We start from the raw sequence: 230,686 nt of genomic DNA on the forward strand, positions 1-230,686 counted from the left end.
TTGTCCGGGTCGAAATGCCTGACAGCTCTTCTGTGGTTTAAGATTTCCTGTAAACTCATAATTTCTCAATAAACTTTAATCCGTATAAGCCTTTTTGTTAAGAACGCAAAGTGTATGCCAACTTCAAACATTAATTTATTTAGAGAACCTATCTACATACGGGAGCTTTATCGGTACATTATGTCTAATGAATAAGGGGATAAGGGAATAAGGAGGAGGTGAAAGAAAAATCCCAGGCAACGCTTCTGTTGCCTGGGATTCGTTATAAAGGATAGGACTTGTCTTTCTGAGTTTATCCGCAATGGAAGTACTGGCGGACGAGCTGCTCCATCATCATCTCCTTGCCTTCGATTTCCTGACGCAGTGTGCGGTCGTTGAAGGCACGGAGCTGCTTGATGATGCCGTCGATCATGGCCGGAGAGAAGACGTCGTACTCCTCGTAGACCTTGCGCTGACGCTCCAGACAGTCGGCTGACGCAGCACAGCTGTCAGGCAGCTGGGCCAGTGTGGCGTAACGCTCGGCATTCTTCGGGTCGTGGATGTCGCCGTCAGCAAAGGTACGCTCGGCTTCAGCCTCTGCATTCGCCATCTCGAAGCCATGGCGGCAGGCAACACAAAGACCGGCCAGAAGCTGGTAGATGTCTGCCGAAGCATCCGGCGACCGCATCTCTACGGTCTGCTTGCCTGAGTAGTCGCGTGCTGTGAGCGGTTCTGTCTCATTTGCCTTGTGGCACATATCCTCGCCGGAAGTCCAGCCCAGTGGCACACGCACCAGTACCGAACGGTTGCTCATGCCCCAGCAGACATTTGTCGGAGCCTCCTGGTGTGGAACGAGACGGAAGTAAGAGGTCGGATTCTTGTTGCCGAAAGCCGTGATGCTCTCTGCCAGATCCATCATACCGGCGATGGCACGGCGAGCATCAACAGACAGCTTTCCATGGTCGAGCATCATGTTCTTTCCGTCCTTCATGATACGCATGTGGATGTGCATACCCGAACCGGCTTTGCCCACGGTAATCTTCGGTGCGAAAGTAACATCAAGTCCCTCTTCATAGCCCAAGCTGCGGATGATCCACTTGGCAAGGAGCAGCTGTTCTGCACACTCGTTAGCAGCAACAGGTAGGAACTCGATTTCGTTCTGCTCGTAGCAGCGACCGTTCTCAACGAAGTTGCCCACCTCGGAATGTCCGTACTTGATCTTGCCGCCGCACTCGGCAATCAGCTGCATGGCACGCATACGGAAGTCATTGCTTTTAGCAAAGGGAGAACTCTCGTGGTAGCCGTGCTGGTCGTCGGCAGGGAAAACGCCCTCGTCGTCGCGGATAACATAGTATTCCAGTTCGCCCATGGCATGGAATTCCATGCCTGTCACCTTCCTGAAGGCAGCCATGGCCTTGTGAAGCGTATATTCCGGGGAAGATGCCAGCGGATTGCCGTCACGGTCGAAGAACGAACAGAGCATACAGAGCGTAGGAATCTCAGAGAACGGATCAACGAATGCCGTCGAGAAACGCGGCATGACATAAAGGTCGCTGCTGGCTGCGGCGATGAAACTGAAGAGGGAAGACCCGTCGACGCGTTCACCGTTGGTAAGGATGGTCTCCAGATATTCCGGTGTGTGCAGCATGAAGTTCAAGGTCTTCAGCCGTCCGTCACCGGCAGGATACATGAAGTTGACCATCCGGATGTTCAGGTCGCTGACAACCTGTTTGATGTCCTCCTTCGTAAACTTGTGTGCGTCTTTGCCCAAGTGTGCTTCCAGTCTGTTGGCTGAATGCTTGAAAAGGTTATTTTCCATTGTTATAGGTTTTTAGAAATTAGTATTCGATTCTGTGGGCAAAAATACACATTAATTTTATCATTCGCAATTATTTCGCATACTATTTTTCATACTTTTCCTTTCGTCCGCTTCCCTGCTTCTGACTTTTTGTATGATATTTAAGCATTATTGGGACTTAATGTTAGATATTTCTTTGTACTTTTGCATTGCAACCAGATTAAAGAGGAATCCTTATGACAAAAGAAAGTGCTGTGAAACTGCCCGCCGGCCGTACTGTCCGCAGAGCTGTGAAGGATGATCTTCCACTTGTGATGCGGCTCATACAGCAGGGCAGGGCGAAGATGATTGCTGCCGGCAATCCTCACCAGTGGCCGCCCGCATATCCGCCGGTGGAGAAGATCGCAGAGGACATCGCGCGGGGCGGCTCTTACCTGTTGTATGAAGACGGTCTTCCTGTCGCCACGTTCGCTTTCCTTCCCGGTCCCGATCCTACCTATTCTCATATAGAGGGTGGCAGCTGGCTTGACGACCGACCTTATCATGTCATCCATCGTGTGGCTTCGGCAGAAGGAGTCCATGGCGTCATGGCAGACATCGTCAGCTACTGTTCCGCCTTCACCTCCTCCATCCGTGTCGACACTCATGCCGACAACCGGCCTATGCAGGCTGCCCTTTCCCGCCTCGGCTTTGTTTACTGCGGTGTGATCCGTCTGGAAAACGGTGACGGCCGGCGGGCTTATCAACGGATATGCGTACAGATGGAAAAGAGCTGTTGCGTATGATGATGTCCGTCCTCCGGGATAGAATCTCTTGTCGGTAGGGAAACAGAAGGATGACTTTGCTGGAAGAACCACTGGAATGTCAGAGACGTTATGACGCTGCCGGTGAGCTGTTATATGTATGATTGATTTCACTGCTATTATACTGTTTTGCCTGCTCGCCCTTGGTGTATCGTTTCGGGTGGGTAACAGGAAGAAGTATGAGAAAAAGGAAGGCGCAACAGGTTTAGAGGCTTTTTGCAAGAAGAACCGGCATGTCTTTTTCTGGCAGTCCCTGCGTGTATTGGCTTTCGCTTTTATGACATTCTTTTTGTTGATAACGATGCTTATCTTTTATGAAGAGGATGACACGTGTGATGCCTTCTTTTGGTTAATCTGGTTTATGGCCGTTGCATGGTTCATCTCGATACCCATTGCCATTGTTTACATCTGTTCCATAGTCCAGGCAGTCAGGCAACGTAATCATATGAATAATATCTTCCTGGGGCTTCATAGTTTCAATATCTTACAGCTGTTGTGCGTTGCAGTATTTGCTGTTATCCTGCAAAAAGAGTGTACTGCTGAGGCTATGGAGACTGACTTCAAGGCAAATGAGAAAAATATAACACAACTGATTCATACGACACGAAGCTGGCTGGCTGACAGTACTGGATTCTCTGTGGAGTATTCAAAGCATGGAGAACTGACGGACTGGGGTGTTACTTCCGGGAAAGAGATTGATTGCCAAGATGGGTATGGGGAAACAGATGAATTGCAGGAAAAGGAATTGCGGAAGATAGGGTTAAGTCTGGAACGTTTGGATTCTGTTCGCTCAGCCTTGCAGAAGATGGGCCACCGTGGTTTGACTATCAGTAGAGATGAAGTGATAGGCGACTATACTGAAATTATCTATGGCAAGGATGGTGGTATGGACTTTTACTACCAAATATATGATAAACCACTCACCGACTCGCTTTTGCAGGAGCTGAAAAGCTGTCCCGACCTTGTTGTCTACAACCGTAATGTCGTATTCAGATGCATGGAATTCACAGGCGACTATTCTGTTTTCCCTGGAAAAGAATCCTATTTGGCGAAACGTGCAAAGTCAAAGCATAAATAGTTTGTTATAAGGCAGTACAAACACAGGTGTTATGAGTCGTAGATGCTTATAGAAAAAACGCCCTCATCAGCCCGCAGTGATGAAAAATCAGCGGACGGATGAGGGCGTTCTACGTGAGACTGTTTCTGAATAGTGAGGGTGTTTTGTCAAGCAGCAGATTACAGGATGACAACTTGTCTGTTATTTTACAACACATACCTTAAATGGATGAAAAGCATAACCAAGGATATGTCCCGTCATTCTGACAAGGGCATCAGGCATTGTTTTTATAAGATTGTTGCTGATATTAATTTAGAAACGCCCGCATTTCCAAAAGATGTACTTTCTTGGCAAGAAGGCAGTCAAGACTTAGAGCTGTCGCCGTTAATCATTGGTATGTTACTTCTAAAGCCTGATTGTTTTACAGTCGGCTCTTCTCGGCATTGCCTGCACCCGTTCCCTTGTACTTGCTTCGCTTTGCATTGAAGTTATAGGTAACGGTCAGTGAGACGGAGCGGGAATAGGTGTTGCAGTCCTTGTCCATCGTGGTGCCATAACCGTTAAGAGCCCATCGCTCCCGCATGGAGTCAAAGATGTCGTTTGCAGAAAGGGAAAGTATGAGGCGTTCGTTGCAGAATGACTTGCGTAAAGCCAGGTTCAGGCTTGCAAAGCCGTTTACTTTCTGGAAGCCGTCATAAAGTCTTGTGCGCGTCCGGAAGTGCAACCTGCCCATGAAGGTCTTGGAGAAGGCAAACTGGTTGAGCAAAGAGAACGTTACAGCTGGCTTGTTCTTCACCAGCGAGCCATCATCATTCGGTGCATGGAAGTTCTGCTGCAGATATCTTATTTCTGCCGTAGGCTGATACCAGCCGAACTTAGGAGAGGCGACGACAGAGGCATAGTACAGCTCTGAATGGTCATAGTTGTAGGCTGCGGTAAAGGCAATAGCCTTGTTCTGGTATAATCCACGTGTCCAGATTATCGCATCCTTGTAGTATTTATAGCCGGCAGAAATGTTCAGCCAGCTGTATACGCCGGTTACTTCTATGTTGTGTATCTGTTCCGGGCGCAGTTCCGGGTTGCCCCCTTCATAGCCGTAACGGTTGTTGTATTGTACGAAATTGCGCAAGGAACGGTAGCTCGGACGGTTGATTTTATTGCTGTAATTAAGCTGGAGCGACCACTTCCCGTTGTTCCATGCCAGTGAAGCGGAAGGGAAGAAGTTACTGTAACGCCGGCTGGCATCGTCTTGTTTAGTCCCGAAGGAGTAATAGTCTGATACTACATGCTCGTACCTTAGTCCTGCACTAAGCGAGAACTTGCCCAAAGGAAGGCTGTAATCTGCAAAAACAGCCTGGTTCCTTTCCTTGATGTCAGTCTCCGAGGATGCTACAATCTGCTCTTTATTGGTGAAGTTTCCCCAGGAGTTGGTATAGCTGAACTCCGTTCCCCAGTTCAGATTACCACGCCATAGCGGATATTCAAAGACAAGTTTTCCTGCCCAGAGATGACTGCGCTGGTTGCCAGAAGAGTGTACTTCACGGCTGGAAAGCTGGTCGGAGTGCTCTGTCTGGGCATGGTTTTCCTTAAACCTCATGGCAACATAGGATGCATTGAAGTCTATTCCGAGTTTTCCGAGTCTGCCAACATAATACACATCAGCCTGATGACGGGCAGGAGTACGTATCTCAACATTCCCTTTCTGTGTTATCGTTCCTTCTGACATGCCGTTTTTGTAGATATTCTGAACACCATCCATTGTTCCGTCCATGCGGTAATTGGTGTAGAAACGGTAAGAGGCACCGATTGAGTTGCTGTCGTTGAAGAAGTAAGAAGTACCTATGCGCTCGGAAAGGGCATTGTGCCTGCCCTTATAGTTGATGTGCTGGCGAATATCAATATCGTCTTCGTTTGTGTGTATCTGAGAGTGAAGGTCGTTGTTCTCCTGCTGTAGATAGTTCATCCAGTAGAGGCTGTTGAACAGCTCCAGACGCTTTGTCCGATAAGTCAGCTTGGTCGATTCCGAGCCAGTCCACCATCCATTGTATTCCACATTGGCATCATTACGAAAGCTGAAGCCTTCATCCTGCCTGCGAATGGTTTTGATGCGGATGACGGACTGTACCTGTGCATCATATTGTGCACCGGGACTTGTAATTACATCCACGCTCTTGATGTTGTCAGACTTGAGTTCCGTCAGTTCCTTCATGTCACTTATTTTGCGGTTGTTGATATAGATAAGCGGTATTCCCTTGGCAAAGACCTGCACACTGTTGCCGCTTGTCGTCACACGGGGAAGCTGTGCCAGTACGTCCATGGCACTGCCCATCTTTGCCAACAGTGAGTGTTCAATGTCAATTGTCATGCCTCCCCGTGTCATCTTGTATTGTGGTCGGACGGTCTTGACGGTCACTCCTTTCAGCTGTAAGGCATCGGGTGCAAGCTGGATAGTGCCTGCATTCTCGGTTGAGAAGGTTCGGTAAACGGTCTTGTAGCCCACGTAGCTGATGCGTGCAATGACCTTTGCCGGCTCGTAAGGCACTACGAACACACCGCTTTCATTGCTCACTCCACCAGCAACGGCACTGGAGTCGACTACTGACAGCAGCAGTACATTGGCGTAAGGTACGGGTTGCCCGGTTTCATCAACGACCTTTCCCGTCAGATGTCGCTTTGTCTTGTGCGTGCATTCCACCATGATTGTGTTCCCACGGTGTGTCATCCGTATGGGATAGAAGCCTATCAGCTGCTGGATGGCATCGGTAACACGCTGGTTCTTGATGCTGGTTGTAACGCGGAAGTCCTCCAGTTCGTCATAAATGAAGTTGATTGTGTAACGGTTTTGCAGGCTGTTGAGTTCTTTCAACGCCTGTGCCATGGAGACATTGTTGTACTGGCGGGTGATACGCTGGGCATGCAGTTGCAAACTCAGAACGCAAAGCATGGATATAATATACTTTCTCATAGTTCTTTTCAATAGTTGGAGATAACTACAGTCGGCTCTTCTCTGCATTACCTGCACCTGTTCCCTTGTACTTGCTTCGTTTTGCATTGAAGTTATAGGTGAGAGTGATTCCTATGCGGCGTGTGCAGTTATAGCAGTCCTTGGTATTGATAACATTCTGTCCATACTGCGTCCATGCGTCCCGTTTTGTCTTGAAGAGATCTATGGCATATACATTAAGAAGCAGCGCCTTGTGCAGGAAGGAGAGAGTGTATCCCACATCAACGGTACCAGATGCCTTGGTCTTTACGAAGTCTGTACAGACCTCGGAATTATATTTCATGTCCAAAGTTATAAAGCTGTTGGTCGAAAGGACAAGTTTGGTATTCATCTTTATGCTGACAAATGGGTCTTGTAGGTCTTCTGTACTTCCATACTTTCGTGTATTGAAGAATGGCTTAAGGAAGTCAATCTCCAATGTAGGTTGATACCATCCGAACTTAGGTGAAGCTACAAAGGAGGTTGAGAGGCTCTGTGTATGGTGAAAGTTCTGGTTTTGTATAAGTGCTATTTCCTTTCCGTCATAGAGCCTTGACGTGTAGACAATGGCATCCTTATTGTAAGAATAATCTATGTCCAGACTTAGCCAGCTGTGTACTATGCTGAATCCGATACAGTGGTTTATGGTTGGTCGCAGATAGGGGTTGCCGGCTTCATAGGTGAACCGATTGACATATTGAACGTTGCTTCTCAGGTCTCTATAGGAAGGGCGGCTGATGTGTTTAGCATAGTTCATCTGTAGAGACCACTTGTCTTTATTCCAGGAAACAGAAAGGTTGGGGAACCAGTCATGATAAGTGTGGCTTGGTTCATCCTCTTTTATGCCGAAAGAGCGGTAGAGTGCCGATGTGTACTCATAGCGTAATCCTGCCTCAACTGTCCAATTTCCCAATGGCAGTGAATAGTCAATAAAAGGTGCAATGCTTTTTTCTACAACAGTGTTGTCCGATGCGTCGACATATTTCTCCGGGTTATTATAGATGGAATGGGAGTGGGTATTTGTCGTTTCGGTCCCAATTTCTGCTTTTCCTTTACCAATGGGATAGCTGAGAATGAGCTTGGATGCCAACATTCTTATATGTCGTTCATTCTCTGTATTCACTTTGCGGGAGAGCAGATCGTCGCTGTTTTCTGTCCAGTTATCCCTGCGTCCGTCTTTCTTCCATATACCTGTACCATTGAAGACAATGTCTATTTTCCCTACTTTTCCTATATAGTAAAGGTTGGCGGTATGGTCAGGACCGTTGAAGATGTCTATATTAAGATTCTGCTGGATAATTCCTGTCAAAACATTATCTTTCCATACCTTCTGGTAGTTGTTCACACATTCTCCTTTTCCTACTATAGACTTGACCAGCGAATAGGAAGCACCAATAGAATGTTTTGGTGTAATATCATAACTGAAACCGGCTTTGGGGAGGAAGAACGAGGCTCGGAAATCGGTATTGGCAAGCTGTTCTTGGTAAATGGTATGGTCTGGGAGAAGCAGTTTGCTGCTGACAGTATTGCGTTCACCCTCATATCGTGTAGAGCTTGTGACATCTGTAAAAACTTCAAGTCCGCCTTTTCTGTATTTCACATTAACTTCCTCAAAACCGCCCCACTTGCTGTTGTTCTTGGCATTTACTGCTGTCATTACGCTCAGTCCGTCAGCTTTTATCCCTTTTGTATGGATGCGGATAACTGATTGAACAGACGCATTGTACTGTGCGCCTGGGTTTGTTAGAATCTCAATGTTTTTTATTTCAGTGGATTTTAAGGTTGTGAGTTCCTGCTTGTCACGTATTAGTCGGTTGTCAATGTAGATTTCCGGTGAACCTTTGGAAAAAATAGTAACACCTCCATTAGCATCAACATTTACACGAGGCAACTGCGCTAAAACGTCATTTGCGGTACCCATCTTTGCCAACAGTGAGTGTTCAATGTCGATTGTCATGCCTCCCCGTGTCATCTTGTATTGTGGTCGGACGGTCTTGACGGTCACTCCTTTCAGCTGTAAGGCATCGGGTGCAAGCTGGATAGTGCCTGCATTCTCGGTTGAGAAGGTTCGGTAAACGGTCTTGTAGCCCACGTAGCTGATGCGTGCAATGACCTTTGCCGGCTCGTAAGGCACTACGAACACACCGCTTTCATTGCTCACTCCACCAGCAACGGCACTGGAGTCGACTACTGACAGCAGCAGTACATTGGCGTAAGGTACGGGTTGCCCGGTCTCATCAACGACCTTTCCCGTCAGATGTCGCTTTGTCTTGTGCGTGCATTCCACCATGATTGTATTCCCACGGTGTGTCATCCGTATGGGATAGAAGCCTATCAGCTGCTGGATGGCATCGGTAACACGCTGGTTCTTGATGCTGGTTGTAACACGGAAGTCCTCCAGTTCGTCATAAATGAAGTTGATTGTGTAACGGTTTTGCAGGCTGTTGAGTTCTTTCAACGCCTGTGCCATAGAGACATTGTTGTACTGTCGGGTGATGCGCTGGGCTGATGCTCCACACATAATGGTGAGGAGTACGAGCGTTGTTAATAACCTTTTCATAGCTTTATTCTATTGTCAGGGTGTTGTCGGAATAGGTAAGGTTCACACGGTCAAAGGCATTCAGCAGTTCAATGTTCTGCTGGAGAGATGCCTGTTTGTCCCATTTGAAGAAAAGCCGCATTTGGGTTGCGCCCGGGTTCAGTACTTTCACCTCTGCATGATAGTACTGAGCCATAGTCTCGACGATGGTCTTCAGTGAAACATTCTCAAAGACAACCGGCTGCATGGGGATGCTGTCTTTCTGTGGAAGAAGCGTGCGTGTAAGGCTGTCAATGACAGCTTTACGTTGTTCCCGTATCTGTTTTAATGAGTCGGTTACGGTTGTCCGCTGTATCTGTGGCTGTGGATTGATTGGCTGTTTGTTGCCGAAGAAAGGCAGAATGCCCAACTGTACGGTTGCTGCAAAGGCAAGTCCTGATGCAAAGACGACGCCTGCGACAGATGCAGCAATCTTCATTCTGCTGCGCTGCCGTGGTACGGGATGCCGAGTGGAGAAGTGTTCCCACTCATCCTCCACGTCCACTTCTCCGGCCTCGTTGCGCATCATGGCGCGTTTGGTCATGGCCAGTTCCTGTGCGAAAGCACGGATTTCCTCGTCGGCAAGCAGTGCTTCTATCTGCCTGTCGGTGTATTTTTCGGGATGTTCCTGCATGTCAAGGAACTGCATCCGCTTTTCTTCTGATAGCTTGTTGTTCATTGTCCTGCTTGGTTAAGTTGTTTCTTGATACTGTTGATAGCCTCTGAAAGATGATGGTAGACGGTCACCCGGCTCACGCCCAGTTCGTCGGCGATGCGCTGGAAGGGCAGTCCCTGCAGATGTCGCAGCCGGAGAATCTGTCGGCGGACAGGCGGTTCGAGGTTCTCGATCATCTGCATCAGCCGGTCGAGCAGTTCGTTGTCCTGTTCGGAAAGGACGGTTTCCGCATCTGCCAGAAGCAGCTTCGCCGTCCGTTCCCGTATGTCCTTATGCGCAATGATGTTCAGACAACGGTTGCGGACAGCCCTCACGAGGTAGCCTTCTTCCGTCCCGGGCAGCAGGACGATCTGCTCGCTCAGCACGTGGGCGAAAACGTCACTCACCACGTCCCTGCACTCGTCACAGTCGTAGAGAATGCTCCTTGCCACCCGGTACATCGGCTGGTAATAACGCTTGAAGAGCCTTTCTATGTCAGTCTTTTCATGTTTCATACACAATCCTTACAGTTCAGCAACTGAAAATGTAAAGCAGAACTATGATTTTTTGCATCAGACTGCAAAGATAATCACTTTGCGGTAATTAACGTCCTCTGCCGATGCCGTTTCTCCTGCTCATGGGGGCAAATAAGCAGGTAAGGTGCTTTTGTTCCCGAACGGTATGGATTTTGCCTGTTTGTCATGCTGTTGCCCATCCGCTGCAGGATGCTGTCCTGTGTGCCCGCACCTTCCTGTCTGCCGTCTGTAGGACTTGGAGTGCCCCGAGGCTGTGGCCTTTTGGGATGTGCTGAAAATCGTGTGCCGGCCTGCCGGATTCATGAATGCAGTCAGCTTTTGTCCTTTTGTCCGTATGCGAGCATTTTCGGCCTTCTCTTTATTCCCAGATCATCGGTGTTTGTAAACTGTTTTCATGTACCTTAAAGCAACACATGTCCTTTTAGCTTCTAAAAGAGGCCTGATTGACCTGCAACTGGTGCTCTTTTAGCGTGTTACCAACGCCCTTTTGGAGTCCAATCAGGCACCTTTTACAAACGACCTGACAACTAATTGGTTTACTGCTGGTTGCAGACTTGCTTTTTTGCACGTCATTTTATATTTGCAGATGATCTGTTTGAAATTATGTAATGTTTTTTCAAAACCCTGTCTATCTTTTCAACGTATTAAAATGAAAAGGGCTTTGTGTCGGAGGATGATGATAAAATGGACAGCTGACGGTCCTGGCCATGTTTTTTGTAGAATGACTCACTTCGGTTCTTCCGTTGAAGCTATACGAAAAGCATTCACGCATTGAACGGAAGAACCGTTTTCAGTGCTTTCCTTAATATATTTTCTGATTTCTAATTTCAGCTTTCTAAATACTTTTCTTACCTTTGCACGGCATATTTAAACGAAGAAACGAATGAAGAAGATAACTTTTCTCCTTGTTGTTGTGGCGGCGGTGCTGGCCTTCAGTGCATGCAGTCATTCCGAAACCTATGCCGACCAGCTGGAGCGCGAAAATGATGCCATTCATGCTTTTATCGTCAAAAAGGGCATCAATGTCATCAGTGAAGACCAGTTTGCCAAGCAGGGGAATACGACCGACGTGACGAAGAACCAGTACGTGCACTTCTCCAGTACCGGTGTGTACATGCAGATCGTGGAGAAGGGTACGGGCAATCCCATCAGGAAAGGGGAGACGGCAACGGTTCTCTGCCGTTTCACAGAGCGCAACCTCATCCGGGACACGCTGCAGCTGTCCAATCAGTTCCTCGTTTTCGGCCCGAAGGTAGACAAGATGTCGGTTACGAACACGAGCGGTACTTATACGGCCTCCTTCGACCCGTCCTCCAGTGTGATGTACGATGCCTACAAGAGCACTTCAGTGCCCAACGGCTGGCTGGCCCCGATGACCTATATCGGGTTGGGCAGACTGGTTTCGGCTACATCGAAGCTGGCGCACGTGCGGCTCATTGTTCCCTCGCAGCAGGGACAGATCAATGCCTCGCAGGCTGTCTATCCCTGTTTTTACGACCTTACGTTCCAGAGGGGACTCTGATGGAAAGGCGGAAAGTAAAAAAGTAAAACGGTGAAAAGTAAAGGGTAAAACGGTAAAAATGGGATGATACCCTCATAATATATTTGGAGTATGACACTTATCAAATCAATTTCCGGCATCCGTGGCACTATCGGAGGTCGTGCGGGCGATACGCTGAACCCGCTGGATATTGTTAAATTCACTTCGGCATACGCTACGTTCATTGCCCGCAGACATCCGGGGAAGAAACTGAAGATCGTCGTCGGCCGCGACGCACGTATCTCCGGTCCGATGGTCAAGAACGTGGTATGCGGAACGCTGATGGGTATCGGGGTCGATGTGGTGAACATCGGACTGGCCACGACTCCGACAACCGAGCTGGCGGTGCGCATGAGCGGTGCGGACGGTGGCATCATCATCACCGCTTCGCATAATCCCCGCCACTGGAACGCCCTGAAACTTCTGAACGAGGAGGGCGAGTTCCTGACGGCTGCCGACGGTGCAGAGGTGCTCGACATCGCGGCTCGTGAAGACTTTGAATATGCGGATGTAGATGGACTGGGCAGCTATACGGACGATGATTCGTTTGACGGACGGCATATAGAAGAGGTGATGAACCTCGAGCTGCTCGACCTTGAAGCCATCCGCAAGCGCAGGTTCCGTGTCGTCGTAGACTCCATCAACTCGGTCGGCGGCGTCATTCTCCCCAAACTCCTCGACCGGCTGGGCGTCGAGTACAAGTTCCTCAATGGAGAACCTACGGGCGACTTCGCCCACAATCCGGAGCCTGTCGAGAAGAACCTCACGGGCATCATGGATGAGGTCGCAAAGGGCGGTTACGATCTGGGGATCGTTGTCGATCCGGATGTGGACCGTCTGGCATTCATCCAGGAAGACGGCAAGATGTACGGCGAGGAATATACGCTCGTCACGGTGGCTGACTATATTCTCGACCACGTGAAAGGCAGTACCGTAAGCAATCTCTCTTCCACCCGTGCCCTGCGTGACGTGACCGAGAAACACGGCTGCAAGTATTATGCCTCTGCGGTCGGCGAGGTGAACGTGACCACGAAGATGAAAGAAGTGGGAGCGGTCATCGGAGGAGAAGGCAATGGCGGGGTCATCTATCCGGAGAGCCATTACGGACGGGATGCTCTCGTCGGTATCGCCCTCTTCCTCAGTTCTCTGGCACAGAAAGGCCTCAAGGCAAGCGAACTGCGCAGGACTTTCCCTGCATATTTCATCGCCAAGAACCGCATCGACCTCACGCCGGAGACTGATGTCGATGCCATTCTCAAGCGGGTGAAAGAACTCTACGGACAGGAGAAGGACGTGCAGGTGACGGACATTGACGGTGTGAAACTCGACTTCCCCGATGCCTGGGTGCATCTCCGCAAGTCGAATACCGAGCCGATCATCCGTGTCTACAGCGAGGCCGATACGATGGAAGCCGCTGACGCACTGGGCAAGAAGCTCATGCAGGTAGTTTACGATATGCAGTAAATACACCTTATTATATGTAACAGGAAGAAGGATAGGTCATCGGGGATCGTCAGCGCAGGTCGATCTGGCCTATCCTTCTTCCTTTTTCCGTGCCGGTGAAGACGGCCGCCTTGTCCTTGCCTTCATGCCGTCAAGACGGCTTTCCGGCGAATGGTCTGCAAGATGGTCGTGGCCGGATCTGTCAGGATGATGCACCGGGCGTCCGGCCATCTTTGCAGTACTGTCCACCCTTCCCGACTGATCCTAATCGGGTAGGGAATCTTTGCTTTTTTGTTCGGGAAGCGGTTATAATTGAGAAAAAAGAGCTATATTTGTAGTCAAAGACTGTAACAGTCAGTCTAATCAACCTTTTGTGTATGGCAAAGGAAACCTTTTTAGAGCAGCTGGAAAAACTCGGTGATTTCTTGGAGGAGCATGGTGCAGAGCTTGTCAACCGCGGAGTCCTCTCACGCAAGAGAAGCAAGGAACTCGACCAGCATATCATGGATTATTTCACGGCCGACAGTGCCGATGATGTCTTCTGCACCAGTATGTGCAGGTCTGAAATCTTTTACCTGCTGGATAAGATCGAGAAGAAGATCGGTAAACGATCAGAGACCTCTCCCGGCCTGATGAATGACAAGCTGACAGGTCAATTCTACCGTCTGGTTGTGGAGACCCTGAGCATGGATATTATGGACGGACAGGAGGAGGATAGCGGTGAGGATGTCCTGCCTGATTTTGACAGCCTGATCCATCAGATAGCAGAGAGCATGAAAGGCGAGAAGCTGACGGATGATGAAAAGGAGCGGCTTGGGGCGGCCTTTGCCGATCCGGAGACACTGTCCCAATGGATGAGCGATTTCTCCATGGAGCATTATCACTATCATTGTCCTGACTATGCGGGCTTCCTGCAGGACGGGGAGGTTGACACGCCGCTTTCCGGTCTCCTGCCGCATCAGCTGGCGGAGACGGAGAACTTTGATTATGACCGCCTCGTCAGCAGTCTGGAAGACTGGCAGCACGAAAAGACCGCAGCCCAGCTGACGAGACTTGTCTATTCCCACCTCAAAGCATGGCAGGATGACCCTTGTCCGGACACTGACGGACTGCTGCTGACACTGGCACTCATTGAGCATTTTCAGGTTTCGGAATGTCTGCCCGCAGTCTTGGAGATGCTCCGTCAGGACTATGATTTCATGCAGATGTATTTTGGAGATATTTGCCTGGAAGATGTTCCGGCAGTCGTGTTGAGCAATATTGTGGAGGCGGACCAGCTGCCTGTACTGCTCGATTTCATGAAAGAACCGGGGCTGCTGCCCGAGAGTAAGTCGCAGGTGGCTCTTGCCGTCGGCCAGCTTCCCAAACGTGACGGAAGAATGCTGCTGCAGGTACAGCGGTGGCTCGCCGACGTGCTGAACTACTATTATCCGAAAGGGGAAGATTCCGACCTCTTTGACGGCATCGTGCTTGATAAGCTGTTCTATTGCTGTATCCATGCGCGTGCCGTGGCATTGGAGCCGCTGATCGCCAAGTTCTATTCTGCTTACATGATACCCCCTTCCATGGTCGTAGACGGAATGGACGGGGTGAAGGAAGACATACGGGACGGTGAATTGGGAACACTGGAGGACGAGAGCGGGGAGCGCATGATCCTGGATGTCCTGTCGTACGGAGATGACGATTCCGATGCCTGTCGGAATCCGGACGGCGAGGATGAACTGGACGATGAGGACTGGGACGGCGGACCTTTCGATCTTTCCGATTATGACTTTCAGGATTATGAAGGCTGGGCGGAGAACCCTGCGGCTGTCTATATGCCGTCCGTCGACGTGAAGAAGTACACGCTCCGCATCAAACTTGACCACATCAGGCCTGCCATCTGGCGCAAGATAGAGGTGCCGTCAAACATCACACTCGCTTCCCTTGCCTCGGTCATACTGCTGTCGATGGGATGGTGTGAGACTCATCTGCACCAGTTCGTTGCAAAGCGAGGGAAAGCGGTTGATTTGTATGTCACATCTATCCATAATCCGAAAGGTTTTCAGGCTGTAGCGGGCAGATACCATGACGGCGGGAGAGTCACGGTGGGAGAGATCCTGAAGAAGGTGAAAGACAAGGTTACCTTCGAGTACGATTATGGTGACGGATGGGAACATACGGTTACACTTACAGGGATTGCGGATTATGCCGGATCGGAGAAACAGGTGACACTCCTTGACGGCAAGCGTGCCTGTCCGCCTGAAGACTGTGGGGGCGTGTGGGGCTATCAGGAAATCTGCGAGCTCATGAAAGACCCTGCTTCGCAGGATGCGAGGGAACGGTTGGAATGGCTGGGGTACCGTTTCGACCCGGAACGTTTCCAGCTGGAGAAGGCACAGCGTGCTGTCAGGGGGTGCAACCGGTAACGGTCTGCGGGACGTGTCCGGCTGGTCATGAATCTCCGCCTATAACAATTTATAAAGGAAAAGATGCCAAAAAAGAAGAAAGCAGGAAAAGGTCAGCAGCAGTTCCTCTCGCCCGAGAAATATCTCCGGACGAAAGCCAGAATGCTGCAGAAAGGACAGTGCTACCGTTCTTCCAGTCTGTTTGAGGCGGGAGAAGGATATGTCATCGTCACAAGGAAGCATATGGGAGGAAAGATCAGTTTTGCAGCTTATCTTATAGATACTTATTGTGTCGGAGTGAAAGGGTCTTTTTACAGGCTGAGGGTTGAAGAGGATGAGTTTGAGGACTTCCTGGACCGTGCTTCAGAGGGAGATGGCCTCATAGAATGCAGCTATGAAGAAGCGCACAACATTGTCTACGGTGCTGTCGAGTTTGCCGGTGAGGCTGATATAGAACCCGACAAGAGCTTTGCACTCTCGAGGTATATGCTGGAAGAAGACACGGAAGATGTTCCGCTCATCGAGTACCGGTTCGGCAAAGACGGCAGGCATTTCCTCGTTGCCTCCAGCGGGTTTGAAGCCAGCAGGTATCTGCCGAAGCTGAAGAAAACTTACGGAACAGATTTCAAGTATATTACGCCTTGTACAAACTTCGGTGTAGGCGACAGCGACTATAAGAAAAGCCCGACCTACGGTCTTGAGACAAAATATACTTATACGCCCCCGCGATACGCCGAAGCCTGGAATGTGCATAACAGATGGCTTGTCGAGGAACTGAGCAAGCCGGAGAATTCCATGTGGTTGGAAGACAGATTGATTGACCGTATTCTCGCCTTGCCAGAGGAGGAACTCCGTGCTGATTTAGAAGCCATCATCCGTTATGTCATGACGATAACAAGTGAAGGCAAGATACCGGAAGGTTTTGATGACGGGAGGTATAACGGAATACTCGCCTCTGCCATCATCCTGTTAGGTGAGGTGGGCAACAATGAGAGCAGTCTCGACCTGATGCTGGAATGCTGCAGGCAGTCGGAAGGTTTCTATGACTATCATTTCGGTGACTGTGCCAATGAAATCATAGTCCCGACATTGTATAAACTGGTGACACCGGACAAGTTCGCCAAGCTGCTTGAGTTCATGAAAGAGCCCGGGCTTTATTCCATGTTCAAGTGTTGCGTGAGTTGTACGATGGCACTGCTCGCCCGTAGGAGACCCGAGCAGCGACAAGCCTGTCTGGAATGGTTCGGCAGTCTTGTCACCTTTGCAACGGAAACACTTCCCAAGGTGCAGTATATTGATGGCAGTCTGGCAGGATTTATAACCGCGGATGTCGTCAGTCTGCATACGGAAGCATTGCTGCCTGGGTTAAAGGCGATGTATGCTACAGGGTGTGTAGACCAGAAGATCTGTGGAGGGATTGACGAGGTGGAATACCTCATCCTCCATAAAAAGGATAAGGATGAATTTATGTCTTCCCGTTTTGAGATCCATGAACGCTTTGCCGACATGAAAGCCCGATCCGGGAACACATTATGTTTTTGACACAGAGAAGGGAAGCCGGCTGGGTTTCCCTTTTTTCAGGCTGATACTAAAGATTTTCCTCCAAAAGGAAGTCCCTTTCCTCATCCGACTTGCTTGTCATCCGTGCATTTTATCTGGTTTGCAGCACTTCGCTTTTCAGGCGGGCAGCTTCGCTTTCTTCTTGAAAGAGCATGACAGGACGGGTGCGACTGAAAGGGAAAGCAGATTGTGCCGTATAAAAGCAAAGGCACAAAGAGTTGACAATGTTCACATGGACAGAAGTCCGATGACAAAAGTTCAATGTGGATTTTCAGGGTCTGCCTTTCATGATTCTGGTCTTCATAAAAAGAAAGCAAAGCACGTATATTAGCATTTTTTTCGTTATCTTTGCAGCAGCAAAACATTGGGAACAAGCATGGAAACTGCAAAAAAGAATCTGTTGGGAATGACACTCGGCGAATTGAAAGAGGTCGCAAAGTCGCTCGGCATGCCGGCTTTCACCGGCGGACAGATAGCCAAATGGCTCTATACGCAGCACGTCAGGTCCATTGACGAGATGACGAATATTTCAAAGGCGAACCGTGAGAAGCTGGCGGCAGCGTATGCTGTCGGCTGCAAAGACCCGATCGATGCGCAGTATTCCAAGGACGGTACCGTCAAATACCTTTTCCCAACGGAGAGCGGGAAGTTCGTCGAGACGGTGTATATCCCCGAAGACGACCGTGCCACCCTGTGTGTTTCCTCACAGGTGGGATGCAAGATGAACTGCCTCTTCTGCCAGACGGGGAAACAGGGCTTTGAGGGCAGCCTTACGGCAACGGACATCCTCAATCAGGTTTATTCGCTCCCTGAACGCGACAAGCTGACGAACATCGTCTTCATGGGACAGGGTGAACCGATGGATAACCTGGACAATGTATTGCGTGCGACGGAGATACTGACCGCCGGTTTCGGTTATGGATGGTCTCCGAAGCGTATCACGGTGAGCAGCGTGGGAGTTAAAGGAAAGCTGAAACGGTTTCTCGAGGAGAGCGACTGCCATGTAGCCATCAGCATGCACTCACCGCTCCATGAACAGCGTTCAGAACTGATGCCGGCAGAAAGGGGGATGTCTATCGAGAGCATCGTCGGTCTGCTGGCCAATTATGATTTCTCCCACCAGCGGCGCCTGTCGTTTGAATACATTGTCTTCAAGGGCGTTAACGACTCGGAAGCCCATGCAAAGGCCATCGTGCGCCTGCTCAAAGGACTGGACTGCCGCATCAACCTCATCCGGTTTCATCCGATTCCCAATACTCCATTGCAGGGCGTTGACGACCGGAAAATGGAGGTATTTCGGAACTATCTGACACAGCATGGCGTCTTTACGACTATCCGTGCCAGCCGGGGGCAGGACATCTTTGCGGCCTGCGGTCTGCTTTCTACGGCAAAGGAGAAAGAAGAACGGAAGGGAAACGTAAAAGAGTAAAAAGGGTGAAAAGGTGAAAAGGCAAGACTGTAAACTTTGAAGCGTAAGTAGGAAAAGAACATAACCATACAAGATATAGAGATATGAACGAAAATAAAAAAGTCCGTGTAGCCATAACGCACGGAGATACGAACGGCATCGGCTATGAGTTGATATTCAAGACCTTCGCCGAACCGGAGATGCTGGAACTCTGCACCCCCATCGTCTACGGTTCGCCGAAGGTCGCCGCTTATCACCGAAATGCGCTGGGGATAGAGGCCAATTTCACCATTATCAAGGATGCGAAGGAAGCACAGGAGGGACGGCTCAACCTGCTTCCTGTGTTCGACGACGAGATCAAGGTGGAACTGGGCATTGCCTCTGAAGAGTCGGGAGCAGCCGGCCTCCGTGCTGTCGACCGGGCTTTGGACGACTACCGGCAGGGCTTGTTTGATGTGCTGGTGACCGCTCCCATCGACAACAACGAGCAGTTCCACTTCAGCGGGCAGAGCCGGTATATCGAGGATCATCTTGAGACGGACGGGCAGGGCTTGTCCGTCCTCGTCGACGACGGGCTGCGTGTAGCACTCGCCACCCGTAATCTCCCGTTGCGGCAGGTGGCGGAGTCGATCACCAAGGAGCGTATCGTCAGCAATGCCACCACACTCTTCCTGAGCCTGCGCCGCGACTTCCGCCTATCCAATCCGCGCATTGCCGTACTCGGCCTGAATCCCAAGGCTGGCGACAACGGACTGCTGGGCTCTGAGGAACAGGAACTTATTTCGCCGGCAATCGCCGAGCTTGTCGAAAAAGGCATCCAGGCTTTCGGACCTTATCCGGCAGACACGTTCTTCGGCTGCAGCCACGCCGAACAGTTCGACGGCATTCTCGCCATGTATTATGAACAGGGACTGTCCCCCTTCCGTACGCTCTCCGCATGCCGGGGCATCAACTATACGGCAGGACTGCCCCTTGTCCGCACTTCAGCAGAAATACCCGACAGTCTTCCGCTGGCAGGCAAGGGCGTTGCCGACGAGCTTCCCTTCCGCCATGCCGTCTACCTCGCCATTGACATCTTCCGCAACCGTGCCGAATACGATGAGCCCATGGGGAATCCGCTGCCGAGGCTTTACAAGGAGAAGCGGGATGAGAGCGACAAGGTGCGTTTCGCCATCCCGCGCAAACGTGATGACCGCACACCGCACAGTACACACCGCAATCCGAAGGAGGCGCACTGATACCGGATGCCCAGGAAGTGATGGAGTCCGTGGGCTGCAGCGGCATCTTGACTGAAGGCACGGCTTCGGGCAGGCCGGCTCTCCCGGCGTTGTGCAGGCAGAGAGACCATGCCGCCGGGGGCTCCGAGGTCTTTCTTCTGTGCCAGGACGGATGTCCGCCCCCGTGAGCGTCTTGCTTGATTTCTTCGTCAGGAACTGTTTATGGAAAAGAAGTATCAGAACATCTTCTTCGTCTTCGGCCTGGTCGTCCTTGTCATCATGGTGACACAGCTCGACTTCGCCGATGTGTGGCACAATCTGCAGCATGCCGGCTACTGGTTTCTTGCTGTGGTTGTCCTGTGGGCGTTGCTGTACCTCTTCAATACGTCGGCCTGGCTGACGATCATCCGCAGTCAGACCGTCGACCCGGCGGAACGGCGACGCGTTTCGTTCCTTTGGCTTTACAAGGTTACGGTGTCAGGGTTCGCACTCAATTATGCGACGCCGGGCGGACTGATGGGCGGCGAGCCTTACCGTATCATGGAGCTGACGCCGAAAATCGGGGCAGAGCGTGCTACGTCATCCGTCGTTCTCTATGCCATGACCCACATCTTCAGTCATTTCTGGTTCTGGCTTCTCTCCCTGTTCCTGTATCTCTTCACACAGCCTGTCAGTCTCTTCATGGGTGCGATGCTCACGCTGGCCGGCGTGTTCTGCGTGTCTGCCATCTGGTTCTTTCTCACGGGCTACAGGAAAGGGCTGGCGGTACGTGTGATGAATCTTGTACGTCATCTTCCTTTCATAAAGAGGTGGGCGGGGCCGTTTGTCGCGGGTCACAAGGACGAGCTTGACAAGATAGACAGGCAGATCGCCTCGCTCCACAACCAGAATCCCCGCACGTTCCTTACCGTCGTGTTGCTCGAACTCTCCTGCCGGATCTGCAGTGCATTGGAGATTTTCTTCATCCTTCTGGTTCTACTTCCGTCTGTCAATTACCTTGACTGTATTCTCATCCTTGCTTTCACATCCCTTTTTGCCAATATGCTCTTCTTCATGCCCCTGCAGTTGGGTGGCCGTGAGGGAGGCTTCCTCATGTCGGTCACCGGTCTGGGACTTTCCGCCAGTGCCGGCGTCTTCGTAGCCCTTCTTGTCCGCATCCGTGAACTCATCTGGACGGCTGTCGGTCTGCTGCTGATCAAGCTGGAGCGGAACAGGTCCTTTTAAGCCGGGTTCTTGTTCGCCGGCAGCTTCCGGTGCCGTCTTCTGCTGTGCAGGTGCGTACGGGACGGCCGCTGTCCTTTTTCCTCTTGAAGCGCATGGGACGAGGCAGCCGTCAGGAGTCTCCGTTCCTGTGTATGGGACTGGTGTTCCCAACCGGCTGGGAATCCTGTTCCCAAGGTCTGGGAGTCCTGTTCCCAGTGCCTGGGAATCCGGTTCCCGACCCTCCGGCCGTGGCGGCCGGTGCGGTTTCATGTTCCGGGTAGACCGCTTTCGTCTTGTTTTCAAACTTGGCTGGCGGGTCGGGGACTTGTGTTCAAATATTGTTGACCGTATGTAGCTGGACGACCCGGGTTGACCGCTTTCCGACTTACGGTAAAACCTGCCCGGCAGGTTCAAGTAGGGCAGGAGAATCGGGGGAAAGTTGTTAAAGTCTGCCAAAATTGCAGTTATGTCAAATATAATAGGTAATTTTGTCAGTTAAATGAATACAACAGAACTGCAACGAACCAAACAGCGATATAATATTGTCGGCAACAGCGACGGACTGAACCACGCCCTGGATGTCGCCTTGCAGGTGGCGCCCACGGATCTGTCCGTGTTGATCATCGGCGAAAGCGGTGCAGGCAAGGAGATTATCCCCCGTGTCATCCATGACAATTCTCCCCGTCGCCGCGAGAAGTATTTTGCCGTCAACTGCGGCTCCATCCCGGAGGGGACCATCGACAGCGAACTCTTCGGGCACGAGAAAGGCTCCTTCACGGGTGCCATCGGAGAGAGCGAAGGCTACTTCGGCATTGCCAACAAGGGAACAATCTTCCTCGACGAGGTGGGCGAACTGCCCCTGGCGACGCAGGCCCGGCTGCTCCGTGTGCTGGAGACCGGCGAGTATATCCGTGTGGGCGGTCAGGAGATCCGCAAGACGGATGTGCGCATCGTGGCCGCCACCAACGTCAACATGCGCAAGGCCGTCAGTGAGGGGAAGTTCCGTGAGGATCTGTTCTACCGTCTGAATACGATTCCCATCCAGATGCCGCCGCTCCGTGACCGGGGCGAGGACATCATCCTGCTTTTCCGTCTTTTCGCCATGCAGATGGCGGAGAAGTACCGTCTGCCGAAGATTACGCTTACCGGCGAGGCACGCCAGATCATGCTGCAGTACAAGTGGCCGGGCAACGTCCGCCAGCTGAAGAACATCACGGAACAGATGTCCGTCCTCAGTGAGAAGCGGGAGATCGACGCCGAGACATTGCTCCACTTCATCCCGCGCGACCAGGACAGCACGGAGCTGTCCACGGTGCAGCCTGCCGGTACGCATACCTACGAGAGCGAGCGTGAAATCCTCTACAAGATCCTTTATGAGCTGAGAGGGAACGTGAGCGACCTGCGGCGCGACCTCAACAATGTGCGCAAGCAGCTCGAAGAGAGCCGGCAGCTCAATGGGGCGCGCGGATTCCGGTCCGCTCCGCCGACAGTCTCCAATCTCCCCGCCACGGCGGACAAGCCGACCCTCAATCCGCCGGCCGCTATCGGACAGGTAGAGGATGCCGAGGCAGAGGAAATTTCCGAACCGGAGACCTTGAACCTGAACGATATGGGACGGCAGCTGGTGGAGAAGGCTCTGGAACGCAACAACGGCAACCGGAAGAAGGCGGCACAGGAACTCGGCATCAGCGACCGTACGCTCTACCGGCGCATCAGGCAGTACGGATTAGACAAAGATTAAAACGAAGGACTATGAGAGGATTTCCGTATGCCCGCAACATGAAGAGGGCGGGGATGAGGCACGCTGCGGTCCGCCCGCTGGCCCGGGGACTGGCAGCCGTCTGTCTGCTGCTGCTGACCGCCTGCGGCGTATCTTACAAATTCAATGGTGCAAGCATCGACTACAATAAGGTACACACGATACAGATTGCCGATTTCCCTATCCGTTCCACTTATGTATGGGGACCGATGGGGCTGATGTTCAACAACCAGCTGAAGGATGTCTTCGCCAACCACACCCGCCTGCAGCAGGTGAAGCGCAATGGAGACATGAAGATCGAGGGGGAGATCACGCAGTATCAGCAGCGGAACAAGAGCGTGTCGAGTGAAGGGTATTCGGCCCAGACGGAACTCTCCATCACGGTCAATGTGCGTTTTACGAACAACACGAATCACAACGAAGACTTCGAGCGGCAGTTTACGGCGACGGCAAGCTATGAGACGAGCCGGAGCCTGAACTCAGTGCAGGAGGAACTCGTCACGCAGATGGTGAAAGACCTTACGGACCAGATATTCAATGCAACCGTCGCCAACTGGTAGTTCCCGCCCTGCCCATCCTCGCAGACCATCATCAGCCACCACTTCTATGGATATAGCCTATCTCATTCGTCATCCGGAGAATCTGAACAAGGAGACCCTCTACGGTCTCCGGAGCATGCTTGCGCTCTATCCTTATTACCAGCCGGCGCGCATCCTGCTGCTGCGGAATCTCTTTCTGCTGCACGATTCCACCTTTGATGATGAGCTGCGCCGTGCGGCAGTGTACGTCTCTGACCGGAGTACCCTCTTCCGGCTCGTGGAGGAAGCACATTACCAGCTGGCTCCGCAGCGCACGCAGAAAGGAGCGTCCGGAGGGGAGGAGGCTGTGCAGGACAGCGGGAAGGAAGACCGTACCAGTTCGCTCATCGACAACTTCCTCGAACAGATTCCCGAAGAAGAAAAGGAATCGGGAAAAGGCGGTGCTCCCCGCAGGCCGACTCCTGCCGATGCTACGGTAGACTATGTGGCCTATCTGCTGGAGAGCGAAATCGAGCAGCAGAAAGAGGCGGCCCCCCAGCTGAAAGGGCAGGAACTCATAGACGATTTCATCTTCAACGAGGGCGGGAAGATTACCTTACAGGAAGAGACCGAGTACGAACCCGACGAACCTGACGGGATAGAAGAGGTTGAGAATGAGGATACTGGCTATTTTACGGAGACGCTGGCAAGAATATATATCAAACAAGGCCGTTATGAGAAGGCATTGGAAATAATTAAGCGATTAAATTTGGTTTATCCGAAAAAAAATCGTTACTTTGCAGACCAAATGCGTTTTTTGGAGAAACTGATAATAAACAACAATAAAAAATAAGACAAGAAAATGTACACGTTATTCGTAATCCTTATCGTGATTGCTGCTCTTCTGATGATAGGGGTCGTGCTGATCCAGGAGTCCAAGGGCGGCGGTCTCTCATCGAACTTCTCATCCTCTAATGCCATCATGGGCGTCCGCAAGACCACCGACTTCATTGAGAAGACGACATGGGGTCTGGCCATCGCCATGGTCGTCATCAGTGTAGCCAGTGCTTACGTAGCACCTACCGCAGACACCGATGAGAGCGTGATCGAGAAGGCGGCGACGGAAGGCAGCACGACGAACCCCAACAACCTGCCTAACTTCGGTGCAAGCCAGCAGAAGCAGGCTGCCCCGGCTGCAAAGGGGGGTGCCGCACAGGCTCCTGCTGCTCCTGCCGCACCTGCGAAATAACAGATAAATGCAAAAAAGTACGGGAAATATTTGCTTGAAACAAATAAAACCCGTACCTTTGCACTCGCTAAAATGAAACGGCCTTTGCGGTCGTGGAAAACAGTCAACACGGTGGATGTAGTTCAGTTGGTTAGAGCGTCAGATTGTGGTTCTGAATGTCGTGGGTTCGAGTCCCACCCTCCACCCTCCGAGAAACAGGCGGAAATCCTTTATGCAAAGGGTTTCCGTCTTTTTTGCTGTATAGCCCTGGGATGAGGCCGGGGTGTATGAGGCGGTACATCCGTGCCCGGAAAAATGCCACAAGGATTGAGACGTGCCATTACCCACAAGCTGCAAAAGTAACCTGCGCAAGCGTTATATCTGCAACATGTACCGAATTAATGGTGCTGTATACTACCTGCTCGGACTTTCGGCAAAATGTAGATGAGTAAATGAATAAGGTTTCACTTTTTATGGACTTCTAACACTTTTCCTATATGGTAGGCAATCACCCAAAATGCATACTTATCTGCTCGTATCATTTCAGGGATAAATCTATACCCGTCAATCTCAACGAGAGCCGTATCACGTTCTTTTGCATAGCCTACTGCAAGATATAGTTTCGTGTATGGATACGGCTTGAATGGAAAATGACCGTTATTATAGTCATCTATCCAGTACTTTGATACATTCGGGTCTGTATGCTCTAAATCTCTTACATACCCCTCTGTATCGTTGGTATCTTTAACAGGGTTGCCATTATCGTCCATTACCCGTTGCAAGTATTTATTAGCCGTGATACCCATCTTAATTTCTCTGAACTCTTCTTTTTTCGTACCAGCTATTATTTGGTCGAAATACACCTGTTTGATAGGCAGATATAAAGTGTCATTTGGTAATTTCATTGTTCCATCCCGTTATGTCGATTAACTATGTCATTGCCATTTAAAAGCTTACCTACATTATTTTCTGGGAACTGTTTGCGAAATTGGCTGTCTATTTCTCTTTTTTTGAGAGTTTCTAATTGTTCTTCCGCAATCTTTAGTAAAGCTCTGAATCTTTCAGAACGTGAGATGCCTTTTTTAATAAATTCCGCATTAATAGTTTCCAAATTAGAGAGAACCAACAATTGAGCTACAGATGCTGTTTCTCGAATATTAAATCTTTTCCTTGCTAATTGTGGATTCTTTGATTCCCATTCCTTTGCTGTACAGCCAAACACAACAACATTCAGCATATCTGCCTCTTGAGCATATACCAAAATTTCTTTTGCTTTTTTATATCCAAGATGTTTTAGTTGCATTTGAATGGCATCTGTGTGTATTGCATAGTTTGCCTTTGAAAGAAACCTCTTCGCATGCCATTGCAATAAGGCGGGGTTACTCTCTTCTTCCTTTAGTCGTTGGTAATCCTTGATGAGGTATAACTTAAACATAGGACTAATAGCTGCGCCAAATTCAAATGCAATGTCCTTATGTGCATAAGTTCCCCCATATCTTCCTGACTTGGAATAAATTCCTATAGCACCAGTACTTTCTACCCAATTTGCAACACTCATTGTAAAAGTTGGTAGACCAGCTGATTTTCTAAAGTGGTCAAATTCGACCACTTTAAATTTAGGGTTATAAAGGCTCTCCCATGCCCCAAGAAATTCAATCGTCGCTCTATTGCGTATCCAATTCTTTATTATATCAGCTGCCCTGCCATCATCTTCTGACGCTTTCACCATGTCTGTTAGACAGATGAAATCATCACTATTAATACCCTCTACCACAGAAATTTCGGTGGAGAGAACTGTAAGTTTTCTAATTTTCCCCATACCTTATTACACTTTTTCGAACTTGATTATTTTCCCACAATGGGGGCAAATGATAGTATTGGGTATGTCTTTTTCATCCGCAAAGAACTCTCCTACGCTACAATTAATAGCATTTGCAATGCGTTCCAATGTGCCAACTGTTGGGTTACGGCTCATATTCTGGCTAAGTGTGACCCTTGAAATTCCCATTCTCTTCGCTACATCTTCTATTGTGTAGCCATACCTCTTTATTACTTTTTTTATGTCCATATTATATATTTTGATTATAGACTACCCTGCAAAAGTATAAAGAAGAAATGAATAATGCAAATATTTTGGTGTTCTGTTGATTAAAATCAACGTTTTGTCAATTTACGTAATGTCAGGAGCATAAAGAGCCCTTGTTTACTAACGGTTATCAGGATCATACATATTTTACACGGTTTACTAGTTTTGCATGATCGTAACCATCGCATTTACATTGTGATTAAGAAACAAATAGCAACAACATTTAGAAACACTATGAGAGAGGTAATATTAAGATGAGTGTTACGCTAAGTTAAGCAATGTGCAAAATAAACTATTTGGCTATGACAAAGAGTTTGAAGAAAAGGTCGGGTGTGCCTGTGCAGCATTCAACGAAGCTATCATGCGAATTATGGCAGATAGCATTGATACTACAGGCACAGAAAGCCAATATAAGGTGATTGAACAACAACCGAGTGATCGGTTAACTCACAAAAGATAAAAGATATAGAAGAAAAGAAACCAATATCTTTGCAAAGTATAACCGCCTTAGTGGTATTCAAGTGGTAGAGAAGAAATTTTAAAGGGCATCAACTTCGGGTTCTGAATGTCGTGGGTTCGAGTCCCACCCTCCGAGAAACAGGCGGAAATCCTTTATGCAAAGGGTTTCCGTCTTTTTTTGCTGTATAGCCCTGGGATGAGGCCGGGGTGTATGAGGCGGTACATCCGTGGCCGTATTTTCCGACGGTTCTCACTGACGGTCGGCCGGGAAAATTCTGTACCATGACGTTGGAACATGGAGGGGCGGATTCCCTTGGTCAGGACAACCTGTTTTGTAATCGTTAATCTCCCACACGTCCTATTTTAATATAATTTAGACACTATTATTCGCTCCGTCCGCTTTTATGTTGTACTTTTGCCTCTCATTGAAACAGAAATAAACAGTACCGTATAATTCGTAAGATAATGGCAGAATCCATTGACATCAGAGCGTTGAATGAACGTATTGAACGCCAGAGTTCCTTTGTGACAAACCTTACGACAGGAATGAACCGGGTGATCGTCGGACAGAGGCACCTGGTTGACTCGCTGCTCATCTCACTGCTCAGCGACGGGCATATCCTGCTCGAGGGTGTCCCCGGTCTGGCGAAGACACTTGCCATCAAGACGCTCTCGCAGCTGATCGACGCACACTACAGCCGCATTCAGTTTACACCGGACCTGCTGCCGGCAGACGTCGTCGGCACGCAGATCTATTCGCAGAAGGATGAGTCGTTCCACGTGAAGAAAGGCCCCGTGTTCGCCAACTTCGTCCTTGCCGACGAGATCAACCGTGCCCCCGCCAAGGTCCAGAGCGCATTGCTGGAAGCCATGCAGGAGCACCAGGTGACGATCGGCGACACCACTTTCAACCTGCCGGATCCGTTCCTTGTCATGGCGACACAGAACCCGATCGAACAGGAAGGCACGTACATGCTGCCCGAGGCGCAGGTAGACCGTTTCATGCTGAAGGTCGTCATCGGCTATCCTACACTGGAGGAAGAGAAACTCGTCATCCGTGAGAATCTCCAGGAGGCGATGCCTGAAGTCCTGCCGGTCATCGGTGCGGATGAGATCCTTGCGGCGCGCAGGGTGGTGAAAGACGTATATATCGACGACAAGATCATGCAGTATATCGCCGACATCGTCTTCGCCACACGCTACCCTGAACGCTATCAGCTGCCGGAACTGACGCAGATGATTACTTTCGGCGGGAGTCCCCGTGCCAGCATCAACCTTGCCAAGGCAAGCCGTGCCTACGCTTTCATCAAGCATCGCGGCTATGTCGTTCCGGAAGACGTGCGCGCCGTCGCACACGACGTTCTCCGTCACAGAATCGGACTGTCATACGAGGCGGAGGCCGCCGATCTTACGACCGAGAAGATCATCAGTGAGGTTATCAACAAGGTGCAGGTGCCGTAGTCTCCGACCGGAGAAAGAGAACGTCAGGCATGTAAAAAGAGGTTATCATCATTGTATATGGATACGACTGAATTGCTGAAAAAGGTCCGTAAGATCGAAATCAAGGCATTGGGACTGAGCCGGAACATCTTTGCGGGGCAGTATCACTCTGCCTTCAAGGGGCGCGGCATGGCCTTCTCGGAGGTGCGCGAGTATCAGTACGGCGATGATGTGCGGGATATTGACTGGAATGTCACGGGGCGTTTCCACCGGCCTTACGTCAAGGTCTTCGAGGAGGAACGGGAGATGACGGTGATGCTGCTGATAGATGTCAGCGGTTCGCTCGACTTCGGTACCACCGGCCAGCTGAAGCGGGAATGTGCCACGGAGATCGCCGCGACGCTGGCTTTCTCGGCCATCCAGAACAACGACAAGATAGGGATTATCTTCTTCTCCGACCATGTCGAGAAGTATATTGCCCCGAAGAAAGGACGGAAGCACATCCTTTATCTTATCCGTGAGATGCTCACCTTCACGCCTGAAAGCAGGAAAACGGATGTCGGCACCGGTCTGGAATGCCTCAACAAGGTGATGAAGCGGCGCTGCACGGCCTTTGTCATCAGCGACTTCTATACCCGAAAGGATTTCAGCCAGGAACTCCGTATAGCCAGCAAGAAGCATGATGTCGTGGCGATTCAGGTGTACGACCCCCGGGCGAAGGAGATGCCTGACGTGGGACTGATGAAGGTCGTGGATGCCGAGACGGGGCATGAGATGTATATTGACACGCATGACATCCGCCTGCGGAGAAAGCACAATGCGTATTGGGAGGAAAGGGAGCAGCGGCTTCATGAGACCTTGTTCCAGAGCCGTGTGGACAGCATGGCCGTGGCGACGGATGATGATTACGTGAAGATGCTGATGACACTGTTTGAAAAGAGAAGCCGATGAGGAAATATATAGTCATAATCAAGTTGCTCGCCCTGACGGCGGTCTGTCAGGCGCAGACCGGTGTCAAGGCAAGTCTCGATACGGTCCGGATACTGATCGGCGGGCAGGCACACCTCGTCATTGAGGCGGATGTACCCCGGGGGGCGAAAGTGTTTTTTCCGAACTACACCCGCACGAAGCCCGTCGCTCCCGGCATAGAGATTCTGAAAAGCGGCAGCAGCACAGCCGAGCGGTCGGGGCGCCAGCTTGTAAGACGTACCTATACGCTGACGGCATGGGAGGCGAAACGATACACGATTCCGGCACAGGAGATTGTCGTGAACGGGAAGGCGGACAGGACCCGGCCCCTTGTACTGGAAGTCCGCACCATTCCTGTTGATACGGTACGGAACACGCCGATGCCGCCCGATGACATCCAGCAGGTTCCTTTCTCATGGGGCGAATGGCTGCCGGTGATGCTGCTGGGCGCATTGGCACTTGTCCTGCTGGGCGTGGCGTTCTGTCTTTACAGGATTCTCCGTAACAGGAAGATCGGTCGGAAACGGCAGAAGCACCAGCGTATATTGTCCCCCTATGAAAAAGCAAGGCTGGAACTGGAGGAGATACGGGCCAGGAAACGTATGTATGCCGAGCAGAAGGCATACTATACGGATGTGACGCTTGCCCTCAGAACCTATCTGGCGCAGCGTTTCGGAATCAATGCGCTGGAAATGACTTCCGGCGATATACTGGAGAGTCTGGACGGGCAGTGCAGCGAGGCGGATGTCGCCGGGTTGCGGGAGGTGTTCGACACGGCCGACCTCGTGAAGTTTGCCAAATACTCGACGGGGGAGAATGACATGGACTTCTATCTGGACAGTGTCGTCCGGTTCATCGAAAGGACAAAGAAGGAAGAGACCCCAGCGGCCGTTACAGGCGCAGACGGCGGGGAGGAGGCAAGGGACAGCCGTTCCCGCAAGGTGCTCAGACTGGCGATAGGACTGCTTATTGCCGCCTCTGTGGCTTTGCTCCTCTACACCGCTTCTGAAGCCTATGCACTACTGATGTGATATTAAAAAGAGAATGTAGAAATGGAATTTGCCAATAGTGGATACCTCCTTTTACTGCTTTTGCTGATACCGTACCTGTTATGGTATTTCCTCCGTGGTAAAGGGAAAGAACCGACGATGCGGCTGAGCGACACTTTCGCTTATCAGCATGCTCCCAGAAGCTGGAGGGTGAGGATGATCCACCTCCCTATGGCGCTGCGGTGCATGGTCTATGCGCTGACCGTCATTGTCCTGGCACGCCCGCAGACCTATGACGCATGGGATGACAAGGAGACGGAAGGCATCGATATTATGCTGACGATGGATGTGTCGGCAAGCATGTTGACGGATGACGTGTACCCGAACCGCATGGCCGTCGCCAAGGAAGTGGCCTCCGAGTTCATCAGCAGCCGTCCCAACGACAACATCGGGCTGACGATTTTCGCCGGTGAGGCGTTTACCCAATGTCCTATGACACTTGACCATGCGGCTCTTCTGAATCTTCTCCATAACGTCCGTCCAGACCTCGTCACAAGCGGTCTGATGAAAGACGGGACCGCCATCGGCATGGGACTGGCAAATGCTGTCAGCCGTCTGCAGGATTCGAAAGCCAAGAGCAAGATCGTCATTCTGCTGACCGACGGCAGCAACAACGTCGGTTCTATATCGCCGATGACCGCCGCCGCCATAGCAAAGAAGTTCGGCATCAGGGTCTACACGATCGGCTTCGGCAGGGAGACGGGAGAAGAGATCGGAGCCATCGACTACAGGGCGCTGCAGAACATCGCCGTATCGACAAACGGCGAGTTCTACCGGGCGCAGAGCCAGGCGGAGCTGTCGAGAATCTATCAGGATATAGACAAACTCGAGAAGACGAAGATGAACATGAAGTCTTACAGCCGCCTGCACGAGGCTTACATACCTTTTGCCTGGCTGGCGCTGATTGTCTTCTGTCTGGAACTGCTGCTCCGGTGGACCGTATTCAGGCGGCTGCCGTGAGGCTCTCTGCCTGTCTGTCCCGAATCGCATTCGTGTACCTGTCTAACAAGATTGATTGAAGCATGTTTAGATTTGACAATCCCATATATCTGTGGCTGTTGCTGCTGGTCCCGTTGTCAGCAGTCATCTACTTGTATTCTGTGCGTAAATACGGGCGGAGAATAAGGAGATTCGGCAACCCGGCACTTATACGCCAGCTTTCTCCGATGAAAAGCCTGAGGAGGATGTGGATCAAATTCATACTGTCCGAAGGGATCCTGCTGCTGCTCGTACTGATTATCGCCCGTCCGCAGATCGGCAGCAAACTCGCCACCAACAAGCATCGGGAAGGGATAGAGACGATCATCGCACTGGACATCAGCAACTCCATGCTTGCCGAAGACGTGGCACCCTCTCGTCTGGAAAAGAGCAAACTGCTGGTGGAGAACCTGATGAGCAGATTCAGCGAAGACAAGATCGGACTGATTGTCTTTGCAGGTGAGGCTTTCGTGCAGCTTCCGATAACAAGCGACTATGTGTCCGCCAAGATGTTCCTGGACAACATCAACCCTTCGTTGATCGGCACACAGGGGACAGACATCGGAAAGGCGCTCCAGCTTGCCGCCAACAGTTTTACGCCGAACTCGAAAGCGGGCAAGGCAATCATCCTGATTACAGACGGTGAAGACAATGAGGGCGGTGCAGAGGCGATGGCGAAACAGGCACGGAGCAAAGGCATCAAGGTCTTCATCCTGGGAATCGGCTCCAGGCAGGGAGCTGTCATCCCGATGCCTGACGGAAGTGAGCTGAAGACATCGGACGGTGAACCCGTGAAGACGCATCTCAATGAAGAGATGTGCAGGCAGATAGCCGCAGCCGGACAGGGGGTATATGTCCATGTAGACAACAGCAACGTGGCGGACGCCGTCCTCGGAAGAGAACTCGGCAAACTGCAGAAAGGGGAGATCAACAACGTGGTTTACAGCGATTTCGACGAGCAGTTCCAGGCTCTGGCGCTCCTTGCCGTCATTCTGCTCATGGTTGATGTTCTGGTACTTGAAAGAAAGAAAAGTTGAAAAGTAATGGCAAGACGACTTTATTTCATAATCTATCTGCTGATGGTACTTGTCTCGGCCAAGGGACAGACTGCCAGCCAGCTTACAAGGGAAGGCAACAGACTTTTCTCCTCGAAGCGCTATGCGCAGGCGGAAGTACTTTACCGGAAGGCTGTCGACAAAGATCCCGGCAATGCAATTGCCGGCTACAATCTGGGCAGAAGCCTGCAGGCGCAGAAGAAGAATGATGAAGCCCGGAAACAGTATGAGAAGGCGGCACGGCTGGAGAAGGATCCCGTCCGTCAGGCGAGCAGCTATAACAATCTCGGAACTGTCTTTCAGGGAGAGAAAGAGTATGCCAAGGCCATAGAAGCCTACAAGAACGCTTTGCGGCGTAATCCTCATCACAGGAATGCGCGTTACAACCTTGAACTGTGTCAACGCCAGCAGCGACGGCAGCAGAAGCAGAAGCAGTCCTCCGGCGGCGGGAAGAACAAATCCGACAAGAAGAAAGACAAGCAGCAGAACAAGAATCAAAAGCAGCAGAACAAGAATCAGAAGAACAACCGCCAGCAGGATGATCAGAGTATGAGCAAGGACAATGCCGAGCAGTTGCTCAATGCTGCCAGACAGCAGGAAAAGGAAACGCAGGAACGGTTGTCCAAGGCAATGCGGCAGCCTTCTGACAGAAAACTCGAAAAGAACTGGTAATATTGAAGATATGAAACGATATATATTTTTGTTTCTCGTATTGTTGAGTGTCTGCACCATGCAGGCGCAGCGTGTACGGGTGACGGCACCCAAACACGTGGCGGTGGGCGAGGAATTTCAGGTTGAATATACCGTATATACGCAGGACATCCATCGGTTCCAGCTGGGGAAGTTGTCGGGCGGCCTTGAGAAAGTTTACGGCCCGGCGACCTCCTCCCAATCCAACTTCCAGTTCATCGACGGCCATGCGAGCAGCTCGTCTTCTGTCTCGTTCACCTATGTCTTCGTGGCGACAAGGAAAGGAATGCTGAGCATCGGGCCTGCCCGCATCAACGTAAACGGACAGGAGCTGGCCTCAACCCCTGTGAGGGTCAGCGCATCCGGCAGTGCGAATGTATCGAGAGCGGCATCCGGCGGCGGCTATTATGACCCGCAGGACGACCCACGGTCGCCGGCCACCACCATCTCGTCCAAAGACCTGTTCATCAAGGTGAGTGCCAACAAGACCACCGTCTACGAGCAGGAACCGGTATTGCTTACCTATAAGGTCTATACGACGAAGAATCTCCGACAGCTGATGGGCAAGATGCCGGACCTGGCCGGCTTCCTCGTACAGGAAGTGGACCTGCCCCAGCAGAAGACCTTTCATCGGGAGCGTGTCGGAAACCGGGTCTATAACTGTGTCACCTGGAGTGAATACGTCATGTATCCGCAGATGACCGGGACTTTGAAGGTCCCTTCCCTGACTTTCCATGGCATCATCCAGGAGTCCAACGGCTTCAATCCGTTTGAAGCATTCGGCATTGACGGCGGGACGACGAACATCAAGAAGAACATCGTCGCCCCGGGACTGTCTGTCAAAGTGCTTCCGTTGCCAGCCCGGCCTGCCGACTTCTCCGGCGGCGTCGGTCATTTCAACCTCTCCGCCCAGCTCAACAAGAAGGAGGTGAAGGCTGGCGACCCGGTGACCATCCGTGTGGTGGTCAGCGGAACGGGCAACCTGAAGCTGATCAGACAGCCGGTTATCCAGCTCCCCAAGGGCTTTGAAGCGTACGATGTCAAGACAACCGACAAGACGCAGCTGACCACAAAAGGGGCGGAGGGCAACATGATTTACGATCAGGTCGTCGTACCCCGTCAGGAAGGAGTCGTCTCCATTCCTCCCGTAAAACTGTGCTACTACGACCTGGCGCAGAAGAGATACGTCACGCTCCAGACCGCTCCCATGGACCTGAAGGTGGCAAGAGGCGACGGTACTGCCAAGGACATCCTGTCTGTCGACCTGCCCAACGAAGACATATTGCCTCTGAAGACAGGCGATAGCTCGCTCGACAAGGTCGGCAACCTCTTCTTCGGTTCGGCAGTCTATTATGTCCTCCTCATCCTGCTGCTGGGCACGGGCGGCATCCTTTCTTTCTGCTACCGTGACCGTTTCGCCCACCGTGTGGACATGGTGCTGAAGCGCGGGAAGAATGCCAACCGCATCGCTTCCGGCCGTCTGCACGAAGCCGAGCTGCTGATGTTGAAGAACAAGAACCTTGAGTTCTACGACGAAGTGCTGCAGACCCTGTGGGGGTATGCCGCCGATAAACTGAACCTGCCGGTTGAACAGCTGTCACGTGACAACATCAGCGGACAGCTCGACAAGATCAGCGTATCGAAGGAGGTCATCGGCAATTACATTGCAGCCATTGACGAATGTGAGTTCGAACGGTATGCTCCAGGCGATGAGAAAGGAAATATGAAACGGACACTTGGCACGGCCATGAAGGCGATCGCCGACATGGAAGAGGCGATCAAAGGAACGAATCCCCCCGCAAGGAAGAAGCATCTCTGCTTCCTTCTTGTCTGTCTGTCGGTCTGCTCCCTGCAGCTCTCTGCACAGACAAAGGCCGATGTCGACAAGATGTATCAGAAAGGCAATTACCAGCAGGCGGTCAGAGGCTATGAGAAGCTGCTGAAGCAAGGTGAATCGGCCGCCCTGTATTACAATCTCGGCAACAGCTATTACCGGCTTGACAACATCCCCCATGCCGTCCTGTCCTATGAGCGGGCACAGCTCCTCGCCCCCAGCGACGAGGATATCCGCTTCAATCTCCAGCTGGCACAGTCGAAGACGATCGACAACCTGACCCCGGAGTCGGAGATGTTCTTCGTCACGTGGTACAAGGCGCTGGTCAATTTCCTGAGCGTGGACTGCTGGGCTTTCCTGAGCCTTGCCTGTCTGTTCCTGTCGCTCGCCGCCCTTGTCGTTTACCTTTTCGTCGAGTCGGATAGCTTCCGCAAGGCGGCAAAGGCGGCGGTGCCCGTCTTCTTCTTCCTGTTCCTGCTGGATACTTTCTTTGCCGTCCAGCAGGTATATCTGCTGGATTCGGACGACCATGGCATCATCATGTCGTCCTCCGCCGTTGTGAGGAAGACCCCCGACCAGCAATCGGCTGAAGCCTTCATCCTGCATGAGGGCTCCAAGGTCAGGATCATCGACCACAGCATGAGCCAGTGGACGGAGATCCAGCTGAGCGACGGCCGGCAGGGATGGGTCAGAACCCGACATATAGAGGCGATTTAACACACATTTCCACAGGAGACCCGGACGATGGATTTAGACGCTCTGCAAGAACTGGACAAAACGGTGCTGCTCGCTTTCAATGGAAGCGGCAACCTCTTCATGGACTATTTTGTGCTCACGCTGACATCCGCCTACACATGGATAGCCTTCTATGTGTCCCTGCTCTATCTGGTCGTCAAGAACAATGAGAACTGGCTCAAGATCGTACTCGTCATCGGCGCGGTAGCATTGGGGCTGATGATCGTCGACGGCGCCAATCTTGCTTTCGTCAAGCCCTTCGTTGCCCGGCTCCGGCCTCTGGAAGCCCCCGGCCTGCAAGGACTTGTCGTTCCGGCGGAGCACTACCGGGCGGAGGGTTACAGTTTCTTCTCCTCCCATGCGGCCAACGCCTTTGTCGTGGCGGTATTCTTCGCCCTGCTGGTACGCGACCGCTTCTTCACCGCCATCCTGGTTGCATGGAGCACCGTCGTCTCGCTCACGCGGCTTTATCTCGGCGTACACTATCCCTCCGATGTCCTCACCGGCATGTTGTCCGGTTCGGCCGTCGCCGTGTTCGTCTACGGTCTGTACCGCCGCCTCTATATCCGGTGCAGCGACAAGCTGCACTATATATCCACCAAGTACACGCGGACAGGTTACAGTTTCGCCGATGTTGACGCCGTCCTCTGCATCCTCCTGCTGACATTCATCTATGCGGCTTTCCGTGCCGTCTTATCCATATAAACAGAAAATCATGGCTGAAGATACAAAGCATATCTGCATTTCCGATTACAGTTATCCGCTTCCCGACAGTCGTATCGCCAAGTTCCCGCTGGCCGAGCGCGACCACAGCAAACTCCTGCTTTACAGGCATGGAGAGGTGTCGGAAGATACATTCTACCGTCTTCCGGAATATCTGCCGGAAGGGGCGCTGATGGTGTTCAACAACACGAAGGTCATCCAGGCGCGCATGCACTTCCGCAAGGAGACGGGGGCCCTCATCGAGGTGTTCCTCATGGAGCCGGCCCGGCCTACCGACTACGAACTGATGTTCCAGACGAACCATGCGTGTGCATGGCTCTGCATGGTCGGCAACCTCAAGAAATGGAAGGAGGGGTCGCTGAAGCGTGTGTTTGAGATCAAGGGACACAGGCTGACGCTCACGGCGGCCATGGACCGCAGCAGGGAACAGGAACTGGCAGGCGGCACCCATCACTGGATCAGCTTCGAGTGGGACAATACGAACGTGTCGTTTGCCGAAATCCTCGAAGCGGTGGGCGAACTGCCCATCCCGCCCTATCTCAACCGCGCCACCGAGGAGAGTGACAAGGAAACTTACCAGACGGTCTACTCCAAGGTCAAAGGCTCTGTGGCCGCACCGACGGCAGGGCTGCATTTCACGGACAAGGTGCTGAAATCCTTGGACGGACACGGAATCGACCGGGAGGAACTGACGCTCCACGTGGGGGCCGGCACTTTCAAGCCGGTGAAGAGCCGTGAGATCGAAGGACACAGCATGCATACAGAGTTTGTCGTCGTCCGCCGGCAGACCTTGGAAAAGCTCCTGAAGCACGGCTGCTGTGCCATTGCCGTAGGGACGACGAGTGTCCGCACGCTGGAAAGCCTCTATTACATGGGTGTCAAGCTCGTGTCAGATCCTGATGCGGCCGAGAAAGATCTCCATGTCGACCAATGGGAACCTTACGACCTGCCGCATAATGCGGAGGGACTGGTGGAAGTGGACGGCAGGGCGGTGACCGTAGAAGATGCCGTCAGGCAGCTGCTCGCCTATCTGGACAGAGACGGCCTGGACGTGCTGCATTCAAGCACACAGATCATCATAGCCCCGGGATATGACTACAAGATTGTGAAGATCCTTGTGACCAATTTCCATCAGCCGCAATCCACGCTGCTGCTCCTGGTCAGTGCCTTCGTGAAAGGCGACTGGCGCAAGATCTACGATTATGCGCTCAGCCACGAATTCCGCTTCCTGAGCTACGGCGACTCGTCCCTGCTGATTCCGTGACACCGCCGGGACGAAGATTCCCAACCGGTCGGGAACACGCGTACCGGACGTTGGGAACGCGGGTACCGGCCGTTGGGAACAATACTCCCGGCCGTGGGTGACAGGGATGCGGACCGGCCGGGCGCAGCCTTCTGGACAGCCGGCTCCGTACCGGCAGGTATGGCTTGCAGAACCGGTCGTACCGCCCATTTAATTTCAAACAACAGTAAAGACATGAAAATAGGAGACAAAGTCAGATTTCTGAGTGATACCGGCGGTGGCGTCATCGCAGGTTTCAAAGGCCGGCTCGTACTGGTCGAAGACGAAGACGGATTCCAGATACCGACACCTGCCAGTGAGGTTGTCGTGGTGGAAGACACCGCAGCCGATCGTGCCAGATTGCGTATCGACCAGCAGCAGCGCAGGATAGAGAAAGGTGAGGACAGACGCAGCATCAGGCAGCGTCTTGCCGCCGCAGACACGGATGAAGAAGGGACGGAAGAGAACTGGCGTGAGGCAGATGCCGATGCGCAGCCTGACGACGCCCCCTCCATCAACTTTGTGGCTCCGGTGAAAGAACGGGCGGGGGGCGACGGACTGTCGGTCTATCTGGCCTTCATGCCTGCTGATGTAAAGAACCTCTCGACCACCCGCTTCCAGTCGTATCTCGTCAACGATTCCAACTATTACATCCACTTCGCCTACGCCGTGAAGGATGAGGAGCAGTGGAACCTCAAGAGGGCAGGCGAACTGGAACCGAACATGAAACTGCTTGTCGAGGACTTTACGCTTGCCGACCTCAACGGCATGCTGCACGGCTGCATCCAGTTCCATGCTTACAAGAAGGACAGGCCCTTCACGCTCAAGCCGGCCTGCGACATCCAGGTAAACATAGATGCAGTGAAGTTCTACAAACTCAACACCTTCCGTGAGAGCGTGTTCTTCGAGCAGCCGGCGCTGGTCTATACGCTGGTAGAGAAAGACAGACCCGGCGGCCATCCGATGCTCGAACCGCTGACAAGCAGGCCGGAGGACGAGGCGGCGGCGAAGCTGAAGGGCGGCAGTCCTGCTCCGAGCCGTATTGCCAGAGAGGCGTTTGAGAAGAAGAAGGGAGAACTTTCCCTGCGTTACGGCGGAGAAGGCAGGAAGCCGGCGAAGCAGGTGCTCAATGCCGACAAGATAGTCATCGACCTCCATGCCGGCCAGTTGCTGGAAACGACGGCGGGCATGTCGGCGGCCGACATTCTGGACTATCAGCTGGAGGTGTTCCGCCGGACCCTTGAGCAGTACAAGTCGCAGCCGGGCATGAAACTCATCTTCATCCACGGGAAAGGGGAAGGCGTATTGCGCCATGCCATCATCCACGAGCTGAACTACAGATACAAGCGTTATCCTTATCAGGACGCATCCTTCCGCGAATACGGCTATGGAGCCACACAGGTAATAATCAGATAAAACAACGGTCTTATGAAGTACGGTCTTATAAAGGTCGCGGCAGCCATTCCCGCAGTGAAGGTCGCCGACACGAAGTTCAATCTCGCCGAGACGGAGAAGCAGATAGCGATCGCCGAAGGGAAAGGCGTGGAGGTCATTGTCTTCCCCGAGCTGTCGCTGACAGGCTATTCCTGTCAGGATCTCTTCCATCAGCAGCTGTTGCTGGACAATGCCGAGCAGGCGGTCCTGTCCCTCCTCGACTTCACCCGGCAGCTGGACATCACTGCCATCGTCGGTGCGCCGGTCGCCGTCGGGCCGTTGCTCCTGAACTGTGCGCTGGTCATCCAGCAGGGCAGGCTGCTGGGCATCGTTGCCAAGACGTTCCTCCCGAATTACAGCGAGTTCTACGAGAAGCGGTGGTTTGCCTCTTCACAGGACCTGCGCCCACAGCGCATCCACTTTGCCGGTCACCGCATCCTCGTCACTCCTGACATGCAGATTTTCCGTACGGCACAGGGGGCGAAGTTCGCCATCGAGATCTGCGAAGACGTGTGGGCGCCGACACCGCCCAGCAATCATCTCGCACTGGCTGGTGCGGAAATCATCTTCAACCTCTCTGCCAGCGACGAGCTCATTGGCAAGCATGCCTACCTGAAGTCGCTCCTTGCCCAGCAGAGTGCGCGTACCATCAGCGGTTACGTTTACAGCAGCTGCGGTTTCGGCGAGAGCACGCAGGATGTCGTCTACGGTGGCAATGCCCTGATCTTCGAGAACGGGTCGCTGCTGGAGCAGTCTGACCGTTTCCGGCTCGATGCACAGCTGATCATCTCCGAGATCGACGTGGAACGGTTGCGCAGCGAACGCCGCACGAACAGTACCTTCGTCAATGCGCAGCGTCCCGTGGCAGCCGGGCTGGCTGGCATCACAGGGCAGGCGGGAGAGCTGGGGATGCGGGTGGACTGTCTGCCGCCGGCCAATCCCATGCGTGAGTTCACGCTCACACGCCGCTTTACGCCCCATCCGTTCATTCCCGGCACGGAGAACATGAAAGACGTCTGCGAGGAGATCTTCAACATCCAGGTCAGCGGACTGGCCAAAAGACTGGTCCATACGAACTGCCGGACGGTCATCATCGGCATCAGCGGCGGTCTGGACTCCACGCTCGCCCTGCTCGTTGCCGTCAGGACTTTCGACAAGCTGGGACTTGACCGCAAGGGAATCGTGGGAGTCACCATGCCGGGATTCGGTACGACCGACCGTACCTATCGCAACGCCATGACGCTCATGGAGAACCTCGGCATCACGATACGTGAAGTCAATATCGCCGCTTCTGTATTGCAGCATTTCAAGGACATCGGACATGATGCTGCCGTGCATGACGTGACGTATGAGAATGCACAGGCCCGTGAGCGTACGCAGATCCTGATGGATCTGAGCAATCAGCTGGGCGGACTTGTCATCGGTACAGGCGACCTCAGCGAACTGGCTTTGGGCTGGTGTACTTACAACGGCGACCACATGAGCATGTATGCCGTGAACGTGAGTGTGCCGAAAACGCTCACACAGTATCTTGTCCGTTACGTGGCGGAGAACAGTGTGGACGAGACTTCCCGAAGGACGCTGAACGATATTGTCGATACGCCGATCTCGCCGGAACTGACACCGGCCGACGACAAAGGCGACATCGCCCAGAAGACGGAAGACCTCGTCGGCCCCTATGAACTGCACGACTTCTTCCTCTACTATGTCCTCCGCTGCGGTTTCCGTCCGTCGAAGATTTACTGGCTGGCGCAGAATACCTTCCAGGGTGTCTATGCCGACGGGGTGATCCTGCATTGGCTGCGCATCTTCTTCCGCCGTTTCTTCTCCCAGCAGTTCAAGCGGTCCTGTCTGCCCGACGGGCCGAAGGTGGGCAGTGTGAGCCTTTCTCCGCGCGGCGACTGGCGGATGCCGTCGGATGCCATGTCGACCGACTGGCTCAATGAGTTGGAAGGACTGTCATGAGACGGCGGCTCCTTTCCTTCGCCCTCTTGCTGATGATTCCTCTGTGCATGCCCGCACAGGGGAACATTCCTTTGCTCCGGATGCCGGTCATCGACCTGCTGCAATACCAGGTGCAGAAAGGAAAGCGGAGCGTCGCACCTTACCTCTTCAGCCAATACGGTCTCCGGCAGATTCAGACGGAACTGGTTGTCAAAGCTGCTGACACACGCCGGCTCTGGGGCTGGCACGTCGCCCCCGACACGGATTTCGCCCCTGCCAGACAACCGCTTTACCGCCTCTTTGCAAAGAAGGATAACAGCAGTCTCGCCGTGATCGACGACAGGACAGGGGCGTTGCAGATCGTCTTCTGGGACAAGGCTTACTATCGTATCTTCACACAGGAGCTGACGGCGCACGGCTATCAGCTCCAGCATGTCCAGCCGGCGCGGAATGTTCTCCGTTTCCAGCGTGAGGGAGTCTCCCTGACGGTGGATATAACCATCTGGTCAGACCTGTATGTCGTTGAACTGCGCAACCGGTAGGTAGCATGTACGGCACGCCATGCCGGGCGTACAGGGGCAAGAAGACCCGAAGCCGCTTATACACCGTCTTTGTATTTTCTCTGTCAGGCGGCACCTGCATATCGGCTAAGGCTCCGCCTTTCTGTCGTTAGGTCTGTTCGTACGCCTTCGGCAGGTTGCCGTGGCAGTCCCGCATGGGTTGACAGGACCGGTAGAAGCCGTCAGGAGAAGACCTGTGTTAAAGGCCGAGGCGAATGAAAGACAGCAGAGAGAAGCGTTCCGCAGGGGGGCTTTTTCCCCGGGATAGATAAGGTAAGGCGACGGATTCCTAAAAAAATGTGTCAGACAGGCAATCTTCAGGACTTGATTGCCTGTCTGACACATTCTTATTATCAGTACTTATTGTCAGTAAATCACTTCATCCACCAGCTGGTCATGTTCATCTGTCGGGATGGAAGGAAGAGCCTGGAACGGAAAGCAGATACCGAGTTTGTAAGCATTGGTGAGGAGGGGAAGGAAGCGGTCGTAATATCCTTTCCCACGGCCGAGGCGGTGGCGTCCGGCATCGAACGCCATCCCTGGAATCAATGCGAAAGTGATGGAAGGGAAGTCCGTAAAGGCCTCGCCGACAGGTTCGAGAATGCCATAGGAACTTTCCCTGAAAGAAGCGGGAGAGGTGTAATGGCGTATCTCCATCTCTGTATCGCTGATGACTACCGGGAGCAGTACCTTCTTTCCCTCGGCATGAAGGCGGCGGATGAGGGTGTGGGTATAGACCTCATCGGGCAGAGAATTGTAGAGCAGTACGGTTCCGGCCGCCCGCAGACGGGGGTGAGCCAGGACGCGCCGGACGAGGGAGGCCGACTGGCCGACCAGTTCCTCGTTTGTAAACTGCTTCTTGAGAGAGCGGACATAACGGCGGAGTTCCTGCTTGGAGACCTGCTCCAGCCCCTCTCTCGGGGAGAGAGGCGTGCCTGTCCGGAGCCGATCAGGCGGAAGTGGAGCGTCAGACGGCGTGCCGGATGCCGGTGGACTTGATTCAGCTGGATGTTTCATGACTTCAGTATTTCATTGTGCTTTACGTTTCGTCCTGCCGTTCTGTCCCGACATGATCATGAGAATAGAGGGACTGCGGAACACGTTGAGAGCCGACTTGATAGTCGCATCGTCGAGATTGACGTACTCTATCCAGGCCTGTTCGTCAAGCATGTTATAGATGATCCTGCTGTTCAGATACTCTTCTAAAAGCGAGTGTGAACGCATGATCATCAGGTTGCGGCGGCGGAGCCCGTTCCGTTCTGCGTAGTCGGCGAAGTCCGACACGAGGTTCTGCCGCTTCAGATAGTTCGCCAGCGGGCGCATCTCCGAGAACTCATTGAGCTTCTTCCGGTTGCGGTCTGTATAATTGAAGGCATACTGCATCATCAGTCCGCTCATGGCAGCCTCCTTGTAATAGGAGGTGATGTTGGTCGTGTCTTCCGGAACGAAGATGTCCGGCGTGATGCCGCCACCGCCGTAGACGGTACGCCCGTTGTGGGTGTGATAAGCCGGCCCGACATGCTTGATGCTGTCCTGCGAGAAGAACTCTCCATGCTGATAGCGCATGAGAAGGTCGTTCTCATAGTCGGTGTTGTCGCCGGGCTTGAACGGTTTCTGGATGCAGCGGCCGGAGGGGGTATAGTAGCGGGCAATGGTCAGACGGATCATACTGCCGTCAGGGAACTGTATCTGCTGCTGCACCAGTCCCTTTCCGAAAGAACGCCGGCCGACAATCGTGGCACGGTCGTTGTCCTGCATGGCTCCGGCAAAGATCTCTGCTGCCGAGGCGGAGCCCTCATTGATCAGTACGACCATCGGTATATGCTGATAACTCCCCTTGCCGTCACTGCGATAGTCGATGCGCGGGCTTTTCCGTCCCTGCGTATAGACAATGAGCCGGTTCTTGGGCAGGAACTCATTGGCCATCTGCACGGCGGCTTCCAGGATGCCTCCGCCATTGTCGCGAAGGTCGATGACCAGATGGTCAGCCCCCTGGATGTTCAGTGTCTGCAGAGCCGCAAGCATCTCGGCATAGGTACGCTCGCCGAAGCTCTTGATGCGGATATAACCTGTTGAATCGTTGAGCATATAGCAAGCCGAAACACTCTTGACGGAGACATCGCCACGTGTCACGGTAAACACCTTCACTCCCTGTTCACCGTACCGTTTCACACCGATCTTCACCTTGGAATCCTTAGGTCCCTTCAGCCGGTGCATGGCCTCCTCGTTGGTGACATTCTTGCCGACGAAAGCCTTGCCGTTGATGCTGACGAGCTTGTCACCGGCGAGTATTCCGGCCTTGTCAGCCGGCCCGCCCTTGATGACATTCTGTATCCGCAGCGTATCATTGCGGATGATGAACTCGACACCTACTCCGGAGAAAGAACCCTTGAGGTCGTCCGTGGCGAGCTGCACATCCTTTGCGCTGATATAGACGGAGTGCGGATCCAGTTCGGACAGGATGGCCGGGATGGCCTTCTCGACAAGGTCGTCTATGTTCACCGAGTCGACATACTGGTCATCGATGATATGCAGCAGGTTGCTTAGCCGGCTGCTTCCACTGTTGATGATGTTCAATCGGTTGCCCGAGAAGTGATTGGCATAGAAAGTGCCGATCAATATACCGATGACGACACAGAATGCCATCAGGAGCGGCATGAAACGGTTGGTTTTGTTTTGATTCATAAAAGCTCCACCCCTATGCCTCCCAGAGAGGAGGACTTGCGGACAGGGTGCTCGCTGATTTACTTGTTATTGTATATCCGATTATAAGCGCCTTGGATAACGTGCTTGTGGAAGGCGCATGACGGCTGATAGGGTCTGTAGGCCGGCGGTGCAGCCGGATGCGGCGGCTGCCATGGTGTCGCCTTCTACGTTATCTGCCGCCCTCATCTTGTCTTTTCTCTTCAGGGACATCGTCTGGAGGAAGTCCCTCAAGACGAAGGAACTCTACCTCGATGCCGGCACGTTCCAGCAGGTCAATCCCGTCCATCAGCCGGTACTTCTCGGCATAGACGACACGCCGGATGCCCGCCTGGATGATCAGTTTCGAACACTCGATGCACGGTGATGCCGTCACGTAAAGCGTCGAGCCGTCGCTGTTGTTGCCGCTCCGTGCCAGTTTCGTGATGGCATTGGCTTCAGCGTGGAGCACATAAGGCTTCGTTACGCCGGCTTCATCCTCACATACATTCTCGAAGCCGCTCGGGGTTCCGTTGTAACCATCGCTGATGATCATCTTGTCCTTCACGACCAACGCCCCCACCTGCCGGCGTCTGCAGTAGGAGTTCTCTGCCCAGATGCGTGCCATCCGGAGGTAACGGTAATCGACGGCGGTCCTGCTCCTGCCCTTCATGAGGGGGGATGCGGCTGCTTCGTGACTGGTGATAGGTTCGCTGTTCATTGTGATGATGGAGTTTTATCTGTGACGGGGTGGGGGAAGGCTATCGGGAAATGCCGTCTCTCTTCATCAGCGCATCAATTGTCGGCTCCTGTCCGCGGAAACGCTTGTAAAGTGTCATGGGATGTTCCGTTCCGCCGCGTGACAGGATGTTGTCACGGAACCGCCGGGCGGTTGCCTGATTGAAGATTCCCTCTTTCTTGAAGACGCTGAAAGCATCGGCGTCAAGGACTTCAGCCCATTTGTAGCTGTAATAACCCGCAGCATAGCCACCCGCCATAATGTGGGAGAACTGCACCGTCATACAGGTGTCCATGCGCTGCTCGTCGATGATGGCGGATGCCCATGCCTTCTTCTCGAATGGGATAATATCCTCGGTAAACGCATCTTTCTGCGTGTAGTAAGCCATATCCAGCAGGCCGAAGCTGACCTGCCGCAGACACGCCGTCGCCGCACCGAATGTACGGCTAGCCACGATCTTGTCTATCAGTTCGTCGGGCATCGCCTCCCCTGTCTGATAGTGGAAGGCGAACGTGCGGAGAAAGTCCTTCTCTACGGCGAAGTTCTCCATGAACTGTGAAGGAAGTTCCACGAAGTCCCACCAGACATTCGTTCCCGACAGACTCTCGAAACGGGTGTTGGCGAACATCCCATGCAGTGAGTGCCCGAACTCGTGCAGGAAAGTCTCCACCTCACCCAGCCTCAGCAAGGCCGGTTTATCCTCGGTAGGCTTGGAGAGATTCATTACAAGCGAGGTGTGCGGACGTACGTTTGTCCCGTCCCGCTCAATCCACTGTCCCTGGAACTCGGTCATCCAGGCACCGTCCCGTTTTCCCTTGCGCGGATGAAAGTCGACATAGAGTACTGCCAGGTAGCTGCCGTCCTTGTCGAATACTTCATAGGGCTTCACGTCAGGATGATAGACCGGTATGTCCTTGTTCTCTTTGAAAGTAATCCCATACAGGCGTGTAGCCAGCCCGAAGACCCCCTTGATGACGTTGCCCAGTTCGAAGTAAGGGCGGAGCATCTCGGGGTCGAGGTCGAACTTCCGCTTCTTCAGCTGCTGGCCATAGTAAGCCGCATCCCACGGCTCCATCTTGAAGTCGTCGCCCTCCAGTTCACGGGACAGTGCCTTCACTTCCTCCCGTTCTCTGATGGCTGCCGGCTTATACGCCGTAATGAGGTCGTCGAGCAGCTTGTAGACGTTCTCGACCGTTGTCGCCATGCGGTGCTTCATCACGTAGTCGGCGAAGGTGTCGTAGCCCAGAAGCTGCGCCATTTCACGGCGGAGATTGACGAGCCGCCTGCATACCTCGAGGTTGTTCGTTTCCTTGTCCTTTATGCAGAGTGTGTTCCGGGCCATGTAGAGCTTCTTGCGCAGTTCGCGCTGCGTACTGTACATCATGAACGGTCCGTAGCTCGGTGCATCCAGAGTGAATATCCATCCCTCCTGTCCGTGCTCTTTTGCAGCCTCGTGCGCTGCTTCCCGTGCCGTGTCGGGCAGACCGTCAAGCTGTCTTTCATCCAGGATGTGCAGCGTATAGGCCTTGTTCTCCTTCAGCAGGTTCTGTGAGAACTGCAAAGAAAGCATGGAAGCCTCTTCCGTGAGCTTGCGCAGACGGTTCTTCCCCGCCTCATCCAGCAGTGCACCGCTGCGTACGAAGCCGTCGTAGCTGTTCTCCAGCAGGCGGTTCTCTTCCGGTGTCAGTTCACGGTGATGCTCATAAACGTACTTGATGCGTTCGAACAGCTTGGGATTGAGGCTGACATCATTCGCATGCCGGGTGAGTATCGGACTCATCTTCTGCGCCAGGGCATCCATCTCGTCATTGGTCTCGGCACTCAGCATATTGAAGAACACGCTCTCCACCCGGTTCAGCAGATCATAATAATGCTTGCGTCCCTTCACTTCATCCTCCGGTATGATGGTGTTCTCGAAGGTCGGTTCGTCGGGGTTGTGGATGATCTTCTCAATCTGTTCGTCCTCACGGCGGATACCCTCCATCATCGCCTCTTCATAATCGGCAAGGGTGATACGGTCGAAAGGCACGGTGTCGTGCGGTGTATTATAAGGCAGGAAGAAAGGGTTTGTACGCTCTTTCTTCTCCGATATGTTGTCTGTCATTTCTATTTCGCTTTCTCTTGATTTAACGTACAAAGATAAACCAAAAAAAGGAGAAACCCCTTATATAGGACTGGAATTTAACGCATTTTTGTTTCTTTGTCAGGTTCAGACAATCGGCCATTGTCGCTTGCCAAGATGAAAGACTGCAATGGAATGAAAGTCCGCTCCCGTACAGTCAGGACGAAATATGTCCGGGGCTTTTCCTTTGCCATCAGAAAGAAAATGCCTATATTTGCACGGACAACCAACAGACAAGGAACAGATGGTAATAGCAGATTTAAACGCAGCCTGCCGGTATTATGGCCTGCATCCGAAGATGAAGGAACTGATGGAGTATGTTCTCCACCACGATTTCAGCGGACAGGAAGCGGGGCGCATCACGCTTGACGGCAGAGGTTTGTTCATCAATCTGGATGAAGTAGAACTGAAGACAAAAGACAGACAGCGGTTGGAATTTCACAGGAGATACATTGACGTGCAGGTTCCCCTGTTGAAGGAAGAGACGATGGGCTGGACGCCGGTCTCCGGGCTGGGCATCCCCGACATAGCCTACAACCCCGATACCGATTGCGGTTTTTATACACAGGAGGCAAAAGAATATTTCAAGGTCCGGCCGGGACAGTTCGTTCTCTTCTTCCCCGAGGATGCCCATGCGCCCGTTATAGGTGATGGAAGGCAGAGGAAACTGGTCGGCAAAATCAGACTGTAGTTTCGCACCTGCAGGGAAAACGCAGGGGGCATGCAGACAAATAGAAGAGGGTGTGTCAAAATGCAATTACCATTTTGATCATCTTACAGTTTGAAACAATTCATTGAAAATGACCATTTCTGTACTCGATTTTGAGTAAAGAAATGGTCTTTTCTTTGTTGTAGGAAAAACCTGCTTATAGTTTGAAAGTCGTCAAGTTATTCATCTGCATTTTGACACACCCTCTTCTTTTGGTATGCCCGGCATGAGCATTGGTATAACGGGTGGAAGTCCACGGTAAGCCCTGATAGCGGGATTTACATAGCCAACGGAAAGGGTGTTCATCGCGAAGTGGGCCTGGAAGGATCCGCCGGCAGAGACCTGATGAGCAGGAACTTCATACACCCATGGCCGTCTTACCGGATTTCCACAGCGGTCTGTGTATTCCGAGCCTCATCAAACTTTGCCTTCATCGTCGGGTTATTGTAGGTGAGCCTGCGAATGGTGAGGTTTTCAGTGTCTTGGGTGGCAAGACGCAGGTTGTTCTCACTGCTGACCAGCTCTGCACGAACCTTCTGGAGCTTCTTGATTGTAGCGTCAATGTCCGCGATGGCATCCTGGAACTTCCTGGTGTACAGCTCGTAATGCTTGCTGAACTTTTGTTTGAAGTCTTCCATCTTCGTCTCGAAGTTGGTCACATCCACCTCCCTGTTCTGTGCCAGGACAAGCTGCTTCTTATATTCCAAGGCACTCTTCGATGCCTGCACCAACAGCGTGATGAACGTCACGAAGAACTGCGGGCGAATGACATACATCTTCGGATAGACGTGGCTCTTGTTCACGATGCCGCTATTATACAGCTCGTTGTCAGCCTCCAGCAGGCTCACCAGCACGGCATACTCACATCCTTTCTTCCGCCTGTCCTCGTCCAACTTCTTCAAGAAGTCCTCGTTTTTATGCTTAGTGGCAGTGGTTTCCATTTCGTTCTTCATCTCGAACATGATCGAGATGTATTCCGTCCCGTCTTCACTGTCACGGAAGATGAAGTCGCCCTTCGTACCGTCGCTCGCATCATTGTCCTTGTCAAAGTAAGCATTCGGCATCAGCGGACGCAGATAACGCTCGAACTCAATACTACAATGCTGCTCCAAGGTCTCACCCACCATCTTCGTCGACATCTTCGTCTTCAAGTCCTTGTAGTAGTCTATCTGTTCTTGCTTCATACGCAACTCATTCTCATGTTGCTTCTGCAGGTCTGCCTCATGCAGCTGTGCCTTGCTCTTCTCCTGCTCTATCTCACTTTGCAGTTTCACGATCTTGTTTTCTCTTTCCTGCACATCTCTCTGTGCTTTGTTGCGCTCCTCCATCAGTGCCAACTGCAGTTTGTCTCCATTCTGGCTGATCTCTGACTTCAACTCACTGATTGTCTTATCCTTCTCAGACAATGCAGCCATCAGTTCGCTTGCCTTCAGCGACTCTATCCCCTCCAGCTTAGCCTTCAGATTGGCAATCTCTGCACTCATCTCAGCCTTCTGCCGGGACAGTTCGCTGTCCTTCTCACCTTTCAGTCGTTCTATCTCAGCTGCCTTCTGGATCAGCTCCTGCTCTTTCTGCGACAGCTTATTCCGGAAGGTCTGTTCCGTCTTAGTGGTAACCAACGCCAACTCAGCTTTGTTGCGCTCCTCCGTCTCAGTCATTCTCCGCTTCACCTCAGCCTCGATTTCCTTCGTCTTTACTTGGTTCAAAATGGAAGCATAGTCTGCCTCATCCACCTTGAAAACATTTCCACACTTAGGGCATTTTAGTTCTTTCATAATTCTATCCTTTCAAGTTGTTGTTTATGTTGCGAGTGCAAAGGTAATACACGGGAGTGCAGCCTTTCCGCAGAGAAAAAGATTTCTGTTTAAATCCGTCATTTGTTATCTTCTATATATAATGGGTCGTCAATTAATTTGTAGGAATTTGCCGGTAACCACTTGTTTAGTACCATTCATATATGTTATTACACTCTTAGGTTTAAGGCATCGGGCGTTTACACTCCCGATGCAGATATTTGATAAAAGTGAGATAATCTTGTCAAGCCTTGTCAGCAGCAGATGTTCGGAAATTCCTGACCATGGCGTTGCTCACCTTGGAAGGGTGGAGGTCGGCTTTCTCAACAAACTGCATGACAACCGCAAAGAGCTTGTTGCCACGCTCAAGCCGGGCGTATATCTTCGACAGGTCGACGATGCCGCTGTCGCCGTCTTCGTGTACAAAGTTGGCAAGGATGTCCTTCACGTTCGGCGTAAAGCCTTCGATATAAGTCTTGAAGGCATCGCCGATCTGGTCGGGAGAGTTGAGCAGCTTCCTCAATGACAGTCCCGACCTGTTGAAGAAGGTGAGGCCGTTCTGCCGCATCAAGGACTCGAGTTTGTATTTCCGCATCTCTTCAGGCGTGTCGTCGAGTGCCTCGAGAATGGCATCGTACTTATCTTCGAGCACGCAGTCCAATCGGCGAAGCAGCGTGAAGGGCAGGATGACATCCTCCACTTCGGAGTCGTCATAGTAGTTGCGGATGACTTCTTTGATGTCCCAAATCACGTTGGCTAACTCTTGTTCCGTCATAGGTCTGTTGTCTTTTATTTCTTATTCTGTTGCAAAGTTAATGATTATCCGTGCGGTTTTCGTGCCTTGAATCATATTTCTGCAGATTCTCTTTTATTTTGCTTCTTCTCTCGTTGCGGAAGCATTCGGGGAAGAGAACCTCAACGTCAGGAAGCCCCCGACTTATTCCCTTGCCATCGCTGTTTGTAAACATTTTTGTGCAGCTCGAAGCTGACACATGCTCTTCCGGCTTCTAAAAGATGCCTGATTGACCAGCAACAGGTGCTCTATTAGCGTGTAACTAACGCCCTTTTGAAGTCCAATCAAGCACCTTTTGCAAATGACTTGACAACCAATTGATTGACTGCTTGTTACAGACCTTCCTTTTTGTATGTGTCTTTTATATTCGTAGGTGATTGGTTTGAAATTATGTAATGACTTTTCAAAATCTTATCTGTGTTCTCACGTATTAAAATGAAAAGGGTTTTGTCTCGGAGGAGGATAACGGGATAGACGGTTGACGGTCTTGGTTAAGTTTTTGTTTCATGAATCACTCCGCTTCTCCCGTTAAAGCTATACGGAAAGCATCCACGTATGGAACGGAAGAATGCAAAAGACCGTCAGTACTCCCACCGGAGCAGACGGTCTTTTGCGTTCAATTCTTAACAGTATAGGCACAAAGAGCCGGCAGGATTCCCGTCGTCGACAGACCGACGTGGAATTTCCAGAACATGCCTATGGATGTACTTCCGGCTTCACGGACGTTGTTTCACACTGTGATGACGGATGTCCTTCCGGCTGTCCTTCCGTTTTCCGATGGACACATGCCGGATGCGGGGGGCGTCAGAAATGCAGTCTGAAGTCAACCCCCAGCTGGAAGGGGTTGCCCTGCTGGGCAAAGGTGTAACGCTTGCCGGTCGCCGCGCTCTGTACGGCGAAGGTGTCATACTTCGTGTCGGTCAGATTGCGTACCCACAGGTTGATGTGCAGAGGGCCGAAGTCGGCATCGGCGTGGGCGCCGAGTACCGCATAGAAGTTCTGGCTGACGGTGTTCTGCTCATCCCAGTAGATTTTGCCCAGTGCGGAGAGATTCATGCCCACTGTGACGCTGCGCAGATGGAACCGGCTGGACGGGTCGAGCAAGGCCGCCGGGTCAACGTCGATCCGATAGTCGGCACTCGCCCCCAACGTATGCTGTGGCACGAAAGGCACCCGCTTGTCTTTGTAGTCAATGGTCCCGCCTCCTGCGACAGAATCCGTATATTCGTCAAAGCGTGCGCTCGTGAGCCCGTAGCTGACCGCATAGGCGAGCCTGTTGTCCAGTGCTCCTCCCCGGAGTGTGGCTTCCAGACCGCAGGAATGGCTGCGCCCGGCATTCGTCATCACACGTCCGAATCCGTAGTTGCCGGCCATGACGGAGAGCTGCTGGTTGCGGATCTGCATGTAATAGGCGGAAAGATCGAGGTGAAGCTGATTGTCGAGAAGGTTGAGATGGGCACCCGCCTCGTAGTTCCAGCTTGTCTCCGGCTTGTATTCGATGGTCTTTGCAATGCGCTCATAATACGCCTCGTCATGTGCGATGTCAAGATCGGCGCGGGCGGCCTTCGCAGCCTTGGCGGTCTCTGTCTGGAGCACATCCGAGAACATCTCGAAGTTGTATCCGCCGGCCCGGTAGCCCTTCGACCACGTCGCATAGACGTTGCTCCCGTCCGGGAGGCGGTAGGTCAGCCCGACCTTCGGCAGAAGCTGGTTGAAGTGGTCGTGCTCGTGACGGTTCAGCCGGGAGGTGATGACCGGGCTGATGTTCACTCCGAATACATGCTCCTGTAAGGCTACACGGGCTGAGGTCTCATAGTCAATGGCCACATGGGAGTAGTCGTACCGGAGACCGAGCGTCGCCGTAAGATGCGGTGTGAGGTCGATGTTGCTCTCGTGGTAAACGCCAAGATTGAATGTCGGCGTGCGGAAGAGTCCCGGGACAGGGTCCATGGCCATGTCTATGTTGACGCCTCCTGTCCGGGCGATATTGGCGGCCGCCAGCGCGCGGGCAGCGGCCTCGGCGGCCTCTTTGGACATTCCTCCGGCAATCATTCCCTGCGCAATGCCTCGTGCCATGGAATTGAGTATGCCGTTGTAGGCATAATCGGTAATCGTCTTGGAGAGAAAGGCGTTCATGTCCTTGTCGAAGTAGACGGGGGCGGATGTCTTCAGCCACTGGTAAGAACCGAAAGCGCCGAAGGTCCAGTGCCACCTGCTGCCGTTGCGGCTCTTGACGGACAATTCCTCCGAGAGGATGTTTCCGTGCTGACGCTGGATGAGATGCAGGAAGTCCTGCGGCCGGTAGTCGATATCCATGAGCATATAGTCATGGAGATACTGCCACGAGGTCATGGAGTTCACGTCGAAACCGTTTCCGGTGTACTTGATGCCCGCCCCCGTGTTGAGGATGTTGCGGCGGTAGTTGCTCTGCCGGTTCTGGTCGGGCGACTGTGTCCCGGCTTTCAGTCCATAGAGCGGGGAGGTGATGGGGGCGGCGGCGATTTCGTCTTCGGTGACAAGCTGGCCATACGGAAAACCGTTCTGCCGTGTATATTGGTAATCAGCCATGAAGTCAAAGGCCAGACGGCCGGTCGGATGCCACAGCAGCCGTCCCTTTCCGCCGAACTCGTTGATAAGGTCGGCACGGCCTCCGTCAAACTGATTGCGGAAAAAGCCGTTCTGTCCGCCATAGAATCCTGCCAGCGAGAAAGCCGTCCTGTCGTTCAGCCGCTCATAATGGCTCGCCTCGACCTTGCGCAGGAATCTGGTTCCCAGAGAGAACTTCACGTCCGTACCCTGATACTGGAAGGGACTGCGGCTGTAAAGGCGCATCAGGCCGCCCTCGGTGTTCATGCCGTAAAGTGTCCCCTGCGGCCCGTGGAGGACATCCACGCGGTCGACGTCATAGACGTGGAAGTTGAAGGCGCTCCTGCACAGGACGGGCATGCCGTCCACATAGATTCCCACAGCCGGAGAGTAGACGCGCGAACCGATCCCGCGCATATAGATGGAAGAGGTATAGCGGCTTCCATACTCGGGCATGGCGAACGACGGCACGAAGGCAGACAGCTGCCGCACGTCCTGCACGTTGAGGCTCTGCAGCTGCGCACCGTTGAAGGAGGTGCTGCTCAGGGGCTGCTGCCGGAGACGGAAAGCCTCCTTGGGCTGGTCGATGATGACGACTTCGTCGATGTCATACACTCTGGAGGTATCTCCTTTTTCAATGGTATTATCAGCATGTACTCCCGCTGGCAAGGCTGAGGCCATCAAGAGCGCAATACCTAATCTGGACTTGAACATATTATTCTATAATGTTTTACAATACGTTGACGCTGCAAAGGTAAGAAGAAAAAGCATCATGTACAATCCTTATTTGTTAGGAATATGACCGGGCACGTCACCCTCGCTCCGGGAGCGGAAGGGGGCGGACGGCTATCCGTTCACCACGTCTGGTCTTCACGTTTGCCCCTGCTGACGAACCGGGAGCGGAAGGGGACGGCTATTCGTTCACGGCCCCGCAGTGCGGGCATCTGCCTTTCCGATGCAGCCGTCTGCCACAGTTCCCGCAGCAGTAGGTCTCGCTGCTATGGCGTAAATAGACGCGGAACGCATAGTAGATATAGGCAAGCAGCAGCAGATAGCCTATATAATATAAGGTGAGAACCGAAAAGACAATGTAGTTGACGGCACACACCGCAGCCAGACCGGAGAGGTAGAGGATAGCCTCGGCCGGTTGCAGCAGCCGCCGCACATCGTCTATTGTCGCAAGGGCTATGATCAGCATGGCCCATACGAGTACCAGAAAGATGTTGAGCAGCAGGGGCTGGGAGAAGGGATTGAGCGACGGATGGAAATAGAACTCGCGCCACGTCTCCGGTGCGAAGAGCTGTATGCTGGCATAGAAAGCCGCCGAGAGTGCCACGATGACGGCCAGCAGGGTGGGGTACAGGGAATTGACATCGTTGAAGTGTACGATATGTGCGTTCTGCTTCAGGATCTTGCGGGTGAGATAGCCTATGGCTATGATGGAGATGACGATCAGGAAGATGAGCAGGTGGATATTCGAGAAGGTGGAGATGAACTGGGAGATGGGATCGTCCGGGTCGACCTGCTTCAGGAGGTGTCCTTCGTGTATCCATCCAAAGGCATAGTCTTCTGTGGCGATCTCCAACCAGACGGAATCCTGCTTGTCATCCGGCAGGATACGCACGTCGGCCACCACGATTCCCTTTCCTTTCTTTACGGCAAAGGAGTCGGTCTCCATCCGGTTCACGGCTTCTTCGGGCTGCTGGCGAAGCAGCATCAGCGAGTCGGATGTGACGATGAAATTGAATCCCTGTGAATAGTGGTGCTTCACGCGGAAGGACAGCGAATCGACCCTGCTTGCCGTCCCCTGCCAGTTGTCTTTCGTACTGTCACTCTGCTTTGCCAGCGAGTCGTCGCCTGCCTGCAGGTGGCGGGAGATCTGGGCTTCCTGTATGCTGTCGGGCAGGCGGAAAGAGGAAGGGGTCTTCTTGTGATAGCAGCCTGTCGTCAACAGGAGGACTCCCGAGAGAAGTAACGGGAGCAGCGAATAACGTCTACGCATATTGTTGGTTTTTGGGCCTCCTGCAGGAGAAGGCCGGACGGTGAAGTTGTCGGTCTATATTTCCCATCTGTTCCGGAGGGAGCGGAGAGGCGTTTCCTCTATGCCGGGTGAAGGTTCATCTGACAGTCCTTGCAGTCGAACTCCAGCCGGAAGCGACGTCTGTCGGGCAGGACAAGGAAGAGCGGCTCCCGCCACGTCGGCTGCTTTCCGCCCCGTCTGGTGCAGTAGCCGAGCGAATAGCGGATGCAATGCCGGCACTGCATGAGGAGCGGAGAATCGCCGGAGTGATCTGTCTCAAAGGCCGGATGTGCCTCCGGCAGCCCCTGCTGTGCATAAAAGCTGCGTGCGGCGGCGTTGGAGATGTTGTACAGGTAGGGGAATTTCCGGTACTGGGAGGGATTGGCCACTGCGAACAGGGATGCGTTGTCTGAACCGTCACGGGCGGAGTTCCGGCGGACGGCCATGCGCTTCATCGACCGGATATGCGCGTCGAGCCGGCCTGCCAGCATACGCCGCAGTTCGGCCAGCACGCTGCTCGGCAGGAAGAACCTGTCTGCTCCGTCCTCTATCTCCACCTCTGTACAGGTATAGACCGTATTGCCCAGTCTGGCAAGCTGGCTGACGATGTTGTCATGCTGTGGCTTCCGGGCAGACTGGAGGGAAAAGGAAGTCGATGCCTCGGCTGCCTCCTCCCCGTGCCTTATCTCGGCCTTCACCCATATGATCCCATGGCTCTCCAAGGCCTCTGTCGAGGGGACAGGGGCAGAGGTTCTGACCCCGAACCGTATTTTTATCGGAATCTTGCGCTCGGCAGTCTTTCCGCCCAGTATTCTGTCAAAAGCCTGATCCTGGTTGCGATACAGTGCCATGCCGGTTTTCAGTCCTCTTGGCATCTTGAACGGATAAAGCCGGTTGCCCACGGCCCGGTTGATGCGGAAGCCCTCCAGACGGGGGGAGGAATGACCGGGGCCGTCCATCCGTCTGCCTGCCGGTCCGTCTGTGCGTCCACCTGTCAGGAAGCACAGTCCGTCCCCATTGGCAAAGGCCGCCGTACCGGCTACATTGAAGCTGTCGCGGCGGATTTCCTTTACCATGCCGACAAATTCTCCCAATGCCTTGGGTGTGTCGGGTGAGAAGATATCCGCCTGCCGTCCTGTCAGGAAGTAGTCGGTATAGCCGCGGTTGAATGTCTTTCTCAGGTCCGGAGTGAACGCATAGCGTACATGTCCCAGGGAGGCACGGCGGAATTCGCCGGGATGTCTGCGGATGATCTCGTCAATTCGCTGACTGTAGGCCGAAACGACATTCTTCACGTAGTTGATGTCCTTCAGACGGCCTTCTATCTTGAAGGCGCACGCACCGGAACGCATGAGCCTCTCCAGGTTGTCGATCTGACACATATCCTTCAGCGACAGCAGATGACGCTGGTGTTCTATGGTTCTGCCGTTCGAGTCCACCAGATCGAAGGCCAGCCGGCAGAACTGGGCACAGGCCCCGCGGTTGGCGGACCGGTCGAAGCAATACTGCGAAGCATAGCAGATGCCGCTATAACTGACACACAGGGCGCCATGTACGAATGCTTCCAGCTCAAGTGACGGCAGCCGTCTGTGAATCTTGTTTATCTCGTCGGCAGAGAGTTCGCGGGCGAGTACGACACGGTCGAAGCCCTGCCTGACCAGCCATCCGGCCTTCTCTGCCGTGCGGGTGTCGCACTGTGTGCTGGCGTGGAGGGCTACCGTGTCCGGAACGATCTTCTTCACTTCGGTCATCAGGCCCATGTCCTGCAGAAGAAAGGCATCTGCGCCGGCATCGACGAGTTCGCGGACGAGGGAAAGCGTGTCTGCCAGTTCGTCGTCGTAGATGATCGTGTTGAGGGTGACGTGGACGGTCGCACCGTACTGATGGGCATACGTGCACAGTGTGCGGATGTCCTCTACGCTGTTGCCTGCCGACTGTCGCGCACCGAAGCGGGAAGCCCCGATATACACGGCGTCTGCCCCATGGTCGATGGCGGCGATGCCGCACGCTAAGTTCTTGGCGGGGGCAAGCAGTTCAATTGAAGTGGGGTGGTTGGATGATGGGAGCATTTGCGATGGGAGTTGAGTGATGGGAGATGAGGGTGGAGGCAAGGGAGGGGCTGTGCCGGATGTCGGCGGAGGGAGACCGTCGGGTGAGACGGAAGGGACGGCAAGGCTGCATTCCCTCAATGTCCATCCCGCAGCACCCAGTTGATCCAGTTGGAGAACAGCAGGTTGGCATGTGCGCGCCAGCTGACAAGCGGCCCGTTCTCCGGATTGTCATCACGATAATAATGCCGGGGCGCCTCCACGTCGTTCCGTCTGCCGAGATCACGGTGGTATTCCTTGTCGAGAGTGTCGGGTGCATACTCCAGGTGTCCTGTGATAAAGAAGTCACGCTTGCTGCATGACATCACGATGGACACGCCGCTCTCCGCCGACTCGGCAATTACCTCGAGGTCGTCTATCGGGTCAATGTCCTCCCGCCGTATCTCCGTATGCCGGCTCTGCGGCATTCGGAAGACATCATCAAACCCGCGGAAGATCGGCAGTCCGGGCTGCAGCGCCACGGTCGGGAAGATACCGAACATCTTCTTGGGCAGCGGATGCTTCCTGACACCGTAGAAGTGATAGAGCCCGGCCTGGGCCGCCCAGCAGATATACAGTGTCGAGGCGACGTGTCGCCGTGCCCAGTCGAAGACCGCCGTAAGCTCGTCCCAGTAGTCCACCTCCTCGAAAGGCATTCCCTCCACAGGTGCACCGGTGACGATCATCCCGTCGAAACGCTCCTTGCGCAGTTCCTCGAAGTCACGGTAAAACTTCTCCATGTGTTCTGCCGGAGTATGTCTGGGGACATGGCTCCGGAGCTTCATGAAACTGATCTCCAGCGGCAGCGGACTGTTGGACAGCAGGCGCACGAGGTCGGTCTCTGTCGTCTCCTTCAGCGGCATGAGGTTGAGCACGGCTATGCGGAGCCGTCGCTCGCTGTTCGTCTGTCCTTGTGTTCCATCCCCGAGAAAGATGTTCTCGTGTTTCAGGAGGTCGATGGCGGGAAGTCCGGCCGGTAATCTTAATGGCATATCCTGTTCCTTGACTTTGTCGTAGGCGGGTGATGTATGGGAACATCATCTGCCTCTGTTCGCTGATAACGAGATACAAAAGTAGCAATTAATAATAGACTGGACAAATCCTGCCCCTATAAAAATGTAAAGCCCACAGAACGTTTCAGAGGAACAGCGGACGGCCAGGCAGGTGTGCCGGACAGGAAAAAGATGCAGATCGCCGGGAGAAAAACATTGCAGCATGCGATTTTATTTGTAGATTTGCAGTGTCAAGACAGTCTGCCGCATCCTCTCCATGCGGGCTGTGTCCGTCAACAATATGAATGCAATATGCCGATTACGCTCCTTCCCGGTCTGCTTCTGCAGATATTGATCATTGGTTATACGCCCGGTCCTGCCAACATCTATTCTCTTGCCATGTCGCTGCAGTATGGCAGGAAGCCGTCGCTGGTGATGTGGACCGGACTGCTGGCCGGCTTTTCCATTGCCGTGTGCCTGATGGCCGTCCTGGCGCATTGGATAGGCCTCGCCTTTGCGGAATATATACCGTATCTGAAATATCCCGGGGCGGCATACATCCTGTATCTGGCGTATAAGGTGGGGAAGAGCAGGGGACAGGCGAAGGAGAAAGACAGCGATTGCAGTTTCACAAGCGGGATGATCGTCCAGATGACGAATGTCAAGATGCTGTTGTTCGACCTGACCGCGTTCGGTACGTTTGTGCTGCCTTACAGCAGCAGGCTGACCGATCTGCTTGCTGTCGGGGCCTGGCTGCTGATAGCAGGGCCGGGAGCCAATCTGCTGTGGATATTGGCAGGCAGTTACCTCCGCAGATTCTTTACGGACTACCAGCGGCAGACGGCTCTGGCCTGTGCCGTCGCACTGGCCCTGTGTGCCGTCTATATCGCCATGGCATGACCGCATGGAGCAGGAGATGGGCGATCTGCCTCCCGAAAGTTCTCCGGTTTTTTCAAAAAGCTCCTAAGCTTTCCGTGAAAAGCTCTTAAGCTTTCTCCAAAAAGCTCTTAACCTTTCTGCGAAAAGCTCCTGAGCTTTTTCTGTTGACCTGCCTGTCAGGGGAGGCTTCTCCTCAAAGCCGACAGGGAAAAGGATGTGTCTCTTTTGTCTGTGGTGCGAAGTGCCCGGACTTGTCCGTCGCTCCCTTTCATACCGGTGGATAAGGTCAGGTAAGGTTGCCGGGGGGCAGCAGGAAGCGTAACCCCGGACAGGACATTGCCCCATAGGACCTCTTAACTGGATGGAATAGATATGTCTTTCTGTACGGTATGCCAAATGGTCAGTTCAAGGCGGAACCGCCGTATGCAGGACGGCGGGCATACAGAGACCGGTAAACACGGAAACAGGAGACAGGCACCGAACACCGGTGCCTGTCTCCTGCCCGAATGAACGGGAATGTGGTGCCTGGCAGGTCAGCACACCCGCTCATGTCATCCCGTTGTCGTTTTTCCTTTCCGGCTTATTCCATGACATACTTGGTCGACTCTCCGTACTTGTTGTCTTCCGGCTTGCTGTCGAGGAGAGTGAATACGAAGATGGCGATGCCCAGTGCCCCATTGACCAGGTAAAGCAGCAAGGCAAAGATGCCTGTACTGCCCGCCATGCCGGCAGAGAGCACCCTTATCATCTTGGTCATATCCTGCGACTGTGCCGCCGTCATATAAGCATGGATGTCGATGACAGAGAGGAAGAGTACGCCTGCAGCCAGTCCGATGAGCGTCTGGCAGCCCCACCACCAGCCGCTGCGGCCGGTATCGTGCAGACGGCGGAACAGCATGGATATTCCGCCTATGGAAAGGAAGAAGGTTGCGATCCATCTGACAATCGGGATGAGGGAAAGGACGATGGAAGCGAGAAGGACGGTCAGAACACCCCACCAGTACTCTGAGCGGCGGATGCGTCCCTTGAACTGGAAACACTTCCTGAAAAAGTTCTGTGCGGCTTCAGAGAAGCCCACCTGTGGTAATTCTTTCATTTGTAACATAAAGTAGTTGTATTAGAAAATTGAAAAATAAGGGATCATCCTTCCTGCTCTTTCAGCAGGTCGGGACGGAGCCGCCGGGTACGCTCCATGGCCTGGTCGAACTCCCACTGTCTGATTTTCGCCTCGTTCCCGCTGAGCAGGATTCCGGGCACCTCCCACCCCTTGTAGCTGCGGGGACGGGTATAGATGGGGGCGGAGAGCATATCGTCCATGAAGCAGTCGGACAGTGCGCTCTGGTCGTCGCTGATGACACCCGGGACCAGCCGGACAACGGCGTCGGCAATGATGGCTGCCGGCAGTTCACCGCCTGTCAGGACGAAGTCGCCGACGGAAATCTCCCGTGTGATGAGGTGGTCGCGTACGCGCTGGTCAATGCCTTTGTAATGCCCCGCAAGAATGATGAGGTTTCCTCCCATGGAGAGGTCGTTGGCAATGCGCTGGCTGAACGGCTCGCCGTCGGGTGACGTGAAGATGACCTCGTCATAGTCGCGCTCCTTCTTCAAGGCGGTGATGCAGTTGTCAATAGGCTCGATCTGCATGACCATGCCCGCCTGTCCGCCGAACGGATAGTCGTCTACACGCCGCCATTTGTCTTTCGTATAGTCACGGAGATTGTGCAGCCGGATCTCTGCCAGTCCCTTTTTCTCTGCCCTGGCAAGGATGCTCTCGTGGACAAATCCCTCCAGCATCTCCGGCAATACGGTGATGATGTCTATTCTCATACAGCTACAAAGTTAACGATTCTTTTGTTATTACATGGACGGTTTAAGTTTTTTTTGTAACTTTGCCGTCGTTTTTAATAGTAAAATAATAAACAACATGAAAAGATTCTTTTCCCTCGCTATCCTTCTGGTAGCAGCTTTTAGCGGTGCGCAGGCACAGAATGTTCAGCTCCATTACGACCTTGGTCACAATCTCTACAACGACCTCTCATCGCGTACGACGGTGACGACGACGGTTGAGATGTTCAAGCCAGACACATGGGGTTCCACCTTCATGTTCACCGACATTGACTACAAGAACGACGGTACGATCGGCGCTTACTGGGAGATTGCCCGTGAGTTCAACCTCACGAAGAACAAGCAGTGGGCTGCCCACGTGGAATACAACGGCGGCGTAGGTTCCGGCGAAACTCCCGGGGGCTACTACGGTAACCGCTACCAGCACTCCGTGCTTCTGGGCGGCGCATGGAACTGGGCTTCAAAAGACTTCTCAAAGACGTTCAGCGTGCAGCTGATGTATAAGTATTATTTCAAGAACGGCCACACGGGCGCGCATCCTTACAACAGCTTCCAGCTGACGGAGGTGTGGGGAACAACCTTTGCGCATGGCCTCTGTACCTTCAGCGGGTTCTGTGATGTCTGGTACGATCCGGACGTGAACGGCAAGCTGATCATGGTATCTGAACCGCAGTTCTGGTTCAACCTCAACACGCTGAAAGGCATGAAGAACGTGAACCTCTCTCTGGGTTCTGAGGTGGAAATCAGCAACAACTTCGTCTGGAACGACCGCGGCGAGCACAACCGCTTCTATGCCATCCCGACGGTGGCGGCCAAGTGGACGTTCTGAAAACGTCACAAGAGGTGAATGACAAATTGCAGGATTCAGCTGGAAGACTTTTTTCCTGTAGGCAAGATAAAAGGAGACGACATGGAAGTCGTCTCCTTTTTGATTCTTCTGTCGAATACCATGCAGACAGAAGAACTTGGCTTCCTCCGATTGACAGCGAAATCCGGGTCAGTCCTAAAACCCAGTTGCAAGTCTATCCTCTTAAGCACACAATTTCATAAGTATTTATTACCTTTGCATCATGAAGAGTCACCAATTATTACGTTGCATCTTTCCAGATGTACTTGCCGACTACTTTGATGTTGTCGATATTCACGAGAGTGTTTCGCAGTTTGACTTTTGGCTTGACGAGCGTAACTTCATGGAAAAGTCAGACCATAAGTTAGGCACTGTAAGCAGTTATGGTTTTACCAGCGAGCGTGTAATTCAGGACTTTCCTCTTCGTGGCAAAGCCGTCTATCTCCATGTTCGCCGTCGCAAGTGGCGTGACAGTTCCAACGGAGAGATATTTACTTATTCATATGATGACTTGACGGCCGAGGGCAGTAAACTATCCCCCGAGTTCGTTTCTTTTTTAAAAGAATAGAATTGAGTCCACTGCAGAGAGCATCGCAAGCATCGGTGCGCACTATGGCGTAAATGGCAAGCAGTTATCCACACAGTACAAGGAACATTTCAGTGATTATCGTAGCTGGGACCAGTTGGGGCATGCTCAAGACTGGCTATTGTTTGAAGATAACATAGGTGAGAACCTAAGTATTGATGAGACCTGTCTAAGCAGTGGCGAGGTTTATACTTTTCTGACCAACAAGGCGGGAAAGGGCAGAAAAGGGACTTTGGTAGCTGTGGTTAAAGGGACCAAGGCAGAGGACGTCATCCAGGTTCTCAAGACGATAAACCTTTCTAAACGAAAGACAGTCAAGGAGATAACACTCGATTTATCATCTTCTATGATGCGCATAGCCCGCTCTGTTTTTCCAAAAGCACTTATTACCAATGACAGATTTCATGTGCAGAAACTATATTATGATGCTCTGGATGACATGCGTATCGCTTACCGATGGATGGCAAGAGATAAAGAGAATGAGGAGATAAAAGAAGCTAAAAGTAAGGGTAAGGAATATATACCATTTAGATACAGCAATGGTGACACGCGCAAGCAGTTGCTCGCCAGAGCAAAGTTCATATTGACCAAGCACAAGACCAAGTGGACTGAAACACAGAAAGGTAGGGCACAAATCATCTTTGAACATTATCCGACACTGAAAAAGGCATATGATTTGGCTATGAAACTTACCGACATTTATAACATCAAGAGCATCAAGGATGCTGCAAGGCTGAAGCTGGCAAAATGGTTTAATGAGGTTGAAGAGCTGGGAGTGGACAATTTCTACACAGTGATTGACACGTTTGAAAATCATTATCAAACCATACTCAATTTCTTTGTAAACAGAGCTACGAATGCAAATGCCGAGTCATTCAATGCTAAAGTTAAGGCATTCAGGGCACAGTTCAGAGGAGTCACAGATATTCCTTTCTTTTTATATAGACTTATGAAATTATGTGCTTAAGAGGATAGACTTGCAACTGGGTTTTAGGACTGACCCCGAAATCCTGGCATAGTCAGTCTGGATTCCGAAAGAGCCTTACTTGCAATGCAAACAAGGCCTACTTGGGCTTCAATCAGGCCTTGTTTGCGGTGCAAGTAGGCACCTTTTCAAACGCCGGATATAACAGGTTGAGAATCAAATCGGTATGATGCTCTGTCTCTGCATGTGAATTCGGGATGAGGAGGAGGTACCCGAAGACTGATTCTATCAGTCTTGGAATAATGTTTCTTCTGTCCTCTGTGCGGGTAATCCGGAGGCAGAACCCTGTGCAAAACGGGCGATGAATTCTTTTTCGGAGATGATGGGGATGGAGAGAGCCTTGGCTTTCTGGTTTTTGCCCGACGTGCTTTCTACATCATTATTGATGAGAAAGTCAGTAGACTTGGAAACCGAACCGGTGACTTTACCGCCCTGGCTTTCGATATAGGCTTTCAGCTCATTGCGGTTCTTGTAATGATGGACATCGCCCGTAATGACGAATGTCAGTTCCTGGCAGCTGCTGCCTGTCGGCGCGGATGAGGCTTGCCTGACGTTGAGTTCGGCCAGCAAGTGTTGCAGCACAGGCTGATTGCCTGCGTCTTTCATCCACCGGACAAAGCTTGCACTCTTTTCCGGTCCGATACCGGGAATGGTTGAAAACACATCATCGTCGGTACTTTCCGTAGCAGTCCTGATGAGTTCTTTCAGCGGATAGGCTGAAAGCAGACGGTTGCATACATCCTGTCCGACCAGCGGAATGTTGAGTGCGAAGAGCAGCCGGCGGGCTTCCACGCTCCTTGCCTTTTCGACGGCCGCCAGTAGTTTGCTGACACTCCTTTCTCCGAAACCGTCCAAGGTACGCAGCTGCAGAGCATGTTCGTTGAGATGGAAGAAGTCGGCATACTCGCGGATCCAGCCCAGGTTGATGAACTTCTGGACAGTCTGTTCGGACAGTCCGTCGATGTTCACCCCCTCCTTGGAAACGAAACGGCCGAACTTCCTGAGCTGTTTGGCAGGGCAGTGGTCGTTCGTGCAGTGCAGTGTCCGTGTCCCGCTGGCCTCACTCTCCACGACTTCCGTTGCCGACCGGCACACCGGACAGGTCTCCGGGACATGGAAGATACCCATCCGTTCAACGACACTGACAACCTTCGGTATGATTTTGTTTGCCTTGATGACGGCGATTTTCGTGCCCTTGCCGCCGATTCCCAGGCGTTCGCATTCAGAGACGTTGCAGAGCGAGGCACGCTTGACGGTCGTCCCCTCCAGTTCGACAGGCTGGAAAACGGCGACCGGAGAAATCGTAGATGCGGCACATGACCATTCTATGTGGTCCAGTTCCGTTTCCGCCCGCTCGTCCTGCCATTTGAAGGCGTAGCCGGCACGTGTGGCATGATGCCCTGTGACCGATCCGGTTGCGGCATAGGCCGTTTCGTCATAAGTGATGACGAGACCGTCGACGGGGTAGGGGAAGCGTTGGGGGTCAGCTGCCGGATGCCGGGTGTTGAGGGCTTGTCCGGTGACACGGGAAGACCAGCTGTCGATAACGGCTTGTATGTTCCCGGCCGTCGGCCGTGAGATGAGTTCTCTGTCTACCGGATGGAATCCCTGCCGTTCAAGCCATGCCATCCGTTCGCCCCATGAGCCGATTTCCCCCTCGGTATAGACAAGGGTGAAAGGAATCCAGTGCAGGTGGCGTTGCCTGACCTCGTTGATATCCTTCAGCGTGAGCGATCCTGATGCGAGGTTGCGGGGATTGGCATACGCTTCCTCCGACTCCATATTGAACTTCTCGAAGTCGGGGTAGCTGATGACGGCTTCTCCGCGGATGACGAGATGGCCTCTGTAGGGGATGGTCTGCAAGATGCCCTCGATGGCTCTGGAAAGATGGGTGATGTTGGTGCCGATGTGCCCGTCGCCCCGGGTGACGACTTTTGTCAGCCGTCCGTTGTCATAAGTGGCGACAAGCGTCAGGCCGTCCAGCTTCCAGGAGAGCCAGACGGGCTTTCCTTCTGCCCATCTGGCAAGGTCTTCGACCTTTTTGGTCTTTGCCAGAGACAGGGCCGGAAACTCATGTTTCTCTTTCTTTCCGGCTACATTGTCGGCCGAGACATTCTGTGTCGGGGAGTCGGGGAGGACGATGCCGGTCTGTTCTTCCAGCTTCTTGAGCCGGTCGAAGGCAGCGTCCCACTCGTAGTCGGTCATGAGCTCTTCACGGCCGTTGTAGTAAGCATCGGAGGCAGCGTTGAGCTGCTTGACAAGGCGTTGTATTTCTTTGTTCATTGTTTTTGGGGTTATGGGGGATGATAGGCGGGATGGGCGGTGATGTGGGATTCCCGCTTCCTTCCTGCCTTCTCTGCAAATATACGACAATTTGCCGAATGCGGTTGTCTTTTACTCAATTAATTTGCATTCTTTACGTCCCAACTCATTTCTTTTGCTTAACTTTGTGCCTTGGATTCAATCGAAACAATATCAATCAATGTCTACACTAACAATTGCCATTATCGTCGTCTTCATTCTGGGCTATGCGCTCATAGCGATGGAGAGTCTGACGAAGGTCAACAAGGCTGCAATCGCCCTGTTGATGTTTGTATTCTGCTGGACTCTTTACATGTTTGATCCAGCCCCGTTCGTACAGCTCATGCATCCTGATTTCAAGGGTGCGGGAGAGCAGGTCGTATCCTTCGTGAACGCTTTGATCACCGAACATCTCGGCGACACGGCCACAACGCTCTTCTTCCTGATGGGGGCGATGACTATTGTGGAGATCGTCGATCAGAACGGCGGCTTCAACTGGGTGAAGAATGTCATGCACTCCAAGTCGAAGCGGAGCCTGCTGTGGAAGATAGCCTTCATGACTTTCTTTCTTTCAGCCATTCTTGACAACCTGACGACAAGTATCGTGATGATCATGATCCTGCGCAAGCTCGTCCACGAAAGGAAAGACCGTATTGTCTATGCCTCGCTGGTGATCATTTCCGCTAACTCGGGCGGTGCCTTTTCGCCTATCGGAGACGTCACGACGATCATGCTGTGGAATGCGGGCATGATCACGGCCGGCGGTGTCATCAGTGAGATTTTCATCCCGTCTCTGGTGTCGATGCTGGTACCGGCACTTCTGCTGCAGACGGCACTGAAGGGGAATATTGGATACGACGACCTGGCGAACGACCTGACAGGCGACAGGGAAATGCTGGAGTTCACCGGTATGCAGCGCAAGGCTATCTTTGCTGTCGGCGTGGGCGGTCTCTGTCTTGTACCGCTGTTCCATTACCTCACCGACCTCCCTCCTTTCGCTGGCATTCTCCTTGTGTTGGGCATTTTGTGGACCGTGACCGAACTGTTTTACCGTAGTATTCACAGGAGAAGAGGTGACAATGTTCATTTCTCAAAGCGTGTCAGCAGTCTGCTGAGCCGCATTGATATGTCGACGATCCTCTTCTTCCTGGGTATTCTGATGGCCGTGGCCTGCCTGGAGGAAGTGGGTGTGCTGAAGGAACTCGGCGGCGGGCTGAACGCTACGTTCAGCGGCAACCATTACGCCGTGACCGGAATCATCGGCGTACTGTCATCCATTGTCGACAATGTACCGCTCGTCGCCGGAAGCATGGGTATGTATCCTGTTGCTGCTACAGGTGACATGGCGGTTGACGGAATCTTCTGGCAGCTGCTGGCTTACTGCGCCGGCGTCGGCGGATCGATGCTTATCGTCGGTTCTGCGGCAGGTGTGGTCGTCATGGGACTGGAGAAGATCACCTTCGGCTGGTACATGAAGCATATCTCATGGATTGCTTTCACGGGTTATATCATAGGCATCATTTCCTACTGGATCATCCGCTCCTACATCTTCACTACGCCGCTCTGAGGGAGCGGCGTACTGTCGGCAGGATTTGAGAGGAGGGCACAAGCCGGAATCTCGGACGGCGCGTGCCCCGTGCCGGGTGCGGCCGGTCTTGGCGAATACGAGGGTGCCGCATAAGAGCAAGGCACGAAGAGTGGGCAGGAACCCAATCCACGGAAGATCGGCGTGGAATTTTCAGGACAGGCTGATAAACCCTTGCGGTCTGTACAATAGAAAACATATAGAAAGATGAAAAAGATAGATTGTTTTGTCCCTGATGGACGTTTTGATACCATCATGTCCAATTCCGCCCAGCTGTGGCAGACCGGTGTCGTACGCCAGATACACCTTTTGGTTGAGAAGCATCTGGTGATGGAAATCGCACCGCTTCATACAGACGTACTGCGGATAGACAGGCTGTTCTCGGCGGCCACCATGCGGATGATCGCAGTCTTTTCGACCGGTGAATACACGCTGTTCTTCCTGAAGGGTTCTCCGGTGGCACTGGGTTACCATGCTGTCGAACGGATGTTGCAGGTGGCGGAGGAGACGGGTGCGGCAATGGTGTATGCCGATCATTATACGGTGGAAGACGGGAAGACCGTACCGCATCCGGTGGCGGACTATCAGCTGGGAAGCATCCGTGACGACTTCGATTTCGGGTCTGTCATCCTTCTGAAGACCGAATACCTGAAAGAATATGCGTCGAGAGAATCAACGGAAGACCATCAGTATGCCGGATGGTATGAACTCCGTCTCTTCCTGAGCCGGAAAGGGAAGCTCTTTCATCTGAATGAATACCTCTACACCGAAGTGGAAGACGACCTGCGTGCCAGCGGTGTGAGGCAGTTCGACTACGTGAACCCTCGTAACCGTGCAGTGCAGATAGAGATGGAACGTGTTGCGACCGAACATCTTTCAGCCATCGGAGCTTTGATAGACACGGCGCATTACGAGCAGCCCGACTTCTACGAAGAGCAGTTCCCGGTCAGGGCATCGGTCATCATACCTGTCTTTAACCGTGAAAAGACGGTGCATGAGGCCGTTGTGTCAGCTCTCTCACAGAAAACCGACTTCTCTTTCAATGTAATCGTCGTCGACAATCATTCGACGGACGGGACAACGGAAATACTGGAATCATTTAAAAGGGATGAACGGCTGATCCATCTCACCCCCGAACGTACCGACCTCGGGATAGGCGGATGCTGGGACTACGCTCTCCATGACGCACGCTGTGGACGCTTCGCCGTGCAGCTGGACAGTGACGACCTCTATTCTTCAGAGCAAACTTTACAGGTCATTGTCGATGCCTTTCATGAACAGAAGGCGGCGATGATCGTGGGCTCTTACCGTATGTGCGACTTCGACCTCAACACGCTTCCTCCGGGGCTGATCAGTCACAGTGAGTGGACAGCGGACAATGGTTGCAACAATGCTCTGCGTATCAACGGACTCGGTGCGCCGCGCGCCTTTTTCACTCCCTTGGCCCGCCAGCTCCGGTTCCCCAACACCAGTTACGGGGAAGACTATGCCATGGGACTGGCCTTCAGCCGCCGTTTCCGTGTCGGGAGAATCTATGATGAACTTTATCTCTGCCGCCGTTGGGGAGGAAACAGCGATGCGGCGTTGAGTGTTGATAAGGTGAATGCCAACAACCGCTATAAGGATCAGCTGCGGACGATTGAGATTCTGGCACGTCAGAAGCAGAACCGACACCGGGAAAAAGGGCTGACGGACTTCTTTCATGACCAGTTGAGCCGGTGGAAAGACGTGTCCCGGCGTTATGAGGAACTGAAGCAGGTGCAGATCCGGGAGGCCGGATCGATACGGATACAGTACAACCCGGCCCGTATGGTGAGTACGGGAGCGAAGATCGACAGGGACACACTGGCGGCGCGCCCTTGCTTCCTCTGTGCGAAGAACCGCCCGGAGGAACAGACCGTACTGCCTTTCGGGGATGATTTTGACATTCTCGTCAACCCCTTCCCGATACTCCCGGCCCACTTCACCATCGCTGCCCGCAGGCACCAGCAGCAGGCGATTGCCGGTAATTACGTACAGATACACCGTCTGCTGAGGGCTTATCCGCAGCTGATGGTATTCTATAACGGGCCGAAGTGCGGAGCCAGTGCCCCCGACCACCTGCATTTCCAGGCCGGGACAAGCGGTGTCCTGCCGCTGCAGCGTGCCTGGGAGCGGCTTCACAGGACTTCCGTTCCGCTTTTGAAGCTGAACAACAGGGAAGGGATTTACGAAATCAAGGAGTATCCCTGTCCTGCCCTTGCCATCGTGAGCCATACCGAGGCGCATGATGCTGAGCTGTTCCACTATGTGTATGACGCATTGCCTTTAAAAGGTGCGGAGACCGAACCGATGATGAACATCGTGGCCTGGCGGAAGGACAATGCGTTTATCGCAGTCGTATTCCCGCGGGAGAAGCACCGGCCCGGATGCTATTCTGCCACGGGGGAGGCGCAGTGCCTGGTCAGCCCGGGCAGCCTGGACATGGCAGGCCTGCTGATCCTGCCCCGGCAGCGTGACTTTGAACGGATGACGGAAGCGCATGCCGAGGCCGTCCTTCGAGAGGTGGCGCTGTCGGAGGAAGCGATGGCGGAAGTCGTAGGAAGGATCCGCAACACGGCCGTTGACGCCTCCTTCGGTTTTTGGAGAAGAGAGCCAGTGGTGTCGGTCGGTGTGGTAAGCGGCGAGGAAATACGCTTCCATCTGAACGGGACTTATACCTTAGGGAATATGAAGCTGCACGGCGAACATACCGTGAAGCTGTATGCCGGGAAAATCCAGTGGAGAGCCGGAGTTTATCAGGAACTTTGCTTCACTCCTGAAAACGACGACTGCTCCTTTACCTTGGAAGACGTGACAATCGGAGTGGACTTCCATTGGGAGCGTAAAGAGGCACAGACCTTCCTCGGCAGCCTGCGGATCGTCATGGACGGAGACAGAATCTGGGCTGTCAATGAGCTGCCTGTGGAGCATTATCTGGCAAGTGTCATTTCCAGCGAGATGCGTGCCACGTCGTCACTGGAGTTCCTGAAGGCGCATGCCGTTATATCCAGAAGCTGGCTGCTGGTACAGATGAGGAGGCGGAGAGCCGCCGGGATGGGGCTTGTGGATACCTCCGCACCCTGTGGTGAGGCGGCGGAAGAAGGCATCGTATGGTATGACCGTGATTCTCACAAGCTGTTTGATGTCTGTGCGGATGACCATTGCCAGCGTTATCAGGGCATCACGAAGGCGACAAGTCCGAATGTGGAAGAGGCCGTCAAGGTCACGCGCGGGCAGCTGCTGACGGACGGCGGCGAGGTCAGTGATGCCCGTTTCAGCAAGTGCTGCGGTGGTGTCACGGAGGAGTATCAGTATTGCTGGGACAATATCCGCAAGCCTTACCTGCGTTCGGTAGCCGACAACACGCCTTTAGGGGCAGCCCCTGCGGTTGATCTGACGGACGAGAAGACCGCCAGGGAGTGGATATGCTCTTCTCCGGCGGCATTCTGTCATACGGACGATGCGGCCGTCTTGCGGCAGGTTCTGAACAGCTATGACCAGGAGACACAGGACTTTTATCGCTGGACCGTGGATTATACGCAGGAAGAACTTGCCTGCCTTGTCCGGCGCAAGAGCGGTCTTGACTTCGGAGAGATCGTCGACCTCCAGCCTTTGGAGCGGGGGAAGAGCGGCCGCATCAGCCGTCTGAAGATCGTTGGAACGAAACTTACCCGCATCATCGGAAAAGAACTGGAGATAAGACGTGTGTTGAGTGAAAGCCATCTGTACAGCTCGGCATTCGTCGTGGACAGGTGTGATGTGGCGGACGGCATCCCCCGGAAGTTCCATCTTGCCGGTGCAGGATGGGGACATGGTGTCGGGCTTTGCCAGATCGGTGCTGCCGTGATGGGAGAGAAAGGGTATAAGTATGACGAGATACTGCGCCACTATTATCAGACGGCGACCCTTGAGACACGATATAAGTAGAGGATCCCGTCCCGGCATATTATATATATAAAGGTGTAATCAGATGCTCGAGGAGCAGAATATCATCAACGGAATACCCATAGAGAGCCGGTGGCGCAGCCATCGGGTCTGGCTTCCTACGCTCTATCTGACACGCGGACTTCCTTATGTGATCCTGTTCATGACCTCAATGGTCTATTTCAACAGGGCAGGACTGTCGAACGGATCCATCACGCTGACTACTTCCTGGTTCCTGCTTCCGTTCATCCTCCGACCCCTGCTGGGCAGGCTGGTTGTAGGATACGGGAACAAGCGTTTCTGGATTGTTCTGACGGAACTCGTCCTGGCATTGAGTCTCGCCGGACTGGCGGTGACCGGTCCGTCGGTCCATTGGTTTGAATGGTCGGTGCTCTTCCTGCTGACCATGGCGACTGCCGGCGCACTGCATGATGTGGCGGTCGAGAGACTCTATAAACGGGAGGCGGCCTTGCGCCATCAGGAGGTGTTCTTTGATGCCCGGGCCGCTTTCTATCTGCTCGCCATCCTCGTAGGGATGGCCGTCCCCGTTACGGTGGCGGGCAATCTGGAGGTCATCAACAGGACCATACACCCTTCCTGGCAGGCCGTCTTCTGGATGCTGTCGGCCCTGCTGTCGGTGCTGATGGTGTTCCATGCCGTTGTCCTCCCGAAGGATATCCTCCGTGCCGACCTCCCGATATGGAGCGGCGTGACGCGCCAGTGGTGGCATGATGTCAAGGCGGCCTTTGTCCGTCGCCCGCATTATGTGGCCAATCTCTGCTTCCTTTTCTGCTTCCTGATACCCGAAGGAATGTTTTTCAGGATCGTACCGCTCTTTCTGATAGACCCCGGAAGCAATGGCGGACTGGCGCTCTCCCCTCAGGAACTGGGTCTGGTGCTGGGGACGGTCGGCACTTTTTCGCTGATTGCGGGCTGTGCCGTCGGAACGAGACTGGTACGAAGAGACGGCCTGCGGAGATGGCTCTGGCTGTTTGTCATTGCCTTGACCCTGCCTAAGTTCCTTTTCGTCTACCTCAGTTATTACTTTGTTTCCACGCTTTCGATCATCAATTTCTGCATGCTGGCCGAGCAGTTCGGGACAGGAATCGGGCTGACGGCTTATTTTGTCTGGCTCGCCTATTGTACGAGGGGAGCACATTCCACGTTTACTTATTCCCTGGGAACGGCCATTACGGCCTTTTCCGTGGTCATGTCAGGATGGTTTACAGGTTTTCTCCAGGAATATGTAGGTTATCGCCGTTTCTTCCTTCTGGTGGCCTGTCTGGGCGTGGTCAGCTTTGTGGCGGCCGGTTTCGTCCCTGTTACGGATGAGGCGGGGAAGAAGGGGGAGGCTTCTTGATGGTCCGTGCGAGGGTGCATCAAGGTTTCCTTTAAGCGGCCCGGCAGGATGGGGCCGTACTGTCCGCAGGTTTCATTTCCAGGCGTTAAGCTTTTCAAAAAAGCTGTGGATTTGTTTGTATCTTACAAAAAATGTCGTACTTTCGCATACTGAAAGTTATAAAAAAACAGTAATTCGGATGAAGATCAAGTATTTGTTAATGGCAGCTGTCGTCGCTTTGATGACAGCCTGCGGAACGGCCTCAAAAGTTCCTTTGACAGGCCGGACACACCGCATCAGTGTGTCTGACGCCCAGCTTCTCAGTCTCAGCAACCAGGAATACACCAAGTTCATGGCTTCTGCCAAGCGTTCGACGGATGCAAAGAATACGGCGATGGTCCAGCGGGTAGGGCGTAATCTTGCCAATGCGGTAGAGACCTATCTTCGCAACAACGGCTATGCCAGTGAGATAAACAACTTCAAATGGGAGTTCAACCTTGTCCAGGACAAGCAGGCCAATGCGTTCTGCATGCCCGGCGGAAAGATAGTTGTCTATGAGGGACTGCTCCCTTATACGCAGAACGAGGCAAGTCTGGCTATCGTCCTGGGACATGAAATCGCACATGCTGTCGCCAAGCACAGTGCGGAGCAGCTGACAAAGCAGATGAACCAGCAGATGGGGACGAACATCCTGGGGACGGTGCTGAACTCAACGGTCGGCAGCGGAGTAGGCGACATCGCCTCGCAGGTGGCTGGCGGATACTTCTCTTTCCGCAATCTGAAATACAGCCGTGACAATGAAAGCGAAGCCGACTATATGGGGCTGATATTCGCCGCCATGGCCGGGTACGACCCTGCCAATGCGGTTACATTCTGGCAGCGTATGGCTTCGGGGAGCAGCAGCAACCGTGCCGAGGTGCTGAGCGACCACCCTTCCGATGCCCGCCGTATTGAGAATATCAAGCGGTGGCTGCCGGAAGCCGAGAAGTATTATCATGGCAGTACTGCCGGCCGTGTATCTGCTGCCGGAACGATACAGACGACAAAGACCATTTATATCGGCGGCTCTTCAAGTCCAAAGCGTTCCGGAAGACGTCGTTGAAACGGCAGCGGCCTTTTCTTCGGAACTGTTTTCAAGGCCGCCCGGAAGCCGTCCCTGCTGGTTCTTCGCCTTTCAGACGGACGCCTCCGTCTCGTTCCAGGGAGAGCACGGCGGGGGCATGGCGACTGAAGGGGGCGGTTGAAGAGACTGCATGAAAACAGGAAATTTACAGGAAGCCGCCGGTCTCAGCGCAACCGGCATGCTGCCGTTGCCTTTTAAAGAATAGGCCTTGCGGTTATCCGTCTTCTCGTCTCCGGGAAGACGGATAACCGTTTTTATTTTATACATGGATTCATGTCCTGCTGTTTGCGACTGCACGGACAATCCTTTTTTTGTAAAATGTTTTTCCATGTTTTTGTCTTTTTCTTCATCCTTTATGGCGTTTATCCGTCCGGTAACAGCCACAGGTCATACCGCAGGTCGGGTCGGGTTGCAGAGGTCCTTCGGCAAGGTCGGGGTGGTCTTGTAAGTAATTTGAAATCAGATGGATATATCATTGTGTGGGAACAGGTGTCTGATTGCCTTGCAAGTAGGCGTTGATTGGATTTCATGTAAGCACCCCTTGTACTGCAATCGGGCGTTACTTGCATCGCAGGTGACGGCAGATTGGAATCCGGGGGTTGGCGCACTTCTTTTCTGTGGTCGCCTGCGGTAAGTGAAGAGGGCGTTGCATGGATAGGGATTGTAAAATTCTTTCCATTCCTTCTGATGTGTGTCGCCGTCTGTTTTCTGAAGAGGCTGTGCGCGTGTGTGCGCAGTCTCCGGCGCAGACATATTGGCTTCCGGCTTTTATCGGGAGGGCGGAATCTCCTGTTTCCATGGTGCCCGCAATGTTTTCTGACGGAGGGGCATCGGGCTGTGTCCATTGTTTTTTATCATGCCCCTGTGCTTTTTCTCAATGAAGATTTGACAGAACCAGCTTTTATTATTATCTTTACAGACGAAATCAAATCTTTAAAACTATGATAGATTATCTGATACAAAACCTATGGCTGGCATGGCTGCTGGTAGGTATCGTATGTCTGATACTGGAACTGATGAACGGCGATTTCTTTATCATGTGCTTTGCGATCGGCGGATTCTGTTCTTCGATCTCCACGGTCTTTACGGACAGCATTGTCGTTCACGTCATCGTGTTTGCAGCCTTTGCAGTGCTGAGCATCTTCTCCGTACGTCCGATAGCCCTGAAATACCTTCACCAAGGTGCGGACAGCAGGCCGAGTAATGCTGATGCGCTGATCGGGCGTGAAGGGGAGGTGACCGATACCATCGAGGCCGGCGGATACGGCAGAGTGAAGATCGATGGCGACTCCTGGAAAGCAAAGTCTGTCGACGGTATGGAAATCAGGCGTGGACTGGTCGTCCGTGTCCTCCGTCTCGAATCGATTATAGCGACGGTTGAGCGCTGTTGACAGAGTTTACATGACAACAAACTGGAAACAAATTTAATGACCATCTGCTCTTCCCCCTTCTGACAGGGGAAGGGAAGACAAAAAACGAATGTTTATGGATATACTAACTTATGTGCTGATAGCAGTCATTGTCCTGGCGATCGTCTTTGCCAGGATGTCGATCGTCATCATCTCTCAGAGTGAGACGAGAATCATTGAACGGCTGGGTAAATATCATGCGACACTCCAGCCCGGTATCAACATCATCATCCCTTTCATTGATCATGCAAAGGATATTGTGGCCTTGCGTGCCGGCCGTTATACCTATACCAATTCCATTGACCTGCGTGAGCAGGTGTACGATTTCGACCGCCAGAATGTGATCACCAAGGATAATATCCAGATGCAGATCAATGCGCTGCTCTACTTCCAGATCATCGACCCGTTCAAGGCCGTCTACGAAATCAACAACCTCCCGAATGCCATTGAGAAGCTGACACAGACCACCTTGCGTAACATCATCGGCGAGATGGAACTCGACCAGACGCTGACCTCGCGCGATACGATCAACACCAAACTGCGTTCTGTGCTGGATGATGCCACGAACAAATGGGGCATCAAGGTGAACCGCGTCGAACTCCAGGACATCACGCCGCCTGCAAGTGTCTCACAGGCAATGGAGAAGCAGATGCAGGCGGAACGGAACAAGCGTGCCACCATCCTGACCAGTGAAGGACAGAAGCAGTCGGCTATTCTGCAGTCGGAAGGCGAGAAGCAGGCTGCCATCAACCGTGCCGAGGCCGACAAACAGCAGCAGATCCTCATAGCGGAAGGTCAGGCGCAGGCACGAATCCGCAAAGCGGAGGCAGAGGCGATTGCCATTCAGAGAATCACGGATGCGGTAGGAAAGAGCACGAACCCCGCCAGCTACCTGATTGCACAGAAATATATTCAGATGCTTTCTGAGCTCGCCAGGAGCAACAACCAGAAGACAGTCTACCTGCCGTTTGAGGCGACCGGCCTTCTGGGATCCATTGGTGGGATCAAGGATATGTTTAAAGGATCATAATGAAAAGAATCAATCTTTGTATCTTTTGCGGTGCCCGCCCTAACTTTATCAAGGTGGCACCCATCATCAGAGTACTCAACAGGCTGTCCGGAGGGAACAGCCCCAGGGAGGTCGGCTATTCGCTTGTCTATGCGGGGAGCGCAGACGACCCGACACTGGAAGACGGACTTTTTGACAGCCTTGCCATCCGGTGTCCAGATGTTTTCTTAGGTGTCGAATGTGAAAACCTGAACGAACTGACGGGACAGGTTATGTCCAAGTTCGAGCAGTATCTGCAGACGACACCGACGGATGTGGTGATTGTCGTGGATGATCTGGCTTCGACGATGGCCGCCGCCATCGTGACGAAGAAGCAGGCCATCACGCTGGCACATATCGCTGCGGGAACACGGTCGTTCGACATCACTATGCCGAAGGAAATCAACCGGCTTGTCATAGACGGCCTTTCCGACATCCTTTTCACAGCCGGATTCAGCAACAACAGCATTGCCAACAAGGAGGGGGCGGAGCTTTCCAAGGTCTACATGGTGGGGAATATTCTCATTGACAATATCCGCTATAACCGCGAGCGCATTGAGAAGATGCGGCTGACGGATATTGACGCCTTGGCCGGACTGCCGTTGAGCGAGGGGGACTATCTCGTCTTCACATTGAACCGCAAGGTGCTGCTGTCCGACCGGGACAACCTCGAGAAGATGCTCCGCGTGCTGAGTGAGACGGCAGGGGACGTGCCGGTAATCGCTCCTTTGCGCGACTCGGCTGTACAGGTCATCATGGCACTTGCCTTGAAAAAGAACATTAACCTGCACAGTCTTCACATTGTCAAACCGCTCGGGTATCTTGAATTTGCTTATCTTACGGCACATGCACGGGGAATCATCACCGATTCGGGGAATGTCGCCGAGGAAGCGACTTTCAACAATGTCCCCTGTATAACGTTGAACAGTTATACGGAACATATCGAGACGGTAAAGGTGGGAAGCAACGTGCTCGTCGGTGAAGATGCCGACCTTCTGCGTTCTGCGCTCGGCGACATGGTGTCCGGTTCTTGGAAGAAGTGCGGGATTCCTGACCGCTGGGACGGACGCTCGGCAGAACGGATCGTGCAGATTCTGTTGGAGCTCTGATTCCGGTACAGCACCATCAGCATTCACGGAGAAGGATGTACGGAACTGTCAGATCCCATGCCGCCGGTCTCTTCAGCATGCTTTCCCTTTGAGGAAAGCAGCGGGCGGTGCGGATGGAGAGGGAACAGAAAAACAGGCAATAGCCGGACGATTCAGTTCGTCCGGCTATTGCCTGTTCTGATTGGGAAAGTCCAAGGCATCCTCCTTTGCTGCATAACCCTGCCGTTGTCCAGTCATCGCTCATAGGGAAAGCCGACCTGCCTGTGGCTGTGCGCCGTCAGGCGAGCGGCTTCTGCAGGTGGTGCATCCGGTGACTTCCCCATTCGCTGTCGTTCAGATAGACGAATCCCTCCCTGCGATAGAGACTTTCAGCCTTGGGATTCCCTGTATCTACAAGCAGCCCCGTCGGGAGGTTCATCGCCTTTCCTTTCTCCGCAGTCGCATGGAGCAGTCGGCTTGCAATGCCTCTTCCCCGGAAGGACCGGTCTACACAGAGCGAGTCGACGTATAGTTCTCCGGCGGCCGTTTCGTCTGCCATATCCGAATAGTCCCGGTTGAAAGCCGACAGGCATCCCTCGATAAAAGGCAGTCGCAGCCGGTGGAGCAATGCGCCGTCGTAACTGACGCAGGCAGCTATGACCTCGCCGTTGTCTGCCACCGCGACCAGCGTGTTGCGGTATGAGTACTGCGAAGCCTCATGCCTCACGAGACGTGTCATCAGTCGGTGAAACTCCTGCAGAGTATGGCCGGGACCGGCAAACCATTGGCAACAGGCATGATTCATGGCCTCCATTATCAGCCGTGCTATCGTCTCTGCCTGTTCTTTTCTTGCCTGCTCGATCTTGATCATGGTGAGGCTTACAGCATGTCTTTCATAGCCTTCTGAGCCGCCTCACGGGTCTCTTTGGGCATTTTGTCGGTAGCGTCCTTGATGGCTTTCCTGGCAGCCTTCATCTGCTCCGGAGTAGCGGACTTGGCCGCTTCTTTGATCTTGTCTTTGGCTTTGTCCAGTCCGTCTGCTATTGCTTTCCGGTCAGATTCCGATGCTGCACCGATAGACTGGGTGATGGCCTGGATCTCCGGAGCATCGCCGGAAGCCTTCAGGGTGGACATGAGTTCGTCCCCGTTGTCAAGCATCCACTGCTGGAGAGAGGATATATATTTCTGTGCTTCTTTCGGATTCTTCCTGCTCATTTCGCCCATCTTGGACTGGGCAGATGCAAGCAGTGTGGCGACTCCTTTCCCGTCCTTGCCCTTGAGTTTCTCGTTGAGCTGTTCGATCAGCTTGTCGGCATCAGCCGATACATCTGTTTTCTTGAGGCCTGTCGCGGCAGAGTCGGTCATCGTGGAATCCGTCATTGCAGAGTCTGTTGAAGCTCCGGATGTGGTTGTCTTTCCATCTTTGCAACCTGCAAAGGTCATTGCTGCTACGGCCAGTGCCATGATAAATGCTTTTCTCATAATCGTACGTTTTGTTGAGTTTTGTTCTTTGCCGCCAAAGATAGGTATAATTCCGCTTGCTTTCATGTTCTGTTAGAAAAGTTTAACGGTTGGAACAGGAAAAACGGTGCTTTCACCTCCCTCTCGGTCTGTCTCCCATGCGGCAGGCGCAAAGTTCCGGACAGGCCGGGTCTGAACAGTTCCGTTATGGATTCCGGTCTTTCAGGTGCGTGTCGGCAGCTTTCTTCTCGAAGAAGCATTGCAGACTCTGCGGCCGAGCTGAAAAAGGAAAGCGGAAGATGCCGCATAAGTGGAGAACCGGCATAAAGCAGACGATGTTCACCGTACCGGTATGGGGACATGGATTCCAGAGTGTGTTCTTACATACGGGCGAGTCTCTTCCACATCATCCTTGTCACCTCGAAAAGTTCAGGAAGGTGAAAGGTCTGTTGATGAGAAAGAGACTCTGGGACCTCAATGATATGAGAGACGGAAAATTCTTGTTGGGCTGTCCGTGGGATGCCTCGGTTGTCCGGCAGGATCGGAGCACTCCGTCTGTCCGGCAGGCTGCCGCCTTTACGGCAGGAGAAGCCTTTGCTTCTCTCATCGGCAATGTCTGACGCATTGCCGATGCAGTTCGGACCGGATCAGCCGCGTATCATTGTGATTATCATTTTGAAACGCTCTGCTGCATTCACGGAATGGCGTGCTCCATTCGGGATGACAAAACTCTCTCCCGTGTTGATTACGTACTTGACATCCTCGACCGTCAGCTCCATGCTTCCGTCAATGACTTGGATGAGTGCATCGAACGGTGCGGTATGTTCCGACAGACCTTGTCCCGCATCAAAGCTGAAAAGGGTGACGCTGCCGGCATTGCTGTGTACAAGTTCTTTGCTTACCACGCCGTCTTCAGCATATTCGATGACTTTCCCGGCGTTGAAAACGATTCCTTTCTCTAATTTAGCCATGATCTTAATCTCCTGTATTTAGTTTGTAATGTTGATCTTCCTGTCGGTTGCAGTACAAACATGATGCCATGTCGAAAGGTGGAAACAATTGTTACTGTTCCGTGTGCATGCCATCCTGAGGCCGGGCGGTTTCCGTCGGATATTTGGCGAGAGAAGCCTGTCTCTGCGTTCCCTTATAGACGGTTCCGATGGAGGGCGCCGCTGAAATTCTCATTTCTCCTATTGCTCCTTTGCCTGAATGTTGCGTTTCAGGCCATCGAACTTCGCACGTTTGACGGCCGAACCCTTGAACAGACGGCGATAGTCCTCGACGGTGAGACGGTGCCATTTCTCCTTACTCATGCTGAGGAGCTCCGGCTTCGGCTGGAGTTCCGGCTCGGTGCTGGGGGTTGCAAACCGGTTCCAGGGGCAGGCCGTCTGACAGCGGTCGCAGCCATAGATGGTGTCTCCCATGGCCGCTTTGGCTTCTTCTGACAGTTCGCCTCGGTTCTCAATCAGCTGGTAGGAAAGGCATCGGCTGGCATGGAAGTCCTCGCCCGGAACGATGGCACGTGTCGGACAGGCATCTACACAACGGTGGCATTTCCCGCATCGGTCGGGCATGGACTCATCATATACATCTACCTCGAAGGGTAAGAAGATCTCGCCTAAAAAGAACATCGATCCTGCATGAGGGACGATCAGCTGGTGGTTACGGCCCACCCAGCCCAATCCGGCCTTCTGTGCCCAGTAGCGTTCGAGGACGGGAGCCGTATCGCAGAAACAGCCCCATCCGGGTTCTCTCTGGGGTGCGGGAGACGATGAGGCGGTACAGGGTCTGCTGGTTTGAGACGGGGCTTCTGCTGACGAGGCCGGCATGGCTTGCCGCCTTATGGGCAGGCTCCCTTGTTGTGACGGAGGGAAGGTTGCATGCGCTTCTTTTCGAGGGAGGAACGGGAAAAGGGGGTGTAGTTCTTTGATTTTCCCGGCTAATTGCCTCATTCTTTCTTTCATCAGGTCGTGATAGTCTTTGCCAAGTGCGTATGCTGCAAACTGGTATTCCCCTTTCGGAAGAAGCTGTGAGGGAGCGTAGTTGAGGGCGAGCGAGACGATACTGCGCACTCCCGGAACCAGAAGCCGCGGGTCGAGCCGCTTCTCGAGATAGTTCGCCATGTAGGACATGGAGGCCTCCTCACCGTTCTCCAGCCACCTGCGATACCGCCGGGCAATTGATTCTTCGACAGCATCGGCCTTGGCGATTCCGCAGGCAGAAAAGCCGAGGGAACGGGCCAGGGACTTGATGGAGACAGCACGGAGTACCGGGATGTGGTCTGCTTTGCCGGGGAGTGAAGCGGGATACGTTTTTGCTGTCATGGGGAGTGAAGGAGCGCTGCAGGGACTCTCCGGGGGAAAGAGGCTATAATCGATGACGGCCGGAGACCGGGGAATGAGAAATGATGATAGGGGGGAAGGGGAATGAAAAAAGGGAAGGAGGGGATAAAGGATACTGTCTGTTCCGGTCGATAAAGCAGATTGTCAGAAATGGGTTTCTGCCGGATCGTCTGGGAACAATTTGAACTCGTAGCCTTGGTCTTTAAGCCATTGCAGCGATTCAGGCAAGGCTGTCCGGAGCTTGTCGATGCTCTTGAGAGAGTCGTGGAAGGTGATGATGGAACCGTTGCGGGCATAACGCTTCACGTTGTTTACCACATCATCAGCCGTCAGCCATTTGGAGTAATCTCGGGTGACGAGGTCCCACATCACTACACGGTAGTTCTGTTTCACCCACCAGTAGACGGTATGGCGCAGCCAGCCGTGTGGCGGGCGGAAGTAAGGGCTTTGGAGCAGCGCATCGGCTTTGGTGACATCGACGGCGTAGGTCAGCGCCCAGTGTCTGAAAGAACCCAGGTGATGATAGGTGTGATTGCCCGCTTTGTGACCTCGGCGGAGCACCTCTTCGTACAGTTCCGGATATTTCCTCACATTGTCGGCAACCATGAAGAACATGGCCTTGGCTCCGAATCTGTCGAGAACGTCGAGGATAAACGGGGTGGCTTCGGGTATCGGCCCGTCGTCGAATGTGAGGTAGACAGAATGATCCTGTCTGTTCATGCGCCACAGGGCGTGTGGATAGAAGAGGCGAAGCCAGCGGGCGGGTCGTTCGATAATCATGATGATGGTCGGGGGGACGAATGATGAATGTTGGAGGATGATGGACTGCTGAATGTCGGCCGTCGAGCGGTACCGGACAGTGCTGAATATCAGCGATAAGCCAGAGTACGGCTGCCTGTTGAGGACGGCCAGACTCCGGCTTTTCTGTCTTTTATCCTGATAAGGAATCTCAGGATTCCTGCTGCAGCGAGCCGCCCAGGCTCTGGAACCGCTTGAAGAGATTCGTCAGCTGGGCTGCATGGCTGTTCGCCCATGTGCGGTCGAAGCGGTCGTTCTCGTTGACAAGATTCATCATGATCTGGAAGTGCATCTTGCAAGATCCCTGTGACATGTCAAAATAGCGGGGCGACAGGCTCATGTAGTAGTTGGCATACTGCAAAGAGATCTTCCACAAAGCATCATAGAGCTGGCGTGCCTTTGCCTTCTGGCCCAGCAATGAATAGGCACGTGCCATATCACTGGAACCACTCATGTAGCTGACAGGTACATTGTAATAAGGGATCTCCTTCTCTGCCTTCTGCAGCACCTTCAGTGCCTTGCCTCTCTCTCCCTTGGCGATGAGGTGGAGGGCAAGGTCGGCCATTTCCCGGCGGTGTGTGTAGCACATTCGTGCCACGGTGTCGTCGATGTAGAGCCCCGGCTTGCTGAGGCCGCCCCATCTGAAGCGGTGCATCATCACGTCGTAGGTCTTCTCCGTGTCGAAGTTCCGCAGATTGATGCCGTTTTCATCCTGTACGCTCTGGGTATTGAAAGGCGTGATGCGGTTTGCAAGTCCCTCCTGGATGAAGTTGTCGCCGAGGTTCATGAAGTTCTCTGAACCGACGGTGATGGCTACATAGAGCGGACGTGTCCAGTTGCAGTTGGCGATCATCTCAAGCATCATCAGGTCACCTTTGTAGAGAGCCTGCCTGCCCGCCAGCGAGATGACCATACGGTCGGGGATGGAGTCTCCCGGCCGCATCATGCCGCTGCGGCGTACCGCTTCCTTGTCGATAGTCATGTAGAGCGTATCCGTTGGGATGACATGGTTCCGCGGATCTTTGGAACGTACCCAATACCTGAGGACGTTCTTCAGCTCGAACGGATCGTCACCGAACTGTGCTTTTGCCGCTGCCGGATCCTGTTTGTAGAAGTCGAGGATCTGCTGTTTGAACTCCGGCGCTATCTGTACATACTCGTTGGTTCCGCTTACATAATCCAGTCGTGGCCATGAGATAGGCACGCTCGGAGAGTTGTAAGCCGGACGGCGCATCTGGTCGATGTACCAGTCGGTCTGCAGATAGGAGAGGTTGCAGACACGTGTGTCGGTGCGTACTCCTTCTACTTCCTGGTTGTACCAGAGCGGGAAGGTATCGTTGTCGCCGTTGGTGAAGATAATCGGATTCCCTTTCTTCTGCAACGAGTTAAGATAGTTCTGTCCAAAGTCACGGCAGGTGTATCGGCCTGACCGGTCATGATCGTCCCATGTCTGCGATGCCATCTGGATGGGCACGAGCAGGCAGGCAAGGGAGATGACGGACGCCGAGAGTACCGGTGCGATCTTCAGTTTGCGCGCCCAGTCGTAGAGTGCCAGCACGCCCAGTCCGCACCAGATGGCGTATGCATAGAACGAACCGGCATAAGCGTAGTCACGCTCACGAGGCTGGCTCGGGGTCTGGTTCAGGTAGATGACGATGGCAAGTCCTGTCATGAAGAACAGGAAGAAAACGACCCAGAACTGCTGTATGCCCCGCTTGCCGCGCCATGCCTGCCAGAAGAGTCCGATCAGACCGAGCAGCAATGGCAGACAGTAGAACACGTTGTGCCCCTTGTTGGCTTTCAGCTCGTCCGGCATCTTGCTCTGGTCGCCGTAGAGTGCGTTGTCGATGAAGGAGATACCGGTGATCCAGTTGCCGTGTTCGGGCTCGCCGTTGCCCTGAAGGTCATTCTGCCGTCCGGCAAAGTTCCACATGAAGTAACGCCAGTACATGAAATTGCACTGATAGGAGAGGAAGAACCTGATGTTCTCCAGCTGTGTAGGCATCTTCACGCCGTCTACGTCGTGGCCGGTGATGCCGCCCATCCACTGTTCGTACTGTGCAGCGTGCCCCTGGTCGTACATACGCGGGAAGAACATATTCTGTTCAAACACCTGTGTCGACTTGTGGCGGACGAGGAAATAGGAGTCTTTTTCATCCTTCGATGCTTTCTCCTTGCGCTCATAGACGGGTGCTCCCTCGTCGAACTTGTAGTGCATGCCGTCTTCGGCCACGGCCGGCTGGCTCGAATAAGCCTGTCCGTACAGCAGCGGCCGGTCGCCATACTGGTCGCGGCTCAGATAGCTGCCCAGTGTGAAGATGTCCTCCGGAGAGTTCTGGTCCATTGGCGGATTGGCTGTCGACCGGATCACGATCAGCGTATATGATGAATAGCCGATGATCAGCATCAGCATGCAGAGCAGTGCCGTGTTCTTCACCCGCGAAGAGACAAGTGCGACCCGCTGCCTCTTGCCGTTGTTGCTGACAGGACGCTGCCATTGCAGGAGGATGTAGACAACAACGAGGAGGAGGATGCCGGTGATGAAGGCCGTCCAGCCATAGCCGTAGAACGGAATGCCGATCAGTGCCAGTGCCGAAAGGAAGGCAAGATTCTGACGCCGGCTGCTGTTGTCTCGGTAGGTCTCATAGATGCCCCAGACGAAGGCGGCGATGAGCAGGACAATATATACGATGGTGCCCGTGTTGAACGGCATGCCCAGCGTATTCGTAAAGAACAGCTCAAACCATCCGCCTACCGTGATGATGCCGGGGACTACGCCGTAAAGCACGGCTGCCACGAGCACTACCGAGAGACCGAGTGCGAAGAGCGAGCCTTTCAGGTCGGCATCCGGCACCTTCTTGTAATAGTAGACCAATACGATGGCGGGGATGCAGAGGAGATTGAGCAGGTGTACGCCGATGGACAGGCCTGTCATGTAGGTGATCAGCACCAGCCAGCGGTCGGAATGCGGCTTGTCTGCGTTGTCTTCCCACTTCAGAATCAGCCAGAACACGACGGCCGTGAAGGCAGACGAGTAGGCATATACCTCTCCCTCGACAGCGGAGAACCAGAACGTGTCGCTGAACGTGTAAATCAGTGCGCCGACGAGCCCTGCTCCCTCAATGGCAATAAGCTTGGCAAGTGACGGGGCTTCCCCGTCACGGACGATCAGACGGCGTGAGAGATGGGTGATTGTCCAGAAAAGGAACATGATGCACGTTGCCGAAAGCAACGCACTCATGGTGTTGACCATGCGTGCCACCTGCGTCGGATCGCTTGCGAAATGTGAGAAGAGATTCGCCGTGAGCATGAAGAACGGTGCCCCGGGAGGATGCCCGATTTCCAGTTTATAGCCTGTTGTAATAAATTCGGGACAGTCCCAGAAGCTGGCTGTCGGCTCGATAGTGGAGCAATAGACGAAAGCTGCAACCAAGAATGCAACCCATCCGACGATGTTGTCCACCAGTCTGAATTGTTTCATTTATGCGATTAGAGTTTACTTGCTGCCCGATCCGTATCCGACACAGGCAGGAATATTTTATTTCGAAATAACCTGTGCAAAGGTAATAATATTAATTAAGATCGCACAATGACAAGGATGAAAATATATTAAAACAGGCTGTCGCCGTTGAATACGCCGACAGCGGATGGCTGCCGTCCGGTTGAATCTGGCTGTCTTCGTCTTCTATGCGTAAACTCCGCCCAACAGGCAGTTTGCCAATTTCCCGTGAGTCGCAAGTCCCCCTTCCCGTTCTGTGACTTACACCGGTTTTCGGCGGTACGACGCTTCTTTCCCTACCGATCGCTCGCTGTCCGGCGATAAAGCGCAAAGGTGCAGGGATGCAACACGTCTGGTGTTGACCGACAGCACGGCTGGTGTCGGGCATCAGCATATCGGCAGGAGGTCGGGTTCGCTCCTGTCACCATGATACATACCGTTAAGAGGAATTGACCGGCTTATAGGGAAAATGACGGACGGGACGGCAATCAATACTGAATATGTTTACTGGACAACCCTGACGGGAAACGCGGAACACCCGGTATCTCCTCTCTCTTCCCGTGCTCCCTTTCTTCACGCATCGGAGGTCGTTTTGCTTCCATGATTCTGTGTAAGGCAATTCCCCCTGACGTCCTCCGGCCTTCCCGGGCGTGCCCTGACCGTAACTTTCCAGAATCAGGAAAGGCCGGGAACAGCCGGGTGCATTTCCACAGGTTATGCGTCCTTGCCATGTGGAAAGACCGTCCGGAAGAAACGGAAAAAGGGACTGTCTGCCATGAGACAATCCCTTATCAGGTTTCGTGTCCTGCCGCAGGGCAGGAGCTGTATTTACTTCAACTTGGCATAGCCGTACTTTGCACAGGCGCCGAGTTCTTCCTCAATGCGGATGAGCTGGTTGTACTTGGCCATACGGTCTGTACGAGACATAGAACCCGTCTTGATCTGGCCGGAGTTGGTGGCAACAGCAATGTCGGCGATGGTTGTATCCTCTGTTTCGCCTGAACGGTGAGAGGTAACGGTCGTATAGCCGTGGCGGTGTGCCATCTCGATAGCCTCCAGTGTCTCTGTGAGGGAACCGATCTGGTTGACCTTGATCAGGATGGAGTTGGCTGCACCCATCTTGATACCCTTTTCGAGGAACTTGACGTTGGTTACGAACAGGTCGTCACCGACGAGCTGGCAACGGTCGCCGATGGCAGCTGTCAGCTTGACCCAGTTCTCCCAGTCGTTCTCATCGAGACCGTCCTCGATGGAGTCGATAGGATATTTGGTGATAAGGTGCTCGAGGTAAGCAATCTGCTCGTCAGCGGTGAGCTTCTTGCCGTTAGGATCCTTCGGCATGCCGTTCTTGAGCTGGCGATAGTCGTAGAACCACTTGCCACCCTCGCATACGGCGAACTCGGATGCTGCGCAGTCCATTGCGATCTTCACGTCCTTGCCCGGCTCGTAGCCTGCATCCTTGATGGCCTGGATGATTGAGTCGAGTGCATCCTCGATGCCGTCGAACTTAGGAGCGAAGCCGCCCTCATCGCCTACGGCGGTTGAGAGACCGCGCTTCTTCAGCAGCTTGGCAAGAGCGTGGAACACCTCAGCACCCATGCGGATGCCTTCTTTCTCAGTCGGCGCACCTACCGGACGGATCATGAACTCCTGGAATGCGATAGGAGCATCAGAGTGTGCACCGCCGTTGATGATGTTCATCATCGGAACAGGAAGTACGTAAGTGTTGGCACCGCCGATGTAGCGGTACAAAGGAATATTCAGCGCCTTGGCGGCAGTGTGTGCTACGGCCAGAGAAACACCGAGGATAGCGTTAGCACCGAGCTTGCTCTTTGTCGGAGTGCCGTCGAGTTCGAGCATCTTGTAGTCGATTGCACGCTGGTTCAGCACACAGTCGCCCTTCAATGCCGGAGCGATGAGGTTGTTGACATTCTCGACAGCCTTGAGGACACCCTTGCCCAAGAAACGCTTCTTGTCGCCATCACGAAGCTCCAGTGCCTCGTTCTCACCGGTAGACGCACCGGACGGAACACTTGCACGACCCATTACACCGTTTTCGAGTGTTACCTCTACTTCAACTGTAGGATTGCCACGTGAGTCAAGAATCTCGCGAGCATGTACTTTTTCAATCTTCATAACTTATGTGTTTGTTAAAAATCAGTTATATTTCTTCTTTCCTTTCGCCTTGCAAAGTTAATAAAAAAAAACTTGTAACCGCATTCTGTCAGGACGTTATATTTCTGTTTTTGACAAAATTAACGTTTATCCGATGAGGATGACCGTGACGCCTCTTGCGGCCTGTGCGCCCATGACGAGAGCCTGTTCTATATCGGCGGTCTTGCTCGGTCCGGAAATAAAGCAGCCATAGCCGTAATCCGTCATCTGGATGCGGCTGTAGGCTTCGTGCATGTTGTTGACGATCCGGCGGCGGCGGACAAGGATGACGAGCTGTTCTGATACGAAGCAGACGACCCTCTCCTTCATGGTCTGCGGAACCCATACGCAGCCGTTCTCGGCCACGGCGACCTGTCCTTCGACGATGCCCACATCCGTGCCGTTGAGCTCCTGTGCCTCCGCAACTGTATCGGGGTTGCGGTCGGCCTGTATACCCTTGACGTTTGATGCGAATACCTGGGCATCGGGGTAGGCCTGCCGGATGATTGCGTTCAGGTCGTCGGTCTCTTTGGCCTCAATGACCTTGCAGCCAACGTTTTTGCTTGTTTCGATGAACTGTCTGGCGACATCGGGATAGGTGATGCCTTTGACGGCTGTCTCAGGCATATCAAACTGCTGGATGGTATGTCGGCGCAATCTGCGGAGTAAGTCTTCTTTTTTCATTGATGCGTGATGAATGTTAATTGATGGTGAAGTGGGGTGGGAAGGATGGAAAATGAAAGTCTGACGGCAGGAAGCAGGGTGGGGGAGCGGAAGGGTGTCTTCTTGCCGGCAGTGTCTTATTTCCCGTTCTTCAGTTCCTCCATGGCCTGTTTGAAGAGCGCATGGAAAGGTTTTCTTGCAAAACGGGGCATGGTGTGGCCGATGCTCCATGGATTGAGACTGGTGTCCGCCCATGCCTCCGGAATGTAATTGGCCACGGAGGAGTTCCGCAGGAGCGCATCGTAGACGGGGTAGTTCTCGTAGACGGCTTTCATGCCTTCCGCCATGACTTTCTTCTCCCTGTTCTCTGTCCCGTAAGTCTCCAGGCTCTGCCGCCACCGGTATATCTGGCTGCCCGGAGTCACCTTGGCGGGGCAGACACAGTCGCAGCTCAGGCACAGCGAACAGGCCGACACGTTGCCGCTGTGCTTCTTGGGATCCTTCAGCATGCCGAGATTGACACCGATGGGTCCCGGAATGAAGTAGCTGTAGGAGTAGCCCCCCGAACGGCGGTAGACAGGACAGGTGTTCATGCAGGCACCGCACCGGATGCACTTCAGGGTCTCCCAGTGTGCCGTATTGGCTGTTATGTTGCTTCGTCCGTTGTCAACAAGGATGACGTGCATCTCTGCTCCCGGCCTCGCTCTGCGGAAATGAGACGTGAAGGAAGTGGCGGGCTGCCCTGTCCCGCTGCGGCTCAGGAGCCTGTGAAAGACGGCGAGAGAGGCGTAGTCCGGGATGACCTTCTCCAGTCCCATGGCTACGATATGCAGCTTAGGGACGGAAGTGGACATGTCCGCATTCCCCTCATTGGTGCAGACGACGCAGTCGCCGGTGGCCGCCACGCCGAAGTTGCAGCCCGTCATGCCGGCATCGGCATCCATGAAGTCTTTGCGGAGATCCTGACGCGCGCAGTAAGTAAGGTACGTCGGGTCGTGGTTGCCGATTTCCTTTGAGATTCCTTTCTCCTCAAACATCTCCCCGACCTCGTCGCGTGTCAGGTGGATAGCCGGCATCACGATGTGGGCGGGTTTCAGATGCATCAGCTGGAGGATGCGTTCGCCCAGGTCGGACTCGACGACGTCAATCCCTCTTTCCATCAGATAAGGATTTAACCCGCACTCCTCCGTCAGCATGGACTTCGACTTGACCAGTTTCCTGACCTTGTGTGTTTCAAGAATGCCGTAAGCGATCTCGTTGAACTCCTGTGCATCCTTGGCAAAGTGTACGATGACCCCGTTCTTCTCCAAGTTTGTCGTGAACTGCTCCAGATAGTCTGCCAGATGGGTGACGGTGTGCGCCTTGATCCGGCTGGCCTGTTCGCGCAGGTCCTCCCATTCGGGAAGCTGGGCTGCCGCTGCATCACGCTTCTGCCGGACTGACCAGAAGGTCTGGTCGTGTCTGGATATTTTCTCTTCGGGATTCTTCAGGAACTCCTTGGCTCTTTTTGAATGATAGGTTGACATACTTGTATTTACGCTTCTTCTTTATTATAGTATGTGTGTCACAGCCCGGCTGCCAGTATCTCGGCTACGTGCATGAACTTTACCGGGTACTTCTGCCGGGCAGCCACGCCCTGCATGTGCATCAGGCAGGAACAGTCCGAACCTGTGATGATCTCTGCTCCGGTCGCCATGTGCGCCTTCACCTTGTCATTGCCCATCCGGCTGCTGACATAAGGCTCCTCTACCGCAAACATCCCGCCGAAGCCGCAGCACTCGTCTTTCCGGTCGGGCTCTTTGACCGTTATGCCGTCCTTGAGTTGCAGCAGATCCACGATCTTGTTGAACGGTTTTATCTGCAGTTCCGACGGTGAACTCAGCCCGAGCTCCCGTACGCCGTGGCATGAGTTGTGAACGGAGACGACATGGGGGAAACTACCCGGAAGCTCCCTTACCTTCAGGATGTCGTGCAGGAACTCCACCAGTTCCATGGTCTTTTCAGGGGTCTGGCACGCATGGTCGAGTATCTGCGGGTAGTTGACCCGTACAAAGGCTGCACAGGAGACGCTGGGAGTGACGACATAGTCGAAGTCGCGGAACTTGTCCTCGAAGCGTTCGGCCAGATGCTCTGACATACGTTCAAACCCTCCGTTTGCCATAGGCTGTCCGCAGCAGGTCTGTCTCTCGGGGTAGACTACATTCAGTTTCAGTTTCCGCAGAAGCCTGTAGGTGGCTACGCCGACCTGCGGATACAGGGCATCGACATAGCAGGGAATGAAGAGTCCGACTCTCATAGATTGTATGTATTCTCTTGTTCGTTTGTGTGCTACAAAAGTAGAGAAAAAAAGTCATATAGAAAAAGAATTGAGTGGAAAACGGCAAAGCGGCGGAGGAAAATTCCACTGTGTGATATTTTTTCTTACCTTTGCACGTGTGGAAGGCCGTACCGTCCGGGAAGAAGACTACGCCCGGGAGGCGGATTCCCGGAGGAGGGCTGGCCTTTCTGTCCCAGGCCTCTCCGGCTTCCATGTTTACTTTTCAGAGAAAGATATGATCGTTTGCATAGCAGAGAAACCCAGCGTAGCCAAAGACATTGCACGGATCCTTGGTGCCGACAGACCTTGTAGCGGCTACATGGAGGGGAACAATTACCAGGTCACATGGACCTTCGGACACCTTTGTGAACTGAAGGAACCCGATGATTATTTCCCGAACTGGAAGCACTGGAGCCTGGCGGCTCTGCCCATGATTCCGCCCCGGTTCGGCATCAAGCTCATCGAGGACGAGGGCGTGAAGAGGCAGTTTGCCGTCATCGAGAAGCTGTATCATTCGGCAGAGCTGATCATCAACTGCGGGGATGCCGGACAGGAGGGAGAACTGATCCAGCGGTGGGTCATGCAGAAAGCGGGCGTGAAATGCCCCGTGAAACGCCTGTGGATTTCTTCCATGACAGACGAAGCCATCCGGGAGGGATTCGCCAACCTGAAAGAGCAGGGACAGTACCAGTCGCTCTATCTCGCAGGATTGTCCCGTGCCGTCGGCGACTGGCTGCTCGGGATGAACGCCACGCGTCTGTACACATTGAAGTATGGAAACAACAGCTACGGACGGGGACAGGTGTTGTCCATAGGACGTGTCCAGACACCTACCCTTGCTCTTATCGTGCAGCGGCAGAAGGAGATAGACCATTTCAAGCCGGAACCTTATTGGGTGCTGGCGACCGTCTACCGTGACACGCAGTTTACGGCCACAAGGGGCAGGTTCAGCTCCAGGGAAGAAGGGGAGCGGGCGTTCTCCACCATTGAGGGAAAACCGTTTACCATCACCAGTGTGACGAAGAAAAAAGGTGCGGAACAGCCCAGGCAGCTCTACGACCTCACCTCGCTGCAGGTGGACTGCAACCGGAAGTTCGGCTTCTCCGCCGAGATGACGCTCAATACCATCCAGACACTGTACGAGAGAAAACTGACGACTTACCCCCGTGTGGATACACAGTTCCTTTCCGACGACATCTATCCGAAGTGCCCGCAGATCATGAACGGCCTTTATCAGACGGCCTTTGCCGGCCAGCGTCTCTATGCCGGTCTCGTGAAGACATTGGGCGGGAAGCCGCTGCCGGAGAGCAGGCGTGTGTTCGACTCCTCGAAAGTGACGGATCACCATGCCATTATCCCCACTGGGGTCCCGCCGCAGGGGCTGACCGATGCGGAGCGCAAAGTCTACGACCTCATTGCCCGCCGTTTCATCGCAGCGTTCTATCCTGACTGCAAGTTCGCTACAACGACCGTATTGGGAAAGGTGGACGAGGTAGAGTTCAAGGTGTCGGGAAAGGAGATACTGGATCCGGGATGGAGAGTCTGCACAGACAGCGGTCCTTCCCAGTGCGCCGCCTCTGAAGAGGGACAGGGAGGAACTGCCCGGAACGAGTCGCTGCTCCCTGCCTTCACCAAGGGAGAATCAGGGCCGCACACCCCCACGCTGACGGAGAAACAGACCGTCCCCCCCAAGCATTATACAGAAGCCTCGCTGCTTCGTGCTATGGAGACGGCAGGCAAACTTGTCGAAGATGAGACTCTCCGGGCTGCAATGAAAGAAAACGGAATCGGCCGGCCGTCCTCACGTGCGGGAATCATCGAAACGCTCTTCAAGCGGCATTATATCCGGCGGAAAAGGAAGAACATTGAGGCGACCGAGACAGGCATCGCCCTGATTGACACCATCCACGAGAAACTCCTTACATCCGCAGAACTGACAGGTATATGGGAGAAGAAACTCCGTGACATTGAGGCGAATAAGTATGATGCGGCACAGTTCGTCAACGAATTGAAGCGGCAGATCAATGACATTGTCAATGATGTCCTGGCCGACAACTCCAACCGGAAGATAGGACAGATAGAAAACAATGCAGGCAAACAATAGGAGAAAGACAACCGTATAAAAGGCAGGGACACCCTGTCACCTGCCGTCAGCAGCAAATGGGATAGGTTTTTAAACCTGTCTGTCAGGTTGGGAAGCAAAGGGAGAGAGCGTCAACCCCAGTCAGTGGACTGCATCATCCCGATCGCTCAACTGCACCGGCTGTTCTGGGCAGAGGGTCGGGAATCGGATTCCCGGCGGCTGGGAGCAGGATTCCCGACGGCTGGGAACAGGATTCCCGACCGGTTGGGAACAGCAGTCCCGGCTGGGAAGTCCCTTGCCGTCTGCAGCCCATTCATTCTGAAGTTTTCCTATCCTGCGGGCCGGTCCTTCCTTTTGGCAGTAAAGGAAATGGGTCAACCTTGTTCTCCAAGGGGGGCTTATACCCTGTTTCAGTTTCTTGCTGCGAACTTGGAGGTTGTTCTGTCTGAATGTTTTTTGTCCTTCCGAAATAGGGAGTGATGAAGTAAGCCTGCTGCATAATAAGGCACACGGAGGGGGGACTATCACGGAGATGCCGGTGGCACACAAGAGCGACAGGGATGTGACGTACGGGGTTTCTTTTATTTTCTGGATAAACGCTATTCATGATTCTCACAGACAAATGCTCTGATAAAACGCTCAAATAACCTCCGCTCCACGCACCGACGGTGTCTCCGTTATAGGGTTCTTGCCTCCGTTCATTCCCTGTCTCTGTGTGATATTCCATCAAAGTCATCAACTCACGAGACAGACCTCATCACTCCAAATTCCTGAAGCCCCTGTTTTTTCATGATCTGATCGCTTGCAGTCCGTCAAAGCTTCAGTCCTCCGGCGCTCTTGGCAGGGCGGATAGTGTCCCGGAAATAAGCCAAGTCTGTTCTGATCATATCGGTTTAAACGAAAAGACCCGTGTTTCCGCAATGGCTATACATTGCGGAAGCACGGGTAGTGACAGGCATGGCCTTTCTCTTTTGCCGGCTTCAGTTCAGGTTGTAGGTGTGAACGCTCATGCCCTGTGCCGAAGGCAGGTAGTTGATTCCCCACCAGCACATTTGCAGGAGACAGAAAGAAATGATCAGTATCCAGAGTGAGGGCCGGACGGTGCGGGGATGGTACTGGCGGTAGTGGACATAGACGAGATACGCCAGCCATGTAATGGCCGCCCACGTCTCTTTGGGATCCCACGACCAGTAATGTCCCCAGGCTTCCTTTGCCCAGACGGCACCCATGAGCATGCCGAGCGTCATGAACGAAAGGCCGACATAGGTGAGGTTGTCCGTTATCTCCATTTCCTTGTCAAGGTCTTCTCCTTTCTTGAAGTAGAGCAGGTACACGGACATGACCGCTGCGGCCCCCAGAAGTGCATACGCCATCATGTAGACGATGACGTGAGGCGCAAACCACGGGCTCTGCAGTGCGGGCATAAGGGTCTTGGAATGGATCTCCGGTCTGAGGAGGTTGATGCCTACGAAGACGGCCGCAAGGAGTGTAGAGAAACTCAAGATCCACTTGTACCGCCAGCGGCTGTAAACGATGATGCCTGACAGGGGAAGGAAGAAGCTGTACCATAGGCGCGTCTCGCCCATTGTACGGAGCGGCGGCCGTTCCAGGGTGATCCACATGATGAGGATGTAGGCAAAGAAGACGGCAAGTCCCAGTCCTGTCGTCGTAAACGCCAGTGTACGGCGGTTGCCCCACGCAGCCCATGCTCCTACAGCCCACAGGGCTACGGCCAGCAATGCAAATACAATAAAGTAACTCCAGATCATGCTTCTACCTCCTTCTTACGACTTGCCGTCAAGAACATACCGACAGCACCAAACAACAACAAGAAAATACCTATATAAACGACTGGCAGCCAGGGATCCGTCACCAGTTCAAAGACGCTGAGATTGCTCCATTTGCCCATCTGCTCATTGTAGCTGAGCTGATAGATCTTCCAGCCCTCAATGTTGAACGGCTTGTTGACTTCGATCTCCGTCTGAATATTCTGCCCGCTCTGGGTATAGATGTCGACAACGGAAGCAAAACGGCGTGGCTCACGGTCGGGCATCGCCAGTTTTCTGCCGTCAGGAAGCTGTAACGCCTGATAGGGGAAGAGATAACTGCCGCTGGTGATCCAGCCGGTTGCCGTGCGTGGTTGTCCTTTCCCTGATGGGGATTTGCCGTCACCCGCACGTGCGCCGGTCGTCACCTTTACGAGTAAAGCACAGGCCGACCCCCGGGCATCTGTCGCCATGTAACCTTTTTTGTTCTGCGCCTGTCCCAGAGAGTCCATACGGATATTCGCCATCATCCCTTCCGGCACTTTGCCGACCATCTGGTTCAATGTGACGGGGATGGCATTGTCAATGCGTTTGAGAATCTCGATCCTGCAGTCGAGCAGCTGCCCGGTCGTCATGTTCTTTTCCACAAGGAGGTTTTCCGGTTTCCCCTGTGGAAGCGGAAGGCCTTTCTTGTCGATGAGCATGAGCTTGGGGGGGTATTCATCAATGGTGAATTTCTCCAGCTGGATGGCTACGGGGAGATGGTGGACACTCCCGAAAGCATCCAGGCCGCGCCATTCCGGCTGCCCCGTCTCGCAATACATCTTTACACGCAGCATGTCGGCGCTGCCGAGTGTGCCGCACGTCAGTACGATGAACAGTCCTGCATGACTTGTCAGTGTGGGCAGACGTCTCCATGAGAAATGGGCGATCTGATTTAAGGTCACCTCCCCTACAATTGCCGTCATCCACAGATACACAAGGATGAATGGCCAGAAGTTCAGCATCTTTGTCAGGCCGACAGGGTCAAAGGGGCTTTTGCCTTCCGCTGCCTGTCTGGTTACTCCCATGAGTAACGTCAGTATGGCGGCTGCGGCAATGGTCGGTATTGCCGCCTGCATGGTGGTCATGAACCGGCACAGATAGGAATGTCTGCGACGCATGGAGACGGCGACAAGTGCCAGTATGAATAGAATGAGTATGATGATGTTGGCGGGCCAGATGAAGATGCCCCATTCCAAGGGTCCCATCGTAGCTTGTAACAGTCCGCCGGTGACTAACAGTCCGATGACTATTGCTGTTCCTTCCTTCAGCGTATAAGGTTTATTCCACATAAGTGTTGTTGAATGTTGAGAGTTGAATGTTGAGGGTTGAAGCGGGGGATCCTGACGATCATAGAGGATTTTCCCATGGATTGCTTTTCCTGAAGACAGGGTGGGGGGTAAGGCATGCTGTATGATGGAATCAGCCTCTGCTGCCTGTCCTGCTGTCTGCTCCTCACCAGTCGGTCGGTTCTGTCGGGTATGGGTTATCCTGCTGATTTCCAGTATTAGAAGCCTTTTCTCCTGTCATGTCCGGCCGAGGGTACAGTCGGTCTTATGACCCATGGTACTTCCTTTGTATGAGCACGGATAGTAATCGTTGTGCTGCTTTTAACCGCTTGATGAGAAACCGCAGCTCTGTCCGTTGAGAGGCATTCTGAACCGGCAGGGTCTGCTTGCAGTCCCTTGCTTCTCCGGCTGCGGCCGTGTCTCCTCCTGCTATATAGGATCCGTATTAATCAGCTGATAGTTGACAGCTGGCAGGAGGACCGCCAGCCGTCAACTATCCGACTGTTGACTTTCAACCGACTACATAGGTTTTGTTATGAATCGCTTGTTCTTCTTTGCAGTCTCAATCCACTTTGGTACGACCGTATCCAGGAACTGCTTCTTCTGCTTGTTGAGCTTCGGCATATCCAGTCCGATGTACGACTGAGCCTTTGCCTTGGTGGAGAGATCAGGAAGCGGAATCTGACCTGTGAATCCGTGGCGGGCTACCACACGGGCGATCTGCAGGCGTGCATCCTTGGCATACTCCATCGCACTGGCGAGGAGACGCATGATCTCCTGCGGGGCATGGAACGCTGCACCGTGGCTGGCAACAGCATAGTCCCAACGCCACTGACCCTTGCGGATGTCGGACAGGGCAGTCTTCATCTCGGCTTCCGTCGCACCCTTTTCCCAGGCGAACTTGGCTTCGATGTGCGCTGCGGCAAGTTCCTTCTCTACGTGTGTACGGAAGTCATAGATCTTCTGCTGACGTTCGTAAACATTCTGGCGGAGTGTCTCGGCATCCTGACGGTGACAGGTCTGGCAGGTGCGGTCGATGTGTGCCAGAGGACTCATCACGTGGTGGTCCGTGTATTTCACGCCGCCCTCGGAGATGTACGGCATGTGGCAGTCAGCACAGGAGACGCCCCGCTGTCCGTGGATTCCCTGCATGTAAAGTTCATAACCCGGGTGCTGGGCCTTGAGGATCTTCGCCTTAGAAAGCGGATTGATGTAATCGTAGAAGCCGATACTGTCGTAGTATTCTTCTGCCGCCTCACATGTCAGACCCTTTTCCTGCGGGAAGTGGAGATAGTTTCCGTTTTCCTTTTCGAAATAGTATTCTGTGTGGCACTGTGCGCAGACCAGGCTACGCATCTCCTGGTGCGTGGCTTTCTTCACGTCTTTGCCGACGCGTGCCCACGCCTCATAGAGTGCAGGACGAGCGGGACGGAGATCCATCGTCCGTGCATCGTGGCAGTCAGAGCAACCGATGGTGTTCATGGCCTCTGGTCCCCAGTCGCTCCACTTGGCAGCATAGAACTTGTCAGTACCTTTTTCACGCATAAGGCGTGGAATATCCGGACCCTTACAGGTCCAGCATGTGCCGGGTTGTATGTCTTCCTGTCCGTCGACACCGGGGCTTCCTGTACGCAGGATCTTGCGCAGGTCTTCTATGGCGTGCCGGTGCCCGCGCGGTGTGTTGTATTCCCTCGAGAAGGCGTATCCTGCCCATAGGACGACCATTTCCGGACGTTGTGCCAGTACATCCACCTCCTGCGAGGAGTTGTATTTACTTACGAAACTCGTGTCTTCCGTCATTGCCCATGTCTCGTATTCGCGGGGGAAGTCCTCTGCGAATTTCTCGTTCTGGGAAACGATGGAATCCGTCATCTGTGTCCGTCGGTTGTTGAAGATGCTTGCTACTTCCGCTCTTCTCTCAAGCATGGAAGAACATAGCAGTCCGAGCACGAACACGATGACCATTGCTCCGCCGAAGAGCAACCAGCCTTGCCATTTCTTTAATGTTTTTGCCATAATTATAGGTTTTTAATATTTTGTTCAATGATTAATGATATGCAGTGATAAGCGATGATAAGTGTTTATGGGTGATATGAGCGGTGATAAGCGGTGATAGCCGATAGAGGATGATGGCTATCTGTGGAGAATCGCCGGCAGGTGGGCTTATTCTCTTCCCAATATCTTCTGCAGCCAATGGGGTACAGGAGAGGGGGGCATGGGTTCTACGAATTCCGCCCCCGGCGTACTTGAAAGGGAGTTCTTTTTCATGTGAGCCACGTCACGGTGGCAGTCCCAGCATGCCTTGCCCTCACCGCGCTTCGCTTCCATGTAGTCGATGCGTCCGGTCTTGACAAATTCCTGGTTGAGCTGTTTGTGGCAGCGGATGCAGTTGTCCATGATAACCTCTGCGGATGCGTCTTCAGCCTCGATGGACTGCGACTCGCTGCGTGTGACGAAATAAGCCACGTGTTTCATCCCGTCCATTCCCTTGAAGGCATAATGGGCGGCCATGTTGTTGTTCGGTACATGACAGTCGTTGCAGGTGGTGTTGCGTGCGTGCGCCGAGTGTGACCACGTTGCATAATAGGGCGACATGATGTGGCAGTTGATACATGCCGCAGGGTCATCACCTACTATATATGTGTGCATACGGAGCAGATAGAGGAACAGTCCCGTCAGTCCTACTATGACACCGCACAGCAGAGACAGTGCGACCTTCTGCCTGTATGAAATGGATGCCAGGAAATTATCCAGCATTCCTTTCAATTTTGAAAATATGGCTTTTAGTTTCATAGGAATTAAACCTTGTTCGTTTGCAAATATACCTAATTTTTTTAAACAAGATGTAAATTTTGAAGAAATAATCATCATTTGTTAGGATTTTAACATATTCCCTTGTCTTTCCCCTCTGTCATTTTCCGTGAAAGTGATTTTACATCAGAGACCGGACAATTGAATGTGGTATAAAGACTTTGCTGTCCCGGTAAATGTTTCCCATACCAGCCGGTCGTCCGTCCCTTATATTTAATAAGGTGTGTAGATAGTGACAGAAACGAGCGAGCCTTTCCGTCTCATGCATTGTGCTGATGCCTGTCACCTGCCGTGCTGATGCCTGTCACCAGCCGTGTTGATGTCCGTCACCCGTCGTGCCGGGCATGGACATCATGCGTGGTGTGGGATCGTATTGCAGTCGGTTGGCGGGATGTATTGTCGTGGAGAAGCGTTGTGCTGCCGTAAGCTGACGTGACTTGTCGGATGGGAAGGGAAGGCTTTTCATGAGGGTGTGTCAAAATGCAAATTAATAACTTGACAACTTTCAAACTATAAGCAGGTTTTCTCTAAAAGCAAAGAAAAGACCATTTCTTTACTCAAAATCGAGTAAAAAAATGGTCATTTTTAATGAATTGTTTCAAACTTTAAGATTGTCAAAATGGTATTTGCATTTTGACACACCCTCAAGGGAACGATTCATGAATCTGTGTGCTTTATGTCTTGCCGGACAGCAATTTGCCCATGTCCATTCTACAAGTTCCGTTGTACAGGGAAGCCCATCCTTCCGCCGGGCGGCTTTCCCCACCAGCAGGCATTCCACGGCGTATTACAGTGACAGGATGAAATCATCCCAGTCCTTGGGAGTTCCCTTTTTGTTGAATGCCTTTTCAAAAAGCCGGCGGCGTGTGGCTGATACCGATTCGCGGCTGTGTGCTGTGAGGCCGGCTATGACGCTCGGCTGAAAGCCGGTCTTTATGAGCAGCGAGACGCGGTATTCGTAATTATTCATCTTGCAGATATCGTGAAGATGTCCGTTAAAGTCCGGATAGGCCTGTTCGACCACAAGAGATAGCTGCCGCCAGTCATCATTGTGAAGAATGAACAGACCGTCCCCTGTATCAAGATGCCGGATGATGTGCTTGTAGATGTCGGAGTTCCTTATCATTGCCGTTTTTCTTTGTTCGGAATCCGCATCTCTGTTCTTTTGGTTCTTTCGAAGACTTTTGTAATGGTCTATCTTGAGGCGCATCAACGCTTTCTGCTGGCGGTTGTAGCGCATGGCAAAGACAAAGACCGCGACGACTGCGGCCATGGAGACCAGGGCGATGACAAGCAGCAGGCGGTAGACCTTCGCATCAGCATTCAGTTTGATGTTTTCCTGTTCTTTCTTGCCGTAGTTGTAAAGCGCATCCATACGGAGGAGGGTCTCTGTACGCCGGTACAGGCTTACGGAGTCCGTGAACCGGATGAAAGCCTCCATATACCGGGAAGCTTTCTTTATTTCCTGATTCCTTATATAGATATTGGTCAGGAAGCGTGCGGCACGCTGCCTGTCGAAAAGGTTGCCGTTCTTCAGGATTTTAAGGCTCGTCAACTCACAGTTCCGGTAGTCGTGTATGCCGTAGTAGTACTGGGCGGTTGTCATGAGGACGGCCGGCGTATTGGCGTTCAAGGTATCTGCTGCAATGGCATGATAGTATTTTCCTGCTTCGCTCCACTTCTTTTGGTCTACCAGGCTTGTCAGCATCAGGCAGTTCAGTTCGGTTCTCTCGTACCTGTATCTGGATGGTGCCGTTTCGACCAGCTTCATTGCAAGACCGCAGTAAAACAGGCAGGAGTCGGGTCTGTTCATGCTGTAGAAGGCATTTCCCAGATTGCGGTAACAGTACAGCATCCCTGTCGTGTCGTTGTTCGATTCATAGAGTGCATACGCCTTGCTGTACATCTGCGCCGCTTCCTTTGCCATATACTGGTAGATGAAAGCGTTGCCAAGCTGCTTGTAAGCCTTCGCCTTGAGTGTTGTGATGGCTGTGTCGGGAGTATCGGCAGCCGGGGCATCGATGATCTTCATGAAACAGTCACGCGCAAGGACGGCCTGGCCGCTGTCCTTTGCGGCACATCCCTGTACATAGAGACTTCTCAGGTAATCAGGACAGGTGCTGTCTTTCCTTGTCTGCCCTTGACCGCATGAAATGAGGCAGCCGACCAGTAACAGACAGAAAAAAAGAGGATGTTTCATCAGATTCTGTTTCGTTCTATCCACACTTTACTCACTTATGCAAAGTTATGAATAATTGGTTTACCATCAAAAAATATTATATTGTTTTTGAATAAATCCTCCTTTTTCCACTGTTTATGCACTTTTGTACATCATTTGTACACTCGATTTCAGTCCCTCACCGTAGGAAATCAGATACCTTTGCAACGTTTCTACACGGTTTCAGCTATCGTAATCTCACATCACAGGAATCGGCGTCATAGGCTGCCTGAGGACGAATGCAGTCTGAGGGTTCTGCTCTGACGTTGTTGGCAATGGAAGAAGAACCGCCACCCTAAGCGGTCTGATTATTATAATTAAACATGAGATGAATATGCGAACACCAAGACTTCTGCTCATTCCATTGGTACTGCTCACAATGGTCGGCATGGCTTTGCACGCCCAAAGTCCACAAGAGACTTTCCAGAAATCGCTTCAAGCGCAGCGTATGAAAACCGGCAGCTGGCATCGTTATAGCCTGTTTCCGCAGAAAATGCCGGCGGCAGCCCGCCCTGCCTGGATCCAACAGCCATCGGCACAATACAGCCATGCGAAATACGGGACAGGCGGCTCTTCTTTCATCGCTTTCATGGATGCCAGCAAGTCGTGGGAAAATGGAGGAGCAAACCAGTTTGGCTTTTACCAGCTGCAGCCTGGCAGCAGTGTTTGTTCTATGCTGTTCAGCACCCCGAAGACAGACATGAACGGCGGCGGTGCCATCTATGATGGGAAATTCCATGGCACTTCCTGGGACCAGTCGTATACCGGCACATACCATGAATACAATCTCATAGACTGGTCGCCGACGGAGAATGACGGCAAGAAGGTGTACAATTACAACTATTGGGGTGCGACTTCCGCATACGACCCGACTGACGGGAAGGTGTACCTCGTGGGATTGGACAACAACACCTTTGAGTACGTTCTCGTAAGCGTCGATTTCAACACGTTCAGCAACGGCAATGTGATCAAGAAAATGGAAGACAATTCCTATCCTGCCATGGCATTCGACGCTGAAGGGCAGCTCTGGGCCGTCTCACCCAAAGGGATTCTTCTGAAAGTCGACAAGAAGACGGGCGATGAGACCGTCATCGGAGACACCGGGGTGAAGCCGGGTACATCATGGGAGAGCGCCGCTTTCGACTACAAGACAGGCAAGCTCTATTGGGCTGCCACCGAATACAATACAAAGGCCTCTCACCTATACGAAGTAGATACAACGACCGGAAAGGCGACAGCCGTCAGCGACTATCTCCATGAAGAGGTCTTCCCTTTCCTGTACATAGAGTCTGCACCGGACGATGCGGCTCCTGCGGACATTACCGACCTTGCTGTCATCTTCCACGAAGCCAGTACCCTCGGGGAGGTGAAGTTCACCCTTCCGTCAAAGACCTATGGCGGCCAGGCGCTGAGCGGTGATATAGACTATTCCATAAGCATTGACGGCATCGTAACGGAAAAGGGCACTGCCGAAGCCGGAACCCCTGTGTCTGAGACGGTGTCGACAAACGAAGGCCAGCATGTGTTCTCTGTCGTTCTAAGGGCAAACGGTAAGTCCGGTTCGACAAGCAAGTTGAAAAAGTGGGTTGGCAACGATCATCCGGCAGCCGTGGGAAGTCCCGATCTGAACATCGACGGCAAGGGAAAGGCCACCCTCTCCTGGACGGCCCCGACAGCAGGAGCCCATGGCGGGCATATCGGCAAGTTGACCTATTCCGTCTTCGCTTCTGACGGTACATTGATTGCCTCCGACATCACCGGGACAGAATACCAGCTGTCCCTCGATGCAAAGAACAGTTACAAGGCATACTATTATTATATCGCCGCTTACAACGGAACTGTAAAAGGTGAGGAAGCCATGACACCCTATGTCTGCTTCGGACAGCCCCTGTCTGCTCCTTATGTGTCTGATTTCTCGTCTATGGAAGGAGCTTATACCTACGACTTTGTCGACAACGACAACAATGGCATAACATGGGGATACGATGCTGATACCAAAAGCCTCATCTACTTCTCCATGCATACCAACTATAAGGACACACCCGACGACTGGATCGTGACACCGCCGTTTACCCTTAAAGCCGACCGTCAGTACACGTTCTCTTACGACGCGCGCTGTTACAGTGAGAGTGACCGTGAGGTATTGCTCACTTCAATAGCTGACGGAAATGTACAGACCGTATCCGACTTCCGTCCCCTTACGGCGACCAGCGACACGATTCACACGATTGTGTTCAAGCCTGTAGGTCACACGGTGACAGTAGGCAAAGATGGAGTGTATCGGCTGGGAATCCGTGCAATGGAGAATACCGGGCTTGCGGTATACGTACGCAACATCAAACTCACCGAAGGGTGCAGACTCGCTGCTCCGGACTCTGTAAGCGACCTCACGATCATACCTGACAAGCAGGGCGAACAGAAGGCGAGCATTTCATTCAAGGCTCCTGTGAAGACCATCGGAGGCAATACCCTGTCGGCTCTGTCCAAGATAGAAGTCTTCGAGAAGGGGAGTACAGTGCCGGCGGCTACTGTCAGCAATCCGCAGCCGGGTAAGACCTACACGGTGAGCGTCGCGGCATCGAATACCGGCAATACGACCTACAACGTCCTTGCAGCAAACAGTGAGGGCTATGGAGCGACAGCCCATATCTCGGCATATATAGGCGAAGACACACCGCTGGCACCTAAGAACATACGGCTTGTTGACAATCTTGACGGCACTTGCAAGCTCGTGTGGGAGGCTCCCGGGACAGTCGGTGTACATGGTGGATATGTCTATCCGGACCATCTGACATACGAAATCTACACCGTTACCGACAACACCCCGAGTCTGTACAAATCGAAAGTCAAGGAGACGGAATGCAGTCTCGGCGCATTCGATGAAGAGGACCGCATACAGCGACTTATCTATTATGCGATGAAGACGGTCGACGGCGACAACAAGAGCGAGTACGGATTGTCGACCGCACTCTTGTCGGGTGCTCCCTACAATCTCCCGGTCAAAGAGTCCTGGACAAACGGCATGCAGAAGTATTTCTGGGCGACCAATGCGGTCGTAGGGAAGCACTATTTCAAATGGTTCAATCAATTGTCTTCCGACAATGACAAGGGCTGTGCCTATTATGGTTCGACGGAGGCGAAGTCCGGTGACTGCGCCGTTCTTTCCTCCGGCAAGATCTCGCTTGTCGGTTCGGCCAACCCGCGCCTTTCGTTCAATTACTATTTTGTCAACAATGGTACGCACAAGATTGCCGTCAGCATAAAGACCGCGCACGGTATTGACGAGACGATAAAGACGATTGATTACGAGAAGGTAAAGGAAGCGGGAGCCGAAGAAGGATGGCAAAACGTGATGCTGGATCTGTCTGAATACAAGGAAGAGAAATACGTTACGGTCAGCTTCAGGGCTACCATCGGCAACCCGAAAGCCCTTGTACTGCTTGACAACTTCCGTGTAAGGGATGTCTATGACTACGATTTAAGTGCGCATATCACGGGATCCTCGAATGTCACGTCAGGGGCAAAGACCCACTATAATGTCATCGTCCGGAATGAAGGCATGAAGCCGATGAGCGATTACAGGGTCAGTCTATATGTCAACGACAACATTGTCGAAAGCAAGACGATGACGGAGGCACTTGCCGCCAATGCAGAGAGAATCGTCGGATTTGACTACGACGTGCCTGCGACAGCGGACAATTCAATGGACGTTAAGGCAAAGGTTGCCCATGACTTCGACATGGACGAGAACAACGACGAATCAGAAGTGCTGACAGAACCCGTCTACGCTCCTTCGTTCCCTGCCGTCAACGATCTGAAGGCTTCTAAGCAGCCGGAGGGTGTGGTGCTCCACTGGAGTTCGACAGCCGGCAAGGAGTATGTTGTAACCGATAATTTTGAACGGTATGCGGCTTGGTCAACAGACAATATCGGTTCATGGACGCTTGTCGATGGGGACAAGAACTCTACCTTCGGCTTTGGCAACCAATTCCCTAAGCAGGGAACTCCTTTCGCCTACATTGTCTTCAATCCTTCTGCTGTCGGTGACAAAGGCAATAACCTTGATCCGCACAGCGGCAGCCAGTACCTTGCCTCCTTCTCTTCAAGCCAGGGGGCGAATGACGACTGGCTCATATCTCCCGGACTGTCAGGAAGGAAACAGACCGTGAAGTTCTGGGCGAAGACCGTTAGCGGCACTTACGGCAGCGAGGAGTATGAGGTGCTTTACTCTGCTTCCGGCAAGGACGTCGCGGACTTCCAGCTCATCAAGTCCAAGACCGAGGCTCCTGCGGAATGGACGGAGACTGCGGTGGAACTTCCTGCAGGTGCCAGATATTTTGCCATACGGTGCGTCTCAAACAACCATACCATGTTTGTTCTTGACGATATAAGCTACGAGGCGCCGGCCATGACACCGGTCGGCTATAAGGTCTATAAGAACGGTGAATGTGTTGCCACACTCGATGCGACGAAGACGACCTATACCGATGGAGACGGAAAGGCGGACGACAGCTATTTTGTCACCGTATTGTATGCTGACGGAGAATCGAAGGCTTCCAACATCGCCGTCCCCGGTACGGATGGTATTGAGACCATCGTCCCCGCCGACCACGGATACAAAGTCCTTTATAGGGTGACCCATCATGTGTATGTCGTGAAGAAAGACGGCAAGACGTTCAAAGCGATGATAAAATCACTTCCTTGATGCTGATTCTGCCCCCATCTGTCATCTTGCCGGCAGCATGCCGCAACGGTACCGGCTGTCACAGGATGACAGACGGATGAGAGGGAAGAACCGGAACGAAGAGACAGACTTCCGAAGAGGAAGGAAAAGAAAGAATTACTTGTAAGATCGTATATGAGAAGAATATTATTGATTGCATTCTGCATCCTGTCCATGACTGCCTCTGCTGCTCCCCGGGGGCGTAAGCAGATGGCGGCCATTGCCGCCGCCGTCATTCAAGCACAGGGGGGGCGGAGCCCGGGAGCATACCGCATGTCCGGGAAATTGCAAGTCCGGGAACTGGAACGCCGTGAGGGGCTTTCCATCTATGGTGACGGCAACAGGTCCGTCATCATTGTGGCTGCCGACGATGTAGCACCGGCTGTGCTGGGCTATTCCGACGCAGCGGCTACTACGGCTGCCAATCCTCACTTCAGATGGTGGTTGGAACAGATGGACCGCACTGTACGCACTGCGGCGGCCAGGAACTCGCCACTGAAGGTGACGCTCCCGGACCCGGCGAAATACAAAGAAAGCATCAAGCCCCTCTTGAAGACGCAATGGGGGCAGATGGCACCTTACAACAACCTCTGTCCTGTGTCAAGCGGTACAGCCCGGTGCCTGACAGGCTGCGTGGCGACAAGTATCGCACAGGTGCTGTATTTCCAGCACGGCCCCAAAACGGGATATGGGAAACGGACGATATACTACCCCCAGTATGACACAAACGGCACTCCGGTCTTCGTGGATTTCAGCAAGGAAGTCTTTGACTGGGACAACATGCTGCCTACCTACGGCTCTTCGAAGGATGCCGCAAAAGGCATGGCGTCGGGTACGGGACAGCAGCAGTATGCCGTCGCACAGCTGATGCGCGACCTTGGCGTGGCGGTAGACATGAATTATGGTGAAGAGGCAAGTGGCACCAACCATGGCTCTGCCGCAACCGGACTGCAGAACTACTTCGGACTGAACAACGTGAAGAAGGTCGACCGTAAGGCCTATACCGAACAGGCATGGATGGATATTATCTACCGGCAGCTCAATGACGGCCAGCCTGTCGTGTATGGAGGTCTCGATGCGACTGCCGGCGGGCACAGCTTCGTACTCGACGGGTATGACAAGGAGGGGAAAGTACACGTGAACTGGGGATGGTATGGAGAGGATAACGGCTATTTCGTGATTGCCGACCTCGACCCCTGCCACAACGGGAAATCCTATCAGTTCAACTCTGCCCAGGACATGATTATCAATATAAAGCCGGAAGCGGCAACGAAGAGGCTGTCTGCCAGAGTCCTGCTTGCAGAAGCCGGCACACTGGGCTCGCAGATCGATATGGACAAGAAGTATGATTACGATACGCTCAAGGTGTCAGGGCCGATAAACGGAACTGATATCGGCCTGATACGCGAGATGGCCGGACGGGGAAGGGACGGACAGCTCACGGACGGCCGCCTGCATGTCCTGGATCTGGAAGACGCCGTGATTGTAAGCGGAGGCGAACCTTATCTCCATGCGGACGGGAAAGACTATAAGGTATCTGACGACGAGCTTCCGGAGAGGATGTTCTACGGATGTTCCTTCCTCTCCATTACCTTGCCTGATGGCATCAAGACATTTGGAGACGGTGTACTGGCGATGTGCAATGGACTGGATTCGGTCAAGATACATACCGGTGACCATCAGGATTTCATCATCGAGAATGGCATTGTATACAACAGGAAAAAGGATGAGGTGATAAGCGTACTGCCCAATGCCATGGGCAACGTGAGTCTTCCCAAGGGGATGTTCCGCCTGCACGATTATGCGCTTGCCGGATGCTACCACATCAAGAGCGTGAAGCTCCCCTCCACCTTACAGCACATTGGGCGTGAAGCCTTCAACAGCTGCATGAACCTGAATATGCTGAAACTTTATTCCAAGACGGTACCTGTACTTGACGGCTCCGGAGTGTTTACAGGAATTGACACCCATACGCTGAAGATATATGTCCCGAGAGGAAGCAAGTCCCGATACACTGCTGCCGGACAATGGAAAGAACTGTCCTCTTCCTCCTACGTCGAGTTCGGGACAACCATAAAGGCACGCAATGCGACACGTGAGATCGGGCAGGACAACCCGGAGTTCTCCTATCAGGTCATCGGCGATTACGTGAAAGGGAAAGCGGAACTGAAGTGTGATGCCACAAAAGACAGTCCTGCGGGGAAGTACGTGATCCGTTGTCTGCCCGGTACGATTACCGAGGAAGGCGTTGAATATGTGGATGGCTGGCTTCTCGTTACACCGTCAGCAGGAATCGATACTGTGCAGACCGGTGTACAGGACGGCGGAGACGGCTATACGCTTAACGGCACGCGGTGTCCGGAAAACTATCACGGCATCGTATTGAGAAAAGGAAAAAAGGAAGCAAGGAAGTAGAACATACCTAAGGGGCGGGAGTATCCCATCTGACGGTTTCAACAAGGACTTGTTGCGGACAGACGGGAGACTTCCGCTCCTTTCTGTATCTCAGGCAGCCACTTTCTACGGCTCTTCCGTTAAATGCGTAGATTGGAAAAATAAACGCTTATGCACTTGCAGGGTATGACTGTCCGAAATCAGATGGGCTTCAAAGGAGGATAAACAGAAAGATAAGAGGCAGAAAAGGCGAATTGACACGATGCCTGTCCATCAGCCCGTCTTTCCGCCTTCTACAGACAACAACTTCCCATACCATCGCTGTTTGTAAACTGTTTTCATGCAACGCAAAGCAACACATGCCCTTCTGGCTTCTAAAAGAGGCCTGACTGACTTGCAACAGATGCCCTTTCAGCGTGTTACCAACGCCCTTTTGAAGTCCAATCAGGCACCTTTTTTGGGCGGCTTGATAACCAATTGGTTTACTGCTGGTTGCAAACCTGCTTTTTGCACGTTTGTTTTATATTTGCAGCTGGGTTATTTGGTATTTATGTAATGGTTTTTCAAAATCTTATCTGTGTTTTCAACGTATTAAATTGAAAAGGTCTTTGTATCGGAGGAGGATGACAGAATGGACGGTTGACGGTCCTGGCTATGTTTTTGTTTAATGAACTTCGGCTCTTCCGTTAAAGCCATGCGAAAAGCATTCACGCATTTGACGGAAGAACCTTTTTTACTGCTGGCGGTCCTGAGGAATCCTCGTGGATGGCCTCTTTTCTTTTCAGCGGGCTGCCTCGCCCCCCCCTTGAAAAGCAAGGGCGATCCCATGCGGCTGGAGAGAAGGCGGTGGCAGGAAAAGCCTCGGACCGTCCGTGCCTTTTCACGGTTCACGGTACATCACGCTGCCGCTTGCCTGATGGGTGGCAAGGACCAGTACCTCGGCGATCTGGACATGGGCTGGGGCCGAAGCGGCATAGAAGGCCACATCGGCAATATCCGTTCCGGTGAGAGGCCTGATGCCCTGATAGACTTTCTCGGCACGTGCATCATCACCGTGGAAACGGACGTTGGAGAAATGCGTCTCCACCAGGCCGGGCTTCACGGTAGTCACACGCACAGCCGTATGGGCAAGGTCGATGCGCAGTCCGTCGCTGAGGGTTTTCACGGCGGCCTTCGTCGCACAATAGACATTTCCACCTGCATAGGCCGCATCGCCTGCCACAGATCCGATATTGATAATGTGTCCACTGTTCCGTTCCACCATCCTTGGGACAATGAGCCGTGTCATTGTCAGAAGACCTTTGACATTGGTGTCGATCATTGTCTCCCAGTCCTCAAAACTTCCTTCGTACTCCGGCTCAAGTCCGAGTGCCAGTCCCGCATTGTTGATCAGCACATCTATCTGCTGCCAGTCGGGCGGCAGACTGTTGACGGCGGCTGTCGCCGCTTTGCGGTTCTGCACGTCGAAAGCAACGGCCAGCACACGTACGCCGTCTGCCTCAAGCTCTTCCTTCAGATCGGCAAGACGCTGTACCCTGCGGCCCGTGATGATAACGTTGTAGCCCCCTTGTGCGAACTTTCGTGCGCAGGCTTCTCCAATGCCACTGGTAGCCCCTGTGATTAATACTGTTTTCTTCATACGATGACAAAAAATCCGTTTATTTGATGTTGTTGCTGTCCGAAGACATAATAGCGTGTTTCCTCCTGCATGTTCCCTTTCAACAGACGACTCCACATTGCTTTTGAAGAAAAAGTAACCCCGCCGATCTGACAGATGCTGCCGGGTGCAGCCCTCTTTCGCCGGGTGGCTTCTCTTCCGACGGCATATCATGAGCGTAAGGCCTTCAGCACACATGACGGCCATTGACGGAACGGCCGGTGACGGGCGTCAACACGACTGATGTCAGGCATCAGTACTTCGGCAGAGAACGAGGTGTTCCGTCGACATAACCGTCCCCAAAGGCGGAAAGGAGGGGAAAAAGGCGGGAAATGGAGGCGGCGACCGCCTCCATCAGGCAGGATTATTGATCTGGCGACTGCAGAATAAGACGCAGATACAGCCTTGTCTCTTCATAGTATCCGCCCTCCTCTCATGTAGCGGGGCAATGTTTTGACATCCCGCATCGTCCTGTCGGGCACGGTCTGTCCCTGCCGGCTCTTTGTGCCCTTCTGCGCAATTGTGCATCATCTTCGCGGTTCTCTTCCAGTCGCATGGTCTGCTGCCCTCTTTCAGGAAAAGAAGGGGGAATCTGCTCACCTGAAGGGGGGAGGAACCGTCAAAGAAGTCTTATGGGAACTGTCTTGAATTAGACTGGTAAAGATCGATGCGCTGTGTTTTTTTTTCTGTCGGTCTGTCCGCCGGCAGCGTGAATGTCGGGATAAGAGAAGGCTTGTCCGTCGGCTGATACAGACGGCAGAACAGGCATCCTCTTCCGCCTGCCGATGAGGCTTTGTCGGAAAGACGAGGATGCCCGTCCCTGCGGTTGGATATTCGGGATGTCCGTATCCTTTTGTCTGACGATTTCTCTGACTGGTTCTCCGTCCGTCTGCATATCGGTGCTCCTCAATTCTCACAGACTGCCGGGCTGCCCCGGAACGGATGTTCCCGGTCAGCCGGACGGGAAGACAGATGATGGAAGTCAGCCGGGACGGGAACCTGACCCCGTTAGAAGGGGAGGTCGTCGGTAGAGTCTTCTTCCGTCTGTGCCGGAGGGAAGGGGGCAGCCTGGGTCGTTGCCGTGGTTGCGGCAGCCTGCTGAACCGGAGCCGCCATAGGTGCTCCGCCGGCCTGCGCGGCCGTGGCATCTACGCGCTGGATGTTCCATGCGCGGACATTGTTGAACCAACGGCCGTTATATTCATGTGCGTCAATGTCAAAGCTGACATTGATTTCCTCGCCGGCCTTGATGGCGAACTGTTCGATTCGGTCTGCACCGAAGATGTTGAAAACCATCTTCTTCGGATACTGATCATGTGTTTCGATGACATACTCTTGTGACTTCCATGGTCCGCGGGCAGAAGTTCCCTCACGTGCAGGGAGGACTGCGATGACTTTTCCTTGTAAATCCATTTATCTACTTGTTTTGGTTATTTTGTGACTATAATCTGTCTGCGAAATTACTAAAATAGTTCTAAAAACCGAAACTTTTATACCTAATTTTTGTTTTTCACATCCCTTTTTCGTATTTTTGTACGTTGAAGTCGATCGGCGGCGGGAGGGATCGTTCCCGCCGGTCTGCCGGAAACAACGTAAATTGGAAATATTAACTAAAATAGATACTAATGAGATTTAACCTTTCAAGCACTGCTTTGAGCAGCCGGTTGTTGACTCTCTCTCGAGTAATTAACAGCAAAAATTCTCTCCCGATTCTGGACTGTTTCCTGTTCGAGATTCACAACAGACAGCTTACGATTACGGCATCAGACAGTGAGAATGTCATGCGTGGCACCTTGAACCTTGAGGATTGTGAAGGCGAGGGCGACTTTGCAGTGAACAATCATACGATTCTCGATGCTGTGAAAGAACTTCCCGAGCAGCCTCTTGCACTGGCTGTGAACATGGAGGAGATGAAGATTTACGTCACCTATCAGAACGGTTCGTACAACTTCCCGATCATGAGTGCGGAGGAATATCCCAGGGTCCAGCCGATGTCGGAATCTGCCACGACTGTCACCATCGGAGCCGCAAAGCTCTCGGACAGCCTGACCCGTTCGCTCTTCGCCACTGCGCAGGATGAGCTTCGCCCGGTGATGAACGGCGTTTATTTCGACCTGAAAGAGGACGGCCTTGCCGTTGTCGCCAGCGACGGCCACAAACTGGTCAGGAACAAGATCTTCACCGTCAAGAGCGAGACACCGGCATCGTTCGTGCTTCCCAAGAAGCCGGCGACCCTGTTGAAAAACGTGCTGTCCAAGGATGGTGGTGATGTGATCATCCGCTTCGACGACCGGTCTGCCGAAGTGTCCTTTGCAGAGGGCAATCTTGCCTGCCGCCTGATCGAGGGGAAGTATCCGAACTACAACAGTGTGATTCCGTTGGACAACCCCAATCTGGTGACCATAGACCGTAAGTCCCTGATAGGCGCGCTGCGCCGCGTGCTGCCTTTTGCAAGCGACTCTTCACAGCTGATCCGCTTTTACGTGTCATCCGGTCTGCTGGAACTGAATGCAGAGGACATTGACTTTGCCACAAGTGCGAAGGAAAGCGTGACCTGCGAATATGGAGGCAATCCGATGAGCATCGGGTTCAAGGGATCCAGCATGCTCGACATTCTGAACAACCTTGAAAGTGACGACGTGGTCATCCAGCTGGCCGACCCTTCACGTGCAGGGGTAATCGTACCGGCCATGCAGCCTGAGAGTGAAGACATCCTCATGCTGATCATGCCGATGCTGCTGAATGACTGACAAGACACAAAAGAAATAGATTCTGTTCTGGGAGAAGGCCGTGCAGCTGACATAGAAGCATTCCGGAAGTCACCCTCTGAAGGATTGTCGTCTTTCAGACGGACGGTTTCCGCTTTCCTCATCGAAAGGGCATGACAGACCGTGCGTAAGAAGGGGAAGGCCGGAGATGCCGCATGAAAGCGCATGGATGCGAAGAGCTGTCAGACCCCGTGGGGACAGCATGCCGACGTGGATTCTTTTATCCCCTGCCAATCGCCGTTCTCCCTTGGACATATAGGGAATACACGAACGTATGAAACTGAATTTGACAAAGCCCCTGGTGATCTTCGATCTGGAGGCGACAGGACTTGACCTTGTAAACGACCGGATCATTCAGATTTCTTTCATAAAGGCTTATCCTGACGGAAAGGAAGAGAGAGAGAACATCTTTATCAATCCCGGCAAGCCGATTCCGTCAGAAGTGACACAGCTGACGGGGATTTCGGATGAGGATGTCGCCGAAGCACCCACTTTCAAGCAGAAAGCAAAGGAGCTGGCCGACAAGTTCTCCGGGTGTGATTTCGCTGGTTTCAATTCAAACCGCTTTGACGTTCCCATGCTGGCGGAGGAGTTCCTGCGTGCAGGGGTCGACTTCGATTTTACGAAGAGCCGCCTGATAGATGCGCAGAATATCTATCACAAGATGGAACGCCGGAATCTCGCCGCCGCCTATAAGTTCTATTGCGGCAGGAAAATGGAGGAGGACTTTGAGGCACACCGGGCCGATCAGGACACGGAAGCCACGTGGCGTGTGCTGCAAGGAGAACTTGATATGTATGCTCCCGGCAGACAGGAGGAGCCCGAACGTGTGCTGAACAACGACATGGATGAGCTTGCCGAGTTCTCACGCATGAACGACTTTGTAGACTTTGCCGGTCGGATGGTATGGAAGGAGACGACCGACAAGGACGGCAACCTGCTGCTTGATGCAACCGGGAAACCACGCCGGCATGAAGTGTTCAACTTCGGAAAATACAGGGGGTGGAACGTGGCTGACGTACTGCATCGGGATCCGGGATATTACAGCTGGATGCTGGCAAGCGACTTCACATACAATACGAAGCAGGTGCTGACCCGTATCCGGCTGAGGGAATTCAATAATAAATAGAGGATCCAATAATAAATAAGGTGATGCTTGAAGGAAAGAAAATCGTCCTGGGCATAACCGGTTCGATTGCAGCTTACAAGAGCTGCCTTGTCATCCGGGAACTGGTCAGGCGGGGTGCCGAAGTGCAGGTGGTCATCACGCCTTCCGGCAAGGAATTTATCACGCCGGTCACTCTGTCAGCACTGACACATAAGCCTGTGGTCAGCGAGTTCTTCTCCCAGAAGGACGGGACATGGAACTCCCACGTCGATCTTGGGCTATGGGCGGATGCCATGCTCATAGCCCCCTGCACGGCCGCCACTCTGGGAAAGATGGCGAACGGGGTGGCTGACAACATGCTTATTACGACCTATCTTTCCATGAAAGCCCCTGTCTTCATCGCCCCCGCGATGGATCTGGATATGTACAGACATCCATCGACACAGAGAAGTCTTGAGATGCTTCGGGGTTATGGCAATCACGTTATCGAGCCGGGGAGCGGCTTCCTTGCCAGCGGACTGGAAGGGAAAGGCCGGATGGAAGAACCGGAGGAAATCGTAAAGACACTGGAGGAATATTTCTCCGCCTCAACGGGAGAAACGGCTGTGACAGGCGATCTGGAGGGCAAGACGATTCTCGTCACTGCCGGCCCCACCTATGAAAAGATCGATCCTGTGCGTTTCATCGGCAACTACTCTTCAGGGAAGATGGGGTTTGCGCTGGCAGAAGAGTGTCACCGGCGCGGTGCGAAAGTCATTCTTGTTGCAGGTCCTGTCAGCCTTACCTGCTCGGCAGGTATCCGGCGTGTTGATGTCGAAAGCTGCCGTGAGATGTATGGTGCTGCGACCGAAGCATTCCCTAAGTGCGATGCGGCCATACTCTGTGCCGCTGTAGCCGACTTTCGTCCGGAGACGATTGCCATGCAGAAAATCAAGCGGGAAGGGGACGGACTGTCGTTAAGATTAAGACCGACACAGGATATTGCTGCCGCCATAGGCAATATGAAGGAAGGCCGCCAACGCATCGTCGCTTTCGCATTGGAGACCCAGGAAGAAGAACTCAACGCCCGCAAGAAACTCGAGAAGAAGCATGCTGACTTCATCGTATTGAATTCGACGAGGATTCCCGGGACGACATTCCGGTCTGACGACAATCAGGTCGTGATCATCAATAAAGAAGGAAAGAAGAGTTATGGCAAGAAACCGAAGACGGAGGTGGCTCGTGATATTATTGACGAGCTTGCTTCTATTCTCTGAAGAAAGCCTGTCTGCACAGGAACTGAATGCAAAGGTGACCGTAAACCACAGCCAGATACAGGGGACGGATGCATCGGTCTTTGATAATCTTCAGCAGACACTGGAACAGTTCATCAACACAAGACAGTGGACCCACTACCACTTCCAGAAAAACGAACGGATCGTCTGCAGCTTCAACATCACCGTAAGCAAATATGACCCGGGCAGTAATATGTTTACCTGTTCGGCGCTGATACAGGCGAACCGTCCTGTCTACAATGCGGCCTATACGTCCATTCTCTATAACAGCCAGGACGGGGACTTCAATTTCACATTCGCCCAATACGACCAGATTGAATTTCATGAACAGAACATAGACAACCAACTGACGGCTCTGATAGCTTATTATGCCTACCTCATCATCGGCATGGACCTTGACTCGTTCTCACCGATGGGAGGGGAGGATATTCTGCAGCAATGCATGAACCTGACGAACAATGCGCAGAACCTCAGCTTTACCGGATGGAAAGCCTTTGATAATCCACGCAACCGCTTCGCCATCATCAATGATTACCTCGACGGTGCCTTGAAACCATTCCGCCAGCTGCAATATGACTATTACAGAACCGGGCTGGACGAAATGGTGAATAATGCCGAGAGAGGCCGGACGAACATCACTACGGCCTTGGGAAACGGACTGAAGAAAGCACATGAGAACCGGCCGATGAGTCTGCTGCCGCAGATATGGACCGACTACAAGAAAGACGAACTGGCTAATATATACAAGGGGAAAGGGACGCAGAAAGAGAAGGAACAGGTCTACGACATCCTCTTCAGCATCAATGCCAGTCAGAACATCACCTGGGAAAAGATCAAGCAATAGTCGCGGCACGATCTTGTCCGCACCTTTCCACACCGACAATTATAATTCGCACATCTATGCTGAAACATCTATATATAAAGAATTTCACCTTGATTGACCAGCTGGACATCGAGTTCCGTCCCGGTTTCTCGGTAATTACCGGTGAAACGGGAGCCGGGAAGAGCATTATCCTGGGGGCTATCGGTCTGCTGCTGGGCAACAGGGCAGACAGCAAACTGATAAAACAGGGAGAGAAGAAGTGTACCATTGAAGCGCATTTCGACCTTTCCAACTATGGGTTCGAAGCTTTCTTTGAAGCCCACGACATCGATTTTGAACCGGAGGACACGATTATCCGGCGCGAACTGACTGCCACCGGAAAATCAAGAGCTTTCATCAATGACACCCCTGTGTCGTTGCAGATGATGCGTACGCTGGGCGAACAGCTCATAGACATTCACTCGCAGCATCAGAACCTGCTCCTGCAAAAAGATGATTTCCAGTTGAACGTCGTGGATATTATCGCACAGGACAGCACGGAACTTGCGGCTTATCAGACAGCTTTCCAATGCTACAAAAATGCGGAGAAACAGCTTTCTGAACTGAAAGAACAGATTGCCCGTGCACAGGAAAACGAGGAGTTCATGCGCTTCCAGTTCGGCGAACTTGACAGTGCCGGACTGACGGAGGGCAGACAGGAGGAGCTGGAACAGGAAAGCGAGACCCTCTCTCATGCCGAGGACATCAAAACGGCGTTCTATGAGGCTGACAGTCTTTTGAACGAGGATGACAATGGCGTTCTTAGCAGGCTGGGGAGAAGTCTTGAGAGTCTCGGTAACATTGAGAACGTTTATCCCAAAGCGCAGGAACTGGTGCAGCGGCTTTCTTCCGTACATATTGAACTGAAAGACATTGCAGAAGAAATAAGCGGCGAGAGCGGACTGATCGACTTTGACCCCTCCCGGCTGGACAGCATCAACCAGCAACTCGACCAGTTGAACGCCCTTGAGCAGAAGTTCCATGTATCCACGGAGAGAGAACTGATCGGCATCCGGGACGAGATGGAAAAACAGCTGAAGAACATCGAACACAGCGACGAAGAACTCGAAACACTTGAACAGGAGGTGAAGAGGCAGCTGGACGAATGTGAGAAACTGGCGGGGAAGCTGACGACCTCAAGACGGAAAGCCATCAAAACGGTAGAAGCCCAGATGAGCAGCCGCCTCGTTCCGCTCGGTATCCCCAATGTCAGATTCAAGGTGGAGCTGACGGCCAAGCCCTTGTCGACGGACGGTGCGGATAAGGTGCAATTCCTCTTCTCTGCCAACACCAGTACAAGGATGGAATCTGTCGCGCAGGTCGCTTCAGGCGGAGAGATAGCCCGTGTCATGTTGTCATTAAAGGCAATGGTCAGCGGGGCCGTAAAACTGCCGACCATCATCTTTGACGAAATTGACACGGGGGTCAGTGGTAAGATCGCCCAGAAAATGGCACTTATCATGCAGGAGATGGGCAATAACAACCGTCAGGTCATTTCAATTACCCATCTGCCGCAGATAGCTGCCTTGGGCAGTTCACATTACAAAGTCGAGAAAGAAGAGACACCGGAGGGTACCCGGAGCCGGATGCGTGAGCTCACCGAAGAACAGCGGGTGGCGGAGATTGCCCAGATGCTTTCCGGTGCAGACATCTCCGATGCAGCCCTGCAGAATGCGCGGGATCTGCTGGGTCTCGGCAGGAAATAACATACTAAGCCTTATGACATTGAACACAATGAGAAAAAGAATGAACTTGAATGTAAAAAGAATCGTCTTCACCCTTGTAAGCTTCCTGGGCATTGCGATACCGGCTCTTGCACAGCCGGGAGCTGTAAAGAAGGCTGCCGATGCCGCTTTCACCCTGACCACCTTCAAGGCTGACGGCAGTATTCTGGCGACCTCCAACGGTGTGTGTATCGGTGTAGATGGTGTCGCCGTGAGTCCATGGAAGCCTTTTATCGGAGCTGAAAAGGCCGTCGTGGTAGATGCAAAAGGGCAGAAGCACGATGTCATGTACCTGCTTGGTGCTGACGAAATCTACGACATGGCAAAGTTCAAAGTGAGCGGGAAGACTTCAGCCGCACCGTTGGCGACAACCGTCAGTGCAGGCGAGGATCTATGGATTGCGCCCATGGCGAAAAGCGGAAGTCCCCTGAAGGCAAGTGCGTCGAGCGTCGAGACCTTCATGGGCAAATACCATTATACGATCCTGAACTCCCCTGCCACCGATAAGTTGAACGGTGCTCCAGTCTGTAATGCCAAAGGGCAGGTCATAGGACTTTTCAGCCTGTCGGGGTCTTTGCAAAGTGCAACAGATGCTGGCTATGCCAGGAGCTTTGTGCTGAAAGGCCTTTCCCAGAATGATGCGACACTCCGGCAGAGTGCCATCCGCATCGGGCTGCCGGATACTGCCGAGGAGGCGGTTGTGGCATTGATGCTGTCCTCCGAGAAGCCCGAAAGCGTGCATGAGGCCGTCGTCAAAGACTTCATGGAGAAGTTCCCGCAGGCGAATGACGGCTATTATGCCTGGGCAAACAGGATGATAGCAAAGGGGGACATCGCCGAAGCCGACAAGACATTACAGACGGCCATCGGGAAAGTCACAGCCAAAGACGAAGCATTTTACAATTATGCACGCCTCATTTATCAGAACGCATTGAACCCCTCGCTTGAGGCGAAAACGAAGTCCGTCGGGTGGACACTTGACAAGGCTCTGGAGGTAATCCGGAAGGCACAGGAGGTTCGGCCGGTTGATGCCTACCGCCATCTGCAGGCACAGATCGTCTTTGCAAAAGGCGACTTTGCGAAGGCTTATGCAGAATTCGAAGCGCTGACGAAGACCAAGTTCAACAATCCGGAGCTGTATCTGGAAATGGCACAGAGCCGCCAGCATCTGGGTGCTTCCGACCAGGAGATCCTCGATCTTCTCAACAAGAGCATAGAACTCTGCGATACGCCTTACGTCTCTACTTCGGCACCTTATTTCTATATGCGTGGCCAGCAGCTGGAGAAAATGGGAGAATACCGGAAGGCCATACAGGATTATTATACCTATGAGTATTTCAATCAGGGACGGCTCGGTGCCGACTTCTATTATATGCGCGAACAGTGTGAAGTGAAGGGGCGTATGTGGCAGCAGGCTTTACAAGATATTCTCATCGCCTCCCGCATCGACCCTGAAGAGGCTCTGTATCCTACCGAGGCCGGGAGTCTTCTGCTGCGGCTGAATAAAATGGATGCCGCAGTGAGTGCAGCCCGGCAGGCCATCCAGCTTGATGCCGCGCATCCTGATGCCTACCTGATTCTGGGTATTGCACAGTGCGAACTGAAGCAGAAGAGCGAGGGCGTCAAGAACATCCTGAAGGCAAAAGAGCTGGGGAATACGCAGGCTGATACCTTCCTGCAGAAATACAAGTGATGCTGTTCCATTTTTGAGGACATTCCTTCACGGGAGTCAAAGCCATGGCTTTTCGGTATGCCATGGCTTTTTCGTTGGCGATCCTTTTGGGGTTTGTTCTAAACCATTCCGCAAGCATCCAATATCTGCCGTCTTTCACACTGACAAATAACCTTGTCTGTCAGCATATAAGGGCTATTTGTTATTTGAAGCCTGAGGGCGGCTCTTCCGTCAGTTCCTCCTCCGTCATATCCAACGATGATTTTGAAAGCATTTCTCTCGCCTGTTATGCGGCTGTATTCCCCGTAACCAATTGCAGGCGTGCGGACCCTCAGCATGCAATGTCCGTTGATGACACGAACGGTGACGAACAGCCGACACGACTGGTGGCGGGCATCAACACAGTTGGTGACTAACGCCAACACGGCGGGTGGCGGGCATCTGTACAACGGCAGGGAGCGGGAAGAGGAAGGCGTACCTGTCACGCTCATACCTGTCGCAGAGGGTGACCGCCAGCTTGTACAGGAAAAGTTTACCGTGACGGCAAGGGATACAGGCGTGCTGCCCCGGCTGTCAGGAACCTGTCCGTGTTCTTTCTGCCGGACAGACACGCGGGGGGCAAGTTGACGGCGGCAGGGAAATGCAGCGTTATTTGCCGTCTTCTCTTTTCTCACGTGCCGACCTGATGCTGTTCTGTATCATCTGGTAGTGGGCGATGGCATGCTTGCGTGCGCTGATGATCTGGTATCGGTAGACGAAGCAGGTCGTGACGAAATAGACAACGGCCTGTATCCAAAGCCCTCGGATTTCGGGAAGGATATCGTCGATGGAACCTCCCATGGATGATATGCGTAGATAGCCTCGTACGCCGAATGTGGATGGGATGAGCCAGCTGAAGCCCTGCCAGATGCCGGGAATGTTGCTCTGCGGCCACGACACACCGGTAAGGAAGAGGAAGGGGACGGACGTGAAGACTACCAGCAGCATCACATTCTCACGATAGCGTACCATGCAGGAGAGCGTCATTCCGAAGAAGATGACCGCCAGAAGATAGGGTAGGAGAAGCCGGAAGAGGTCGGAGGGGCGGGCAAGCATGGTGAAGCTGAAGAAATAAGGGACTGCCATGGTGATGTAAGCCGACATGACGCAATAGACCATGAAATAGCAGGACGATTTCCCCAGTACGATCTTCATGATGCCGTCGTAATGCCTTCCGATGGGGACGAGATCCTGGAAACGGTTGTTCTCGCGTGCCGTCCCTGCCGATAGCCCGATGCCGAGAAGGAGGGTCTGCTGCAGGATAAGGATCAGCACGCCGGGGAGAACTGCATTGCCGTAGCCGCCTGTCGTGTTGAATATAGGCTGCGCGTCGACCGAGAGCGGTTCGGTGTTCAGCTCCTCATCACGTTCCGTGAATGAGAACGAACGTGGTTTCTGGCGTTCTTCTCCCATCTTGAGCGATACGGCGAGTGCCGACTGGTAAATGGCCTTGTAGGTGAGCATCAGACTCATGTCGCAGTAGACACCTACATGCGCCTGGTCTCCGCGGTTCAGCGTACGGTCGAAGTCTTCGGGGAAATAGAGTACGCCATGTACAGCCTGTTTTCCTGCCAGACCCTGTGCCTCCCGCAGGCTGTTGCAATAATAGGCGGCATGGACATCCGGAGAGGCATCGAAGTCGCGTATGAACTCACGGGACGATGCGGAGTGGGAGAGGTCCACTATCGCCACGGGAACCTCTCTTACCACCTCGTTGTTATATATCCATGAGTAGAGCAGGGGATACGCCAGCGGGACGAGAATGAAGAAGATCAAAACTCCCTCGTCCTTGATAGTACTTTTTGTTTCCAGCCACCAGATATAGCATAGTGAAGAGAGGAAGCCCAGGATGCCTGAGCCTGCTTTCTTTATAGGGGTATGGGAGGATTTTTCTTCTGACATGATAAGTGGTGATACTAAGCAGTAATGAACTGTGATGAGATTGCACCTGTCTCTTCCGGAGAAGCTGCTTCTGTTCTTCAGGGGATGTACACGTACTCCACCATGGCACGCTTGATGTTGCGTGTCACGAGAATGGGAAGAGCCGCGAATGCCACCAGGGCGACGACGCTCAACCAGGCGTCAATCAGCGGATAGCCGTTGAAGATGCAGATCTGATAGATCATATAGTAATGCCGCAGCGGGATGATCTGTGCCAGAGCCTCGATCATGCCGTCCATGGCGAAGAGCGGGAAGGTGGCACCGCAGGCGGAAAAGCCCACGACAGCCCAGAGTGAACATACGCTCATCGACATTCTCAGAGAAGGCATCAGCCCGAAGGCGAACACCCCGAATCCCTGGGAGGAGAAGACGGTAAGGGCGGCAAGAAGGAGAATCATGTGCAGGCCTCCCGGGTGGGGAAAGTCCAGATAGCCGTAGACATACCACTCGTAGCCCAGGAAGATGCTCAGGAAGATGAGCGTCTGCGGAAGCAGCTTTCCGGTGAGTGCTATGAAGATGTTGCCGTCTGCCATTGCCATCCACCCGTGCGCCCGCCCGAACTTCAGTTCCGTACCGATGGAGTAGGCGGTGATGAGGAACATGAAAAGTATCAGTATGCCCGGTACCATGATGCTGCTCAGATAGACATTATAGTTCATCCACGGATTGCCTACCATGTGTACGTCGAGGGCTACGGGCTGGATGAAGTTTCTGATTTCCGAAGGGGTCTTTCCCAGCATCTGCAGCTTGGCCGATCCCACGGCGGCCGCGCTGAGGGTGGTTACGGTCTTGAGGTCTTTGAAGAGCATGCTGCCTGCTACGAGGGTGACATTGCTGTAATAGAACGATACTTTGGGCTGCCGTTTTGAAATGAGCCGGGCGGTCGTCCCTTCTGGGATATACAGGAAAGCATAGATCTCATTGCGCTGTATGGCCTCGCGCGCCTCGGCGACGCTGTTGTAATGCCCGGCGACGTGGGTGCTCTGGAAGGCATCCAGTTGGCGGATCATGGCACGTGTCATCGAGGTGTTGTCGTTATCGACGACCCCACACGGCAGCTTCTCCGGCTGTCCTTCGCTCATCAAGGAAGTGAAGAAGAGAATGACGACGAGTGGGAATACGACCATGCAGCAGATGTAGATGGGGTTATGGACCATCAGCCCCACTTCCCGTGCAGAGAGATGGAACAGCCTTCTTATGTATATGTGTAATTTCTTCATTGTGCTGGACGGTGATGGGGGCAGTTTGAGCCATGATGGGCGACGGGGGTGTGCCGGCAATGCGGCCGGATCCGGAGAGTGTCTGCGGGAGACGGTTACAGCTGTGGCGGGTGATGGGGTGGCAGCCTGCAATAAAGGTGCTGACAGACGTTCCGGAATGAGCCTCCGGCGGGATGAGAGGGGCCTCCCTCTATTTCAGTATCAGAGACATCCCGGGCTTCAGTCCGTCAATCTTCCCGGTCGGACGGGCCTTCACCTGGAAAGTCTTGAGGTCGTACTGCCCGTTGGTCTTGGTGGCTTTCCATACGGCGTAGGAGCCTTGGTCCTTCAGCGAAGTCACGCGCATCTCTATGTCTTTGTCAAGAGCCGGAATGAAGACCTTGAGGAGCGTCCCCACCTTCATGTTCTTGAGCTGGTCCTCACGGACGTTGAAAGTACCCCATACGTCATTCACCATGGAGATGCTCATGATCGGACTGCCCAGACCGACAAGCTCGCCTACTTTCGGGTAGATCGTTTCGACTTCGCCGTCGGCGGTCGCCCGCTGTACGGTCTCTTTCAGGACGGAGCGTACCACGTCGATAGCCGAACGGGCTGCCTGCGCCTGCTTCTTCGCAGCCTCCTTGGTCTCCTGGCGCGCACCGTTCCGGGCAAGTTCCCATTGCGCTTTGGCGGCTTCAACGCCGGCCTTGGTGGCTTCGTAGGCAGCCATCGCCTCGTCCCGTTTCTGTGCGGTCATCACCCCCTCTTCATACAGCCGCTGCATGCGGCCGTATGTCTTCTCGGCGATGCCGTTGGCGGCGATGGCCTGCTGATAGAGCTGGTAGGCGCTCTCTACGGTCTCGTGGCGTGTCGGTGCTTCGGCCAGTGCGCTCAGTGCGTCGGTCGCACCGGCGGTCGCCTCTGCCACTTTCTCCTGTGCGCTCGCTTCCGGGATGGCCAGCGTGGCGACGATGTCCCCCTTGTGGACGAAGTCTCCCTCCTTTACCTTGATGTCCGTTATTCGGCCGGGGAGCTTGCACGCCACGCGGTATTCGCTTACTTCGACCTCTCCCTGTATGACTTCCTTTGTACGGTCAATCGTGAAGTAGCCGATGACAGCCACGAGGACGACGACGGAGACAAAGCCCAAGACGGCTAACAGGATATTGTTATGTTGTGATTTTGCTGACATATTTCTTTGTTTTGAATTTTAAGATCTGTATTTCGGATCGGTCATGGGAAGCAAGGCGTGAAGACCGGAACTTGATTCTCAGAGGTTTCCGAGTGCCTTCTGTAATCCGGTCTGTGCCAGTCTGACGTTTATCTCCGCATCGATGATGGCCGTCTTTGCCGTGTGCCAGGCCGTCTGCGCCGTCATGACATCGGTAACGGTCATCACTCCTTCCTTGAAGCCGATGTTCGCGCAGCGGAGATTCTCTTCGGCAGCCTCCATGTTCTTGTGGGCCGTGGCCAGCTGCTTGTTGGTGTCCTTGAGACGGAGACGGTTCTGCTCTATTTCCAGATCGATCTTTCTTCGGGCGTCTTCCAGTTCGAGCCGTGCAATGCTCGTGGCGGTCCTGCTGGCACGTACCTTGTATCTGTTCTCTCCCCACGTCCATATCGGAACCTGTACGGTCACGCCGATGTTCCAGAGATCGGTGAAACGCTTCTGGAATCCGTTGAAGAGATTGGGATTCGACAGGGAATAGCCGCCCGTGAGCAGTATGTGGGGAAGGTAGAGCGATCGGACGAGCTTGGTGTTCTGCCTGCTGAGGTCGATTGTATTCTGAAGCAGACGGAGTTCGGGACGGCTCTCGATGGAGTCCGCATGGGCCGAGGCCGTGCTCTCCCGGGTGTCATACTGGGCAGACGGGGCGGGCGGAATGTCGGCGTCTCCTTCGTCCGAGAGTCTGATATTGCCGTCCAGCTCCAGACCGCACAGCTCGCACAGAGCCATCTTCGCCAATGAGACTCCGCTCTGGATGCGGGCGATCTGCAGGTCGGCCGTATTGACAGCCACGTCCACCTTCAGCCCGTCGGCACGTGTCGCCACTCCGGCACGGATCATCTTCTTCACATCATCGTCCAGTTTCTGTGCCAGATCGTGGTAGCGGATCGCCAGTGCCTCTTTCTTTTTCAGCGAGATAGCCATCCAGTACGCATTGTCCACTCCATAGAGAATCAGCTGCCGTTTGAGTTCGATGTTGTTCTGCACGACCTGTTCGCCGATGGCTGCCATGTCGTTGGCCGCTTTGATGGCTCCTCCCATGTAAATAGGCTGGTTGACGACAATGGCTCCGCCATAGACATTCTTCGTGTTCGACCGGAATGCATCGTTAATGCGCTGCCCGATGTTGTTTCCCGCCTGGATGAGAGGGGTTGTTATGTTCCCGAGAACCTGCCCGAGCTGCTGGGCTGTCTGCGGACTGAGGATCCCCTGCTGCACCAGGGAGGCGAGATTCTGCTCCATCTGGCTGCCTGTCTGCCCCACGGTATTCGTACCGAGATGGCCGAACGCACGCTTCTGTTTGTCGCTGAGAAGCGATATTTCGCGTGAGAAATGCTGGTAGCCGGCCAGCGCATCGACCCGTGGCAGGTACTTCGTCTTTGCTGCCTTGCGTGTGTTCTCGGCGACATCGGCGGACATTCTCGATACTTTCAGCTGCCGGTTGTTCTGCAGGGCCAGTTCCCTGCACCGTTGCAGGGAATATACCTCCTGTGCCTGAACGCCTTGGGAGAGACAGAACAGCATCAATATGTTGAATAGTTTGTTCATTGCCTGAATGACGATAAAGTTTTCCTGCAAAAGTACTCTTTTTTATAGGGAATATCAATTAAAAGCACGTTGATAATCTTTAAAAATCAAAATTACGTCTATTTTTAGGGAAATATAGAACAACTTTAGAAATATTTGTTTACCTTTGCAAACGTAGTCTGTATAAAGTACAAGTAAGAGAACTATTCCATACTGTGAACAAGAAAGGGTTTATTTATCGTGCTTTTGACCTCTATTATGATGGATTCCGGCACATGACTTTGGGCAGGACGCTCTGGGCGGTGATAATCATCAAGCTGATTGTCATCTTCCTTGTGCTGAAGGTGTTCTTCTTCCCGAACTTTCTGAAACAGAAAGCAGAACCGGGAAAAGAGGGAGCATTTGTGGAACAGCAGCTGATGAAGCGATAGGCGGCGGCAGCGGTAAGCCTGCCCGCTCTTCCGAAGAAAGGACATTCAATTCTTAACATTTTAATAAACAACAGACAATGGAAAACCTACTTTTGACCATTGACCCAGGGACCGTTGACTGGTCGCGCGCGCAGTTCGCGCTGACCGCCATCTATCACTGGTTATTCGTCCCATTGACGTTGGGACTGGCAGTCATCATGGGCATCATGGAGACTTGTTATTATCGTACCCGGAAGGATTTCTGGCGGACGGCGGCACGCTTCTGGCAGCGGCTGTTCGGCATCAATTTCGCCATGGGCGTCGCCACGGGCATCATCCTCGAGTTCGAGTTCGGAACGAACTGGAGCAACTATTCCTGGTTTGTCGGTGACATCTTCGGCGCACCGCTTGCCATCGAGGGAATCCTGGCGTTCTTCATGGAGTCTACCTTTGTCGCCGTGATGTTCTTCGGCTGGAACAAGGTCTCCGCCGGTTTCCATCTTGCCTCCACGTGGCTTACGGGTCTGGGAGCGACGATTTCCGCCTGGTGGATTCTCGTCGCGAATGCGTGGATGCAGTACCCCGTCGGCTGTACTTTCAATCCGGAGACGATGCGCAACGAGATGACCTCTTTCTTCGACGTGGCACTGAGTCCGTTTGCGATCGACAAGTTCACGCATACGGTTACGTCGGCCTGGGTCTTGGGAGCGGCGTTCACTGTCGGTGTCGGTTGCTGGTACCTGCTCCGCAGGCGGCATGCCGAACTTGCCACGCAAAGCATAAAGATAGGTTCCATCGTCGGGCTTGCGGCTTCCTTTCTGGCGGCCTTCACGGGCGACAACTCTGCCTATATGGTGGCACAGACCCAGCCCATGAAGCTGGCCGCCATGGAGGCGCTCTACGAAGGCGGGAACAGCCAGGGACTTACCGGAATTGCTCTTGTCAATCCGTTTGGACAGCCTGACTACATGACGGATGCCGAACCTCCCATGCGGATAGCCGTACCCAATATGCTCTCTCTCCTTGCCACGCACGATCCCGACGGTTTCGTTCCGGGTGTGAGAGACATTATCAAGGGCTACCCGAAGGCGGACGGCACGCAGGAACCTTCCCTGAAAGAAAAGCAGGAACGTGGACGTAAGGCGATTCAGGCGCTCAAGGACTTCCGTGCAGGCAAGGACAAAGAGGCCAACCGGAAAGTCCTTGAACGTGACATGAAGTACTTCGGTTACGGTTACATCAAGGATGCCGACCAGCTGGTTCCGTTCATCCCCGTGAACTTCTGGGCTTTCCGCATCATGGTGGGACTGGGCGCACTGTTCATCCTCGTGTTCGCCGTCCTGCTGTTCGTCGTCTACAGGAAGGACATCACACGTCCGCGCTGGCTGCAGATGCTGGGCATTGCCCTGATTCCGTTGGCGTACATTGCCAGTGAGAGCGGCTGGCTCGTTGCTGAATTCGGCCGTCAGCCATGGACGATCCAGGACATGCTTCCGACGTGGGCAGCGGTGAGCGACCTCTCCAGCGGCGGCATCGCCTTCACCTTCTTCCTCTTCCTCTTCCTCTTCACGGCAATGCTGGCAGTCGAGGTAAGTATCATGTGTAAGCAAATTAAGAAAGGACCGGAACTATGACATACGATTTTCTGCAACATTACTGGTGGTTTATCATCTCTTTGTTAGGGGCTTTGTTGGTTTTCCTGCTTTTCGTGCAGGGAGCGAACTCCATGATCTTTCAGTTGGGCAAGACACCCGAGGAGCGTCGGATGCTCGTCAATTCCACCGGACGCAAGTGGGAGTTCACGTTCACGACGCTCGTCACATTCGGCGGTGCTTTCTTCGCTTCTTTCCCGTTGTTCTACAGTACGAGCTTCGGCAGTGCCTACTGGGTGTGGCTGCTGATACTGTTCACATTCATTATCCAGGCCGTCAGTTATGAGTTCCAGAACAAGGCCGGCAACCTCTTCGGGGTACGCACTTTCCAGGTCTGCCTGATCCTCAACGGCATTCTCGGCCCCTTGCTTCTGGGCGGAGCCGTTGCCACCTTCTTTACGGGATCCAATTTCTTCGTCGAGAAGGGGAACATCACCGATGCCCTGCAGCCGGTCATCTCTCACTGGGCAAACGGCTCGCGCGGTCTGGACGTGTTGCTCAATCCGTGGGTTGTCATCTTCGGCATCTCCGTGGTGTTCCTCGCCCGGATCCTCGGCACGCTCTATATCAATAATAATGTAGACGATGAAGTCATCCGAAAGCGTATCCGCAGGCAATTGCTCGTCAATACCATTCTGTTCCTGTTTTTCTTCCTGCCGTTCCTCATCGTCACCTTGCTGGGTGAAGGCTATGCCGTCAATGAGAAGGGCGTAGTCTTCATGGAATCGATGAAGTATCTGAATAATCTTCTGGCGATGTGGCCTCTGGCTGTGATCCTGCTTGCAGGCATCGTACTGCTGCTTTTCGGAATCGTCAGGACCGTCCTCAAGCCCGGTTATGTCCGCGGCATCTGGCCTGCAGGCATCGGCGTGGTATTCGTGGTACTCGTGCTCTTTCTTATTGCAGGTTGGAACAATACCGCTTACTATCCTTCTACGGCCGACCTCCAGAGTTCGTTGACGATCCGGAACAGTTCGTCGAGCGAGTTCACGCTCAAGGCCATGTTTTATGTCAGCTTCCTTGTTCCGTTCGTCCTGGCATACATCGTCTATGCGTGGCGTTCTATCGACAAGAAAGCAATCGACAGAAAGGAAATTGCAGAGGACGACCATGCCTATTGAAAGGTAGCGGAAGCCGCTCTGCCTACAGACCTGTGTATGTCCAATCGGTTGGGAACAGGATTCCCGACCGGTTGGGAATCCGGTTCCCAGGCTTTGGGAATGCTGTTCCCAAGCACCGGGAATCCGATTCCCGGTGTGCCTGTAAAGCCGCCTGCCGTGTCGTCTGATGTTTCGGCCGGCTGTTTTCCGCCTTTTTAAAACCTTGGTTGACGGTCCCAACCGTATGCTTTCTGTCTTCTGGCAGGTGGCTTCTGTCCGGACAGCCGGTTTATCTGGTTCTCCTTGTTTGAGGAAAAGGCTTTACCCCCATGACGCATAAATCCCGGTCTCCTTGTCGGAAACCGGGATTATGTTGTTTGGAATAGTTTTGTTTGTTTGCTTCGCTTAAGCCTCAGGCTTTACGGTCTTGGCAGCGTAGACTTCCTCCGAAAGGACAGAGACCGTACTCTTGTTGTACTTTCCCTTGTGGAAGTAGACAACACCGTCTGCAAGTGCATACAATGTGTCGTCTTTGCCCTGTGCTACATTCTCGCCCGGGAAATGCCTGTTGCCGCGCTGGCGAACGATGATGTTGCCCGCTGCGATCTTCTGGCCACCCCAGATCTTGACACCTAAACGCTTCGAAGCTGATTCGCGACCGTTCTTAGAACTACCTACACCTTTCTTATGTGCCATTCTTAAGTCCTCCTTTTTAAGCGTTAATTGATTTGATTTCTACCTGAGTGAAGTGGGTGCGGTGACCGTTCTTCTTCCTGTAGTCCTTGCGACGCTTCATCTTGAAGACGATGACCTTGTCGCCCTTTACGAGAGGAGCTACAATCTCAGCTACTACCTTTGCGCCCTCAACTGTCGGTGCGCCTACAGTGACTGTTCCGTTGTTGTCGACCAGCAGAACCTTGTCAAACTCAACAGCCTTGCCTTCTTCCGCATCCTTGATGTGGTTGACGAAGAGCTTCTTGCCTTCTTCAGCCTTGAACTGCTGACCGTTAATTTCTACAATTGCGTACATTTTATTATTGTAAACGGGTTTGTACCGCCGGGCGGCTGAGCATCTTTCCAGCACTTGTTCTGAGCCCATAACGGCATAATCGGGTGCAAAGGTACTAAAAATTAATGGCATACGTCATGAACAGGACGGGTATTTCCGTTTTAATTAACAATAATTAGAACCTTACGGCAGAGGCCCTGGCCGGAATCCGCCTGATACCGTACAGCGCCGGTCATGCCCCGGGTGGCAGGCAGGTCATCCGGCATTCTCGTGTCTGGCGGGGATGGATTCCGGACAGGTCTCCATCCATTCATGTTGCCGTGCCGGCAAGTAGAAGCCTGCCAGCCTTTTCGTCCTGCCGTCCTTGCGGCATCCTGCATTTCACCCTTTCCTCTGCCTGACCGCCGTGCTTCTTCCGGGGAGGAGCGGCATCCGCCGGCTGGAAAGACGAAAAGACCTGCCGGATGCTCCTTCCCCGGCCGGCCCGGAACAGTTTTTCCCGGAGATACAGAAAGCCCCGTCTTTCCGCATGGCTGGACACCTGCGGAAAAACGGGGCTTGCGTTCAGTTGTTTTTTCCCATTCAGAACTGTCTGACAATCCCCTCGAAGGAATAGGCTTCCCGGACTTCAAGCTGCCGGTCATCCTCCTGGTAGATGTTGTCGATGTCAAACTCCTGCTCGTTGTGCATCTTAGGTTTACGTCTCATAGCTATGTCCTCCATAGAGCAGTCCCCTGCCGCAGGGACTGCCTTTGACTGTGAGTGATAGGGGGAGCGGCAGCCCCCTGTGTCCTCGTTTACAAAATTACAAATAAGAAATGAGACTTTTGTCAATTTATCTGAAATATTCTGGCCGAAGTGTCGTTTTCCGTTCCGTATGGGTCGAATGTCCCTGCTGCATGACCAGAAGGACTCCTGAATCCATGCGGTTCCGTCTATGCGGCAGCTTCGGGCTTCTCTTTCCGCTGCATGGCGTATCTTTTCTTTCGGAAGGAGCGAAGGCACGGCCTGCCGTGGGAAAGCCTGGAGGCATTCCTTGAACGGCCGCACCGCAGATAAATAATATGCAGAACCCGCCCTGTTTGCTTGCATATTATGAAAGAATATGATAACTTTGTGCCATCAGAAAAAGACGGTACGTGTTATGGGACATGAAAAGATGCGTGACGAGCGGGAAATGAAATGGAAGACGCTCGCTTCGGTGCGGCTTGTTGACCGGCCATGGCTGAAGGCAAGACGCGATACGGTTCAACTGCCCGGCGGCAGGGTCTATGATGAGTATTATGTGCTTTCCTATCCGGCATGGATCAATGTCATTGCGGAGACGGAAGAGGGACAGATCGTCTTGGAGCGTCAGTACAGGCACGGACTCGGCGTTGTCTCGACGGAGATCTGCGCAGGGGTGGTAGAAGCGGGGGAGACACCGTTGCAGGCCGCCCGGCGCGAACTGGAAGAAGAAACTGGTTATACGGGCGGCAGATGGGAAGAAATCATGACGATAGCTCCTAATCCCGGGATGATGGACAACCTCTGTCACTGCTTCCACGCCTGTGGCGTGAAGAAGACGGGCAGCCAGCACCTTGATGAGACGGAAGATATCGAAGTCTTCCTGCGGTCCAAGGAGGAAGTGAAGCGGATGCTGGTGCAGGGCGACTTCATCCAGGCGCTGATGGCAGCTCCTTTGTGGAAATACTTTTCCTCCATTGCGGACACGACACGAAAGGGTGGGATATGATAACAAAAGACAGCATAGAGGAAGCCTACTGCTTCTTCCATCAGAAATATCAGGTGTATGCCTTCTCGCACAGTGAACGGCAGAAGGACGATATAGAGTACGCCGTCAGTTCGTATGTGGATTCGATGAATCCGGAACTTTATGCGAAGCTGGCAGCAGGGAAGAAGGACTTTCTGCTGACGCATCCGAGGTTTGCGGAAGACATGAAGGAGGCTTTGGAAAAGCTCACCTTGGAGTGATACCCACCCTCATGTGCTTGTAGCCCATGGCCTTCAGGAACTGTGTGAACTGCTGGCGGGCATTCGCCTCCGCTGTCTTTATGTTCTCTGGGGTCATGCAGCGTGCGAGCATCATCCGGTAGGCGCGGTTGTAGAGTTGCTCACGGTCAGCGGCCGTCCATTTCCCTTTCTCGAAGAAAGAGCGTGACCTTGCTTCATCGATGAAATCGGTGTCGAGCAGTTCTATGGAGGGGAGCTGGGCCACGACGACGCTGTCGTCTTCTATGCGGATCCAGTGCGGCTTCGCCTTATGGAGGTCGATGCCTAAGCGGACCGTTCCATAGTAGATGCGGACAAGTTCTGAGTCTGAGAAGAAGCCGCGGCTCACAGTGTCGAGCAGCTCTTCGTCATTGATGGACAGGAACTCCCACTGTCCGATATCCTGTATCTGCTGTATCTGTGTCGGCGTAATGTCGATGCGCTGGTCGACTGCGACATCTACCTTGTTGGATGAGTTCAGCCACAGGAAAAGTCCGATTGCGAGACAGACAAGGGCAAGGAGTATAAGCAGTCGGTTTTTGTAGAGGAACAGGATCGCATGGAAAATCCGGTGTCTGCCGTGCCTGTCATCCGTCTGCACAGGTCTGGCGATGGTGTTGTCTGGTGTTTCGTGCTTCATCATCATCATCCTTTTTCGTTTACTTTAATCAGTTGCTTCAGGTCGCTGATCGTGAATCTCTTCCGGAAGGATATGGTTATTTCCGAATCCTTGTATCCCATTGCGGTGAAGATCGGAACGAGCTGGCGGGCGGCACTTGCCTGTGCCTGTTCGATGATGCCCATCTGCGGGACGGCATCGATGATCTGCTTTCTCCCTTGTGCTTCGTAACTTGTCAGTTCTGCATCCGAAAAGTTCCGTCTGGTCAGGGCGACATACTGTCTTACGTCCTTGTGCTCGATTTTCGTTGAGGTCAGAGTGATTTTCGGGTCGGGCAGGGTGATGACGAGCTGTCTCCCGTTTCTGCGTATGTTCTTTCCGCTGAATCCTGATAGATCTATGTATGCCTTGAGCGTCGCATCCATGGGAATCGCGATGCGTCTTTCTCCCAATGGGAGATCTATGCTGAAGTCGCGTTTCATGAATGTACCGGACACTTTCATCTCGTCATCGTGTGTGATGATCTTGTGGACATGATACTCTGTGGTGTAAAGGCGGGAGCATTGCTGCACCTGCGTTACCAGCATGGGGATGGTGTCTACGCCCTTGGGGACCGTCTCTTCTGCTTTCTCCCTGTCCGTGCAGGATGCCGTCAATATCAGAAGGAGCGATAAGAGGGTGATTATCTGCTTCATATCTTGCATAATAAATGGACATTGCAAATTTACATAAATTTTGCGGAAACAACTGCCAGTCCGCCGAAGAAAAATGGGTCTTCAGGAAATTGGCGTGATGAGGTCTGGCTCGGGCGTTGATGGCTTTGATGAAATATTCTACATTATAGTTTAGATGAAATATCCCACATTATAATTTAGATGAAATATCCCACAGAGGCAGGGAGTGAAGGAGGCAAAGACCCTATAACGGAGGCACCGCCGTTGCGTGGAGCAACGGAATTTATCCGAGCGTTTTATCCGAGCATTTGCCTGTGAGAATGAAGAATGGCGTTTCTCCCGAAAATAAAAAGCCCTCCGTACGCCACCTCTCTGTCGCTCTTTTGTGCCGTCGGCACCTCCATGATATTTTTCCCTCTGCTTTCTCCGCTCCTCCGTGTGCCTTATTATGTGGCAGGCTTACTTTATCACTCCCTGTTTCGGAAGAACAAGAAAAATGTTCCCTCCTTATGGAAACCGTCTTCTTGCTACCTGACATCTGTCGGAGACACCTTCGTCCAGTCCCTCCGGTTATCCTGCCGGATGCCTTATGGTTCCTTTCTTTTTGCGGTTTTTGTTTTGTGATTTCATTTTTTTACCCTATCTTTGCGTCTGCTTATCATGGCTTGTACAGAATTAGTAATTACCGGAGATGAAACAGGAAGACGACATCAGAAAAGCGATTGAGGTGATGAGAAAAGGTGGAATTATTCTTTATCCGACAGACACTGTGTGGGGAATAGGTTGCGACGCCACCAATGCAGAGGCTGTCGCAAAGGTATATGCCTTAAAGCGAAGGGATGATTCCAAGGCGCTTATCTGTCTGGTAGACTCGGATGACCGCCTGCAACGGTATGTGCGCAATGTGCCCGATGTAGCCTGGCAGCTCATTGATGCCGTGGAGAGGCCGACGACACTGATTCTCGACGGTGCCGTGAACCTTGCCGGCAACCTGATTGCGGAAGACGGGTCTATCGGGATACGCATTACAAAAGAGCCTTTCTCCCATGAACTTTGCTATCGCTTCCAGAAAGCTGTCGTAAGCACATCTGCGAACATCAGTGGTGAGCCGGCTGCACAGAACTACTGTGACATCTCACAGGAGATTCTCGACGGGGTAGACTATATCTGTGAGTCGAGACGGCAGGAGCACAAGCCCCACGTTCCTTCAAGTATCGTGAAGCTGGGGATTGACGGTCAGGTGAAAATCATAAGGAAATAATCGAACGGTTAGATGGAGGTATCTGATAAACTCGGGATTGTCTCTCAATTTGATACTTGGCGCAAGAAGCACGTATCCGACCGTGAGCTGGTTCTGGTACTTGCGTTCGCCGTAGGTTTCCTTGCCTCACTGGCAGCCTACGTCCTTCATTTTATCATCCATCTGATCGAAGAACTGGTGACCTCCGGCTTCCAGGTGAAGACCATCAACTGGCTGTATCTTATCTATCCGGTCGTGGGGATCTGGCTGACAAGCCTGTTCGTGAAGTACATTGTAAGGGACAATATCTCCCATGGCATCACCCGTGTGCTCTATGCCATCTCAACGAAACAGTCGCGTCTGAAACCGCACAACACATGGTCGTCCATCGTTGCTTCCGCCATAACCATCGGCTTCGGAGGATCGGTAGGGGCGGAGGCTCCGATCGTTCTGACGGGTTCGGCCATCGGCAGCAACCTCGGGCGGATCTTCCATCTGGACAACCGTACGCTCATGCTTCTTGTAGGCTGCGGGGCCACGGCTGCCGTGTCGGGCATCTTCAAGGCGCCGATAGCGGGACTGGTATTTACCCTTGAGGTACTGATGGTAGACCTGACCATGGCCTCGCTCCTACCCATTCTCATCGCCTCCGTTACGGCAACGTGCTTCTCCTATTTCTTTACGGGCGGGGCTGCGATGTACCGTTTTCAGATGGATTATCTTTGGGGACTCGACCGTGTCCCTCCGACAATCCTGCTGGGCATCGCCTGCGGATTCCTCTCCCTCTATTTCATGCGTATGATGTCGTGGTGTGAGAATGGATACGGGAAGCTGTCCTCGCGTCCTTACCTGAAACTCCTCGTCGGAGGGCTGGTGCTCTCCCCGCTGATCTTTCTCTTTCCGTCTCTTTACGGTGAGGGATACAGCAGCCTCGGACTGTTCATCGAAGGAAAGACCGAAGCCGACTGGATGCAGGTGATGAGCGGTTCCATGTTCGCAGGACAGACAAAGCTCCTCGTCCTATATGTCGGACTTGTGATGATGACGAAAGTCTTTGCGACCAGTGCGACGAACGGGGCCGGAGGATGCGGCGGAACCTTCGCCCCGGCTCTGTTCATCGGCGGGTTCGGGGGATTCTTCTTTGCGCGCCTGTGGAACATGCAGCAGCTGGGAGTCTATATACCTGAAAAGAACTTCACGCTTTATGGCATGGCAGCCGTCATGGCGGCCGTCATGCATGCGCCGTTGACAGGCATTTTCCTCATCGCCGAACTGACCGGAGGATACCAGCTTTTCATTCCGCTGATCATCGTGACAATCAGCTCTTACCTCACGATCAACATCTTCGAGCATCACAGCATCTACGCCGTACGCCTGGCGAAACAGGGGAAACTTCTCACACATCATACTGACAGATCCATCCTCACGCTGATGAGCATGGACAAGATCATCGACCGCGATTTCACATCGGTACATCCTGACATGGAGATGGGGCAGCTCGTACATGCACTCAGTGCGAGCCGTAACGATTACATCCCGGTACTGAATGACAGTGGCAACCTTCTCGGCGAGATAGACATCAATCAACTCCGTTATATCATTTTCCGGACGGAACTTTATCATCGTTTCCATGTAAGCCAGCTGATGACACCTCCTGCCGCCACGCTTGGCGTGAACGACCCGATGGAAGACGTGATGAAGACCTTTGACCGTACCGGGGCACAGAACCTGCCGGTCGTGAGCGTAGACGGACAACTGATAGGATATATCTCCAGAACGCATCTGTATAGTATGTACCGCCAGCTGGTGGCTGACTTCAGTGCGGAATAATTCCTGACTACTGTCGATGCCGTCTCCGGTCTGTCCTCCCCATTGGAAGAAGCGGGCACGGTGTTCTCAATGATTTAAATCCTCAAAGACAATGAAAAAAGAAGATATACGGATTGTGTTCATGGGCACTCCAGAGTTTGCCGTGGAGTCTCTGAAGGCATTGGTGGAGAACGGATACAATGTCGTAGCCGTTGTCACACAGCCGGATAAGCCCGTCGGCCGCCATCAGGACACGTTGCAGCCATCTGCCGTAAAGCGGTATGCCGTAGAATGCGGACTGCCTGTCCTCCAGCCCGTGAAGATGAAGGATCCGGTCTTCATGGAGCAGCTGCGGGCTTATAAGGCTGATTTACAGGTGGTGGTCGCTTTTCGGATGCTGCCGGAGGCCGTGTGGGCTATGCCCCGGTTCGGTACGTTTAATGTGCATGCCGCTTTGCTTCCACAATATCGCGGGGCCGCCCCGATCAACTGGGCGGTCATCAACGGAGAGACGGAAACCGGCGTGACGACTTTCTTCCTTGACAAGGATATTGATACCGGGAGGATCATTCTCCAGAAGCCCTTTCCTATACCTGATACGGCTGATGTAGAATATGTCTACGACGGTCTGATGTATTTAGGGGCGGAGGCTGCCATGGAGACCGTCGACCTCATTGCATCCAGACTGCCGGAAAAAGCCTTGGGAGAAGCAGGATTCCGCCATATCCTCGACGGAGTCAGCAGACCGCAGCCATGTGCAGGGATTGATCTTCATCCTGCCCCCAAGATATTCAAGGAGACCTGTGAAATATGCTGGCAGCAGCCTTCCAAGAAGATCTATGACTTCATACGGGGCCTCAGTCCGTATCCCGGTGCATGGAGTGTGCTCCATGCCGTTGAGGGAGAAGAGGGAAAGGCGATTCCCATAAAGATTTTCAAGACTGTCGGGACGGACCGGAAGAGCCTTGCACCCGGCGGCATGCTCATCGTTGAAAGGAACCGTCTTTATGTCAGTACGGCAGACCGTCTCCTCGAACTTCTCGATGTACAGCTGGCGGGAAAGCGACGGATGGATGTAAAGGCTTTCCTTAACGGCTTTAAGGATATTGACGGATACAGGTTCTGACTTTCTTCCCGGCGCAGCCCTTGTCCGAGCCGGGATTCCGAACCGTTTTCTTGCCGTCTGCCTTTCACTTTATACATATCGGTTCTTCCGTCAAATGTGCAGACAGGTGTTGTGTAATTGCATGGGGGATCGGAAAAGCCCTGCTGACTTCAAAGGGACGGTTCTGACTGCCAGCAGGCTGTGGATGCCGAATTCTCTTGTCAGCGAGTCTTGCAGAGGTTTCCGTATAGCTTTGGCATGAAAGGGTGATGGATAGCCGGATCCAGACAGCCCCTTTTCCAATACCTGTATTCATGCCCTCCGATAAGACGTAAATCGCCCATGTGCGGTTTCGTTTAAGAAGATAATTCCGTTTTGGGGTTCTTCCGTTAAATGCGTAGATTGGAAGAATAAAGGCTTATGCACTTGCATGGTATGACTGTCCAGAATCAGATGGTCTTACAAAAAGGAAGGTAAACTGCAAAGTAAAATGCAGGAAAGGAAAATTGATGCGATGCCTGTCCATCGGCCTGTCTTTCCGTCTTCTACAGACAACCCCATCCCTATATCACCGGTGTCTGTAAACTGTTTTCATGCAACCAAAGTCGAAACAGGCTCTTCTGACTTCTGAAAGATGCCTGATCGACTTGCAATCGATGCTCTTTCAGCGTGTTACCAACACCCTTTTGAAGTCCAATCAGGCACCTTTTACGAACGGTTTAATAACCATTTGATTGACTGCTGATTACCAACTTGCTTTCTACACGTGTCTTTTTTATTTGCAGATGATTCGTTTGAAATTATATAATGTTTTTTCAATATCTCATCTTTGTTTCCGACATATTAAATTGGAAAGTTTTTTTATCAGGAGATGATGACAGAATAGGCAGTTGATAATCTTGGCTGTTTTTTTAATGAATAACTTCGGTTCTTCTGTTAAAGCTATGCGAAAAAGCATCCGCGCATTTAACGGAAGAACTCGTTTTTGGGGGAGGGAGTGTATAAACTCGTTCCCAGCTGAAGACGGTCGTCATTTGTAGAGAACAACCGCTGCCAAAGAGTTGATTACTCGATGGCTGCGGTTGTTCTGATGTTTACGAGGGCTTGAAACGGTCAATAGGGAAGGAGGTTTTTCTGACTTCCGAGTGTTGAATTTGGCGAGTATTACAAGTCTCTACCTTCATTCCTATCCATTCAGTTAACGAAAGAGCCTTATACCTTATAATAGACAAGCGTCGTGCCTCTATATAATAATAGGTGGAACATAGTGCCCCCCTCCAGTCTGGCAAAGATAATCCCCACGTTTCATTCTATTCGAAGCATACGGCGGTCTGACAGTTTGAACAGTCTTCGCAGTACTTCCATCAGATTTCATCAAGCCAATCCCGCACACCTCGTTTTTTTCATCTGTTTTGATAACATATTGTTCTTTAACGCTTGCTTTATGTCATTATTGCTCACAATAGGGGGTGTTGTGCACATTTTTCCTCAAAAACATTTGGCGGTTTCATTATTTTTTTATTACTTTGCAGCCGATTAAGAATGTTGATTCTATAATTTATATTATAAATATTAATTAATTCAGAGAGAAATGAAAAAGTTAGTTTTAATGTTGGCTGCAGCCTCTATGGCTGCTTCTGTATCTGCTCAGACAGTTGCAGAGAGCAAGACATTCGACAACATCTACGTAGGTATTAACGGTGGTGTTGCAACAAAGACAACAGGTCACAAGTGGTTGAGCGACCTCGACCCTAATGCAGGTATCCGTGTCGGCCGCTACTTCACTCCGGTGTTCGGTCTGGCTGTTGAGGGTAACGCATACTTCTCAAACAAGCCTTGGGGTTCAACAGGTACTGCCGTTCGCGCTACAAACGTCAGCCTGCTCGGTACTGTAAACCTGAGCAACTGGTTCGGCGGCTACAAGGGTGAGCCACGTGCATTCGAGGTAAGCGCACTCTACGGTCTCGGCTGGGCACACGTGTTCACAAGCGACAAGGCTTTCAAGGAGCTTACTTCCGGTCAGCGTAACCGTATGACTTCCAAGGCTGCTCTTGACTTCGCTTTCAACTTCGGTTCAGAGAAGCAGTGGCAGGTATATGTTGAGCCGTCAATCAACTTCGCTTTCCTGGGTCAGGCTGCAAAGAAGCACCTTGTAGTCGATCCCGCTAATCCTGGGAAGACGTATTATGCTGACTATACTAATGACTACAACTACAAGGCTGGTTCCAATGCAGGTCAGCCAGCTTACAACATCAACAACTCATTTGTACAGCTGAATGCAGGTCTCGTTTACAAGTTCAAGAACTCTAACGGTACTCACAACTTCACAATCGTTACTCCGCGTGACCAGGCTGAAATCGATGCTCTGAACGCTCAGATCAACGAGCTCCGCAACCGCAAGCCAGAGGTTATCACCAAGGAGGTTGTCAAGGAAGTTCCGGCCGTTAAGGAGTTCACCGTTTCCGACCTCGTATTCGTAACATTCGCACAGGGCAAGTATGCTCTTACAAACGACGCTAAGTCTGCTTTGAACAACATCAAGGAAGGCTCTCACGTTCAGGTTGTAGGTACTGCTTCTCCAGAGGGTTCTAAGGAAATCAACGACCGTCTGTCTCAGGCTCGTGCCGATGTAGTTGCTGACTACCTCAAGGCTCGTGGCGTGAATGTTGACGAGGCTACTGGTAAGGGCGTACAGGGTACGACTTCTAACCGTCTTGCTGTTGTTTACGTAAAGTAATCTGAAGCAACTGGTCAAGGAGGTTTATCCTTCCGACAGAATAACTATCGGGGATGCATCTTGTGGGATGCATCCCTTTTCTTTTTGAGAATCAGCGTCGAAAGTCATTGTGTAGTGTGGTGTGCAGCTTTCCTGTGAAAGCTTTTCTTTTCCCTATACGGTATATCGGATATGTTCCCTCCACTGCATGATTCATTATAGAATCTCGTAGAAGAAAACAGAACATATCCACAGGCGCTGTCGGAGAAAAGTGGAATAGAGGTTAATCAGTTGAAAAAAGGAGAAAAGGAAGATGGAAAAGCTATCAAAGATTGGAAAATATGAATTTCTGGCAGAGCCGTTTCACTGCGACTTCTCCGGTCATCTGTTCATGGGGCATCTGGGCAACCATCTGTTGAATGCCGCGGATTTCCATAGCAATGAACGAGGTTACGGCATGAACTATCTCAATACCGTCCGCAAGACGTGGGTGCTGAGTAGGCTGGCCGTAGAGATGGATGATATGCCAGGGGCGTATGACAGGTTTTCCGTTGAAACCTGGGTCGATGACGTGATGCGTTTCTTTACAAGCCGGAACTTCAAGATTACCGGGCAGGACGGTCATGTCTATGGTTATGGAAAAAGCATCTGGGCGATGATTGATGTAGAAACCCGCCAGCCTGCAGATGTTCTTTCTGTGCGTGGCGGTCTGATCAAGGATTATATTGAGAAAGAGTATCCCTGTCCGATCGCGCAGTCATCCCGCGTGAAGATGAGCGGTGAGGCGAGTCCGGTCCGGCAGACTGATACCTGTTACAGTGATGTGGATGTCAACGGGCACGTCAATTCCGTGAAATATATTGAGCACATTCTGGATCTGTGGAATCTGGACTGGTACAGGAAGCATCCGGTCAGACGGTTTGAGATCGCTTATGTGGCCGAGTCTCATCAAGGTGACAGGCTTCATTTCTATTGTGAGCGGAGAGAGACCGATGTCGACTTCAATGTCAGAATCGCCAAGGAAGGCCCGGACTGCGGAGAGACGGAAGTCTGTCGCTGCAGGGTCCTGTTTGCCTGAGGAAGTTTCACTTCGTCACCGTGTATGGCGGAGACTCCACAGTTTCATTATAGGGAGACGCTGTCCGTCATGGTTGGAGAAGATAACTGCCTTCCATGAGTATTTCCTCCTCCAGGACCATCTCTCTCATCACTTCTCCTGCAAGATCCCAGTTGCTGTTCAGCCGGCGGACTTCGGTGACGTGGTGTCTCTTGCCGTCAGCCAGCAGTTCCAGTAGCTGCTGTCTGATCAGCTTGCGTATGGCATTGTCATCCGTTTCAGTATGTGAAAGGCACACATCACACTGTCCGCAGTCTGCCGACTTTTTCTCTCCGAAATAAAGCAGCAGCTGTCTGCTCCGGCAGATGCGTCCGTTCTGTGCGTAGTCTATCACAGAGCGGATCCTTTTTACAAACTGTTCTTTCCGGTCTTCATACACGCTTCTGTCGAGGATGACGTCCGCGCCGTCAATCCGGTCACTTCTGTATCGGACAAGCGGTGTGTTCTTTCTGGGGATGAAGTTGATGATACGTTTTTTACTCAGGTTTACAAGTATCATGTAGGTCTGGTTCCTGTCAAGCCCGGCTTCCTGCGCTATATAGCTTTCATCGACATAGCCATAATCCGAGAACAGTCCGCCGTAGTTGCGGAGAAGGGCCGTGACGACTTCATTCTCTTTGTCGCTGAGCGCATCGAGCCGGTAAAGGTCGTCACGGTTCAGCAGGAAACGGATCCGGGCCTTGGTGTCGGGGTTCTGTTCATAGTCGATATAGCCTGCCCGCTGCAGGATGGTCAGTGCGGCGCTGGCACGGATAGGGAAGTGCTTGAAGGTCGTACAGAACTTGTCTATCGGGAACTCGAAGGTACATCCGGCACCGCTGCCCACTCCAATCTGATAAAAATAAGCCAGATGTTCGTAGACGGTCTGGATATACTCCTTGGGAGGGAATGTGTCTTCTATACGTTTCTGCAGGACCCGGTTGTCGTTTCCGTTATACAGCAGTACGGCGTATGACTTCTTTCCGTCACGTCCTGCCCGGCCTGCCTCCTGGAAGTAAGCCTCCAGTGAGCTTGGGCAGTCGATATGGATCACCACACGTACATCGGGCTTGTCGATGCCCATTCCGAAGGCATTTGTCGCCACAATGACACGGATCCGGTCGTTCTGCCAGTCGTTCTGCCGTTGGTCCTTGATGGCGGGTTCCAGTCCGGCATGATACCATGTAGCGGAGATTCCCTGTCGTGTGAGCATCTGTGCGACGTCCTTTGTCCGTTTCCTGCTGCGGCAATAAACGATGGCCGTCTGGGGGATGGACTGTAGGATGTGTATCATTTCCGCATCCTTGTCCTCCGTCTGCCGGACAACATAAGCAAGGTTCTTCCGCTCAAAGCTCATGCGGAATACATTCTTCTCCTTGAAGCCTAAGCGGTCCTGAATGTCATCGACGACCTCGGGAGTAGCAGTCGCAGTCAGTGCGAGGACCGGTACATGGGGCACCAGCTTGCGGATGTCGGCAATCAGCAGATAAGAAGGCCGGAAATCGTATCCCCACTGACTGATACAGTGAGCTTCATCAACGGTAATGAAGCTGACCTTCATGTGGCGCAGTTTTATCTGGAAGATGTCAGACCCGATGCGTTCCGGTGATATATAAAGCAGTTTTGTCCTTCCGAAGATACAGTTCTCCAGGGTCGCCACGATGGCATCACGGTGCATGCCCGAGTAAATGGCAGCCGCCGGAATACCTTGATGGCGAAGATGGTCCACCTGATCCTTCATCAGGGCGATGAGAGGCGTGATGACAATACATATCCCTTCCCGGGCTAATGCCGGCACCTGGAAAGTGATGGACTTTCCTCCGCCCGTCGGCATGAGCCCCAAGGTATCCTTTCCTGCACCGATGCTCTCTATGATGTCCTTCTGGATGCCGCGGAAGTCGGGATAGCCCCAATATTGATGAAGAATGTCAAGGTAGGACATGGAACTGTGAGGTCTGATTTCTGAGGTCTGGGGATATAAGTGGAACACGCAATACTTCTGCTAAAGTTACAGGAAAGGTCTCTGCCATAGAAGAGAAGGAGAGCGCAGTACACGGTCTGCCCCTTGTTTCCTCCCCGATTGTCAGAAAACCGTATCTCCTTTCGGGACAGTCCGGGAAGCGGCGTAGTCTGTCCCGGTTCTCCCGTCAGCTTTCATCCGTAGGCCTGATGTCCTCTATCTGCAGCTGTACGGCACCACGTTTGAAGACATTGTCCTCAATGGTGTAGGCAATATCAAACGAACGCTTGGACTTGATGTATCGCGCGGATGCGCTCTGCCCGAAGGCAATGCCGTTCATGACATTGTTCGATTTGGAATCGACCAGTTCCAGCTTGATATGTTCCTGTTCACGTCCGACGACCTTGCTTGTTCCGAAGTCGTACACATCCAATGTGCAGAAGACCGGTTTGGTATTGCCTGGGCCGAACGGGGCGAAACGCTTCAGGTCATTGTGCAGTTTCTTGGTAATATCCTTGAAGTCGATGACAGCATCTATGTCCAGTATCGCCTCACGCTGTTCGGGTTCGATATGGGTTTCGACATAGTCCTGGAACCGTCTCCGGAACTCTTTCACATCCGACCACTTCATCGTCAGGCCGGCAGCATAGGTGTGTCCGCCGAAATTCAGCAGCAGGTCGCGGCAGCTCTTGATGGCCGCATACACATCGAATCCTGCTACGCTGCGTGCCGATCCAGTCGCAAGGTTCTCGTCACGGGTCAGCACCACGGTGGGGCGGAAATAAATCTCGGTCAGCCGCGAGGCGACAATCCCGATGACCCCTTTCTTCCAGTGCTCGTCATAGAGGACAATGCTCGACTGATGCTTCTGGCTCTCCAGGCGTGCCACGATCTGATTGGCTTCCTCGGTCATCTGGCGGTCTACGTCTTTCCGCTGTTCGTTGTATTCGTCGATGTGTTTTGCCTGTCTGAACGCCATGCCGTATTCCCTTTCAACAAGCAGGTCGACACTCTTCTTCCCGTTCTCCATGCGGCCGCTGGCATTGATGCGCGGCCCAATCTTGAAGATGATGTCGCTCATGGACAGCTCGCGGCCGTTCAGTCCGCAGATATCGATGATGGCTTTCAGCCCGAGACTCGGATTCTGGTTCAACTGCTTCAGCCCATGGAAGGCAAGGATGCGGTTTTCATCCACGACAGGCACCAGGTCGGCTGCAATGCTTACGGCACAGAAATCGAGCAGGGGGATGAGCCGTGAGAACGGGATATTGTTGTTTTTGGCAAATGCCTGCATGAATTTGAATCCTACACCGCAGCCGCATAGATCCTTGAACGGATAGCTGTCGTCCGGCCGTTTCGGGTTGAGGATGGCCACGGCCGGCGGCATTGACTCGTCTGGGACATGGTGGTCGCAGATGATGAAGTCGATTCCCTGTTCCTTGGCGTAGGCGATCTCCTCGATGGCCTTGATGCCGCAATCGAGGATGATGATGAGCCTGACACCGGTCTCTTTGGCGAAGTCGATACCTTTCCGGCTCACTCCGTACCCCTCGTCGTAGCGGTCGGGGATGTAATAATCGATGTTGGAATAGAACTGGCGCAAGAATTTATATACCAACGCCACAGCCGTACAGCCGTCTACATCGTAGTCGCCGTAGACGAGTATGCGCTCCTTGTGCCCCATGGCATCGTTGAGCCGGTCGACAGCCGCATCCATGTCCTTCATCAGGAACGGGTTGATGAGGTCGGCAAGCTGTGGACGGAAGAAGCGCTTGGCGGCACTCTCCGTTGTGATGCCACGGCGGATCAGCAGTCCGGCGAGAATAGGGTTGATGCCCAGCTTTTCTCCCAGTTCGGCGGCGGTATGATCCTGTTCAGCAGTGGGTGGCGTGTAGTTCCATTTGAAATTCATTTCCAATTGTTTTTATTTCTGAGCGTAAAGGTACAAAAAAAAAGCCAAAGGTGAATGTCGTACGCTCAATATTTAGGTGATTTCTATAATCCCCGTCGGGCGGCTGTTTCTCCACTGGTACGTTGCTGATAGGAATGTCGCCGGCCCTTTGGGTTTTCCTGTCTTATGGGGTGTATTCTGTTTCCCCTTTCTTTTTCAAGGGAAATATAGGTCCTTCCGTCCAATGCGTGGATGCTTTTCGTATAGCTTTAACGGAAGACACGAAGTTAATCACTAAACAAAAACATAGCCAAGACCGTCAGCTGTCTATCCTGTTATCCTCCTCCGATACAAGAGCCTTTTCATTTTAATACATTGAAAATACAGACAAGGTTTTGAAAAACCATTACATAATTTCAAATGAATCATCTGTGAATATACAAACACGTGCGAAAAAGAAAGTCTGTAACCAGCAGTAAATCAATTAGCTGTCAAACCGTTTTTAAAAGGTGCCTGATTGGACTTCAAAAGGGCGTTGGTAAGGCACTAAAAGAGCACCTGTTGCAAGTCAATCAGGCATCTTTTAGAAGCCAGAAGGGCATGTGTTGCCTTGCGTTGCATGAAAACAGTTTACAAATACCGATGATAGGGGAATAAGTTGTTTGTAGAAGACGGGAAGACCTGCTGATGGACAAGCGGCGCATCATTTTTCCTTTTCTGCATTTTATCTTGCAGTTCATCCTCCTTCTCCTTTGTAAGCCCATCCAATTCTGGACGGTCATACCATGCAAGCGCATAAGCCTTTATTTCCAATCTACGCATTTGACGGAAGAACCTTTCTTTTTTCCTTATAAGGGAGGACAACTGCCTGCAGGGTAGACCGTCCCTGCGCATCAGCCTTGAAGAGGACTTGCCCGAAACAGACCATCCCGCCCCAGAGATTTGGAGCGGGATGGCTTGTCGATCAATATAAGAGGGCAGGAAGCTGTCTCCATGACGGATCATCCTGGCTGTGCTTCCTGAATCCGACAGGATTCTCAGAGCCCCATCTTCTTGCGGAGATCCTTTGGAATGGCGTTCTTGTTCACCATATAATCCATTGTATTGGCTGCGATGAAATTCTTGGTCATGTACCAGATGCCCTTGTAGTCGCCGGTCTCCCCCCAGGAGTTCTTCACCATGTAGTACTCTTTTCCGTTCTGGTCCTTGGCGATACCGAAGATCAGCATGCCGTGGTCGTCTGTCAGCTCCCAGTTGTCGAAACGCTCCTGACGCTGTTTCTGTGTAGGAACCACCTCCGGCACATTGACACCGAGGGAGTCGATGATGTCTTTCTTCTTGGCGTTGGAAAGGCCGAGCCAGTGCGCCATGTCACTGCCTTTCAGGCTTTCCACTTTCTTTCCGTCCACCATGTAGGCCAGTCCCTGACGGGTAAAGCCGGGTTCGCTGACATCGCCGCCCCATGCCACGGTATAGCCGTTCATGATTGCATTGTCGATGATGCGCATCATTTCGTCCATCGGCAGGTTGTAAGACAATGGGTTGCGCCAGTTGTCCTGAACCTCTACCGGGAAACTCGTGTAGAATGGGTGGTGGGTGTAGGAGGTAATGCTTACGTAGTCGCTCCAGTTCAGACCGAGACTTGCGGCGAAGCTCTTCGGGGTGTACTGCTTGCCTTCATAGGTGAAGGTCTCCGGACATTTGCCGAGATAAGCGTCAAGAATCCCCTGCAGTCCCACCTTCCACTGGCCTGAGAGTTTGTTGGCCTTGTTGCGGGCAACCGCATTCACGTAAGGTTCCAGCAGAGAGAAGAACTCATTGAAGTTGTTCAGGGAGTCACCATAGAGAGAGCCCGGGAACGGCATGGCACTCTCCGGACAGATGCCGTTGTGCTCGAGGGTGTACAGTACGTCGTATGCGGAACCGCCCTGTGCGAACTGGCAGTCGCCGTGCAGACGGATCACTTGCGTGGCACGGTCCATATAGGTCTTGTTGGCTACGAAACTCTCACAGAGGTCGTAGGTCTTCCCGGTCTTCTTCAGGATTTCCGCCTCGAAATAGCTCAGCGTGGAATAGTCCCAGCACGTACCGGAACGGTGCTGGTCCTTGATGCTGGTGATCGGAATCTGTTTTACAACTGTGAAGACAGGCTTGTTGGAGGCTGCACCTTCCTTCTTGTCTGCGGCATTCGCTCCTATCGCTGCCAAAGCGAGCACGGCTGCAACTAAAGTTTTTTTCATAAGTTTTTAAAGAAATGGGGTTGCCGTAGCGGGGGGCTTCCCTTGCGGCAACCTTGATGAAATATTAATTATTAACGTAATTCTTATTTTCTGTTTGCGGCAATGAAGTCCTCTACATCCTTCGGATGATATGGAATCCGGTCCTTTCCGATGAAGCGGCATCCGTCCTTTGTGATGAGGAGGTCGTCTTCAAGGCGGATTCCTCCGAAGTCCTTGTACTCGTCCAGCCTGTCGAAGTTCAGGAACTCCGCACAATGCTTCTTGGCGCGCCACTCGTCGATAAGGGCAGGGATGAAATAGATGCCCGGCTCGTCGGTGACGACGAACCCTTCCTCGAGGCGGCGTCCCATACGCAGGCAGTTGGTGCCGAATTGCTCAAGGTTGGGGCGTGTCTCCTCGTCGAAGCCCACATTGATCTGGTCGAATGACTCCATGTCGTGGACATCCATTCCCATCATGTGTCCCAGTCCGTGAGGCAGGAACATGGCATGGGCGCCGGCAGCCACGGCCGCCTCCGTGTCACCCTTGGCAAGTCCCAGCTCTTTCATCCGGTCGAAGAGGATGCGGCAGATGGCGAAATGGACATCGGCGTATTTCACACCGGGCTTCGCATACTTCAGCGCCGCATCGTGACATTCTTCTACTACCTTGTAGATCTCCAGCTGCCTCTGGGTGAATTTCCCGTTCACGGGGAACGTACGGGTGTTGTCGGAGCAGTAGTGGTTGATGGTCTCTGCGCCGCAGTCGCATAAAGCGAGCCGTCCGGATTCCAGAACCGCCATGGACGGATTTCCGTGCATGATTTCGCCGTGTTGTGAGAAGATGGTCGGGAACGCCACCATCGAGCCGTATGACTGGGCGATGCCATCCAGCTGGCCGCCTACGAACTTCTCTGTCACGCCCGGTCTGGCCAGTATCATGGCCGTCGTGTGCATCTTGTAGCCGATGACGGCTGCGCGCTCCAGTTCCTCGATTTCTTCCTGTGTCTTCGTGGAACGCATCTTGACCACCGCATGGATCAGGTCCATGCTGGCAGATTCCTTCTGCTGATTGGGATGAATGCCGAAGAGGTCGAAAATCTGGATCTTGATGTCCGCGCGGTAGGGAGGCAGGAAATGGACTTTGCGGCGGTCGCGCAGCGCATTGTTGCAGATGGTCTTCAGTCCTTTCATGTTGACAGTATTCGCCACGCCCACCGCATCGGCCATGTCCTTCACGGAATCGACGCTGCCGTACCAGACGATGTCTTCAATATCAATGTCATCGCCAACAAGCGTTTCGGTGTCATTGTCGATGTCGATGACACCGACCAGTCCGTCACGCTGCTGACCGAAATAGTAGAGGAAGGATGAATCCTGTCGGAAAGGATAATACCCGTTCGCAGGAAAGTTTGCAGGCGATTCGTTGTTGCCGAAGAGAATGATGATACCACTTCCGACAAGCTTCTTCAGCTCTGCCCGGCGCTTTACATAGGTTTCTTTGTTAAACATATTTCAAAAATTAGATGGTTTGGTTGCAAAGATAGCTATTTTTGTTTGAAAGTTATTAACTTTGCAGTTGTTTTTTAACGAGATTTTATGCAGTTCGACAAGAATACGGGATTGGTACTGGAAGGAGGAGGGATGCGGGGTGTCTTCACCTCGGGCGTGCTTGATGCCTTTATGAAGCATGGACTTTATTTCCGCTACATCGTAGCCGTGTCGGCGGGGGCGTGCAATGGACTTTCGTATGCCAGCCGGCAACCGCGCCGGGCACGCATCTCCAATATTGACATGCTTGCCAAATACAACTATATCGGGCTGCGCCATCTTGTCACACAGGGATGTATCTTCGACCCTGAACTGCTGTATCATCGGTTCCCATACGAGCTTGTCCCCTTTGATTACGATGAATATTTCCGCAATTGCAGGCGAGGCTACCGCTTTGAAATGGTTATGACGAACTGTGAGACGGGGTTCACGGAATATCTTACGGAGACATCCGGAAATACGCATCGGCTCAATGAGTTGGCACGTGCGTCTTCAAGTCTTCCTTATGTCTGCAAAATCGTCATGATTGACGGCAAGCCGATGCTGGATGGCGGTATCGTCGATTCCATCCCGGTCATGAGGGCCATAGAGGCCGGTCATGAGACGAATGTGGTTGTCTGCACACGCAACAAAGGATGGAGAGATACCGGACGGGACCACAAACAGCCCAAGTTCGTTTATCGGAACTATCCCCGTCTGCGTGTCGCTTTAAGCCATCGTGTGGAAGCGTACAACCAGCAGCTCGACAAGGTGGACGAACTGGAAGAACAGGGGAAGATACTGGTGATTCGTCCAGAGAGGCCGGTCGTCGTCGGACGGATGGAAAAGGACATCAACAGGCTCGAGGCGCTTTACGAGGAGGGCTTTCTGTTGGGCGAAAGATTTGTACAGGAGCATCTTCTCGGAGGTCTGTCTTCTGATGCCAGTGCACAGCCTCAACTTTAAGGCTTAAGGCCTGTTCTGAATTTCCCGCACAGGTCTGCCGTCGATGGAATCTGGTCGGCTCTTTGCGTCTTTGCTTCTATGCGGTATCTTCAGCCTTCCCTGTCAGAAAGATTCATTCCGGCAGCAAACGGCAAACGTGCGGGGAATCAGCACGGCTGGTGTTTACCGACAGCACGATGTGTGATGGGCATCAGCACATCGGCAGGAGGTGTACAGGAAGCATTCTCCCTGTCACGGTCTTATACAGAATAACAGGTGGGGGGATGGATGATTTATCCTCAATCGGTCATTAAAGATAGATCCACATTACCTGTCGGTACGATGGAACCTGTCGTTTCCCTGCGGTCATTTACTTCTATCTGCAAAAAATCCAGCTTCCTCTTTCAGCCGCATCGTCTGCCAAGCTTTTGCAAGAAGAAAGCTGGGATCTGTCTGTTTAAAAGACTGCCATCTCTTCAGAAGTCCCCGGACTTCACGCGTATGAGTGCATACCGCCCAGAATGTAGTTGACTCCGAAGTAGGTTATGAGGATAGTGAGAAAGGCCAATGTGATGTATAAATGATAAGTGAACGGCTGCTTGAAGACAGGCAGACTATGTGTATGAAGTACAACAGCATAGACCATGAAGGTTATCAACGCCCATGTTTCCTTGGGATCCCACGACCAGTAAGTCCCCCAGCTCATGTTTGCCCAGATGGCACCGATAAAGATACCGATTCCTAATGTGCTGACGGCCGGATAGAGGAAGATACGTGAAAGGACCTGCAAGGCCTCTGCCTGCTGCAGGACAGCTTCACGTTTATCCGGCGTGATTCTACCGGCCGAATGCAGCAGGAGTGCTGTCAGTCCACAGATGAAGGTGATTGACAACAGGGCGTAACTCATCATGATGATACTGACGTGTATGCTCAGCAGGGGAGAGTTCAGTACAGGCATCATCTGTCCGATGGCCGGGTCCATCTGTGATATATGGCTTACAAGCAGGAAGAAACCCGACAGAAGAAACCCGAAGATAATCAGAATCCGTGCCTTTTGATAACCGACAAGTGCAAGCAGCTGCGTAAGCCATGCAACGGTGAGCATCGTCTCATAGCCGTTTGCCATGGGTATATTGCCGGAAATCATCCAGCGCAGGCCGAGTGTATAGCTTAGGACAAGGAACGAAAGAAGCAGAAGAAAGAAGAGCGCAGTATATCCTTTCCGTATCGTATGTTCTCCCTTCTCCGGCTTCTGGCTGCCCATCAGACGATAGATAAGGAACGCAAAAGCAAAGAATCCAATCGTCAGATTGAACATGAAAAGGATGGTCGCCAGAGGCAGGGCATTGTACAACCGTTCTGCTTTATAGGCATACACATCAGGCAGGCTGTTACCGCCGTTGCGCTGCTGATAGGCAGAAAGCTGCTTGATGGCTTCGTCAGCCTGAGCGTTATTTGCCGACAGCGCATCGGCATAGAGCGTTGAAAAGAAGCCCTGCCAGTAGGCTATATCCGCCCGGTCAATGTCAGCAGGGTACTCCTGGTTGGGGGCGTACCATTCCGTCCTGCCCTTCTGTCTGTAAGGGAAGATGGCAAGAGGTGTCCCATTCTGAAGCTCCATGACAAGGTTCACCTTTTCATCCAAGGCTGCTGCAGCCTTGTGATAGGCATCCTTGTTGCCGTTGTAATATTCTTCTATGGGAGCTTTCAGACGATAGCTGCCCATTGAGAACAAATCATTGAGAGAGACGTAATCGCCGAGATGGAACTCATCCTTGAACGCTCCATCCTTCACTTTCAATATCTTCTCATTGTCCCATTCCTTTCTCCAGAAAATGAAACCCATGAGAACCTGTTCGGCGGTCATGCCCTTATAGGCATCTTCTCCACAGAGTTTCTTTGTAAAGTCCATGGCATAGGTCTGCAAGGGGCAGATGCGGTCGTTGTGCAGTATATACAGTCTTCCGAACTTGTCGGCAGTGCTTTGGGGAAACGATGGAGCGGCGGCAGCATGATGTGCAGAAAACAAGGCGAAGACGATTACCGCACACTTCCTGAGTATCGGACTCTTCAACAGTTGGCGGAATGTGCCTTTCGGACGGATGAGCAACCATATCAGAGAAAAAAACAGCAGGGCATAGCCCATATAAGTCACCGGTGTGCCGTATCGGTCGCTCTTTACCGTCACATAGCTGCCCTGTCCGTCTGCGTCGTAACTTGACTGATAGAAGCGGTAGCCTGCATAGTCGAATACCTTGTTCATTGAGACCTGTGCGGGAATCTCTGCCCCGTCGTCTTTGATGGTGAAATGGGTTGTATAGTCGCTTGCAGCCTTTGTACCTGGATGATAACTGATCTCAAAGTCTGTAAGTTCTATTGTGAACGGTAACCGTGCCGTATCTGTTTCGTCATCCGCTATTTGCTCTGTATAAGCGTTGACGGGCTGTCCTTGCCGAAGATGTACAACCCCCTGTGTCGAGAGCAGATGGGTGAGGAGAGCTCCTGCAAGCATGATGAAAAAGGAAAGATGCAGGAGCAGTTTGCTTTTGTCTTTCTTGAGCAGTTTGAGAATATAAGGCAGGCTTGACACGGCAAGCAGCATCCAAAGGAGCGTGAACCACCATGCACCATAGATATACCGTGCAGCAAAACCAGTTCCGTTTGCGTGTTCGACAAGTGTACTCCCTGCCAGTACGATGACAGTCAGCGTGTAAAAAACAAAGATGACTTTCCTGTTCATGTTGTTGTGTTGCAATAATAGAAAAAGAGAGCGTCAGAAGCCCGTGTCGGTTTCTGGCACTCTCTTTGGCGTATAGCTTGTTAAATGGCACGGAGGAATGCGACTACTGCATCACGGTCTGCCTTCGGCAAGTTATAGAACTTGCTGGCTGCCCAGAAGGCATCGCTGCGCCTGTCATACGCATGCCACATAATCGCTTCGATTTCGTTGCGTGCTCGGCAGTCATGCAGACGGTCCTCTGCTCCGGTACGTTCAAGACTCAGGCCGCGTCCCCATAGCGGAGTCGTGCGGCACCAGCCGGTACGGATGTTGTTTGCCATGAACAGGCGGTGCTGGACGAGGTCAGTGTAGGGCCAGATGGTCTGGTGGGCATACCTGGGCAGCATCGTCTCCGGATTCTTACCAATGCTCTTGGCATAATCCCTGATGGCATTGTCAACCCAGTAGTTGTCGTTTCCTGTCTTCCATGACGGACGGTGACAGCTTGCACAGCCTATTTCCATGAAGACTTTCTTGCCGCGTTGTACGACAGGGTTGTCGAGACCACGTGCAGCCGGGACAGCCAGGCCACGGTGCCAGACCATGAAGTCGTAGTAGTCCTTGTTGCTCATCTCGTCCTGTCCTGCAAACGGCCCATTGTCAACGAAATGCTTCTTGTAAGCATCAGCATCACTCTTCGCATTGAGGCCGAGCAGCATATTTACATTCTTACTGATATCCTCGTCCGTCCCGTTGCCATAGTACGGGTGCAGAATAGAGCCTGACTGCTTACCGTTCTGCTTGATGTAGCTGATGACATCCTTGTCCATCGACATGGCCTTTGCCCACATATCCGTGGTATAGAGGTAACGACGGTCAGACCGGGTAACATTTGTAATGTTCCACATGGCATTCGCGCCCGGTCCGTCCTGCAAGGAGGCACGGGTCATGCCGTATGTAAATTTCTTGATGGCCTTGGTGCCGTCAGCCAGCGTGTACCATGCTGTTGCAGCCCAGTCGTCAGCAGCTTTGTTCCACATGGCAGGGTTCAAATCAGCCTTTTTGGCTTCTTTCTGATATTGCGCCTTCATATCCTCCTTGTCAATGGCATCGAGCAGTCCGGTGCCATACAATCCAATGGTCGATTCCAGTCTGACTTCATAATTGTCAGGTTTGGGGAAAGTGTTGAAAGCTTCCTGCTTGATGGTGACTTCCGGATAGATCAGCTGGAACTTCTCACCATCAGGGAACTGTGTCGCAGAGAGGCCTGACGGCATCGTACCGGAAACCGTCTTCCACTCGATATTGATGCCGCTCTCATCCACAGGTGCCTTGAACGGAGTCATGGCGTTAGTCTGCGGCATACCCGTGACGTGCCTTACGTAACTGTTTGCAGCGTATGCCACACCGTCTGCGTCCACACCGGCTGTCGGATGGTAGATAACCAGCAGGTAACCGTTTCCGAACGCCTTGCCGTTATAGATTGTCTGGCGTTTTCCATGGCCGTAGGAAGGATGGCACTGTTCACAGTTGTTGCGTACCCATGCCGGACCGAGTCCCCGGTAGGGGTTGTCTGTCAAGGTAAAGGAACGCTCGAAGAAGTTTTCACCTCTGTTGAAGCTGTCTTCCATACCAGGAACATTCGTGACAGCCGGTGTCGGGTCGGAATAAGCTCTTCCTTCCGTCGTACCCAGTTCACCTCCCGGATACCACTCTTCGGCACTGAACACATCGTTCTTCTTGCCGAAATTAGTCTCTTTCTTTGCAAGTTTGTCTTCATCTGCCGGTGTAGTGGTGTCATCCGAACAGGCTGTGTTGAGTAACGGCATCATCGCCAAGGCGGCCAATACCCATCCATTATTTCTCTTCATAAATCTTATTGTAATGTTTTTGTGATGTCATGTAGGAAAGCGTCCTGCCGCATATAATCAGTGGCAGAACGCAATCGTAGTATCTTCCCAGGAGCAGTTTCCTATTCCTTCACATCGAAGTCGTTGTCGTCCTCGAACTTCTTGTTCCAGACCTTACTGACGTACTTGACGAATGGTTTCGGCATTCTGCCGATCTTCTGGATAGCAGTCTCTATCGCAGCCTCAACCTTCCTTCCGACTGCCGTCTTGTTGCTCTGGAAGAACTTGTGGAAGCTGTATGCAGCATTGCTGTTCTTACCGTTCCTGCCACCATACCATATATTTTCAATGCTCCGGATGTTGTTCTGGAAGTCAGTGATTGAATTGTAACTGTATGGAGACTCTACATAACTGATGTCGCCAGCCTGGAACGGATTGGAAATCTTGGCGGTGCCGACCTCATTCGCAATGCCAAGGCAACTGCCCTCCGTCTCGGAAAGAACTTGCGTGACAGCCACATCTATCGAAGCGAATGTGCTCTTGGCCGCATCACCGGCAGACCTCATGTTCTCACCGTATGAAAGTCCTTTCTCCGTCTGATATTTCAGATTGGCTGCCTTTACAGCTGCAAGACGGGTTGCGTTCGTCGGATTCCACGCAACCTCAAGCTCATAGACATGGTTCAGCAGGTCCTTGATGACAGCTTCAGCATACTTCAGCTCATCTGATCCCTTGATGTCAGTGAAGTTAGGATAAGTATCATTGCCTTGGAACTCTGCCACCTTACGCGGCTTACCGTTTCTGAAAAGAATGAACTCCAGAGCGTGGAAGCCCAGAATGCTCTCATCCTTGATCTCCGCAGTCGGATTGCCGAAATAGGCGTGCAGTGCCGTGCGGTTGAGCGGCCAGGAGTCGATGTGCGGGTCGATGGAGAAGTCGGAAGCGGGTCCCATGAGGAATGCCTCACTCCTCTCCCACTGTTCGCGCGCCTTGAGGAAAGCAGCACAGGCGTCGTCTACATTCTTCTGGCTGATCTCCTTCTCGGAGAGTGTGCCCAGAGCAGCATGCAATGCTTCTACATCATCTCCCAGCTCCTTGTAGGTGGGGGAGATGACATTGTCCACATTGGCATTCAGAATGTTCTGCAGCTCTTTCTTCTGTTCGGCACTGAGCTGTGAAGATACGATTGCCTGGTTGGCCTCGGTCAAAGCGTTCGTCAGATCCGTACAGGCAGCCATGGCCTCATTGCCGAATTGCTTGTTGGTATAGTCTTCCTCGGAAATACCCGGATCGTCATTGCTGGAACATGCTGTAAAGCCTAAACTGAGTGTGCCTGCTACGGCAAACAGCAGGGCTGATTTTCTGATCATTTTCATTTGTAATACTGTTATTGATTAAATATGTGAGTTCGTACTGGGGAAAGGTCAGAGGAAGAAGCCGGCATAAGCGATACCGATGTTTATGCTCGGCTCGTTGTTGTACTGGCTTTTCAGTATGCGACAGCTGTAATCAGCCTTTACCACAATCTGCGGCAGCGGGTAATAGTTGATGCCGAAGCTGACATTCTTCTTTGCTGTATAATCATAGTTCTCGTTGTTCGTCTTGGAAGCATAAGGATTATACTGTTCAAAACGCCCGAAGACATATAATTTCTGATGGTCATCACGCAGCTTCTGAATCTGTGAGAAGACATCATAACCGGCTTCTATACCGTATGAAAAAGCATTCTTGCTGACACTTGGGGTATGGTGATATGGAGAGAGCTTGTTACGGCGGTTAGAGAAGTACTTCAGCTGGGCAGCATCGCCGAGATAACCATAGTCCGCCTGACCACGCACAATCCAGTTGTGTGCATTATAGGAGAAGTCGAACGAGCCGATCAGAACCGTCCCCTTGTACTTCTGGCTTGCCCCTGCAGCGTCATTGGGATAAGTGTTGCCGATGGAGTTGCCGCAGTAACCGCTGAGGCCAAGACGAAGACCTTTGACCGAATAGTTGTCGATACGCAAGGCAAGCGCATACTTGTTGGCCACGTCGAACTCCAGCGGAGACGACGCACCCTTATGAATCCAGTAGTCGTGGGTGAAATGGTCGGCGTTCAGACCAGCGAGAATCTGTGCCTCATAACGCCAGTCTTTCAGCTTTCCCCAGAAGCTGATACCCGTCTGATGCCAGGTGGAGGGCAGGATGGTGTTCTCTCCTTCGGGACGGTAGACCGTGAAGAAATTCAAAGGCTCATGGTGCGTATTGTTCAGGCCGACGGGCACGACGATGTGTCCGGCGCGGATGTTGAACTTTCCTCCCCAGAAAGACTTCTGGAGCCAGAACTGTTCCAGTTCCACTTCACCGCCTTTTTCTGTTTCCTGTTCCCATTCTCCTCCCTCTTCATTCTCTTTCTCGTACGAGACACCGGTTCCGGCGTGTTCAAATTCTATCTCCGTTCCCATTGTCCAGCCCTTGCCGAAGTCGTAGCCAAGGTAGACAACCGCATGAGGAATATCGAACCTTCCGTGCGAAGGGTCATTCCTGTGCTCGTCGGCAAGCGTGTATCTGCTGACATGGTCGCTGTAGAAATTGCGTGAATAGGCCACTTCACCGTAGCCACCGACACTGAGTTTATTGCCTTTGGCATGATTCATTACAGAGTCAGAGGCATTTACCTGTGCCTGTGTACGAGTTGTACCTGCAAGCAGTGCTGCACCTAAAATAATTCCAAGTGTAAAATTATCCATCTCTAACTTAATATATTTTATATAATTTTACCTGCAAAGGTATAACATTATGCGGTATTCGGCAATACCCAGTTTTGTTGATATTATCAGCCTTCCTTTTTGCCTTCCGTCTCTGTTTTCAGTCCTTTTTATCATTATATTTAGGTATCTCCGGAAAGCATTGAAGTATATGTGCAGCTCTGGAAAGCAGGGCATACGCTGACACACAGCGGTCGGGACTGCCCGTCCCAAGGGCTGGGAACGCCGTTCCCAAGTACTTGGGAATTCTGTTCCCAAGCAGTCGGGAACAGTCGTACCAGACAGGGCGGTGTGACGCAATGGTGTGCCGCTTTGAGAACCAAGCAGACCAGCTTGAAACAAGAACATGAATCTATTTAAATAAAATCATTGTAATACAGCTTATTATTATATGACATAAAACAACATCATAAAACTTTCCCTGGCGTTCTCCCAGGGCACTCCCCGTCAGACGACAGCACTTCCTTACCTGCCTGCAAGGCACAGGTACATGAATATATCCCGGCCGGTTCCGATCGGCTGACACGGATGGACAATCGCCATTCAGACAGCTGTCAAACACTTCCCGATACGGATAAGCCCCTCGAACCACCCTGCTCCTACCGACAAATAAGGATGAAAAATCAAATACCTAATAATAATTATTGTGTCATTGATTTTTTTTTTGTTATTTTGCATACTATATCGAAAAGAAGAACAAGATGAAGAATCAGAAGATGTATGAGCCTGAAGACAAGATGATCAATCTTATCAAGGATAATTACGACCTGCTGCAGAGTCTCGGCTGCTTCGGCATTAGTCTTGGCTTCGGAGACAAGACGGTACGCGAAGTCTGCGACGAGCAGAATGTAGATACTTATACATTCCTGTCGGTCGTCAATTTCACCATCAATGGATACAAGGGCTTTGACGACATGGACCGCCTCTCAATCCCGACACTTATGCAGTATCTGCAGGCAAGCCATACCTATTATCTTGATTTTGAGCTGCCCTCTATCCGCAAGGAGCTGACAGCCGCCCTGGACGAGACCGACAATCTGGCCCGCCTTATTATCCGGCTCTTCGACGAGTATGCGCATGACATCCGTAACCACATGAAGTATGAAGAGAAAATGGTGTTCCCCTACGTTGAAGCCATGCTGAAAGGGGAGGCGAGCGACGCTTATGATATTGAGACCTACTCGAAGCACCATAGCCAGACCGACCTCAAGCTTCGGGAACTGAAGAGCATCATCATCAAGTATCTCCCCTCTGATGCCCATCACAATAACCGGCTGACGGCTACCCTATACGATATTTACAACTGTGAAAGTTGGCTGACACTGCACGCCGAGGTGGAAGAGGAAATCTTCATTCCCGTCATCCGCCGGCTGGAACAGAAAACCCAGCAGAAAGACGTCAGTCTGAAGATAACGAACATGATTACGCAGAGCCCTGACTCCAACGAGGTGCTGAGCGACCGGGAGAAGGATGTCATCGTGGCCGTAGCACAAGGAATGACGAACAAGGAGATAGCCGACCATCTCTGTATCTCGACCAACACAGTCATCACCCACCGGCGCAACATCGCACGCAAGCTGCAGATTCACTCCCCGGCCGGGCTGACTATCTATGCCATTGTCAACAACCTCGTCGACATCAGCAGCGTGAAACTGTAAGGACATTCTATTGACTTGTTGTACAGGAATTTGATAGAAGATGATTTCATCTTAACTTCGTCTGGGAAAATGGAAGATATAGAGACAATGAAGAGGGAACGCCCCAAGATGGCGATAGTGGACCCGAACACGCTCGCCGTGCTGGGGCTGAAACAGATATTGCAGAATGTGATGCCGATCATGACGGTCGAGACATTCTCTACATTCCAGGCCTTTGAGGAGGCCGGTCCGGGTTCGTTCTATCACTATTTCGTCGCACAGGTGATTGTCCTGGAGAACAGGCGCTTCTTCTCACAGTGCATCCATAAGACAATCGTTCTGACGATTACGAAAGACCCCAATGCGCAGCTCTCCGGCTTTCACAGTTTCTGCATCAATGTACCGGAAGACGAGCTGGTCAAGGCCATTCTGAAGATAGAACAGTATGGGCACTCAGGCGGACGGAATCTTCCAGAGCTGCCGCAGGTGCTGAAGAACAAGATTCTGAGCAACCGGGAGATCGAAGTACTGTCGCTGATCGTACAGGGGCTGATCAACAAGGAAATTGCAGAGAAGCTGAACATCAGTCTGACGACCGTCATCACGCACCGCAAAAACATCATGTACAAACTCGGCATGAGGAGCGTGTCGGCGTTGACGATTTACGCCGTTATGCACGGTTATATCGATATTAATAAGATATAAAAAAGTCCATGCCGGCAGCCGGTTCTGAATACGGTTCTGCAGTCCGACGGCTTTTGAGTTGTAAGTCCGGTCTCACCGGGTATCAGAGAGAAGGGCCTTTCAAAACTCGTTCCTGAGTTTTGAAAGGCCCTTCCCTTATGCCGTCATCTTGCTTTCCCGGGTGTATTTCCCTTTATTCCCGAATCAGAGGAACGGTGACAGCAGGTGAGCGAACCATCCCCGGAACCGCTGCCAGGGGGTACGCCATTGCTTCCATTTGGCCTCAGTAAGTTTGAAACTGTCTTTTTTCTGGTCTTCGAACAGCTGGTTGAGTTCATGGGTGGTACACGCATCCACGATGACGGCGTTCTCCTCCCGGTCCCACCGCAGGCTCCTTGCATTGAGGTTGGCCGACCCGACCGTACAGAGCTGACCGTCGACCGTGATGATTTTCGTATGATGGAACCCCGGCTTGTAAATCCAGATTGTACAGCCGGCTTTCATCAGCTGGTGAGCATTGTAGAAACCACAATCAGGAGTCAGAGGGATGTCGCTCTTCATGCTTAACAGAATCTCCACTTTCACTCCGCGGCTTACGGCATCGCGCAGGGCTTTCTTCAGGGAGTGGCTCAGGGTGAAGTAGGGATTGATGAGCTTGATGCTGTCTTTTGCATCCTTTATGGCGTTGAGATAGAAACAGCGGATGATGTCTTTCGTGACGTGTGGCTCGCGGTTGATGATGCCCACCATCTTCTTCCCGGCACTCCGGCAGGTGTCAGGCTTCAGCCCCGCCATATAATCCGCATCCGATACCCCCCGGTAGTATTTGGCTCCGTGTACATCCCGTCCTGATACGATCCGCCACATCCGCAGGAATATCTTCTGGAGTGTGTTCACCTCGTCCCCCTCGATTCTGCAGTGCATGTCGTGCCAGGAGCCTACGGCCTTTGTTCCTTTTATATAATAGTCGGCTACGTTCATGCCGCCGGTATAGGCGACCTTTCCATCGATGACGACGATCTTCCGGTGGTCACGGTTGAAGATGTCGTGCAGCCAGGGAAATACCATGGGCTTGAACTCATGGATTTCAATTCCCTGTTTACGGATGGCTTTCAGACGGCGTTTCCGCATTGGCCGGTTGTTGCTGGCATTTCCGAAGCCGTCGAAGACCGCTCTCACTTCAATGCCTTCCTTTGCCTTTGCGGCCAGACGGCGTATCAGTTCCTCGTTGATGGAGTCATTGCGGAAGTTGAAGTATTCCAGGTGAATACTCGACCGTGCCTGATCTATTGCTTTAAACAGGTCGTCGAACTTCTCCTGTCCAGTCGTGAGCAAGGTGACTGAATTGTTGTGAGAGAAGCGTACCCCTTTCCTGCGGAGCTGGCTGACAAGCAGGGAGTCTGCCCTGGTCTCCGTAGAGGAAAGGCCTCCTGCAATGGCGTTTTGCTGATTCTTCTGTGCTGGAAGGGGGGACGGGTGGGATAGGCAACATAACGCCATCACGGCGGTGATGGCGTTTCTCTTCTTATGGTTCAAATTAATCTCTCTCATTTTCCATCATGGCAGACAACGTTTTTCCCGAAACGGGAGGCTGTTGTCCGCCGGGTATAAGTATCACAGACAAGACGGCAGAAGCCTGTCCCTTACAACATACAGCTGTAATGGTCGACGACACCCAGCAGATGTCTCCCGGCGTCGCATACCAGTACGGTGTGTATTTTGTTCTGATGCATAATCCGTTGGATCTCGGTGATTTTGGTTGTCGGCAGGACGGTCTTCGGTTCTCTGGTCATGATGTCGCTTACGGTGTGATCGAAGAACTCCGCCTGCCACCGTTCCATTGCGCGGCGGATGTCGCCGTCGGTGATCAGTCCGATGACCTTGCCGTCCGCAAGTGATACTCCCAGACCTAATTTCCCTTTGCTCACGTGTATGATCGCTTCACCCAGGTGCATTTCCTTCGGAATGACCGGCAGATCATCCGACCGCATGACATCCTGTGCCGTCGTCAGCAGGCGTTTCCCCAGTTCACCGCCCGGATGGAACTGTGCGAAGTCCTGCGGTTTGAAATTCCTGACACGCATCAATGCGACGGCCAGCGCATCGCCCATGACGAGTGCGGCCGTCGTCGAACTTGTCGGCGCCAGATTCAGCGGGCAGGCTTCCTTCTCCACCCATACCTTCAGATGGGCGGTGGAGTATTTTGCCAGCAGCGATTCCGGATGGGCGCTCATGCCGATGATGGGGATGTTCATGTGAAGGACCATCGGGATGAAGCGAAGCAGTTCATCCGTCTGACCCGAATTGGACAGGGCAAGTACTACGTCGTCTTTCGTCATTACCCCTAAGTCGCCATGGTAGACATCCAGCGGATTGACAAAGAAGGCCGGTGTGCCGGTCGACGAAAGGGTCGCTGCTATCTTGGCGCCGATGTTGCCGCTCTTCCCGACACCTGTGACAATCACTTTGCCTGTACAATGATACATCAGGCTTACCGCCTTGTCGAAGTTTTCATCCAGCTGGTTGATCAGGTTGAGCGTCGCTTCCGTTTCTTCTTTGATACATTGAATGGCGTATGCCCTGACCTGCGTCAGTCTTTGTTCTGCTTCCATTATATCAGCTTTCCTATTAATTCATCCAGTTTTTCAAGTTCCAGCATGTTGGCGGCATCGGACAGTCCTCTGTCCGGATCGGGGTGTACTTCAAAGAAGTAGCCGGTCGCGCCGAAGGCCTTGGCCGCCAGTGCCATTGCGGGAACGAACTTGCGGTCGCCGACGGTCTTGCCGTCTCCCGCACTCGGACGTTGCACGCTGTGTGTACAGTCCATGATGACACGAGGGACGATTTCCTTCATGTCGGGAATATTGCGGAAGTCGACGACCAGGTTGTTGTAACCGAAACAGTTTCCGCGTTCCGTAAGCCACACTTCCTTTGCGCCGCTTTCCATACACTTCTGCACAGGATAGCGCATGTCACGTCCGCTGAGGAACTGTGCTTTTTTGATGTTGACGGTCTTCCCTGTCTTTGCCGCAGCCACAAGCAGGTCGGTCTGCCGGCAGAGGAAAGCGGGGATCTGAATGACATCCGCCACATTTCCTGCTGCTTCTGCCTGCCAGCTCTCGTGTATGTCCGTCAGCAGGCGGAGTCCGTACTTCTCTTTGACGGCCTGCAGCATGGCGAGTCCTTTTTCGAGACCGGGGCCGCGGAAAGCGTGCAGGCTTGTCCGGTTCGCCTTGTCGAAGCTCGCCTTGAAAATAATGTCTATCGAATATTTCCTGTTCAGCCGTGCAAGTTCAGCTGCAACAGTGTCAAGCAGTTCCGGGGTTTCGATGACACAGGGACCTGCAATGAAAGTTGGTTGATCCATCATATACTTGAAATCTACAGCTCCTGTTTCTGCGGCGCGCATTGCGATGCTGCCTTCAGGAGCAATGCAAAGTTATATATAATAAGGTGAACCGGCAAGTGATTAACGTTCATTTGCATATCGGATGTAAAACTTCAGGATAAAATTTGGCAGTTTCCCGCAAAAGCCTTTACTTTGCAGCCGGATAGAGAAACTTCCTTGACTGATTTGGCAGTCGGGAGTTCCAATAAGAAGGATTATATTCAGTATTAACAAATTAAAAGTTTTCTATTATGAAAAAGATTTTAATGACACTTGCAGTTGCTTTCGTTGCAGTTGCAGCAAACGCACAGGTTTACGTAGGTGGCAACGTCGGTATCGCTTCTTCTAAAAACGGTGACGCTGATGCTGTTACAACTTACAAGGTTCTCCCGGAGATCGGCTACAACCTCGACCAGAACTGGGCGATCGGCACGACTGTTGGTTTCGGTAAGGGAACTCCTGTTAACATTGAGAAGCTTGAGGACGGTATGCTTCAGAACTATTTCGGGTCAGTCCTAAAACCCAGTTGCAAGCCTATACTCTTAAGCACACAATTTCATAAGCCTATATAAAAAGAAAGGAATATCTGTAACTCCTCTGAACTGTGCCCTGAATGCCTTAACCTTAGCATTGAATGACTCGGCATTTGCATTCGTAGCTCTGTTTACAAAGAAATTGAGTATGGTTTGATAATGATTTTCAAACGTGTCAATCACTGTGTAGAAATTGTCCACTCCCAGCTCTTCAACCTCATTAAACCATTTTGCCAGCTTCAGCCTTGCAGCATCCTTGATGCTCTTGATGTTATAAATGTCGGTAAGTTTCATAGCCAAATCATATGCCTTTTTCAGTGTCGGATAATGTTCAAAGATGATTTCCGCCCTACCTTTCTGTGTTTCAGTCCACTTGGTCTTGTGCTTGGTCAATATGAACTTTGCTCTGGCGAGCAACTGCTTGCGCGTGTCACCATTGCTGTATCTAAATGGTATATATTCCTTACCCTTACTTTTAGCTTCTTTTATCTCCTCATTCTCTTTATCTCTTGCCATCCATCGGTAAGCAATACGCATGTCATCCAGAGCATCATAATATAGTTTCTGCACATGAAATCTGTCATTGGTAATAAGTGCTTTTGGAAAAACAGAGCGGGCTATGCGCATCATAGAAGATGATAAATCGAGTGTTATCTCCTTGACTGTCTTTCGTTTAGAAAGGTTTATCGTCTTGAGAACCTGGATGACGTCCTCTGCCTTGGTCCCTTTAACCACAGCTACCAAAGTCCCTTTTCTGCCCTTTCCCGCCTTGTTGGTCAGAAAAGTATAAACCTCGCCACTGCTTAGACAGGTCTCATCAATACTTAGGTTCTCACCTATGTTATCTTCAAACAATAGCCAGTCTTGAGCATGCCCCAACTGGTCCCAGCTACGATAATCACTGAAATGTTCCTTGTACTGTGTGGATAACTGCTTGCCATTTACGCCATAGTGCGCACCGATGCTTGCGATGCTCTCTGCAGTGGACTCAATTCTATTCTTTTAAAAAAGAAACGAACTCGGGGGATAGTTTACTGCCCTCGGCCGTCAAGTCATCATATGAATAAGTAAATATCTCTCCGTTGGAACTGTCACGCCACTTGCGACGGCGAACATGGAGGTAGACGGCTTTGCCACGAAGAGGAAAGTCCTGAATTACACGCTCGCTGGTAAAACCATAACTGCTTACAGTGCCTAGCTTATGGTCTGACTTTTCCATAAAGTTACGCTCGTCAAGCCAAAAGTCAAACTGGGAAACACTCTCTTGAATATCGACAACATCAAAGTAGTCGGCAAGTACATCTGGAAAGATGCAACGTAATAGTTGGTCACTCTTCATGATGCAAAGGTAATAAATACTTATGGAATTATGTGCTTAAGAGTATAGGCTTGCAACTGGGTTTTAGGACTGACCCACTATTTCACGGTAGAACCATACGTTCGTTACACTTTTGTACGCAGCAAGTACATCAATGCGTTCGTTGACGGCGGCTTCGGTTATGCTCACTTCAACCATGCCCATGGCGCAGCTGCTTCCGTAAACGCATGGTCAGTAGGTGTAAAACCGGGTATCTCTGTAAACCTCAGTCCGAAGGTCAGCTTCATGGCACACGTAGGTTTTGCCGGCTGGAAGTCTGCTAAGGCTGATGTTGATGGAGCTAAGTCAAGCGATGCCTGGGGCGTAGACCTTGACGGCAACAACGTTACATTCGGTGTCTACTACAACTTCTAAAGAACTGTTCTGAACGAATATTTAATTATAGAGAAAGAGGGATGCGTCACTTAGACAGCGCATCCCTCTTTCTCTTTTTCATTCCTCCGGGAGGTTTCGCCTTTCCTGCTGTCGTCTGGTATATTTTGTCCGGACGGGCAACCGGGAGAAGGCCAATGATGTATATTCCCCGGAAAAATTGTAAAATTAACGGAAACACGTTCCTTCCTCTCTGCCGAGTGATGCCGTCCTGGACGTCCGCCGAGGAGAAAAAGCATCGGGCAAATCTGACAGGATTCTGTCGCATTTGCAAACCGCTCACAGACAGGCAGGTAACATATCTGTGCGAAAAGGTGCTTGGTTGCATTGCAAACAGGCCTCAACAGGCTCGCAAGGAAGCACCGCTTGGAACGCAATCAGGCGTTAGTAAGAACCCGGGAAACGGCCTGTCACGATTCCGGTGCATGTTTTCTGTTCTGGGAAAGCTCCTGTAACGGAATATGACAGGATGTTTCCCGTTCAGAATGTAAAGTTATTTTCCAATCCGGACATTCCTTCCTGACGTGTCTTTTGATCAGTCCCCCTGCTGGTGCCTGAGTGTGATCTCACGCTGCGGGAATGGGATTTCAATGCCGTTCTTGTTCAGTGTGTCATAGATACATTCCATGATGACACTGTCGTCGGTCCCCTGTGTAAGTACATTCACCCAGACAAGAACCTTCAATGTGATACAGCTGTCGTCAAAGCTCTTGAGCAGGACATTGACCGGTTTTTTCTTGTAGGTGATACCAAGCGCCGTTATGGCCTCGGACAGCATCGCCTTGACCTCCTTGACATTGCTTCCGTATGCTATGCCTACCTCGAGGACATCCAGCTCATAGCCATGATTCTTCGTCATGTTCTTGTAGTTCTTGGTGAAAAGCTGGGAGTTCTGGAAGGCGATGATCGATCCGTCGAGCGCTTCAATCAGCGTGGAGGTGTAGCTGATGGAACTGACACGGCCGCGGACCCCCTCGCAGATGATGTAGTCGCCGATCTTGATACGTCCTGTCATGAGCGAGATGCCGTAATAGATGTTCTCGAGAATGTCCTTCATGGCGAAACCGATACCCGTCGAAAGACCTCCCGTCACGACCACCAGCCAGGTATTGCTGATCTTGAAAATACTGAGTGTCGTAAGCAGCCATGAGCCCCATACGACCACCTGCAGGACATTGATGTACATTGTCGCACGGGCGGCTGCCGTGGAAGGGTCGCTGCGCTTGAGATACAGTCTGATGGCATCCCGGATAGTCTGGTTCAGGTAGTTGAAGACGAACCACAGGATGATCACCAGAGCGATGGAATAGATGCTGATCTTGAATTTGTCGGAGTTGATGAAGTCTGTACGGAACAGACTCCAGGTCAGGTCGCTGAGGTTGAAGACGTCTGTCGCCCAGTAGACGGCAAGGATGAATGAAACGACCAGGGCGGAAGGCAGGAGGACCGTATCGACGAAGCGGATGAGCCATACCTGATAGACCGTCATTCCCTTTTCCGGGTGTCTCTTTTTATATTGGTTGAGGTAATCGTGGAAAAAGGCGATTGTCAGGATGCAGGCCAGCTGCATGGACCACCAGATGATTCCCTGCACGGCCAGCATCGTGTAGCCGACCCACGAACTCACAAGAGAGAAGATGAACACCAGCAGCGAGAAGTAGGCCAGACTGAGGTCGTAACGCGGCACCAGACCATGGTATTTGTAGATCATCCTTGTCTGCCACAGAGCGTTGACGAACAGGAGGGGAGGGAAAACCAGGGTCACAATGGAGCTCGGCAGCATGATGATACGGAAGGTGATGACCGTAAAGGCAACGAGGATCAGCGGATAGTAGATGCGGTAGGTGTTGTGGGTCTGCGAGCCGTCCACGCGCAGGAGCAGGGAGGCGAAGATGACCGCCAGCATCCACGTATATTCCAAAAGCAGGCTGCAGGCCATGTGTACGAAGTTGGACGGTGACAGCAGCCGGATGATGACCAGGATGATGCTGAACGTGATGACCGAAGCCAGCATGATGATGCAGGTACGCTTGGCAAGGAAAGCGTGGCTCTTCTGTTCGAAACGGCCGGTCTTCATGACCTTCGTGACAAGGAAGCGGATGCTCAGGTAATTGATGAAAATGGCTACCAGTCCATAAACCAGAATCATGCTGAAAAGGGTGATGATCCATTTCACGTCCCACTGCGACCTCACAATGCTCTGTGGCGTGTATTTCTCGGCGAGCGAAGTGTTCATGTGGCCGATCAGGTAGGGAGCTGCTCTGAGGAACTTTATGTAGTTGTCGCCCCCGCTGGTGAAGATGCTTTCCTGGATTTCATCATATCTCTTCTGGGCATACGCATTGAGGGCCTGCAGCTGATGGCGGTTGTATTCGTAGTACTGGATGTATTCCTGATAGGAGTCGTTGCGCTCCTTCAGCATCCGCCGGATACTTACAGCGAGGGTGAGGCAGACATTGCGGTCGATCTTCATCCGCTGGGTAAGCCCGAAGGTGTACATGGTGCTGAGGACGTTGACGAGCGAGTCGTAACGTGCTATCTCCTCGTTGCTCTCCGTGATGAGGTCGTGGAAGGGACGTGTCTTGCTCTGGAAGTCCTTCCACAGTTCCGTAGCCTGATGGCATGCGTAGGTAAGGTCGAAGATGTTGTCGGCTTTCTGCGAATAGAGCATCAGGGATACCTGCGCCGACTTGTCACCGATTTCTTTCAGCTGGTTCATCACCTGCTCGTTCACGAACTTGGACTTGTTCAGCTGCCTGGTCTGTTCGAGATGCTGTGTGATCAGCTCGTGCCGTAGTACCGAGAGGGAATTCTTCAATGAGTCTTCCTGCAGCACGGCATGTGCCGGGAGTGTGAGGAGGAGCAGCAAAAGGGTGATCGAAAATAGCTTTCTGCGCATATCCATTTTATGGTGAAGATGGTTGTTGTCTCTGATTATGAACTGCAAAGATACGCAAACTTTGTCGTTTAGGCCTGTCAGGAGGCTTAAAATGATGTGAAAGGACATGCCGGAAGGCGGTTTTCCACTGTTTCAGAGCGGATAAACGAATAAAAATGTGTAAGTTTGCAGGAAAAAAGAAATCTATGATATTGATCGCAGACAGTGGCGGTTCCAAGACCGACTGGGCGCTGGTGGGGGCGCAGGGAGACAGGGATACCCATGTACTGAAGGTCCGTACACAGGGCTTGAATCCGTTTCACCAATCCGAGGAATTTATCCGGAAGGTCCTGGAGGAGGAACTCAAGCCGGCGATGTGTTGTGCTGCAGGACAGGAGGGATGTACGTCCGGAAAGGCCGGGGTGACGGAGCGGGTCTCGCAGATAGCTTTTTATGGTGCCGGCTGTACGGAGACCTTGTCGCCCCTTGTCAGCGGGGCTCTTGCCGCAGCTTTCCCTTCAGCGGAGATAAAAGTAGAGAGCGATCTCCTCGGGGCTGCCCATGCCGTGTGTGGCCACGAGCCCGGCATTGCCTGCATTCTGGGCACGGGAGCGAACAGCTGTCTGTATGATGGAAAGCGGATTGTGGAAAATGTCCCTCCGCTGGGGTATATCCTGGGGGATGAAGGGAGCGGGGCGGTTCTGGGGAAACTGTTTCTCAACGGCATCTTCAAGGGAGACCTCCCGGCGGAGATGCGTGAGAAGTATCTGGCATGGAGCGGACTCACTTATCGGGAGATCATCGACAAGGTCTATCGGCAGCCTCTGGCCAACCGGTTTCTGGCAGGTATCTCCGTGTTTCTTAGAGAGAATCTGCAATATGCAGCGATAGAAGCTCTGGTGTGCCGTAACTTTGACGACTTCTTCCATAAGAACATCCTGAAATATGCTTCTTCGGCAGTCCGTATGGTCTCCGCCGCAGGAGGCGTTGCATCCGCCTTTGAGCATCAGTTGAGAGACCGGGCGCATTACTTTGGTTATCAGATCGGGAAAGTTGTCGCTGCACCGATTGACGGTCTGATTGACTACTACACTTAGTCCTTTTTCTTCGCATTGATATTTTACCGGACTTCTGACCGTAAAGCGCCTCTTCCACGATGGTCGGCTCTTTTTCCGGCAGCAGGTTGCAGGCGTGCATGTCCTCAACACGGCCGGTGACGGGCACCGACACGGATGGTGACGGGCACCGACACGGATGGTGTCGGGCATCAGCGCAACGGCAGGAGGAAGGGGTTGTTCCCGTCCCTGTTGTGCATAGTGCTCTCGGAGGAAGAATGACTTGTCCTGAGAAGATTCCCCGGACGGCAGTAACCGGTATAATAATAAGGAGAGCGCATTCATCGGGGCGGATGAGCCGGATCCTTGTGCGGGAGATTGTGAAACCGTCTATGGTACAGTCACTTGCTGAGGAACCGGGGAGTACCTGTCGGGCAAAGTCAGGTCGTAGCCTGTTCAGGCCTTTCTCAAAACCTGTCATCCAGGTTCCTTTATTCTGATTTATTTCGTATATTTGCACAGGTATAAGGTTATAAAACGGATATGCACGGACATACAGACAACTATACTTTCCTGACACAAGGCCCTGTACACCGCGTGATCGTCACCATGGCGATACCGACCATCATCTCGATGCTTGTGACGGGACTGTACAATATTGCGGATACGTTCTTTGTCGGCAGGATCGATACGCAGGCGACGGCAGCAGTGGGTATCGTGTTCTCTCTGATGTTCTTTGTGCAGGCGATGGGATTCTTTTTCGGCCACGGGTCCGGAAACTACATATCGCGCGAGCTGGGCGCACGCAGGCATGAGAATGCAGTCAAGATGGCTTCGACGGGATTCTTCAGTTCGTTCTTCTTCGGACTGGCCATCCTTGTCCTGGGCGAGATGTTCCTCACGCCGCTGTCGGTTGAACTGGGAAGTACGGCTACCATCCTTCCTTATACCGAGGACTATATGCGGGTAATCCTTCTCGGTGCGCCCCTCCTCACCTCCTCCCTCACGCTGAACAATCAGATGCGTCTGCAGGGGAATGCCAATCTTGCCATGTACGGGATTGTGACGGGGGCTGTACTGAATGTCCTTCTCGACCCGCTCCTTATTTTCACTTGCGGGATGGGTGTCGGCGGAGCAGCCTGGGCTACGGTCATCGGGCAGGCCGTATCGTTTTTCATCCTCTTCCTGATGACCCGCAGGAAAGAGAACATCGCCATTCATTTCCGTAACTTCTCGCCTTCTTTACAGGCCTATAAAGAGATTTTCTATGGAGGAAGTCCGTCCCTCATGCGGCAGGGACTGGCCTGCGTGGCTACCTTGTCATTGAACGTAGCCGCCGGTGTCTATGGCGACTCTGCCATTGCAGCAATGAGTATTGTCGGGCGTATCGCCATGCTGTCCTTCGCAGCCGTCATCGGGCTGGGGCAGGGATTCCAGCCTGTCTGCGGCTTCTGCTATGGGGCGGGACTGTACGACCGGCTGAAGGAAGCCTACAAGTTTACGGTTATCCTCGGGACGACGTTCCTGGTCGTAGTGGCTGTGGTGGGCTGGGCACTCAGCGGTTCACTGATCGGCATCTTCCGTGATGATGCCGAAGTGATAGCCATCGGTGTGGTGGCGTTGCGCTGGCAGCTTTGCACCTTCCCGCTCAATGCGTTCATCCTTGCGAGCAACATGCTTGCGCAGACCTGCCGTAAACCCTGGCGGGCCAACACGCTGGCGGCTGCCCGGCAGGGACTGTTCTTTATTCCGCTGATCTTCCTCCTCCCGTCTTATTTCGGACTGACAGGGGTGGAGATGTGCCAGGCCGTCAGCGATGTGTTTTCTTTTGCGCTGACGCTGCCTATAGTTGTTTATACCTTCCGTGAGTTTACACGTGAAGCCGCTGAGAGAAAGGAGGCGGAATGAGTAAACTGTACATAAAGAATATGGTCTGTGACCGTTGCAGGATGGCCGTCGGCCAGACATTGGAGCAACTGGGACTTCATCCTTTGAGGATTGACTTGGGGGAGGCCGTGGTGGAGGAAGAACCTTCCCCTGACCAGCTGGCTGCCCTTGGGGACAAACTGGAACGGCTTGGGTTCAGGCTCCTTGATGACCGCAGGCAGCAGACCGTAGACCTGATCAAGTCTGCGCTGATCAGACGGGTTCTCAATCCCGGTGTGCATCCGGCTGCAGCGTTCAGTGATTATCTTGTACAGGAACTGCACCAGGATTATAGCGCACTCTCCAAGCTTTTCTCAGAGATGGAGGGAAAGAGTATAGAACGCTATTATATCGGGTTGCGCATCGAACGGGTGAAGGAGCTTATCTCTTATGGAGAACTGACACTCACACAGATAGCCTTGCGCATGAACTACTCCTCGGTAGCCTACCTGTCCAGCCAGTTCAAATCGGTGACGGGGATGACCCCGTCCCAATACAAAGCGGAAGAGGAACGCCGTCGTACGGCGTTGGACAAGCTCTGAAACCCTGTGTGTCAGGGAGGAAATTGAACTGGGAAGAAGACGGGGACTATTGGTTTTCAGTCTTCTTCGCTCTTTCCGCATCCTTACGGAATTTCATTGAGAGAGGTCAAAAATGTAGGTGAAATCTTTGGGTAATCAGATATTTAATAGTAACTTTGCACTCGTTTAGCAAAATCAGACATTAAAATAGTTGAATGAAGAATGACAGAATGAAATTCAAGTACCGCGTGAACGAGCAGATTCGCGTTCGGGAAGTACGTGTGGTTAGCGATGACGGAGCAGAGGTGATGCCGACACGGAAGGCATTGGATCTGGCTCATAAGCAGGGAGTTGACCTTGTGGAGATTTCTCCTAATGCGCAGCCGCCGGTCTGTCGTATCATCGACTATTCTAAATTCCTCTACCAGCAGAAGAAGCATCAGAAAGAGATGAAGCAGAAGCAGGTGAAGCAGGAGGTGAAAGAGATACGTTTCGGTCCCCAGACCGATGAGCATGATTACAATTTCAAGCTCAAGCATGCACAGGAGTTTCTCAATGCAGGGAACAAGGTGCGTGCATACGTCTTCTTCCGCGGCCGTTCCATCCTCTTCAAGGAACAGGGCGAGGTTCTGCTGCTGCGTTTTGCCAATGACCTAGAAGAGCTTGCCAAGGTAGAACAGCTGCCGAAGCTCGAAGGAAAGAAGATGTTTCTCTATCTTGCTCCGAAGAAAGTCGGCATTGTCAAGAAGAGCCAGCAGAAACGCGACCGTGAGGAGGCAGAGGCCGGCGCAAAGGAGGCGACCAAGGCAGAGGATGCGGAAGTAAAGGCAGAGGGCGGATTGTTCGCCAATGCCAAGAACGGTGCAGATGCACTGAAGAAACTGAATATTGACTAACGCCCGTCAGGCAATCTCCCGGCAAGGAGAAAACGGAACGGGCAACCTGTGCGTAACGTCCTGGTATATACGTTGCCACAGATGATGAATAAATAACAATTAAAATTTTAACAAAAATGCCAAAACAGAAGACAAATTCCGGCGCAAAGAAGAGATTCACGTTCACCGGTACTGGTAAGATCAAGCGTCGTCACGCTTTCCACAGTCATATTCTTACCAAGAAGACAAAGAAGCAGAAGAGAAATCTTGTTCACCAGACACTCGTGGATGGTAGCAACCTGAAGCAGGTACGCGATCTGCTTAACCTCCGTTAATTCATTAGTCAAACAACACATTAAAAGGAAAGAAAAACTATGCCAAGATCAGTCAATCATGTTGCTTCCAAAGCAAAGAGAACAAGAATACTGAAGCAGACCAAGGGTTACTATGGTGCCCGCAAGAATGTCTGGACGGTAGCGAAGAACACCTATGAGAAGGGTTTGACTTATGCTTATCGTGACCGCCGCAATAAGAAGCGTAACTTCCGCGCATTGTGGATTCAGCGCATCAACGCTGCTGCACGGCTCTATGATATGAGTTACAGCCAGCTGATGGGTGCGTTACACAAGGCCGGCATCGAGATCAACCGTAAGGTGCTTGCTGATCTCGCTGTCAACAATCAGGAAGCTTTCAAGGCTATTGTTGACAAGGTGAAGTAAATTGATGTCCCCCTCCTTCTTGGGGTGGGGATTTATCATAGACAAAGAGAGCTGTCACGCTGATAGGTGACAGCTCTCTTTTTGGCTGTTAGTGTGTAAGGATTAAAGTTTGCTGCTGAAAGACGTTGTCCACCCTTTATCGTCGATGTTTTTTCTGGAGAGTTAGTGTGAAGCATTAAGTCGTCGCAGCATGACTGTGCGCACTCTAATCGCCGGTATTGCTTTTTGCGGTCAGTGTATAAAGGCTGAATCGCTGCTGGAAGGCAGTATCCATCTTAATCATCGATACTGGTGCAGACAGTCTAATCCGGCCAAGAACAGTCAGAACGGTGTTGTACGGAGATGCCGATGCTGTTTGGGAACAGGCAGGACGGTATTGTACGGAGATGCCCGATGCTGTTTGGACGGCATATAAAAAATGGGGGAGGGCAGTGTCATTCCGATGTGAATGATTCTCCCCTCCCGCCATTTTCATTGACTTTTATTTCTGGGTGATATGCCTGATGAGTTCTTCCGAGGTCATTGATTGCTGCTTACCGGTAGCCATATTCTTCAGTGTAATCTTACCGGCTTCCATCTCGGATTCTCCCGTGAGTGCGACGAAGTTGATGTTCTTGGCATTCGCATAACTCATCTGTTTCTTCATCTTTGCCTTGTCCGGGTACATCTCGGTCCGGATCCCTGCACGCCGGGCAGCGGCGACAACCGGCATGCAGTAGGCGGTCTCCTTCTCTCCGAAATTGATGAAAAGGAGTTGTGTGCCTTGTACGCTCTCCTTCGGATAGAGGTCGAGAGTGTTCAGTACATCGTAGATGCGGTCAGCTCCGAAGCTGATCCCGACGCCTGACAGTCCTGGCATACCGAAGATGCCCGTAAGGTTGTCGTATCGTCCACCACCCGTTATGGAGCCAATTTGTACGTCAAGTGCCTTTACTTCAAAGATGGCTCCTGTGTAATAGTTCAAGCCACGTGCGAGGGTAAGGTCGAGCTGGATTTCATTCTTTAGTCCTGAGGTCTTGAGCATATCAAGAATGAAACGGGTCTCTTCAACGCCTTTCAATCCTGTCTCGCTGTCGGCAAGTACCTTCGCTATGACTTCCAGTTTGTCTTCGTTCGTCCCTTCCAGTCTGATGATGGGCTGCAGTTTTCTGATGGCTTCTTCCGAGATTCCGTTCTCACGCAACTCGGCATTCACATTTTCAAGACCGATTTTGTCCAGTTTGTCGATGGCAACCGTAATGTCTACGATCTTGTTTTTCTCACCCATCACTTCGGCAATTCCCGTGAGAATCTTCCGGTTATTGATTTTGATCTGTACCCGTACGCCAAGTTCTGTGAATACCGTATCGATAATCTGCATCAATTCGACTTCATTCAGCAAGGAGTCGGAACCGACGACATCGGCATCACATTGGTAGAACTCACGATAACGTCCTTTCTGTGGACGATCAGCACGCCACACCGGTTGGATCTGATAGCGTTTGAAAGGGAGCTGTAATTCCTCACGGTGCATCACGACGTAACGTGCGAACGGCACGGTAAGGTCATATCGCAGGCCTTTCTCACAGAGTCTGGTCTGCATCTTGAGCGTATTCCGCTCTTTGAGTTCATCGTCGCTGACGGATTTCAGGTAATCACCGGAATTGAGAATCTTGAAGAGGAGCTTGTCCCCCTCTTCTCCATATTTGCCCATCAGCGTATGCAACGTCTCCATGGCAGGAGTTTCAATCTGTTGAAAGCCATAGAGGGCATATACACGTCTGATAGTGTCGAATATATAGTTTCTTTTGGCCATCTCCTCCGGGCTGAAGTCGCGTGTACCCTTTGGGATGGAAGGTTTGTTTGCCATTTTATGTTTGTTTATGTTACAGGATTGGAATGACAGATAGAGACAGAAAGTAAAGGGGATGATGAGACCCAATAGACCCGGAAGACAGTGACTGTCTGCTCCCAGTCATCCTTGCCCGTCCCTTCCGTTGCCGCTATTTCTCATTTATGATAAGCGGGGTTATAGGATGATCGTCTGTTCTCGGTCAGGCCCAATAGAGATGATTCCGATTCTGGTCTCCAGGAAGTCTTCAAGGAAGGATACATAGTCGCGGAACTCCTGTGGGAACTCGTCTGCGGACTTACACTTCGTCATGTCCTTTTTCCAACCATGAAAATCCTTATAGACAGGCTTTACATTGTCTATCTCATAGGGAAAATCCTTTGTCTGTGTGCCGTCGGGCAACTGATATGCCACGCATGCCTTGATCGTGTCAAAGCTGTCAAGCACATCACTCTTCATCATGATCAATTCAGTGACTCCATCGATCATTACCGAATAGCGGAGTTGGACAAGGTCTATCCAGCCGCATCGCCTCTCACGGCCCGTTACGGCACCGTACTCGTGTCCGAGGTCACGGATCTTCTTGCCGGTTTCATCGAACAGTTCTGTCGGGAACGGTCCCGCCCCCACCCGTGTACAGTAGGCTTTCATGATGCCATAGACATTACCTACCTTGTTAGGCCCGATTCCAAGTCCTGTGCATGCACCGGCGCAAATGGTATTCGAGGAGGTAACAAAAGGATAAGAACCGAAATCGACGTCCAGCATGGTTCCCTGCGCTCCTTCGCAGAGGATGTTCTTCCCGTTTCCCAGCAGCTGGTTTATCTCATGTTCGGAATCCACGAAACGGAACGCCTTCATGTATTCGACACCTTCCATCCAATGTCTCTCCGTTTCCTCGAAGCCTTCAAAGTCCGTCCATCCGAGTGCCGCCAGCATTTTCATGTGCCGTTCCTTGTGCCGGGCGTATTTCCGGTCAAAGTCACAGAGAATATCCCCCACACGCAATCCGTTACGGCTGACTTTGTCCGTATAGGCTGGGCCGATGCCTTTACCGGTTGTACCTACCTTGTTCTTCCCTTTTGCAGCTTCGTATGCACGGTCGAGGATACGGTGTGTCGGCATGATGAGGTGTGCCTTCTTTGAGATATGCAGACGTTCTTTCAAGGGATGACCGCTCTTTTCAAGTTCCTTGGCTTCGTTCATGAAGAGATCAGGAGCCAGTACCACGCCGTTGCCGATGATGTTCACCTTGCCGCCTTGGAAGATTCCTGACGGTATGGAACGCAGGACGTACTTCTGTCCTTCGAACTCCAGTGTATGGCCGGCGTTAGGACCACCCTGGAAACGAGCCACTATGTCGTAGCGTGGTGTGAGCACATCTACGACTTTTCCTTTACCTTCATCACCCCATTGGAGTCCCAACAGGACATCTACTTTACCTGTGTTCATTTGCTTTTATCTATTTTTACCTTGCTTCTGGTTGGAAGACTTGCTTTTCTGACGCGACAAGACCGTCTGACAGCGTGAGCAGATACCGTATATATATAAGGAGAACCCGTCCTTCCGGAATCGATGGAGCTTGGTGTTCCTGATCGCATCAGCAATCTCCGGCGATTCAATTTCCGTAACGGTCCCGCAGACGGTGCAGATCTGATGAATATGGTCTTCATTGTCATAACACGCCTCGTATTTTGTCTGCCCGATGAAACGGTGCCTGATAACAAGGCGCAGCTCGATGAAGAGCCGCATCGTATTGTACAGTGTCGCACGGGAGACACGGAAATTCCTTGTCTCAAGTTCTAAGCCAAGCTCATCGAGAGAGAAGTGTCCTCTCATATCATACACCGCATCCAGGATCGCATACCGTTCTGCTGTTTTGCGATGATTGTTCGCTTCGAGGTATTCATCCAGAATATCCCGAACTTTTTTTTTGACTATATCTTTAGTCACCGTTAACTGATTAAATTCGCACAAAGTTACCAATTTTAAATGATATAATGAGAGTCTGGTAACAAAAAAAAGTTAAGGGCGGCTCTAAATACCACCTTTGTAAAAATCACCTTTGATATTCTTACTGCTGTCCGGTGGACATCTTTCGTATAAGTAAGGTCAACAGTCTTTTACTGATAGCGAAAGGAATGAACCTGCCCGTCTCCCGATGTGTAGATGTCTGACACCGATCGTGCTGTCGGCGGGCACCGGTCGTGCCGAGGGTTCGCACGCTTGCAATGGGTAGGCGGTATGCGGACTGTCAGCAGTGAGAGAAGTGCCGTACTGCCGAAAGTCAACGTATCATATTTGGATGAAAGCGAGCGGTCTGTTTTTCGTCATGGAGCTTTAGCGGGCGGGTGTACTGAAAGATGGACTTACCGGGTCTGCCGTTTTCTCTCCTCCTTTTCTTGGGTCAGTCCTAAAACCCAGTTGCAAGCCTATACTCTTAAGCACATAATTCCATAAGTATTTATTACCTTTGCATCATGAAGAGTGACCAACTATTACGTTGCATCTTTCCAGATGTACTTGCCGACTACTTTGATGTTGTCGATATTCAAGAGAGTGTTTCCCAGTTTGACTTTTGGCTTGACGAGCGTAACTTTATGGAAAAGTCAGACCATAAGCTAGGCACTGTAAGCAGTTATGGTTTTACCAGCGAGCGTGTAATTCAGGACTTTCCTCTTCGTGGCAAAGCCGTCTATCTCCATGTTCGCCGTCGCAAGTGGCGTGACAGTTCCAACGGAGAGATATTTACTTATTCATATGATGACTTGACGGCCGAGGGCAGTAAACTATCCCCCGAGTTCGTTTCTTTTTTAAAAGAATAGAATTGAGTCCACTGCAGAGAGCATCGCAAGCATCGGTGCGCACTATGGCGTAAATGGCAAGCAGTTATCCACACAGTACAAGGAACATTTCAGTGATTATCGTAGCTGGGACCAGTTGGGGCATGCTCAAGACTGGCTATTGTTTGAAGATAACATAGGTGAGAACCTAAGTATTGATGAGACCTGTCTAAGCAGTGGCGAGGTTTATACTTTTCTGACCAACAAGGCGGGAAAGGGCAGAAAAGGGACTTTGGTAGCTGTGGTTAAAGGGACCAAGGCAGAGGACGTCATCCAGGTTCTCAAGACGATAAACCTTTCTAAACGAAAGACAGTCAAGGAGATAACACTCGATTTATCATCTTCTATGATGCGCATAGCCCGCTCTGTTTTTCCAAAAGCACTTATTACCAATGACAGATTTCATGTGCAGAAACTATATTATGATGCTCTGGATGACATGCGTATTGCTTACCGATGGATGGCAAGAGATAAAGAGAATGAGGAGATAAAAGAAGCTAAAAGTAAGGGTAAGGAATATATACCATTTAGATACAGCAATGGTGACACGCGCAAGCAGTTGCTCGCCAGAGCAAAGTTCATATTGACCAAGCACAAGACCAAGTGGACTGAAACACAGAAAGGTAGGGCGGAAATCATCTTTGAACATTATCCGACACTGAAAAAGGCATATGATTTGGCTATGAAACTTACCGACATTTATAACATCAAGAGCATCAAGGATGCTGCAAGGCTGAAGCTGGCAAAATGGTTTAATGAGGTTGAAGAGCTGGGAGTGGACAATTTCTACACAGTGATTGACACGTTTGAAAATCATTATCAAACCATACTCAATTTCTTTGTAAACAGAGCTACGAATGCAAATGCCGAGTCATTCAATGCTAAGGTTAAGGCATTCAGGGCACAGTTCAGAGGAGTTACAGATATTCCTTTCTTTTTATATAGGCTTATGAAATTGTGTGCTTAAGAGTATAGGCTTGCAACTGGGTTTTAGGACTGACCCCTTTTCTTTCTACTGAGCCCTTTCTTCCCTGCATCTTCAACGACGGACACCTCGTCCCATCGAGGCTCCCTGAAAACAAAAAGAGCGGCCTCTTTCGAGAACCGCCCTGATGAAAGGAGGAGTGGTACCACCAGGAATCGAACCGGGGACACAAGGATTTTCAGTCCTTTGCTCTACCAACTGAGCTATGGCACCATCATTTTTTGCAATCATCATCGTGTTTTCAGCACCATTTCTGAATTGCGATGCAAAGGTAGTATATTAATTTTACCCTGCCAAATTATCTGCAAGATTTTTCATATCGTTTGCACTCATTAACGTGTTTCTTAATTTTCCTTTAAACGCCATCCCTGTGCTTTCAATTCAAATTCATTGCCGTCACGAGTGATGAGGAATGTACCCAGATTCTCCTTGGTGATGTAGCCTATCTGTCTGATATTCTCCATCTTTTCTATCTTCTCATGATCCCCTATGGGTACGGTGAATAGAAGTTCATAATCCTCGCCGCCGTTCAGGGCTGCCGTTGTGAGATTCATATTGAACTCCTCGCAGGTGGCTGCTGTCTGGTAGTCAATGGGAATGTTCTTTTCATAGATTCTGCACCCGCAGTGGCTTTGTTTGCAGATATGTTTCAACTCGCTTGCCAGTCCATCCGAGATGTCTATCATAGCCGTCGGGTGTATCCCGGCCTCACGGAGCTGGTTGAGAATGTCGCCGCGTGCCTCGGGCTTCAGCTGCCGGTCTATGAGATACTCTTTCCCCGCAAAGTCAGGTTGGAAATCTTCGATGGCAGCACGTTCCTTTTGCAGTGCCTCGAGCTGCTTCTGCTCTTTGTTGCGTTGTGCCTCCTTTACCTTTCTGTTGAATTCCTCCACCTGCTGGTAATATACGGTCTTCTCACGCTCGAGGATCTGCAGACCCATATAAGCCGACCCAAGGTCGCCTGTCACGCAGATAAGGTCGGTCTCATGCGCTCCGCTTCGGTAGACGATGTCCGCCTTGGCTGCTTCGCCGATACAGGTGAGGCTGATGGCGAGTCCCGTATAGGATGAGGTCGTATCACCGCCTGCAATATCTACCTCCCATTTGCCGCAGGCTTTCTTCAGCCCGCTGTAAAACCGGTCGATGTCTTCGACTTTGAAGCGTTTGCCAAGGCCTAAAGACACGACCAGCTGACGTGGATGGCCGTTCATGGCAAAGATATTGCTCATCGTTATCATAGCTGCCTTATAGGCGAGGTGCTCCATGTCAATGTAGGTCAGGTCGAACTGCACCCCCTCCATGAACATCTGTGAAGAGACGAGGGTCTCAGTGTCTGTATAGTGGAGAACGGCGGCATCGTCGCCGGATCCCTTCACCGTTGAGCTGTTGACAGGCTTTATATCCTTTGTGAGGTGGTCGATGAAATCAAATTCACCGAGTTCTTTTATTTCCATTGAATGCAAATAGCTTTGTGAATTTTTCTGGCGGAAGACATACATCTTACCGGCTTTTCCGTTTCCGTAATCCCTCTTCCACGACATGGAAGGAGGTTCGGGCGGATTCTGTCTCCGCAGTCCTGTCTTCTTGGACATAGGAGGCGGGAGTCAAGATGTACGTCTGCCAGTGCCTGTATGGGACTGTCTCTTTGTCAGGAGCGTTTGATCATCTCGCGCATTATCTCTGTCATGCGGGGCTGCGCGGCGTTGGCAGCCTCCTGTACCTCTTCGTGGCTGACTTTGACAGGTACGTCGAATCCGCCGAGATCGGTGATGACACTGACACCGAACACCTTGATGCCGCTGTGCCGGGCTACGATGACTTCAGGCACGGTACTCATCCCGACAGCATCCGCTCCCATCTTGTGATACATACGGTATTCGGCCGGGGTCTCGAAGGTCGGGCCTTGTACGCCCATGTAGACACCGTGCATCACCCGGATGTTCTTTTCCTTTGCAATTTCATCGGCCAGTGCCACCAGTTTATGATCGTATGCCTCGTGCATGTCCGGGAATCGGGGGCCTGTCGGGAAGTTGTGTCCTCGCAGCGGATGTTCCGGGAACATATTGATATGGTCGGTGATGATCATCAGGTCGCCGATTCTGAACTCCGGATTCATGCCCCCTGAAGCGTTGGAGACGAAGAGGGTCGTAATGCCTAACTCATACATTATCCGGATCGGGAAAGTGACCTCTTTCATACCATATCCTTCATAGAAATGGAAGCGTCCTTCCATGGCCATGATGTCCTTGTCACCGAGCTTTCCGAAGATCAGCTTGCCGGCATGTCCCTCTACGGTCGAGACAGGAAAGTTGGGTATGTCTTGATAGGGAAACTCATAACTGTCAGTTATCTCTGAAGCTAATTGTCCGAGGCCTGTACCCAGAATGATTGCCGTCTTTGGACTTGTGGTCATCCTCTCTTTTAGCCAAGATGCTGTTTCTTGAATTTTTGCGTACATAGGATATTATTTTTTGGTTGAATGTCTCCTCCTTGCCAAGCATGAAACTTACTTTGATCGGGAGGGCATAAATGTTTTCTCTTACGCTGTCAGACAGTGTCTCCACGTCAACAAGCCGTGCCTGGTCCTTCTCGGTGGTGATGACCATCTTGGGTTCTGCCATGCCGGCGAAGGTCTCGTTGATGCGTCTGATGTCTTTTGCCGTAAAGGCATGGTGGTCGGGGAACGAAAGCGTAGTCAGTGCATTGTTTCCGGCATAGGTGTTAATATCCGTCTCCAGCTGCCCCGGTGAGGCTATTCCCGTAAGCAGGAGGACATTCTTCCCCCTGATCTCGGTCAGCGGGACATGCTGCCCTTGGACGAAGATCGGCTCAAGCGCGCAATACTCCAGGGTGGTGAAGTACAGCTGCTGGAAAGGATAAAGCTCCATTGCCTTGCTCAGCACCCGGTAGTCTATCGGATTGAGGCTCCTGGGACATTTGGTGATGATGACGATGTCGGCGCGGTGTTTGCCGGACAACGGTTCACGCAGCCTCCCTGCCGGGAGGAGCTTGTCGTAGATGATCAGCCGGTGATAGTCTACCAGCAGGATATTGATGCCGGGCTGTACATAGCGATGCTGGAAAGCATCATCCAGAAGAATGACATCCGTGTCCTTTGTCGTTTCGTCAGATGTAAGCCGGTCGATTCCCTCGCATCGGTTCTTGTCTACGGCCACACGTATGTCGGGGAATTTCATCTTCATCTGATAAGGCTCGTCCCCTATTTCACGCATAGGGGTCTCTTTGTCCGCCAGCACATAGCCATGGCTTTTCCGCTTGTATCCACGTGAGAGCACCGCTACCTTCATCTTGTCTTTCAGCAGCCGGATCAGATATTCCACATGGGGGGTCTTTCCGGATCCTCCCACGGTGATGTTGCCGACGGAAATGACCGGGATGTCAAACCGTCTGGTCTTGAGGATGTTCAGCTCGAACAGCTCGTTGCGGATGATGACGGCAAGCCCGTAAAGCCAGCTGAGCGGCAGCAGCCATCTGTGTATCTTGATAGGGTCTCCTTCCATATTCGGTTAGTGGATGTTTGGGAAATAGGGCAGGCGTGCCTGGATGGCGCTCTGGTGGTTGAGCGTCTTCAGCAGGGAGAATGGTTCGTAATAGTCGCCCAGATTCGCCCGCAGCTGTTCGCTGAGGTAATTGTCCGGTTTTGTCTGTTCCAGCAGCTGCTCGAGGAACCCCGGCTCCTCCGGATAAACGCAGGTGCTGTAGCCGGTCAGCTTGGCAAGCCGTACCGCCTTGGCAATCGCGGTGTCCAGACCGCCGAGCTGGTCCACGAGGCCGATTTTCTGCGCATCCTGTCCTGTATAGACATGCCCCTGGGCGATCTTCTCGACCTGACTGTCGGTCATCTTTCGTCCTTCCGCCACGCGATGGCGGAAGAGTCTGTATCCACGGTTGACATACTGAGTGAGATATGCCATCTCATCTTCCGTGAAGGGACGTGCCTGCGTGCCGAAGCCGGCGTACTTGTTGGTTTTCACCTCATCGAATCTTACGCCTAATTTCTCTGCAAACAGGCTGCTTGCATCAGGGAACATTCCGAAGATTCCGATCGAGCCGGTGAGGGTAGTAGGCTCGGCGACAATCCAGTCTGCCGGAGCCGACATGTAATAGGCTCCTGATGCCGCCATGCCTCCCATGCTGACGACTACCGGCTTCTTTTTCTTCAGTTCCATGATCTGGTGCCATATCTGCTCTGAAGCATAAGCGGAGCCGCCTCCTGAATTGACCCGCAGTACGACGGCTTTTATCTCTTTGTCTTCCGCCAGTTCCTCCAGATCTTTGCATACCTTCTGTGCATCAATCTTGTGGTTCTGTGCGAACATGCCGCCTACGGCACCGTCGACAATGTCACCGTAGGCATAGTAAACGGCGATCTGGCTGTCCCCGTCGTCCAGTGTTTCGTCTTCTGCATTCTGCAGGTCGGCGACGGTGACCTGCTCGATAGCATCATCGGACTTAAGTCCCAGCCGCTTTTTCACGATCCCTTTCATCTGGTCCGTGTAAACCAGTCCGTCTACGAGTTTCAGCTTCACGTATGTTTCCGGTGCGGCAAAGGTAATCATGCTGTCGGCATACGCATTCAGCTGCGCTGTGGACAGCCGCCTGCTTGCCCCCACTTCCTTCGTTATGTTTCCCCATATACTGTTCAGGTAGGCGGATGTCTGTTCACGGTTTGCTGCACTCATTCTGTCGCCTGTAAACATCTCGGTGGCACTCTTGTACGCACCGACCTTCACCACCTGCATCTTCACGCCGACCTTTGCCAGAAGGTCCTTTACGAAGACCGGCTGGGACGACAGTCCATGCCAGTCGATCTGCCCCTGCGGATTCAGGTAGACCTTGTCGGCGGCAGAAGCCAGATAATAGGTGCCCTGTGTGTAGGTGTCTCCGTATGCGACAATCCATTTCCCGCTCTTCTTGAAGTCGAGCAGGGCATTCCGCAGTGCCTGCATCGAAGCGTACGAATCGGCGGCGAAGGCGCCGGCTTCGATATAGATTCCTTTGACGTTGTTGTTGTCTTTGGCTTTGTGGATGCCTTCGAGCAGGTTGTCAAGCCCGATGCTGCTTGTAGCATTGCCTTGCAGTTGACCGAAGAAGTTGTCTTCGCCTCGCTCTGCCAGCTGTCCCGACAGGTTCAGGACAAGCACGGAGTTGTCCTCTATTTTCTCTGTGGAATCCTGCATTGCAATCATGCCTGCGATGGTGATAAGTGCAAAGAAGCCTGCGACGATACCGAAGAGGAGCGTTCCCACGAATGAAGCGAAAACAAACTTGAAAAACTGTTTCATATAGGCATCTAATTATGTTTTTCGTGCAAAGATATATATAATAGATGTAAAATCCAAATAATTCAAGATTTCTTAATAACTTTGCGGCCGTTATGAGACGTGTCGTTTTAGCTATTGATAGTTTCAAAGGCTGTCTCTCCTCTGCCGAGGCGGAGACCGCTGCCGAGTCCGGGATCAGAGAGCGATGGCGGGAGACCGAGGTGGTCAAGGTGCCGGTTACGGATGGAGGGGACGGGATGACGGAAGTCTTCTCCCGTCTTTTAGACTGCAAGACCATCGCTGTCGACTGCCACGATGCACTCATGCGTCCTGTCCGTGCCTCTTATGCTGTGAGTACGGATGACACCGTCATCCTCGAGACGGCTGCAGCCTGTGGCATCGGACTTCTCAAGCCGCAGGAGCTGAACCCGTTGCGCGCGACCTCTTATGGAGTAGGTGAACTGCTCTCCCATGCTCTTCGGAAGGGGTACAGCCGGTTCATCATCGGACTGGGCGGGTCGGCGACAAGCGACTGCGGGCTGGGGATGCTGGCGGCGCTGAAGGATACGCTCGGGGAAGACTGGCCTGCCGCACTTCCGCAGCACCTTGATGTGACATTGGCTTCCGATGTAGACAATCCGCTCTTCGGGGAGCAGGGGGCGGCCACAGTGTTCGGTCCGCAGAAAGGGGCAACTCCGGAAATGATAGCCTGCCTGGATCGTCGTGCACGCACATTCGCCCGCATGGCGGCGGCCCGTCAGGGCTTCGACCGGTCCACGGAGCGGGGAGCCGGTGCTGCCGGCGGACTGGGCTATGCCTTCCTGCAGTTCATGAATGCAAAGATCAGGTCAGGTGCCGGCCTCCTGCTGGAGACCGCCGGCTTCGGTACGCTGATAGACGGGGCAGATCTCATCGTGACAGGGGAGGGAAGTGCGGATGCCCAGACCTTGATGGGGAAGATCCCCGCCTGCGTGCTGCAATACGGCATCCGCAAGGGTATTCCCGTCGTGCTGATAGCCGGGAGAGTGACGGACGCAGCAGCTCTGGTCGGGGCCGGTTTCGCGCAGGTGCTGTGTATCACCCCGCCGGATATGCCGCTTGCCGATGCGATGGATCCGGTACTCGCAAAAGCGAATATCCGCAGGACATTGGCGGAATGTGACTTTAGCCTGTCGGCATAGAACTGCATGAACGGGACGGGAGGGACAAGTCGCTTTCTCCACACGGGATGCTGATCCCGGTGTCTCCGTAACAGAAAAACTTGCGAGTCCGCATCCCTTCGTCACGTGAAAAGTTGGAGCAAGGCACTGATTTGTTGCAGGGTAATTTTCCCATGTGGGTAATTAATCGTAACTTTGCAGACGTTTATTAAGCTAAAGATTGTTATTTTATGGACGAGAATCAGATGGTATCTTCCAAGAAGATCCTTCGCAGGAAACTTGATCTACTCCTAAGAACAGGTCAGATTCTTATGGAGAGCTCGGCAGACACGAGCCGTGTGAAACGTAATATGGAACGTACGGCGGCTTACCTTGGGCTGCCCAAGGAAAATCTGCACATGGATGTCGGTTATTACATCCTTCAGGTGAATGTGAGTGACGAGACACACAGCTTCTCGAAGATGCAACGCTGTGACAAGCACGTAATCAACATGCTTGCCATTCAGGAAATCTCGAAACTTTCGTGGCGCGCCATCCAGGAAGATTATTCTCTGGACAGATATGAAGAAGAACTTGAGAAGATTGCGCACGGCAGACATTATTATACAGACTGGATGATCGCCGTCGGCGCCGGCTTTGCCTGCGGCGGCTTCTGCATCCAGTTCGGCTGCGACTGGACGGCGTTCTTCTATGCCTCCCTTGCTGCCATCTTGGGCAACCGTCTGCGGATGTACCTGAACCATTCCGGTTCCAACGTCTATGCCAATTTTGCAATCGCCGCTTTCGTCAGCACGATTCTGGCATGGCTGTCGTCTTATCTGTCGTCCCCATCTGTCCAGGCGGCATTACCTGCGTTCCTGCGCCCGATTCTGTACAGTTCCACCCCTTGGCATCCGCTGCTTGCCTGTGCGCTTTACATTGTCCCGGGAGTTCCTTTGATCAATGCCGTCAACGACCTGCTGGACAACTACATCAATACAGGTCTTGTCCGGGCGATGAACACGCTGCTCATCGTGGTCTCCATGGCTTTCGGCATTGCGATCGCCATCAAGTGCGGCAGCATTGACAACTTTGTCAAGGACTTGTCGATGACGCCTCACCATAATTTCATAGAGTATGCCGTTGCGGCAGCCATATCGGCTATGGGCTTTGCGACCATTTACAACATTCCCTACCGGCTGATGCCGTGGATAGCCATCGGGGGAATCATCTGCGTCTGCTCCCGCAACTTCATCAATCTCGGACCGGAGACAGGCAATATCGGTCTGGGGCTGGGTCTGATCGTAGGCTCACTTTGCGGATCAGCCCTGATTTCGCTGATCAACATCAAGGCCGTACACTTCCTCCATACACCGCATCAGTGCATCACGATACCGGCTGTCATCCCGATTGTCCCGGGTGTGTTGATGTATCGTGCTCTTTACGGGCTCATCGAGATGCAGGGTGTCATCGGTGAAGTGACATTTGCCGTACTCAATGCCATCAACGGCTCTCTGGTATTGCTTTGCATTGCCCTCGGCGTAGCCATTCCGAACATCTTCGGGCGCAAATGGATTGCCCCCCACCGCAGAGCCAAGCTGGCACGTCTGATCGAAGAACGCCGCCAGCGTGGCAAGTTCGTCGACCTGCACAACTTCATGGTGGAGTAGGGAGGCGCCCGGAAACGGACGGCGGATGTGATTGCCACGGATGCTTTTCTGCCTTTCAGGCGGGCGGCCCCGGCTTCTTGCTTGAAAGGACGCGGCGGATCCGTGCAGCCGGGGAGGAGGCTGCGGTGGCTGCCTGAAAACAAAAGAGGAAAATAGATCCGGCAGGTGCGCATAGGGCCGGAACGGCAACGTGCATTTCCGGAAACAACATAGACCGGCAGGGATACATGAAAGATGTGTCTCTGCTTTTTTTTGTCCCGCCCGCTGGGAATCCTGTTCCCGACGGCCGGGAATCCTGTTCCCGACCGGTTGGGAACAGCAGTACCAGGCCTTGGGAACCGCCGTACCGCTGTGCTGGCATCAGCCGGGTCTTACACGCGCTGCATGATCACGGCGCGCTCTTCAGGGCTGAACTTCTCGATGGCATAGCGCAGCATGGTGCGCGGCATGTCCGCACGGTGCCCGAGAACATATCCGTAGAGACGTTCCGGATCGCGTTTGCCGGCCTCACGGAGCATCCAGCCGATGGCTTTGTGCATGAGGTCGTGCGGGTGGTGCATCATCAGGTCGCTCAGTGCATACGTGTTTTCCAGTTCGCCCTTGCGTATGAAGGCGTACGTGGAGACGATGGCAATGCGGTTGTCCCATAGCAGTGGACTTTGGGACAGCCGGTAAAGAATGTCACGTGACTTGTCGAGCAGGTATTCCCCTACGAGGAAGCGGCAGGAGAGGTCGACGAGGTCCCAGTTGTTGATCCGTTCGGTCAGCGAGAGATAGAGGTCGAAAAGCCGGCGGCGTAAGCCGTCGTCTTTCTTTTTGCTTTTTTCCACCATGACCAGCAGGGCACACAGTCTTACCTCATGCCATTCCGACTGCATCAGTTCCCGGATTTCGTCCAGTGCAATGTCCTTGTGCCGTCTTGCCACGGACCGTATATCCGGTACTGTCACCCCTAAGAAGCGGTCGCCTTCGCCATATTCGCCTTTTCCTGCCTTGAAGAATCTCGGGAAGATCTCCCGCTTTTCAGGATTGGACAAGTGTTGAAGTTCTGTTGAAATCTTTTCTGTAATAGACATCATATTTCCTTTCGATTCTGTTCTTTCTGTTGCAAATTTAGATAAAGTTCCCAAACTATAATCCTGCCGGATAAAGAAAGTTCCATTTTCTTTAAAGGAAAGACAGCGTTTCCCCTCGGATTTCCTGCGGTACGTTCTTAAAGTCCCGGATGGGTCTGCCGCCAGGGATATGCCACCCCCTCTGTCTCTCCTTGTTTTCATACGGCATCTCCGGCTCTCCCTTCCGGTTTCATGGCCATGACCCGCTGTCCCCTTTCAGGAAGGGAGCGGAATCTGCCCGCTTAAAAGACGGTCATCCCTCCAAGGTGTTCTTAGATGCTGCCCTGCAAATGCCGGTGCAGACTGACAGGTTGGCACAGATGGCTTCCGAAGACTGTCAGTACACTGCTTTGGCACGCTTTTCGTAGAGTGGAAAGCGAAACTACTTCATCAGTAGGAGAAAAAAGACAGATTAGAACTAAAAATAGATTGATTATGACAATTAAACCTTTAGCAGACAGAGTCCTCGTGCTTCCGGCACAGGCAGAAGAAAAAGTGGGCGGTATCATAATTCCTGATACGGCGAAAGAGAAGCCGCAGCGTGGCAAGGTCGTCGCAGCAGGCAATGGCACCAAGGATGAGGCAATGGTCCTCAAGGCAGGCGACGAAGTGCTCTATGGCAAGTATGCAGGTACGGAAATCGAGAATGAAGGAGAGAAATACCTGATGATGCGCCAGAGCGATGTTCTCGCTGTCATAGAATAAAAGTCTTCCCCACGTCACATCCTGCGGGAAAGGGGAGAAGAAGCCGGAATGTCCGGCCGGTAAAACATAAAATTCAAAGTTCAATTTTCAAACTTAAAGAAAAAGAAAATGGCAAAAGAAATAAAATTCGATACAGATGCGCGTGAACTCCTGAAGAGCGGCGTAGACCAGTTGGCAAATGCTGTAAAAGTAACGCTTGGCCCTAAAGGCCGTAACGTAGTACTTGGCAAGAAGTTCGGTGCTCCGCAGATTACCAAGGACGGTGTGACCGTTGCCAAGGAAGTGGAGCTGGAAGACAATTTCGAGAATGCAGGTGCACAGCTTGTCAAGAGCGTGGCCAGCAAGACCGGTGACGATGCCGGTGACGGCACGACGACTGCTACGATCCTTACACAGGCCATCGTAAACGAGGGGCTGAAGAATGTAGCTGCCGGTGCCAATCCTATGGATCTCAAGCGGGGTATCGACAAGGCCGTTGCCAAGGTGGTAGAGCACATCAAAGAGACCGCAGAGGTTGTCGGTGACAATTATGACAAGATCGAGCAGGTCGCTACGGTCAGTGCGAATAACGACCCGGAAATCGGCAAGTTGCTGGCAGATGCCATGCGCAAGGTGTCCAAGGATGGTGTGATCACCATTGAGGAGAGCAAGACCCGCGAGACAAGTATCGGTGTCGTTGAGGGCATGCAGTTCGACCGCGGTTATCTTTCGGGTTACTTCGTTACCGATGCGGACAAGATGGAGTGTGTGATGGAAGACCCTTACATCCTCATCTACGACAAGAAGATTTCGAGCGTAAAGGACTTCCTGCCGATTCTCCAGCCGGCTGCCGAAAGCGGTCGTCCGTTGCTGGTCATTGCAGAGGATGTCGACTCAGAGGCACTGACGACACTGGTCGTCAACCGTCTGCGTGCCGGTCTCAAGATCTGCGCTGTCAAAGCTCCGGGCTTCGGCGACCGTCGCAAGGCCATGCTCGAGGATATTGCTGTACTGACCGGCGGTGTGGTCATCAGCGAGGAGAAAGGTCTTTCTCTGGAAAAGGCTACACTCGAGATGCTGGGTACGGCCAAGAAGGTCACTGTCTCCAAGGACAACACGACGATTGTTGACGGTGCCGGTGCAAAGGATGCCATCAAAGACCGTGTGGCACAGATCAAGAACGAGATTGCCGCTTCGACAAGTTCTTACGACAAGGAGAAGCTGCAGGAGCGTCTGGCCAAACTCTCCGGCGGTGTCGCAGTCCTCTACGTCGGTGCGAACTCCGAGGTGGAGATGAAGGAGAAGAAGGACCGTGTTGACGATGCACTCTGCGCTACACGTGCTGCGATGGAGGAAGGCGTTGTCGTCGGTGGCGGTACCACTTACATCCGTGCACAGGAAGCATTGAGGAACCTTAAGGGCGACAATCAGGATGAGCAGACCGGTATCAACATCGTCTGCCGTGCCATTGAGGAGCCGCTGCGCCAGATTGTAGCCAATGCCGGCGGTGAAGGTGCTGTCGTTGTCAACAATGTCCGTGAAGGCAAGGGCGACTACGGTTACAATGCCCGTAAGGATGTTTACGAAGATCTCCGTGCTGCCGGTGTCATCGATCCGGCAAAGGTTTCCCGTGTCGCACTTGAGAATGCTGCTTCAATTGCAGGAATGTTCCTGACAACCGAATGCCTCATCGTTGACAAACCTGAAGAGACACCGGCCATGCCGGCAGCTGCTCCGGGTATGGGCGGCATGATGTAATCGGCATTTCAGACATGACATATAAAAAGAGGGTGTGTCAAAATTGATACATCCTCTTTTTTATTCTTCCTTTACCTTGTCTACCATATAATTCATTATTTACTGCAGCTATGCTGCTAATTTCATATAAAATGATTTATTGGGCTTTAAATAACCTATATAAACTTGTATAAAGCATCTGAAGGTGACTAAAAGTACCTCCATAACGGCTTTTAGTTCCTTTAGATTGGTTTTTCTACACATTTTCCCTATGTTAAAGGCAATAGCGAAGAAGGCAAAGTCCATATTGACCTTGTCTTTGCCAAAATGCCTAAACCTCTTGTAGGCTTTATTATATTTTGTTTGTCCAAAAACAGCTTCTGGTTCTATGCACCTTCGTCCTCGATGCTTGATGCCTTCTTCCGAGGTCAGTAGTTCCCGTGCCTTTTGCTTATATTGCTGTAGTTGGTGGTTTACTTCTATAATTCTGTTCCCTCTTGCCTTAAAACATGAGCCTCTCAACGGACAACCATCACAGCGTTCTGCCTGATAACGTACGCTGTAAGTAACGAATCCATTAGAGGTTAGGGAACGCTTCATACCTATACGCTTCATATGCTGTCCCATAGGGCAGACGTAGAAATCCTGTTCCTTATTATAATAAAGGCTTGCGGGACTGAATGGGTCAGGTGTGTAGCGTGGACGCTGCTCTTTATGGAAGCAGTTATACTTCACATAGGCTTCCATATTGTGTACGTCCATGAACAGATAGTTCTCCTCGGAGCCATACCCCGAATCGGCTACGACTGTCTTGGTATAACGATGATAGCGTGATTTGAAAGACTCCAAGAAAGAAGGTAGTGTGAGTGTATCGGTACGATTGGCATAGAGTGCAAAGTCGGTGATGAACTGGTTCTCCGTTGCTATCTGCAGATTATATCCAGGCTTAGTCTGTCCGTTCCGCATAGCGTCCTCCTTCATGTGCATAAACGTGGCATCAGGGTCGGTCTTGCTGTAGGAGTTTCTCTCTCCCATAATCTCAAGGTGTTGGTCATACTCCTGGAGTTTATTACGTTTCTTCTCAAGTTCTTTAAGCTGTTTTTTCTTGGTTCTAACAGTCTGCTTCTCTTCTTTAGTCTTAGGCTCAGGGGCTGATTCCAAAGACTTGTTCAATTCCTCGGATATCTCATCGAGCAGAGCTGCCGTAAACTCGACACCTTCTGTCTTAGCGGCATTGTCCTGCGCTATGACATCATCAACCTGAAGCAGGAGTGTGCGTATTTGTTCCTGCAACTTGGCGCGGTTCTTTTCCACGGTTCTCTTCCAAACGAAGGTATACTTGTTGGCTTTCGATTCTATTTTTGTGCCGTCAATATATTCAACGTCAAGACTTATCAAACCTTTGGCTGCAAGTACTAATACCACTTGTGTGAAGATATTGTTGATTTCCTTTTTCACACGATTACGAAAACGATTGATGGTAATAAAATCAGGCAGCTCATATCCTGCCAGATAGATGAAATGAATGTCACGCTTGAGAAGCGACTCTATACGACGGCAGGAATAGATATTATTCATATAGGCGTAAAGAATCACCTTGAGCATCATTTGTGGATGATAAGGTTTGCGACCACTGGGCTTATAAAGCTTGTAGACATTATCCAACATAAGATTATCCACCAAGGCGTCTAAAAGACGAACAGGGGCATCTTCTGCGATATCCTTATCGATTCTTTGAGGAAAAAGAATCATTTTCTTGTGTATGTAAGAACGAAAGTGTACCTTTGTCATAATGAGATTTTTTGTATGCCTAAAGGTACAAAAACTTTAGGAAATAGCAAAGCCCTGGCTTGAGAAAGTCGGGGCTTTGTGCATAAAAAAGAGGATGTGTACATTTTGACACACCCTCTTTTTCGATTTTTATGTTTCCTTTTATGTTTCCTTTTATGTATTTCCTGGAAGTATCTTAGAACTCGCTTGTGAAGTGGAAGCGGATGTGTTCAAAGTCCTGCTGTGCCATACTTAGCACATAGCCGGAGTCGGCAAGGAAGACATCACGCCCTTCATTGTCCTTTGCCATATACTGATACTTGCGTTTTTTGAAGTTCTCAAGCTCCGTTTCGTCATCCGCTTCTATCCAGCAGGCCTTGTAGAGATGTACCGGCTCCCAGCGGCATTTGGCATTGTACTCATGTTCCAACCGGTACTGGATAACCTCGAACTGAAGCTGTCCGACAGTGCCGACGATGCGGCGGTTGTTGAACTGGTTGACAAACGACTGCGCCACGCCCTCGTTCATCAGCTGCTCAATACCCTTGAGAAACTGCTTGGACTTCATGGGGTCGTCGTTCTCAATGTACTTGAACAGTTCCGGGGAGAAACTCGGCAGACCGCGGAAATGAATCTGTTCTCCCTCGGTAAGCGTGTCACCGATCTTGAAGACACCGCCATTGTCCGGCAGACCTACGATGTCGCCTGGGTAAGCCTCCTCGACCGTACTCTTGCGCTGTGCCATGAACTGGGTAGGGGAGGAGAAACGCATTGTCTTTCCGTTGCGGACGTGCAGGTAAGGCTGGTTGCGCTGGAACTTTCCAGAGCACACCTTGCAGAAGGCGATGCAGCTGCGGTGGTTGGGGTCGATATTGGCCGTGATCTTGAAGATGAAGCCTGTGAACTTAGGCTCTGTCGGTTCTACCATGCGTTCCTCGGCCTTGGTAGGACGCGGGCTGGGAGCAATCTCCACGAAACAGTTGAGCAGCTCCTGTACGCCGAAGTTGTTCAGTGCAGAGCCGAAGAATACGGGGGCGACTTCTGCACGTCGATAGGCTTCTACATCAAAGTCGGAATAGACACCGTTGACCAGTTCGAGGTCGTTGCGAAGCTGTCCGGCAAAGTCTGCACCGACCTGTGCATCCAGTTCCTCTGAGTTGATGTCTACCTCCACTTTCTCCGTCACACGCTGTTTGTTGGGCGTGAAGAGATTGAGCTGCTGTTCGTAGATGTTGTAGACACCCTTGAAACGCTGTCCCTGTCCGATAGGCCAGGACAGGGGGCGCACGCTGATCTGGAGTTCTTCTTCCAGCTCGTCCAGCACATCGAACGGGTCGCGTCCTTCGCGGTCCATCTTGTTGATGAAAATGATGACCGGCGTATTACGCATACGGCACACCTCCATCAGCTTACGTGTCTGTGCCTCGACACCTTTGGCGGAGTCGACGACGATGATGGCCGAGTCTACGGCTGTCAGTGTACGGTAGGTATCTTCGGCAAAGTCCTGGTGGCCGGGGGTGTCAAGGATATTCACTTTGTATCCTTCGTAGTCAAATTCCATTACGGAAGTTGATACAGAGATGCCACGTTGTTTCTCTATATCCATCCAGTCGGATGTGGCTGTCTTGCGGATCTTGTTGCTCTTGACCGCACCGGCAACCTGTATCTGCCCGCCGAAGAGAAGGAATTTCTCGGTCAGTGTCGTCTTACCGGCATCCGGGTGGGAGATGATGGCGAACGTTCGCCTGCGTTCTATTTCGTTCATTTGCTTTTATTTGGGGAGTTAATGGAGTTGAAGAGTCAAGCCGGCAGTTTCTCTTCCGGAATGTATTGGAAGTGAGAGCGATGACTTCCTTTTCTCCAGAACTTCAGGCAATGTCTTGCCTTCTGTTTTCTTTTACCTTTCTTTTGTCAACCTTGTTTCTGCAAGGATTCCACACATTTCTTCAGAGAATCGACCCAATAAGGAATCTTCATGCCGAAGGTCTCTTTAATTTTTGTCTTGTCGAGTACGGAATATGCCGGACGCCTGACCGGAGAGGGGAACTCGTCGCTGTGGCAAGGCAGGATCTCGCAGGTCGTATTGCCGGCAAGTTCTGCAATCTTGATGGTGAAATCGTACCAGCTGCATACGCCTTCATTGGAGAAGTGGTAGATTCCGCTTTTGCCTTCATACTTGCGATTCTCTATGATATCATAGATCGTTTCTGCCAGATCGCCGGCGTAGGTGGGCGTTCCGCATTGGTCGAAGACGACCTTCAGCAGGGGCTTGGTCGCCGTAAGATTCATCATTGTCTTGACGAAGTTGTGTCCGAACTCACTGTAAAGCCATGCCGTGCGGAGAATAATGTGTTTCACGCCGGTAGCCTGTATTTTCTCTTCGCCATGCAGTTTGGACAGCCCATAGACTCCGGTGGGAGTCCCCTTCATCTCCTCCTTGCAGGGAGTGTTGTAAGGATCGCCGCCGAAGACGTAGTCCGTGCTGATGTGGACCAGCAGGCCATCCACCTCCTTCATGGCCTTGGCAAGATTGCCGGGGGCGACGGCATTGAGCGTTTCGACAATCTCGCCTGCCGTCTCGGCTTTGTCCACATTTGTCCATGCCGCACAGTTGATGATGCACGTAATGTTGTGGTCATGCACCATTTTGCGGATGTCTTCCAGATTGGTGATGTCGAGCTTCGTATATCCCTCACATACATCTGTAAAGATGTAGTTGTCCTTACTGTTTCTCGCGACAAGCTGTATTTCATTGCCAAGCTGTCCGTTGGCTCCTGTTACTAAAATATTCATTGTCTTCCTCTTTATTCTTCGCCGAAGTCCAGTCCTTCCGTCTTGTCCTTTATGTAGTAGTCTGACAACATTCCGATGAATGTCGTCACCTCTTTCAGCGCACGGGTCGTCTCGGGTGTCACCTCCTTCTTCTGCAGGCGTAGCATCATCACCCCGTACAGCAGGTCGAAGCAGGTCTCCACCTCGCTCTCTGCTAACTGGGAGGCGACACTCTTCAGCCGTCTGTCATTCGTGCGTGCCATCTTGTCCGCCGTGCGTTTTGCCTTACCTCTCAGTTCGACGATGAAAGGAAGTACACGGTAATATTCGGCGGAATAGAATGGGAACTTTGACGATTGCAGCAGCTGTGCGTGCAGTTCTGTCAGATCCTGCATGAGTACTTTGTTGATCTGCAGGTGTCCGTTCTCTCGGCAGCCTTCCCGGTTCATCATGCGTACAAGATCGCCGAACCAGTCTTCCTCTTCTTCTTTTTGCTCCTCGGTATATTGAAAACGGTCAATGTACTCTTTGCGGATTCGTGTCAGTGAACAGCCGTAGGCACGGATAGTATCTTCTATCTGCCACATATAAAGCAAGTATTCTGCTATGTTCTTTTTTCTTAATTCCTTTGCAACAAACATCTTTGAACGGTGCGTAACTATGTATCTGATTTGTACCCTCTCTGATGGACAGCCTTTTGACAGACAACGTTCTCTTTCAGAATCCGGCAACTTGCTGTCCATGTCAATCCATCTAATAATAGGATGGCAGGTGATAGAGGTTGAATATCGTACCCAATAGAATAATGATCGAGAAGATGATGACAACGGCTCCGATCACCTTGTTGATGATGAGTATTCCGTTGACATCAAACTTTCCTCTGATCTTGTCGACCAGCCAGGTCAGCCCATACCACCACAGCAGGGCACCGACCGGAATACAGGAAAAGCCGACGATGGTCTCAAACATACGATGGGGCTGTATCAGGGCGAACTGGGCAAAGGTCGCCATGAAGAGGAAGATGATCAGGGGATTGGAAAATGTTACAAGAAATGCTGTCAGGCCATTCTGGAAGATAGTCCCCTTGGTGTTCCCGCTTTTGTGCATCTTCTTCATCGGGTTGGACTTGAAGCAGTAGATACCGAAGAGCAGGAGGATGACGCTGCCTGAGATCTGAAGGACAAGCTGGTAGGTGGGGTTCTTCAGGAAGCTGACAATAAATCCCATACCCAAAGCTACGATGAGCGCATAAATCGTATCACTGGCAGCTGCTCCGATTCCGGTGATGAAGCCATACCAACGACCCTTGTTCAGCGTGCGTTGAATACACAATATTCCGACCGGCCCCATCGGCGCCGAGGCGATTATGCCGATCAGCAGACCTTTGAAAATGAAATCCAGAATATCTAATTGAATAGGAAACTGCATGCTTGTAATTTTGAGTGCAAAATTGCAAAAATAATACGAGATAAGCAAATTTACCTGACAAAACTTTGTGGTATTGCACTTTTTTCATAACTTTGCGCATATTATAGTCAAACTAAAAACTTATATAGTCATGGACATTACAGAACAGAAGCCAGTTGTGGCTGGTTTGGAAAAGCCATTTGTCATTGGCTTGGATTTGGGGGGAACAAATGCTGTCTTCGGGATTGTTGACCAGCGCGGACAGGTACTCGCTACTAACTCTATCAAGACACAGGCTTACAAGACTGTCGATGATTTCGTGGAAGCCGGCGTGGAGGCATTGAGGCCGCTTGTTTTAAAATACGGCGGTATCAGTCAGTTCCGTGCCATGGGTATCGGGGCTCCTAACGGCAACTTCTATCGCGGGACCATCGAGTTCGCACCGAACCTGTCGTGGGGGCATGATGGTGTCGTGCCTTTGGGAGATTTGTTCTCAGAGAAACTGGGAATTCCGGTAGGTCTTACCAATGATGCGAACGCTGCTGCCATCGGCGAGATGCAGTACGGTGTGGCACGCGGTATGAAAGACTTCATCATGATCACCCTCGGTACTGGAGTCGGTTCGGGCATTGTCATCAATGGACAGATGGTGTATGGATCAGACGGCTTCGCCGGTGAGCTGGGGCACGTGGTAATGGTGCGTGGAGAGAAAGGACGCAGCTGCGGCTGTGGCCGCACAGGCTGTCTGGAGGCTTACTGTTCCGCCACCGGCGTGGCACGCACAGCCCGGGAGTTCCTGAAGGAGAGCGATGAAGATTCTTTGCTGCGCGAGTTGAAGCCTGCGAAGATCACCTCTCTGGACGTTTCCATTGCTGCTGGCCGCGGAGACGCACTTGCCAAACGCGTCTATGAGTTCACCGGGAACATGCTGGGTGAGGCCTGTGCCGACTTTGCGACATTCTCTTCGCCGGAGGCATTCATCTTCTTCGGCGGTCTGACAAAAGCCGGCGACTTGCTGATGCAGCCTATTGTCCGCTCCTACAAGGAACATGCCCTGGAAATATTCAAGGACAAGCCGAAGTTCCTGGTAAGTTCGCTTGACGATGCGGCTGCGGCCGTGCTCGGCGCTTCTGCTATCGGGTGGGAACTGTAGTCCCGCATAGACAGCCGGCAAACCCTGGTCGCTGTTATGGCAGATGACAATGCCGTCCGGCGGGTTCGGATGCGGTTGCAAGCAGCGTCCGGTTACGGACGAATGTCAAGATAAAGGCAGACATGCCATTCCTCCCACTTCTGACAGATAGGAATGTGGGCGGGATGAGATGTCTGCCTTTATTGTTTTCTGGTTTCTTTTTTCGGATAGGGAGGCGAAATCCCATAATCTCTTTTTTACAGAAAGGTATTCCCCTGATCAATCAGCCCTTGTCTGTACGGCTATCCTTCTACTGCAAGTCGCATTCCGTACTGGCCATGGATCGTCATGGTGCAGAGCGTTCAACACGAATGGTGTTTGCCAACGACACGAATGGTGCGGAGCGTTCAGCACGAATGGTGTTTGCCAACTCTATAATGTGACGGACACCGATACATCTACCGGAAAAGGATAGACAAAGCCGTCCCGGTCACGGTGATGTATCGTAAGAAAACGATGACTTATGCGGGAGGTGTCTGCCGGGCAGTACTTTTTCGTACGGGATGGGTTCTGATCACCTTGTCCTGTCGGGGAAAGTCTATGCAGCATGCTCCCGGACTTCACCTGTCTGCCCTGCAAAGTGGAAATAGTGGAACGAAATCTCTGAGGCACGCACGCCAAGATGCCTATGACCGGTATTGCTGACCGATAAACAATTATGAAACCGGATGGGAAGAGTTTTGCGGAGATCTCGTAGCACACGTCACCGCTTCTCTAAAAGGACAACGTTCTCCACGTGCGGCGTATGCGGAAACATATCAACCGGCTGGACGGCCGCAACCTGATAGTCTGCATCGAGCAGGGCGAGGTCGCGTGCCTGGGTGGCTGGGTTGCAGCTGACGTAAACGATACGTTCCGGACTTGCTCCGAGGATGACATTGATGACTTCAGGATGCATGCCGGCACGTGGGGGGTCGGTGATAATGACATCAGGACGACCCTGACGGCTGATGAAATCCTCTGTCAGAATATCTTTCATGTCTCCTGCATAGAAAAGCGTGTTGCTGATGTTGTTGATCTCAGAATTGACCTTGGCGTCTTCAATGGCTTCCGGTACATACTCTATACCGATGACTTTCCGTGCCTTACCGGCGACGAAGTTGGCGATTGTCCCTGTTCCGGTGTAGAGGTCGTAAACGAGTTCGTCGCCTGTAAGGGAGGCGAACTCCCTGGCTACGGAATAGAGATGGTAGGCCTGTTCGGTATTTGTCTGGTAAAAGCTCTTCGGACCTACCTTGAATTTCAGGTCTTCCATTGTCTCGAAGATGTAGTCGTTGCCTTTGAAGGTAATGAGGTCGAGGTCGTTGAAAGTGTCATTCCCCTTCTGGTTGTCTACATAGGAGAGGGAGGTGATCTGCGGAAAACGGTCGGCGACATGCTGCATCAGCGCCTTCGCACGCTCCTCGTCTCCCTCCTCGTCGTAGTGGAATTGGATGAGTACCATCCACTCGCCTGTATTGGAGTTGCGCACCATAATGTCACGCAGCAGGCCATGCTGTCCCCGGATGTCGTAGAATGTCATGCCTGTTCCGAGCGCATAGTCGCGGATGTCATTGCGGATCTGATTGCAGAGATCATCCATCAGCCAGCATTTCTCAATGGGGTAGACCTTGTCGAAAGCTCCTGTGATGTGGAAGCCGATGGCTCCCTCTGACAGTCCGGCATCCTCCGGCAGAGCCTGCAATTCCTCTGCCGTGTACCATCGTTTGTTGGCGCACCCGAACTCCAGCTTGTTGCGATATTCCTTTGTATGCACGGATCCCATGATAGGACGGAACTCCGGAAGCTCCACCTTCCCTATACGGCTCAGCTGGTCATAGACCTGCTGCTGCTTTGCTTTCAGCTGTTCGTTGTAAGGCAGATTCTGCCATTTGCACCCGCCGCAGATGCCGAAGTGTTCGCACATGGGGGTCTCGCGTACAGCACTCTTGCTGACGAACCGGACAACCGTAGCTTCGCAGTAAGTGCGTTTCTTCTTGCGTATCTGGAGGTCTACGACGTCTCCCGGAACGACGAATGGGACGAAAACGACCTTGTCGTCTACGTGGGCGACACATTTTCCTTCGGCTGCCACCGCTTCTATGGTGATGTTCTCCAGAAGGGGGAATGGCTTTCTCTTTCTACTCATAATCTGTTTTGTATTTCGGGACAAAGGTACGGCTTTTTTTTCTATTTGCACGTTGCTTGGCAGTTCCCAATCGGTTCTGTGTACGCAAACAATACAAAAATGTAAGGTGAAGATAGCAATTTTCCCTAAAAAGTTTGCTGCTTTACCTGTTTTTTGGTATATTTGCACTAAAGATGAATAACTAAAATTTATTATCATTTTATAACTATGAGCGAAAAAAGAGTTTATACCTTCGGTAACGGTAAGGCAGAAGGTAAGGCTGACATGCGGAATCTCCTTGGTGGCAAGGGTGCCAATCTGGCCGAGATGAATCTTATCGGCGTGCCGGTTCCTCCGGGTTTTACAATTACTACCGATGTATGTAACGAGTATTTTGAGAAGGGTAAAGAGACTGTAGTGGGTCTGCTGAAAGCGGATGTGGAGAAAAGCGTGAAACACATTGAATCTTTGATGAATTCAAAGTTCGGCGATCCGGCCAATCCGCTCCTGGTGAGTGTTCGTTCGGGCGCACGTGCCTCCATGCCGGGCATGATGGATACCATCCTCAACCTTGGTCTGAACGACAGTGTCGTCGAGGGACTGGCCAAGAAGACCGGCAATGAGCGTTTCGCTTTCGACAGCTATCGTCGCTTTGTGCAGATGTACGGTGATGTGGTGCTGGGCATGAAACCGGTGAACAAGGAAGACATTGACCCGTTCGAGGCCATCATACAGAAGGTAAAGAGCCAGCGTGGCATCAAACTCGACAATGAGATGACCGTTGACGAACTGAAGCAGCTGGTTGTTCTCTTCAAGCAGGCCATCAAGGAACAGACAGGGAAGGACTTCCCGACCGATCCGATGGAGCAGCTCTGGGGAGCTGTCTGCGCTGTATTTGATTCCTGGATGAACGAGCGTGCCATCCTCTACCGCAAGATGGAGGGGATTCCACAGGAGTGGGGTACTGCCGTTACTGTCATGGCAATGGTGTTCGGCAACATGGGAGATACTTCCGCTACCGGCGTCTGCTTCTCACGTGATGCTGCCACAGGCGAAAACCGCTTCAACGGAGAGTACCTTATCAATGCACAGGGGGAAGATGTCGTTGCAGGTATCCGTACACCGCAGCAGATTACCAAGGAAGGCTCTCTCCGCTGGGCTGCACAGCAGAACATAGACGAGAAGACGCGCAGCGCGAAATACCCGTCCATGGAGGAAGCAATGCCCGAGCTGTACGCACAGCTGTATGCACTTCAGGACAAGCTGGAGAAGCACTACCATGACATGCAGGATATGGAGTTCACCGTACAGGAAGGCAAGCTCTGGTTCCTCCAGACACGTAACGGAAAGCGTACGGGTACGGCGATGGTAAAGATCGCCATGGACCTGCTTCACGAAGGTGAGATTGATGAGAAGACGGCACTTCTGCGCTGTGAGCCGAATAAGCTCGACGAACTCCTCCATCCGGTGTTCGACAAGGAGGCATTGGCACAGGTACGCGTGCTGACGCGTGGTCTGCCGGCATCCCCAGGTGCAGCCTGCGGTCAGGTGGTGTTCTTTGCCGACGATGCTACAAAGTGGCATGAAGACGGTCACCAGGTAATCATGGTCCGCATCGAGACCTCTCCAGAGGATCTTGCCGGCATGTCCGCAGCAGAGGGCATCTTGACCGCACGTGGCGGTATGACCTCTCATGCAGCTGTGGTGGCACGTGGTATGGGCAAGTGTTGCGTCAGCGGTGCAGGAGCGATCATGGTAGATTACAAGGCAAGGACGGTTGAGATCGACGGGACCATCATCCGTGAGGGAGATTACATCTCATTGAATGGTTCGACCGGTGAGGTCTATGCCGGTGAGGTAAAGACACGTCCGGCTGAGGTCACAGGTGATTTCGCCGAACTGATGGATCTCTGTAAGAAGTACACGAAGCTCGTTGTCCGCACGAACGCTGATACGCCACACGATGCTGAGGTGGCAAGCAACTTCGGTGCTGTAGGTATCGGTCTCTGCCGTACGGAGCACATGTTCTTCGAGAACGAGAAAATCAAGGCCATGCGCGAGATGATTCTTGCTGACAGTACCGAAGATCGTGAGAAAGCGCTTGACAAGCTCCTGCCTTATCAGAAGCAGGACTTCTATGGCATCTTGAAGTGTATGGACGGCATGCCGGTAAATATCCGTCTGCTTGACCCGCCTTTGCACGAGTTTGTTCCTCACGACCTGAAGGGGCAGGAAACCATGGCAGAGGAAATGGGTGTAAGTGTTCAGTTTATTCAGGAGCGGGTAAGCTCGCTTTCCGAACATAACCCAATGCTGGGACTCCGTGGCTGCCGTCTGGGAAATACCTTCCCGGAGATTACCGCCATGCAGACAAAGGCAATCCTTGGTGCTGCTATCCAGTTGAAGAAAGAGGGATTTGATCCTAAACCGGAAATCATGGTCCCGCTGGTAGGTATCGTAAACGAGCTTGATATTCAGGAGCACATCATCCGTAAGACGGCAAGCAAACTCTTCAAGAAGGAGGGGGTAGAAGTACCGTTCAAAGTAGGTACGATGATTGAGATCCCACGTGCAGCCCTGACGGCTGATGTCATTGCGGAGAAGGCGGAATACTTCAGCTTCGGTACAAACGACCTGACGCAGATGACCTTCGGATACAGTCGTGATGACATTGCCAGCTTCCTGCCAAGCTATCTGGAGAAGAAGATCCTTGATGTCGACCCGTTCCAGGTTCTTGACCAGAAAGGTGTCGGTCAGCTGATCAAGATGGCCGTTGAGAAAGGACGTAAGACGCGCAAGAACCTTAAATGTGGTATCTGCGGTGAGCATGGCGGTGAGCCCAGTTCTGTCAAGTTCTGTCACCGTGTAGGACTCAATTACGTGAGCTGCTCTCCATTCCGTGTGCCGATTGCAAGACTTGCAGCGGCGCAGGCAGCAGTGGAAGAAATGTAGTGATTTCTTACAATACAGTGTATTGGGCTGTGACTCCTTATTAAAACAAGGGGTTGCAGCCTAATTTCGTAAAGGGAAGGAGGTCCATTTTTCCTTATACATCATTGATTATATGTAGGGGGAATGTATCTGGGTGGAGGCTTTCTTCACGGATTCCAGTCTGTAAGAAAAGAAACGGACTTCTTTGTTGTGCATCTGTAAGTCTGCTTACCCCAATCGGTCATTAGAGATTTTCAAAAGCAAACAGTTACAAAGATATTCTTCTGCTGTCTGAAAGGTGTATGGTAAGCTGACTATTTGCGTGTACTCGACGTTTTTTTGGTAAAAATGAAATCGATTTAATCTAATGATTGATTTGGGTTTATCAGACGGATGTACAATGACTGGTTGTCATTTAGACAGGAACCGGATGAGGGAGAAGAGCAGGCAGACCGGTGTACTGTGGGAAACCGGCCGATGTGCGCTCAGACCTTCTCCTTGCACGGGCGGTTCCTGTTCACGATAAGACCTCTGCAAAGCTCTATTTGTCTCAAAGCCATATATATGATCATCAACAACCTACACCTCTCGAGCATCTCGTGTAAGGGAGTTCGGCGGAGGTTTCACGATATGAAAATGCCCGTAACCAAGGTTCAAGTGGTTACGGGCATGATGCTCGGATTGTCGCTTTATGCTTATCTCTTGCCGAATCCACGAAGCCACTTCAGAGGCTTCTTGATAAGTGCCTTCAGACCAGAGCCGTTTTTGGAAGCTGTCGGCAGTTCTTCACGGATGTCATACTTGGTGCTCCGTCTTACGGCTTTCTCTTCTGGTGTCCGCTGCCGGTTGTTGCGCTTCTTGCGTCTGCTGTTCGGTTTCTTTGCCTGCTGGGCGGTATTCTTTTCGGCAGCATCCCTGCTGCTGGCAGGCTTTCTGGCGGTACGCTTCTCCTTGTCGGCCTTTGGCTGCCGATCCTGCTGTCTGCCTTTTGACTGTCTGCCGTTCTTTTTGTCTCCGGACTTCTCCTCAGCTGCCTCCGGTCTGTTCTCCTGCTGTTTCTGTTTGTTACCGTTCTGCCTGTCGGATGTCTCGCGTTCCTGCTTGTCAGCATTGCGGTCATCGGAAACATTCTGGTCCTGTGCCGTCGGGCGCCGGCTGCGCTGCTTGTTGCCGCCTTGTTTCTTGTCCTTGTGGCTCTGCTGGTCACGGTCTTTTCTGCGACGACTCTTGGCGGATCCTCCTCTCTTCGGCTTCCCGTTGCTTTTGTATTCCGGACCTTCGCCAAGTTCTTCAGGGAGCGGGATCTTCTCTATTTCTTTCTCCAGGAAGGCTTCTATCTGCTGGAAATAATAGATGTCATCGACACTCACGAAGGTGATGGCCTTTCCGTCACGGTCGGCACGGGCCGTACGGCCGATGCGGTGGACATAATCCTCGGCATCGTGCGGCACATCATAGTTGATGACCATGGTGATATCGTCGATGTCGATGCCACGTGCCACGATGTCCGTAGCCACCAGGACATCTATCTGGCCGCTCTTGAACTTGAACATCACGTCGTTGCGCTGTTCCTGGTCGAGATCGGAGTGCATTTCTCCGCAGTTGATGTGTTTGCGGCTCAACGATGCTGCGATCTGCTTCACTTTCTGCTTCGATCCAGAGAAGATGATGACACGCTTGAGGTCGCCTGCCTTGAAGATGTCCTTGATGATGCCGATCTTCTGTGTCTCGTAGCACACGTATGCCATCTGATGGATTTTCTCTGCCGGTTTGCTGACTGCCAGTTTTATCTCTACAGGATTCTTCAGCAGTGTCTTGGCCAGTTCTTCAATCTTTTTCGGCATTGTGGCCGAGAACATGATCGTCTGGCAGGAGGCCGGCAGCTTCTTGGCAATAGTCATGATATCTTCGGAGAATCCCATGTCGAGCATGCGGTCGGCCTCGTCGAGAATGAAGAAGCTCACCTTGGACAGATCGACATTGCCAAGAGAGATGTGGGAAATGAAGCGTCCCGGTGTCGCGATGACGACATCGGCTCCGAGCGACAGGCTCTTCAGCTCCTGATCGTAGCGGTTGCCGTCGTTGCCGCCATAGACAGCAACGCATGACACACCGTCAAGATAGTAGGCGAAACCCTGCATGGCCTGATCGATCTGCTGTGCCAGCTCCCGGGTCGGCGACATGATGACGCAGTTGATGGCCGACTCCGGGTAGCCGCCATCGGCCAGTTTGGAAAGAACCGGAAGAAGGTAGGCCGCTGTCTTGCCCGTTCCTGTCTGGGCAACGCCCAATACATCCTTCCCTTTCAGAATCTCCGGAATGCACTTCTCCTGAACCGGTGTGCATTCATCAAAACGCATGTCATAGAGTGCGTCGAGTACGTTATCGTTTAAATCTAAATCTTCAAAATACATATTCTACTGTTTTTCCCTTCTTCACAAAGGGGTGTTCTTAATTCGTTTTGTTCTATATGCCTGATCAGCTCGGCGCATGGCGGTAGCAGAAGTAGGCGATGACGGCAAAGATAATGTTCGGTATCCATGCTGCCAGAAGCGGCGGTGTGTCCGACTGGATGGCAAAGGTGGAAGATACTGTCTGAAGCATGATGTAGCTGAAACTCAATGCCAGGCCGATGCCCAGATACAGTCCCATGCCGCCCTTGCGCTTGCGGGAAGAGAGAGACAGACCGATGATGGTGAGGATGAAGGACGAGAACGACATGGCTATGCGCTTGTGGAACTCCACCTCATACTGCACCACATTGCCTGACCCGCGGCTTGTCTGCTTGGAGATATAATCCAGCAGTTCCGGCGAAGTGAAGGTCTCCTGCTGTCCCTTGGAATAGACAAGGTCGGTAGGCTCCATAAGCAGAACAGTATCCTTTGAGGCACCGCTCTGGATATGTTCCTTCAGTCCCTTGAGGGTTCTTGTCTTCCAGTTGCTAAGTCTCCAATGGAATTTCGTGTCGGCAACCGTGTCATACTGGATTTCCATTGCCGTCATGTGACTGACGATCTTCTTGTCTTTGATCTTCACCAGCGAGAACCCGTACCCCCTTTTGTATTGGTTGTCATAATGCTGGATGTAGGCCGTTGTGTTCTTTGAAACATACAACTGGACGTTCTCCGCCGATGTGTTCTTCTTTGAATTGCGGTAAAGCGACTCGAAGTTCTGGCGGATGACCGTGCCATGAGGTATGACAAAGCTGTTCAGGTAGAACGTCAGCCCGGCGATGAGGACACATGAAATCATGTAGGGACGCATCAGCCGCTTGATCGACACACCGGCCGCCAGCATGGCTATTATCTCCGAATTTCCGGCCAGCTTGGAGGTGAAGAAGATGACGGCGATGAATACGAACAGCGGTGAAAAGAGGTTTGAGTAATAAGGGATGAAGTTGGCGTAATAGTCAAATACTATCGCCCGCCACGGTGCATGGTACTGTGTGAACTTCGATAGATTCTCGTTGAAGTCGAATACAATCGCAATGGAGATGATCAGCAGGATGGCATAGATATATGTACCGATGAACTTCCTGATGATGTACCAGTCCAGAATACCGATGTAACGAGTAGGGGAGAGCAGACGAAGCATATGTCCGATCTTCTTCAGAAAGGGCAGGTGCCCGGCAGCGTGTTGTCCGGAGAGCCGGACGAACCGGCCTGTTATGTCGACAATCTTTTTGACCTTACTCATTTCACTTCTCCTTAGATTCTTCTTCCCAGCTGGTCGATGACGGAGGCCTTCCACTGCACGAAGTCGCCTTGTTCGATATGCGTCCGCGCATCCGTCACGAGACGGAGGTAGAAGGCCAGATTGTGGATGCTGGCAATCTGCATGGCAAGCAGTTCCCCAGCCTTGAAAAGGTGGTGGAGATAGGCCTTGCTTGTCACCAGATCCACGTCACAGCCTTCGGGGTCTATCGGCGAGAAGTCATCTTCCCATTTCTTGTTCTTCATGTTCATCGTGCCGTCGTAGGTGAAGAGCATGGCATTGCGGCCGTTACGGGTCGGCATGACACAGTCGAACATATCCACTCCCCGCTCAATCGCCTCCAGGATGTTCTGCGGTGTGCCGACACCCATCAGATAACGGGGCTTGTCTTTAGGCAGGATTTCATTGACCACCTCGATCATCTCGTACATCACTTCCGTCGGTTCGCCGACTGCCAGACCGCCGATGGCATTGCCGTCTGCCCCCTTGTCTGCCACGAACCGGGCTGCCTCACGCCGCAGATCCTTGTAGGTACACCCCTGCACGATCGGAAAGAGACTCTGCTTGTAACCATAGAGAGGCTCTGTCTCATTGAACCGTCTGATACAGCGATCCAGCCAGCGCTGCGTCAGTCCCAGGCTCTTCTTGGCATAGGCATAGTCGCTCTTGCCGGGAGGGCATTCATCCAGTGCCATCATGATGTCAGCACCGATGACACGTTCGGTATCCATGACATTCTCTGGGGTGAAGATATGTCTGGAACCGTCGATATGGCTTCTGAACTCACAGCCTTCCTCCGTCAGTTTGCGAATACCCGTCAGCGAGAACACCTGAAAACCGCCCGAGTCGGTCAGGATGGGACGCTCCCAGCCATTGAAGCCATGCAGACCTCCGGCCGCCCGGAGTATATCCAGTCCCGGCCGCAGATAAAGATGATAAGTGTTGCCGAGGATGATCTGTGCCTTGACCTGCCGGCGCAATTCCTCAAAGTGTACCCCTTTTACAGAGCCGACAGTACCGACAGGCATGAAGACAGGGGTCCTTATCTGTCCGTGGTCGGTCGTAATGACACCTGTCCGGGCCTCACTGGCAGTATCCGTATGCTGTAATTCAAATGTCATTTTTTGATGCTCTCTTTCTTGTCTTCAGTAATGGTGAACTCTACCGGGTGATTGACTTTCTCATCAGTCAATGCAAAGTCCCATACCTGCTGGATGTTTTCTACGAAATGGAATTCCAGTCCCTTGCGATAGACTTCAGGTATCTCCTCAATGTCTTTCCTGTTCTCTGAACACATGACAATGTCGGTGATGCCGGCCCGCTTGGCAGCCAGAATCTTCTCCTTGATACCGCCGACCGGCAATACTTTTCCACGCAAGGTTATCTCACCCGTCATGGCCGTGTTCTTGCGGACCTTGCGCTGTGTGAGTGCCGAGGCAATACTTGTCGCAATGGTGATGCCCGCTGACGGCCCGTCCTTCGGGGTGGCCCCTTCCGGCACATGGATGTGAATGTTCCATTGTTCAAAGATGCGGTGGTCGACACCGAGTGCATCAATATGCGCCTTGACATACTCCAGTGCAATGACGGCCGACTCCTTCATCACATCGCCGAGGTTTCCTGTCAGCGTCAGCTTGCCGGCTTTTCCCTTTGAAAGCGAGGTCTCGATGAAAAGAATCTCACCACCGACACTGGTCCATGCAAGTCCTGTCACGACACCGGCATACTTGTTCCCCTGGTAGATGTCGCGTGTGAAAGGCGGCTTGCCCAGCAGGTCCTCCAGCTTGTCCGGCGTGATCTTCGTATAAGGCAGCTGCCCGTCCAAGGCCTGTCTGTAAGCCAGCTTGCGCATGGCTTTGTTGATCTGCTTCTCCAGCTGGCGCACACCGCTCTCACGGGTATAGCTTTCAATGATCTTTTCCAAGGTAGCCTTGGCGAACTTCGGTTTCTCTTCCAACTGGTTCAGACCGGTGTTCTCAAGTTCCTTGGGAATCAGATGACGCTTGGCAATCTCTATCTTTTCTTCCGTGATATAGCCTGACACCTCTATCAGTTCCATGCGGTCGAGCAGGGGGCGGGGAATGGTGTTGAGGTCGTTGGCCGTTGCGATGAACAGCACCTTCGACAGGTCGTAATCCATGTCGAGGTAGTTGTCATGGAAGGCAGAGTTCTGTTCGGGGTCGAGCACCTCCAGCAGGGCGGACGACGGATCACCGTTGATGGTGTTCTGAGTGACCTTGTCTATCTCGTCGAGGATGAACACGGGGTTTGAAGAGCCCGCTTTCTGGATGTTCTTGATGATGCGTCCGGGCATGGCGCCGATATAGGTCTTGCGGTGTCCCCTGATTTCGGACTCGTCATGCAGTCCGCCCAGGGAGACGCGTACATACCTGCGCTTCATGGCTTCCGCAATACTCTTTCCCAGACTGGTCTTGCCCACCCCCGGCGGGCCGTAGAGGCAGAGGATGGGTGACTTCAGACTGCCGCGCAGCTGGAGGACGGCGATGTATTCAAGGATACGTTCCTTCACTTTCTCCATGCCATAGTGGTCCTTGTCCAGGATGCGCCTTGCGCGTTTCAGGTCAAGGTCGTCCTTGGTATATTCGTTCCAGGGCAGGTTGACCATCGTCTGCAGATAGTTCACCTGCACACTGTAGTCCGGGCTTTGCGGATTCAGCGTATCCAGCTTGTCCAGTTCTCTCTGGAAGGTCTTGGCGACCTCGTCCGGCCATTTCTTGTCCCTTGCCTTGTCGATCAGTTCCTTCTTGTCGGGTGCGGCGTCACCGTCGCCCAGTTCCTCCTTGATGTTCTTGATCTGCTGGTGCAGGAAGTATTCACGCTGCTGCTCGTCAAGGTCTTCGCGGGTCTTGGAACGGATGTCCTGACGGAGATGCTGGAACTGTATCTCACGGTTGAGCACTTTCATCAATGTAAACAGTCGATCCTTGATGGAATTTTCTTCCAGCAGCCGGATCTTGTCGGTTACGGGGAAAGGCATCGTCGCACAGACGTAATTCACGGCAACGACAGGATTGTTGATGTTGTCGAGAGCGAACTGCGAATCGTCCGGAATGTCGTCACTGCCGTGGATATACTCCTTTGCCACCATCTTCATGTCTTCGACCGCTGTCGAGAACTCCGTGTCTTTCTTCGGTTCCGGTTCTTCAGGCAAGGAGGCCGTGAGGCCTTTCATGAAAGGTTCGACGGCCGTAACCTCTTTGATCCGGCATTTGCCAAGTCCCTGCAGGATTACCGTGCGGTTGTTGCCCTCATAGTTCCCTGGCATGTCAAAGGCGCGGACGAAGCGGGCATAGATTCCCGTCATGTAGATGTCGTCTGCCTGTGGATCATTGACATTGCTGTCCTTCTGACTGACAATGGCAATGACGGCATTCGGATTCTCCTCCAGGTATTTGACGAGCTCCAAGGTCGGTTTCCTGCCAACGAGGATGGGGGAGAGGATGCCCGGGAACATCACGAGATTACGGGTGACGAAGATGGGGACTTCCCCGTCGACCTGTATGTTCAGGTCGGGCATCTCACCCTCGTAATCCGTGATCATCTGTATAGAGCTGTTTTGTTTCATAAAGTTCTTTTATTCCTATTTTAGCGTGCAAAGTTACAAAATAAAACCGAAAGACTGAAAGAATAGAACGGCTTTAACTATGTAAGGCAGCCCCTGGAAACCACTTTTGGCGGATAATTCCCTTCTGGGGGATCGGATTTTGCCGTCTTCTGGAGAGCGGGTTGTAAGCTATGCGATGGAAGAGAAAGCCGAAGAGAGGCATGAGGCCTAATGGGCGGAAGGGCTGACTGGCGGCATCGTTCCGGCAGGCCGGTGTAGCGTTTTCCGGGACTTGTCGGTGGTCTGTCGCCTTGCCGTATCGTTTCCCGTCCGCCCTACCGGATATAGAAGGCGTCTGTCAGCTGTTTATACCATTCTGTCCGGGTGCCGTCAGGCCGAGAGAGCGTCTCCTCGCTCACGGTGCAATGATCCGGCATCCCCTTTGTAAATTCTAACAGACAACGTTTTACCGGCTTCGATCCTTTGGTTCTTATCCTTACGGTCTTCTGCATTGACAATCCGTTGAATAATGCTTCCGGTTCAAGTATCCCTTTATTCTCTGCAGGGATGATCACCGAGAGTGTGCCGCCCTCTTTGAGAAGTCCTGCCGCATGGTGGGCAAGCTCTCCGTACGAGAGCGTATCCGTATGCCTTGCAGCAGCTCTCTGCTGTAAGGGATTCTTTAATGAATTGATGAAATAGGGAGGATTGCACACAATGGCATCGTATGGCCTGTCTGCCTGTGCCCGGTAGCGTTGCAGTGTCACGCCGATAACGCTTATCCTGTCCTTGAACGGCGACCGCATGATGTTGAGCCGGGCATCAGCCAAAGCCCCCTCGTCCATCTCTATGGCATCAATATGTGCCGAAGGAAACCGCTGTGCCATCATCAGGGCGATAAGTCCTGTGCCTGTTCCGATATCGAGGATGTGTGCGCCTCCTTCCGCCCATGCCCCCAGCAGGACACCGTCCGTCCCGACCTTCATGGCCGTCCGGTGCTGGGTAATATGAAATTTCTTGAATGTGAAGCCCATCTTGGCAAGTCTATCAGAAATGAATACAGGCAAGGTCTCCGCCCGGCCTTTTCTCTTTGTTTTCCGGTCGCTTCAGACCTTGCATTTCCGTCGCCCGACCTTTCCCCGGAGGGGTTGTACAGACCGTTGCCGCCCGGAGGCAGGCCGGTCGGATAGGGGGAGGGAGCGGTACGCCATGCGCCGGCGACCCGTCGGGGCAGTCCTTAGATATTCAGCTTGCGCAGCAGGTTCCTGTTGAGGGCCTGCACTTTCCGGCTCTGTCTTGAAATATCCTGCCGCATCAGGTCGATGTTGTAGAAAAGCTCGGAGAAGGCCGTCTGCACGATATTCGGCTGCCGGTAGTCTTTGTTCCCCGTGGGGTTCACCACGATGTTGATGCCCTTGGGGACGATGGAGATGTCCACGTCGGCATCTGTCATGACCGGGTCGCCGTCATAATGGATGTATCCTTCCTTTTTCCTGCGGATATGGATGTGCGAGGCTCTGAAAGTCTTTATCTTCAGATTCTTGTCCAGCGTCTTGTTGAAGAGTTCTATGGCTACCTGGGGAGCGTCAATGAGGTCGAAAGGCTCCATGACGATAATGTCGAGCAGTCCGTCGCTCATGGAAGCCTGCGGGGCGATGTAGGCATTGTTGCCGTACTGCGAGGCATTGGCTGCCGAGACGAGGAAAGCCTTGTAGCTGTGCGTCCCCTCTTCGTCCTCTATCTCGTAGGTCTCGGGCTTGTAGGTCAGTCCTTCCTCGAGGATCTTCTGCATATAGGTGATGGGTCCCCGCTTGCCGGCCTCCGCAAACTTCATGGAGATGAAGGCATCGAAGCCCATCCCGCAGGTGCAGAAGAAAGGATGCCCGTTGATGACGCCGTAGTCGAGTGTATGCACTTCGCAGGTGTTGAGGATGTCGATGCACTTCTTCAGGTTCATCGGCAGGTTCAGGTGCCTTGCGAGGCCATTCCCCGATCCGCAGGGCAGTATTCCCATGGCGGTCTCTGTGCTGGCAAGTGCTCTGCCGACTTCGTTGACCGTGCCGTCTCCGCCCACGGCGACGACGATGTCGGTGCCTTCCCGCGCCGCTTCCCTTGCAAGTTCCGTGGCATGGCCGGCATATTTCGTTTCAGCAATGCGGTAGTCAAATTTCTCCTTGTCGAGCCGTTCTTCTATCAGGCCGGGGATACCGGCTTTGCTGACGGTCCCCGATATGGGATTGAGGATGAAAATGAGATTTTTCTTATTCATTGTGCCAAATTCATCAGCGCATGGTTTGTCCGGACAAAGATACGTATTTATCGGCTATATCCTTGGTGGATATGGGTGAAAAAAACTTTAAAAAACACTTTTCCAATCAAAATATCCGTTTTGTCATTCTAAATTAGTAACTTTGCAGCCTGAAAAATAATTTTATGTGGCCATTGGCTACACCTTATTGAATATAATGGGACAGTTACAAGACAAGTACAAAAGCTACCGCGATCCGCAGAAGTTCATGAAGGCAGGCGTCTACCCTTACTTCCGTGAGATTACCAGTAAGCAAGGAACAGAAGTCACAGATATTGACGGCAATGAGATTCTCATGTTCGGGTCGAACGCCTACACGGGGCTGCCGAACGACCCGCGGGTGATTGCCGCCGCACACCGTGCCCTTGACAAGTACGGCTCTGGCTGTGCCGGTAGCCGCTTCCTGAATGGTACGCTCGACCTCCACGTGCAGCTGGAGAAGGAACTGGCGGCCTTTGAGGGAAAAGACGAGGCTCTTGTCTTCTCCACAGGCTTCTCTGTGAACGCCGGTGTCCTTGCCGTAGTCGTCGGCCGGGGCGATTATATTATCTGTGACGACCGCGACCATGCAAGTATCGTAGACGGCCGCCGGCTGAGTTTCGCCACCCAGCTGCATTACAAGCATAATGACATGGAAGACCTGGAGCGCGTACTCCAGAAACTTCCCCGCGAGGCTGTCAAGCTGATTGTCGTGGACGGCGTGTTCTCCATGGAGGGCGACCTTGCAAACCTGCCGGCAATCGTCGAACTGAAGCATAAGTACAACTGCTCCGTCATGGTGGACGAGGCACACGGACTGGGTGTCTTCGGCCGCCAGGGAAGAGGGGTCTGCGACCATTTCGGACTGACGGATGAGGTTGACCTCATCATGGGGACATTCTCGAAGAGCCTGGCTTCCATCGGCGGTTTCATTGCCAGCGACAAGGATACGATCAATTATCTGCGCCATACCTGCCGTACATATATCTTCTCTGCAAGCAATACTCCTGCCGCCACTGCGGCTGCATTGGAGGCCTTGCACATCATAGAGCAGGAGCCGGAACGTATCGAACACCTGTGGAAGGTCACCCGCTATGCCTTGAGACGGTTCAAGGAAGAGGGCTTTGAGATCGGGGACACGGAAAGCCCGATCATCCCGCTCTATGTCCGTGACATAGACAAGACTTTCCTTGTCACCAAACTGGCTTACGAGGCAGGGGTATTCATCAATCCGGTCATCCCTCCGGCCTGTGCGCCGCAGGACACGCTGGTACGTTTCGCCCTGATGGCAACCCACACCGAAGAGCAGGTCGAACGGGGTGTACAGGCACTGGCTAAGATATTCAGGGCACAGGGCATCATCCGGTAAAAAGATAAGAGAACGCAATGCAAAAGAGGCGGAGGGACTGTTTCATCAGGAGCAGACTCTCCGCTTTTCTGTTTCCGGCTGTTTGGGACGACGGTTCCCAACCGGTCGGGAATCCTGTTCCCAGGTGTTGGGACTCCTGTTCCCGGCCGTTGGGAATGCGATTCCCGGCAGCGGGGAACAAGCTGTTGCGGCAGCGGCCATGGAGCAGACGTGGACGGATCCGGTTGCATCAAGTCCCGTCCTTCCTTTCAAGGATGCCTGTGCCGGCCATGTCCGGTCAGCAGATCAGACGGAGGCCGGTCGGGATCTCCTCTTTGACAATCAGAGTTTTATCAGCGCAGAGTCCGTGCCCCCATGACAGGAAGGAGCACTTGGCAGAATGCAGTGTGACGATATTTGTTGAAAAAAAGAGAGGAAAAGTTTGGCGGTGTCAGAAATAAGTACTACCTTTGCACTCGCAATTCGGAAATGAGCTTGCTCATCCGGAAAAAAGCAGCGGGGTGTAGCGCAGCCCGGTAGCGCTCCTGGTTTGGGACCAGGCGGCCGCAGGTTCGAATCCTGTCGCCCCGACCTCAATCTGGCCCTTTAGAGAAGGGGAAAGCGTTAAAATGCGGCAATAGCTCAGTTGGTAGAGCACGACCTTGCCAAGGTCGGGGTCGCGAGTTCGAGTCTCGTTTGCCGCTCATTGACATTCTGGAATACATATAGAAGTTTTGCTTCTAGCATCATGCCCAGGTGGCGGAATTGGTAGACGCGCACGTTTCAGGTGCGTGTGTTTTACGACGTGCAGGTTCGAGTCCTGTTCTGGGCACAATGTTTTCAGAATGTCAGAAATATGTTGGAGAGGTGGCGGAATTGGTAGACGCGCTACTTTGAGGGGGTAGTGAAAATTGTTTCGTGGGAGTTCGAGTCTCCTCCTCTTCACATAATTCGTTCAGGGTAAGTTGTTACTTACGGTTGATGCGGCAATAGCTCAGTTGGTAGAGCACGACCTTGCCAAGGTCGGGGTCGCGAGTTCGAGTCTCGTTTGCCGCTCTTTTTTGAAGAGAAACATACTTAGCATTTTCTTTATGAATTTATATCTGCGATATTTCGACAATGAAGTATTAGTGCATACTGTTGAAGAAGCCTTGGATTTTCTGAGTTCAATTCCTGATATCCAGCTTACGCCGGAACTGGAAGAGGACATCAGGAACTATGCATCGAATGATGTCTTCTACCCGAAACGCTACAAGGTTCGTCCCCGCGTCTATTTTATCGTCATCAAGACCGAGGCCGCCAATATGATGGATTTCAAGCAGAAGAAGGCGCTCCGTCCTGTCGCCGAAGGAATGTCGCGCAAGGACAGTCCCGCAATCATGCACCTCAATGAGGAACGCGAGGGATGGTATGAAGGCGAGCTCGACTTCAAGCGTGTCGTCCTGATTCCGGCATCGGGCAAGCACGAATACCGGGACACGCATTTTGTAGCGCGCTGCAAGGCACTGTCGGGATGGGACTGCTACAACCGTATTGTAGAGTACCTGAAAGGACGGGTCGACAACAGAAGCCAGTTCCCGTCGGCGAAAGGCAAGAACTTCAGATTCAGATATTTAGGTATGTGGAAGTAGATTCCACATACCTTTCGTCATAGATTGCTTATGAATAAGGTGATGTTGATCGGCAATGTCGGCCGTGATCCGGAGATCCGCTACTACGAGGCCGACCAGTGCGTGGCTTCGTTTACGCTGGCGACGACGGAACGTGGCTTTGCACTGCCGGACGGCATCGCCGTACCCGACCATACAGACTGGCACAACATCGTACTGTTCAAGTCGCTGGCAAAGTATGCCGAACAGTACATCCATAAAGGGGACAAACTTTATATAGAGGGGCGCATCCGGTATCGCTCGTCTGACGACAAGAAGGGACAACGCAGGTATGTCACCGAAATCTATGGAGAGAGCCTTGAATGGCTGTCTGCTCCCCGTAAAGCCGGAAACAAGTCTGAAGAGTCGGTGGACGACAGCTCCAGCGAGACTTCAGGGAAATCTAAATTACCTTTCTGATGGATTCTTTTTTAGTGGATATATCTTCTTATATCAGCGTTAATCCTGTTGATTTCAGTGTTGTAGTTGCAATCCTGTTTGCGGTTTTCCTTCTTTTGCTTTCTGCTTTTGCCAGCGCCTCTGAAATAGCTTTTTTCAGTCTGTCTCCTGCGGATGTCGACGCATTGGATCCGGACAAGCGTCCCTCCGACCAGCTTATCCGGCAGCTCAGGGAGGACAGCGAACGCACATTGGCGACGATTCTCATCACGAACAATCTTGTCAACGTGGCGATTATCATGCTGTGCAATTACATCTTTGACAGTCTGTTTGACTTCAAGGTAGAGTGGCTGCAGTTTCTCTGTGTGACGATTCTCCTGACGTTCATCCTCCTGCTGTTCGGCGAAATTGTCCCGAAAGTATATAGCAGGGCCAATCCGCTGGCATTCTGCCGCAGGGGGGTAAAGGGCATCGTCTTCTTCCGCCGGCTGTTCTGGCCGATTGAAACGGTTCTGCTGAAGAGCGGCGCCTTTGCGGAGAAAGTGATCCAGAAGGAAAACCGTCAGCTTTCGGTGGATGATCTGGAACAGGCATTGGAACTGACAGACAAAAGTGACATCAAAGATGAACAGGGGATGCTTCAGGGCATTATCCGGTTCGGTGATGAGACTGCCAAAGAGGTGATGACATCGCGGCAGGACATCGTGGATCTGGATATCCGCTGCTCGTATGAAGGCGTGCTGAAATGTATTGTCGACAACAATTACTCACGGATACCGGTCTATCAGGACAACCAGGATAACATCCGCGGAATCCTTTATATCAAAGACCTGCTGCCGCATCTGTCCAAACCGATGAATTTCAGGTGGCAGAGCCTGATTCGTCCGCCTTATTTTGTCCCTGAGACAAAGAAGATTGACGACCTCCTGCGAGAGTTCCAGGAGAACAAAGTGCATATTGCCGTCGTTGTGGATGAGTTCGGCGGAACGAGCGGTATCGTGACGCTGGAGGATATTCTGGAAGAGATCGTCGGCGAAATCAATGATGAGTACGACGAGGAAGAACACCACTATTCACGGCTGGGTCCCAACAGCTATATCTTTGAGGGAAAGACGCTCCTGCACGACTTCGTGAAGATTCTGGGACTTTCTGATGACGAGTTTGACGATATAGCAGGCGATGCTGATTCTCTGGCAGGTCTGCTGTTGGAAATCAAAGGGGATTTCCCGGCTGTCCATGAGGTCCTCGTCTACAAGCGGTACAGATTTGAGGTGCTGGCCATCGAAGAGCGTAGAATCAGTAAGGTGAAGGTGACGGTCTGTGGTGAGAATAACGAGTGATGCGGATGGAAAGGTCCGTATCGGACTGCTCGAAATAGCCAAGGGCAGAAAGGCGGAAAAAGAAGGAGAGCTTCGGGTTCTGGAAGCTTTGCTGGGGTATGAACCGGTCGTTCTTCATAATGCGGATGGGAAACCAGTGATTGATGCTTACCATGTCAGTATCTCGCACACCGTCGGTTATGTCGCTGTGATCCTTTCGCGGGATTATGAAGTGGGGATCGATATCGAATACGTTTCCGAACGGGTCGGTCGGATTGCGGCACGGTTTCTCCGGAATGATGAAAACTTTACAGACTGCAGGCAGTTGCTTACCGCATGGTGTGCCAAGGAAACCATGTACAAGCTCTTCTCTTCTGACCATTTAGGGTATCAGGAGATGAGAGTCAGTCCGACGGAAAGACTGATGACGAATATCCGCCGCAATGTCACACTTCAGTTCAGGTGCGAAGAGAACCAGGCTTTCCTGCTGACGTATGCCTGGTGCTGATACGTTCCGTCAATGCGTTTCTGCAATCGATTGCATCTGTTTTTTGGGATGTTGGTGCAATCGTTTGCCCAATGATTTTGTTGTATAAAGGTATTTTATTGCGCATTTTTCATCAATCCTTTTGTATTTTTGCGCCATCGAAGGTAACTGATTGTTCAGGATAATCCGGGCTGTCGGATTGCGGAAAGGACGCTTCCTTCTAAAGGATTCAATCTGTCTCCGATGTTTTTGGTGGCCAAGGGTAAGATTGATAATCTGTGATTGATTTTTGTTGATTTGGTTAAGAACCCCATTTACTCAATAAAGTAAGTGGGGTTAGTGTTTGGTCAATAAAAAACGCATAAAACACAACAAAAAACAGTTAGATGTGGTAAAAAATATTTAAATAATCGGGAATAAGGGAAAATTCCTTACTTTTTATTTTATTTTTTCCTATCTTTGTATCAGTCATTTAACATAGAACATAAAAGATCAACTAATTAGTCTAATTAAGAGGAGGGCATTATAATGAAAGAAACTAAGACCTTGGAATTCTTCGATGAGTATGAATTCGAGAATCAGAACAGTCAAGAATGCACCGATGTACGTCAGTTACTCGGTGGAGAGATTTGGTACAACTGAGAAGTTGCATGAGCATTTGTATATCTACCTTGTTGAGTAAAGAACGCACTCCATCTTGCAGATCGAGTGCGTTCTTTGTGCTGTATCATTCCTCTATGCGCGCTTTGGCTTCTCATGAAGGTGGATGCTGTCTTGTGCGTAAAGCTTTCTTGGGAATCTGGAGTTTATCATGAAACTTATGGAGAAGCTATATCAGATCTTCATAAGCCTGGTTCATCTCATTCATCAGTGTCTCGAAGTTGTCGGAATTCAAAGCCGCTTTCCTGAACATCAGCTCCAGATTTTCTTCTTCGAAGGTGAGTGGCGTTTCGTGCAGAAGAGAGACCATTCCCGACAGCATCAGTCGATAGACGGTGGTCTGACGCAGTCTTCCGTTTTCAGCAGCCGCCAGGGTTATCCCGGCCGCATAAGCCTGCATCTGGACACGGACAAGGGAACGGATGGCAAGAGAGACAGGTACGCTGTCTTCATCGGTCAAGGGCGGGCAGTCTGAAAAATAGGCCTCGGCTGACTGGAGGTGTCCCTCAAGCAGAGCGTACATGTGTCTTTGATATTCGGAAGTTATCAGGTCGTACAACGGCTTGCTGGCGCAGGCATAACGCAAGAGAACCTTTGCCGGGGTCGAATCAGAGAAGTGTCGTTTTCTCATGTCGTCGGTCACTTCCTCGACGTTCTGATAGTTCAGACGGATGAGAATAGGGAAGAGAACGGAAACGAAATGGTGTGAGAGCCGGTCTAAATTGTCCATCACCAGCTGTTTGTATTCTTTTGCTTCCAGCTTCTTTTTACCGGTGAACAGGGCATCAGCCTGACCCGAAAAGAAAGCATGAAAGTAGCCTCTGACCATTGCAGAAGCTACCCTTGAGCGGTTTATATCTTTTATCCTCATTTTCTGTTGTTTATCTATGACCGCCAAAGCTGCCATAGTTATTCGGCATGTTGGGACGTGTCTGCGTGGATCGGGCCTGTTCTGCAGGCATGGGAGAACTTGTCACGGACGGACGGGAGGCATTGCCGAAAGACACACCGTTGTTGCTGTCCGGTTGCTGACGGGTCGGTACCGTGCTTTGTCGGGGCTGGTAGACCGGGCTTGTCGTCTGCTGCCTTGAACCGCCGAAACTCTGGTTGGAATGTCTGTCTGAGGCGACGTCCGTGCTGTTCCGGCTTGCATTGCCGAAGCTGTAGTGCCGGTCGTCTTGCCGTGGCGCATCCCATGCCCTGTCGTTCTGATAGACTTCCCGGCCGGTTCCGGAACGGCTGGTCATGGCCGGTCTCCCCTGCCGGTCGCCAAATCTCCCCGCATAATAACTTTCTGCAGACTGGTTGCGTCCTCCACGGTAAGTGAAGTAGTCTGCCGGACGTGAACGGTAGAAGCGATCACGGTCGGTATAACGGTTATAAACCCGGTATGCGTAGTTCTGGTTGTACCAATAGACTGGACGGTAGAAGTAGTCTTCACCTATATAATGGTTATACTGCCGGGCATTGAGCACATAGAACAGGTCGCTGTTCCGTCGCGACCAGTAGCTTCCGTAAAGAGAACTTTCCCCCTGCATGTTCAGAAGGTAGTCGAGGTTTATCTCATAGACTGCTTCATACTGTGCGTCGGTCAGTCCGAGTTCATAAGCCATCTTGTCCGAAAGGAAGAATGCCTCCCGGCGGGCATCCTCATAAGACAGCCTGTCGTAACTGCTTCCATATTCCACATTGTAACCGTCATCATAAACTGCATCTGATGAAGCCATCGGTCCGCCAATTCCTCCTCCTATAGAGAAGAATGTGCCACAGGAAGTCAGCGAAAGGGCTGTGAAGCCCCCGATCAACGTATAGAGAACTTTCTTTTTCATATCTGTAACCTTTAAAGTGACTATTTCTGTTGTCTGTCTGACGCAAAAATAGTCGTTTAGCTTCAAATTTCATGTAGGTAAATTCCTATTCTGCAAGGGGAAGTTCCTACATTTCATACCCATCTGTTCCACAACACCCATTACAGAGCAACTGACCCTGAAAAGGGGAAGTTTCTTTCTTTCCTTCCACTTCGTACACATTTTCCATCGCTGAACAGCAGATTAATAAAGGGGAATTTCCCTTCTTCTCTTCCACTTCATACACGGTTTCCATCGCTGAACAGCGGATCAATAGAAAGGGAAGTTTCCTTTCTCTTATTCCACTTCTTCAACAACGGTATTGGGTACTTCTTTTGATTTCAACATCTCATCCAGACTCTTGAAAGTATAGGCGGCCTTGTCCTTTACGAAGGTCTTTGAGAAACGGTCACGCAGACTCATGAGCTTCTGTACGGCTTCCTGATAGGTCTCGGCGGTGATGCGTTCTGCCATCGACTTCGCATTTGTCGGAGTGAAGTCAAAGTATTGTACAAGATACTGCTGGAACTGTCGACGCTGGTTCTGGGTCATCTCCTGGAGCTGCAGGTTCATCTTGTCTTTCGTGCGATGAATGACAAAGACGAGCTCGTCCGGTTCACCACCACGCTGCCCGCGGTCATACTTCTTCCCATACTCAAAGTAGCAATCGCAGAATCCCTTCTCTGAAAGTTCTTTAAGCTCCTGCATGGCCGGGTCGAGGACACGTCGACAGAAATCGGAAAACTTCTTGTAGTTGTTTTCCAGACGAAGCATCTTGCGGAACTCCAAAGTCTTGATGACCGTACGTCCCTTGTCTATCCATGACTCGATGAACATGTAAATACGCTGTGTATAACGGTTCTTGCAGGCGAAGACAATCTGCTTCCCTAAGCGGTGATAGCCGAAGTCCAGGGAGACAAGACGCTCTGCAACAGTATGGTCGAGCTTCAGGATCGCGTATTTGTTATAGGATCTGTCCTCCGGGATATAGACATCACAGAGGTTGGTCGCCTTTGTGTATTTTCTTCCCTCCGCCGTTTTATAGGGTATTTCGACAGGGATAGAGGCCAGCATTTTCAGTGAATTGCGCAGCTGGGGATAATGGTTCGGGTCGACTCCCAGCTCCTTGAAAGGGAGCTTGATAGGCATGCGGCCGTCCTCATCCAGCTCGTCTGTCTGGAACAGATCCAGTTGGAAGCTACGCTTGTTGTTCAGGATTCCATGCAGGATAGACTGCAGACTCTCGACGATAGACACCAGAATCCTCACCTGGATCAGGGAGTAGTCGTGGCGCATCATCGTCACGGCGATAGGCTGCAGAAGCCAGGTCTCCTCTTCTATGGGGATCAGGTCGTTCGAGATGGTACGGCTTTTCAAAGGAGCTTTCTGGGCCTTTGCCCCGCGCTTGCGGGTAACCTTCCGTGTGGTTGTCTTGTCCGTTGTCATATATGCAATGTTTGCCTTTGTCATGTAGTTTGTGAATCCTTCAAGCTACAAAGATACTGCTTTTATTTGAACTAACTATTAAAAACAATGAAAATGATAGGCTGCACTTTCTGAAAGCCGAATAAAACCCGGCCGGAATCCGACCGGGACTTATCCATACTACATGCTTATCCCCACGTAGACGGACAGAGCTGCGTGGGGATTATCAGTTTACGGCCGGTTCACCGGATATTCTCGGATAGCGTACATGGGCATCGCTATGTGACCTGCGGATTCCCCCGTCCGGCTTATGGATAGACAGACGGCGATTCTTACAGCAGGCGGCCCCCCATCGCTGTAAACAGCCCGACGGCGGCCGCTTCACCGTCACATGTACGATGACAATGCTACGACTTCCTAAAACGAAATGTTAAGTCCGGCCTCTACCGTGGTGTAGGTTTTCCTGATCGGTACGATAGGGTCCGTGTCGTAGATCAAGCGGTAGGCGCCGTTGATTCCAATCTTGGGTGTAATATTGTATTTCAGGTCGACGGCCCCGCCAAAGCGTGCTGCTTTGAAGTAACTGTCTGGCTTTGCCTGATGGATGACCGTGGTCGTCAGTTCCCAATGGTCTCCGATATGATGCTTGCAGCTGACTGACAGGTGGCTCTTGATGCTGCGGCTGTAAGCGTGCAGCCGGGAAGGATTCGGAGAGGGATCATCCCATTTCTCAAACTCGTAGAACAGTCCCGCTGCGGCAAACATGAGGAACTTCTCTTTGTTCACCATCCGATAGCGCGACTGTAGTCCGGTAGAGATCTTATACTCCATCCCCCGGCTCTCAGCCCACTGTGATTCTGCGTAAGGATAGATTTCAAAGGCACGGCTTAACAGATAGCGGTATTCGACATGTACGTAACCGCCGCTGACGGTCGCCTTCTTGCCATAGGTCGAGAACTCCAGTTTGTTGATCAGGTTGATGACACGCTTGTGCCTGATCAGCAGGTTGAGATTGGCGGTATTCTTGAGTGTTAGTACGTTTTCCTTTTCGGTCTTGAAGTAGAGTACCGGCTGCAGAGACCCCTGTATGGTCTTCGTGCTGTCTATATCCATCGTCAGATTCTCCGAAAACAACATTTGCGAATAGGAGGGGAGATGAAACAAGAGTGCGGATAATAAAGAGAAGAGTGTTTTTTTTGTCATTGGTTTTTGTTTTCTTAGAGAATATGAAGTTCATTGAAATATAAGGACAGGCACACCCGTCTATCCTGAAACCGTGCTGTGGAAAAAGCAGTCAGACCGTCGGTCCTGATGGTGAAGGATACGTCCGCCTGTCTGATAATTCAAGATAAGCCTGTTCTGAAAATCCCCGTCGGCGTATTGATACAGTTGAACATCTGCCGGATTCTTGTGGCTCTTTTACCTTCATGCGCCACCTCCGGCTTTCTCTTTCAAAGCGTACAGCTGTCATGCTCTTCAGAAAGGAAGACAGAATCTGTCCGCCTAATAGTCCTGAAACCATCACCGGATTTTTCAAGAACCACCCCTATATAGTGGACCGGCGGGGGGCTTTTCCCGCCGCCTGTCAGATACGGTCAAATTTGATGCACCTTATCATATATGCGGACGGGGTTCCCTTGCAGGCAACCCCTGACCCCATGTCGGCAGACCGGATACGATGAAGCCGTCCAGACCTTCGGGTCTTTTCCCTTTTATACAGCAATCTTCTGCTTTCTCTTTCGCTCGCATGGGCCTTGCCGTACTTTTGAAGAAGAAAGCAGAAGCTGCCAGTCTAAAAGGCAGACGACCTTCAAAGGCAGCTTTCAGCGTCTGCCCTTAAAGGTGTTTTCAGAACCGTTCCCTGAAAGTCTTACTTGTCGATGATCTGGACTTTCTTGTTCAGTTCGTCAATCTTAGACTGGAGCTTGGCCATTTTCTGCTCCATCTTGGTCATGTTCTTCTGACTCTTCGCCAGCTTCTTGTTGACGGCCTTTGTCTCCTTCAGTTTCTTGACGGTGTCTTTGGCCTGCTTTACAGTGCTTGAAGGGTCTGATGCCGTGAAATTGGTTGTGGCGCTGTTGGCATCGGCATTGACACTGGCGGCCTTTTCGCTGATGGCATTGTAATTGGCCTTTTCCTTCTCGTAATCGAGCTGGAGTTTGTTCAGCTTTGCCGTCAGATCGAGCACTTTCTGCTGCTCTTTCAGGTTGTTGACTATTGCGGTGTTCTGGGAAAAGCCGGTAAGGACTGACAATGTCATTATCCCCATCAATAATAATCTTTTCATATTTAAAGTCTATTTAAAATTATGTTGCAAATATACGTATTTATCGTGGATCAACAAAGATTTATCCACAATTTTTTCGGTTGTATAGTCGAAATCTCTCTGCGGATACGGGAGACGAGAGTTTTCTGCTGGAACAGGTTCAGCCCTCCTGCCCATGCTGACGGACAGGGCAGGGGCATCAGAGGCTGTCTGTCGACGGCTGTCTGCCTCTGTCGTCTTTCGGATGCCTCGTGCCTAAACCGATGTCATCCAGCAGTCCGTCCAGCGCTCCTCCCAGTATCCCTTTAATGGCTGTCGCGGCAGGATCGACCACGTTTTCCTGTATTATTTTCTGAGCTTTCTGCTTGAGCTGTTCTTTCACGTTTATCTCCGATTTCTTGTAATACTGCTCTGCGGCTTTCCGGAGATCGTCTTCGTCGACCGTGAAGATATGGCCCAGAAGACCTAAGGAAACGATGTAGTCCTTGCCGTTATAGTGGACTTTTCCCAGAGAGCAGACGACATAATTGTCGACGGTCACGAGGTCGTCAATGGCCGACCTGATCACTTTGCCGGCAAACACATTGCTGATGGTGCGGAAGGCATTGTCGATGACTTCATTGCCGGTGGTGTTGGCGGTGTCGTTGGCTGCATCCGTCACCGTTGCCGTTATCACATCTGCGAGCACTTCCCGGTGCTGCTCCGGCTTGGGACAGGTAAGAACCAGCACGAAGAAAACAGCGGCAAGCACGACGAGGCCTCCCGCCAGGCAGCCCGCATGGCTCTTCTTTGAAGGCCGCCCGGCAGGTGCCGTCCCGGCGGAGGGGGTGACGGGGGAGGCTTCTGCAAAGGGGACTCCTTCCACATCTGGTTTTCTGTCAGAGTGTTCGCTTTCCTCTAAAAGCGTGCGGAGCTCCTTTATCTGCCAGGCCGGAATCCACTGTGTTCCGTCAGCCGGCATCACCAAGGTCGTTGCCTGCAGCTTTCGCCCGGCCAATTCCCGGAGGCTGTAAGGACCTCTTTTTTCATTGTCAGCACTGATATAATACTCCATTTTCTTTTTGTTTTTGAAAGTCGGGGAGCGAAAAAGAAAAGCATCCGTATCTCTTTACTTCCCCCCAGCCGGTTTTTGAGGGTGCGAAGATAAACATTATTTCCTGAACTGGCAAAAAACTCTCCCCTTTTTCTATATTCTGACATGAGAACAGTCCGATCCGTCGGATACCCATGTCCTCCTGACCTTGCCGCTTATCCAAACGGGGAAAAGTCGCCCCGCCTGTCCCGTCCGTCCTTGAGGGCAATATTGGTATGGGGACAGACATAGAAGGCAATGGTTATTCTGTAAGGTATTTTCTTCGCCTCATCCGCTGTTGTCTCTCTCGCTTCCTTCTCCCCGGGCTGTCTGACAACGCAGGATGGAAAGCAAAGGAAGGGATAAATCGGCCGACTCTGTAAATCCCTTATTGACAGCGGATTGTCATGCGGATCTGAAGAGGTGCTTTCTTGCGTTGCAAACAGGCGTTACCCGGGCTCCAATCGGTCGTTACTTGAAGTCCAATCGGGCGTTACTTGGAAGTCAGACGGTGCTTGGTTGCAAAACAGGGAGATGTCGGCAGGATTCAAGTATGCGTTTTCCAGCTGTAAAATCAGTGCCCCGGAAGGATGTTTTGTAAAGTTGTTTCACATTCATCGGCTGCAATATCTCCGTCAACCGGACAAGACCGAATGGGTGGACATTCGGGAAAGACAGCCTCCTCCCTTGCACATCAGCCTCCTCGAAGGCATGCCGCATGGCAGGGGGCTGCTGGTATGCCCGGTTGTGGTAAAACTTCCGCCGGCAAGCAGGAAATACCCGCCCGGCACACCGGCAGTCATGTACATCAGTCTCTTGGGTCAATGCAACGCATGAGCGCTGAAGGCAGGGTGGGGGGCGATGGTCTTTTGTTACCTCTGCGTTGCAGTTTTGATTTCCCGAAGGTGGAAGCGGAGCGGTTTTTTTGTTATATTGTTTGCACGTTTTAGGAGAAAAGCATAATTTTGCGGCCATATATATTCAGACAACTCAATTAGGTATCTAAAAAACAAAGGAAAATGATCGAACTGATACAGCCATACGTGGCGATTGCCGTGAAACTCATCACGGGTATGATTGGTATTCTGACCTTTCTGAGAATCACGGGCAAGGCCCAGATGGGACAGCTGACACCGCTTGATACGGTAAGTGCATTCGTCATCGGCGCATTGGTCGGCGGTGTGCTTTATAATCCGGACATGACGATATGGCATCTTATCTTTGCCCTTGCCGTCTGGACAGGCTTCAATATGCTCGTCCGCTTTGCCATGCGCTCGTCCATGTTGCGCCATCTTATAAAAGGAGAAAGCGTCTTCCTGGTGAAAGACGGTATCATCAATTTCAAGAATTTCAAGCGGAACAGCCTTGAAATGGAGCAGTTCAGACTGATGCTGAGGCAGAAGGGGATCTTCTCGATGTTTGATGTCGAGGATGTTCTTTTTGAAGCAAACGGTGCCGTCACGGTACTTTCCCCGGGAGAGACCTCCTATTCTGTCCTGCTGGTGAACAACGGTCAGATTGTAGAGAGCAGCCTCGCCCAGGCCGGGAAGTCGCAGGCATGGGTACTGCGCGCCATCAAGCGGAACGGGTTCAAGGGGGTTTCGGAACTGTTCTGCATGGAATGGACGCCCCGGAAGGGTTTTTATTTTGTCACGTTCGAAGGCCATGTCAAGCGCGGAAAAGACGGGGTGGATGCCGATGAGATAGACCCGGACAACGCACAGGTATAGGCCTGCCGTTTTCCTTCTGAGGCATCAGCAGGAAGAAAGGGCATCGGGAAAATCTGCACAGGACTCCCGCATGGACGGGCCGGGGAAAGCCGGAGCCTCCCTAAGCAGTGCGCCGGCGGGGATTCCCTGAAGCAAGCAGCATAAGATGGAGGCAGCTGGCTATGGCTGTCGGCAATCATTACAGACGGTTGCTGACGGCCACAACCAGCTGCCTTCACCGTTGTTTTTCTTCTATTCTTGCACAAAGCCTATTTATGTGCGCATGATTATAAGGTAAGTGTTTTAAAATACTTTAAAATAGGGGCGGCATACTTGTCATTTTATTTCCCTTTTTACTATCTTTGTATGATAGAACAAAATAAGTACTCTTTTTAAAAGCAATGTTTGAAAATTTAAGCGACCGTCTTGAACGCTCTTTTAAGATTCTTAAAGGAGAAGGAAAGATAACAGAAATAAATGTAGCGGAAACCCTGAAAGACGTGCGCAGAGCCCTGCTCGATGCCGATGTCAACTATAAAGTCGCCAAATCCTTTACTGACACCGTCAAGCAGAAGGCATTGGGCATGAACGTATTGACAGCCGTCAAGCCCGGTCAGCTCATGGTGAAGATCGTACATGACGAACTGGCGGAGCTGATGGGCGGCGAGGCCGTAGGATTGAACCTTTCCGGACGTCCGGCGGTCATTCTGATGAGTGGTCTGCAGGGTTCCGGTAAGACTACATTCTCCGGGAAGCTGGCGAACATGCTGAAGACGAAGGAGCATAAGAATCCTCTGCTGGTCGCCTGTGACGTTTACCGTCCTGCCGCCGTCGAGCAGTTGAAGGTTGTCGGCGGACAGGTCGGTGCACCTGTGTACAGCGAACCCGGGAACAAGAATGTGAACGAGATAGCCGATCATGCCATCGCCGAGGCAAAGGCACGGGGAAATGACGTGGTGATCATCGATACCGCCGGTCGCCTGGCGGTGGACGAGGAGATGATGGACGAGATAGAAAGTCTCAAGAACCATGTGAATCCTGACGAGACACTGTTCGTCGTCGACTCCATGACGGGGCAGGATGCGGTAAATACAGCCAAGGATTTTAATGACCGGCTGGATTTCAACGGTGTAGTCCTTACAAAGCTCGACGGTGACACACGTGGCGGAGCAGCCCTGTCGATCCGCACCGTCGTGACGAAGCCTATCAAATTCATCGGTACAGGCGAAAAGATGGAGGCGGTCGACGTGTTCCATCCGGGGCGTATGGCCGACCGCATTCTGGGCATGGGTGATGTCGTTTCCCTTGTCGAGCGTGCGCAGGAACAGTTTGATGAAGAAGAGGCGAAACGCCTGCAGAAGAAGATCCAGAAGAACCAGTTTGACTTCAATGATTTCTACAACCAGATCCAGCAGATCAAGAAGATGGGCAATCTCAAGGACCTGGCCTCGATGATTCCCGGAGTGGGCAAGGCCATCCGCGACGTAGACATCGACGACAATGCCTTCAAGGGCATTGAGGCCATCATCCAGAGCATGACGCCGAAGGAGCGATCGCACCCGGAGGTGCTGAACAATTCCCGCCGGCAGCGTATCGCCAAGGGGTCGGGTACGAATCTGCAGGAAGTTAACCGCCTGATCAAACAGTTCGACCAGACCCGCAAGATGATGAAGATGGTCACCGGATCGAAGATGGCCGGCATGATGGGACGGATGAAGGGCATGAAAGGCATGCCCGGCATGCCGAAGATGCCCAAGCTGTAACAGACTTTTATTTATCAATTAATACTTTACTATGGAATATCAGTTAATCGACGGAAAGGCAACCGCCACTGCCATCAAGCAGGAGATTGCCGAGGAAGTGAAGGCTATTGTAGCCGCAGGTGGAAAGCAGCCTCATCTGGCCGCCATATTGGTGGGACACGACGGGGGAAGTGAAACCTATGTGAAGAATAAGGTGATTGCCTGTGAACAATGTGGCTTCAAATCCACGCTGATCCGTTTCGAGGCTGATGTTACCGAAGAGGAGCTTCTGGCCTGTGTGGAGAAGCTGAACAGAGATGCGGATGTAGACGGCTTTATCGTCCAGCTGCCGCTGCCGAAACATATCGATGAGCAGAAGATCATCATGGCGGTCGACTATCGCAAGGATGTGGATGGATTCCATCCCATCAATGTCGGACGGATGTCCATCGGGCTTCCATGTTTCATATCCGCTACACCGCTGGGCATCCTGACCTTGCTGCAGCATTATAAGATTGAAACGTCCGGGAAGAAGTGCGTCGTGCTGGGAAGAAGCAACATCGTCGGCAAGCCTATGGCACAGCTGATGATGCAGAAACAGTACGGCGATGCCACTGTGACGGTCTGCCATTCCCATTCGAGGGATCTGAAGAAGGAATGCCGTGAGGCCGACATCATCATCGCGGCAATCGGCAGACCGGACTTTGTAACGGCCGACATGGTAAAGCCGGGGGCTGTCGTCATAGATGTCGGTACGACCCGTGTGCCGGACTCTTCGCGCAAGAGCGGATTCCGGCTGAACGGAGATGTGAAGTTCGACGAGGTCGCTCCTCGCTGTTCCTTCATTACTCCGGTACCGGGCGGAGTGGGGCCGATGACGATCTGCTCGCTGATGAAGAATACGCTTGCTGCGGGCAAGAAAGAATATTATCAATAGATGACAGCAGAAGAATATTTCCAGCTGGGGAACGAATGCCGGAAGAAAGGAGACTGGCAGAATGCCTTGGCAAACTATATGGAGGCTATCGAGCTGGACCCTGAGTCTCCGGCTGTCGTTGCGAAAGAGATGCTGGAGAGTATTCTCAACTTCTATAACAAGGATGCATATAATCCTTAAAATACAAAAACTATGAGCAAGATGAAAGGTGCCATCGTAGTAAACACTGACCGCTGCAAGGGATGCGAATTGTGCATCGTTGCGTGCCCGAAAGATGTGATTGCCTTGGCTCAGAAAAAGGTGAACGTCCACGGATACCCGTATGTCGAGTCTGCCGTACCGGAGTCCTGCATAGGCTGTGCAGCCTGTGCAATGGTCTGCCCCGACGGCTGTATTACGGTTTATCGCAAGAAAGTGGAGGAATGATTTATGGCAGAACAAGAAGTAAAATTGATGAAGGGGAACGAGGCGATCGCCCATGCCGCTATCCGCTGTGGCACGGACGGTTACTTCGGTTATCCTATTACCCCTCAGAGTGAGATAATCGAGACACTGGCCGCGCTGAAACCATGGGAGACGACCGGCATGGTCGTTCTCCAGGCCGAAAGCGAGGTGGCCTCTATCAACATGATTTATGGCGGTGCGGGAGCCGGCAAGCGTGTGCTGACGAGTTCGTCGTCGCCGGGCGTTGCCTTGATGCAGGAAGGTATCAGTTATATGGCTGGCGCGGAACTTCCGGGCGTGTTTGTCAATGTGCAGCGCGGCGGCCCCGGTCTGGGTACTATCCAGCCGAGCCAGAGCGATTATTTTCAGGCGACGCGAGGCGGCGGCAATGGCGATTACAATGTGATTGTATTGGCTCCGAGTTCCGTTCAGGAGATGGCCGATTTTGTCGATCTGGCGTTCCAGCTGGCTTTCAAATACCGCAATCCTGCTATGATTCTGTCTGATGGAGTCATCGGACAGATGATGGAGAAGGTTGTCCTTCCGCCGATAAAACCTCGCCGTACGGAGGAGGAAATCCGTAAAGAGTGTCCATGGGCTTCGATCGGGCGCACACCGGACCGCAAGCCGAACATCATCACATCCCTGGAACTGAAACCGGAGGTGATGGAGCAGAGAAACCTCCACTTACAGGAAAAGTATCGTCAGATACGTGAGAATGAAGTACGTTTCGAGACACAGCAGTGTGATGATGCCGATTACATCATCGTCAGTTTCGGCAGTGCCGCACGCATCGGCGAGAAGGCTGTCGAACTGGCCCGGGAGGACGGTTTGAAGGCCGGCCTGTTCCGTCCTGTCACGCTCTGGCCTTTCCCGAGCAGACAGCTTGCGGAACTCTGCAAGGGGAAAAAGGGTGTGCTGGTAAGTGAAATCAATGCCGGGCAGATGGTACAGGATGTCCGTCTTGCCGTCAACGGAGCCTTGCCGGTGGAGCATTTCGGCCGTCTGGGCGGTATTGTTCCCGACCCGGAAGAGATCGTCGCAGCACTCAAGGAAACGTTAGTAAAGTAAGGAGGGGAGGACTGTATTATGGCAAATAATATTATTTCACCGGAGAATCTGGTGTATAAGAAACCCGCCTTGATGAACGATACGACAATGCACTATTGTCCCGGCTGTTCGCATGGTGTGGTTCATAAGTTGGTTGCAGAAGTGATCGAAGAGATGGGAATGAGCGACAAGGCCGTCGGGGTCTGCCCTGTCGGCTGTGCTGTCTTCGCCTATCGTTATCTTGACATTGACTGGCAGGAAGCTCCCCATGGGCGTGCTCCGGCTGTGGCGACAGGCATCAAGCGGCTGTGGCCGGACCGCCTCGTCTTCACTTATCAGGGCGACGGTGACCTTGCCTGCATCGGTACGGCCGAGACCATCCATGCACTGAACCGCGGCGAGAATATCCCGATCATCTTCATCAACAATGCCATCTACGGCATGACGGGCGGGCAGATGGCTCCGACCACTCTTATCGGTCAGAAGACCGCAACCTGTCCTTATGGGCGTGATCCGGAGCTGCATGGCTACAATCTGAACATTACCGAACTGGCAAGCCATCTGAAGGGTACTTGTTTTGTAACTCGTCAGAGCGTCGACTCCGTGGCTTCCATCAACAAGGCGAAACGGGCTATCCGCAAGGCGTTCGAAGCAAGCATGCAAGGAAAGGGAAGCTCCCTGGTAGAGATCGTGTCAACGTGTAACAGCGGCTGGAAGCTCACGCCGGTAAAGGCGAATGAGTGGATGCGTGAGAATATGTTCCCGGAATACGAAAAAGGAGACCTGAAAGATACAACAGGGCTTTGATGAGCCCATGGCAATGTATCGCTGACAAGTAACAGGAGAAATCCGTCGGGAGGGCAGCCCGCTGTCTGTCCGTTGATTCATGAGAACGGGCGTCCTGTCAGGGTGTTTTCCTCGTGAACATCAGCAATCTCCTACATATTAAAAAAGTGTAAAATGAAAAAAGAGATAATTATTAGCGGCTTTGGCGGTCAGGGTGTGCTCTCAATGGGCAAGATTCTGGCTTACTCCGGTCTGATGGAAGATAAGGAGATAACCTGGATGCCGGCTTACGGTCCCGAGCAGCGT

Annotated in this window: 180 protein-coding genes, 7 tRNA genes and 2 pseudogenes (2 of these 189 running past the window's edge); 97 read left to right on the plus strand and 92 right to left on the minus strand. The window is 52.2% G+C overall.

The annotated features are described in order from the left end of the window. A protein-coding gene (locus J4864_RS01085; RefSeq protein WP_211814297.1) for a nitroreductase family protein crosses the window boundary here: on the minus strand, positions 1 to 59 show its 5' end (the start). It extends 667 nt beyond the left edge of the window; the window shows 59 of its 726 coding nt (coding positions 1-59); it begins with the start codon at positions 57 to 59; the stop codon falls past the left edge of the window. Between the two features lie 233 nt (positions 60 to 292). Further along, a complete protein-coding gene (locus J4864_RS01090) occupies positions 293 to 1,798 on the minus strand; it encodes a glutamine synthetase family protein (RefSeq protein ID WP_007368307.1) in 1,506 nt (501 codons plus the stop codon). Positions 1,799 to 2,013: 215 nt separating this feature from the next. Between J4864_RS01090 and J4864_RS01095 the strand changes: the two genes are divergently transcribed. Then, positions 2,014 to 2,562 carry a GNAT family N-acetyltransferase gene (locus J4864_RS01095; RefSeq protein ID WP_211814298.1) on the plus strand — a complete coding sequence of 183 codons (549 nt, stop codon included), beginning with the start codon at positions 2,014 to 2,016 and terminating at the stop codon, positions 2,560 to 2,562. 118 nt (positions 2,563 to 2,680) lie between these two features. Continuing rightward, a complete protein-coding gene (locus J4864_RS01100) occupies positions 2,681 to 3,658 on the plus strand; it encodes a hypothetical protein (RefSeq protein WP_211814299.1) in 978 nt (325 codons plus the stop codon). Between the two features lie 400 nt (positions 3,659 to 4,058). On the opposite strand, the gene J4864_RS01105 is transcribed toward J4864_RS01100, so the two are convergent. Genes J4864_RS01105 through J4864_RS01120 form a run of 4 tightly spaced genes read right to left on the minus strand, consistent with a single transcriptional unit; the run spans position 4,059 to position 10,368 of the window. Next, positions 4,059 to 6,602, minus strand: coding sequence for an outer membrane beta-barrel family protein (locus J4864_RS01105; protein ID WP_211814300.1), 2,544 nt, complete (start codon positions 6,600 to 6,602; stop codon positions 4,059 to 4,061). A gap of 25 nt (positions 6,603 to 6,627) precedes the next feature. Beyond that, positions 6,628 to 9,180 (minus strand): TonB-dependent receptor domain-containing protein, encoded by a 2,553-nt coding sequence (locus tag J4864_RS01110; protein ID WP_246479415.1) that lies wholly within the window; start codon positions 9,178 to 9,180, stop codon positions 6,628 to 6,630. Between the two features lie 4 nt (positions 9,181 to 9,184). Beyond that, complete coding sequence (locus J4864_RS01115) at positions 9,185 to 9,877, minus strand: DUF4974 domain-containing protein (RefSeq protein WP_211814301.1); 693 nt, start codon at positions 9,875 to 9,877, stop codon at positions 9,185 to 9,187. After that, entirely contained in the window at positions 9,874 to 10,368 is a 495-nt protein-coding gene (locus tag J4864_RS01120; protein ID WP_211814302.1) for a sigma-70 family RNA polymerase sigma factor, read from the minus strand. Before J4864_RS01120 ends, J4864_RS01115 begins: the two co-directional genes overlap by 4 nt. A gap of 904 nt (positions 10,369 to 11,272) precedes the next feature. On the opposite strand from J4864_RS01120, the gene J4864_RS01125 reads away from it, so the two are divergent. From J4864_RS01125 to J4864_RS01180, 12 genes are all read left to right on the plus strand, one after another. Next, complete coding sequence (locus J4864_RS01125) at positions 11,273 to 11,911, plus strand: BamK family beta-barrel-assembly machinery protein (RefSeq protein WP_211814303.1); 639 nt, start codon at positions 11,273 to 11,275, stop codon at positions 11,909 to 11,911. 90 nt (positions 11,912 to 12,001) lie between these two features. After that, on the plus strand, positions 12,002 to 13,393 hold the full coding sequence (gene glmM / locus J4864_RS01130; protein ID WP_211814304.1) for a phosphoglucosamine mutase: 1,392 nt from the start codon (positions 12,002 to 12,004) through the stop codon (positions 13,391 to 13,393). Between the two features lie 356 nt (positions 13,394 to 13,749). After that, complete coding sequence (locus J4864_RS01135) at positions 13,750 to 15,780, plus strand: plasmid pRiA4b ORF-3 family protein (protein ID WP_211814305.1); 2,031 nt, start codon at positions 13,750 to 13,752, stop codon at positions 15,778 to 15,780. A gap of 63 nt (positions 15,781 to 15,843) precedes the next feature. After that, entirely contained in the window at positions 15,844 to 17,301 is a 1,458-nt protein-coding gene (locus J4864_RS01140; RefSeq protein WP_211814306.1) for a hypothetical protein, read from the plus strand. Positions 17,302 to 17,695: 394 nt separating this feature from the next. After that, positions 17,696 to 18,748 (plus strand): dual-specificity RNA methyltransferase RlmN, encoded by a 1,053-nt coding sequence (gene rlmN, locus J4864_RS01145; RefSeq protein WP_211814307.1) that lies wholly within the window; start codon positions 17,696 to 17,698, stop codon positions 18,746 to 18,748. An 83-nt stretch (positions 18,749 to 18,831) separates the two neighbouring features. Further along, positions 18,832 to 19,965 carry a PdxA family dehydrogenase gene (locus tag J4864_RS01150; protein ID WP_211814308.1) on the plus strand — a complete coding sequence of 378 codons (1,134 nt, stop codon included), beginning with the start codon at positions 18,832 to 18,834 and terminating at the stop codon, positions 19,963 to 19,965. Positions 19,966 to 20,166: 201 nt separating this feature from the next. Continuing rightward, positions 20,167 to 21,168, plus strand: a complete 1,002-nt coding sequence (locus tag J4864_RS01155) for a lysylphosphatidylglycerol synthase transmembrane domain-containing protein (protein ID WP_007368323.1) — start codon at positions 20,167 to 20,169, stop codon at positions 21,166 to 21,168. Between the two features lie 478 nt (positions 21,169 to 21,646). Beyond that, positions 21,647 to 22,888 carry a sigma-54 interaction domain-containing protein gene (locus J4864_RS01160; RefSeq protein WP_211814309.1) on the plus strand — a complete coding sequence of 414 codons (1,242 nt, stop codon included), beginning with the start codon at positions 21,647 to 21,649 and terminating at the stop codon, positions 22,886 to 22,888. A 53-nt stretch (positions 22,889 to 22,941) separates the two neighbouring features. Further along, entirely contained in the window at positions 22,942 to 23,466 is a 525-nt protein-coding gene (lptE, locus tag J4864_RS01165) for an LPS assembly lipoprotein LptE (RefSeq protein WP_211814596.1), read from the plus strand. A 46-nt stretch (positions 23,467 to 23,512) separates the two neighbouring features. After that, positions 23,513 to 24,277 (plus strand): DUF8458 domain-containing protein, encoded by a 765-nt coding sequence (locus J4864_RS01170; RefSeq protein WP_211814310.1) that lies wholly within the window; start codon positions 23,513 to 23,515, stop codon positions 24,275 to 24,277. A gap of 9 nt (positions 24,278 to 24,286) precedes the next feature. Further along, positions 24,287 to 24,673: a preprotein translocase subunit SecG gene (gene secG, locus J4864_RS01175; RefSeq protein ID WP_211814311.1), complete on the plus strand. Its 387-nt coding sequence runs from the start codon at positions 24,287 to 24,289 to the stop codon at positions 24,671 to 24,673. 110 nt (positions 24,674 to 24,783) lie between these two features. After that, a tRNA-His gene (locus tag J4864_RS01180) sits at positions 24,784 to 24,859 on the plus strand. 257 nt (positions 24,860 to 25,116) lie between these two features. On the opposite strand, the gene J4864_RS01185 is transcribed toward J4864_RS01180, so the two are convergent. Genes J4864_RS01185 through J4864_RS01195 form a run of 3 tightly spaced genes read right to left on the minus strand, consistent with a single transcriptional unit; the run spans position 25,117 to position 26,720 of the window. After that, positions 25,117 to 25,557 (minus strand): hypothetical protein, encoded by a 441-nt coding sequence (locus J4864_RS01185; RefSeq protein WP_211814312.1) that lies wholly within the window; start codon positions 25,555 to 25,557, stop codon positions 25,117 to 25,119. Continuing rightward, a complete protein-coding gene (locus J4864_RS01190; protein ID WP_211814313.1) occupies positions 25,554 to 26,471 on the minus strand; it encodes a KilA-N domain-containing protein in 918 nt (305 codons plus the stop codon). Before J4864_RS01190 ends, J4864_RS01185 begins: the two co-directional genes overlap by 4 nt. Positions 26,472 to 26,477: 6 nt before the next feature. After that, positions 26,478 to 26,720 (minus strand): helix-turn-helix domain-containing protein, encoded by a 243-nt coding sequence (locus J4864_RS01195; protein ID WP_211814314.1) that lies wholly within the window; start codon positions 26,718 to 26,720, stop codon positions 26,478 to 26,480. Between the two features lie 298 nt (positions 26,721 to 27,018). Here J4864_RS01195 and J4864_RS01200 point away from each other — a divergent pair, with 298 nt between their 5' ends. The 13 genes from J4864_RS01200 to J4864_RS01260 all read left to right on the plus strand — a co-directional run bounded on the left by J4864_RS01200 (position 27,019) and on the right by J4864_RS01260 (position 41,872). After that, entirely contained in the window at positions 27,019 to 27,198 is a 180-nt protein-coding gene (locus J4864_RS01200) for a hypothetical protein (protein WP_211814315.1), read from the plus strand. Between the two features lie 464 nt (positions 27,199 to 27,662). Continuing rightward, positions 27,663 to 28,658: an AAA family ATPase gene (locus tag J4864_RS01205; protein ID WP_007368333.1), complete on the plus strand. Its 996-nt coding sequence runs from the start codon at positions 27,663 to 27,665 to the stop codon at positions 28,656 to 28,658. Between the two features lie 57 nt (positions 28,659 to 28,715). Continuing rightward, complete coding sequence (locus J4864_RS01210; protein ID WP_211814316.1) at positions 28,716 to 29,588, plus strand: DUF58 domain-containing protein; 873 nt, start codon at positions 28,716 to 28,718, stop codon at positions 29,586 to 29,588. After that, complete coding sequence (locus tag J4864_RS01215; RefSeq protein WP_211814317.1) at positions 29,585 to 30,637, plus strand: BatD family protein; 1,053 nt, start codon at positions 29,585 to 29,587, stop codon at positions 30,635 to 30,637. The genes J4864_RS01210 and J4864_RS01215 overlap by 4 nt, the downstream gene beginning before the upstream one ends. A 21-nt stretch (positions 30,638 to 30,658) precedes the next feature. After that, on the plus strand, positions 30,659 to 31,615 hold the full coding sequence (locus J4864_RS01220) for a vWA domain-containing protein (RefSeq protein WP_211814318.1): 957 nt from the start codon (positions 30,659 to 30,661) through the stop codon (positions 31,613 to 31,615). Positions 31,616 to 31,677: 62 nt separating this feature from the next. Continuing rightward, positions 31,678 to 32,670, plus strand: coding sequence for a VWA domain-containing protein (locus J4864_RS01225; protein ID WP_007368337.1), 993 nt, complete (start codon positions 31,678 to 31,680; stop codon positions 32,668 to 32,670). 6 nt (positions 32,671 to 32,676) lie between these two features. Beyond that, entirely contained in the window at positions 32,677 to 33,360 is a 684-nt protein-coding gene (locus tag J4864_RS01230; protein ID WP_007368338.1) for a tetratricopeptide repeat protein, read from the plus strand. Between the two features lie 10 nt (positions 33,361 to 33,370). Beyond that, a complete protein-coding gene (locus J4864_RS01235; RefSeq protein ID WP_007368339.1) occupies positions 33,371 to 35,929 on the plus strand; it encodes a BatD family protein in 2,559 nt (852 codons plus the stop codon). 27 nt (positions 35,930 to 35,956) lie between these two features. Continuing rightward, the gene (locus tag J4864_RS01240) at positions 35,957 to 36,652 is read left to right on the plus strand and encodes a phosphatase PAP2 family protein (protein WP_007368340.1); all 696 of its coding nucleotides are present in this window, start codon (positions 35,957 to 35,959) and stop codon (positions 36,650 to 36,652) included. 10 nt (positions 36,653 to 36,662) lie between these two features. Next, on the plus strand, positions 36,663 to 37,934 hold the full coding sequence (locus J4864_RS01245; protein ID WP_007368341.1) for an S-adenosylmethionine:tRNA ribosyltransferase-isomerase: 1,272 nt from the start codon (positions 36,663 to 36,665) through the stop codon (positions 37,932 to 37,934). Positions 37,935 to 38,147: 213 nt separating this feature from the next. Beyond that, positions 38,148 to 39,368 (plus strand): DUF2027 domain-containing protein, encoded by a 1,221-nt coding sequence (locus J4864_RS01250; protein ID WP_211814319.1) that lies wholly within the window; start codon positions 38,148 to 38,150, stop codon positions 39,366 to 39,368. 12 nt (positions 39,369 to 39,380) lie between these two features. After that, the gene (locus J4864_RS01255) at positions 39,381 to 41,351 is read left to right on the plus strand and encodes an NAD(+) synthase (protein WP_007368343.1); all 1,971 of its coding nucleotides are present in this window, start codon (positions 39,381 to 39,383) and stop codon (positions 41,349 to 41,351) included. Further along, complete coding sequence (locus J4864_RS01260; protein ID WP_007368344.1) at positions 41,348 to 41,872, plus strand: hypothetical protein; 525 nt, start codon at positions 41,348 to 41,350, stop codon at positions 41,870 to 41,872. The genes J4864_RS01255 and J4864_RS01260 overlap by 4 nt, the downstream gene beginning before the upstream one ends. 384 nt (positions 41,873 to 42,256) lie before the next feature. Here J4864_RS01260 and J4864_RS01265 read toward each other — a convergent pair whose 3' ends face one another. The 4 genes from J4864_RS01265 to J4864_RS01280 form a co-directional block, all read right to left on the minus strand. Next, a complete protein-coding gene (locus J4864_RS01265; protein WP_007368345.1) occupies positions 42,257 to 42,907 on the minus strand; it encodes a 5-formyltetrahydrofolate cyclo-ligase in 651 nt (216 codons plus the stop codon). A gap of 12 nt (positions 42,908 to 42,919) precedes the next feature. Further along, a complete protein-coding gene (locus tag J4864_RS01270; RefSeq protein ID WP_007368346.1) occupies positions 42,920 to 44,575 on the minus strand; it encodes a S41 family peptidase in 1,656 nt (551 codons plus the stop codon). A 190-nt stretch (positions 44,576 to 44,765) separates the two neighbouring features. Beyond that, the gene (locus J4864_RS01275) at positions 44,766 to 45,293 is read right to left on the minus strand and encodes a dCMP deaminase family protein (RefSeq protein ID WP_007368347.1); all 528 of its coding nucleotides are present in this window, start codon (positions 45,291 to 45,293) and stop codon (positions 44,766 to 44,768) included. 40 nt (positions 45,294 to 45,333) lie between these two features. After that, complete coding sequence (locus J4864_RS01280) at positions 45,334 to 47,415, minus strand: M3 family metallopeptidase (RefSeq protein ID WP_211814320.1); 2,082 nt, start codon at positions 47,413 to 47,415, stop codon at positions 45,334 to 45,336. A gap of 262 nt (positions 47,416 to 47,677) precedes the next feature. Here J4864_RS01280 and J4864_RS01285 point away from each other — a divergent pair, with 262 nt between their 5' ends. Next, the gene (locus tag J4864_RS01285) at positions 47,678 to 48,124 is read left to right on the plus strand and encodes a NanQ anomerase/TabA/YiaL family protein (RefSeq protein WP_211814321.1); all 447 of its coding nucleotides are present in this window, start codon (positions 47,678 to 47,680) and stop codon (positions 48,122 to 48,124) included. Between the two features lie 395 nt (positions 48,125 to 48,519). Here J4864_RS01285 and J4864_RS01290 read toward each other — a convergent pair whose 3' ends face one another. The 6 genes from J4864_RS01290 to J4864_RS01315 form a co-directional block, all read right to left on the minus strand. Beyond that, on the minus strand, positions 48,520 to 49,917 hold the full coding sequence (locus J4864_RS01290; RefSeq protein WP_007368351.1) for a DUF2130 domain-containing protein: 1,398 nt from the start codon (positions 49,915 to 49,917) through the stop codon (positions 48,520 to 48,522). A 262-nt stretch (positions 49,918 to 50,179) separates the two neighbouring features. After that, positions 50,180 to 50,710 carry a type I restriction-modification system subunit M N-terminal domain-containing protein gene (locus J4864_RS01295; protein ID WP_211814322.1) on the minus strand — a complete coding sequence of 177 codons (531 nt, stop codon included), beginning with the start codon at positions 50,708 to 50,710 and terminating at the stop codon, positions 50,180 to 50,182. A gap of 822 nt (positions 50,711 to 51,532) precedes the next feature. Then, positions 51,533 to 54,028, minus strand: a complete 2,496-nt coding sequence (locus tag J4864_RS01300; protein ID WP_211814323.1) for a TonB-dependent receptor — start codon at positions 54,026 to 54,028, stop codon at positions 51,533 to 51,535. Between the two features lie 199 nt (positions 54,029 to 54,227). After that, a complete protein-coding gene (locus J4864_RS01305) occupies positions 54,228 to 55,316 on the minus strand; it encodes a zinc ribbon domain-containing protein (RefSeq protein WP_211814324.1) in 1,089 nt (362 codons plus the stop codon). Between the two features lie 98 nt (positions 55,317 to 55,414). After that, positions 55,415 to 57,403 carry a peptidase U32 family protein gene (locus J4864_RS01310; RefSeq protein ID WP_211814325.1) on the minus strand — a complete coding sequence of 663 codons (1,989 nt, stop codon included), beginning with the start codon at positions 57,401 to 57,403 and terminating at the stop codon, positions 55,415 to 55,417. A 116-nt stretch (positions 57,404 to 57,519) separates the two neighbouring features. Then, positions 57,520 to 58,413, minus strand: coding sequence for a homoserine O-succinyltransferase (locus tag J4864_RS01315; protein ID WP_211814326.1), 894 nt, complete (start codon positions 58,411 to 58,413; stop codon positions 57,520 to 57,522). Between the two features lie 312 nt (positions 58,414 to 58,725). Here J4864_RS01315 and J4864_RS01320 point away from each other — a divergent pair, with 312 nt between their 5' ends. Then, positions 58,726 to 59,313, plus strand: coding sequence for a LysE family translocator (locus tag J4864_RS01320; protein ID WP_211814327.1), 588 nt, complete (start codon positions 58,726 to 58,728; stop codon positions 59,311 to 59,313). 559 nt (positions 59,314 to 59,872) lie between these two features. On the opposite strand, the gene J4864_RS01325 is transcribed toward J4864_RS01320, so the two are convergent. Together J4864_RS01325 and trmD are read right to left on the minus strand one after the other, a co-directional pair. Further along, positions 59,873 to 60,397: a DUF805 domain-containing protein gene (locus tag J4864_RS01325; RefSeq protein ID WP_211814328.1), complete on the minus strand. Its 525-nt coding sequence runs from the start codon at positions 60,395 to 60,397 to the stop codon at positions 59,873 to 59,875. Positions 60,398 to 60,432: 35 nt separating this feature from the next. Next, the gene (gene trmD / locus J4864_RS01330; RefSeq protein ID WP_211814329.1) at positions 60,433 to 61,119 is read right to left on the minus strand and encodes a tRNA (guanosine(37)-N1)-methyltransferase TrmD; all 687 of its coding nucleotides are present in this window, start codon (positions 61,117 to 61,119) and stop codon (positions 60,433 to 60,435) included. Positions 61,120 to 61,216: 97 nt separating this feature from the next. Here trmD and J4864_RS01335 point away from each other — a divergent pair, with 97 nt between their 5' ends. The 3 genes from J4864_RS01335 (at position 61,217) to J4864_RS01345 (ending at position 63,537) form a co-directional block, all read left to right on the plus strand. Continuing rightward, positions 61,217 to 61,966 (plus strand): nucleoside-specific channel-forming Tsx family protein, encoded by a 750-nt coding sequence (locus J4864_RS01335; RefSeq protein ID WP_040554742.1) that lies wholly within the window; start codon positions 61,217 to 61,219, stop codon positions 61,964 to 61,966. Between the two features lie 241 nt (positions 61,967 to 62,207). Beyond that, on the plus strand, positions 62,208 to 62,552 hold the full coding sequence (locus tag J4864_RS01340) for an ISAon1 family transposase N-terminal region protein (RefSeq protein WP_007369112.1): 345 nt from the start codon (positions 62,208 to 62,210) through the stop codon (positions 62,550 to 62,552). 1 nt (position 62,553) lies between these two features. Further along, entirely contained in the window at positions 62,554 to 63,537 is a 984-nt protein-coding gene (locus tag J4864_RS01345) for an ISAon1 family transposase (protein WP_449579657.1), read from the plus strand. 246 nt (positions 63,538 to 63,783) lie between these two features. On the opposite strand, the gene ligA is transcribed toward J4864_RS01345, so the two are convergent. Next, positions 63,784 to 65,838: an NAD-dependent DNA ligase LigA gene (gene ligA, locus J4864_RS01350; RefSeq protein WP_211814331.1), complete on the minus strand. Its 2,055-nt coding sequence runs from the start codon at positions 65,836 to 65,838 to the stop codon at positions 63,784 to 63,786. A gap of 199 nt (positions 65,839 to 66,037) precedes the next feature. Between ligA and nhaD the strand changes: the two genes are divergently transcribed. From nhaD to J4864_RS01370, 4 genes are all read left to right on the plus strand, one after another. Continuing rightward, positions 66,038 to 67,423: a sodium:proton antiporter NhaD gene (nhaD, locus tag J4864_RS01355; RefSeq protein ID WP_211814332.1), complete on the plus strand. Its 1,386-nt coding sequence runs from the start codon at positions 66,038 to 66,040 to the stop codon at positions 67,421 to 67,423. Between the two features lie 225 nt (positions 67,424 to 67,648). Next, positions 67,649 to 71,389 carry a DUF4922 domain-containing protein gene (locus J4864_RS01360; protein ID WP_211814333.1) on the plus strand — a complete coding sequence of 1,247 codons (3,741 nt, stop codon included), beginning with the start codon at positions 67,649 to 67,651 and terminating at the stop codon, positions 71,387 to 71,389. A 43-nt stretch (positions 71,390 to 71,432) separates the two neighbouring features. Then, complete coding sequence (locus tag J4864_RS01365) at positions 71,433 to 72,746, plus strand: MFS transporter (protein WP_211814334.1); 1,314 nt, start codon at positions 71,433 to 71,435, stop codon at positions 72,744 to 72,746. A 178-nt stretch (positions 72,747 to 72,924) separates the two neighbouring features. Continuing rightward, on the plus strand, positions 72,925 to 73,827 hold the full coding sequence (locus J4864_RS01370; RefSeq protein WP_211814335.1) for a M48 family metallopeptidase: 903 nt from the start codon (positions 72,925 to 72,927) through the stop codon (positions 73,825 to 73,827). Positions 73,828 to 73,899: 72 nt separating this feature from the next. Here J4864_RS01370 and J4864_RS01375 read toward each other — a convergent pair whose 3' ends face one another. Next, positions 73,900 to 74,178, minus strand: a complete 279-nt coding sequence (locus J4864_RS01375) for a hypothetical protein (protein WP_211814336.1) — start codon at positions 74,176 to 74,178, stop codon at positions 73,900 to 73,902. 611 nt (positions 74,179 to 74,789) lie between these two features. On the opposite strand from J4864_RS01375, the gene J4864_RS01380 reads away from it, so the two are divergent. The 3 genes from J4864_RS01380 to J4864_RS01390 all read left to right on the plus strand — a co-directional run bounded on the left by J4864_RS01380 (position 74,790) and on the right by J4864_RS01390 (position 77,414). Then, positions 74,790 to 75,239: an NfeD family protein gene (locus J4864_RS01380; RefSeq protein WP_211814337.1), complete on the plus strand. Its 450-nt coding sequence runs from the start codon at positions 74,790 to 74,792 to the stop codon at positions 75,237 to 75,239. A 94-nt stretch (positions 75,240 to 75,333) separates the two neighbouring features. Beyond that, on the plus strand, positions 75,334 to 76,287 hold the full coding sequence (locus J4864_RS01385; protein WP_040555022.1) for an SPFH domain-containing protein: 954 nt from the start codon (positions 75,334 to 75,336) through the stop codon (positions 76,285 to 76,287). Next, positions 76,287 to 77,414 (plus strand): UDP-N-acetyl glucosamine 2-epimerase, encoded by a 1,128-nt coding sequence (locus J4864_RS01390; RefSeq protein ID WP_211814338.1) that lies wholly within the window; start codon positions 76,287 to 76,289, stop codon positions 77,412 to 77,414. Before J4864_RS01385 ends, J4864_RS01390 begins: the two co-directional genes overlap by 1 nt. A gap of 277 nt (positions 77,415 to 77,691) precedes the next feature. Here the strand turns inward: J4864_RS01390 and J4864_RS01395 are convergent, their stop codons facing one another. Next, positions 77,692 to 78,264: a GNAT family N-acetyltransferase gene (locus J4864_RS01395; protein ID WP_007368374.1), complete on the minus strand. Its 573-nt coding sequence runs from the start codon at positions 78,262 to 78,264 to the stop codon at positions 77,692 to 77,694. Positions 78,265 to 78,272: 8 nt separating this feature from the next. Then, a complete protein-coding gene (locus J4864_RS01400; RefSeq protein WP_246479416.1) occupies positions 78,273 to 78,875 on the minus strand; it encodes a biopolymer transporter in 603 nt (200 codons plus the stop codon). Between the two features lie 278 nt (positions 78,876 to 79,153). On the opposite strand from J4864_RS01400, the gene J4864_RS01405 reads away from it, so the two are divergent. Then, positions 79,154 to 79,474: a hypothetical protein gene (locus tag J4864_RS01405; RefSeq protein WP_156792448.1), complete on the plus strand. Its 321-nt coding sequence runs from the start codon at positions 79,154 to 79,156 to the stop codon at positions 79,472 to 79,474. 27 nt (positions 79,475 to 79,501) lie between these two features. Here the strand turns inward: J4864_RS01405 and J4864_RS01410 are convergent, their stop codons facing one another. From J4864_RS01410 to J4864_RS01445, 8 genes are all read right to left on the minus strand, one after another. Next, positions 79,502 to 79,825, minus strand: coding sequence for a cupin domain-containing protein (locus J4864_RS01410; protein WP_007368377.1), 324 nt, complete (start codon positions 79,823 to 79,825; stop codon positions 79,502 to 79,504). 219 nt (positions 79,826 to 80,044) lie between these two features. Beyond that, the gene (locus tag J4864_RS01415) at positions 80,045 to 81,178 is read right to left on the minus strand and encodes an epoxyqueuosine reductase (RefSeq protein ID WP_211814340.1); all 1,134 of its coding nucleotides are present in this window, start codon (positions 81,176 to 81,178) and stop codon (positions 80,045 to 80,047) included. 162 nt (positions 81,179 to 81,340) lie between these two features. Next, positions 81,341 to 81,976: a polysaccharide deacetylase family protein gene (locus J4864_RS01420; protein WP_211814341.1), complete on the minus strand. Its 636-nt coding sequence runs from the start codon at positions 81,974 to 81,976 to the stop codon at positions 81,341 to 81,343. Between the two features lie 169 nt (positions 81,977 to 82,145). Next, positions 82,146 to 85,475 (minus strand): glycosyltransferase family 117 protein, encoded by a 3,330-nt coding sequence (locus J4864_RS01425; RefSeq protein ID WP_211814342.1) that lies wholly within the window; start codon positions 85,473 to 85,475, stop codon positions 82,146 to 82,148. Positions 85,476 to 86,321: 846 nt separating this feature from the next. Then, positions 86,322 to 87,629, minus strand: coding sequence for a phosphopyruvate hydratase (gene eno, locus J4864_RS01430; protein WP_007368382.1), 1,308 nt, complete (start codon positions 87,627 to 87,629; stop codon positions 86,322 to 86,324). Between the two features lie 126 nt (positions 87,630 to 87,755). Then, the gene (locus J4864_RS01435) at positions 87,756 to 88,331 is read right to left on the minus strand and encodes a LutC/YkgG family protein (RefSeq protein WP_007368383.1); all 576 of its coding nucleotides are present in this window, start codon (positions 88,329 to 88,331) and stop codon (positions 87,756 to 87,758) included. A gap of 116 nt (positions 88,332 to 88,447) precedes the next feature. Further along, entirely contained in the window at positions 88,448 to 89,836 is a 1,389-nt protein-coding gene (locus tag J4864_RS01440) for a lactate utilization protein B (RefSeq protein WP_211814343.1), read from the minus strand. Positions 89,837 to 89,874: 38 nt separating this feature from the next. Continuing rightward, positions 89,875 to 90,606, minus strand: a complete 732-nt coding sequence (locus tag J4864_RS01445; RefSeq protein ID WP_211814344.1) for a (Fe-S)-binding protein — start codon at positions 90,604 to 90,606, stop codon at positions 89,875 to 89,877. A gap of 256 nt (positions 90,607 to 90,862) precedes the next feature. On the opposite strand from J4864_RS01445, the gene J4864_RS01450 reads away from it, so the two are divergent. Then, on the plus strand, positions 90,863 to 92,731 hold the full coding sequence (locus J4864_RS01450; RefSeq protein ID WP_040555026.1) for a DNA topoisomerase 3: 1,869 nt from the start codon (positions 90,863 to 90,865) through the stop codon (positions 92,729 to 92,731). A 959-nt stretch (positions 92,732 to 93,690) separates the two neighbouring features. Here J4864_RS01450 and ccsA (J4864_RS01455) read toward each other — a convergent pair. From ccsA (J4864_RS01455) to J4864_RS01480, 6 genes are all read right to left on the minus strand, one after another. Beyond that, entirely contained in the window at positions 93,691 to 94,479 is a 789-nt protein-coding gene (gene ccsA / locus J4864_RS01455) for a cytochrome c biogenesis protein CcsA (protein ID WP_007368388.1), read from the minus strand. Next, the gene (locus J4864_RS01460; protein ID WP_211814345.1) at positions 94,476 to 95,810 is read right to left on the minus strand and encodes a cytochrome c biogenesis ResB family protein; all 1,335 of its coding nucleotides are present in this window, start codon (positions 95,808 to 95,810) and stop codon (positions 94,476 to 94,478) included. The genes ccsA (J4864_RS01455) and J4864_RS01460 overlap by 4 nt, the downstream gene beginning before the upstream one ends. 516 nt (positions 95,811 to 96,326) lie before the next feature. Further along, complete coding sequence (gene nrfA, locus J4864_RS01465) at positions 96,327 to 97,823, minus strand: ammonia-forming cytochrome c nitrite reductase (RefSeq protein WP_007368390.1); 1,497 nt, start codon at positions 97,821 to 97,823, stop codon at positions 96,327 to 96,329. 147 nt (positions 97,824 to 97,970) lie between these two features. After that, the gene (gene nrfH / locus J4864_RS01470) at positions 97,971 to 98,600 is read right to left on the minus strand and encodes a cytochrome c nitrite reductase small subunit (protein WP_007368391.1); all 630 of its coding nucleotides are present in this window, start codon (positions 98,598 to 98,600) and stop codon (positions 97,971 to 97,973) included. A gap of 322 nt (positions 98,601 to 98,922) precedes the next feature. Continuing rightward, positions 98,923 to 99,084 carry a hypothetical protein gene (locus J4864_RS01475; RefSeq protein WP_211814346.1) on the minus strand — a complete coding sequence of 54 codons (162 nt, stop codon included), beginning with the start codon at positions 99,082 to 99,084 and terminating at the stop codon, positions 98,923 to 98,925. Positions 99,085 to 99,405: 321 nt separating this feature from the next. Next, positions 99,406 to 100,842: a hypothetical protein gene (locus tag J4864_RS01480; RefSeq protein ID WP_211814347.1), complete on the minus strand. Its 1,437-nt coding sequence runs from the start codon at positions 100,840 to 100,842 to the stop codon at positions 99,406 to 99,408. Positions 100,843 to 101,170: 328 nt separating this feature from the next. Here J4864_RS01480 and J4864_RS01485 point away from each other — a divergent pair, with 328 nt between their 5' ends. Both J4864_RS01485 and J4864_RS01490 read left to right on the plus strand, forming a co-directional pair. Further along, positions 101,171 to 105,541, plus strand: a complete 4,371-nt coding sequence (locus tag J4864_RS01485) for a choice-of-anchor J domain-containing protein (RefSeq protein WP_211814348.1) — start codon at positions 101,171 to 101,173, stop codon at positions 105,539 to 105,541. A gap of 153 nt (positions 105,542 to 105,694) precedes the next feature. Beyond that, complete coding sequence (locus tag J4864_RS01490) at positions 105,695 to 107,974, plus strand: C10 family peptidase (RefSeq protein ID WP_211814349.1); 2,280 nt, start codon at positions 105,695 to 105,697, stop codon at positions 107,972 to 107,974. 859 nt (positions 107,975 to 108,833) lie between these two features. Here J4864_RS01490 and J4864_RS01495 read toward each other — a convergent pair. Both J4864_RS01495 and J4864_RS01500 read right to left on the minus strand, forming a co-directional pair. Beyond that, positions 108,834 to 109,592 (minus strand): SDR family oxidoreductase, encoded by a 759-nt coding sequence (locus J4864_RS01495; RefSeq protein ID WP_211814350.1) that lies wholly within the window; start codon positions 109,590 to 109,592, stop codon positions 108,834 to 108,836. Positions 109,593 to 110,618: 1,026 nt separating this feature from the next. Further along, entirely contained in the window at positions 110,619 to 111,023 is a 405-nt protein-coding gene (locus J4864_RS01500; protein WP_007368401.1) for a DUF3127 domain-containing protein, read from the minus strand. A gap of 212 nt (positions 111,024 to 111,235) precedes the next feature. Between J4864_RS01500 and dnaN the strand changes: the two genes are divergently transcribed. The 7 genes from dnaN (at position 111,236) to J4864_RS01535 (ending at position 119,645) form a co-directional block, all read left to right on the plus strand. Next, a complete protein-coding gene (gene dnaN, locus J4864_RS01505) occupies positions 111,236 to 112,360 on the plus strand; it encodes a DNA polymerase III subunit beta (RefSeq protein ID WP_007368402.1) in 1,125 nt (374 codons plus the stop codon). A gap of 292 nt (positions 112,361 to 112,652) precedes the next feature. Then, positions 112,653 to 113,507: a 3'-5' exonuclease gene (locus J4864_RS01510; protein WP_007368403.1), complete on the plus strand. Its 855-nt coding sequence runs from the start codon at positions 112,653 to 112,655 to the stop codon at positions 113,505 to 113,507. A gap of 23 nt (positions 113,508 to 113,530) precedes the next feature. Further along, on the plus strand, positions 113,531 to 114,742 hold the full coding sequence (coaBC, locus tag J4864_RS01515) for a bifunctional phosphopantothenoylcysteine decarboxylase/phosphopantothenate--cysteine ligase CoaBC (RefSeq protein ID WP_211814351.1): 1,212 nt from the start codon (positions 113,531 to 113,533) through the stop codon (positions 114,740 to 114,742). Then, entirely contained in the window at positions 114,678 to 115,604 is a 927-nt protein-coding gene (gene porD / locus J4864_RS01520) for a type IX secretion system protein PorD (RefSeq protein WP_083809445.1), read from the plus strand. Before coaBC ends, porD begins: the two co-directional genes overlap by 65 nt. A gap of 56 nt (positions 115,605 to 115,660) precedes the next feature. Next, complete coding sequence (recN, locus tag J4864_RS01525; protein ID WP_211814352.1) at positions 115,661 to 117,328, plus strand: DNA repair protein RecN; 1,668 nt, start codon at positions 115,661 to 115,663, stop codon at positions 117,326 to 117,328. Positions 117,329 to 117,356: 28 nt separating this feature from the next. Beyond that, positions 117,357 to 119,039 carry a tetratricopeptide repeat protein gene (locus tag J4864_RS01530; RefSeq protein ID WP_211814353.1) on the plus strand — a complete coding sequence of 561 codons (1,683 nt, stop codon included), beginning with the start codon at positions 117,357 to 117,359 and terminating at the stop codon, positions 119,037 to 119,039. Positions 119,040 to 119,369: 330 nt separating this feature from the next. Then, the gene (locus tag J4864_RS01535) at positions 119,370 to 119,645 is read left to right on the plus strand and encodes a hypothetical protein (protein ID WP_211814354.1); all 276 of its coding nucleotides are present in this window, start codon (positions 119,370 to 119,372) and stop codon (positions 119,643 to 119,645) included. A gap of 21 nt (positions 119,646 to 119,666) precedes the next feature. Here the strand turns inward: J4864_RS01535 and J4864_RS01540 are convergent, their stop codons facing one another. The 4 genes from J4864_RS01540 to J4864_RS01555 form a co-directional block, all read right to left on the minus strand. Then, on the minus strand, positions 119,667 to 120,959 hold the full coding sequence (locus J4864_RS01540) for an ABC transporter permease (RefSeq protein WP_211814355.1): 1,293 nt from the start codon (positions 120,957 to 120,959) through the stop codon (positions 119,667 to 119,669). 77 nt (positions 120,960 to 121,036) lie between these two features. Next, the gene (locus J4864_RS01545) at positions 121,037 to 122,218 is read right to left on the minus strand and encodes an ABC transporter permease (protein ID WP_211814356.1); all 1,182 of its coding nucleotides are present in this window, start codon (positions 122,216 to 122,218) and stop codon (positions 121,037 to 121,039) included. A gap of 190 nt (positions 122,219 to 122,408) precedes the next feature. Further along, positions 122,409 to 123,392: an HlyD family secretion protein gene (locus J4864_RS01550; protein ID WP_211814357.1), complete on the minus strand. Its 984-nt coding sequence runs from the start codon at positions 123,390 to 123,392 to the stop codon at positions 122,409 to 122,411. 78 nt (positions 123,393 to 123,470) lie between these two features. Continuing rightward, positions 123,471 to 124,976 (minus strand): TolC family protein, encoded by a 1,506-nt coding sequence (locus J4864_RS01555; protein WP_211814358.1) that lies wholly within the window; start codon positions 124,974 to 124,976, stop codon positions 123,471 to 123,473. A 194-nt stretch (positions 124,977 to 125,170) separates the two neighbouring features. On the opposite strand from J4864_RS01555, the gene J4864_RS01560 reads away from it, so the two are divergent. From J4864_RS01560 to J4864_RS01570, 3 genes are all read left to right on the plus strand, one after another. Further along, a complete protein-coding gene (locus J4864_RS01560) occupies positions 125,171 to 125,386 on the plus strand; it encodes a DUF4492 domain-containing protein (RefSeq protein WP_007368415.1) in 216 nt (71 codons plus the stop codon). 77 nt (positions 125,387 to 125,463) lie between these two features. Next, a complete protein-coding gene (locus tag J4864_RS01565) occupies positions 125,464 to 126,999 on the plus strand; it encodes a cytochrome ubiquinol oxidase subunit I (RefSeq protein ID WP_211814359.1) in 1,536 nt (511 codons plus the stop codon). After that, a complete protein-coding gene (locus J4864_RS01570; protein WP_211814360.1) occupies positions 126,996 to 128,138 on the plus strand; it encodes a cytochrome d ubiquinol oxidase subunit II in 1,143 nt (380 codons plus the stop codon). Before J4864_RS01565 ends, J4864_RS01570 begins: the two co-directional genes overlap by 4 nt. Positions 128,139 to 128,522: 384 nt before the next feature. Here J4864_RS01570 and rpmA read toward each other — a convergent pair whose 3' ends face one another. The 3 genes from rpmA to J4864_RS11885 form a co-directional block, all read right to left on the minus strand. Next, the gene (gene rpmA, locus J4864_RS01575; RefSeq protein ID WP_007368418.1) at positions 128,523 to 128,813 is read right to left on the minus strand and encodes a 50S ribosomal protein L27; all 291 of its coding nucleotides are present in this window, start codon (positions 128,811 to 128,813) and stop codon (positions 128,523 to 128,525) included. A gap of 16 nt (positions 128,814 to 128,829) precedes the next feature. Continuing rightward, positions 128,830 to 129,147, minus strand: coding sequence for a 50S ribosomal protein L21 (gene rplU / locus J4864_RS01580; RefSeq protein ID WP_040554753.1), 318 nt, complete (start codon positions 129,145 to 129,147; stop codon positions 128,830 to 128,832). A 561-nt stretch (positions 129,148 to 129,708) separates the two neighbouring features. Next, positions 129,709 to 129,834 (minus strand): hypothetical protein, encoded by a 126-nt coding sequence (locus J4864_RS11885; protein WP_257009595.1) that lies wholly within the window; start codon positions 129,832 to 129,834, stop codon positions 129,709 to 129,711. A 436-nt stretch (positions 129,835 to 130,270) separates the two neighbouring features. On the opposite strand from J4864_RS11885, the gene J4864_RS01585 reads away from it, so the two are divergent. Then, entirely contained in the window at positions 130,271 to 130,861 is a 591-nt protein-coding gene (locus J4864_RS01585) for an NUDIX hydrolase (protein ID WP_211814361.1), read from the plus strand. Further along, positions 130,858 to 131,100, plus strand: a complete 243-nt coding sequence (locus J4864_RS01590) for a hypothetical protein (protein ID WP_007368423.1) — start codon at positions 130,858 to 130,860, stop codon at positions 131,098 to 131,100. The genes J4864_RS01585 and J4864_RS01590 overlap by 4 nt, the downstream gene beginning before the upstream one ends. Here J4864_RS01590 and J4864_RS01595 read toward each other — a convergent pair. Both J4864_RS01595 and J4864_RS01600 read right to left on the minus strand, forming a co-directional pair. Continuing rightward, positions 131,087 to 131,767, minus strand: a complete 681-nt coding sequence (locus J4864_RS01595; RefSeq protein ID WP_394371007.1) for a DUF4230 domain-containing protein — start codon at positions 131,765 to 131,767, stop codon at positions 131,087 to 131,089. The two genes, J4864_RS01590 and J4864_RS01595, sit on opposite strands and share 14 nt — an antisense overlap. After that, a complete protein-coding gene (locus tag J4864_RS01600; RefSeq protein WP_211814362.1) occupies positions 131,764 to 132,432 on the minus strand; it encodes a DUF4230 domain-containing protein in 669 nt (222 codons plus the stop codon). The genes J4864_RS01595 and J4864_RS01600 overlap by 4 nt, the downstream gene beginning before the upstream one ends. Positions 132,433 to 133,102: 670 nt before the next feature. On the opposite strand from J4864_RS01600, the gene J4864_RS01605 reads away from it, so the two are divergent. From J4864_RS01605 to J4864_RS01625, 5 genes are all read left to right on the plus strand, one after another. Further along, the gene (locus J4864_RS01605; RefSeq protein ID WP_007368426.1) at positions 133,103 to 133,672 is read left to right on the plus strand and encodes an L-threonylcarbamoyladenylate synthase; all 570 of its coding nucleotides are present in this window, start codon (positions 133,103 to 133,105) and stop codon (positions 133,670 to 133,672) included. 12 nt (positions 133,673 to 133,684) lie between these two features. Next, entirely contained in the window at positions 133,685 to 135,481 is a 1,797-nt protein-coding gene (locus J4864_RS01610; protein ID WP_007368427.1) for a chloride channel protein, read from the plus strand. Positions 135,482 to 135,572: 91 nt separating this feature from the next. Continuing rightward, complete coding sequence (fmt, locus tag J4864_RS01615) at positions 135,573 to 136,586, plus strand: methionyl-tRNA formyltransferase (protein WP_211814363.1); 1,014 nt, start codon at positions 135,573 to 135,575, stop codon at positions 136,584 to 136,586. A gap of 1,570 nt (positions 136,587 to 138,156) precedes the next feature. Continuing rightward, entirely contained in the window at positions 138,157 to 139,302 is a 1,146-nt protein-coding gene (locus J4864_RS01620; protein WP_007368432.1) for an OmpA family protein, read from the plus strand. A 292-nt stretch (positions 139,303 to 139,594) separates the two neighbouring features. Then, entirely contained in the window at positions 139,595 to 140,359 is a 765-nt protein-coding gene (locus tag J4864_RS01625; RefSeq protein ID WP_211814364.1) for an acyl-[acyl-carrier-protein] thioesterase, read from the plus strand. A 67-nt stretch (positions 140,360 to 140,426) separates the two neighbouring features. Here J4864_RS01625 and J4864_RS01630 read toward each other — a convergent pair whose 3' ends face one another. The 5 genes from J4864_RS01630 to J4864_RS01650 form a co-directional block, all read right to left on the minus strand. Further along, on the minus strand, positions 140,427 to 142,319 hold the full coding sequence (locus tag J4864_RS01630) for a RecQ family ATP-dependent DNA helicase (protein WP_211814365.1): 1,893 nt from the start codon (positions 142,317 to 142,319) through the stop codon (positions 140,427 to 140,429). Positions 142,320 to 142,524: 205 nt separating this feature from the next. Continuing rightward, on the minus strand, positions 142,525 to 144,249 hold the full coding sequence (gene recJ / locus J4864_RS01635; protein ID WP_211814366.1) for a single-stranded-DNA-specific exonuclease RecJ: 1,725 nt from the start codon (positions 144,247 to 144,249) through the stop codon (positions 142,525 to 142,527). A gap of 609 nt (positions 144,250 to 144,858) precedes the next feature. Next, positions 144,859 to 145,233: a hypothetical protein gene (locus tag J4864_RS01640; protein ID WP_211814367.1), complete on the minus strand. Its 375-nt coding sequence runs from the start codon at positions 145,231 to 145,233 to the stop codon at positions 144,859 to 144,861. A 32-nt stretch (positions 145,234 to 145,265) separates the two neighbouring features. Then, positions 145,266 to 146,468 carry a C1 family peptidase gene (locus J4864_RS01645; protein WP_007368437.1) on the minus strand — a complete coding sequence of 401 codons (1,203 nt, stop codon included), beginning with the start codon at positions 146,466 to 146,468 and terminating at the stop codon, positions 145,266 to 145,268. Positions 146,469 to 146,551: 83 nt separating this feature from the next. Continuing rightward, entirely contained in the window at positions 146,552 to 147,958 is a 1,407-nt protein-coding gene (locus J4864_RS01650) for an aminopeptidase P family protein (protein ID WP_007368438.1), read from the minus strand. A gap of 87 nt (positions 147,959 to 148,045) precedes the next feature. On the opposite strand from J4864_RS01650, the gene J4864_RS01655 reads away from it, so the two are divergent. Next, positions 148,046 to 148,942 (plus strand): patatin-like phospholipase family protein, encoded by an 897-nt coding sequence (locus J4864_RS01655; RefSeq protein WP_007368439.1) that lies wholly within the window; start codon positions 148,046 to 148,048, stop codon positions 148,940 to 148,942. A 472-nt stretch (positions 148,943 to 149,414) separates the two neighbouring features. Here the strand turns inward: J4864_RS01655 and ccsA (J4864_RS01660) are convergent, their stop codons facing one another. The 4 genes from ccsA (J4864_RS01660) to J4864_RS01675 all read right to left on the minus strand — a co-directional run bounded on the left by ccsA (J4864_RS01660) (position 149,415) and on the right by J4864_RS01675 (position 156,222). Beyond that, positions 149,415 to 151,661 carry a cytochrome c biogenesis protein CcsA gene (ccsA, locus tag J4864_RS01660; RefSeq protein ID WP_211814368.1) on the minus strand — a complete coding sequence of 749 codons (2,247 nt, stop codon included), beginning with the start codon at positions 151,659 to 151,661 and terminating at the stop codon, positions 149,415 to 149,417. Between the two features lie 80 nt (positions 151,662 to 151,741). Further along, entirely contained in the window at positions 151,742 to 153,511 is a 1,770-nt protein-coding gene (locus J4864_RS01665) for a di-heme oxidoredictase family protein (protein WP_211814369.1), read from the minus strand. Between the two features lie 101 nt (positions 153,512 to 153,612). Further along, complete coding sequence (locus J4864_RS01670) at positions 153,613 to 154,860, minus strand: imelysin family protein (protein ID WP_246479417.1); 1,248 nt, start codon at positions 154,858 to 154,860, stop codon at positions 153,613 to 153,615. 54 nt (positions 154,861 to 154,914) lie between these two features. Beyond that, positions 154,915 to 156,222 (minus strand): hypothetical protein, encoded by a 1,308-nt coding sequence (locus tag J4864_RS01675; RefSeq protein ID WP_007368443.1) that lies wholly within the window; start codon positions 156,220 to 156,222, stop codon positions 154,915 to 154,917. A 719-nt stretch (positions 156,223 to 156,941) separates the two neighbouring features. On the opposite strand from J4864_RS01675, the gene J4864_RS01680 reads away from it, so the two are divergent. Both J4864_RS01680 and J4864_RS01685 read left to right on the plus strand, forming a co-directional pair. After that, positions 156,942 to 157,898: a LuxR C-terminal-related transcriptional regulator gene (locus J4864_RS01680; RefSeq protein ID WP_211814371.1), complete on the plus strand. Its 957-nt coding sequence runs from the start codon at positions 156,942 to 156,944 to the stop codon at positions 157,896 to 157,898. A gap of 87 nt (positions 157,899 to 157,985) precedes the next feature. After that, positions 157,986 to 158,582 (plus strand): response regulator transcription factor, encoded by a 597-nt coding sequence (locus J4864_RS01685; RefSeq protein WP_370991948.1) that lies wholly within the window; start codon positions 157,986 to 157,988, stop codon positions 158,580 to 158,582. 183 nt (positions 158,583 to 158,765) lie between these two features. Here the strand turns inward: J4864_RS01685 and J4864_RS01690 are convergent, their stop codons facing one another. The 3 genes from J4864_RS01690 to kdsA form a co-directional block, all read right to left on the minus strand. Continuing rightward, positions 158,766 to 160,112: a phospholipase D-like domain-containing protein gene (locus J4864_RS01690; RefSeq protein WP_211814372.1), complete on the minus strand. Its 1,347-nt coding sequence runs from the start codon at positions 160,110 to 160,112 to the stop codon at positions 158,766 to 158,768. 92 nt (positions 160,113 to 160,204) lie between these two features. Beyond that, the gene (locus tag J4864_RS01695) at positions 160,205 to 161,176 is read right to left on the minus strand and encodes a KpsF/GutQ family sugar-phosphate isomerase (protein WP_211814598.1); all 972 of its coding nucleotides are present in this window, start codon (positions 161,174 to 161,176) and stop codon (positions 160,205 to 160,207) included. Next, positions 161,173 to 161,931, minus strand: coding sequence for a 3-deoxy-8-phosphooctulonate synthase (gene kdsA, locus J4864_RS01700; RefSeq protein WP_211814373.1), 759 nt, complete (start codon positions 161,929 to 161,931; stop codon positions 161,173 to 161,175). Before kdsA ends, J4864_RS01695 begins: the two co-directional genes overlap by 4 nt. 269 nt (positions 161,932 to 162,200) lie before the next feature. Here kdsA and J4864_RS01705 point away from each other — a divergent pair. Further along, a pseudogene (locus J4864_RS01705) lies at positions 162,201 to 162,452 on the plus strand (outer membrane beta-barrel protein); the annotation flags it as partial. Positions 162,453 to 162,491: 39 nt separating this feature from the next. On the opposite strand, the gene J4864_RS01710 reads toward J4864_RS01705, so the two are convergent. Both J4864_RS01710 and J4864_RS01715 read right to left on the minus strand, forming a co-directional pair. Then, positions 162,492 to 163,475 carry an ISAon1 family transposase gene (locus tag J4864_RS01710; protein ID WP_449579656.1) on the minus strand — a complete coding sequence of 328 codons (984 nt, stop codon included), beginning with the start codon at positions 163,473 to 163,475 and terminating at the stop codon, positions 162,492 to 162,494. A gap of 1 nt (position 163,476) precedes the next feature. Next, entirely contained in the window at positions 163,477 to 163,821 is a 345-nt protein-coding gene (locus J4864_RS01715; protein WP_211813571.1) for an ISAon1 family transposase N-terminal region protein, read from the minus strand. A 72-nt stretch (positions 163,822 to 163,893) separates the two neighbouring features. Between J4864_RS01715 and J4864_RS01720 the strand changes: the two are divergent. Continuing rightward, positions 163,894 to 164,214, plus strand: a pseudogene (locus J4864_RS01720) (outer membrane beta-barrel protein); the annotation flags it as partial. Between the two features lie 553 nt (positions 164,215 to 164,767). Here the strand turns inward: J4864_RS01720 and J4864_RS01725 are convergent. Next, a complete protein-coding gene (locus tag J4864_RS01725) occupies positions 164,768 to 167,131 on the minus strand; it encodes a mechanosensitive ion channel family protein (RefSeq protein ID WP_211814374.1) in 2,364 nt (787 codons plus the stop codon). A 185-nt stretch (positions 167,132 to 167,316) separates the two neighbouring features. On the opposite strand from J4864_RS01725, the gene J4864_RS01730 reads away from it, so the two are divergent. From J4864_RS01730 to rplT, 6 genes are all read left to right on the plus strand, one after another. Further along, positions 167,317 to 168,207 (plus strand): ATPase, encoded by an 891-nt coding sequence (locus tag J4864_RS01730; RefSeq protein ID WP_211814375.1) that lies wholly within the window; start codon positions 167,317 to 167,319, stop codon positions 168,205 to 168,207. Between the two features lie 501 nt (positions 168,208 to 168,708). Then, a complete protein-coding gene (locus tag J4864_RS01735; RefSeq protein ID WP_211814376.1) occupies positions 168,709 to 170,073 on the plus strand; it encodes an MATE family efflux transporter in 1,365 nt (454 codons plus the stop codon). Continuing rightward, a complete protein-coding gene (locus tag J4864_RS01740) occupies positions 170,070 to 170,633 on the plus strand; it encodes a helix-turn-helix domain-containing protein (protein WP_211814377.1) in 564 nt (187 codons plus the stop codon). The genes J4864_RS01735 and J4864_RS01740 overlap by 4 nt, the downstream gene beginning before the upstream one ends. 194 nt (positions 170,634 to 170,827) lie before the next feature. Further along, positions 170,828 to 171,508 carry a translation initiation factor IF-3 gene (infC, locus tag J4864_RS01745; protein WP_007368457.1) on the plus strand — a complete coding sequence of 227 codons (681 nt, stop codon included), beginning with the start codon at positions 170,828 to 170,830 and terminating at the stop codon, positions 171,506 to 171,508. Between the two features lie 116 nt (positions 171,509 to 171,624). Continuing rightward, positions 171,625 to 171,822, plus strand: coding sequence for a 50S ribosomal protein L35 (gene rpmI, locus J4864_RS01750; protein WP_007368458.1), 198 nt, complete (start codon positions 171,625 to 171,627; stop codon positions 171,820 to 171,822). A gap of 39 nt (positions 171,823 to 171,861) precedes the next feature. Next, the gene (rplT, locus tag J4864_RS01755; protein WP_004383393.1) at positions 171,862 to 172,206 is read left to right on the plus strand and encodes a 50S ribosomal protein L20; all 345 of its coding nucleotides are present in this window, start codon (positions 171,862 to 171,864) and stop codon (positions 172,204 to 172,206) included. Between the two features lie 481 nt (positions 172,207 to 172,687). On the opposite strand, the gene hisS is transcribed toward rplT, so the two are convergent. The 3 genes from hisS to J4864_RS01770 all read right to left on the minus strand — a co-directional run bounded on the left by hisS (position 172,688) and on the right by J4864_RS01770 (position 175,990). Further along, positions 172,688 to 174,055 carry a histidine--tRNA ligase gene (hisS, locus tag J4864_RS01760; protein WP_211814378.1) on the minus strand — a complete coding sequence of 456 codons (1,368 nt, stop codon included), beginning with the start codon at positions 174,053 to 174,055 and terminating at the stop codon, positions 172,688 to 172,690. Positions 174,056 to 174,214: 159 nt separating this feature from the next. Continuing rightward, positions 174,215 to 175,489: an adenylosuccinate synthase gene (locus J4864_RS01765; RefSeq protein WP_211814379.1), complete on the minus strand. Its 1,275-nt coding sequence runs from the start codon at positions 175,487 to 175,489 to the stop codon at positions 174,215 to 174,217. Positions 175,490 to 175,495: 6 nt separating this feature from the next. Beyond that, a complete protein-coding gene (locus J4864_RS01770) occupies positions 175,496 to 175,990 on the minus strand; it encodes a Fur family transcriptional regulator (RefSeq protein WP_007368461.1) in 495 nt (164 codons plus the stop codon). A gap of 527 nt (positions 175,991 to 176,517) precedes the next feature. Between J4864_RS01770 and J4864_RS01775 the strand changes: the two genes are divergently transcribed. Together J4864_RS01775 and J4864_RS01780 are read left to right on the plus strand one after the other, a co-directional pair. Beyond that, complete coding sequence (locus J4864_RS01775) at positions 176,518 to 176,862, plus strand: ISAon1 family transposase N-terminal region protein (RefSeq protein ID WP_211813571.1); 345 nt, start codon at positions 176,518 to 176,520, stop codon at positions 176,860 to 176,862. 1 nt (position 176,863) lies between these two features. Continuing rightward, positions 176,864 to 177,847 (plus strand): ISAon1 family transposase, encoded by a 984-nt coding sequence (locus tag J4864_RS01780; protein ID WP_449579656.1) that lies wholly within the window; start codon positions 176,864 to 176,866, stop codon positions 177,845 to 177,847. 158 nt (positions 177,848 to 178,005) lie between these two features. Here J4864_RS01780 and J4864_RS01785 read toward each other — a convergent pair. The 5 genes from J4864_RS01785 to sppA form a co-directional block, all read right to left on the minus strand. Continuing rightward, positions 178,006 to 178,078: transfer RNA gene (locus J4864_RS01785), tRNA-Phe, on the minus strand. A gap of 131 nt (positions 178,079 to 178,209) precedes the next feature. Next, positions 178,210 to 179,319, minus strand: a complete 1,110-nt coding sequence (thiL, locus tag J4864_RS01790) for a thiamine-phosphate kinase (protein ID WP_211814380.1) — start codon at positions 179,317 to 179,319, stop codon at positions 178,210 to 178,212. Between the two features lie 194 nt (positions 179,320 to 179,513). Further along, complete coding sequence (locus tag J4864_RS01795; RefSeq protein WP_211814381.1) at positions 179,514 to 180,323, minus strand: purine-nucleoside phosphorylase; 810 nt, start codon at positions 180,321 to 180,323, stop codon at positions 179,514 to 179,516. Next, a complete protein-coding gene (gene lpxK / locus J4864_RS01800; protein WP_211814382.1) occupies positions 180,208 to 181,386 on the minus strand; it encodes a tetraacyldisaccharide 4'-kinase in 1,179 nt (392 codons plus the stop codon). The genes J4864_RS01795 and lpxK overlap by 116 nt, the downstream gene beginning before the upstream one ends. Before the next feature lie 6 nt (positions 181,387 to 181,392). Further along, on the minus strand, positions 181,393 to 183,171 hold the full coding sequence (gene sppA / locus J4864_RS01805) for a signal peptide peptidase SppA (protein ID WP_211814383.1): 1,779 nt from the start codon (positions 183,169 to 183,171) through the stop codon (positions 181,393 to 181,395). Between the two features lie 92 nt (positions 183,172 to 183,263). Here sppA and J4864_RS01810 point away from each other — a divergent pair, with 92 nt between their 5' ends. Next, on the plus strand, positions 183,264 to 184,331 hold the full coding sequence (locus tag J4864_RS01810) for a glycerate kinase (RefSeq protein WP_211814384.1): 1,068 nt from the start codon (positions 183,264 to 183,266) through the stop codon (positions 184,329 to 184,331). A gap of 209 nt (positions 184,332 to 184,540) precedes the next feature. Next, positions 184,541 to 185,959 carry a threonine/serine exporter family protein gene (locus J4864_RS01815; protein ID WP_211814385.1) on the plus strand — a complete coding sequence of 473 codons (1,419 nt, stop codon included), beginning with the start codon at positions 184,541 to 184,543 and terminating at the stop codon, positions 185,957 to 185,959. A gap of 371 nt (positions 185,960 to 186,330) precedes the next feature. Here the strand turns inward: J4864_RS01815 and J4864_RS01820 are convergent, their stop codons facing one another. Continuing rightward, entirely contained in the window at positions 186,331 to 187,038 is a 708-nt protein-coding gene (locus J4864_RS01820; RefSeq protein ID WP_211814386.1) for a DNA alkylation repair protein, read from the minus strand. A gap of 471 nt (positions 187,039 to 187,509) precedes the next feature. Between J4864_RS01820 and J4864_RS01825 the strand changes: the two genes are divergently transcribed. Next, complete coding sequence (locus tag J4864_RS01825) at positions 187,510 to 187,779, plus strand: co-chaperone GroES (protein WP_007368470.1); 270 nt, start codon at positions 187,510 to 187,512, stop codon at positions 187,777 to 187,779. A gap of 108 nt (positions 187,780 to 187,887) precedes the next feature. After that, positions 187,888 to 189,516, plus strand: coding sequence for a chaperonin GroEL (groL, locus tag J4864_RS01830; RefSeq protein WP_007368471.1), 1,629 nt, complete (start codon positions 187,888 to 187,890; stop codon positions 189,514 to 189,516). Positions 189,517 to 189,624: 108 nt separating this feature from the next. On the opposite strand, the gene J4864_RS01835 is transcribed toward groL, so the two are convergent. The 5 genes from J4864_RS01835 to J4864_RS01855 form a co-directional block, all read right to left on the minus strand. Then, a complete protein-coding gene (locus J4864_RS01835; protein ID WP_211814387.1) occupies positions 189,625 to 191,286 on the minus strand; it encodes an IS1182 family transposase in 1,662 nt (553 codons plus the stop codon). A 175-nt stretch (positions 191,287 to 191,461) separates the two neighbouring features. After that, positions 191,462 to 193,030 carry a peptide chain release factor 3 gene (locus J4864_RS01840; protein ID WP_211814388.1) on the minus strand — a complete coding sequence of 523 codons (1,569 nt, stop codon included), beginning with the start codon at positions 193,028 to 193,030 and terminating at the stop codon, positions 191,462 to 191,464. A 146-nt stretch (positions 193,031 to 193,176) separates the two neighbouring features. Continuing rightward, positions 193,177 to 194,058 carry a dTDP-4-dehydrorhamnose reductase gene (gene rfbD, locus J4864_RS01845; protein WP_211814389.1) on the minus strand — a complete coding sequence of 294 codons (882 nt, stop codon included), beginning with the start codon at positions 194,056 to 194,058 and terminating at the stop codon, positions 193,177 to 193,179. An 11-nt stretch (positions 194,059 to 194,069) separates the two neighbouring features. Beyond that, the gene (locus tag J4864_RS01850; protein WP_211814390.1) at positions 194,070 to 194,678 is read right to left on the minus strand and encodes a DUF4924 family protein; all 609 of its coding nucleotides are present in this window, start codon (positions 194,676 to 194,678) and stop codon (positions 194,070 to 194,072) included. Between the two features lie 112 nt (positions 194,679 to 194,790). Then, positions 194,791 to 195,465 (minus strand): LysE family translocator, encoded by a 675-nt coding sequence (locus J4864_RS01855; RefSeq protein ID WP_007368475.1) that lies wholly within the window; start codon positions 195,463 to 195,465, stop codon positions 194,791 to 194,793. Between the two features lie 130 nt (positions 195,466 to 195,595). Between J4864_RS01855 and J4864_RS01860 the strand changes: the two genes are divergently transcribed. Then, on the plus strand, positions 195,596 to 196,597 hold the full coding sequence (locus tag J4864_RS01860) for an ROK family protein (RefSeq protein ID WP_211814391.1): 1,002 nt from the start codon (positions 195,596 to 195,598) through the stop codon (positions 196,595 to 196,597). Between the two features lie 742 nt (positions 196,598 to 197,339). Here the strand turns inward: J4864_RS01860 and rlmD are convergent. Continuing rightward, positions 197,340 to 198,764, minus strand: a complete 1,425-nt coding sequence (rlmD, locus tag J4864_RS01865; RefSeq protein WP_211814392.1) for a 23S rRNA (uracil(1939)-C(5))-methyltransferase RlmD — start codon at positions 198,762 to 198,764, stop codon at positions 197,340 to 197,342. Between the two features lie 207 nt (positions 198,765 to 198,971). On the opposite strand from rlmD, the gene ppdK reads away from it, so the two are divergent. Beyond that, on the plus strand, positions 198,972 to 201,695 hold the full coding sequence (ppdK, locus tag J4864_RS01870) for a pyruvate, phosphate dikinase (RefSeq protein WP_211814393.1): 2,724 nt from the start codon (positions 198,972 to 198,974) through the stop codon (positions 201,693 to 201,695). Positions 201,696 to 202,369: 674 nt separating this feature from the next. On the opposite strand, the gene J4864_RS01875 is transcribed toward ppdK, so the two are convergent. The 6 genes from J4864_RS01875 to J4864_RS01900 form a co-directional block, all read right to left on the minus strand. Further along, the gene (locus J4864_RS01875; protein ID WP_211814394.1) at positions 202,370 to 204,088 is read right to left on the minus strand and encodes a DEAD/DEAH box helicase; all 1,719 of its coding nucleotides are present in this window, start codon (positions 204,086 to 204,088) and stop codon (positions 202,370 to 202,372) included. Between the two features lie 64 nt (positions 204,089 to 204,152). Further along, complete coding sequence (locus tag J4864_RS01880) at positions 204,153 to 205,370, minus strand: LptF/LptG family permease (RefSeq protein ID WP_211814395.1); 1,218 nt, start codon at positions 205,368 to 205,370, stop codon at positions 204,153 to 204,155. 11 nt (positions 205,371 to 205,381) lie between these two features. Continuing rightward, positions 205,382 to 206,509: a tRNA guanosine(34) transglycosylase Tgt gene (gene tgt, locus J4864_RS01885; protein WP_211814396.1), complete on the minus strand. Its 1,128-nt coding sequence runs from the start codon at positions 206,507 to 206,509 to the stop codon at positions 205,382 to 205,384. Continuing rightward, entirely contained in the window at positions 206,506 to 208,974 is a 2,469-nt protein-coding gene (gene lon / locus J4864_RS01890) for an endopeptidase La (RefSeq protein WP_211814397.1), read from the minus strand. Before lon ends, tgt begins: the two co-directional genes overlap by 4 nt. A gap of 314 nt (positions 208,975 to 209,288) precedes the next feature. After that, positions 209,289 to 209,987: a tRNA1(Val) (adenine(37)-N6)-methyltransferase gene (locus J4864_RS01895; RefSeq protein ID WP_211814398.1), complete on the minus strand. Its 699-nt coding sequence runs from the start codon at positions 209,985 to 209,987 to the stop codon at positions 209,289 to 209,291. A 203-nt stretch (positions 209,988 to 210,190) separates the two neighbouring features. Continuing rightward, on the minus strand, positions 210,191 to 211,222 hold the full coding sequence (locus J4864_RS01900) for a diacylglycerol/lipid kinase family protein (RefSeq protein ID WP_211814399.1): 1,032 nt from the start codon (positions 211,220 to 211,222) through the stop codon (positions 210,191 to 210,193). Positions 211,223 to 211,418: 196 nt separating this feature from the next. On the opposite strand from J4864_RS01900, the gene spt reads away from it, so the two are divergent. From spt to J4864_RS01950, 10 genes are all read left to right on the plus strand, one after another. Continuing rightward, positions 211,419 to 212,609, plus strand: coding sequence for a serine palmitoyltransferase (spt, locus tag J4864_RS01905; RefSeq protein ID WP_007368485.1), 1,191 nt, complete (start codon positions 211,419 to 211,421; stop codon positions 212,607 to 212,609). Between the two features lie 496 nt (positions 212,610 to 213,105). Then, positions 213,106 to 213,179, plus strand: a tRNA-Pro gene (locus J4864_RS01910). A gap of 40 nt (positions 213,180 to 213,219) precedes the next feature. Then, positions 213,220 to 213,292 (plus strand) — tRNA-Gly (locus tag J4864_RS01915). A 46-nt stretch (positions 213,293 to 213,338) separates the two neighbouring features. Next, positions 213,339 to 213,420, plus strand: a tRNA-Leu gene (locus J4864_RS01920). A gap of 29 nt (positions 213,421 to 213,449) precedes the next feature. After that, positions 213,450 to 213,533: transfer RNA gene (locus J4864_RS01925), tRNA-Leu, on the plus strand. Between the two features lie 38 nt (positions 213,534 to 213,571). Next, positions 213,572 to 213,644, plus strand: a tRNA-Gly gene (locus tag J4864_RS01930). 35 nt (positions 213,645 to 213,679) lie between these two features. Further along, on the plus strand, positions 213,680 to 214,219 hold the full coding sequence (locus J4864_RS01935) for a hypothetical protein (protein ID WP_007368488.1): 540 nt from the start codon (positions 213,680 to 213,682) through the stop codon (positions 214,217 to 214,219). A 30-nt stretch (positions 214,220 to 214,249) separates the two neighbouring features. Beyond that, entirely contained in the window at positions 214,250 to 214,657 is a 408-nt protein-coding gene (locus J4864_RS01940) for a single-stranded DNA-binding protein (RefSeq protein WP_211814400.1), read from the plus strand. After that, positions 214,657 to 215,976: a gliding motility-associated protein GldE gene (gene gldE, locus J4864_RS01945; RefSeq protein ID WP_007368490.1), complete on the plus strand. Its 1,320-nt coding sequence runs from the start codon at positions 214,657 to 214,659 to the stop codon at positions 215,974 to 215,976. Before J4864_RS01940 ends, gldE begins: the two co-directional genes overlap by 1 nt. After that, entirely contained in the window at positions 215,960 to 216,463 is a 504-nt protein-coding gene (locus J4864_RS01950; protein ID WP_211814599.1) for a 4'-phosphopantetheinyl transferase family protein, read from the plus strand. The genes gldE and J4864_RS01950 overlap by 17 nt, the downstream gene beginning before the upstream one ends. Positions 216,464 to 217,271: 808 nt before the next feature. Here the strand turns inward: J4864_RS01950 and J4864_RS01955 are convergent. The 6 genes from J4864_RS01955 to J4864_RS01980 all read right to left on the minus strand — a co-directional run bounded on the left by J4864_RS01955 (position 217,272) and on the right by J4864_RS01980 (position 223,694). After that, complete coding sequence (locus tag J4864_RS01955) at positions 217,272 to 217,973, minus strand: hypothetical protein (protein WP_211814401.1); 702 nt, start codon at positions 217,971 to 217,973, stop codon at positions 217,272 to 217,274. A gap of 10 nt (positions 217,974 to 217,983) precedes the next feature. Then, entirely contained in the window at positions 217,984 to 218,931 is a 948-nt protein-coding gene (locus tag J4864_RS01960; RefSeq protein ID WP_211814402.1) for a hypothetical protein, read from the minus strand. A gap of 315 nt (positions 218,932 to 219,246) precedes the next feature. Next, complete coding sequence (locus tag J4864_RS01965) at positions 219,247 to 220,395, minus strand: replication initiation protein (protein WP_007368496.1); 1,149 nt, start codon at positions 220,393 to 220,395, stop codon at positions 219,247 to 219,249. 396 nt (positions 220,396 to 220,791) lie between these two features. Further along, positions 220,792 to 221,577, minus strand: coding sequence for a DUF481 domain-containing protein (locus tag J4864_RS01970; RefSeq protein ID WP_211814403.1), 786 nt, complete (start codon positions 221,575 to 221,577; stop codon positions 220,792 to 220,794). A 667-nt stretch (positions 221,578 to 222,244) separates the two neighbouring features. Next, positions 222,245 to 222,661, minus strand: a complete 417-nt coding sequence (locus tag J4864_RS01975) for a hypothetical protein (protein WP_211814404.1) — start codon at positions 222,659 to 222,661, stop codon at positions 222,245 to 222,247. A 178-nt stretch (positions 222,662 to 222,839) separates the two neighbouring features. Next, positions 222,840 to 223,694, minus strand: a complete 855-nt coding sequence (locus tag J4864_RS01980) for a GYF domain-containing protein (RefSeq protein WP_211814405.1) — start codon at positions 223,692 to 223,694, stop codon at positions 222,840 to 222,842. Between the two features lie 1,037 nt (positions 223,695 to 224,731). On the opposite strand from J4864_RS01980, the gene J4864_RS01985 reads away from it, so the two are divergent. The 8 genes from J4864_RS01985 to J4864_RS02020 form a co-directional block, all read left to right on the plus strand. Then, the gene (locus J4864_RS01985) at positions 224,732 to 225,442 is read left to right on the plus strand and encodes a DUF421 domain-containing protein (protein WP_211814406.1); all 711 of its coding nucleotides are present in this window, start codon (positions 224,732 to 224,734) and stop codon (positions 225,440 to 225,442) included. 380 nt (positions 225,443 to 225,822) lie between these two features. Next, positions 225,823 to 227,184: a signal recognition particle protein gene (gene ffh / locus J4864_RS01990; protein ID WP_211814407.1), complete on the plus strand. Its 1,362-nt coding sequence runs from the start codon at positions 225,823 to 225,825 to the stop codon at positions 227,182 to 227,184. A gap of 31 nt (positions 227,185 to 227,215) precedes the next feature. Then, complete coding sequence (gene folD / locus J4864_RS01995; RefSeq protein WP_007368507.1) at positions 227,216 to 228,100, plus strand: bifunctional methylenetetrahydrofolate dehydrogenase/methenyltetrahydrofolate cyclohydrolase FolD; 885 nt, start codon at positions 227,216 to 227,218, stop codon at positions 228,098 to 228,100. Continuing rightward, on the plus strand, positions 228,101 to 228,280 hold the full coding sequence (locus J4864_RS02000; protein WP_211814408.1) for a tetratricopeptide repeat protein: 180 nt from the start codon (positions 228,101 to 228,103) through the stop codon (positions 228,278 to 228,280). It begins immediately after the preceding gene. Positions 228,281 to 228,292: 12 nt separating this feature from the next. After that, the gene (locus tag J4864_RS02005) at positions 228,293 to 228,526 is read left to right on the plus strand and encodes a 4Fe-4S binding protein (RefSeq protein ID WP_007368509.1); all 234 of its coding nucleotides are present in this window, start codon (positions 228,293 to 228,295) and stop codon (positions 228,524 to 228,526) included. Between the two features lie 3 nt (positions 228,527 to 228,529). Next, on the plus strand, positions 228,530 to 229,615 hold the full coding sequence (locus J4864_RS02010; RefSeq protein WP_211814409.1) for a 3-methyl-2-oxobutanoate dehydrogenase subunit VorB: 1,086 nt from the start codon (positions 228,530 to 228,532) through the stop codon (positions 229,613 to 229,615). An 18-nt stretch (positions 229,616 to 229,633) separates the two neighbouring features. Further along, complete coding sequence (locus J4864_RS02015) at positions 229,634 to 230,401, plus strand: thiamine pyrophosphate-dependent enzyme (protein ID WP_007368511.1); 768 nt, start codon at positions 229,634 to 229,636, stop codon at positions 230,399 to 230,401. A 153-nt stretch (positions 230,402 to 230,554) separates the two neighbouring features. Continuing rightward, positions 230,555 to 230,686 carry the 5' end (the start) of a 2-oxoacid:ferredoxin oxidoreductase subunit gamma family protein gene (locus J4864_RS02020; RefSeq protein WP_007368512.1) on the plus strand. The gene runs 411 nt beyond the window's last position, so the window shows 132 of its 543 coding nt (coding positions 1-132); the start codon lies at positions 230,555 to 230,557; the stop codon falls past the right edge of the window.

It is taken from the genome of Prevotella multiformis (genome assembly GCF_018127985.1).
GTDB lineage: Bacteria > Bacteroidota > Bacteroidia > Bacteroidales > Bacteroidaceae > Prevotella > Prevotella multiformis.

Excerpts from the sequence above, each read along its gene's own strand:
- J4864_RS01715 (WP_211813571.1), bottom strand. The coding sequence starts at position 163,821 with ATGAAGAGTGACCAACTATTACGTTGCATCTTTCCAGATGTACTTGCC.
- J4864_RS01530 (WP_211814353.1), top strand. The coding sequence starts at position 117,357 with ATGAGAAAAAGAATGAACTTGAATGTAAAAAGAATCGTCTTCACCCTT.
- secG (WP_211814311.1), top strand. The coding sequence starts at position 24,287 with ATGTACACGTTATTCGTAATCCTTATCGTGATTGCTGCTCTTCTGATG.
- nrfA (WP_007368390.1), bottom strand. The coding sequence starts at position 97,823 with ATGGCAAAAACATTAAAGAAATGGCAAGGCTGGTTGCTCTTCGGCGGA.
- J4864_RS01940 (WP_211814400.1), top strand. The coding sequence starts at position 214,250 with ATGAATAAGGTGATGTTGATCGGCAATGTCGGCCGTGATCCGGAGATC.
- J4864_RS01220 (WP_211814318.1), top strand. The coding sequence starts at position 30,659 with ATGGAATTTGCCAATAGTGGATACCTCCTTTTACTGCTTTTGCTGATA.
- rpmA (WP_007368418.1), bottom strand. The coding sequence starts at position 128,813 with ATGGCACATAAGAAAGGTGTAGGTAGTTCTAAGAACGGTCGCGAATCA.
- J4864_RS01880 (WP_211814395.1), bottom strand. The coding sequence starts at position 205,370 with ATGAGTAAGGTCAAAAAGATTGTCGACATAACAGGCCGGTTCGTCCGG.
- J4864_RS01155 (WP_007368323.1), top strand. The coding sequence starts at position 20,167 with ATGGAAAAGAAGTATCAGAACATCTTCTTCGTCTTCGGCCTGGTCGTC.
- J4864_RS01150 (WP_211814308.1), top strand. The coding sequence starts at position 18,832 with ATGAACGAAAATAAAAAAGTCCGTGTAGCCATAACGCACGGAGATACG.
- rplU (WP_040554753.1), bottom strand. The coding sequence starts at position 129,147 with ATGTACGCAATTGTAGAAATTAACGGTCAGCAGTTCAAGGCTGAAGAA.
- J4864_RS01510 (WP_007368403.1), top strand. The coding sequence starts at position 112,653 with ATGAAACTGAATTTGACAAAGCCCCTGGTGATCTTCGATCTGGAGGCG.
- J4864_RS01410 (WP_007368377.1), bottom strand. The coding sequence starts at position 79,825 with ATGGCTAAATTAGAGAAAGGAATCGTTTTCAACGCCGGGAAAGTCATC.
- J4864_RS01340 (WP_007369112.1), top strand. The coding sequence starts at position 62,208 with ATGAAGAGTCACCAATTATTACGTTGCATCTTTCCAGATGTACTTGCC.
- J4864_RS01670 (WP_246479417.1), bottom strand. The coding sequence starts at position 154,860 with ATGATCAGAAAATCAGCCCTGCTGTTTGCCGTAGCAGGCACACTCAGT.
- J4864_RS01855 (WP_007368475.1), bottom strand. The coding sequence starts at position 195,465 with ATGCAGTTTCCTATTCAATTAGATATTCTGGATTTCATTTTCAAAGGT.
- J4864_RS01900 (WP_211814399.1), bottom strand. The coding sequence starts at position 211,222 with ATGAATAAGAAAAATCTCATTTTCATCCTCAATCCCATATCGGGGACC.
- lpxK (WP_211814382.1), bottom strand. The coding sequence starts at position 181,386 with ATGGAAGGAGACCCTATCAAGATACACAGATGGCTGCTGCCGCTCAGC.
- J4864_RS01540 (WP_211814355.1), bottom strand. The coding sequence starts at position 120,959 with ATGTCAGAAGAAAAATCCTCCCATACCCCTATAAAGAAAGCAGGCTCA.
- J4864_RS01170 (WP_211814310.1), top strand. The coding sequence starts at position 23,513 with ATGGATATAGCCTATCTCATTCGTCATCCGGAGAATCTGAACAAGGAG.
- J4864_RS01835 (WP_211814387.1), bottom strand. The coding sequence starts at position 191,286 with ATGACAAAGGTACACTTTCGTTCTTACATACACAAGAAAATGATTCTT.
- spt (WP_007368485.1), top strand. The coding sequence starts at position 211,419 with ATGGGACAGTTACAAGACAAGTACAAAAGCTACCGCGATCCGCAGAAG.
- J4864_RS01270 (WP_007368346.1), bottom strand. The coding sequence starts at position 44,575 with ATGAATCAAAACAAAACCAACCGTTTCATGCCGCTCCTGATGGCATTC.
- J4864_RS01485 (WP_211814348.1), top strand. The coding sequence starts at position 101,171 with ATGCGAACACCAAGACTTCTGCTCATTCCATTGGTACTGCTCACAATG.
- J4864_RS01405 (WP_156792448.1), top strand. The coding sequence starts at position 79,154 with ATGCCGCATAAGTGGAGAACCGGCATAAAGCAGACGATGTTCACCGTA.
- J4864_RS01325 (WP_211814328.1), bottom strand. The coding sequence starts at position 60,397 with ATGTTACAAATGAAAGAATTACCACAGGTGGGCTTCTCTGAAGCCGCA.
- J4864_RS01545 (WP_211814356.1), bottom strand. The coding sequence starts at position 122,218 with ATGAAGAAATTACACATATACATAAGAAGGCTGTTCCATCTCTCTGCA.
- J4864_RS01730 (WP_211814375.1), top strand. The coding sequence starts at position 167,317 with ATGATATTGATCGCAGACAGTGGCGGTTCCAAGACCGACTGGGCGCTG.
- J4864_RS01665 (WP_211814369.1), bottom strand. The coding sequence starts at position 153,511 with ATGAAGAGAAATAATGGATGGGTATTGGCCGCCTTGGCGATGATGCCG.
- rpmI (WP_007368458.1), top strand. The coding sequence starts at position 171,625 with ATGCCAAAACAGAAGACAAATTCCGGCGCAAAGAAGAGATTCACGTTC.
- J4864_RS01190 (WP_211814313.1), bottom strand. The coding sequence starts at position 26,471 with ATGGGGAAAATTAGAAAACTTACAGTTCTCTCCACCGAAATTTCTGTG.
- J4864_RS01305 (WP_211814324.1), bottom strand. The coding sequence starts at position 55,316 with ATGCGTAGACGTTATTCGCTGCTCCCGTTACTTCTCTCGGGAGTCCTC.
- J4864_RS01490 (WP_211814349.1), top strand. The coding sequence starts at position 105,695 with ATGAGAAGAATATTATTGATTGCATTCTGCATCCTGTCCATGACTGCC.
- J4864_RS01385 (WP_040555022.1), top strand. The coding sequence starts at position 75,334 with ATGGATATACTAACTTATGTGCTGATAGCAGTCATTGTCCTGGCGATC.
- J4864_RS01640 (WP_211814367.1), bottom strand. The coding sequence starts at position 145,233 with ATGATCCGTCATGGAGACAGCTTCCTGCCCTCTTATATTGATCGACAA.
- J4864_RS01775 (WP_211813571.1), top strand. The coding sequence starts at position 176,518 with ATGAAGAGTGACCAACTATTACGTTGCATCTTTCCAGATGTACTTGCC.
- J4864_RS01725 (WP_211814374.1), bottom strand. The coding sequence starts at position 167,131 with ATGCGCAGAAAGCTATTTTCGATCACCCTTTTGCTGCTCCTCCTCACA.
- J4864_RS01630 (WP_211814365.1), bottom strand. The coding sequence starts at position 142,319 with ATGTCCTACCTTGACATTCTTCATCAATATTGGGGCTATCCCGACTTC.
- J4864_RS01295 (WP_211814322.1), bottom strand. The coding sequence starts at position 50,710 with ATGACGGAACAAGAGTTAGCCAACGTGATTTGGGACATCAAAGAAGTC.
- J4864_RS01280 (WP_211814320.1), bottom strand. The coding sequence starts at position 47,415 with ATGACAGACAACATATCGGAGAAGAAAGAGCGTACAAACCCTTTCTTC.
- J4864_RS01820 (WP_211814386.1), bottom strand. The coding sequence starts at position 187,038 with ATGATGTCTATTACAGAAAAGATTTCAACAGAACTTCAACACTTGTCC.
- J4864_RS01140 (WP_211814306.1), top strand. The coding sequence starts at position 15,844 with ATGCCAAAAAAGAAGAAAGCAGGAAAAGGTCAGCAGCAGTTCCTCTCG.
- J4864_RS01335 (WP_040554742.1), top strand. The coding sequence starts at position 61,217 with ATGAAAAGATTCTTTTCCCTCGCTATCCTTCTGGTAGCAGCTTTTAGC.
- J4864_RS01225 (WP_007368337.1), top strand. The coding sequence starts at position 31,678 with ATGTTTAGATTTGACAATCCCATATATCTGTGGCTGTTGCTGCTGGTC.
- coaBC (WP_211814351.1), top strand. The coding sequence starts at position 113,531 with ATGCTTGAAGGAAAGAAAATCGTCCTGGGCATAACCGGTTCGATTGCA.
- J4864_RS01255 (WP_007368343.1), top strand. The coding sequence starts at position 39,381 with ATGAAGTACGGTCTTATAAAGGTCGCGGCAGCCATTCCCGCAGTGAAG.
- J4864_RS01675 (WP_007368443.1), bottom strand. The coding sequence starts at position 156,222 with ATGGATAATTTTACACTTGGAATTATTTTAGGTGCAGCACTGCTTGCA.
- J4864_RS01390 (WP_211814338.1), top strand. The coding sequence starts at position 76,287 with ATGAAAAGAATCAATCTTTGTATCTTTTGCGGTGCCCGCCCTAACTTT.
- J4864_RS01365 (WP_211814334.1), top strand. The coding sequence starts at position 71,433 with ATGCTCGAGGAGCAGAATATCATCAACGGAATACCCATAGAGAGCCGG.
- glmM (WP_211814304.1), top strand. The coding sequence starts at position 12,002 with ATGACACTTATCAAATCAATTTCCGGCATCCGTGGCACTATCGGAGGT.
- J4864_RS01360 (WP_211814333.1), top strand. The coding sequence starts at position 67,649 with ATGAAAAAGATAGATTGTTTTGTCCCTGATGGACGTTTTGATACCATC.
- J4864_RS01445 (WP_211814344.1), bottom strand. The coding sequence starts at position 90,606 with ATGAGAGTCGGACTCTTCATTCCCTGCTATGTCGATGCCCTGTATCCG.
- J4864_RS01120 (WP_211814302.1), bottom strand. The coding sequence starts at position 10,368 with ATGAAACATGAAAAGACTGACATAGAAAGGCTCTTCAAGCGTTATTAC.
- J4864_RS01290 (WP_007368351.1), bottom strand. The coding sequence starts at position 49,917 with ATGAAAGAACTAAAATGCCCTAAGTGTGGAAATGTTTTCAAGGTGGAT.
- J4864_RS01895 (WP_211814398.1), bottom strand. The coding sequence starts at position 209,987 with ATGGGCTTCACATTCAAGAAATTTCATATTACCCAGCACCGGACGGCC.
- J4864_RS02000 (WP_211814408.1), top strand. The coding sequence starts at position 228,101 with ATGACAGCAGAAGAATATTTCCAGCTGGGGAACGAATGCCGGAAGAAA.
- J4864_RS01320 (WP_211814327.1), top strand. The coding sequence starts at position 58,726 with ATGCCGATTACGCTCCTTCCCGGTCTGCTTCTGCAGATATTGATCATT.
- lptE (WP_211814596.1), top strand. The coding sequence starts at position 22,942 with ATGAGGCACGCTGCGGTCCGCCCGCTGGCCCGGGGACTGGCAGCCGTC.
- J4864_RS01985 (WP_211814406.1), top strand. The coding sequence starts at position 224,732 with ATGATCGAACTGATACAGCCATACGTGGCGATTGCCGTGAAACTCATC.
- J4864_RS01310 (WP_211814325.1), bottom strand. The coding sequence starts at position 57,403 with ATGCTCCCATCATCCAACCACCCCACTTCAATTGAACTGCTTGCCCCC.
- kdsA (WP_211814373.1), bottom strand. The coding sequence starts at position 161,931 with ATGATGGATCAACCAACTTTCATTGCAGGTCCCTGTGTCATCGAAACC.
- J4864_RS02010 (WP_211814409.1), top strand. The coding sequence starts at position 228,530 with ATGGCAGAACAAGAAGTAAAATTGATGAAGGGGAACGAGGCGATCGCC.
- J4864_RS01605 (WP_007368426.1), top strand. The coding sequence starts at position 133,103 with ATGAAACAGGAAGACGACATCAGAAAAGCGATTGAGGTGATGAGAAAA.
- J4864_RS01690 (WP_211814372.1), bottom strand. The coding sequence starts at position 160,112 with ATGAGAGAGATTAATTTGAACCATAAGAAGAGAAACGCCATCACCGCC.
- J4864_RS01300 (WP_211814323.1), bottom strand. The coding sequence starts at position 54,028 with ATGTTCAAGTCCAGATTAGGTATTGCGCTCTTGATGGCCTCAGCCTTG.
- J4864_RS01420 (WP_211814341.1), bottom strand. The coding sequence starts at position 81,976 with ATGATTATCGAACGACCCGCCCGCTGGCTTCGCCTCTTCTATCCACAC.
- trmD (WP_211814329.1), bottom strand. The coding sequence starts at position 61,119 with ATGAGAATAGACATCATCACCGTATTGCCGGAGATGCTGGAGGGATTT.
- J4864_RS01395 (WP_007368374.1), bottom strand. The coding sequence starts at position 78,264 with ATGATCAAGATCGAGCAGGCAAGAAAAGAACAGGCAGAGACGATAGCA.
- ppdK (WP_211814393.1), top strand. The coding sequence starts at position 198,972 with ATGAGCGAAAAAAGAGTTTATACCTTCGGTAACGGTAAGGCAGAAGGT.
- J4864_RS01585 (WP_211814361.1), top strand. The coding sequence starts at position 130,271 with ATGGGACATGAAAAGATGCGTGACGAGCGGGAAATGAAATGGAAGACG.
- J4864_RS01825 (WP_007368470.1), top strand. The coding sequence starts at position 187,510 with ATGACAATTAAACCTTTAGCAGACAGAGTCCTCGTGCTTCCGGCACAG.
- J4864_RS01655 (WP_007368439.1), top strand. The coding sequence starts at position 148,046 with ATGCAGTTCGACAAGAATACGGGATTGGTACTGGAAGGAGGAGGGATG.
- J4864_RS01970 (WP_211814403.1), bottom strand. The coding sequence starts at position 221,577 with ATGACAAAAAAAACACTCTTCTCTTTATTATCCGCACTCTTGTTTCAT.
- nrfH (WP_007368391.1), bottom strand. The coding sequence starts at position 98,600 with ATGAAACTAAAAGCCATATTTTCAAAATTGAAAGGAATGCTGGATAAT.
- J4864_RS01595 (WP_394371007.1), bottom strand. The coding sequence starts at position 131,767 with ATGATGATGATGAAGCACGAAACACCAGACAACACCATCGCCAGACCT.
- J4864_RS01230 (WP_007368338.1), top strand. The coding sequence starts at position 32,677 with ATGGCAAGACGACTTTATTTCATAATCTATCTGCTGATGGTACTTGTC.
- gldE (WP_007368490.1), top strand. The coding sequence starts at position 214,657 with ATGGATTCTTTTTTAGTGGATATATCTTCTTATATCAGCGTTAATCCT.
- J4864_RS01620 (WP_007368432.1), top strand. The coding sequence starts at position 138,157 with ATGAAAAAGTTAGTTTTAATGTTGGCTGCAGCCTCTATGGCTGCTTCT.
- J4864_RS01185 (WP_211814312.1), bottom strand. The coding sequence starts at position 25,557 with ATGAAATTACCAAATGACACTTTATATCTGCCTATCAAACAGGTGTAT.
- J4864_RS01125 (WP_211814303.1), top strand. The coding sequence starts at position 11,273 with ATGAAGAAGATAACTTTTCTCCTTGTTGTTGTGGCGGCGGTGCTGGCC.
- J4864_RS01685 (WP_370991948.1), top strand. The coding sequence starts at position 157,986 with ATGAAGAGGGAACGCCCCAAGATGGCGATAGTGGACCCGAACACGCTC.
- J4864_RS01860 (WP_211814391.1), top strand. The coding sequence starts at position 195,596 with ATGGACATTACAGAACAGAAGCCAGTTGTGGCTGGTTTGGAAAAGCCA.
- J4864_RS01475 (WP_211814346.1), bottom strand. The coding sequence starts at position 99,084 with ATGAAAAGCCTTCCCTTCCCATCCGACAAGTCACGTCAGCTTACGGCA.
- groL (WP_007368471.1), top strand. The coding sequence starts at position 187,888 with ATGGCAAAAGAAATAAAATTCGATACAGATGCGCGTGAACTCCTGAAG.
- J4864_RS01440 (WP_211814343.1), bottom strand. The coding sequence starts at position 89,836 with ATGTCAACCTATCATTCAAAAAGAGCCAAGGAGTTCCTGAAGAATCCC.
- J4864_RS01275 (WP_007368347.1), bottom strand. The coding sequence starts at position 45,293 with ATGAACAGCGAACCTATCACCAGTCACGAAGCAGCCGCATCCCCCCTC.
- hisS (WP_211814378.1), bottom strand. The coding sequence starts at position 174,055 with ATGGCAAACAAACCTTCCATCCCAAAGGGTACACGCGACTTCAGCCCG.
- J4864_RS01565 (WP_211814359.1), top strand. The coding sequence starts at position 125,464 with ATGGAAAACCTACTTTTGACCATTGACCCAGGGACCGTTGACTGGTCG.
- ccsA (WP_211814368.1), bottom strand. The coding sequence starts at position 151,661 with ATGAACAGGAAAGTCATCTTTGTTTTTTACACGCTGACTGTCATCGTA.
- J4864_RS01965 (WP_007368496.1), bottom strand. The coding sequence starts at position 220,395 with ATGACAACGGACAAGACAACCACACGGAAGGTTACCCGCAAGCGCGGG.
- J4864_RS01680 (WP_211814371.1), top strand. The coding sequence starts at position 156,942 with ATGAAGAATCAGAAGATGTATGAGCCTGAAGACAAGATGATCAATCTT.
- infC (WP_007368457.1), top strand. The coding sequence starts at position 170,828 with ATGAAGAATGACAGAATGAAATTCAAGTACCGCGTGAACGAGCAGATT.
- J4864_RS01425 (WP_211814342.1), bottom strand. The coding sequence starts at position 85,475 with ATGAAACAATTCAGACTGGTGGACAACATCGTCGGATGGGTTGCATTC.
- J4864_RS01100 (WP_211814299.1), top strand. The coding sequence starts at position 2,681 with ATGATTGATTTCACTGCTATTATACTGTTTTGCCTGCTCGCCCTTGGT.
- J4864_RS01245 (WP_007368341.1), top strand. The coding sequence starts at position 36,663 with ATGGCTGAAGATACAAAGCATATCTGCATTTCCGATTACAGTTATCCG.
- J4864_RS01400 (WP_246479416.1), bottom strand. The coding sequence starts at position 78,875 with ATGAGAAAAGCATTTATCATGGCACTGGCCGTAGCAGCAATGACCTTT.
- J4864_RS01795 (WP_211814381.1), bottom strand. The coding sequence starts at position 180,323 with ATGTACGCAAAAATTCAAGAAACAGCATCTTGGCTAAAAGAGAGGATG.
- J4864_RS01815 (WP_211814385.1), top strand. The coding sequence starts at position 184,541 with ATGGACGAGAATCAGATGGTATCTTCCAAGAAGATCCTTCGCAGGAAA.
- J4864_RS01810 (WP_211814384.1), top strand. The coding sequence starts at position 183,264 with ATGAGACGTGTCGTTTTAGCTATTGATAGTTTCAAAGGCTGTCTCTCC.
- tgt (WP_211814396.1), bottom strand. The coding sequence starts at position 206,509 with ATGACATTTGAATTACAGCATACGGATACTGCCAGTGAGGCCCGGACA.
- J4864_RS01240 (WP_007368340.1), top strand. The coding sequence starts at position 35,957 with ATGGATTTAGACGCTCTGCAAGAACTGGACAAAACGGTGCTGCTCGCT.
- J4864_RS01590 (WP_007368423.1), top strand. The coding sequence starts at position 130,858 with ATGATAACAAAAGACAGCATAGAGGAAGCCTACTGCTTCTTCCATCAG.
- J4864_RS01500 (WP_007368401.1), bottom strand. The coding sequence starts at position 111,023 with ATGGATTTACAAGGAAAAGTCATCGCAGTCCTCCCTGCACGTGAGGGA.
- rlmD (WP_211814392.1), bottom strand. The coding sequence starts at position 198,764 with ATGAGTAGAAAGAGAAAGCCATTCCCCCTTCTGGAGAACATCACCATA.
- J4864_RS01535 (WP_211814354.1), top strand. The coding sequence starts at position 119,370 with ATGACACGAACGGTGACGAACAGCCGACACGACTGGTGGCGGGCATCA.
- J4864_RS01370 (WP_211814335.1), top strand. The coding sequence starts at position 72,925 with ATGAAGATCAAGTATTTGTTAATGGCAGCTGTCGTCGCTTTGATGACA.
- lon (WP_211814397.1), bottom strand. The coding sequence starts at position 208,974 with ATGAAACAAAACAGCTCTATACAGATGATCACGGATTACGAGGGTGAG.
- fmt (WP_211814363.1), top strand. The coding sequence starts at position 135,573 with ATGAAAAAAGAAGATATACGGATTGTGTTCATGGGCACTCCAGAGTTT.
- J4864_RS01110 (WP_246479415.1), bottom strand. The coding sequence starts at position 9,180 with ATGAAAAGGTTATTAACAACGCTCGTACTCCTCACCATTATGTGTGGA.
- J4864_RS01415 (WP_211814340.1), bottom strand. The coding sequence starts at position 81,178 with ATGACAGCAAAAACGTATCCCGCTTCACTCCCCGGCAAAGCAGACCAC.
- J4864_RS01840 (WP_211814388.1), bottom strand. The coding sequence starts at position 193,030 with ATGAACGAAATAGAACGCAGGCGAACGTTCGCCATCATCTCCCACCCG.
- recN (WP_211814352.1), top strand. The coding sequence starts at position 115,661 with ATGCTGAAACATCTATATATAAAGAATTTCACCTTGATTGACCAGCTG.
- rlmN (WP_211814307.1), top strand. The coding sequence starts at position 17,696 with ATGGAAACTGCAAAAAAGAATCTGTTGGGAATGACACTCGGCGAATTG.
- J4864_RS02005 (WP_007368509.1), top strand. The coding sequence starts at position 228,293 with ATGAGCAAGATGAAAGGTGCCATCGTAGTAAACACTGACCGCTGCAAG.
- J4864_RS01435 (WP_007368383.1), bottom strand. The coding sequence starts at position 88,331 with ATGAAAAAAGAAGACTTACTCCGCAGATTGCGCCGACATACCATCCAG.
- J4864_RS01765 (WP_211814379.1), bottom strand. The coding sequence starts at position 175,489 with ATGAACACAGGTAAAGTAGATGTCCTGTTGGGACTCCAATGGGGTGAT.
- thiL (WP_211814380.1), bottom strand. The coding sequence starts at position 179,319 with ATGGAAATAAAAGAACTCGGTGAATTTGATTTCATCGACCACCTCACA.
- J4864_RS01650 (WP_007368438.1), bottom strand. The coding sequence starts at position 147,958 with ATGTTTAACAAAGAAACCTATGTAAAGCGCCGGGCAGAGCTGAAGAAG.
- J4864_RS01105 (WP_211814300.1), bottom strand. The coding sequence starts at position 6,602 with ATGAGAAAGTATATTATATCCATGCTTTGCGTTCTGAGTTTGCAACTG.
- J4864_RS11885 (WP_257009595.1), bottom strand. The coding sequence starts at position 129,834 with ATGAGACGTAAACCTAAGATGCACAACGAGCAGGAGTTTGACATCGAC.
- J4864_RS01610 (WP_007368427.1), top strand. The coding sequence starts at position 133,685 with ATGGAGGTATCTGATAAACTCGGGATTGTCTCTCAATTTGATACTTGG.
- J4864_RS01095 (WP_211814298.1), top strand. The coding sequence starts at position 2,014 with ATGACAAAAGAAAGTGCTGTGAAACTGCCCGCCGGCCGTACTGTCCGC.
- J4864_RS01135 (WP_211814305.1), top strand. The coding sequence starts at position 13,750 with ATGGCAAAGGAAACCTTTTTAGAGCAGCTGGAAAAACTCGGTGATTTC.
- recJ (WP_211814366.1), bottom strand. The coding sequence starts at position 144,249 with ATGAATTTCAAATGGAACTACACGCCACCCACTGCTGAACAGGATCAT.
- J4864_RS01935 (WP_007368488.1), top strand. The coding sequence starts at position 213,680 with ATGAATTTATATCTGCGATATTTCGACAATGAAGTATTAGTGCATACT.
- J4864_RS01600 (WP_211814362.1), bottom strand. The coding sequence starts at position 132,432 with ATGAAGCAGATAATCACCCTCTTATCGCTCCTTCTGATATTGACGGCA.
- ccsA (WP_007368388.1), bottom strand. The coding sequence starts at position 94,479 with ATGATCTGGAGTTACTTTATTGTATTTGCATTGCTGGCCGTAGCCCTG.
- J4864_RS01090 (WP_007368307.1), bottom strand. The coding sequence starts at position 1,798 with ATGGAAAATAACCTTTTCAAGCATTCAGCCAACAGACTGGAAGCACAC.
- J4864_RS01735 (WP_211814376.1), top strand. The coding sequence starts at position 168,709 with ATGCACGGACATACAGACAACTATACTTTCCTGACACAAGGCCCTGTA.
- J4864_RS01980 (WP_211814405.1), bottom strand. The coding sequence starts at position 223,694 with ATGGAGTATTATATCAGTGCTGACAATGAAAAAAGAGGTCCTTACAGC.
- J4864_RS01450 (WP_040555026.1), top strand. The coding sequence starts at position 90,863 with ATGATCGTTTGCATAGCAGAGAAACCCAGCGTAGCCAAAGACATTGCA.
- J4864_RS01460 (WP_211814345.1), bottom strand. The coding sequence starts at position 95,810 with ATGTGGAATAAACCTTATACGCTGAAGGAAGGAACAGCAATAGTCATC.
- J4864_RS01115 (WP_211814301.1), bottom strand. The coding sequence starts at position 9,877 with ATGAACAACAAGCTATCAGAAGAAAAGCGGATGCAGTTCCTTGACATG.
- J4864_RS01975 (WP_211814404.1), bottom strand. The coding sequence starts at position 222,661 with ATGAAAAGATTATTATTGATGGGGATAATGACATTGTCAGTCCTTACC.
- J4864_RS02015 (WP_007368511.1), top strand. The coding sequence starts at position 229,634 with ATGGCAAATAATATTATTTCACCGGAGAATCTGGTGTATAAGAAACCC.
- J4864_RS01555 (WP_211814358.1), bottom strand. The coding sequence starts at position 124,976 with ATGAACAAACTATTCAACATATTGATGCTGTTCTGTCTCTCCCAAGGC.
- J4864_RS01495 (WP_211814350.1), bottom strand. The coding sequence starts at position 109,592 with ATGAAGAAAACAGTATTAATCACAGGGGCTACCAGTGGCATTGGAGAA.
- rfbD (WP_211814389.1), bottom strand. The coding sequence starts at position 194,058 with ATGAATATTTTAGTAACAGGAGCCAACGGACAGCTTGGCAATGAAATA.
- J4864_RS01210 (WP_211814316.1), top strand. The coding sequence starts at position 28,716 with ATGGATACGACTGAATTGCTGAAAAAGGTCCGTAAGATCGAAATCAAG.
- folD (WP_007368507.1), top strand. The coding sequence starts at position 227,216 with ATGGAATATCAGTTAATCGACGGAAAGGCAACCGCCACTGCCATCAAG.
- J4864_RS01375 (WP_211814336.1), bottom strand. The coding sequence starts at position 74,178 with ATGGAAAAACATTTTACAAAAAAAGGATTGTCCGTGCAGTCGCAAACA.
- dnaN (WP_007368402.1), top strand. The coding sequence starts at position 111,236 with ATGAGATTTAACCTTTCAAGCACTGCTTTGAGCAGCCGGTTGTTGACT.
- J4864_RS01625 (WP_211814364.1), top strand. The coding sequence starts at position 139,595 with ATGGAAAAGCTATCAAAGATTGGAAAATATGAATTTCTGGCAGAGCCG.
- J4864_RS01380 (WP_211814337.1), top strand. The coding sequence starts at position 74,790 with ATGATAGATTATCTGATACAAAACCTATGGCTGGCATGGCTGCTGGTA.
- J4864_RS01740 (WP_211814377.1), top strand. The coding sequence starts at position 170,070 with ATGAGTAAACTGTACATAAAGAATATGGTCTGTGACCGTTGCAGGATG.
- J4864_RS01235 (WP_007368339.1), top strand. The coding sequence starts at position 33,371 with ATGAAACGATATATATTTTTGTTTCTCGTATTGTTGAGTGTCTGCACC.
- J4864_RS01315 (WP_211814326.1), bottom strand. The coding sequence starts at position 58,413 with ATGCCATTAAGATTACCGGCCGGACTTCCCGCCATCGACCTCCTGAAA.
- sppA (WP_211814383.1), bottom strand. The coding sequence starts at position 183,171 with ATGAAACAGTTTTTCAAGTTTGTTTTCGCTTCATTCGTGGGAACGCTC.
- J4864_RS01195 (WP_211814314.1), bottom strand. The coding sequence starts at position 26,720 with ATGGACATAAAAAAAGTAATAAAGAGGTATGGCTACACAATAGAAGAT.
- rplT (WP_004383393.1), top strand. The coding sequence starts at position 171,862 with ATGCCAAGATCAGTCAATCATGTTGCTTCCAAAGCAAAGAGAACAAGA.
- J4864_RS01285 (WP_211814321.1), top strand. The coding sequence starts at position 47,678 with ATGGTAATAGCAGATTTAAACGCAGCCTGCCGGTATTATGGCCTGCAT.
- J4864_RS01875 (WP_211814394.1), bottom strand. The coding sequence starts at position 204,088 with ATGTATTTTGAAGATTTAGATTTAAACGATAACGTACTCGACGCACTC.
- eno (WP_007368382.1), bottom strand. The coding sequence starts at position 87,629 with ATGAAGATTGAAAAAGTACATGCTCGCGAGATTCTTGACTCACGTGGC.
- J4864_RS01250 (WP_211814319.1), top strand. The coding sequence starts at position 38,148 with ATGAAAATAGGAGACAAAGTCAGATTTCTGAGTGATACCGGCGGTGGC.
- J4864_RS01645 (WP_007368437.1), bottom strand. The coding sequence starts at position 146,468 with ATGAAAAAAACTTTAGTTGCAGCCGTGCTCGCTTTGGCAGCGATAGGA.
- J4864_RS01215 (WP_211814317.1), top strand. The coding sequence starts at position 29,585 with ATGAGGAAATATATAGTCATAATCAAGTTGCTCGCCCTGACGGCGGTC.
- J4864_RS01205 (WP_007368333.1), top strand. The coding sequence starts at position 27,663 with ATGGCAGAATCCATTGACATCAGAGCGTTGAATGAACGTATTGAACGC.
- nhaD (WP_211814332.1), top strand. The coding sequence starts at position 66,038 with ATGTCTACACTAACAATTGCCATTATCGTCGTCTTCATTCTGGGCTAT.
- J4864_RS01160 (WP_211814309.1), top strand. The coding sequence starts at position 21,647 with ATGAATACAACAGAACTGCAACGAACCAAACAGCGATATAATATTGTC.
- J4864_RS01570 (WP_211814360.1), top strand. The coding sequence starts at position 126,996 with ATGACATACGATTTTCTGCAACATTACTGGTGGTTTATCATCTCTTTG.
- J4864_RS01260 (WP_007368344.1), top strand. The coding sequence starts at position 41,348 with ATGAGACGGCGGCTCCTTTCCTTCGCCCTCTTGCTGATGATTCCTCTG.
- J4864_RS01550 (WP_211814357.1), bottom strand. The coding sequence starts at position 123,392 with ATGTCAGCAAAATCACAACATAACAATATCCTGTTAGCCGTCTTGGGC.
- porD (WP_083809445.1), top strand. The coding sequence starts at position 114,678 with ATGGCAAGAAACCGAAGACGGAGGTGGCTCGTGATATTATTGACGAGC.
- J4864_RS01265 (WP_007368345.1), bottom strand. The coding sequence starts at position 42,907 with ATGAAACATCCAGCTGAATCAAGTCCACCGGCATCCGGCACGCCGTCT.
- J4864_RS01850 (WP_211814390.1), bottom strand. The coding sequence starts at position 194,678 with ATGTTTGTTGCAAAGGAATTAAGAAAAAAGAACATAGCAGAATACTTG.
- J4864_RS01960 (WP_211814402.1), bottom strand. The coding sequence starts at position 218,931 with ATGAAAAAGAAAGTTCTCTATACGTTGATCGGGGGCTTCACAGCCCTT.
- ffh (WP_211814407.1), top strand. The coding sequence starts at position 225,823 with ATGTTTGAAAATTTAAGCGACCGTCTTGAACGCTCTTTTAAGATTCTT.
- ligA (WP_211814331.1), bottom strand. The coding sequence starts at position 65,838 with ATGAACAAAGAAATACAACGCCTTGTCAAGCAGCTCAACGCTGCCTCC.
- J4864_RS01955 (WP_211814401.1), bottom strand. The coding sequence starts at position 217,973 with ATGAGGATAAAAGATATAAACCGCTCAAGGGTAGCTTCTGCAATGGTC.